Source organism: Saccharopolyspora griseoalba (assembly GCF_042665275.1).
Classification (GTDB): Bacteria; Actinomycetota; Actinomycetes; order Mycobacteriales; family Pseudonocardiaceae; genus Saccharopolyspora; species Saccharopolyspora griseoalba.
Map to the genome: position 1 here is coordinate 1 of NZ_JBHTCJ010000008.1, position 223,878 is coordinate 223,878.

Sequence of the window (223,878 nt, forward strand, 5' to 3'; positions counted from 1 at the left end):
AATCGCTCCGCGCCAGGCCCGGCCCGGTTTTCCCCGGCCCGCGTCGCGCTGACAACGAATACTCTACAGACCCCGATAACCCCCCGTTCACCCACCCCCCTCCAAAACGATCACCCCAGGTCAGCGGCGCTTTGAGCGTCGTGAGCGGTGGTTCCTCCCGGAATCGCGGGCCGCCACCTCGTCAACGGCCGGCCGACCCTGTCCCCGTTCGAGTGGTCGTCGGCTTTCGCGCGGGCGCGCGCGGGATTGGCCGGTAGCCTGCTGGCGAGCTGTCAGTCAGGGGGTAGCCAGTGGACACTCCGATCTACACCGAGCTCCGCGAGAAGCTGATCGATCCGGAGGACCGGGACTGGGGGCAGAGCGCCCCGCCCGAGTTCGCCGCCGCGTTGGCCGAGCGCGCCGGAACGGCCGAGCAGCCCGACTCACCGGCGCCCACCCGGCCGAGCGCGACGACCACGGGCAAGCGCTCGCGCTCCCGCGCCCGCAGCCATCGGAAAGAGGACTAGAGGAGGACGGGCTCGCCCCGCTGCCCGTTCTCAGGCCCGGCGTGCCCGGCCGCGGGCACCGCGACGCCTCAGTCGACCGCGGAGGAGAACAGCGGGAGGGAGACCGCGGGCACCTGCTCGGGCTCGGTCTCCTCGCCCCCTCCGTTGAGCACGACGGGCTCGGGCGCGTCCGCGCGCTCCGGCTCCGCCGGCCGCACCGGTTCGGACGGCGCGTCCACCTGCTCGGCCTTGAGCCGGTCTCGGGTGCGCTGCGCGGCGCCGCGGATCTGCTCGGTGAGCTGCTTGTTCTCCTCGCGCACGCGCTCTTCTTCGCGCTCCTGCTGCTTCGAGGTGCGCGACTTCTCCGACTTCGGGGAGCGCGCGGCCTTGATGTAGCGGTTGAGCACGGTGCGGAGCTGGCGCTCGTGACCCTCGTTGAGGTCGATTTCGTAGGTCACGCCATCCAGCGCGAAGGTGACGGTGTGCTTGGCTGGCGATCCGTCGATGTCATCGACCAGATCGACCTTAATCCGCTCGGCCATGATCACCTTGTCTCGGGAACGCGCCCCGTCTCGATCCGCGACTTCGGTGGAAGACTACTGCCAGTCCCTGACCACGTTGTAGCACGTCGGTTAGCAGATGTCTCGTACTCAACCATAGTCGAGCGGCCGGATCGACCGAAAACCGCTCGGCAGATCGGGTGTGGAGGACAGCTCGCGGCGCGTCCTCCTCTAACCGACCGTGACCACCCGCCTGGTTTGCCCGGAGGTAATCCAGCGCACATCCTGGAAAAAGACCGATGCCGGGTAGAGCATTCTTCGGACGATCGTTTATCGTTCGCTCGCTCTTCGTCGCGCGTTGCGCGCGGAGAAGACTTGGATTCGAGCCGGAATCGAGGGTTAACCGTGGCGCAGAAAGTCACCGTGCAGCTGGTCGACGATGTCGACGGCACCACAGCCGACAGCACTGTCGAGTTCGCCCTGGACGGGGTGAGCTACCAAATCGACCTGTCCGAGGACAACGCCGAGAAACTGCGCGACTCGCTGGCCACCTTCGTGGCGCACGCGCGCAAGACCGGCGGGCGCAAGAAGGTTGGCGGCAAGGGCAAGTCGAACACGCCCAGCACCGCCGACCGGGAACGCAACCAGGCCATTCGCGAATGGGCTCGCGAACAGGGCATGCAGGTATCCGACCGGGGACGCATTCCGGCCGAGATCGTCGAGGCGTACGACAACGCTCAGTGAACGGGCGGACACGGGCGACCGGATGTCCGCTGGAAGCACCTTCGGACATTTCCGGCCGCCCGTTGAAAATGCGGTTCGACGGCATTCGGCAACCGAGCCGGCCAACGCGCGGCCGGTTCGCGGTCGTCGTTTACCGCTCCGCCACGAATCGGACGATTTCCTGCCGGTCCGGCATCGAACTGCTGGCCCCGGGACGTTGCACCGAGAGCGCCGCACCGGCCGATGCCATCCGCATCGCCTCGGGCATGGTGGCGCCCCCGCCCAGCACCGCGCTGAGCACGCCGACGAACGTGTCCCCGGCGGCGGTGCTGTCCACCGCGGTCACGCGGTGGCTGGGCACCCGCGTCTGGACGCCCTCGCGGTTGCCGTAGAGGCAGCCGCGGTCGCCCAGGGTGATCACCACTTCGGGCACCTTGCGCAGCAGCTCCTCCAGCGCCTGGTCCGGGTCCGAGTTGCCGGTCAGCACCGCGGCCTCGTGCTCGTTGGGCACCAGCAGGTCGACGTTGGCCAGCAGCTCGTCGGACAGCGGTACCGCGGGAGCCGGCGTGAGCACCACCTTCACGCCGTGCCTGCGACCGGCGGCCGCGGCGGCGGTCACGCCCGACAGCGGCGTCTCCAGCTGCAGCAGCAGGGCGCTGGAATCGGCCACGAGCTCCTCGTCGCTGTCGTTGAACGTCTCCAGGGCGCTGTTGGCCGCCGGGACCACGACGATCGAGTTGGCGCCGTCGTCGTCGACCACGATGTGCGCGGTGCCGCTGCGACCGGGGATGGAGCGCAGGCCGGCCACGTCGACCCCCGCCGAGGTCAGGACCTTGCGGATCTCCTCGCCGAACTCGTCGGTGCCCACCGCGCCGATCATGCTCGTGTAGGCGCCGGCCTTGGCCGCGGCGATCGCCTGGTTGGCGCCCTTGCCGCCGGGCACGGTGTGGAACTCGCGCCCCATGACCGTCTCGCCCCGCCGGGGTGCGGTCGGGACGTAGGCCACCAGGTCCATGTTGCAGCTGCCGAATACGGCCACAGAAGTCGTCACGGGCGCCATCATCGGTCATCCGGACACACGCTCGCACGGATGGGTCCCGCCGCGTCGGAACACGTACCATGACCGACCAGCAGTGCAGACCTGTCCTGCTGAGGAAGGGCGACGAGGCGTGGACTACGCGGTGACGGCGGAGCTGGCCCCACCGGAAGCGGCAGTGGAGCTCGACCCGCTGCAGCAGGAGGGGATCGCGGCCGTGCTGGACCGCAACCTGGCCCTGGTCGAGGGCGTGAGCGGGCCGGAGGAGTCCGACATCGACGTGCTCGACTACCGCATCACCGTGCACCCCGAGGGCGCGAGCGTGCTGCTGGCCCTCGACGCCCCGTCCCTGCTGGCCGCCGAGAGCGGGGCCGCGTCGGTGCTCGACGAGCTGATCAGCGAGTGCGAGCTGCTCCCCGGCTGGGCGGTGGCGCACTCGGAGGTGCGCATCACCGAGGACGAGTTCAACGAGCGGCTGGCCGCGGCCGAGGAGGTCGAGACCGGCGACGAGCTGGAGATGGCCGTCGAGGAGGCGCTGGAGTCCGCGCCGGACCCGGCGATGGACGTCGAGCACTGGCGCAACCGGCTCGGCGAGCTCGCGCCCCGCCTGCGGGCCTTCGACGCGACCGCGTTCGCCGGCGCCGACGAGGCGTCCGCGAAGCTGTGCGCGGGTGCGTTGGTGCACGCGGTGCGGGTGGTCACCGACGAGCTGTTCTACGACGAGCTCGCGCTGGCGGTGAACAACGCGACGGTCGCCGACGCGGTCGGGCTGCTGGTCCTGGAGGAGCTGCCGCCCTGCTACGACCACCGCTACGACGCGTTCTTCGCGCGAGCCTTCGTGCTGGCCTCGGCCGAGGTCGGCGTGCGGCTGACCGCCCCCTGCTGGACGCCGCCGCGCAGCGTGGCCGAGGCCCTGGCGCTGCGGCTGATCCTCAACGAGGCGCGCGTGGTGCTCGAGGCCGCCGAGCTGATGAGCTGGGACGAGAGCGAGCCCGTCTTCGCGAGCTTCGCCGGGCGGGCGTTCGGCGAGGTCGACGCGGCGGAGCTGTACGCGGTGGAGATCCCGCTGGCCGCCGGGTTGGAGCCGGAGCTGGTGGAGCAGGCGGCCAAGACCGAGGCCGACCTGCACGACCGGGGCCTGGCGTTCGACCAGTGGTTCACCCGGCGGGACGGCAACCCGGGCCTGCACCCCTACCTGGACTCGCTGTGAGGGCTCGCTGGGCGGGCCCGGCCGCGGAGCCGGGCCCGCTCGGCGTCACTCCTGGTTGCGGACGGAGTAGGGGGGAACGGTCGAGCCGATGAGGCTGGCCTCGTCGATGCTCTCCGGGCGGTAGGAGCTGGTCGCGTAGTTGTCCAGCATCAGGTTCACCGCGTCGTCGATGGGCTCCACCCGGCCGAAGATGAACGACCACTCGTGCTCGTCGGAGCCGAAGTAGACGACCGTCTCGAAGGCCGACCGGAAGCGGTTGTAGGCGCGCTTGAGCGTCTCGTTGCGCCACACGGTCGGGCAGCCGGCCTGGAAGGCGACCACCCCGCCCGCGGACAGCACGGACTGGCAGCGCTGCACGAACTCCAGGCCGTAGAGCCGGTTGTGCTGGCCGTCGGTGTCCTCCGCGCGCTCGTCCGGGAGGTCGACCACGACGATGTCGTAGCCCTCCGGCGGGGCGGTGTCCAGGAAGCTCCAGCCGTCGGCGTAGTGCAGCGAGATCGGGCCCTCGCCCTTCTCGGCTTCGACGAGCTGCTCGGGCGTGTAGCCGTAGGGCAGGTGCTCGGCGCACTTGGCCACGCACAGCTGGTCGATGTCCACGTGGTCGACCCGGGTGGCGCCCGCGGTCACCGACATCTGGCTGGCCACGCCCTCGCTGGAGCCGATGATCAGCACCCGCTCCACCTGCGCGGCCAGCAGGAACGCGGGCACCATCATGGCCTCGTGGTAGACCAGCTGGGAGAACTCGGTGCTCTGCCGGTCGTCGTCGCAGAACAGCGAGACGCCCTGCCCGGTCTTGCCGATGACCACGTGCTGGTACGGGGTGTCGCCCTCCCACAGCACTTCGTCGACCCGCCACAGGCGCTGCAGGTCGGCGCCCATCGGCTCCTTGATCCACCGGTGCCCGTCGAGTTCGATCAACGGTGCTCCTCCTGTACTTCCAGAGTTGGGGTTGGCGTGCGTCGGCACTGCGCAGCACACACCATGCCGCGCGGGCGCGCACTCGGGACGCGAGTTCTCAGATGTCCTTGCCGCGGCGGATGGTCTGCACGTTGCGCCCCGCGGGCTTGAGCGCGTCGGCCAGGAGGCTGACCGCCTTCTCCGGGTCGGCGGTGTGCCCGCAGGTGAACACGTCGACGAAGATCGACCCGTCCTCCGGGTACGTGTGCAGCGAGGCGTGGGACTCCGACAGCAGCGCCAGCACCGTCACTCCCTGCGGCTCGAACCGCTCGGCGATCATCTGGCACACCGTGGCGTCGGACTGGTCGAGCGCGTTGTTCAGGACTTCCCGCAAGAACTGCTCGTCGTCCAGCAGCTGCGGATCCACGCCCTCCAGCTCCGCCAGGACGTGCGTGCCGGTGAACAGACCCACCGGTGCTGCAGTGTCAACGGACATCTATCAACCTCCCATCGTTCGCAGATTCGTCTTCCGCAGCCTCTGGTACCGCAGGATTCCCCGTGCGGCCGCAGCAGATCACGCGCGTCGATCGCCGTCGACGCAATAGGTGGGCAGCGGGGTGAACCCGTTGAAACCCACCGATGAATAGCTGGCCGTGTAGGCGCCGGCGGAGAGCAGGTCGACCGTGTCCCCGCCGCGCAGCGTGCTCGGCAGCTGGTAGCTGTTGCGCTGGTAGATCACGTCGTCGCCGTCGCAGGTCGGGCCGGCCAGCACGACCGGTCCCACCTCGTCCCCGTCCCGGCTGGTGCGCAGCCGGTAGGTGATGGCCTCGCCCTCGGTCTCGGCCAGCCCGTTGTAGCGGCCGATGTCCAGGTAGACCCAGCGGCGCTGCCCGTCGCAGGAGTCGGTGACCAGCACCACCTCGCTGCGCAGCACGCCCGCGTCGCCGACCAGGAACCGGCCGGGTTCGATCAGCAGCTCGGGCCGCTCGGCGAAGTTGCTCTCCAGCGACTTCTCGATGGCCTCGACGTACTCGGCCAGCGGCGGCGCGGTCTCGGTGTACCCGGCGGGCAGGCCGCCGCCGAGGTTGACCAGGCGCAGCGGCACGCCGTGCGCGGCGCAGTCCTCGAAGACCCGCCGGGCGGCGCCGACGCCGTGCTCCCACGCGGCCGGGTCGAGCTGCTGCGATCCGATGTGGAACGACACGCCGCAGGGGTCCAGGCCCAGCTCGGCGGCACGGCGCAGCAGTTCCGCCGCCTGCTCGGGCGCGCAGCCGAACTTGCGGCCGAAGGGCGTGCGGGAGCCGGAGTTGTCCACCAGCACCCGGCAGAACACCTGCGCGCCCGGCGCGGCCTCGGCGATGTTGGCCAGGTCGGCGGCGCTGTCGGTGGCGAACAGCCGCACGCCCCGCTCGTGGGCGAGCGCGATGTCGCGGCGCTTCTTGATGGTGTTGCCGTAGGAGATCGACTCCGGCGTGGCGCCCCTGGCCAGGCACAGCTCGATCTCGCCGGGGCTGGCCACGTCGAACGAGGCGCCCTCGGCGACGAGCTCGCCGACGACTTCGGGGGTGGGATTGGCCTTGACCGCGTAGCAGATCCGGGCGTCGGGGAGGGCGGTGCGCAACTGCCGGTAGCGCTGCCGCACCTGCGCCAGGTCCATGACCAGGAAGGGGGTCTCGGGCCGTTGCTCAGCCAGGAAGCGATCGATCGCGTCTGCTCGCGCGGTGCCGCGGGGGCGGTCCGTCACGCCGGTGGCGGCGGACAGGTCGGACAATCCCGGTACCTCCGTATCAGGTGCTGGTGGGGGCTCGCCGCTCGTTTCCCCAGCGCGGCGAGGGCGCGACTGCGACCAAGCACGGTACCGTCCAAGCCCCCCGGATTTCGAACCAGCCCGCTTCCTGCGCGGGGGTTGTGAGGACCCCCACCGCTCATGATTCCGAGCGCCCCAGGCGCAGCGCCAGGTAGAAGTCCACGCGGGTCGGGAAGTCGGACAGGTCGCGGCCGGTGAGCTGCTCGATGCGCTGCACCCGGTAGCGCAGCGTGTTCACGTGCAGGTGCAGCTGCTGGGCGCAGCGCGACCAGGAACCGGAGTGCTCCAGGAACACCCGGAGGGTGCGCAGCAGTTCGGATCCGTGCGCCCGGTCGTAGGCGATGATCTCGGCCAGCAGCTTGTCCCGGTAGGAGCGGCGCAGCTCGTCGCCGACGGCGGCCAGCAGCACCTCGTGCGAGGCGAGCTCCGCGGCGGCGGCGACCTCGGCCCGGCCGCGGCGCCCCTCGGCGAGCCCGCGCGCGTAGGCCGCCTCGTCGAGCGCACCGCGCAGCGCGGCGGTCTCGGCGATGTCGCTGAGCCCGAGGGTGAGCCTGCGCTGGCCGAGCGCGGGCTCGACGGTGGCGACGACGCCGCGCAGCTGGGCTTCCAGGCCGGTGAGGTGCTCGCGGTCGTCGACGAACAGCGCGGTGGCGCCGTCGCCGAGCGGCGCGGTCACCGAGGGCAGGCCGGTGGCCGCGGCGAGCTCGCGCAGCAAGGTGGTGGACTCGGCCTGGTCGCCGGCGAGGAGGGTGACCGCGCGCAGCGGTTCGTCGGCGGGCAGTCCCGCGGTTTCGAGCCGGGCGACGACCTCGGTGGGCGTGCAGGTGCCCGCGAGCAGCCGGTGCAGCGCGGCCTCCGCCGAGCGGCCCGCGATGCGGCGCGCCTCGTCGACGCGGGCGCGCACCAGCGCCACCACGGTGCCCAGGTCGGTGGCGACGACCTGCTGCTCGTCCCACGCGGCGTCGGCGTCGCCGGCCAGCACGAACCAGCGGGCCGCGGGCGGTTCGGTGGCCGATTCGACCGGCCACAGCACGTGGCCCCGGCAGCCGCGCGGCAGCGGTCCGGTGCTGTGCTCGCGCAGCGCGGCCGCGCGCAGCTCGGCGGGCAGCGAGGCGGTTCCGGCGACCTCCCAGCCCGCGGCGGAGAGCACCCAGCAGTCGGTGCCGAGCTCCTCGGCGGCCATCCGCAGCACGCGGTCGAGGTCGGCGCCGGAGGCGGCGGCCGAGACGAGCTCGCGGCGCGGGGCGAACCGGCGCTGGATGCGGTCGGCCAGGGTGTTGAAGCTGACCGAGACCGGGACCTCGAACAGCGGGAGGTCGTGCCTGCGGCAGGCCTCGACGAGGTCCGGCGGGGCCTTGCCCAGCCGCGCGGTCCCGGCTGCCAGCCCCGCCACGCGGGCGTCGACGAGTGCCCGCACGAACTCCTCCGAGTCGGCCGGGCAGGTGTGCCAGACCAGGCCGGAGAGGACCAGCTCGCCGCCGGAGAGGTAGCGCCGCGGATCCATGAGGTCGGTGATGTAGACCCCGGTGAGCTGCCGGTCCAGGCGACCTCGGCCGTGCAGGAGCACCAGACCGAGGCCTTCGTCGGCGAGCAGATCAGCCAGTCGCACCCGGCCCTCCTCCGGCAGAGCTGTCCGGGACCCGCCTGGCCCGGCACGACGTGCGCCGGGGTGGCAGTCGCACGAACCGGCCGGGCGGACGCGTTCGTAGGAACATACAACTCGCCCGGTTCACCGGGAAGGTTTTTTCGGGTTATCGCCCGCTAGCCAGCGACATCCGGCCGGATGTGTACTGGGCCACATCAACGCACCGGCCCCCGGCCGATGGGAGAAGCAACGTGGAATTCCTCCGCCCCGCCTCCTGGCGGGAGGCGCTCGAGGCCAAGGCGCAGTACCCCGACGCGATGCCGATCGCGGGCGGTACCGACGTGATGGTCGAGCTCAACTTCGACAGCCGGCGGCCCGGCGAGCTGCTGGACCTCACCCGCGTTCCGGAGCTCGCCGAGTGGGCCCCGGACGGGCCCGAGCTGCGCATCGGCGCCGGGGTGCCCTACGCCCGGCTGATCGACGAGCTGGGCGACCAGCTGCCCGGCCTGGCGATGGCCTCGCGCACCGTGGGCTCCCCGCAGATCCGCAACCGCGGCACGCTCGGCGGCAACCTCGGCTCGGCCTCGCCGGCCGGCGACGGTCACCCGCCGCTGCTGGCCGGGGAGGCCGACGTCGAGGTCGAGTCGGTGCGCGGCAGCCGGGTGATCCCGGCCGAGGAGTTCTTCACCGGCCCGAAGCGCAACGCCCTGGCACCCGACGAGCTGATCGCCGCGGTGCGGCTGTCGCCGGCCACCGGGCCGGAGCAGTTCTGCAAGGTCGGCACCCGCAACGCGATGGTCATCGCGGTGTGCACCTTCGCGATCGCGCTGCGCCCGGAGATCGAGCGGGTGCGCACCGGCATCGGCTCGGCGGCGCCCACGCCGATCCGGGCGCGGGAGGCCGAGGACTTCCTGGCCGAGGAGCTGGACTGGGCCGGTCGCGGCGCGCTGCCGGACGCGGTGGCGCGGCGGTTCGGCGAGCTGGTGACGCAGGTGGCGTCGCCGATCGACGACGTTCGCGGCAGCGCGGACTACCGCAGGCACGCGCTGAGCGTGATGGCCCGCCGGGCGCTCGGCTGGGCCTGGCACGAGCACTGCTCCGGGAGGCAGGAATGCGCCTGAAGTTCACCGTCAACGGGCGGCAGCAGGAAGCCGACGACGTGTGGGAGGGCGAGAACCTCCTCTACGTGCTGCGCGAGCGGCTCGGCCTGCCGGGCTCGAAGAACGCCTGCGAGCAGGGCGAGTGCGGGTCCTGCACGGTCTACCTGGACGAGGTACCGGTGTGCTCGTGCATGGTCGCCGCCGGGCAGGCCGAGGGCCGCGAGGTGCGCACCGTGGAGGGCCTCGCCGACGGCGAGCGGCTCGACCCGGTGCAGCAGGCCTTCGTCGAGGCGGGCGCCGTGCAGTGCGGCTTCTGCACCCCCGGCCTGCTGGTGCAGGCCCACGACCTGCTGGAACGCACTGCCGAGCCCTCGGATTCGGAGATCCGGGAGTCGCTGGCGGGCAACCTGTGCCGCTGCACCGGCTACGAGAAGATCATGGACGCGGTCCGGCTCGCCGCCCGGCGCAAGGTGGCCGGGGATGGCTGAGCGCCTGATCGTCGAGGGCGGCGCGGTGGCCGCGGTCGACGACGCGGGCACCGAGTTCGCCGAGGGCCACGTGGTCGTCGAGGACGGGCGGATCGTCTCGGTCGGGCCCGGCACGGCCGAGGGCCCGGGCGAGCGGGTCGACGCCTCCGGATGCCTGGTCACGCCCGGTCTGGTCAACACCCACCACCACCTCTACCAGTGGGCCACCCGCGGTTACGCCTGCGACTCGACGCTGTTCGAGTGGCTGACCGAGCTCTACCCCGTGTGGTCCCGGATCGACGCGGAGACCGCGCACGCCGCGGCCTCGGCGGGGCTTGCCCGGCTGGCGCTGACCGGCTGCACCACGGCCGCCGATCACCACTACGTCTTCCCCCGCGGGGGCGGCGACGTGTTCGGCGCGGTCGTCGCCGCCGCGGGGCGGGTCGGCACCCGGTTGCACGCGGTGCGCGGCTCGATGGACCGCGGCGAGTCGCGGGGCGGGCTGCCGCCGGACTCGGTGGTCGAGGACCGCGACGAGGCGCTGCGCGGCACCCAGGAGGCCATCGAGGCCTTCCACGACCCGCGACCGGACGCGCGGGTGCGGGTCGCGGTCGGTCCGTGCTCGCCGTTCTCGGTCTCGTCCGAGCTGATGCGCGAATCGGCCGAGCTGGCGCGGCGCAGCGGCGTGCGGATGCACACGCACCTCGCCGAGACCGCCGACGAGGAGGACCGCTGCCGGGCCGAGTTCGGCTGCACCCCGGCCGAGTACGCCGAGGACCTGGGCTGGTTCGGGCCGGACGTGTGGCTCGCGCACACCGTGCACCTCTCCGGCGCGGCCGTCGACCGGATGGCCGCCACCGGCACCGGCAGCGCCCACTGCCCCAGCTCCAACGGCAGGCTCGGGGCCGGCATCGCCCCGGTGCGGCGGCTGCTGGACGCCGGCGCCCCCGTCGGTCTGGGGGTCGACGGGGCCGCGTCGAACGAGAACTGCGGGCTCGGCGGGGAGATGCGCCAGGCGCTGCTGCTGGCGCGCGCCGCCGGTGGTCCCCGCGCGCTGTCCACCCGCGAGGCGCTGCGGCTGGCCACCCGCGGCGGCGCGCGCTGCCTCGGGCGCGAGGACGAGCTGGGCTCGCTGGAGCCCGGCAAGCTCGCCGACATCGCGGTGTGGCGGCTGGACGGGCTCGACCACACCGGCATCGCCGATCCGGTCGCCGCGCTGGTGCTGGGCGAGCTCCCCCCGCTGCGGCTGCTGCTGCGCGGCGGTGCGCCGGTGGTGGAGCACGGGCGGCTGACCGCCGAGGCCGATCTGGCCGACGAACTCGACCGGGCCGACGCCCGGCTGCGCTCCCTGGAGGTGGCTTGACCATGGACGGATCGCCCGCGCGGACCCCGCAGCAGCTCGACGACGCCATCGACGGCGGGATCGGCGAATCGCCGCTGCGCCCGGACGGTGCGCTGAAGGTGCGCGGCGAGTTCGCCTACTCCTCGGACCTGTGGGCCGAGGACATGCTGTGGGGCGCCACGCTGCGCAGCCCCCACCCGCACGCGCGCATCCGGTCGATCGACATCGGACCGGCGATGGCCACCGCCGGCGTGCACGCAGTGCTCACCGCCGAGGACGTGCCCGGGGAGAACCTCTACGGGCTCAAGGAGATCGACCAGCCGGTGCTGGCCGACGGCGTGGTGCGCTACGTCGGGGAGGCGGTCGCGCTGATCGCGGCCGACCACCCGGAGACCGCGCGGCGCGCGGCCGAGCGCGTCGTCGTGGACTACGAGGTGCTGGAGCCGATCACCGACGCCGAGCGGGCCGCGCACGACGAGGGCCTGCCCGCGCTGCACGAGGGCGGCAACGTGGTGCGCCACCAGCGGATCGTCAAGGGCGATCCGGAGGCGACCGCCGAGGTCGTGGTCTCCGGCGTCTACACGGTGGGCATGCAGGACCAGGCGTTCCTCGGCCCGGAGTCGGGCCTGGCGATCCCCGCCGAGGACGGCGGCGTGGACCTCTACCTGGCCACCCAGGACCTGCACTCCGACCTCAAGCAGACCGCGCGGGCGCTGGGCCTGCCGCCGGAGAAGGTGCGGATGACCATGTCCGGCGTCGGCGGCGCGTTCGGCGGGCGCGAGGACCTGTCCATCCAGGTGCACGTGTGCATGCTGGCCATGCGCGTGGGCAAGCCGGTGAAGATGGTCTACAGCCGGGAGGAGTCCTTCTACGGCCACGTGCACCGGCACCCGGCGAAGATGTACTACGAGCACGGCGCCACGCGGGACGGCGAGCTGGTCTACGTCAGGGCCACCCAGTACTTCGACGGCGGCGCCTACGCCTCGAAGACCCCGGTGGTGGTGGGCAACGCGACCACGCTGGGCGCGGGCCCGTACAAGGTGCCCAACGTGCACATCGAGGGCTGGGGGCTCTACACCAACAACCCGCCGTGCGGCGCGATGCGCGGGCTGGGCGCGGTGCAGCCGACCTTCGCCTACGAGTCCCAGATGGACAAGCTGGCCGCGGCGCTGGGCATGGACCCGGTCGAGGTGCGCGTGCGCAACGCGATCGCGCAGGGCGACTCCATCCCGACCGGCCAGGTGATCGACTCGCCCGCCCCGGTGGCCGAGCTGCTGGAGCGGGTGCGCGCGCTGCCGCTGCCCGAGGACACCGCGAGCGACGACATCCGCGAGCTGCCGGGCGGGGCCTCGAACACCACCCACGGCGAGGGCGTCGTGCGCGGCGTCGGCTACGGCGTGACGATCAAGAACATCTGCTACTCCGAGGGCGCCGACGACTTCTCCACCGCGCGGGTGCGGCTGCAGGTCATCGGCGGCGAGCCGGCCGCCATGGTGCACACCGCCGCGGCCGAGGTCGGCCAGGGCCTGGTGACCGTGCAGCAGCAGATCGCGCGCACCGAGCTCGGCGTCGAGCGGGTGACCATCCACCCGAACGACACCTCGGTCGGCCCGGCCGGGTCGAGCTCGGCCTCGCGGCAGACCTACGTCACCGGCGGCGCCGTCCGGGAGGCCTGCGCCGCCGTGCGCGAAGCGGTCTTCGAGCTGGTCGCCGAGCGCTGCGGCACCTCGGCGGGGCTGTCGCTGCAGGGCGGCAAGGTGGTCTCCGACGAAGGCGTGCTCGCCGACCTGGCCGAGGTGCTCGGCGACGAGGTCGTCGAGCTGACCCGCGAGTTCCACCACCTGCCGACCTACCCGATGGACGCCGACGGCCGCAGCGAGCGGGTCCAGGTGCAGCACGCGTTCTCCGCGCACCGCGCGGTGGTCGACGTCGACACCGAGCTGGGCCTGGTCAAGGTCGTGCAGCTGGCCTGCGCCCAGGACGTCGGCAAGGCGATGAACCCGGAGGCGGTGATCGGCCAGATCCAGGGCGGCTCCGCGCAGGGCCTGGGGCTGGCGGTGATGGAGGAGATCCAGGTCTCCGGCGGCCGGATCCGCAACCCCTCCTTCACCGACTACCTGATCCCCACGATCCTCGACATGCCGCCGATGGAGATCGACGTCATCGAGCGCGGCGACGACAACGCGCCCTACGGGGTCCGCGGCGTCGGCGAGCCGCCCACGATCTCCACCACGCCGTCGGTGGTCGCGGCCATCCGCGCGGCCACCGGGCGCGAGCTCCCGCACACCCCCGTCGCCCCCGAGCACCTCATCTGATCACCGCAGAGCATTGGAGCAACCGATGACCGTGGACACGGCCACCGCGGCCGAGCACGCCTGGATCAGCCGGGCCATCGAGCTGGCCACCAGCAACGTCGCCGAGGGCGGCGGCCCGTTCGGCGCGCTGATCGTGCGCGACGGGGAGATCGTGGCCACCGGCACCAACCGGGTCACGCCCGATCTGGACCCGACCGCGCACGCCGAGGTCACCGCGATCCGCAACGCCTGCCGCGCGCTCGGCGACTACGGCCTGCGGGGCTGCGTGCTGGTGACCTCCTGCGAGCCCTGCCCGATGTGCCTGGCCTCGGCGCTGTGGGCGCGGGTGGACCGGATCGTCTTCGCCGCCGACCGCGACGACGCGGCAGCGGCGGGGTTCGACGACCGCGCGTTCCACGACGCGCTGCGCGACCCGGCCGCGTGCCCGGTCCCGGTGCAGCGCATCGACTCCGCCGACCGGAACGCCGCCTTCGCCGCCTGGTCGGCCAAGGCGGACCGCGTGGACTACTGACCGAGAACCGAGCAGAACGCCCGCGCGCAATCCCGGGAGATCTCGCACCCCGATTTCGAGGGATTTCCGCGCGGCGACCACCCGAAAGCGGAAACCCCGCTCCCCAGAGGGCTCACCGGTGATGACCGGGTCGCCGGTCGAGCGCCTGCACCGCGGACGTCGAGGGTCGAACCACCCGAAGACCTCCGCACCACACATCTGACGAAACGCCCCGCTCTCGTACACGGCGAATTCGCGCCGCGGCTCGTGCTGCCCGGAAGAACCCGCCGTTTCCGTCCGATGGGGCTCCCACCGGCATGGGAGGACGCATGACCAAGCAGCTCGAAGCCGAGGAGAGAACCGGCGGGCTGGACCGCTACTTCCGGATCACCGCGCGTGGTTCGACGCTGTCCCGGGAACTGCGGGGCGGCCTGACGACCTTCGTCGCGATGGCCTACATCGTGATGCTCAACCCGCTCATCCTCGGCTCATCGGCCGACGCCACCGGGGCTCAGCTCTCCCCGGAGGCGCTGACCACCGCCACCGCGGCCACGGCGGGCGTGATGACCGTGCTGATGGGCCTGATCGGCAACGCGCCCCTCGCGCTGGCCGCCGGGCTCGGGGTCAACGCGGTGGTGGCCTTCACCATCGCGCCCACCATGACCTGGGGGCAGGCCTTCGGGCTGGTGGTGCTCGAAGGCGCGGTGATCGTGGCGCTGGCGCTCAGCGGTATCCGCGAGCGGATCATCAACGCCATCCCGGAAGCGCTCAAGATCGCGCTCACCGTCGGCATCGGCCTCTACATCGCGCTGATCGGCCTGGTCAGCGCCGGGTTCGTGACCAGGGTGCCGGACGCCAAGGACACCACCGTCCCGGTCCAGATGGGCGACGGCGGGCACCTCGCGGGCGTACCGATCGCGGTGTTCTGCCTGACGCTGCTGGTCATGCTGGGCCTGCTGGCCCGGCGCACGCCCGGCGCGATCCTGATCGGCATCGGCTTCGGCACCGTGCTGGCGATGGTGGCCAACGGCGCGTTCCAGGTGGAGGCCTCGGAGTGGGGCACGATCGTGCCCCAGCTGCCCGAGCAGCTGGTCAACGCGCCGGACTTCGGGTTGTTCGGGCAGGTCGACCTCTTCGGCGGATTCGCCGCCGCCGGCGGCATCGCGGCCACGGTGTTCCTGTTCACCCTGGTGCTGTCCGGCTTCTTCGACGCGATGGGCACCATCACCAGCGTCTCCAGCCACGCCGGGCTGGTGCGCGACGGCAAGGTCGAGGGCATGGGGCGGATCCTGGCCGTGGACGGCGTCGCCGCTGCCGCGGGCGGGTTCGCCGGGGCCTCGCCGAACACGGTGTTCCTGGAGTCGGCCGCGGGCGTGGCCGAGGGGGCGCGCACGGGCCTGGCCAGCGTGGTCACCGGGCTGCTGTTCTGCGCGACGCTGCTGTTCACCCCGCTGGCCGCGGTGGTGCCCGCGCAGGCGGCAGCGCCCGCGCTGGTGATCGTCGGCGGGCTGATGATGTCGCAGGTGGGCAGGATCCCCTGGAACGACCCGGACTACGTGCTGCCGGCGTTCCTGACCATCGCGGTCATCCCGTTCACCTACATGATCACCAACGGGATCGGGGCCGGGCTGATCGCCTTCTCGGTGATCAAGCTGGCCCGCGGCAAGCCCCAGGAGATCGGCTGGCTCGTCGGCGTCCTGTCGGTCGTGTTCGCCTTCTACTTCGCCGTCGAGGGCGTCGAAGCGCTGTTCGCGTGACGGCCCCTTCCCCGGTGGTCCCCCGCGAGCTCGTGCTTCGCGGGGGACTTCTGATGAGAGCAGCACCCGACGTCCGCCGAGGTACGGTGACGACGTGAGCGGTGTTGCCGGTGTGGTGCTGGCCGCCGGGGCCGGGCGGCGCTTCGGGAAGCCCAAGGCGCTGGTCGAGCTCGACGGCGTCCTGCTGGTCGATCGGGCTGCCCGGTCCCTCGCCGAGGCCGGCTGCGAGCCGGTGCTCGCGGTCCTCGGCGCCGCCGAGGACGAGGTCCGCGCGCGGGCCAAGCTCGACGGCGTGCGCGCGGTGTCCAACCCGGAGTGGCCGACCGGAATGGGGTCCTCCGTGCGCGTCGCGCTGCGATCCCTGGTGGACACCGACGCGGACGCCGCGCTGGTGCTGCCGGTCGACATGCCGGGGATCAACGCCGAGACCGCGCGCCGCGTCGCCGCCCTGGCCTCCCCGTCGGCCCTGGCCGCCGCCGCGCACGGCGGCAAGCGCAGTCACCCCGTGCTGCTGGGCAGGGACCACTGGGCCGGGGTGATCGAGTCGGCGCGCGGCGACGCCGGTGCCAGGGACTACTTGAAGCCACGCACGGTCACCGTGGTGTCCTGTGACGACATATCGGAGGGCTTCGATGTGGACCGGCCTGAAGATCTCGAACGTACCGACACGTAGAGTCGCATGGCGGTCGGAACCCGCTGCGCAGCGAACATTCCGGCCACCCGCCCGAGCAGTGCGCAAGCGGAGGCACCAATGGCAAACACGCACATCACGGCGAACTACGTGCCCACGGGCAACGACTGGCAGGTCACCGTCACCGCAGGCGAGGACCACAAGACCGTCCGCGCCCCCGGGCTCATCGCCGCGCGCGACCAGGCCGAGCAGCTCATCGACGAGCTCGCGCCCACCAAGGCCGGCCGGGTGGTCATCCACCTGCTCAACGGCGACGGCTTCGCCTTCACCACCGCCTACCTGCAGGCTCGGCACGGGCTGTCCGACGAGGCCACCCAGCAGGCCGCCCGCGCCGCGGTGGGGCACGCCAACCAGGTCCCGGCCACCTGATCTTCCCCGACTCGGCTGAACCTGTCCGCGACTCCCCCGGTGCACAGTGGACCAACCGGAGCGGGCACTTAGGATGTTCGTCGTGAACGCGCCGACGAGCAGTGCACGCGAGGAGGAAGCTGCGGTGGCCAGTCTCGAACCGAGCCGGCCGACCGCCGGACGCGGACGCCCGCGGGACGCCTCGCGCGATGCCGCGCTGCGCCAGGCAGCGCTGGAGGTGCTGGCCGAAGTCGGCTACCGCGCGCTGACCATGGACGCCGTGGCCAACCACGCCCGCGCCGGCAAGGCCACGATCTACCGGCGGTGGGACTCCAAGCTGGACCTGGTGATCGACACCTGCAACGAGCTCGTGCAGCGCCGCATCCCGGAACCGGACCTCGGCTCGGTGGCCGAGGACCTCGGCGAGTTCCTGCGCTCGTTCGCCACGATGTTGACCGGCCCCGTCGGCAAGGCCGCGCAGGCGCTGGTGGGTGAGCTGCCGCACGAACCGGAGCTGGCCGCGAAGTTCCGCGAGTCCTTCCTGCTCCCCCAGCGCGACATGATGCGCAAGATCATCGAGCGGGGCGTGCGGCGCGGCGAGATCAGCTCCGAGGCGCCGGTCGACACGGTGGTGGAGCTGGCCGGAGCGGGTCTGATCTACCGGCTGATGCTCGCCGACGAACCACTCGACACGAACTTCGTGGACCGGCTGGTCAGCGAGGCCCTCGTCCCGCTCCTGGAGAGGTGAGGGTGTTCTGGGGACCGCGCCAGCCCCCAGAACACCGAAGCACTACTTGAACAGCTTGCGGACCACCACTGCGGTGACCAGCACGCCGACTCCGATCAGCGCGTAGCGCACCTTCGGGTCGTTGAGCTTCTCCGTCACGCTGGCCTTGCCGGCATCGACGAAACGCTGCGGATTCGCCTTGACGCTCAGTTCGTCCAGCGTGGCGGCCAGCGCGTCACGTGCCTGCTCGATGTCCCGCTCGATGGCGTCTTGATCACGGGCCACGCGTCCTCCTCACCTTCACCTGGCTGCCAGCAGCGTAGTTCACCGCCTCGATCGCGCCACACCGACCGCGCGCGTGTCCGCGAAAGAGGCGCTCCGGGGCGCGCAGACCAAGATCGCACCCCGCGCTAGGGTGTGCACAGCGGGGCCGTAGCCCAATTGGCAGAGGCACTAGGTTTAGGTCCTAGCCAGTGTGGGTTCGAGTCCCACCGGCCCCACGACGCGCCACTCGGGCATCTCGCCGGTCGCGGCCGGGCGGTGCGAGCCGCCGCCCGCTCGCGCGGCGCCAGCGGGCGAGGCCGGAAACCCGCGGATTCCGGATTCCTCGCGGGACCGCCGCATTTCCCTGAATCGGGCGGAACGGCACGCCCGGATCGAATTCCGAGAACCCCGAACGTGTCCTTTCATCTCGATTCGTCCCCCGATTTCGCATTGCGCTTCCCGCGCCGAAATGCTGCGCGCAGCCACCGCGCTGAGCAGCGGGTTCACCGAATCGGGGGACGACTCACCGCCGGTGGCAGCATTTTCCGGGCGCTGCTCCGGCGGCCCTCGGTTTCAGTTTGACGGATTTCGGGCGCAGGAGTGCACTGGTGGTGTGGCGCATGGGGACTCGTCGACGCGCGTTCGGATTCGCCGCAAGCTGCGCGCGGGCGGTCGCGCGTCGGACGGAGCGGTTCGACGCTCCGCGCCCGCAGGCGCCCCCGGCGCGACCGACGTCCTGAACTGCCGAGACCACCACGGGAAGGACGGCAACCATGGCTGACCCGAACCGAAAACCACCGACGACCACCGACGCCGGCATCCCGGTCAGCAGCGACGAGCACTCGTTGACCGTCGGCCCCGACGGCCCGATCCTGCTGCAGGACAACTACCTCATCGAGCAGATGGCGCAGTTCAACCGGGAGCGCATCCCGGAGCGCCAGCCGCACGCCAAGGGCAACGGGGCGTTCGGCAAGTTCGTGGTGACCAACGACGTCAGCGCCTACACCAAGGCCGCCGTGTTCCAGCCCGGCGCGGAGACCGACGTGATGATCCGGTTCTCCACGGTCGCGGGCGAGCGCGGCAGTCCGGACACCTGGCGCGACCCGCGCGGCTTCGCGGTGAAGTTCTACACCAGCGAGGGCAACTACGACATGGTCGGCAACAACACGCCGGTCTTCTTCGTCCGCGACCCCATGAAGTTCCAGCACTTCATCCGCTCGCAGAAGCGCCGCGCGGACACGAACTCGCGCGACAAGAACATGCAGTGGGACTTCTGGACGCTGTCGCCCGAGTCGGCGCACCAGGTCACCTGGCTGATGGGTGACCGCGGCATCCCGAAGACCTGGCGCCACATGAACGGCTACTCCAGCCACACCTACATGTGGGTCAACGCCGAGGGCCAGCAGTTCTGGGTGAAGTACCACTTCAAGACCGACCAGGGCATCGACTTCCTCACCCAGGAGCAGGCCGATCACCTGGCCGGCGCCGACGGCGACTACCACCAGCGCGACCTCTACGAGTCGATCGAGCGGGGCAACTACCCCAGCTGGACGCTGAAGATGCAGATCATGCCGTTCGAGGAGGCCGAGACCTACCGGTTCAACCCGTTCGACCTGACCAAGGTCTGGCCGCACGGCGACTACCCGCTCATCGAGGTCGGGCGGTTGACGCTGGACCGCAACCCGACCGATCACCACACCGAGATCGAGCAGGCGGCCTTCGAGCCGAACAACCTGGTGCCCGGGATCGGGCCGAGCCCAGACAAGATGCTGCTGGCCCGGCTGTTCTCCTACGCCGACGCGCACCGCGCCCGCCTGGGCTCCAACTACAAGCAGATCCCGGTCAACTCGGCCGACGCGCCGGTGCACAGCTACAGCAAGGACGGGGTGATGCGGGTCCAGAAGGTCGCGGATCCGGTGTACGCGCCGAACTCCTACGGCGGACCGGAGGCGGACACCACCCGCTTCGGCGAGCCCGCCGGCTGGCACACCAGCGGGCAGATGGTGCACGCGGCCTACACCGAGCGCCGGGACGACGACGACTTCGGGCAGGCGGGCACGCTGGTGCGCGAGGTCATGGACGACGACGCGCGCGCCCGGCTGGTCTCCAACGTCGCCGGGCACCTGCTCGACGGCGTCACCGAGCCGATCCAGCAGCGCGCCTTCGAGTACTGGCGCAACATCGACGAGGACATCGGCAAGCGCATCGAGCGCGCCGTCAACAACGGCGGCGCCTGACCGGGCCCCAGCGCGCGGCGGCCTACCGCTCAGAGCGCGGGGCCGCCGCGCACCCCCGCCGCAGCGCGCCGACGCCCGGACCGACCAGATCCGCCACGGCGGCCTCCCGACCGGAGATCGCCGACAGCGACCGCCGGTGCCGACGACCTCGGGCCCGTCCCCGATCGACACGCCCGCGTCGGTGGCGCCCACCCGGATGCTAGGGACCAGCTGCTTCGCGCCACCGATCTCCTTCGGTGTCCGGGCCTGGTAGCGCAGCGAGCGCACGACCGCTTCGAGCGGGTAGTCGCGTCCGATGCTCAGCGGGCGCCGGACGCCCTCGCCGTGCACGACCTCCTCGACCATCCTGCTGTCCAGCGGCGCGCGCGGCGTCGCGGTGCGGTGGACGACCTGCCCGAGCCGCTCCAGCGTCTCCCGCTGTGTTGCATCGCGTTCGCGCGCGACACCGTTGGCGTTCTGGCGGTCGAAGTCGAAGCGCGCCCGGATCATGTCCCGCACGATCCCGAGTCGCGTGACCTCGGAGTCGTTCACCAGGTGCGCCGCGACGTCGTGCACGCTCCACCCGTCGCACGACGACGGCCGCTCCCACGACTCGTCGTCGACCGCTCCGAGGTCCCGGACCAAGGCCGACCGCTCCTGGCGCACCAACGCCCACGCGTCCGTGCGGCCAACCCAGGCGGCCCCGGTCGCGGGGTCAGCCGAGTGCGATTCCGGAGGCGTGGTCGCGGAAGGCTCGGACTGCTGGGGGTAGCTGGCGGCCCGCGGGCCAGACGACCCCGATGGTTCGGTGGGCCGGTGGGCTGAGCGGGATCTCGGCGGTGCCCGGGGCGGCTCCGGAGAGGGCTCGCGGGAGCAGCGTGGTGCCCAGTCCCGCGGCGACCAGGCCGCGGGCGGTGTCGACCTCCTCGCCCTCCCAGGCGAAGCGCGGGGTGAAGCCTGCGGACTCGGCGAGGTCGGTGACGATCCGGCGCAGGCCGTAGCCGGGGCGCATGCCCACGAAGTCGTCCTCGGCGAGCTCGGTCAGCCGGATCTCGCCGCGCCCGGCCAGGCGGTGTCCGGAGTGCACCACCGCGACCAGTTCCTCCTGGGTGACCTGCGCCGACTCCCACTCGGGGTCGGACGGCACCGGGGAGACCAGGCAGAGATCGACGCGCCCGGCGCGCGACCGCGCGAGCATGTCGTCGCGCGATCCCTGCGCGAGGCCGAACCGAACGCCCGGGTTGTGCTCGCGGAACTCGCTGATCAGCCGCGGGATCAGCGCTCGGCCCATGGTGTGCTGGAAGCCCAGCAGAACCTGGCCGCGGTTCGGGTCGAGCTCGTCGAGGACGCCGCGGCAACCGGTCTCCAGCTCCCGCAGCGCGTTCTCGGCCGCCTCGCACAGCAGCGCTCCGACCCTGGTCAGCACCACGCCGCGCCCCTGCTTGGCCACCACCGGGGTGCCCAGCTGGTCGGCGAGCCCGGCAAGCGCGCGGCTGACCGTGGGCTGCGGCTGCCCGAGGCGCTCGGCGGCGCGTGTGAGATGGCCCTCCGCTGCGACGGTGCGCAGCAGGCTCAGCGTCGGGGCGAGATGCGCGGCGAGCTGGGACGCCTCTCGGGGCGTGCTCGATTCATGCGTCACAGCATCGATTGTGGCCCTCTGCTGCATTGGACGCATTGTTTAGCCAGGCTTACTTTCATCGCATGAGCGATCCCGAGGTGAGCAGGCTGCGCCGCATCCGGCTCGCGCTGCTGGTCGGCGCGCTGGCGCTGTTCGCCCTGCTGTACGCACCGCAACCGGTGCTGCCCCAGTTCTCCGCCGACTTCGGGCTGACCCCGGGCACCGCGGCGCTGCTGGTGTCGGCCGGGACGCTGGGCCTGGCGGTCGCGGCGATCCCGCTGGGCACGCTGTCCGAGGTCGTGGGGCGGCGTCGGGTGATGGTCACCGCGCTGCTGGTGGCCGAGGCGATCGGGCTGGCCCTGCCGTTCCTGCCGAACTTCCCGCTGCTGGTCGGGCTGCGGCTGGTGCAGGGTGCCGCGGTGGCCGGGCTGGCGGCGGTGGCCACCGCCTACCTCGCCGACGAGACCGGCGGGCGCAACCTCGGCGCGACCATGGGGCTCTACGTCGCGGGCACCACCATCGGCGGCATGTCCGGGCGACTGCTCGGGGGCGTCGCCGGCGACTTCTGGGGCTGGACCGGCGGGCTGACCGCGGTGGCCGCCGTGGCCGGCGCGTGCACGGTGCTGTTCGTCGTACTGCTGCCGACCGAGCGCAATCAGACCCGACAGAGCTTCCGGTGGCGGCCGCTGCTGGCCGGGGTGCGCGCCGCGGCAACCGATCCCGGGCTGCGCGCGCCGTTCGCGGTGGCCGCGCTCGGCATGGGGTCGTTCGTGGCGGTCTACAACGTGCTGGGCTTCCGGCTGACCGAACCGCCGCTGTCGGTCTCCCCCGCGCTGGCCTCGCTGGCGTTCCTGGCCTACGCCGCCGGAACCGTGACCTCCGCGCTCGCGGGCAGGCTGGCCGACCGGTTCGGGCGCAGGCCGGTGCTGCTCAGCGGCCTCGGCACCGCGCTGACGGGACTCGCGCTGATGCTGGCCGGGAACCTGGCGGTGATCCTGGCCGGGCTGGTGGTGTTCACCGGCGGGTTCTTCGCGGCGCACTCGGTGGCCAGCGGCTGGGTCGGCACGCTCGCCTCGCCCTCGGCGCGCGGCCAGGCCTCGGCGCTGTACCAGTTCGCCTACTACGGCGGCAGCAGCGTCGGCGGGGTGCTCGGCGGCACGGCCTACGCCTGGTGGGGCTGGCCGGGCATGTCGGCGGCCCTCGCCTGCTGGCTCGCCCTCGCCGCAGCCGCGGTCCTCCGCGCCCGCAACCGCGTCACCACCCCCGAACCCCACCCGATCGAGCGCGTCCCGTCCTGACTCCCCACTCACCCGAACCAGCGACACCACCAGGAAAACCACCGAAAACGACCCCCCGAAAAGCAGGCCATTCCGTGCCCGGATTGGGAGGTGATTCGGGGGACGGATTGGGAGGTGATTCGGGTGGGGTCGGTGTGGACGGTGGGAGCGGGGTCGGGTTCGGGCGCTTGGGGTTGCGGCATGGAGCACCGGGTACTGGGGCGCACCGGGCGCGAGGTGTCGGTCGTCGGGCTGGGGTGCTGGCAGATCGGCGCCGGTTGGGGCGCGTCGGAGTCCGACGCGATGGCCGCGCTGCACGCGGCCGCGGATTCCGGCGTCACCGCCCTGGACGCCGCACGTCCGCGACCGCTGGCAGCCGGTCAGTCCTCCGCGGACCCGGCGGCCTCGGCGAAGCGGGCGAACGCCTCGACCGCCGCGGAGCGCGCCGCCGGGTCCATCCGGTCCAGCACCTCGCGCAGCATGGTGCGCCGCTGACGGTTGACGCGCGCAACGATCTCCCGGCCGCTCGCGGTCGGGGCGAGCAGCGTTTCCCGCTTGTTCAGCGGGTTCCGGGCCCGCTGAACCAGTTCGAGCTGCACAAGGCGGTCGCAGGCGCGGGTGACCGACGACGGGTTCATCGCGAGCTCCTCGGCGACCCGGCCCATGATCACCGGGGGCTTGCGCTCGGTGATGATCACCAGCGCGCGGAACTGCGTGAGGGTCAGCTGCGCGGTGACCTCGGCGACCGTCGAGTCCGCGATCTTGACCATCGCGCGCAGCATGGCCAGCGCCTCGTCGGCGCCGTCGCCGCCGTTTCGCGCGCTTTGCGAGTTCTCCACCATCGCCCGCGATCCTACCGACGAGTGATGTCGAGGACAGTTGCGCAGCGCAAGATCGGTGAACCCCAACACTTCCACCTTCTCCACGTGCGGTGGGCAGAACTACCATTGCGCCATGCAAATAAGGGCGTCGCATCTGGGAGACTTCACGCTAAGACCTCGCACCCTGCTGATCGCCGCGCTCGCGATACCCGTCGGAATCGCGTCCTCGCTGACCGCCTACCTCCTGCTCCAGCTGATCGGGTTGATCACCAACCTGGTCTTCTACCAACGCCTGGCCACCGACCTCGTCGCCCCGGGCGCCCAGCACCATCCGTGGTGGCTGATCCTCTCCGCACCGATCATCGGCGGGCTGGTCATCGGTCTGATGGCCCGCTACGGGTCGGAGAAGATCCGCGGTCACGGCATGCCCGAGGCGCTCGAAGCGATCGTGGCCAAGGAGAGCCGGGTGCAGCCGCGGGTCGCGGTCCTCAAACCGGTCTCCTCGGCGGTCGCGCTGGGCACCGGTGGCCCGTTCGGCGCCGAGGGACCGATCATCATGACCGGCGGCGCGGTCGGCTCGGTCCTGGCGCAGCTGCTCAAGCTCAGCTCCAACGAGCGCAAGACGCTGCTGGTCGCGGGCGCCGCCGGTGGGATGACGGCGGTGTTCAACGCACCGCTGGCCTCGATCCTGCTGGCGGTGGAGCTGCTGCTGTTCGAGTGGAAGCCGCGCAGCTTCATCCCGGTCACCATCTCGGTCGTCGTGAGCACGACCATCCGCGGGTTCCTGCTCGGCACCGCCCCGCTGTTCCCGGTGGACGTGGCGGTCTCGCCCGGAACGGCCGCGACCGCGCTGGCGGCGGTCACCGGCGTGACCGGCGGGTTGTTCGCGGTGGTGGCGACATGGCTGGTCTACCGCTCCGAGGACGCCTTCAACGTGCTGCCCATCCACTGGATGTGGTGGCCCGCGCTCGGCGGCGTGATCATCGGCATCGGCGGGCTGGTCGAGCCGCGCGCCCTCGGCGTCGGCTACGACGTCATCGAGGCGATGCTCACCGGCCACGCCACCATCGCGCTGATCTTCGGCATCCTCGCCGTCAAGACGCTGATCTGGAGCCTGTCGCTGGGCTCGGGGACCTCGGCGGGCGTGCTGGCACCGGTGTTCCTGCTGGGCTCGGCGCTGGGCGCGGCCGAGGGCCTGGTGCTGCCCGAGGTCTTCCCCGGCTTCTGGGCGATGTGCGGGCTGGCCGCGGTGGTCGGCGGGGTGATGCGCTGCCCGCTGACCGGCATCGTGTTCACGGTGGAGCTGACCCGGGCCTGGGATTGCCTGGTCCCGCTGACGGTCGCCTCGGTCGTCGCCTACGGCGTCTCGGTGCTGATCCTGAAGCGCTCGATCCTCACCGAGAAGCTGGCCCGGCGGAAGCTGCACCTGACCCGCGAGTACAGCACCGATCCGCTCGAAGCCCTCTTCGTGCACGAGGTCATGACACCCGAGCCGGTGGTGCTGCCCGCGGACGCGGCGATCGAGGAGGCCCGCAACACCACCCGGCACGGCGAGCTCTACCCGGTCGTCGAGGGCGCGGACCTCATCGGGATGACCACGCACGAGGCCCTGGTCGCCTGCCCCGGCGAAGCGGTCGCCGAGGCGACGACCGCGGTGCCGGCGGCGATCCACCCGGACGACACGCTCAGCGCCGCCGCCGAGGCGCTCGCGGTCACCGACACGACCCACCTGCCGGTCGTCGACCGGGACGAACCGACCCGGGTCCGCGGCGTGGTCGGCCTGGCCCAGCTGCTGCGCGCCCGCAAGCGGGACCACCACGAGGAGCACCACCGGCAGCGCTACCTGGCGACCGCCACCTCCTGACCGGCGCGGGAGGCGCCCGAGGGGCAGCGGGCGCCTCCCCGGGCGGAGTTGCCGGTCCCGCCGGGCCCTCCCATGCTGTGGCGCGGCGAGGTGCCTGGTCGTGGAGGAAGCGGATGCGGGCGACGTTGATCTACGGGGCCGGTGACGTGCGGGTGGAGGAGGTGCCGGACCCGGAGCTGCGCGAGCCCACCGACGCGATCGTGCGGGTGGTGCGCAGCTGCGTGTGCGGCAGCGACCTCTGGCCCTACGCCTCGCGCCCGGCCACGTCCGAGGGGGGCCGGATCGGGCACGAGTTCCTGGGCGTGGTCGAGGAGGTCGGTTCCGAGGTGTCCGGGCTGGCCGCGGGCGACCTGGTGGTGGCTCCGTTCGTGTGGGCCGACAACACCTGCGACTTCTGCTCCGAGGGCCTGCAGACGTCCTGCAGGCACGGCGGCGGCTGGGGCCAGGACGGCGTCGACGGCGGTCAGGGCGAGGCGGTGCGGGTGCCGCAGGCGTCCGGAACGCTGGTGAAGCTCCCGGTCGGCGAGGACTCCGAGCTGCTGCCCTCGCTGCTGACGCTCTCCGACGTCTTCCCGACCGGCCACCACTGCGCGGTCACCGCCGGGGTCGACGAGCGCACCTCGGTGACCGTGATCGGCGACGGCGCCGTGGGCCTGTGCGCGGTGCTGGCCGCCAAGCGCCTCGGCGCCGAGCGGATCGTCCTGATGGGGCGGCACGCCGCGCGCACCGACCTCGGGCGCGAGTTCGGCGCGACCGACGTGGTCCCGGAGCGCGGCGAGGAGGGCATCGCCCAGGTCCGCGACCTCACCGGCGGCGACGGCACGCACCGCGTGCTGGAGTGCGTGGGCACCAAGCCCGCGCTGGAGATGGCCCTCGGCGTCATCCGCGAGGGCGGCGCGGTCAGCCGGGTCGGCGTGCCGCAGTACGAGGAGGGGCCGATGGGCGTGGCCGAGATGTTCTTCCGCAACATCACCCTCACCGGCGGCGTGGCGCCCGCCCGCGCCTACATCGAGGAGCTGCTGCCCGACGTGCTCGAGGGCGAGGTCCGGCCGGGCCGGGTCTTCGACCGCACCGTGGGCCTGGACGAGGTGCCCATCGGCTACCGGGAGATGGCCGACAGGGAGGCCCTGAAAGTGTTGGTCGAGCCCTGATCGAACCCCGCGCGCCGACCGCGGAGACGAGAATCGGGGCATGACTTCCTTCGACCCGCACGCCCTGCTCGCCGAGAGCACGCTGGGCGTGCTCGCCACGATCAAGGCCGACGGACGCCCGCAGATGTCCCCGGTGCGCCCCTTCTTCGACCCGGGCACCGGCGACATCCTCATCTCCACCCGCGAGGGCCTGGCCAAGGCCCGCAACCTGCGCCGCGACCCGCGCGCCACCATCGAGGTCACCCGCGCCGACGGCCGCGCCTGGGCCACGGCCGAGGGCACGGCGATGATCACCGGCCCCGGCGAGGACCCGAACGGCCCCGAGGTGGACGCGCTGGTCGACTACTACCGCCGCGCCGCCGGCGAGCACCCGGACTGGGCGGAGTACCGGGCGAGCATGGTCGCCGATCGCCGGATCCTGCTCACCATGACCGTCGACCACGTCTACGGCGCCGACATCAGCGCCAGCTGACCCGGGACCGCGCCGTTCCGGCCGGTCACCACCAGCCCGGGAGCTGACCGTCTCGACCCCTCGCGCCGGCATGGCCGTTCCTATCGTTTTTCGATAGATTATCATCGTTGCTCGATCGAAGGAGTGCCGATGAGGCTGTGGGCCGTGCTGGCGTTGCGGGTGGTGCTCGCGCTGCTGCTGGGCGGGTCGGTATTCGTGCAGGCGGTGATGGTCCCGCTGCTGGCCGCCGACCTGGGCCAGCTCGCCCCGGAACACGCCTGGCTGAAGGCGCCGCTGATCGCGGTCGTCGTGCTGGGCGTGGTGTGCTGCCAGGTGATCCTCGTCTGCGTGTGGCGGCTGGTGACGATGGTCCGGCGCGACACCGTGTTCTCGCCCGGGGCGTTCCGCTACGTGCACGTGGTGATCGGCGCCCTGGTCGCCGCCGCGGCGGTGGTGTTCGCGCTGGCCTGCCTGCTGGCACCCGGCGAGGCGGTCGCACCGGGCGTCGTACTGCTGATCTGCGGCGTCGTGCTGGCGGTCCTCGGGATGGCGCTGATCGTGCTGGTGCTGCGCGTGCTGCTCGCGCAAGCGGTGGCGCTCGACGCCGAGCTGAAAGACGTGATCTGATGCCGATCGTCGTCGACATCGACGTGATGCTGGCCAAGCGCAAGATGTCCGTGGGCGAGCTCGCCGAGCGGGTCGGCATCACCCCGGCCAACCTGGCGGTGCTCAAGAACGGTCGCGCCAAGGCCGTGCGGTTCACCACCCTGGGAGCGCTGTGCGAGGCCCTGGAGTGCCAGCCAGGCGACCTGCTGCGCTGGGAGCAGGCCGAGCAGACCGCAGAGACCGCCTGGAGCTGAGGGCTGTTCGGACGGGCACGCGCGGGGGCCGCCCCGCCACCGCCGCGTGCCCGAGCAGCGGCTAGGCCAGGTCGAGGACGGCGTAGCCGAAGGGCCGCACGTCGAGGACCTTCCCGTCCACCTCGACCCCGCCGTCGACCACCGGTCGCGCGCTGGCCAGGCGGCCGTCGTCCACGGTGACCGCCACCCGCTCGCGGCTCGGGTTGACCGCGACCAGGAACCGATCGCCGCGCAGGTAGGTCAGCGGGTAGCCGGTCTCGAGAACCCGCACGTCCCCGGAGGTCCCCAGCTCCGGGTGCCGCTTGCGCAGCTGGAGCAGGCGGCGCACGAAGTGCAGCAGCGAACCCTCGTCGGCCAGCTGCGCCCGCACCGAGGGGCGGTTCGGGTCCGGGTCGATCGGGATGTAGAGGTCCTCGGGCGCGGCGGTGGAGAAGCCCGCGTTGGGCCCGTCGTCCCACTGCATCGGGGTGCGGTTGCGCTGGCGCCCGGCGCTGCCCTCGACCTCCGGCAGGCCCTCGACCGCGCGCATGCCGATCTCCTCGCCGTAGTACAGCGTCGGCACCGACGGCCAGGTCAGCAGGAAGGCGAACGCGGCGGGGATCTCCTCGGGCCGGCGCACCCCGTTGTTCAGCCGCGTCGCGCTGTCGTGGTTGGCCGAGATCAGCAGCGTGCGCCCGCCGTGCTCGCCGATGGCCTCGCGGGCCTGCCGCCAGGCGTCGACGAAGATCTGGGCGGTCCCGGTGCCCTCGGCGGAGAAGTACGGGTTCTCCGCCCACAACGACTTCCACGCCGCGCCGTCGCCGGGCCCGTTGACCGGCAGGAAGAAGTCGCCGGAGAAGCCCGCGGGCACCGAGGTCGCCGGATCGCCCCACTCGGCGATGAGCACCGCATCGGGGTGCTCGGCGTCCAGCCAGGCGCGCATCTCGCCCCACAGCTCGCCGGTCTCCACCCAGCCCGGGTCGTCCTTGACCAGCGTGGCGGCCATGTCGCAGCGGAACCCGGACACGCCGAGGCGCAGCCGGACGGGTCGCTGCCGGAGTCCTTCGTCGCCTCGCCGGGACCGCGTCCCGGCGCCTTCCTGAAGAACTACTACGAGACCCAGCCCGCGCTCACACCATGAACGATCGCCTGGAGACGACCATGCCCGCTCCCGAAACTTGACTACGTATGCACAAACGCGATCAATGTAGCGCCTCAGAGCGATGTCGAGAACCCCTTGCTACGTATTCACGCCACGTCGGAGTCCGGAGGCGCCCTTGCAACGACCAATTCTGGATACCTAATATCCTGGATATGCGGATGAACGAGGGCGTCGAGTGGGCGGTGCACAGCTGCCTCAACCTCGCCTGGCTCGGCGAGGACCGCGCGGTGCCCGCCGCGCGGCTGGCGGCGTTCTACGAGCTGCCCGCCGCGTACCTGAACAAGCAGCTGCAGGCGCTGACCCGAGCGGGGATCCTGACCTCGGTCCCCGGCCCCAAGGGCGGCTTCCGGCTCGCGCGGCCGATCGCCAAGATCACCCTGATGGACGTGGTGGCCGCGATCGACGGCGAGGAAGAGGCCTTCCGCTGCACCGAGATCCGCTTCCGGGGCGGCTCCGGCGGCGGCCGGACACCGGCCAACCCGAAGCCGTGCACGGTGGCGAGCGGCTTCCGCAAGGCCGAGATGGCCTGGCGGCGGGAGCTCGCCGCGCGAACGCTCGCCGACATCACGTCCGAGGTGGAGCGCACCAATCCCGGCGCACCGGACCGGGTCCGGCGCTGGTTCGACGACAACCGCTGAGCGACCCGCCCTCCCGGCGGGAACCGCGCGGCGACGGATTCTGGATACTAGATATCCGAGAAAGGGGAACGGAGATGCGGGATCGGCTCGACAACCTGCGCACCGACGCCGCGGAGGGCTTCCGGGCGATGTTCGCGCTGGAGGACTTCCTGCGCGGCGGACCGGTGCCGAACGACCTGCTGCACCTGGTCAAGCTGCGGGTCAGCCAGATCAACGGGTGCGCGTTCTGCGTGGACATGCACGTCAAGGAGGCCGAGCGCGGCGGCGAGAGCTCCGAGCGCCTGCACTCGGTGGCGACGTGGCGGGAGGCGACGGTGTTCACCGAACCCGAGCGCGCCGCGTTCGAGCTCGCCGAATCGGCCACGCGCATCGCCGACGCCCCGCACGGCGTTCCCGACGACGTCTGGCAGCGGGCGCAGGAGCACTTCGGCGAACAGGAGTTGAGCTCGCTGGTGCTCGCGATCGCGGCGATCAACGCCTGGAACCGGATCAGCGTGGCGAACCGGACCACCCCGGGGGCCTTCGCGCGGTGAGCCTCTCCGGTCCCGGCCGGAAGCGAGCTCGCCAGACGACCAGCGCGAGACCGAGCGCGAGCAGCACCGCGACGAACACCGCGAAGATCCACATCAGGCCCGGGGTCGGCACGAAGATGCCGGCCCCGGGCACTCGGATGCGCCAGCCCGCCGCGTAGGGCTCGGCGCCGTAGGTGTGCACCAGCGGGGTGTCGACGGGCGGCTCGGCCGCGGCCGCATGCTCGGCGAGGAACCCCGCGGTCATCCGCACGATCCCGGGCGGCGCCCAGCCGTCCTCGCGGATCAGCAGGGCCGCCAGGGCCAGCGTCGGCACCGGTAGCAGCGCCAGCTCCGCTCGCAGCGCGCTGCGGGCGGGCTGGACGAGCACCAGGACCGCCGCGAGCAGCGCCAGCAGCAGACCAGCCGCCGTCACCAGGTCGGCGAGCCAGCCGAGCCGGTACACCGGCGCCCCGGCCACCGACAGGGTGCAGCTCGCGCTCTCCAGCTCGCCGGTGACCCGGTGGTTGCCGTACCCGCCAGCGCACCCGGTCGTCATCCGGACGACGTGGTGCCACCACGCGACGGTCGGCCCCACCAGCACCGCGATCAGCAGCACCGAGGCCACCCGCCCCGGCGCGGTCAGGTTCCGCTCCATGCCCCGACGACGCCGCGGATTCGGACAGGTTGCCCGAAGTCACCTCAACGGGTGCCGATCAACACCCGTCCCAGCGACGCCCACGGCGAAGTTCCCTCGAATTCGACCCGCGAAGAACGAGGGAATTCGACCTCTGGTCAGGTGAGGAGGTGTTCGATGGTGATCGGGGTGCGGCGGACTCGGACGCCGGTGGCGTTGTGCACCGCGTTGGCGACGGCCGCGGCCGCGCCGACCGTCCCGATCTCGCCGAGCCCCTTGGCCCCGACCGAGTTGTGCAGGGTGTCCGGGTACTGCACGAAGCGCACGCCCACATCGGGGACGTCGGCGTTGACCGGGACCAGGTAGCCGGCGAGATCGCCGTTGGCCGTCCGGCCGTTGCCCTCGATCTCCAGGTCCTCGTGCAGCGCCGCCGAGATGCCCCAGATCATCCCGCCGACGATCTGGCTCCGCGCCGCCTGCGGGTTGATGATCCGGCCGGCGTCGAACACCCCGAGCATCCGGGACACCCGCACCTCGCGGGTCCGCGAGTGCACCTTGACCTCCGCGAACTGGGCGCCGAACGAGCTGAACGAGTGCTTGTCCAGCTCCTCGCCGGGAGCCGAGGACCCGGTCACCGCCAACGACTCGCGGCCCAGCTCCCGCAGCAGCTCGCCGAAGGTCATGCTGCGCCCCTCGCCGAAGATCCGGCCGTCGGCGTAGCCGACCTCCTCGCCGGCGAACGGGGCGCCGCGCTCGGTGGCCAGCGCGAGCAGCGCGTCGGTCACCTCGGCGGCCGCGGCCATGATCGCGGTGCCGACGCTGGCGGTGGCCGTCGAACCGCCGGACATGCCGCCCTCGGGGAACGCCGAGTCGCCGAGCCGCGGCGTGACCCGCTCCTGCGGGATGTCCAGCGATTCCGCGGCGACCGAGGACATCACGGTCAGCAGCCCGGTGCCCGGGTCGGCTCCGCTGGTGGACACCACGACCGCGCCGTCGGCGCCGAGCCGGATCTCCACCTCGGCCGGGAAGCGCAGCGCCGGGAACATCGCGGTCGCCACGCCCATGCCGACCTGCCAGTCCCCCTCGGTCCGCCCGTTCGGCGAGCGGTCGGCCCAGCCGAACTCGCGAGCTCCGACGTCGAAGCACTCGTCGAGGTGCTTGCTGGACCACTGCAGGTCCTTGCCGGGCGGCGCCGCGGAGTTGTTCCGCCGCCGCAGCTCGATCGGGTCCGCGCCCAGCTCGACCGCGAGCTCGTCGATCGCGCTCTCCAGCGCGAACGAGCCGGGCGCTTCACCTGGTGCGCGCATGAACGTCGTCTTCGGGACGTTGAGCGGCACGACCTTCTGGCTGACCGCCATGTTGGGCGTCGCGTACCACTCGGCCGAGGTCGCGTGCGAGGTCGGCTCCACGAAGGACCGCTCGATGTCGGTGGTGCACACCGAGTCGTGCCGCAGCGCGACGAGCCTGCCGTCGCGCTCGGCGCCGAGGGTGATGGTCTGCAGCGTGGCGGCGCGACCCGCGGTAGCGGTGAAGACCTGCTCGCGGGTCAGCGCCGCCTTGACCGGCCTGCCCAGCTCCCGCGACGCCGCCGCGGCCAGGAACGCCGGGGTGGCGGTGCGGCCCTTGCCGCCGAAGGCGCCCCCGACGTAGGGGTTGATCGCGTGCACCTTCGAGACGTCGAGGCCCAGCGCGATCGCCAGCTCGTTGGCCTGCATGCTGGTCGACTGGCTGCCGCTGCGCACGGTCAGCTCGCCGTTCTCCCAGCTCGCGACCGCCGAGTGCGGCTCCATCGCGGCGTGGTTCTGCCCCGCGGTGCGGTAGGTCGCGCGGACGACCACCGGGCTGGCCGCGATCGCGTCCTCGATGGACTCGATGCCCTCGGCCAGCACCACCTCGTCGTCCCGCCCCGAGGGCTCGGCGGCGTCCAGGCCGTCCTCGAACGAGGTCAGCGCGGGCCGCTCGAGGTAGCTCACCCGGACCAGCCCCGCGGCGTGCCGGGCCTGCTCGAAGGTCTCGGCGACCACGAAGCCGATCGGCTGGCCCCAGTGGTTGATCTCGCGGTCCTGCAGCGGGACCCAGGTCGCGCCCAGCACCGGCGATTCCGGCGTGTTCAGCGGGAACGACCGCATCGGCGTGTACACCGCGAGCACGCCGGGGGCGGCCTCGGCCGCGGTGACGTCCACGTCCTCGATCTCGCCGTTGGAGATGGTGCTCAGCACCAGGTAGCCGTGCACCGTGCCGGGCGGGTTGTGGTCCGCCCCGTACTTCGCCCGCCCGGTGACCTTCTCCGGGCCGTCCAGCCGCGCCGTCACCGGCTGCTCCCTTCGGTGAGTTCGAGCAGGGCGCGGACGATCGTCCGCTCGAGCAAGGGCGCCTTGAAACCGTTGTGCGCCAGCGGCTTCGCGCCGTCGGCGGCCCGCTCGGCGGCCGCCTCGAAGGCCTCGGTCGTCGCGGGCCCGCCGCGCAGCGCGTCCTCCACCGCGCGCAGCCGCCACGGCACGGTGGCCACACCACCGGCCGCGACCCGCGCGTCGACCACTCGCCCGTCGGCCACGTCCAGCGCGACCGCGGCCGAGGTCAGCGCGAACTCGTAGGACTGCCGGTCGCGGACCTTGACGTAGGTGGAGTTGGCCGCGAAGCCGAGCTCGGGCACGACCACCTCGCCGATCAGCTCGCCCTCGCGCAGGTCGTGCTCGACCTCCGGGGTCCGCCCCGGCTGCCGGTAGAAGTCGGTCAGCGCCACGGCGCGATCGCCGTCCGGGCCGGTGAGCAGCACCTCGGCGTCCAGCGCGACCAGGGCCACCGCCAGGTCGCTGGGGTGGGTGGCCGCGCAGTGCTCGCTGGTGCCCAGGATCGCGTGCATCCGGTTGGCGCCCTCGATCGCCGGGCAGCCGCTGCCCGGTTCGCGCCGGTTGCAGGGCATCGCGGTATCGCGGAAGTACGAGCAGCGGGTGCGCTGCATCAGGTTCCCGCCGATGCTGGCCATGTTGCGCAGCTGCTGGGAAGCGCTGAGCAGCAGGGCGCGCGAGATCACCGGCGGCACGCCGGGGTGCTCGGCCACGTCGGCCATCCGCTCCAGCGCGCCGACGCGCAGGCCCGCGGAGGTGTCGATGCCGCGCAGCGGGAGGCGGTTGATGTCCTGCACCACGTCCGGGGCGAGGACGTCGAGCTTCATCAGGTCGACCAGCGTGGTGCCGCCGGCCAGGAAGGTCCCCGGCTCGGCGACCGCGGCCTCGACGGTCTCGGGTGCGGTGAGCTCAAAGGGTCGCATCGGCCTGCCTCGCCTGGTCGACTGCCGCCACGATGTTCGGGTAGGCCGAGCAGCGGCAGATGTTGCCGGACATGAACTCCCGGACGTCGTCGACGTCCTGCTCGACCGCCGCGACGGCCGACATGATCTGCCCGGAGGTGCAGAAGCCGCACTGCAACGCGTCCTGGTCGAGGAAGGCCTGCTGCACCGGGTGCAGCCGCTCCCCGTCGGCGAGACCCTCCACAGTGGTCACCGGCTCGGTGACGGTGGCGGCCAGGGTCAGGCAGGACAGCACGGGCCTGCCGTCGACGTGCACGGTGCAGGCACCGCACTGACCTCGGTCGCAGCCCTTCTTCGGTCCGGTGATGCCGAGGTGCTCGCGCATCGCGTCGAGCAACGTGACGCCGGGTTCCGCGCTGAGCTTCTCGGTGCTGCCGTTGATTTCGAGTGAGATGTCCACTGGATCTCTTTCCCGCGGACCGCCGGCAGTGCCGGCGGGTGGTGGTGGGAGCGCGAAGTTCGGAAGAACCGAGCGGATATCCATCCGCTTCCGGCTCGCGGACAAAGGTAGCGGATTTCTATCCGCTAGGCAATCGAACGCAGCTCCCCTCAGGTCTTCCCAGGTCGGTGGACGCGTGCATTACATTTCATGGTGCACGGCGGCAGCAGGAGGGGCGATGACGACGGGCTCGGTGAGTCCCAGGCGCGCGGACACCAGGCGCAACCACGAACTCATCCTCGCCGCAGCGGCCCGGTCGCTGGCCCAGTCGGGCGCGGTGTCGTTCAACGCGATCGCCAAGCAGGCCGGAGTCGGCGTCGGCACGGTCTACCGGCACTTCCCCACCCCGGAGGGCCTGATCCTGGCCGTCTACGACCGCGAGGTCACCCACCTGGTCGAGGTGGTGCCGCAGCTGCTGGCCGAGCACGATCCGGCGTCGGCGTTCCGGCTGTGGGTCACCGATCACCTCGCGCACTACATGATGACCAAGCGCGGCCTGGCCACCGCGCTGTCGGCCAGCCGCTCGGAGCTGCCGTCCAGCGCCTACGAGCGGATGCTCGGCGCGCTGACCACGCTGCTGGAGGCGAACGCGGCGGCGGGGACCATCCGCCAGGACCTCACCCCGGAAACGGTGCTGGGCGGCCTCGGCGGCCTGTTCTTCCTGCACCCGGACGGCGACTGGCACACCCAGGCCGCGGGGCTCACCGACCTCCTCTGGCGGGGCATGAGCACCTGAGCACCGAGCGAGCCCGCCGCCGCGCTCCTACGCGTTGAAGGCGAGGGTCCGGGCGTAGTTGACCCGGGAGTTGAGGTCCATCGCGGTCATCGGCGAGAGGACCGGAACCTGCGTGACGTGCATCAGGCCGGGCCCCTGCACGGTGACCTGCGCCCACCCGCTGGTGCGCTCCTCCTTGACCAGCAGGAAGAGCAGACCGAGGAAGCAGAACCAGACGAACAGCACGGTCAGCACGATCGCCCACGCGGGGATCGTCCGCTCGGTCCGGCTCATGTCGGTGAACGTCCAGGTCGTGCCCGCGATCGGCGCGCGCCCGGAGGGCGTGATCACCTCTTGCCCGGTGCAGGCGATGTCGCCGATGGTCACCAGGACCGGAGCCGAGCCGTCGAACTGATCCACAGCGCCGACCCTACAAGCCGGCCCACCGCTCCGGGCCCGGTTCGGCGAAGCCTGCCCCAGCGCTTCGAGCCCCGTGCTTTTTCATCAGAAGTCCCGGATGCCGAGCGCCCCGGGACTTTTGATGAAAAAGGGCGCGGGCTCGGGTGGCTGCCGCGTCGCGCTTCCGAGCGGGGCTAGTCGAGCCACTCCAGGGCTGCGGTGGTCAGGGCGCGGATGCCGGTGGTGAGGGTGGGTTCGATCCGCGGGGCGAAGAACGGCGAGTGGTTGGACGGGATGTCGCGCGCCGTGGTGCCCTTCTCCGCCGCCGCGCGGTACTCGGCCGGGTCGGTGCCGCCGATGAACCAGTAGCAGGTGGGCACGCCGGCCGCGGTGCCGAACAGGCCGACGTCCTCGCTGCCCATCGCGCGGTCCAGCTCGACCACCGCGTCCTCGCCGAGACCGGAGCGCATCGCCGAGGCCGTGCGCGCGGTGGCCTCGGGATCGTTGACCAGCAGCGGGAACTCCGTGCTGCGCTCGAACTCCGGCTCCCGCTCGGCGCCGGACGCGACCGCCTCGGCGCGCACGATCCGCCGCACCGCCTCCAGCACCCGCTCCCGCACGCCCTCGTCGAACGAGCGGATGTTGACCAGCAGCTCGGCCCGGTCGGAGATGATGTTCTCCTTGCTGCCCGCCCGGATCGAACCGACCGTGACCACGGCCGCCTCGTCCGCCCCGACCTCGCGGGAGACCACGGTCTGCAGCCGAAGCACGGCCGCGGAGGCCATCACCACCGGGTCGATCGAGTTCTGCGGCTGCGAACCGTGCGCGCCGCGACCGAACATGGTCACCTTCAACCCGTCGGCGGCCGACATGCTGGGCCCGGACATCACGCCGACCAGCCCGGCTTCGAACGGGAACACGTGCTGCCCCAGGCACACGTCCGGCTCGGGGAACCGCTCCAGCAGCCCGTCGTCGAGCATCGCCCGCGCGCCCCGCCCGATCTCCTCCGCGGGCTGGAAGACCGCCACGACGGTGCCCGACCACCGCTGGCGGGCGTCGGCCAGCAGGTCGAGCGCGCCGATCAGGCAGGTCACGTGCATGTCGTGCCCGCAGGCGTGCATCACGGGCACCTCGGTGCCGTCGGCGGTCGTGCCGCGCCGGGTGCTGGCGTGGGCCAGCCCGGTCTGCTCGGCCACCGGAAGCGCGTCGAAGTCCGCGCGCAGCAGCACCGTCGGCCCGTCGCCGTTGCGCAGCACGCCGACCACCCCGGTGCCGCCGACACCGGTGGTGACCTCCAGCCCGAGCGCCACCAGCCGGCGCGCGACCTCGGCCGCGGTCCGGTGCTCCTGGAACGACAGCTCCGGATTGGCGTGCAGGTCCTCGTACAGCGAGATCAGCTCGTCCCGGATCTCGTCCAACCGACCGAACTCCACGACCCCTCCCGTTCATCGGCACCGCAGCGATCGTCCACCGCGGAACACCGAGGTTCAACCGGGCGCACCGGCCGGACCTCAGCGGTGGGCCGGGAACTCCACGACCTGCTGGTATGTGGGGCGGTTCTGCCAGCTGATCGGGTCCTGGGCGATGCCGCCGATCTTGCTGTGCACGATGGCGTCGGCGCACCACTGGTCGCCCGGATCGCAGTCCGCGTCGCCGGGATAGGTCTCCTCCGAGGGCACCTCGGCGGCCTGCCGCAGCGCGTCCAGCAGCACCGCCCGGCAGGCGTTCGGATCGCCGTTGCCGCAGAGGGATTCGCCGAACCCGCCGGGAACCCGCTCGCCCAGGGCCGCGCGGACGTCCTTGGAGACCTGCCCGTACCAGCCGTACTGGAACGCCGAGCCCTGGTGACCCTGCCCGACGTGCAGACCGGGTTCCCCGTTCTGCCAGCCCGACGGGGACTCGTTGATCTGCATGACCCGGGTCAGCGCCCGGTACGCCTCGGCGCCGAGGGCGGGTTCGAACTCGCCGCGCACCAGCAGCGGCCACCACGCGTCGAAGAGCTCGATCGCCTCGGCGTGCGCGTAGCGCCTGCTGCCCGGCTCGTTCTCGACCCGCCGCCCGCCGTCGGCCAGCCAGGCGCGCAGCTGGTCGAGCAGCTGCTTCGCGCCGGGGTCGTCGACCGGGGCGGTGTCGATGAGCCGCAGCAGGTCGGGCAGCACCCGCTCGGCCCGCAGGTCGGTCAGGCCCGCGTCGGCCATCGCCCGCACCAGCTCGACCCGGCTGAACGGGTCGCCCGCCTCGATCTGCTCGCGCACCCGGCGGTCCAGCAGGTCACCGCGCTGCACGGCGTTCTTCTCCGCGCTCGCTCCGGCGGTCCCCGGGGCCTGCTTGTTGTTCCAGGAGATGTAGTAGTCCTGGTCGATCGAGTTCGGGTGCGCGGAGAACGGCGCGAGGTCCGCGGTGTTGTCCGCCGGGTTCCAGCCCCTCCAGTCGTTGGCCGGAGCCGAGGCGATCGGCATGCTCGGGTCCACGTGCGGCTGTCGGACCACGTTGGCCCCCGAGTTGAAGTAGGCCGTGTCCTCGGCGTCCGCGTAGAACCAGTTGAAGGTGTAGTTGATCTCGTGCGCGACGCGCTGGAAGTCGCTCGCGGAGCGGATCGCCCCGGGGTCGTTGAACTTCTGGAACCCGATGATCGAGTCGACCTCGTGCAGGAACGTGGAGCGCGCCGTGGTGAACGCGACCGGTTCGCCGTCGACCGTCCCGCGGTGGGTGACCGGCCCGTAGCGGGTCCGGAAGGACACCAGCCGGTAGGAACCGGGCGGCGTGTCGTCGCCGAGGTTGGGCGTCCAGGAGTTCTCGCGCTCCACGGTCCGCATCGGCAGGCACTCGCCGCGGAACAGGTAGTGGTTCGAGTCCTCGGCGACCGGCCCGCCCTCAGGGTCGCAGAGCCGCACCGCGTAGGTGTCGATGATGTCCTGCGCGGCGGTCGTCGCGCTCCACGCGTAGTCCTGGCCGCGGCCGAGCAGGGTGTAGAAGCTCAGGCCCGCGAACGAGGCGCCCTTGGAGGAGATCCCCGGGCCCTGCAGCTCCTGCAGGGTCAGCAGCTGCGGCGAGAAGTAGCCGGTCTGCGGGCCGAAGACGGCGACCGGGTGGCCGCTCTCGGTGTTGTCCCCCGAGACCACCAGGGCGTTGGACATCCCCCGCGACTCGCCCATGCCCTCCGGGAACAGGCCGTCGTCGAACATGCCGCGCAGCGCCTCGGCCCCGGCGCCCGCGGGTTCCGGGTTGGTCGTCTCCGGGCGGTCCGGGGTCTCCGGGGAGGTCGCCGCCGAGCCGCTGCGGTCGAACACCAGCTGCTGCGGCTCGACCGAGCCCGGGTCCGGCATCGCGGCGCCCTTCGGGTCGGCGGGCGCGTTGGCGTACGGGAAGGACCGGCCGTCGTGGACGGTGCTGATCGCCTCGGGGTCGTTCTCGGCGCGGAAGGCCTGCCAGATCCGCTCGCCGCGCGCCGCGCCGAAGCGCTCGTGCAGCGCCATCCGGGCGATGGCGTTCTGCACCTCGCCGCCTCCCCCGCCGCCGAACTGGGCGCCGACCAGGGATGCCAGCACCACCAGGTCGGTGAGCTTGAACGGCTGGATCTCGCCGACGTTGGTCACCGGGTCGACGTGCCCGGTCGCGACGTACTCGCCCGGGAAGTAGCGCCCCTCGTGGGCCTTCTCGATGTAGTCGTTGATGCCCTCGACGTAGGACTCGGCGTCCTGCAGGGCGGTCCGGCCGCGCTCGCCGGATTCGGCCACCGCGTCGATCTGCTGCTGCAGCTCCTGCTCGGTGTAGGGCGCTGCGGCGAAGAAGCGCTGTTCGAGCTCCCGGTTGGCCTGCGCGCCACCGGCGAACGGCGTGACCTCGCCGCGGCCGGCGCGGCGCATCGCGTCCATCAGGAACAGCTTGTCCTCGGCGGTGGCGTAGCCCGCGCCGAAGGTCGTCCCGGCGCGGGTCGATCCGTAGACGTGCGGGATGCCCGCGGTATTGTCCCGGACGATCGTGACGTCCGCGCGCGGCGAGTAGCGACGTTCGACCTGGTCCTCGGGCACGCCGAAGGAGTTGTCGTCGAAGAACTCCCGGATGGTTCCGGTGGTCAGCTGCGAGTACCCGTGCGCCAGCGCGTCGTACTCGCCCAGCTGGTCGTCGGAGTGCGGCGGCCGGGTGCCCAGCAGCATGTGCGAGACCAGCTCGGCGAACGTCGCGTTGCCGTTCTGCCCCGGCGGCAGGATGTGGTCGCACTGGCCCCGGCAGTAGTCCTCCGGGGGCTGCGGTTCGGGCGCGGCGCTCGCGGCGGGAGCGACCAGCAGGGAACCCGCGGTGGCAGCTGCGATGAGAGCGGCCAGCACGCGCGAACGTCGCGGCATACCAGGTCCTTCCGGGTCCGAGGACGTCGTGGCAACCGGACGTTAGCCATCCGAGAATAAACTTGAAAAGAACTCACGTTGCGAATGCACCTAATGGCGCAACCGGCGCGCCTTCCCGCCGCACGCCGCGCGAACGACGGGAAGGCGCCACCAGACCAAATTCCCTCCCGAACCCAACACGGATTGGGAGGCCATTCCGCATCCCGATTGGGAGGTGATTCGGGGTCCGGCTGGGAGGTGATTCGGGCGGGGTGGGGTCAGGCGGATTTGACCTGGTTGCGCTGGGCGCCGAGGGAGTCGATCTGCATCTCGACGACGTCGCCCGGCTTGAGGTAGGGGAAGCGCCCGGACATGGCCACGCCCTCCGGGGTGCCGGTGATGACCAGATCGCCCGGCTCCAGGGTGAGGTACTGGGAGAGGTGGCGGACGATCTCGCCGACGCCGAAGATCATGTCGGCGGTGCTGGAGTCCTGGCGCGGTTCGCCGTTGACCCAGGAGCGCAGGCTCAGCGCCTGCGGGTCGTCGATCTCGTCGGCCGGGACCAGCCACGGGCCGACCGGGTTGAAGGTCTCCGCGCACTTGCCCTTGGACCACTGACCGCCGGACTGGTCCTTCTGGAAGGCCCGCTCGGAGATGTCGTCGGCCAGCACGTAGCCGGCCACGTGGGAGAGCGCCTCCTCGGCGGTGTCCAGGTAGCTGGCCCTGCGGCCGATCACCGCGCCGAGCTCGACCTCCCAGTCGACCTTCTCGGCGCCCCGCGGGATCAGCACCTCGTCGTGCGGGCCGACCACGGTGTTCGGGTGCTTGAAGAACAGGATCGGCACGTCCGGCGGCGCGGACCCGGACTCGGCCGCGTGCGCCGCGTAGTTCTGCCCGATGCACAGCACCGCCGTCGGCCGGGCGATCGGCGCGCCCAGCCGCAGCCCGCTGCCGTCGCCCGGGTCGTCGACCGCGGGCAGCGCGCCGTCGTCGAGCGCCGCGCGGGTGCGCGCGATGCCGTCGCCGGAGAGGAACGCGCCGTCGGTGTCCCCGGTGAGCGGGGCCAGGTCGAACACCCGGCCCGCGCTGTCCTGCACGTGCGGCTTCTCCGCCCCGGCGGGGCCCAGCCTCAGAAACTTCATCGATTCTCCCGGCGAGAGCAGGCTTCACATTCTTGAAGCGGGTTCAACCGCGAGAAAATCTGTCAGGGCGAAGACCAGCCGTCAAGGCCCGGCTCATCGCCGCAGCTGCGCCTCGATCTGCCCGATGACCTTGCCCAGCGAGATCCGGGTCTCCTCGATCCAGCCCGGGCCGCAGCGCGGGGTCGGGGCCGCCACGGACATGGCCGCGATGACCTCGCCGGAGTGGTCGTGGATCGGCATCGCCACGCAGCGGCAGCCGATGATGTACTCCTCGTCGTCGGCGGCGTACCCGGTCTCCCTGGCCCGCTGGACCTCGGCCAGCAGCGCGTCGAAGTCGGTGACCGTGTTCTCGGTGAACCGCTCCAGGCTCGCCCCGGCGTAGCGGCGGCGCAGCTCGTCGTCCTCGACCCCGGTCAGCAGCGCCTTGCCCAGCCCGACCGAGTGCGCGGGCAGCCGCATGCCGACCGCGGTGACCAGCTTCATCGGCTGCGGGGACTCGGCGATGGCGATGTAGACGTTCTCGGTGCCGTCCAGCCGGGAGAGCTGCACGGTCTCCCCGGTGAGCTGCGCGAGGTCCTCCATCAGCGGCAGCGCCAGGCCGACGATGTCCCGGTGACCGGTGTACCCCTGCCCGACGGTCCAGGCCTTGAGCCCGAGGCCGTACGTGCGGGTGGTCGCGTCGAACTCGACGAAGCCGCGGTGCACCAGGGTGCCGAGCAGCCCGTGCACGCTGGACAGCGGCAGGTGCAGGGTCTCGGCGATGTCGCTGAGCCGGTGGCGCCCGCGGGAGAGCAGTTCGAGGATGACCAGGGCCCGATCGGCGGACTTGACGACGTTGTACCCGCCCGGTTGTTGCTCAGCGGTGAACGATTCCGCCTTCACGCCGTTGTTCCTCCTGCTCACTCACGTCCCCCCGACCTACCGAACAGTACAGCGAGCACCCGGGATGCGCGCGACCATGGGCCGATGGACGCAGGCACGCGGTTCGCCCCGCTGGCACCGGACGTGGATCTGCCGGCCGCCGAGCGCCGCCGCATCGAGCGGTGGCGCGCGCAGCGCGTTTTCGAGCGCAGCCTGGAGCGCACCGAAAGCGGTCCGCGCTGGGTGTTCTACGAGGGGCCGCCCACGGCCAACGGCACCCCGGGAACCCACCACGTCGAGGCCCGGGTGTTCAAGGACGTCTTCCCGCGCTTCCGCACCATGCAGGGCTACCAGGTGCCGCGCCGCGCCGGCTGGGACTGCCACGGCCTCCCGGTGGAGCTGGCCGTGGAGCAGGAGCTGGGACTGTCCGGCAAACCGGACATCGAGCGCATCGGCATCGCGGAGTTCAACGAGCGCTGCCGCCGCTCGGTGCAGCGCTACGTCGGCGCGTTCGAGGCGGTAACCGCGCGGATGGGCTACTGGATCGACCTGTCCGCGGCCTACCGGACGATGGACCCGGACTACGTGGACAGCGTGTGGTGGGCGCTCGCGCGGATCTTCGACGCCGGGCTGCTCACCGAGGACTACCGGGTGGCGCCGTACTGCCCGCGCGACCAGACCACGCTCTCCGAGCACGAGGTCGCCCAGGGCTACGAGACCGTCGAGGACCCCTCGGTCTTCGCGCGGCTGCCGGTGCTGGGCGAGCTGGCCGGGCACTCGGGGGCGGAGCTGCTGGTGTGGACGACGACGCCGTGGACGCTGGTGGCCAACACCGCGATCGCGGTGCACCCGGAGGCCACCTACCTGCTGATGCGCACCGGAGAGGGGACCTTCGCGGTGGCCGAGCAGCGCGCGGGCGCGGTCCTCGGCGAGGGCGAGGTGCTGGCCCGCGTGCCCGGCCGCGAGCTCGCCGGGGTGCCCTACCGGAGGCCGTTCGAGCTGGTCGAGATCGCGGGAGCGCATCGGGTGCTGGCGGCCGACTACGTCTCCACCGAGGAGGGAACCGGCCTGGTGCACCTGGCCCCGGCCTTCGGCGCCGACGACCTGGAGGTCTGCCGGGAGAACGGGCTGCCGGTGGTCAACCCGGTCGGCGCCGACGGCCGGTTCGGCGAGATCGACCTGGTGGGCGGCGCGTTCTTCAAGGACGCCGACCGGGTGCTCGTCGAGGACCTGGACCGGCGCGGGCTGCTGCTGCGGCACGAGCGCTTCGAGCACGCCTACCCGCACTGCTGGCGCTGCCACACGCCGCTGATGTACCGCGCGCAGCCGTCCTGGTACGTCCGCACCACCGAGGTCGCGGACGCGCTGCGGCGGGAGAACGAGTCCACCAACTGGTACCCCGCGCACGTCAAGCACGGGCGCTTCGGCGACTGGCTCGCGGGAAACGTGGACTGGGCGCTGTCCCGCAACCGCTACTGGGGGACGCCGCTGCCGCTGTGGCGCTGCGAACGCGGCCACGTCACCGCGGTCGCCTCCCGCGCCGAGCTGGGCGAGCTCGCCGGGCGGGACCTGACCGAGCTGGACCCGCACCGGCCGTTCGTCGACGAGATCACCTTCGACTGCGCCGAATGCGGTTCCCGCGCCACCAGGGTCCCGGAGGTGATCGACGCCTGGTTCGACTCCGGTTCGATGCCGTTCGCGCAGCTGGGGTACCCGCACCGGACGGGCAGCGCGGCGGAGCTGACCCGCAGCTACCCGGCGGACTACATCTGCGAGGCCATCGACCAGACACGCGGGTGGTTCTACACGCTGATGGCCGTGGGCACGCTGCTGTTCGACCGCTCCAGCTACCGGAACGCGGTGTGCCTGGGCCACATCGTGGCTTCCGACGGGCGCAAGATGAGCAAGCACCTCGGCAACGTGCTCGAACCGATGGAGCTGATGGAGCAGCACGGCGCGGACGCCCTGCGCTGGTTCATGCTCTGCAGCGGTTCGCCGTGGTCGCCGCGGCGGATCGGGCACGAGCAGCTGCGCGAGATCGTCCGGAAGGTGCTGCTGACGTACTGGAACACCGCGGCGTTCTTCACCCGCTACGCCGCGCTGAGCTGGGCGGCCGGGGACGAGCCCGAGCTGCGCCCGGCGCTGGACCGCTGGGTGCTGGCCAGGGCGCACCGGCTGACCGCGGAGGTCACCGAGCGCCTGGAGGACTACGACACCGCCGGTGCCGGGCGGGCGCTGGCGGACTTCGTCGACGAGCTGTCCAACTGGTACGTCCGCCGGTCCCGGCAGCGGTTCTGGGACGGCGACCCGAACGCGCTGAACACCCTGCACGAAACCCTCGACCTGCTGACCAGGCTGCTGGCGCCGTTCATCCCGTTCCTCACCGAGGAGGTCTGGGAGCACTGCGTGCGCCCCGGCGCACCCGATGCGCCGGACTCCGTCCACCTGGCCGAATGGCCGCTTCCCGCACCGGTTCTGGTCGACGAGGCGCTGCTGGCCCAGGTGGACGTCGAGCGGCGCCTGGTGGAGGCCGGGCGCGCGGCGCGGCGGGACGCCGGCGTAAAGGTGCGGCAACCGCTGGACCGGGCGCTGATCAGCGCGGAGCTGCCCGAGGAGCTGCGCGCCGACCTGGCCGAGGAGCTCAACGTGCGCGAGGTGACGACGCTGGATTCGGCCGGCGAGGTGCTGGAGGTGACGGTCAAGCCCGACTTCCGCGCGCTGGGGAGGCGATTCGGCAGCCGCACCCAGCAGGTCGCCGAGGCCATCGGCGCGCGCGATCCCGCCGAGCTCACCGCCGAACTGCGCGCCGGGGACGCGGCGACGGTCCTGGTGGACGGCGCCGAGGAGCGGATCGGCGCCGAGGAGGTGCGGATCAGCCAGGTGCCGCGGTCGGGGTGGGCGGTGCGGTCCCAGCAGGAGGTGACCGTCGCGCTGGACACCGCGATCACGCCGCAGCTGCGGCTGGCCGGGCTGGCCCGCGAGGTCATCCGCTTCGTGCAGGACTGCCGCAAGCGCGACGGCCTGGAGATCACCGATCGCATCGCGCTGCACTGGCAGGCCGGCGGCGAGACCCGCGAGGCGATGCTCGCGCACGCGAGCGAGATCGCCGAGGCGGTGCTGGCCGTCGAGGTCGTCGAATCGGAGGCCGACGAGCACACCGACCCGGAGCTGGGGCTGGGCGTGCGGCTGGTGCGGTGACCGCGGGCCGCGCGGGCCCCGGGACGGGAACCTGCGCGGCCCGCTCGGGCGAGGATCAGGAGTTCACCTGCGCCATGATCTCGTCGTAGTAGGCACCCACCCGGGCGTAGACGCCGGGGTAGCCCTCGCGGGCGCAGCCCTGGCCCCACGAGACGACGCCGATCAGCTTGTTGTCGGCGATCATCGGCCCGCCGGAGTCGCCCTGGCAGCTGTCCAGACCGCCCTCAGGGACGCCAGCGCAGACCATGCCCGCCGGGTCGTACTCCTGGTAGGCGCCCTTGCAGGTCTGGTCGGAGGTCACCGGGACGTCGACCTTCTGCAGGTGGTCGGACTGCTCGCCGCCCTCGCTGGTGGCGCCCCAGCCGAGCACGGTGGCCGGAGTCCCCTCGGCGTAGGTCGGGTCGTCGGGCGCGGGCGCCAGCTCGATCGGCGCCTCCTGCACCGGGGCGCCGAGGGTCAGCACCGAGACGTCGAATCCCTTGGCCGCGTCCTGGTACTCGGGGTGCACCCAGATGTTGGTGACGTCGGAGACGGTGCCCTCGTTCGAGCTCATCACGGTGCGGCCGCTGACCACCTTGACGTCCGAGGCCTGCGAGCCGGTGGTGCAGTGCGCGGCGGTGAGCACCTTGGTCGGCGAGACGAGGGAGCCCCCGCAGAACTGCTGGCCGTCGGCGGTGGTGAGCCGGACGGTGAACGGGTAGTCGGCGATGTCGGCGTCCTCGCCGCCGACGATGTAGGGGTTGACCTCGTCGGCGGGCGCGGACGGAGCGGCCTGCGCGACCGAGGCCGAGGTCAGCGCGGCGGCCGCGATCGCGGCGGCACCGGCCATGCGGGCGAGGCGACGTGGGGCATCGACCATCGTGTACTCCTTGTTCGAAGGTCCTGCCGCGGGAGCGCGGGAGAGCCTGCCTTCCCTCGCTGCGCGCCCCCAGCGGCAAGCTTGATCGAACGGTAACCGCCGGTCACCAACCGTCGAAAGCACCCGAATTTGCCGTTTTAACCATTCCACCAGGCATTTTCCCCGAGAAGCCCTCACCCCACGAACGAAACCCGTTGCGAACCAACAAAACCCTCACGGCGGCTGAACTCCGCAACTTCTCCGGAAAGCGAGGCGCAAGCGGCGGAGCCGCGAGCCGAATCCCCGCCTGAGCAGCCGGCACCGCCGCGGGTTCTGAGGCGTCGCGTGGCGAGGACAGCCGCGACGCCGCGTCGGCTACTCAAGGGAGCGGATCCCGCAGCCACGCGGCGCCTCAGGTTCCGCCACCCGCGCCGCCGAGCGAGAAGACCACGAGCCCCGAAGAGAAGGAGTGTCCCCTCGGAGGCACCCCGATCTGCTTCCGAGGGGACACTGCCAACCTCGGCCGGACCCCTCCGACCGGTGCCGTCGATCCCCGAAACCGACGACTCGCGCGCACGCCGACCCCGACAGCCGGGCGGACGCGTCATCTATGGTGTACCGATCTCGGGTGCACTATTCCAGGGCCAATCGGTGGAGCTCACTCGATTGATCGTTCAACCTGCCGGCCCAACCGCGGCGACTCCGCCCGGAAACCCGCCCAGCGCGGAGATTCCGGGCAAACCGCCTACTTGGCGACGAGCCCGGCGTCGTAGGCCAGCAGACCCGCCTGCAACCGGTTGTCGCACTCGATCTTGACCAGCATCCGCGACACGTAGCTCTTCACCGTCGCCTCGGAGAGGTGCAGCCGCGCCGCGATCTGCGCGTTGGACAGGCCCCGCCCCAAGCAGGTCAGCACCTCCACCTCGCGCTCGGTGAGGTCGCGGACCAGCCGCACCGCTCGCTCCCGGGCGCTCTGCTCGCCGCCGGAGGCCGCCAGCAGCCTGCGCTTGGCCTCCTCGGACAGCACCGTGTGGCCGTCGGCGGCCACCCGCACCAGGCCGATGAGGTCCTGCGGCGGGGTCGACTTGACCAGGAAGCCGGCGGCCCCGGCGCGCAGCGCCCGCAGCACGTACTGGTCGGCGTCGAAAGTGGTCAGCGCGACCACGGCGGGATGGTCGGGAACGGCGCAGATGCGCTCGGTGGCGGTGAGCCCGTCCACCCCGGGCATCCGCAGGTCCATCAGCACCACGTCCGGGCGGTGGCGGACCACGGCCTCCACCGCCGCGGCGCCGTCGTTGGCGTCGTCGACGACCTCGACGTCCTCGGCCGAGCCCAGGATGGTGCGCAGGTGCGCGCAGACCATGGGTTCGTCGTCGACCACGACGACGCGGATCGGCTCAGGCATCGGCGGCCTCCTCGGTGGGCACGTACCCGGGCAGTATCGCGTCCACCTCGAAGCCCCCGCCGTCGGTGGGCCCGGCTCGGAAGGTCCCGCCGACCAGCTCGACCCGCTGCCGCAGCCCGCGCAGCCCGACCCCGGCGCCGCTGCCCGCCAGCTCGGCGGGGCCGCGCGGCGCGGTGTTGCGCACGGTCAGCCGCACCCGGTCGTCGCTGTAGACCGCGCTCACCCGCACCGACGCGCCCGCGGCGTGCTTGTGCACGTTGGTCAGCGCCTCCTGCACCACCCGGTAGGCGGTGCGGGCCACCGCCGGGGTGACCAGGTCGGGCTCGCCCTCCGCGGTGAACTCCACCGGCACGCCGATCGCCTCGGACTGGGCGATCAGCTCGCCCAGGTCCGGGACCTGCTCGGGCGGTCCGTCGCCGCGCCCGGGTTGCCGCTCGTCCTCGCCGCGGCGCAGCACGCCGACCAGGTCGCGGAGCTCGGCCAGCGCCTCGGCTCCGCTGCCGCGCAGTTCCTCGGCGGCCTGCCGGACCGCCGGGTCGGTGCTCGCCACGCCGAGGGCGCCCGCCTGCAGCACCATCAGGCTCACCCGGTGGGTGACCACGTCGTGCATCTCCACGGCCAACCGGGCCCGCTCCTCGGCGCGAGCCTGCTCGGCCAGCAACCGCTGCTCCCGCTCGGCGCGCTCGGCTCGCTCCTGCAGCGCGTTCATCAGCTTGCGGCGCGCGCCGATGTAGAGGCCGAGGATCGCGGGCAGCACCGTCCAGATCGCGGCCGCGACGATCGGATCGGTGCCCGGCAGGGTCCAGGGCCGGAACGCGACCAGCGCGAGCACGCCGATGAGCGCCCAGACCCACACCCGCTTCGCCCGCGGCCCCGAGGCGTAGACGACCGCCGCGTAGACCGCGAACGGGGTGACCCCCGGTCCCCACGGGTCGGTCTCCAGGTTGTTCTGCAGCAGCGGCCCGGGCCCGAACTCGATCAGCAGCGCCTGCGCGGCGGCCAAGGCCGCGGCCGCGGACAGCAGCACCACCGGGAAGCGGCGCCGGGCGACCAGCAGCAGGTCCATCAGGCCGTTGAGCACCTGGCTGGCCCACACCCCGCCGATCCACGCGTAGGCGTCGAGCGGGGTCTCGGGTTCGTACAGGTAGCCCAGCAGGCGCCCGGTCAGGTGCAACCCGATGACCAGGCTGATGTCGAAGACGGCATCGCGCTTGGAATCCCACAGCAGCCGCCACAGCGGGCCTCTCACGCCGCCCACGGTAGCCGCGCGGTCCGGCCGGAACGGGGTGGAAGCACCCTTCGCCGGGGTGCGGGTCAGACGAAAGTTGCACCTGCCGGTGCGGCTCGCAACCTTCGACGCCCGCATCGACGACCAACCGCCGTGTCGGGAGGCGGGGCCCGCGGGCTGAACTGGAGGCATCTTCCGACGCCTCTGGGGGCAACCATGACCGCAACGCTGACCGCCGAACCGGTCACCGACGGGAGACTCCCCGCCTTCGCGCGGTGGCCGGTGCTGCTCGTCGCCGGTCTCACCGCGCTCGCGCACGCCATCGCGGGCGCGTTCGGGGACTACTGGATCGACGAGGTCTACATGCTCGCGATCGGAGAGCACCACCCGAGCTTCGGCTACGCCGACCAGCCACCGCTGGCGCCGCTGATCGCCGCCGCGATGGACGGGATCGCGCCCGGTTCGATGATCGCGCTGCGGCTGCCCGCCGCGCTGGCCACCGGCGGTGCGGTGCTGCTGACCGGTCTGCTGGCCCGCGAGCTGGGCGCGCCGCGACGCGGGCAGGCGCTCGCCGCCTTCGCCGCGGCGACCGGCCTGTGGACGGCGATGATCGGGCACTTCGTGGCGCCCTACACCTTCGAGCCGGTGCTGTGGCTGGCCATGCTGCTGCCGCTGGTGCGCTGGCTGCGCCAGCACGCCCGGGGCGCCGCCAACGATCGCCTGCTGCTGGTGTTCGGCGCGCTGCTCGGCATCAACCTGCTGATGAAGTTCCAGGTGGCGCTGCTGTGCCTGGCGCTGCTCATCGGGGCGCTGGCCGTCGGCCCGCGCGCGGTGCTGGCCCGGCCGAAGCTGTGGCTGGGCGCGGGGATCGCGCTGGTCCTGGCCTCGCCCACGCTGATCTGGCAGGCGCTGCACGGCTGGCCGCAGCTGCGGATGGCGTCGGTGGTCGCGCGGGAGGCGGAGTTCCTCTTCGGCGGCCGCACCGGTTCGACGATCATGATGGTGGGCTTCGCCGGGATCCTCGGCTCCGGGCTGGTGCTGGTGGGCACCTACCGGCTGCTGACCCGCCCCGACCTGCGGCCGCACCGGCTGTTCGCGGTGGCCGCGCTGGTGCTGTTCGTCTTCTTCGTCATCTCGGTCGCGCGGCCCTACTACGTCGTCGGCCTCTACGGCGTGCTGCTCGCCGCCGCGGTGGTCCCCCGGAACCGACCGGCCGGGCCGTCCCGATGGGGGTGGGCGGTTTGGCCGGTCTGCGCGCTGTCGCTGGCCGCGGCGGGCGCGCTGCTGAACCCCGCGGCGCTGAGCAGCGAGGAGATGCCGATCCCGGTCAGCGAGAAGGTCGCCCGCGACGCCTCGCGCGCCTACACCGCGCTGCCACCGGCCCAGCGGGAGCGCACCGCCGTGCTGGGCGAGAGCTACATCCTCGCCGCGATGGTCGAGGTCGGGCAGGACGCCCACGAGCTGCCCGCGGTGCACAGCCCGCACCGCGGTTACGGGTACTTCCCGCGGCCCGGCGAGGACGTTGACAACGTGGTCTTCGTCGGCCGGGACCCCGCGGCGGTCCGGGGCTACTTCGACGAGGCGGAGCAGGTCTCGCGGGGCGACGCGTCGGTGTGGGTGCTCACCGGGCGGCACGAGTCCTGGGCAACGATCTGGCCGCGCATCCGGCACCTGTGAGGTCGCCGGCGCGGTCGTCTCGTCGACCGAGCGGCTCCCCCGCGCGGGGCGCACCGCGCCCTCTTGTCCGAAAGGCCCGGCGGGGAGGACGTCGTGCCGACACAATCCGTACGGAACCAGATCAACGGAAGGGGGCCGACGGTGGCCGAGGAAGGACTGCGGTTGCGCCCGCCGCGCAACCGGGTCGAGAGGCGCGCGATCGCCTGGTGGACCGTGCAGGCGCTGCTCCTCGTGGTGCCCCCGCTGGTGGTGCTGCTGGTGCTGGGCGCGCTCCTGCCCCCGGCGCGCTTCTGGCTGCTGCTCGGCGCGCTGGTGGTGCTCGTGCTCGGGGCCGCCTACGTGGTGGTGATGCCGCAGTGGCGGTTCCGGGTGCACCGCTGGGAGGTCACCGAGGACGCCGTCTACACCGCGGCCGGCTGGCTGCTGCAGGAGTGGCGGATCGCGCCGATGTCGCGGATCCAGACCGTCGACACCGCGCGGGGGCCGATCCAGCAGGTCTTCGGGCTCTCCAGCGTCACCGTCACCACCGCGTCGGCGGCCGGACCGCTGAGCATCGACGGGCTCGACCACCGGCAGGCGCGCGAGATCGTCGAGCAGCTCACCGCCACCACCCAGGCCACCCCGGGAGATGCGACATGAGCGGCGTCTTCGACGGCGGATGGCACCAGCTGGAGCTCAGGTCCACCCTCGCGGTGCTGATCTTCGTGCTCCTCCCGCTGCCGGTGACGCTGCTGATCATGCTGATCGCCGGCGCCGGCGCGATCCCGGTGCTGAGCACCACCGGGATCTGGCTGGCCGTCGCGGCGCTGATCGGCGCCGCCGGGTTCTACGAGTGGCACTTCGCCCGCTACCGGATCACCGCCGAGCGCTTCGAGTTCTCCCGCGGCGGGGTGTTCCGCAGCCACCGCTCGATCCCGCGCGAGCGGATCCGCGCGGTGGACCTCACCGCGAACCCGGTGCAGCGGGTCCTACGCATCGCCACGGTCAAGGTCTCCACCGGCGGCCAGGGCGGCGAGGGCGAGATCCGGCTGGACGCGATCGACCGCGCCGCCGCCGAGGAGATCCGCCGGGGGCTGATCCTGCGCGAGCGGGCTGAGGCCGAACCCGCCGACGGGCTGCTGGCCGAGCTCAACCCGCTGTGGCTGGCCTACTCGGCCCTGACCGTCTCGCTGATGCTCGTGGTCTGGGGCGCGATCGGCTCCGTGGTCGGCAACGCGCAGGAGGTGCTCGCCAGCTGGGGCGTGTGGCGGGAGCTCGGCGACGCCTTCCTCGCGCTCGGCCTGGTGCTCTTCGCGCTGCTCTCGGTCGCCGCCGCGCTCCTGGTCGGCGTGGTCGGGGCGGTGCTGCTGTCCGCGGAGATGTGGTGGGGCTACCGGCTCACCCGCGAGCCCGGCGGCACCCTGCGGGTCACCCGCGGGTTGCTGACCACCCGATCGCTGTCGCTGGAGGAGCGGCGGCTGCGCGGCGTCGAGCTGTCCGAACCGCTGCTGCTGCGCTGGTTCCGCGGTGCCCGGCTCAACGCGGTGGCCACCGGGCTGAACAGCACGCAGGGCTCGGACCAGAAGAAGCAACCGGAGCGCAAGACGCTGCTGCCGCCCGCCCCGCGCACCGAGGCGCTGCGGGTGACGTGGAAGGTGCTGCGGCACAGCGCCTTCGACGTCGCCCTGCGCGGGCACACCCGCCGCGCGCTGCGGCGGCGGATCAACTGGGCGCTGTTCGCCGCGGTCCCGGTGCTGCTGGCCTGCTCCGCGCTGGCGTGGCTGGGCCGGATCCCGGTGTGGCTGGTGGTGCTCGTCGCGGTCCTGGCGCTCGCGATCGGGCTGGGCTTCGCCGTCGACGCGCACCGCAACCTCGGGCACGGCCTCGACGACCGGTACCTCCTGGCCCGGAACGGCAGCGGGCTGCGCAGGACGGTGGCGCTGCAGCGCGACGACATCATCGGCTGGCGGATCAGCCGCACGGTGTTCCAGCGGCGGGCGGGCCTGATGACCGTCGGGGCCACCACCGCGGCGGGCTCCCACATCTACCGGGTGCACGACGTGGACACCGGGACCGGCCTCGCGGTGGCCGACGAGGCCGTTCCCGGGCTAATCGCCCCGTTCCTGCAACGCGACTGAGTCGAACTCGTCCCGCGCCAGGCGCTCCAGGAAGTGCCGCCACTGCCGCCTGGACAGGACGATGCCGACCGCGCGGTCCTTGGTGTCGCGCACCGCGACCTCGTCCCCGGTGAAACCGACCTCGACGCACTGCCCCTGGCCCTGGGTGCGAGTGCTGGTGCGCCAGCCGGTGAAGCCGGCCATCTACAACAACTCCCCTATTCGCCGCTCGATCAGCCGCACCGTGCCCTCCGGAGTCGCCGCGTGCGCGCGGAGGTGGTCCATCATCCTGGTGTAGTTGGCGATCTCGATCTCGCGCTCCAGGTAGAGGCCGCCCACGTGGGTTTCCAGGTAGACCACGTCCGGGTCGATGTGGTTCGCGTAGCGCAGGATCACGAACGGGCCCGCCTGCGCCGGGTGCGCCCCGGCGTCCAGCGGCATGACCTGGACCGTGACGTTGGGCAGCTCGCCGAGCTTGAGCACGTGCTCCAGCTGCCTGCGCAGCACCCCGTCACCACCGACCGGGCGACGCAGCGCCGCCTCGCCGATCACCGCCCACAGCTCCAGCGGGTCCTCCCCGGTGACCCGGTCCTGGCGCTGGATGCGCAGGTCCGCGCGGCGCCCGATCTCCGGATCGGTGGCGCGCACCAGCGTGGACTTGGTGATGGCGTAGGCGTACTCGGGCGTTTGCAGCAGCCCCGGGACGGCCTCGGCCTCGTAGGTGTGGATCTCCGAGGCCTCGGACTCCAGACCGACGTAGGTCTCGTACCACTCGGGCAGCACGTCGCTGTAGGAGTGCCACCAGCCGCGCTTGCGCGCGTCGCGCGCGAGGTTGATCAGCTGATCCCGCTCGGCGCCCTCCACGCGGTAGAAGTCCAGCAGCGCGGTGACGTCGCCGATCGACGGCGAGCGCTTGGCGGTCTCGAACCGCCCGATCTTGGCCTGGGCGCAACCGAGGTGCGCGGCGGCCTGCAGCTGGGTGACCTCGGCTCGCAGCCGAAACCTGCGCAACTCGGCGGCCAACCGGCGACGCCGCACCGTGGGACTGACGTTCATGGACCAATCCTGCACCGAACGCGACACTGCGTCAGCACCCGGTCACCCAGCGGCCCGACCGCGAACCTCGGGCGCTGTCGAGGACTGCGGCGCAGCCGCTGCTCCGAGCGCGGGGATCGACCCGCACCGCCGCGGGTTCTCCAGCGGCTTCGCGGTGAGGACGCCCCCGCGCCGCGCAGGCGGATGCACCACGAGACGGCCCCGCTCGGCCTGCTACCCGCACCGCCACGCGCAGCGACCTCCGAAACCGCCTAGAAGCGCGGGACGTTGCGGAGGTTGCTGCGGGCCAGCTGGACCATCTTGCCCACGCCTCCGGAGAGGACGGTCCGGCTGACCGCCAGCGCGAAGCCCTTCACCTGCTCTCCGGTGATCCGCGGCGGCATGGACAGCGCGTTGGCGTCGGTGACGACGTCGACCAGCGCCGGTCCGGGGTGGTTGAGCGCCTCGCCGATCGCGTCCCGCACCTCGCCGGGCTTTTCGACCCGCTGCGCGTGAATCCCCGCCGCCTTGGCCAGCGCCGCGAAGTCCACCCCGTCGTGGTCGGTGCCGAAGTCCGGCAGGCCGTCGACGAGCATCTCCAGCTTGACCATGCCCAGCGAGGAGTTGTTGAAGGTCACCAGCTTCACCGGCAGCTGATGGGTGCGCAGGCTGAGCAGGTCGCCCAGCAGCATGGACAGCCCGCCGTCGCCGGACATCGAGATCACCTGCCGGCCGGGTTCGGCGAGCTGCGCGCCGATGGCCTGCGGCAGCGCGTTGGCCATCGAACCGTGCACGAAGGACCCGAGCACCCGGCGCTCGCCGTTGGGCGTGATGTAGCGGGCCGCCCACACGTTGCACATGCCGGTGTCCACTGTGAACACGGCGTCCTCGGCGGCCAGGTCGTCGAGCACGTCGGCGACGTACTCCGGGTGGATCGGCACCTGCGTCTCGACGTCGCGGGTGTAGGCCTCGACCACCTTCTCCAGGGTGCCCGCGTGCTCGCGCAGCATCCTGTCCAGGAAGGACCGGTCGGACTTCTGGTTCACCTTGGGCAGCACCGCGCGGATGGTCTCGCCGACGTCGCCGTGCACCGCCAGGTCCAGCTCGGTGCGCCTGCCCAGGTGGCTGGGCTCGATGTCGACCTGCACGGTGCGCTCCTGCGGCAGGAAGTTGTCGTAGGGGAAGTCGGTGCCCAGCAGCACCACCAGGTCCGCCTTGTGCATCGCCTCGTGGCAGGCCCCGTAACCCAGCAACCCGCTCATCCCCACGTCGTAGGGGTTGTCGTACTGGATCCACTCCTTGCCGCGCAGGGCGTGCCCGACCGGCGCGTTGATCCGACCGGCCAGGGCCATCACGTCCCGGTGCGCGCCGCGGGTCCCCGCGCCGCAGAACAGCATCGGGCGCTCGGCGCGGTTGAGCTTGTCGGCCAGCGCGGACACCTGCTCCTGATCGGGCACGACGGTGGGCGGCTCGCACTCCACCACGCCGCTGCCGGTCGGGTGCGTCGCGGGCTGCTCGGCCACGTCGCCGGGCATCACCAGCACCGACACGCCGCGCCGTCCCGCGGCGGTCTGCATCGCGGTGCGCATCAGCCGGGGCATCTGCCCGGCGGTGGAGACCAGCTCGCAGAAGTGCGAGCACTCGTTGAACAGCTCCTCGGGATGGGTCTCCTGGAAGAACCCGGTGCCGATCTGCTCGGACGGGATGTGCGAGGCCAGCGCCAGCACCGGCGCACCGCTGCGGTGCGCGTCGTAGAGGCCGTTGATCAGGTGCAGGTTGCCGGGCCCGCAACTGCCCGCGCACACCGCCAGACTGCCGGTGACCTGCGCCTCCGCACCCGCCGCGAAGGCGGCGGCCTCCTCGTGGCGGACGTGCACCCACTCGATCCCCTCGGTGCGGCGCACCGCGTCGACCACCGGGTTCAGGCTGTCGCCGACGATTCCGTAGATCCGCTTCACCCCTGCTTGCACCAGGATCTCGATGAACTGCTCGGCGACCGTGGGCATCGGACACTCCTCCTGAGTTGGTGGAACTGCCACCACACCGCCTACCCGCCCACCCGCGGAGCTGCAACTCGACGCGGTCGGCTCCCGCTCGTCGCCCTCATCGGCTAGCGTCGTGCGCATGAGTGAGCAGAACCGACTCGAGCCCGGTGACCAGGCGCCGAAGTTCTCGCTGCCGGACGCCGACGGCAACACCGTGTCGCTGGAGGACTACCGCGGCCGCTCGGTGGTCGTGTACTTCTACCCGGCCGCGGCCACCCCGGGCTGCACCAAGGAGGCCTGCGACTTCCGCGACAGCCTCGCGGTGCTCAACGACGCGGGCTTCGACGTGCTGGGCATCTCCCCGGACAAGCCGGCCAAGCTGGCCAAGTTCCGCGACGACCAGGGGCTGACCTTCCCGCTCCTGTCGGACGAGGACCGCGCGGTGATGACCGAGTGGGGCGCCTTCGGCGAGAAGAAGAACTACGGCAAGATCGTCCAGGGCGTCATCCGCTCGACGTTCGTCGTCGACCAGGAGGGCAAGATCGCCACGGCCCTCTACAACGTCAAGGCCACCGGCCACGTCGAGCGCCTCCGCCGCGACCTCGGCCTCTGACCCGGCCTCTTTCATCAGAAGTCCCCTGCGAGCGGCGCTCGCAGGGGACTTCTGATGAAAGAGGCGCCCCGCTAGTCCAGGACCATGTAGACCGCCACGCCCGCGGCGATGACCACCACGAGGTAGCGCAGGAACGTGGCGGGCAGGACCTGGGCGAGCTTGCCGCCGGCGAAGCCGCCGAGCAGCGTGGTGGGCACCAGCATCGCCACCGAGAGCCAGTCGACCGGGGCGATGAGGGCGTAGACGACCAGCGTGGCCGCGCTGCCGATCATGCCCAGCCAGCTCTTCAGCGCGTTGAGCCTGCGCATCGAGTCGGTGGCGGCCAGCACCAGGATCGCGATCAGGATGACGCTGCGCGCCCCGCCGAAGTAGCCGCCGTAGATCGAGGCCAGGAAGATCCCGATGGTCAGGACGAGCGTGCGGTCCGGGGCGCCCTCGGCCGGCGCGCCCAACCACTTGCGGATCGTCGGCTGGAAGGCCATCAGCACCGCCGACAGCCCGACCAGGGCGGGCACCACCGCGTCGAAGACCTCGCTGGGCAGCACCATCAGCAGCACGCAGCCGATGGCCGAACCCACGACCGCGGCGGCCGAGGTCGTCCACAACCGGCGCCGGTTGCCGCGCAGGTCGTCGCGCTGGCTGACCGCCGCGCCGACGAAACCGGGGCCCTGGGCCACCGAGTTGGTCACGTTGGCCACCAGCGGCGGCATCCCGGTCGCCAGCAGCGCCGGGAAGACCAGCAGGGAACCACCACCGGCGACCGCGTTCACCGCGCCGGAGAGGAATCCGACGACGACGATGAGGGCCGGTTCGAGCCAATCGGTGAACACGAACCGAAGTTAGCCGCCGAGCCGCCCCTTGCCCCCACCGGGGCGAGGCGGCTCACACCTCATTCCGCCAACTTCCGCAACGAGGGCAGCAGGAGGCGCAGCGCACGACCGCGGTGCGAGTCGGCGTCCTTCTCCTCCGGGGAGAGCTCCGCGGAGGTCCGCGTCTCACCCTCCGGGACGAAGATCGGGTCGTAGCCGAAGCCGTTGCCGCCCCGCTCCTCCCGGATGATCCGGCCGCGCCACTCGCCGCGCACGACGGTCTCGGTGCCGTCCGGCAGCACCAGAGCGGCCGCCGAGACGAACGCACCGCCGCGCCGCTCGTCGGGCACGTCGGCGAGCTGGCCCAGCACCAGGTCCAGGTTGGCCTGGTCGTCGCCGTGCCGACCGGCCCAGCGCGCCGAGAGCACGCCGGGCATCCCGTTGAGCGCGTCGATCTCGATGCCGGAGTCGTCGGCGACCGCGGGCAGACCGGTCTCCCGCGCCGCGTCGGCGGCCTTGGCGACGGCGTTCTCCTCGAAGGTGGCACCGGTCTCCGGCGCCTCCGGGAACTCCGGCACGTCGGACAGGCCGACGACCTCCAGCCCGAGCTCCTCGGCCTGCACGATCCGGCGCAGCTCGACCAGCTTCTTCTGGTTGCGCGTCGCCAGCAGCACGCGGGTCACTTCGCGCTCCCCGGCAGCTCGCCCGGGTAGGGCTCGGCCAGCGCGGCGGCCTGCGCCTCGGACAGCTGCGCGCAGCCGGCCAGCGCGAAGTCCAGCATCTGGTCCATCGTGGACCGCGTGTAGGTGGCGCCCTCGCCGGTGCCCTGCACCTCGACCAGGGTGCCGTGGTCGGTGGCGACCACGTTCATGTCCACCTCGGCGCGCGAGTCCTCCTCGTAGGGCAGATCCAGCCGGACCCGGCCGTCCACCACGCCGACGCTGACCGCCTGGATCGAGCAGGACAGCGGCTTGGGGTCGTGCAGCTTGCCCGCCGCGCCCAGGTAGGTGATCGCGTCGGCCAGCGCCACGTAGGCACCGGTGATCGCGGCGGTCCGGGTGCCGCCGTCGGCCTGGATGACGTCGCAGTCCAGGGTGATGGTGTTCTCGCCCAGCGCGGCCATGTCGATGCAGGCGCGCAGCGACCGGCCGATCAGCCGGGAGATCTCGTGCGTGCGGCCGCCGATGCGGCCCTTCACCGACTCGCGGGAACCGCGGGTGTTCGTCGCCGACGGCAGCATCGCGTACTCGGCGGTCACCCAACCGAGCCCGGAGCCGGTGCGCCAGCGGGGCACCCCGTCCTGCACGCTGGCCGCGCACAGCACCCGGGTGCGGCCGAATTCGACCAGCACGGAGCCCGCCGGCCAGTCCTGATAACCGCGCGTGATGCGCACCTTCCGGAGCTCGTCGTCGCTCCGCCCATCCGATCTCGCCACGCGTCAAGCCTAAGCCCCGGCCGCCACCTCCCGGCCGAGGGCCCGCCACCAACCGCGACGACCCCGCGCAGCGCGCCGCCGGCCGCTCCGCTCGTCAGAGCGCCGGTGGACTTCCGATGAAAGGAGCGAGCCGGGCGAGGTCAGATCTCGTGGGTGGCGTCCGGGGCGGCCAGCTCCAGGGGCCCGGGGAAGACCTCCCGGGCCTCGGCGAGGATCGCCTGGTGATCGGTCCACGGGACCAGGTGCGTCAGCAGCAGGCGACGGGCACCGGCCTCGGCGGCCACCGAGGCCGCCTGGCGGCCGGACAGGTGCACGCCCCGCGGCGCGGTCGGGTGGTCCTCCCAGGAGGCCTCCGCCAGGAACAGGTCGGCGCCCGCGGCGAGCTCGGCGAGCCGGCCGCAGGGCCCGGTGTCGCCGGTGTAGGCCAGCACCTTGCCCTCGGCCTCGACCCGGTAGCCCCAGGTCGGGCACAGGTGCTCCATCGGCACCGCGGTCACCGCGAACGGGCCGATGCGCAGCGGCTCCCGCGGGATCGGGCGGAAGTCGAAGACGTCCGATAGGTCGGTCTCGGCCAGCTCGGCCGCGGTCGGGGCGTAGAGCTGGGCGAACCGCTGCGGCGCGTACTCCGGGGCGATCACCGGCAACCGGTGCTCGCGCGTGTCGTACGGCGGGTTCGGCCGGTAGCGGCGCAGCACGGTCAGCGCGCCGAAGTCCGCGCAGTGGTCGGGGTGCAGGTGGCTGAAGAGCAGCGCGTCCACGGCGAACGGGTCGAGGTGGCGCTGCAGCGCCCCGAGGGTGCCGTTGCCCAGGTCGAGGACGATCCGCGTGCCACCGGACTCCAGCAGGTAGCCCGAGGCGGGCGAGTCGGGCCCGACGATGCTGCCCGAGCAGCCCAGAACGGTCAGCTTCATGCCGCGGGCTCCGTCCGCAACGGGCGCACCGCGTCCGCGGCGGGGGCGCCGCCGAGGAAGCGCCGGGCGAGCTTGGCGAACCGCTCGGGCTCGCCGGTGACCTGGAACTCGTGCTCGGGCACGTGACGCGGCTCGGCCAGCAGGTCGCCCTCGGTGAGCAACCGCACCACGTCCTTGGCGGTCTCCTCCGCGCTGGACACCAGCGTCACCTGCTCGCCCATCGCCAGCTGCAGCACACCGGTGAGCAGCGGGTAGTGCGTGCAGCCCAGCACCAGGGTGTCGACGTCGGCCTGCTGCAGCGGGTCGAGGTAGTTCTGCGCGAGGCCGAGGACCTGGCGACCGCTGGTGATCCCGCGCTCGACGAACTCGGCGAACCGCGGGCAGGCCGCGGTGGTCAGCTCGATGTTCGGCGCGGCGGTGAAGGCGTCCTCGTAGGCGCGCGAGCGGATGGTGGCGTCGGTGCCGATCACGCCGACCCTGCCGTTGCGGGTGGTCGCCGCCGCGCGGCGGGCGGCGGGCAGCACTACCTCCACCACCGGGATGCCGTAGCGCTCGCGGGCATCGCGCAAGCAGGCCGAGGAGGCCGTGTTGCAGGCGATGACCAGCATCTTCACCCCGTCTTCGACCAGCTCGTCGGTGATCGCCAGGGTGCGCGAGCGGATCTCGGCCAGCGGCATCGGACCGTAGGGTGCGTTGGCGGTGTCCCCGACGTAGCGCAGCGTCTCGCCGGGAAGCTGATCCATGATCGCGCGGCTCACGGTCAACCCGCCGACGCCGGAATCGAAGACCCCGATCGGAGCGTTGGTCACCCGGTCAGTGTGCCAGGAGGTCGCCGCGAATCCCGCCGCGCCGTGCTGCGCGCCACCAGCCATGTGGCCAGCACCCCACCGAGCGCGCCGAAGAGGTGCCCCTCCCAGGAGATGCCCGGCTGGCCGGGCAGCACGCCCCAGAGCATCCCGCCCCAGTAGACGAACAGCACCACCGCGACCAGGATCTGGCCCGCGCTGCGCTGGACGAACCCGCGCAGCAGCAGGAACACCATCCAGCCGAAGATCACCCCGGAAGCGCCGAGGTGGACCCCGGGGGTGGCACCGATCATCCAGGTGCCGGCGCCGGCGACCAGCCAGACCACCGCGGTCACGCCGATGAACTGGCGGAGCCCGCCCGCCAGCACCAGCCAGCCCAGCACCAGGAACGGCACCGAGTTGCTGATCAGGTGCGGCCAGCCGGCGTGCAGCAGCGGGGCCCACAGGACGCCGTCGAGGCCGTCCGGATCGCGCGGCAGGATGCCGTTGCCCTCGAGGTCCTGCGGCGGGGTGGCGCGGTCGTAGAACTCGATCCCGTAGAGCACCGCGAGGGCCGCGAGCATGCCGATCGCGGACCCGAGCGGGTTCGCGGGCAGCACGCGCGGGCGACGGCGTTCGATCGGTCGGGTCACACCCCGAGCTTACGACTCGCAGGAGGGCTTCGGGTCGGGGACAACCCGCAGATTTGCGGCGAACCGGCCGTCAAGATCAGCTTCACCGCGCCGCGCGCGGCCGACCCCTCCCCTCGCGATAGGGTTCGGGCCGTTGCCCCGAGTGGTTGAAAGGTGAAGCGTGCTCGCCCAGGCCGACATCGCATTACCGGCGGCCGCGCGCTGCGGACGGGCGCCGACCTGGGACGTCGGCACCGGAACGCTGCTGTGGACCGATCCGCCGTCCCGGACCGTGCACCGCTTCCGCCCGGGCGGGGGCAACGCCACCATGCAGGTCCCGCAGCCCGCGGGCGGCGCCAAACCGCGCAGCCGCGGCGGGGTGGTGCTGCACCTGGCCGAGGGCATCGCGCTGTTCGACGCGCACGGCGAGACCCGGACCTGGCTGGCCTACTGGGGGCGCGAGGGCTTCACCGGCGGGGCGACGCTGGTCGATCGCCGCGGTCGGCTGTGGGCCAGCACGGTCCGCGCCGACGAGGGCGGGCAGGGCTGGCTCGTCCGGGTCGGCCCGGACGGTTCGGCCGGCGTGCTGCTCGACGACCTGCGCGCCGGGCTGGGCCTGGGCTGGAGCCCGGACGACACCCGGCTCTACGTCGCCGACGCCGGGACCGGCCGCGTGGACGTGCTCGACTTCGACCTCGCCACCGGTTCGGCCGGCAACCGCCGCGCGCTGTGCGAGGTGGGCGGCGAGCCCGCCGGTCTGGCCGTGGCCGCCGACGGCGCCATCTGGACCGCGGTGCGGGACAAGGGCGAGCTGCACCGCTACGCGTCCACCGGCGAGCTGCTCGACTCGGTCCCGCTGCCCGCGAAGCGCCCGACCGGCCTGTGCTTCGGCGGCGCGGACCTCACCGACCTCTACATCACCACCGCGACCGACGACGTCCCCGAGCCGGGCGAGGCCGACGGCGCCCTCCTGGCCCTCCGCGACCTCCCGGAGGGCCTGCGCCCCCACGCCTTCACGGGTTGAGCGCCCTTTTTCATCAAGAGTCCCCGAGCGCATCGCGCTCGGGGACTCTTGATGAAAAGAGGGCTCAGGCCCAGAGCTGGCCTTCGAGCCGCTGGGCGGCCTCGTCGAGGGACCCGCTGTAGGCGCCGGTGGAGAGGTACTTCCAGCCCGCGTCGGCGACCACGAAGGCGATGTCGGCGGACTCGCCCTCGGCAGCGGCCTTCTCGGCGATCGTCAGGGCCGCGTGCAGCACGCCGCCCGTCGAGATCCCCGCGAAGACGCCCTCGCTCTCCAGCAGCTGCCGGGTGCGGCGCAGGGCGTCGTAGGAGCCCACGGAGAAGCGCCTGCTCAGCACGCTCTCGTCGTAGAGCTCCGGGACGAAGCCCTCGTCGAGGTTGCGCAGCCCGTAGACCAGCTCGCCGTACCGGGGCTCGGCCGCGACCACCTGCACGCCGGGCTGGTTCTCCCGCAAGTAGCGACCGACGCCGACCAGGGTGCCGGTGGTGCCCAGTCCCGCCACGAAGTGCGTGATGGTCGGCAGGTCGCGCAGGATCTCCGGACCGGTGGTGCGGAAGTGCGCGTCGGCGTTGGCCTGGTTGCCGTACTGGTAGAGCATCACCCAGTCCGGGTTCTGCTCGGCCAGCTCCTTGGCCATCGCCACGGCCTGGTTCGACCCGCCCGCGGCCGGGGAGGAGATGATCCGCGCACCGTAGGCCTGCAGCAGCTGGCGCCGCTCCTCGGAGGTGTTCTCCGGCATCACGCACACCAGGCCGTAGCCCTTGAGCTTGGCGGCCATGGCCAGCGAGATCCCGGTGTTGCCCGAGGTCGGCTCCAGGATCGTGCAGCCCGCGGTGAGCCGGCCCTCCTTCTCGGCGGCCTCGATCATGTTCAACGCCGCCCGGTCCTTGATGGAGCCGGTCGGGTTGCGGTCCTCCAGCTTCGCCCACAGCCGGACGTCCGGTGCCGGCGAGAGGTGCGGCAGCCCGACGAGCGGGGTGTCCCCCAGCGCGTCCAGCAACGAGTCGAATCGAGCCACGAGAGCTCCCGTCAGCGCATGCCGCCGGCCACGGCCGGCAGGATGGTCACGTTGTCGCCGTCGGAGACCTTGGCCTCGAGACCACCGGAGAAGCGCACGTCCTCGTCGTTGACGTAGACGTTGACGAACCGGTGCAGGTTGCCCTCCTTGACCAGGCGGTCCTTGAGGCCGTTGTAGTTCGCGTCCAGGTCGTCGATGACGCCGGCGAGCGTGTCGCCCTTGGCCTCGACGGACTTCTGGCCGTCGGTGTGGGTCCGCAGGATGGTGGGGATGGAAACGTTGACTGCCATGGGGGAACCTCCTGTCCACAAAGGACTTGATAGGGAACGCGAACAGCGGAAGGGGCGAGCCGCGGGTCAGCCGCGGTCGGGGACCTCGTCGCTACCGGTGTGGGCGAACATGTACGACTCCACGACCTCCACCGGCTCTTCGGTGACCTCGCCGTCGAGGATCCGGTAGGAACGCAGCTCATGGGTCTCGGGGTCCCGCGTGGACACGAGCACGTAGTGCGCGTTGGGTTCCGAGGCGTAGGAGATGTCGGTGCGCGACGGGTATGCCTCGGTCGAGGTGTGCGAGTGGTAGATGACCACCGGCTCCTCGTCGGCGGCGTCCATCTCGCGCCACACCTTCAACTGCTCGGCGCTGTCGAACCGGTAGAAGGTCGGCGACCGCTCGGCGTTGATCATCTCGACCATGCGCTCGGGGCGATCGGACCCCTCCGGTCCGGCAATCACGCCGCACGCCTCGTCCGGGTGGTCCCGTCGGGCATGCGCGACCATCGCGTCCACGAGGTCGCGTCGGATCACCAGCACAGCAACCATCCTAGTAGGTGGGGCACCGAGCTCCCAGCATGTGAAATGCCGAGGTCGGGTGCGCTTTCGTCAGGGCAAACGCCGCACCACGATGATTCATTCCAGCGCGGAGGGGTAGAGGCGCGTGTAGCAGGTCACCTCGCCCACCGGCCGCGCGGCGAGCACGGCGTCGACGATGGCCCGCTCGACCACCCCGGCCGCCGCGGCGGTGATCTCGTCCACGCGCAGCGCCCAGCCCGGCTCGCCGACCGGCGGCAGCGCCGCGCCGGTGCCGGTGCCGGTGGCCAGGGCGAACATGGTGTCGCCGTCGACCAGCAGGTGCGCCGGGCGCACCGCGCGGGCCAGCGCGTCCTGCGCGGCGACCGCCAGCCGCTGGCACTCCGGCTTGCTCAGCCGCAGGTCGGTGGCCACCACGCCGATCGTGGTGTTCAGCGGCCGGTCGATCGGACCGCGCCTGCCCGGGCGGACCTCGTGGGCGGCGCGGGCGGCCTCGACCTCCGCGGCCGACGGTGCGCGCAGGCCGTCGGCGGCGGTCCAGGGCAGGCCGGTGTCCGGATCGATCGGCGAGCCGGAGGCGTTGACCGCGACCAGCGCGCCGATGGTGGTGCCGTCGGGGAGCACCGCGCTGGCGGTGCCGATGCCGCCCTTGACCGGGCCGGCGACCGCGCCGGTGCCCGCGCCGATGTTTCCCCGCCGCGCGTCCGCGCCCGCGTTCTCGCAGGCCAGGTGGCCCAGCTCGGCGTCGGGCCGGTTGCCCCAGTCGTTCATCGGCAGGTCGAAGATCACGGCGGCGGGCACCACCGGGACGACCTGCCCCGGCGCTCCCACCGGAACCCCGTGGCCGCGCTCGCCCAACCAGCGCATCACGCCGTCGGCGGCGGCCAGACCGTAGGCGCTGCCGCCGGTGAGGGTGACGCCGTGGACCTGCTGCACCAGGTGGTCGGCGGTGAGCACGTCGGTCTCCCTGGTGCCCGGACCGCCACCGCGCACGTCGACCGCGCCCGTCGCGCCGTCCGGGGTGAGCACCGCGGTGACCCCGGTGGCCCAGCGCTCGTCGAGGCGCTGCGCGTGCCCCACCGACACGCCGGAGACGTCGACCAGCGCGTTCCGCTCACCCGGCCGCATCGGCCCTCCTCCGTCGCGCAGCTCGCCCCGGAACGCACCCCGGGGCGCGGTTCCTCGTCGCCGCTCAGTCCATCAGGGCCGAGACCAGGCTGTCCTGCACCCAGGTGAGCCACTGGTAGACCCCGAGGTGCTCCCGGCGGAGGTCGTCGTCGGGCAGCTCGTCGGGCATGTCCTCCTCGATGTCCAGCGCGGTGCCCAGCGCCAGCCGGACGTCGTTGATCGCCGACAACCAGCCGTCCGCCTGCTCGCCGGTGAGCTGGACCTCGCCGCCCATCTTCGGGCAGGTCTCCAGCACCAGGCTCGCGTTGCCGGTCTTGGCCTCCAGCAGCTCGGGCTCGTGCAGCGAGCGCATCGCGCCCGCCGCGTCGGCCTCGTCCTCGTCGGTGTCGCCGGTGATCGGGTCGCGGCGGTAGAAGTCGGGCAGCAACCGCTCCAGCACCCGGTCCTCCGGCGGGGTGGTCGGCCCGGTGCGGATCCCGGTCAGCTGCGCGAGCTCGTCCTCGGGGGCCTCGTCGGCGCGGGCGGTGAGCATGTCCTTGATCTGCCCGACCAGTCCCCGGATGACGGCGGCCTCCTGCTGGGAGAGCTCAGCCTGCACGTGGCCGTTCTTGCGGGTCCAGCCGTCCACTCACGAATCCTTCTGCATCGTTGCCCACAGCCCGGCGGCGTGCAGCTTGGCCACATCGCCCTCGACCTTCTCCTTGGAGCCCGAGGACACCGCCGCCCGTCCCTTGTGGTGCACGTCCAGCATCAACTTCGTCGCGTGGTCCTTGGAGTACCCAAAGACCTTCTGGAGCACGTAGGTCACGTAGGACATCAGGTTCACCGGGTCGTTCCAGACCACGGTCACCCACGGCTTGTCCTCGGTGCCTGCGGCGTCCGGCTCGAGTTGCGCGCGCTCGGCTTCAGCGGGCGAGGTCATGGTTCCATCGTCGCACGCGCCGGTAACGGCCGTGTCGAGCGCACGGGCAATTCGGAACGCCGCACGTCCCCGGGTTCCCCCACGCGGACCACGTAATGTTCCGGGCATGAGCTCTAGCACCGCGCTGCTGACCGACCAGTACGAGCTGACCATGCTCGCCAGCGCCCTGCGCGACGGGACCGCGCACCGCCAGTGCGCCTTCGAGGTGTTCACCCGGCGGCTGCCGCACGGGCGCCGCTACGGAGTGACCGGCGGGACCGGACGGGTGCTGGAGGCCATCGAGAACTTCCGCTTCGGCGAGGACGAGCTCGCTCAGCTGGCGGACAACCGCGTGGTCGACGAGCGGACCCTGGAGTGGCTGCGCGACTACCGCTTCTCCGGCCAGGTCGACGGCTACCCGGAGGGCGAGCTGTTCTTCCCCGGCTCGCCGCTGCTCACCGTGCGCGGCAGCTTCGCCGAGGCGGTGGTGCTGGAGACGGTCGTGCTGTCGATCCTCAACCACGACAGCGCGATCGCCGGTGCCGCGGCGCGCATGGTCTCGGCGGCCAACGGCAGGCGGATCATCGAGATGGGCTCGCGGCGCACCCACGAGGAGTCGGCGGTCTCGGCCGCGCGGGTGGCCTACCTCGCGGGGTTCACCGCCACCTCGAACCTGGAAGCCGGGCGCCGCTACGGCATCCCGACCGCGGGCACCGCCGCCCACGCCTTCACCCTCCTGCACGACTCGGAGCGCAAGGCCTTCGAGTCGCAGGTCGCCGCGCTGGGCACCGGCACCACCCTGCTGGTCGACACCTACGACATCACCAAGGGCATCGAGCTGGCCGTGGAGGTCGCGGGACCGGAGCTGGGCGCGGTGCGCATCGATTCCGGGGACGTGGGCGTGCTCGCGCGGCAGGCCAGGGAGCAGCTCGACCGCCTGGGCGCCACCAGCACCCGCATCGTGGTCTCCGGCGACCTGGACGAGTACGCGATCGCGGCGCTGCGCGCCGAGCCGGTCGACGGCTACGGCGTCGGCACCTCGCTGGTCACCGGGTCCGGCGCGCCGACCGCCGAGATGGTCTACAAGCTCGTCGAGGTCGAGGACCGCCCGGTGGCCAAGCGCAGCTCGCACAAGGAGTCCCGCGGCGGGCGCAAGGCCGCGGTGCGCAGGCACAAGGAGACCGGCACCGCGGTCGAGGAGGTCGTGTTCCACCCGGACTCGCCGCCGGAGCTCGGTCCGCACGACCGGCACCTGCAGGTGCCGCTGATCCGCGACGGCCAGCGGGTCGACGGGCTGCCGACGCTGGAGGACGACCGCCAGCGGCTCCGGCACGCCCTGGTCACCCTCCCGTGGGAGGGATTGAAGCTCTCCCAGGGCGAGCAGGCCATTCCCACCACCTTCCGGCAGCCCTGAAACCGGGGGAGAATCGGAACCATGACCGGCAAGGCCCTGATCGTGGTGGACGTGCAGAACGACTTCTGCGAGGGAGGCGCGCTGGCCGTCGGCGGCGGCGCCGGGGTCGCGGCGGCCATCTCCGAGCACATGGCCTCGGCGCGCTACGACCACGTGGTGGCCACCAGGGACTACCACGTCGACCCCGGTGAGCACTTCAGCGAGCAGCCGGACTTCGTGCGCTCCTGGCCGCGGCACTGCGTCGCGGGCACCCCGGGCGCGTCGTTCCACCCGGACCTGGACGTCGGACCGGTGGAGGCGGTGTTCTCCAAGGGCCAGCACAGCGACGGCTACTCCGGTTTCGAGGGCAGCACCGGCCGGGACACGCTGTACTCCTGGCTGTCCGAGCGGGGCGTCACCGAGGTCGACGTGGTCGGCATCGCCACCGACCACTGCGTCCGCGCCACCGCGCTGGACGCCAACGACCACGGCCTGACGACCGCGGTCCGCCTCGACCTCACCGCCGGCGTGTCCGAGGAGACCGTGACCACCGCCCTGACCGACCTCACCGACGCCGGCATCACCCTCCTCGGCACCCCGATCGTCCACTCCTGACCCACCACCCGCCCCCGACGGCAAGTTCCCTCGAATTCGGCGGGCGGAACTCGAGGGAATTGCAGGTTTGCCCGGTCGGGCGGTCGGGATCGGGCGCGTCGGGGTTGCGGGTCGGGCAGGTGCCCGGGGGTGACGGGGGTGCGCGGTAGGTTCTCCGACGTGCCCACCTCCGTCCCGCACTGGAATGACCCGGACGCGTTCGCGCCGGACGCCGACGACGAGCTCCCGCCGGAGATCGCCGACGACCTCGCGAAGGCGGGCAAGTCCTCGCGGGAGGAACCCGCGCTCCCGCTGGCCAAGCGGCGGCAGGAGATCCCCGATCTGGACACCCTGCTCAAGACCGCCGTGGCCGCCGTCGGGGGCTCGCCGCGCGAGGGGCAGACCAAGATGGCCGCCGCGGTGACGCGCACCATCGAGTCCGGCGAGCACCTCGCGGTGCAGGCGGGCACCGGCACCGGCAAGTCGCTGGCCTACCTGGTGCCGGCCATCCGCCACGCGGTCGCCGAGGGGACCACCGTGGTCGTGTCCACCGCGACCATCGCGCTGCAGCGCCAGCTGGTCGACCGCGACCTCCCGAGGCTGTCCGACGCGCTCGAGGACGCCCTGGGCAGGCGACCGACGTTCGCGATCCTCAAGGGCCGCCGGAACTACCTGTGCCTGAACCGCGTCCACGGCAACGCCCCGGAGGAGCCCGACGAGGACGCCCTGTTCGACGCCTTCGCCGCGTCCGCGCTGGAACGCCAGGTCAAGCGGGTCCAGGAGTGGGCGACCGAGACCGAGACCGGCGACCGCGACGAGCTCGTCCCGGGGGTCACCGACCAGGCCTGGCGGCAGCTGTCGGTCAGCGCCAAGGAGTGCCTGGGCGTGCACCGCTGCCCGGTGGGCACCGACTGCTTCGCCGAGAAGGCGCGCGGCGAGGCCGGCCGGGCCGACATCGTGGTCACCAACCACGCGCTGCTGGCCATCGACGCGCTCGACGAGCGGCCGGTGCTGCCCGAGCACGACGTGGTGCTGGTCGACGAGGCGCACGACCTGGTCGACCGGGTCACCTCCGCGGCCACCGGCGAGCTCACCGGTGGTGCGGTCAAGCAGGCCGCCCGCCGCTGCGGCCGCGCCGTCGACGAGCAGACCGCCGACAAGCTCACCGAGGCCTCCGAGGGCCTGGAGCTGGTCCTCGCCGACGCCTCCCCCGGACGCCTGGAGGAGATGCCCGAGGCCCTCGGCGGCGCGCTGGCCGCGGTGCGCGACGCCGCTTGGGCCTGCATCAACGCCCTCGGCCCCGAGCGCAAGGAGGACGCCGAGGGCAGCACCGCGCGCAAGCTCGCGCACGCGGTCACCGAGGAGGTGCACGACACCGCGGTCCGGCTGCTGGCGGCCTTCGACTCCGACAAGCCGCACGACGTGGTGTGGGTGGCCGCCGATCCGAACCGGTCGCCTGCGGTCCGGGTGGCTCCGATCGGCGTCGGCGGGCTGCTCCGCGAGCGCCTGTTCGGGCAGCGCACGACCGTGCTGACCTCGGCGACCCTGGAGCTCGGCGGCTCCTTCGACACGCTGGCCAAGCAGTGGGGCCTGCCGCCGCAGCAGCGGGCCGAGCCCGCCGAGGGCATGGCCACCGCCAAGGAGGTGCCCTCCGACGGCGGAACGCTGAAGTGGACCGGCCTGGACGTCGGGTCGCCGTTCGAGCACCAGCGCAGCGGCATCCTCTACATCGCCCGCGAGCTGCCCCCGCCGGGCCGCGACGGTTTGCAGCCGAAGGTGCTCGACGAGCTCACGGAGCTGGTCGAGGCCGCCGGGGGCCGAACGCTGGGGCTGTTCTCCTCCAAGCGCGCCGCCGAGCAGGCCACCGAGGCGCTGCGCGGGCGCCTGTCCACCCCGGTGCTGTGCCAGGGCGAGGACACCACCTCGCTGCTGGTGCAGCGGTTCGCCGACGACCCGGCGACCTCGCTGTTCGGCACCCTGTCGCTGTGGCAGGGCGTGGACGTGCCCGGCGAGTCGTTGTCGCTGGTGGTGATGGACCGCATCCCGTTCCCGCGCCCGGACGACCCGCTGGCCTCGGCGCGCCAGCAGGCCGTCTCGGAGCGGGGCGGCAACGGCTTCCTGACCGTCGCGGGCACGCACGCGGCGCTGCTGCTGGCGCAGGGCGCTGGGCGGCTGCTGCGGTCGGCGTCCGACCGCGGGGTGATCGCGGTGCTCGATCCGCGGTTGGCGACCGCTCGGTACGGGGGTTTCCTTCGGGCCTCGCTGCCGCCGTTCTGGACCACCCACGACGGGGAGGTCGTCCGCGGCGCGCTGCGCCGCCTCACCGCGGGCTGATCGCTCCGCCGGGCGGTGGGGCGCGGCGGGCCGCGCCGCCAGCGGCGCGCGTGACCGCAGGCACGACCGCTCCGCTACTGCGCGGTCACCGGGTAGGTTGTCCGGGATTCGGTCGTCGATGGCACCGACCGGCCGACAACCTCGAACGATCCGCTTGGGAGATGCCGTGTCCGCCCCACGTCAGACCGCGCCTGCCGCCGACCTGGCCCGCACGGTGGTGTTCGCCGCGTTCATCGCCGTCCTCGGGCTCTTCCCCGGCTTCTACCTCGCGGGCGCGGCCGTGCCGGTGGTGCTGCAGAACGCCGGTCCGCTGCTGGCGGGCAGCGTCCTCGGCGCCCGGCGCGGGACCGCTTCGGTGCTGCTGTTCGTGGCGTTGACGGCGATCGGGCTGCCGCTGCTGTCCGGTGGCCGCGGCGGCATCGCGCCGTTCATCGGCCCCAGCGGGGGCTTCCTGCTCGGCTGGATCCTGTCGGCGCTGGTGGTGGGCCTGATCGTGGGGCGCTCGGCGAAGCCGGGCATCGCGGTCCTGCTGCTGGCCAACCTCGCCGGTGTGGCGGCCGACTACCTGATCGGCATCCCCTACTGGGGTCTGATGATCGGCGATCTGCCCTCGGCCGCGGTTCAGTCCCTGGTGTTCCTGCCCGGTGACGCGGTGAAGCTCGTGGCGGTCTCGCTGATCGCGGTCGCCGTGCACCGCGCCGCGCCGCAGGCGCCGGCCGGGACGCGGCGGCCGGCCGAGAGCTGACGATGTTCCCGGTCCTCGGGCGCGAGCCCACCTCCGGCATCGCCGGTGAGCTGACCGCGACGCAGCTGGCGGACGCCGCGCGCCGCGCGGGCCGCCGGCTGCCGCAGGGCTCCCGCGTGGTCATCTCCGGAACCGGCGAGACCGCCCGGCTGGTCCACTTCCTCGGCGCCGACCTGGCCGGGTGCGCCGCGCTGCTGACCGATCCGGAGTGGCCGGACGCCGCGGCCGTGCTCGCCGACGCCCGACCCGACGCGTTCATCGACGTGACCGCGCCTCCCGGCCCGGACCTGGGCACCGAGCTGCCGGTGGGCGACGAGTCGACCTGGTTCTACCTGCCCACGACCTCGGGCAGCACCGGCCGGCCGAAGGTGCTGGCCCGCTCGCGCCGTTCCTGGCTGCGCAGCTTCGAGGCGCTGGGCGTCGACCTCGACGAGCGCGACCAGGTGCTGATCCCCGGGCCGCTGAGCTCCTCGCTGTTCCTCTTCGGCGCCCTGCACGCGCTTCGGGGCGGGGCCGAGCTGCGGCTCCTCGGGCGCTGGTCGGCACCGGCGGCCGCCGAGGCGGCGCGGTGGTCGACCGTCGTGCACCTGGTCCCCGCGCAGCTGTCGGCGCTGCTGACCGTGCTGGAGCGCGATCCGGCGCTGCGCGCCGAGTGCGGGCTGCGGCTGGTGGTCTGCGGTGGGGCGAAGGTCGAGCCGGCCTTGGAGCTCCGGCTCGCCGAGGCGCTGCCGGGGTGCCGTCTCGTCGAGTACTACGGCTCCGCCGAGCACTCGCTGATCGCGGTCCGGCACGGCGGCGCGCTGCGGCCGGTGGTCGACGTCGAGGTCGTCGACGGACGGCTCCGGGTGCGCTCCGAGCTGTCCTTCGACGGCTACCTGGAGGGCGGCGAGCTCGTCCGACCCGGCACCGACCGCACCGGTGACCGGGCGATCCAGCACCCCGACGGGTCGCTGGAGATCCTCGGTCGCGAGGGCGCCGTGATCGACACCGGTGGGCGCCTGGTCGCCGCGGAACCGGTGGAGGCGGTGCTGCGCGAGATCGACGGCGTGCTGGACGTGGTCGTGACCGCCACCGCGCACCCGCGCTTCGGCTCGCTCGTCACCGCCGTCGTCGAAGGCGATGCGCGGTTGCCGCGGCTACGCGCCGAGGCCCGCGAGAGGCTGCACCCGAGCGAGCGGCCGCGGCGCTGGCTGACCGTCGAAGCGCTGCCGCGCACCGCCTCCGGCAAACCGGCCAGGGCGCTGATCGCCGAACGGCTTCGCACCGGGGAGCCGCTGTGCCCCCGGTGATCATCGCGGCGCGGCGCACCCCCATCGGCGAAGCCGGTGGAGTGCTCGCCAACCGGTCGGTCGACGAGCTGGCCGCCCCGGTGCTGCGCGCGGTCCTCGACGACGCCGGGGTCGATCGGGTCGACGACGTGCTGCTCGGCAACGTCCTCGGCCCCGGCGGGAACCCCGCTCGGGTCGCCGCGCTGCGCGCCGGGCTGGGCGAGGCGACTCCGGGCATGACGATCGACCGGCAGTGCGCCAGCGGGCTCTCGGCGATCACCACCGCCGCCTCGATGGTCACCGGCGACGAGTTCTTCCTGGCCGGTGGCGCGGAGAGCCCGTCGACCGCGCCGTGGCGGGCGTGGCGTCCCCGGACGCCCACCGAGCCGCCGCGGTTCTACCAGCGAGCACCGTTCGCCCCGGCCGAGATCGGCGACCCGGACATGGGGCCGGCGGCCGACCTGGTGGCCGCCGAGGCCGGGATCGGCAGGCAGCGGCAGGACGCCTTCGCCGCGCGCAGCCACGCCCGCGCGGTGGCCGCCCAGGACGCGGGCCGCTTCGACGCCGAGCTCGTGCCGATCGGTCCGGCGCGCGCCGACGAGCGGCCCCGCCGCGGCTTCACGCCCGAGCGCCTCGCCCGGTTCCGGCCCGCCTTCACCTCGGAGGGCACGGCGACGGCCGCGAACTCCTGCGGTATCAATGACGGTGCGGCTGCGGTGCTGGTGACCAGCGAGGAGCAGCGCGTCAGGCTGGGCGTGCCGGGTTTGCGGCTGCTGGGCGCGCGGACCTCCGGCGCGGACCCGAACCGGCTCGGGCTCGGCGCGGTGCCCGCGATGCGCGCATTGCGCGAGCGGCACGAACCCGAGGTCGTGGAGTTCAACGAGGCGTTCGCGGGTCAAGCGCTGGCGTGCCTGGACGCGGCGGGCATCGACGACGAGCTCGCCGGACCGGACGGCGGGGCGATCGCGCTCGGGCACCCCTGGGGCGCGTCGGGCGCGGTGCTGGTGGTCCGGCTGTTCAGCCGGATGGTCCGCCAGGACGGGCCGCGGATCGGCATGGCCGCGCTGTCCTCGGGCGGCGGGCTCGGCGTGGCGACGATGTGGGAGCGAGTGGGTTGATCGAGTTCGAAGGCGTCGGTCACGACTACGACGGGCGCGCGGTGCTGCGGGACGTCGACCTGGAGCTGCCCGAGCGGCGGGTCGCGTTCGTCGGCGCCAACGGCTCCGGCAAGTCCACGCTGGCCCGCGCGATCAACGGCCTGGTGCACCCCACCAGCGGGAAGGTGCTGGTCGACGGCGTGGACCCGGTGCGCAGCGGCCGCGAGGTGCGGCGCCGCGTCGGGTTCGTGTTCACCAACCCGGACAGCCAGATCGTGATGCCCACCGCGGGCGAGGACGTGGCGTTCTCGCTGCGCAAGCAGGGCCTGTCCAAGGCGGAGCGAGCCCGCCGCGCTGCCGAGGTGCTCGCCGAGCACGGGCTGGGCGGCTACGCCGAGCACCCCGCGCACCAGCTCTCCGGCGGGCAGAAGCAGCTGCTCGCGCTGTCCTCGATGCTGGCCCTGGAGCCGGACGTGCTGGTCTGCGACGAGCCGACGACGCTGCTGGACCTGCGCAACAAGCGGCACTTCGCCGAGGTCCTCGCCGGGCTGCGCCAGCAGGTCGTGCTGGTGACCCACGACCTGGAGCTGCTGGCGGACTTCGACCGGGTGATCGTGCTGGAAGCGGGCCGGGTGGTGGCCGACGACGAACCGCGCGCGGCGGTGAGCTTCTACCGGGAGCTGGTCGGGTGAACCCGCTGGGGCTCTACGAACCCGGCAGCAGCGCGCTGCACCGCCTCGGCGCGGGCTGGAAGCTGCTGGGGCTGCTGGCGTTCGCGATCCTGACCTTCGTCCTCGACTCCCCCGCCGCGCTGGCCGCGCCGGTCGCGGCGGTCGTGTCCGGTTACGCGCTCGCCCGGATCCCGCTGCGCCGATGCTGGCAGCTGGCCAGGTTCCTGGTGCCGCTCGTGGTGATCGTGCTCGCGCTGCAGTGGTGGATGCTCGGCTCCGACCGGGCGCTGGTGATCAGCACGCGGCTGCTCGCCGCGCTCGCCGCGGCCAACCTGTTCACGCTGGTCACGCGGGTCGACGACCTGGTGAGCGCGGTGGAGCGGGCGATGCGGCCGCTGCGCCGGTTCGGGGTGCGCCCGGAGTCGGTGGGCCTGCTCGTCGGGCTCACGCTGCAGGCCGTGGCCGCGCTGTCCGGCATCGCCGGCGACGTGCGCGAGGCCCAGCGGGCCCGCGGCGCGGAGCGCTCCGTGCCGGCCTTCGCCGTCCCGTTCCTGGTCCGCACCCTCCGCCACGCCGACGACCTCGGCGAAGCCCTGGCAGCCCGCGGCGTCGGGGACGACTAGCCCCTTCGCACCGAACGTCCCGGCTCGCACGAGGGGACGAGCCCTTTTGCGGTCAGGAGGACGGCCACTGCGCCAGGACCGTCACCGTGCCCGGGTCGACCTCGGTGAACCCGGCGTCCCGGACCACCGCGACGCCGTGCGAGCGCCAGGCCGACTCCGGGTCGTCGCCCGGGTGCCGCTTCGCCCAGGTCTCCTCGTCGGCCTGGCGGACCGAGCAGGGGTAGCCCGCGTCCCGCCAGGCGCCCAGCTCGGCGTCCATGCCGTCGCCGTGCAGCAGCGCGGCCAGGATCATCGTGGCGTGCCCGACCTGGGCCGCCGACTTGCCCGCGCTCATCGGCACGTCCGGCGGCAGCCACAGCACCGGCGCGTCCGGCTTCACCGGACCGGGCTCGTCGACCGCCAGCTCGCTGCCGGAGATCTGCAGCCTGCTGAGCTCCTTGGGCATGTCGGCCACCCGCATCGGCAGGAACGCGCGCACCTGCGCGGCGCCGACCTCGACGGTCACGCCGGGCAGCTCCTGCACGGCGTCCCAGTGCGAGCCGCGGGCGCGGCGGGCCACCTTGCGGATGCGGCCGGAGATCCAGCCGCGCATCGCCTCGTGCCACTCGCCGCCCTCGGCGCAGCGCTCGTCGAGGCACACCGCCAGCGCGGCCGCCGCGGACGCCTCCAGCAGCGCCGTGCGCTCCGGCGGGTCGTTGCGCTCGATGCGCAGCACCATCGGCATCAGCACGACGTTGTCGGGGTCCTCGTCGGAGATGTCCGCGGTGGCCTCGCCGGGCAGCGAGAGCCACGAGGCGTACCGGGCGACGAGCGGGTCGAGCACGTTCAGCACGCTCCGCTCAACCCCGGTGAGCGCCTCGCTGTTCCGGCCCGGGGTCAAGGTCACATCTCCAGCGGGACCCGCCGCAGCTCCCCGTCCTCGGCGTCGGCGGCCTCGATCTCGGCGCGGGTGACGCCCAGCACGAACAGCACCGTGTCCAGGAACGGGTAGGACAGCGCGGTGTCGGCGACCTCGCGCAGCGCGGGCTTGGCGTTGAACGCCACGCCCAGGCCGGCCGCGGAGAGCATGTCGATGTCGTTGGCGCCGTCGCCGACCGCCACGCACTGCGCGGAGGGCACGCCGTACTCCTGGGCGAACCGGCGCAGCGCCTTGGCCTTGCCCGGCCGGTCCACGATCTCGCCGATCACCTTGCCGGTGAGCTTGCCGTCGACTACCTCCAGGTCGTTGGCGGCGGCGAAGTCCAGGCCGAGCTCGTCGACCAGCGAGTCGATGATCTGGGTGAAGCCGCCGGAGACCACGCCGGTGTGGAAGCCCAGCCTGCGCAGGGTGCGGATGGTGGTGCGGGCGCCGGGGGTGAGCTCCAGCTCGGCGGCGACCTCGTCGAGCACCGTGGCGGGCAGGCCCTCTAAGACCGCCACGCGCTGGCGCAGCGACTCCGCGAAGTCCAGCTCGCCGCGCATCGCGCGCTCGGTGACCTCGCGGACCTGGTCCTCGCACCCGGCGCGGCGGGCCAGCATCTCGATGACCTCGCCCTGGATCAGCGTGGAGTCGACGTCGAAGACCACCAGCCGCTTGGCGCGCCGGGACAGGCCGGTGCGCTCGACGGCCAGGTCCACGCCGGAGCGCGCGGCGATGTCGGCGATCGCCTGGGCCAGCGCCTCGTCGTCGTCCCAGTCGGGGGCGGAGACCTTCAGCTCCAGCCCGGTCACCGGGTAGTCGGCCACGCGGTGGATCGCGTCGATGTTGACGTCGATGTCCGCGAGCGCGCGGGAGACCTCGCTGAAGTGGCGGGCCGTGACCGGCTGGCCGAGCACCACCACCACGTGCGTGGAGCCGAGCTGGGCCGCCTCGCCGTCCTCGGCGTCGAGGGTGACCTCGACGCCCATGCCGACGGTGGCCATCGCCTGCTCGATGGACTCCTGGAGCCTCTCCGGATCGTTCTCGGTCGATACCAGCACGCCGAGCGTCAGCCGACCGCGGATGACTACCTGCTCCACGTCGACGATGTCCACTCCGTGGCTGGTCAGCGCGGCGAACAGCACTGAGGTGACGCCGGGCTTGTCCTTTCCGGTCACGGTGATCAGCACGGTGGTCGCATTCGAGCTCACGACTGCGGTTGTTCCCCTCTATCCGAGAAAGCGGGCAAAACGCACGAGCCCCGGCGGGCCATCGGCCCGCCGGGGCTCGCCGTCGAGCTGACCCCACCCTGGCACACCCGTACCGTTCGGGGCTATCGACGAGGTCACTTCTCGGTGGTGTCGTCCCGGTCCGAGTCGGCCTTGGTCTTGGGCGGCTGGACCACCGCCGTCTCGGCGCCCTCGTGGCCGTGCGCGAGGGTCTTGCCGGTGAACGACAGGTGGGACTCGAGCCGCATCCGCTCGGAGATGTGCGGGTAGTGCAGCTCGAACGCGGGGCGCTCGGAGCGGATCCGCGGCAGCTCGGTGAAGTTGTGCCGCGGCGGCGGGCAGGAGGTCGCCCACTCCAGCGAGTTGCCGTAGCCCCACGGGTCGTCGACGTTCACGACCTCGCCGAACCGGTAGCTCTTGAAGACGTTGTAGAGGAACGGAAGCATCGAGGCGCCGAGGATGAACGCGCCGATGGTGGAGATCGTGTTCAGCGTGGTGAACCCGTCGGACTCCAGGTAGTCGGCGTACCGGCGCGGCATGCCCTCGTTGCCCAGCCAGTGCTGCACCAGGAACGTGCCGTGGAAGCCGATGAAGGTCAACCAGAAGTGCAGCTGGCCCAGCCGCTCGTCCATCATCCGGCCGGTGATCTTCGGGAACCAGAAGTAGATGCCGGCGAAGGTGGCGAACACGATCGTGCCGTAGAGCACGTAGTGGAAGTGCGCGACCACGAAGTAGGTGTCCGAGACGTGGAAGTCGACCGGCGGCATGGCCAGCAGGACGCCGGTGAGACCGCCGAAGAGGAAGGTCACCAGGAAGCCGACGCTGAAGATCATCGGCGATTCGAAGGTCAGCTGGCCCTTCCACATGGTGCCGATCCAGTTGAAGAACTTCACACCGGTCGGAACCGCGATCAGGAAGGTGGTGAAGGCGAAGAAGGGCAGCAGCACGGCGCCGGTGGCGTACATGTGGTGCGCCCACACCACGACCGACAGGGCCGCGATGCCCAGCGTCGCGTAGACCAGGCCGGAGTAGCCGAACAGCGGCTTGCGGCTGAAGACCGGGAAGATCTCCGAGACGATGCCGAAGAACGGCAGCGCGACGATGTAGACCTCGGGGTGGCCGAAGAACCAGAACAGGTGCTGCCAGAGGATGACGCCGCCGTTCTCCGGGTCGAACACGTGCGCGCCGAGGTGCCGGTCGGCCATCAGGCCCAGCAGCGCGGCGGTCAGGATCGGGAACGCCAGCAGGATCAGCAGGCTGGTCACCAGGATGTTCCAGGTGAAGATCGGCATCCGGAACATCGTCATGCCCGGAGCGCGCAGGCAGATCACGGTGGTCAGCATGTTGACCGCACCGAGGATCGTGCCCAGACCGCTGACCGCCAGACCGGCGATCCACATGTCCGCGCCGTGACCCGGCGAGTGCAGGGCGTCCGACAGCGGGGTGTAGGCGAACCAGCCGAAGTCGGCGGCACCGCCCGGCAGCAGGAAGCCGCTGACGACCATCAGCCCGCCGAACAGGTACAGCCAGTAGCCGAACGCGTTCAACCGCGGGAAGGCGACGTCCGGGGAACCGATCTGCAGCGGCAGGACGTAGTTGGCGAAGCCGAACAGGATCGGCGTCGCGTACAGCAGCAGCATCACCGTGCCGTGCATGGTGAACAGCTGGTTGTACTGCTCCTGCGAGAGGAACTGCATGCCCGGCACGGCGAGCTCGCCCCGGATCAGCATCGCCATCAGGCCGCCGACCAGGAAGAACGCCATGGACGTGACCAGGTAGAGGATGCCGATTTGCTTGTGGTCCGTGGTGCGGAACATCCGCGCCAGGAACGATCCCTTGACCGTTTTGCGCACCGGATAAGGGCGCGTGGCGATCGGCTGTGGCGCGACGGCCGTCACGGTGCCTCCTGCACTCCCTTGAAGCCTGCTCGGGTCCGCCTGTCGATCGGACCCGCCCCGACCCCTTCTGAGCCGGTTGGCAGCATGCGACACCCGGCAGGCGCCCTGCAGAGCGGACGATCGCGAATGCTGCCGACTGCGGATACTAGCCCTGACCTCTGGCCGCGGTGCGGCCGGGCCGTAGCCACCCTATTTATCCGGCGTCGGTCAGTCACCCCGAGTGAGATCCACCAGACAGTTCGCGATCACGCCGGGAAGCTGGCCGACGTCGCGCGCACGCCCGCCGACCCGGCCCGTTAGCCTGAGGTCAACAGGTCCGGGCCGCCCAGCCTGCGTTCGCACCGGGCAGCACTGGGACGAAGTCCACCAGATCCTGGAGGGGAAGCACGTGCGGAAGAGCGCGATCATCGGCGCTGTGCTGTTGGGCGGCATCGCCCTGGCGGGCTGCTCGCCCGCCGAGTACGACAGCGAGCAACCCCCGGCTCCGGGCACGCCGCCCGCGGAAGCGCCGAAGCGGGTTGCCGACCCGGCCGCGGCCGAGCACGGCCAGGCCGGCCACGGCGAGGCGAGCGGCCCGGCCGCGGAGCTGCTGATCAACCGCGAGCAGCTCAACCAGCTCGCCGAGCTGGCCGAGCGCAACTCGCAGAACCCGCAGGTCAAGCAGCTCGCCGCCGATCTGAAGGGCGCGCTGGAGCCGCAGCTGACCGAGCTGCGCGAGCTCGCGGGGGAGGCCCCGGAGCCGCCCGAGTCGAACCTGGGCGGCGCCACCGGCCAGACCTTCGACCAGCAGTGGAAGCAGGAGGTGCGGTCCCTGCTGGAGCAGTCGGCCGAGCTGGCCGACCAGGCCAAGAGCGCTCCGGATCTGAACGAGATCGCGACGGAGATCACCGAGCACCAGAAGCAGGCCCTCGAGGACCTCAACGCGCTCGGCTGACTGGTCGATGAACCGGCCCCCGCGACCAGCTGGTCGCGGGGGCCGTTCGCCTTTCGGGCGGCGAACCCTTCCGAACCGAAACCTACTATGAGTAGGCTACTGCGAAGTAGGTACGGCCTCGGGACTCAAGGGAGAGCGAGATGCGCAGTGTTGCTGGCAAGGTCGTCCTGATCACCGGGGCCGCGCGGGGGATCGGTGCGGAGACCGCCAGGGAGCTCGCGCGGCGCGGCGCGAAGCTCGCCCTGGTCGGGCTCGAACCCGCCGAGCTCGCCGCGGTCGCCGCCGAGCTCGGCGAGGGGCACTACTGGGCCGAGGCCGACGTCACCGTCCCCGAGTCCATCGAGGCCGCGGTGGCCGGGGCCGTCCAGCAGCTCGGCGGCATCGACGCGTGCGTGGCCAACGCGGGGATCGCCCCGGTCGGCACGATCCGCGAGGGCGATCCGCGCGGCTTCCTCAAGACCATCGACGTCAACGTCAACGGCGTGTTCCACACCGCCCGCGCGGTGCTGCCGCACCTGGTGGACCGGCGCGGCCACCTGCTGGTGGTCTCCTCGCTCTCGGCGTTCACCCCGATCGGCGGGATGGCCGCCTACACGGCCAGCAAGGCGGCTGCCGAGTCCTTCGCCAGCGCGCTGCGCATGGAGGTGCTGCACCTCGGCGTGACGGTGGCCAGCGCTCACCCGTCCTGGATCGACACCGACCTGGTGCGCGAGATGGCCTCGGACCTGGAGTCGTTCACCGAGATGCGCAACAAGCTGCCCTGGCCGATGCGCGCGATCACCACGCCGGAGAAGTGCGCGAAGGCCTTCGCCGACGGCATCGAGAAGCGCAGCCGCCGGGTCTACGTGCCGCGCTCGATCGCGCTGCTGCACTGGCTGCGCAACCTCAACGCCTCGCTGCTGGCCGAGCAGCTGTTCAAGCCGATCCTGCGCACCGCGATCCCCAAGCTCGAGCAGGAGGTCCGCGAGCTCGGCCGCTTCATGAGCGAGCGCAACCAGAAGCTCAACTCCTGACGACGCGCGGTTCGGCCTGGAACCGCTGGCCGCTGCGCGGTTTCAGGCCAAGCTGCTCGGTCGCCGCAGCGGTTCGGTGCGGTGGCGCTGCAGCGCCACCTGGTGCCCGATGACCTCCCGCGGAATCGGCGCCGGGCGGCGGTGCGGGGAGCTGCGCGCCGGGCGGCGGGTGCGGCGCTCCTGTTCGATCTTCTCGATCAGCAGCCACACCGTGCGGTCGTTCTCCCCGGTCGACCGGTGCTGGGCGCGGGCCGCCGGCGAGAGCCACCCGGGCAGCTTCGCCAGCAGGCCGCCGAGCGCGGCGCCCGCGGTGTTGCAGGCGATGTCGTCGGTGGAGGCGACCCGCCCGCTGATCGCCAGGAACTGCACCAGCTCGATGCACGCCGAGACCGCCAGACCGCCGAGCGCGATCTTGCCGAGGTTGTCGAACCAACCCACGCGCTTGGGCACCAGCATCCCCAGCGGCAGCAGCAGCACGAGGTTGCCGCCGAGCTGGATCCACGGCTCCGCGTCGCCCGGACCGGCCGCGAGCGCGACCTCCACGTCGCTGCCCAGCTCCGGGCTGACCCGTTCCGGCGGCGGCAGCTGCGGGGTGAAGACGAGGTATCCGACGGAGAGGGCGGAGTACGCCAAACCGGCGTCGACGAGCGGTTCGCGCAGCCCGTGCGGTTCGGTGGAACGGCCGCGGACGAGCGCAGATGCACCACCGGCGCCGACAGCCGCCAGGAGCAGCAGTGCCAGCCCCAGCACGAATCCGTCAAATGCCGCAAGAATCTGCTGCACGTTAGCCGCACTTCCTCTGGCCGCCAGCGCCAGGACTCAAGCCTTCAAACGGCACGCCGAATACGACCCGCCGAAAGGCTGGAACCGTTGGTGAATTCCATTTCCAGGGGTCGCCGTCGACCGGGTTCCTCGATGCTCGTTCAGGCGCCGGCAGCGGCCGGACGCCGCTTCGGGGCTCGCGCGACGTCCGGCCGCCCAACCCGCCACCGCGAGGGCGGCGGAACGGGATGTGCCGAGGTCACGAGCACTCCGGCAGTACCGACGCCCTCGTCGGGGTTCGGGCGTCGCCACCTGCCGGACCCGTTCCCCCGCCAATCCCGCGACTGGCCGGGCAGGTCCGCCTGAATCGACTCCGTTCAGCACCGAAGTTAGCTGGCGACCGGGATCTTTCCAGCCTCCTGGCAAGAATCCGCCAGGCCGACGAGCCCGGTCCGAAATGGTCGCGAAAACGGACCCGGAACCACCGTGAACTGGGATTCGACCGCGCTCGCCGGAACGCATTCCCAATACCGCGGGATGTTCACAAAATTACCGCTCCCGCTATGCGATGAATTCCTCGCATCCGCCGGTGAACACCGGATTGAACACCGGGAAGAGCGCGTTCGGGAATGGCCGAAATTACGCCGAACGGGAATGCGACCAAAGTCGGAGACCGCGGGGCGGAGGAATAGGCGGTTCGGCCGAGAACCCGCGACCTGGGCGCTCGGTTCCAGCACCGCGGCGAACTCCCAGCCGGTCGGCCTCGGGGTCGCGCCGGCGATGTGGCGGCGCCGCAGCTCCACCCGGGGCGATCCGAGCCGAGATCATCTCCACCACCGCGTCCGGCTCGTGCGCCCAGCTCAACGGTCAGACGAAGCGCTTCAGGCGGCGATGCTGGCCGCCAGCCGGTCGGCAACGCTGCTGGGCTCGCGGCCGAGGAGCTCGGCCAGCAGGGGATCGGCCGCTGCGAAGTAGCCGGCGCGGCTGGCCTGGTACCAGGTGAGCATGAGCCGGGCCGCCTGCTCGGGCACCCCGTTCGCGATCTGGTCGGCAACCCACTGCTCGTCGTTCAGCACGGTGCGCTCGATGGTGCGGCCGGTCAGGTCGGAGGCGATCGCGGCGAGATCGTCGAAGGTGACGGCGGTCGGTGCGGTGAGGGTGATCGCGCCGTCGAAGGAGCGGTCCCCGGCGAGGAGGGCCGCGGTGGCCTCGGCGACGTCCGCGCGGTCGGTGTACGGGGCGGGGCCGTCCTCCGGGCGGGCGATCTCCCCGGTCCGCTGCCACGGGCCGAGCACCTGCTCCAGCGTTCCGTAGGGGCCGTTGCGCAGCGCGGTCCAGGCCACTCCGGACTCGGCGAGGGCTGCCTCGGTGGCGACGTGGATCTCCGACGGCAGGTACGGGTTGCCGGGGACCGCGGCCTGCTGGCTCGTGTAGAGGATCCGCTGGGCGCCTGCGGCGACGGCGGCCTCGACGGCATCGCGATGCAGGCCGACCAGGTCGGCCGCCGGGTCGTTGCCCGACACCAGGAGCACCTGCTCGGCACCGGCGAACGAGCTGCGCAGCGCGGCCGGGTCCGCGTAGGAGCCCTGCCGCACCCGGACGCCGCGATCGGCGAAGTGCTGCGCCCGGGCGACGTCGCGGACGCTGACGCCGATCCGGTCCGCGGGCACGCGCTCCAGGAGGTTCTCCACGGTGGCGCTGCCGAGACCGCCGGTGGCACCGGTGACAACGATCATGCTCGCGACCTCCTCCCGTCCGCCCGCACCGCATCAGCCCTGGCGGACAGGGCTGCGCCATAAGTTGACCGTGCGGGTCAGCTTTCGACCTGCCAGCGACAGTAGGTAAGCTGACCCGGCGAGTCAAATTTCGATGCCGAGCGGCAGTGGGAGTCGGTGAGGACCTTGACCGGTGCGGTGCCATCGGAACCGCGGCTGCGCGCCGATGCCCGGCGCAACTCGGAGCAGATCCGGGCCGCCGCGATCGGTGCGTTCCAGGGCCGGGGCCTGACGGTGCCGCTGGAGGAGGTCGCCGAGGCCGCCGGGGTGAGCAAGGCCACGATCTTCAACCGGTTCGGCGGCCGGATCGGCCTCATCGAGGCCGTCATCGAGGAGGTCGTCGCCGCGCAGCTGTTCGCCGTCATCGATCGCACGCGGACGATCGACGACGCCGGCGACCGGATCGCGCACTACTTCACCGCGATCCGCGACCTCCAGTACCGCCAGCCCGCGGTCAACGACGTCCTGCTGCAGGCCTATCCGCACTCGCAGCAGCTCATGGAGATCTGCCGAGCCGGGAGCGAGGTCAACGACGAGCTCGTCGCAGCCGCGCGGGAGTCCGGCGCGCTGCGGCCGGAGTTCACGGCGAGCGACCTGCACGCGCTCGTCGTGGACAACGCCCTCGCCCTCAAGCACGGCGAGCGGCCGCCCCGGGACGACTACGACCGCCGCACCACCTACCTCCTGGACGGGATCCGCGGGAACCAGTCCGCTCCCGACCGGCGATGACAGCGCCCCGCCGCGGTGCGGCGACCGGCCATCGGACCGATCGCGCGCCGCCGCGCTCCCGAGCCGGGCCGCCGGGGCGGGCAGGAGCGGGCGGTCAGCCCTCCTTCTTGCGGAACAGCCGCAGCAGCGGGTCGTAGCGGCGGTCGGCGACGCGCTCCTTGAGCGGGATGAGGGCGTTGTCGGTGATGTGGATGTGCTCCGGGCAGACCTCGGTGCAGCACTTGGTGATGTTGCACATGCTCAGGCCGTGGTCGCCGCGGGCCTCCTCCGGCCGGTTCTTCGCCTCGTCGAGCGGGTGCATCTCGAGCTCGGCCACCCGCATCAGGAAGCGCGGACCGGAGAAGTTCTCCTTGTTGTCCTCGTGGTCGCGGATCACGTGGCAGGTGTCCTGGCACAGGAAGCACTCGATGCACTTGCGGAACTCCTGCGAGCGCTGCACATCGACCTGCTGCATCCGGTACTCCCCCGGCTCCAGGTCGGGCGGCGTGAACGCGGGCACCTCGCGGGCCTTGACGTAGTTGTAGGAGACGTCGGTGACCAGGTCCTTGATCAGCGGGAAGGTCTGCAGCGGGGTGACCGTGATGGTCTCGTCCTCGGCGAAGGTGGACATCCGGGTCATGCACAGCAGCCGGGGATGCCCGTTGATCTCGGCCGAGCAGGAACCGCACTTGCCCGCCTTGCAGTTCCACCGCACCGCCAGGTCCGGCGCCTGGGTGGCCTGCAGCCGGTGGATGATGTCGAGGACGACCTCGCCCTCGTTGACCTCCACGGTGTAGTCCCGCAGCTCGCCTTCGGCCTCGCCGCGCCACACCCGGAAGTGCGCCTGGTAACCCATCAAGACTCCTCGGTCGTCACGTCCGCGAGCTCGTCCTCGGTGAAGTACTTGCGCAGCTCGTCGAGCTTGAACAGCTCCAGCAGGTCGGGGCGCATCGCCGGCTGCGCCTGCTCGGTGACCTCGACGCCGTCGCCGGTCGTCCGGCAGACCAGCAGCTTGCGCCGCCACCGCGATTCCATCGACGGGTGGTCGTCGCGGGTGTGCCCGCCGCGGCTCTCGGTGCGCAGCAGCGCGGCGCGGGCGACGCACTCGCTGACCAGCAGCATGTTGCTCAGGTCCAGCGCCAGGTGCCAGCCGGGGTTGAACTGCCGGTTCCCCTCGACCTGCAGGTGCTTCGCGCGGTCCACCAGGCCGCGCAGCTCCCCGAGCGCCTCGCTCATCTCCTCGCCCCGGCGGATGATGCCGACCAGGTCGTTCATCACCCCCTGCAGCTCGGAGTGCAGCGCGTAGGGGTTCTCGCCCGGCCGATCGCCCGGGTCGAACGGATCGGCCGCCCAGCGCGCCGCGGCTTCCACGTCGGACTCCGGGATCCGCGGCCGCGACGGCAGCGACCCGACGTACTCGGCCGCGCCCGCGCCCGCGCGCTTGCCGAACACCAGCAGGTCCGACAGCGAGTTGCCGCCCAGCCGGTTCGACCCGTGCATGCCGCCGGCGACCTCGCCGGAGGCGAACAGGCCCGGCACCCGCGAGGCAGCGGTGTCCGGGTCGACCTCCACCCCGCCCATCACGTAGTGGCAGGTCGGGCCGACCTCCATGGCCTCGGCGGTGATGTCGACGTCGGCCAGCTCCTTGAACTGGTGGTGCATCGACGGCAACCGGCTGATGATCGTCTCGGTGGGCAACCGGGTCGCCACGTCGAGGAAGACCCCGCCGTGCTGCGAACCGCGCCCCTCCTTGACCTCGTTGTTGATCGCGCGGGCCACCTCGTCGCGGGGCAGCAGCTCGGGCGGGCGCCGGTTGTTGTCCGGGTCGTCGTACCAGCGGTCGGCCTCGGCCTCGTCGTCGGCGTAGTTGTCCTTGAACACCTCGGGGATGTAGTCGAACATGAAGCGGGCGCCCTCGGAGTTGCGCAGCACCCCGCCGTCGCCCCGCACCGACTCGGTGACCAGGATCCCCTTCACGCTCGGCGGCCACACCATCCCGGTGGGGTGGAACTGCACGAACTCCATGTTGATCAAGCTCGCCCCGGCGCGCAGCGCCAGCGCGTGCCCGTCCCCGGTGTACTCCCAGGAGTTCGAGGTGACCTTGAACGACTTGCCGATCCCGCCGGTGGCCAGCACCACCGCGGGCGCGTCGAAGACCACGAAGCGCCCGGACTCGCGCCAGTAGCCGAACGCGCCGGAGATCCGGTCGCCGTCCTTGAGCAGCTCGGTGACCGTGCACTCCTGGAAGACCTTGATCCGGGCCTCGTAGTCGCCGTGCTCGGCGTGGTCCTCCTGCTGCAGGGAGACGATCTTCTGCTGCAGCGTGCGGATGAGCTCCAGCCCGGTGCGGTCGCCGACGTGCGCCAGCCGCGGGTACTCGTGCCCGCCGAAGTTGCGCTGGCTGATCCGGCCGTCCGGGGTCCGGTCGAACAGCGCCCCGTAGGTCTCCAGCTCCCACACCCGCTGCGGGGCCTCGCGGGCGTGCAGCTCGGCCATCCGCCAGTTGTTCAGGAACTTCCCGCCGCGCATCGTGTCGCGGAAGTGCACCTGCCAGTCGTCGCGGGAGTTGACGTTGCCCATCGACGCCGCGATACCGCCCTCGGCCATGACCGTGTGCGCCTTGCCGAACAGCGACTTGCAGACCACCGCGGTCCGCAACCCCGCCTGCCTGGTCTCGATCGCCGCGCGCAGACCCGCGCCGCCGGCGCCGATCACGACCACGTCGTACTCGTGCCGTTCGATCTCCACATCGATTCCTTACGGTCTCTCTCGGCCGACCGCCCGCGCCGCCTGCGCGGCGAGGACGGTTCGCTGGCATTGCTGAGGACGAGCTCCGCGGCCCGCGCTCAGGTCCCCCTGCCGCACAACGCGAATCACCTCGAAACGCTCAGTTGAACAACCGGGGATCGCTGATGGCGCCGGTGGCCACCAGCATCACGTAGAGGTCGACCAGCGCGACCGAGGCCAGCGAGCTCCAGGCCAGCAGCATGTGCTTGCCGTTGAGCCAGGTGATCTTGGTCCACAGCCAGTAGCGCACCGGGTGCTTGGAGAAGTGGTTGAGCCTGCCGCCGATGAGGTGCCTGCAGGAGTGGCAGGACAGCGTGTAGGCCCACAGCAGCACGACGTTGATCAACATCAGCAGCGTGCCGAGCCCGACGCCCACGCCGCCGCTCGTCCCCCGGAAGGCGATGACCGTGTCGTAGGTCAGCACCAGCGCGACGAGCATCGCCGCGTAGAAGAAGTACCGGTGGACGTTCTGCATGATCAGCGGGAACCGCGCCTCACCGGTGTAGCGGCGGTGCGGCTCGGAGACCGCGCAGGCCGGCGGCGACGCCCAGAACGAGCGGTAGTAGGCCTTGCGGTAGTAGTAGCAGGTCAGCCGGAATCCGAGCACGAACGGCAGCACGAAGATCGGCGGCGGCACCAGCGGCCCGAGATCGGGCGCGGGCTGCCCGAAGTGGCTGGCGCCGGGCACGCAGGCCGCCGACAGGCACGGCGAGAAGAAGGGCGCCAGGTAGTTGTGCTCGGGCACCCAGTAGTAGGCGTTCATGAACGTGCGGACCAGGCCGTAGACCACGAACGCGGCGAGCCCGAGGAAGGTCAGCAGCGGCGGCAGCCACCACCGGTCGGTGCGCAGGGTGCGCGCGGAGAGGCGGGCTCGGCCGGTGGTCGGGGGTGCGGACATGCGCGGACCTCGTTGTCGTCGGTAGTCCGGTGCTCACCTGAGGCCGACCATTGTGGATCACCTCACAGGCACATGAGTAGTCCCCCACCCGGCGCAATGTCCGGGTGCACCCGATCGAGTCCGCTCGGCTGGGCCGGTCGTCAGCTCCGTCCTTGGCCGCCGATCCCCTCGTCGTCGGCGTCCTCCCACAGCGAGGGGTCGTAGGGCGTGTCCGGCACCATCACGACCTCGCCCTGGCCGACGCCGGTCTCCCGGCGCGGGGCGGGCACGACCGCGGCGAGCTCGGCGGCGTCGATGTCCAGCCGCTCCAGGTCGTTCTGAATCCGGCGCACGGCCGGGTCGTCGCCGTAGCGGGCCCGCAGCGCGTTCGCGCTGCTGCGCAGCTGCCCGAGGACGCGCTGGAAGTCGGCCAGTTCGGTGGTCGTCGAGGTCATGGGCGAACACCTCTCGCCTAGTCGTGGCTTTCCGCCTCCGACTCTGCCCGGATCCGCCAATTGTGACAAGTGCCACATTATTGGATCTTGGAACGCTCCCCGAACGGACGATCAGGACTCCGCGGACGCCCTGGGCGCGAAGGGCAGCTTCTCGGTGCACGGCGGCCCGGAGATCGCCCGGCCGATCCGCTGCGCCGCCCAGCCCAGCAGGACCACCAGCGCCAGCGAGCACACCAGCACCACCGCGGTCGCGGCGTGCCACAGCCAGCCCGGAACGCCCGGCGCGGCCTCGCGCTGCAGCAGGTCGAACTCCGAGGTCGCCTGCCTGCTGAACGTCGGCCGCGCCGAGACGTCCAGCGGCGCGGCGCGGGGCAGGTCGATCGGCACGGCCACGATCGAGCGCCCGTGGTGCAGCCGCACCATCGTCTTCCAGTGGGCGTCCAGCGGTACCGGGGTGTGCGTGCGGTACACCCCGGGCGCGACCTCCTGCAACCGGTCCACGTGCAGGCCGCCGCCCGCCCAGCCGGTCACCGTCAGCCAGGTCGGGTTCTGCGCGAGGTCCGGCGGCGAGATGCGGATCTCGGCCTGGTGCGTCTCCGGGTCCAGCGCCACGTTCGCGGTCACCCCGCTGGGCGCCGATCCGATCACCCCGTTGGCCACGGCCAGCACGACCACCGCCAGCGCGCCGGCGAAGGTGCCGTTGCGCACCACCGCGCCGGAGAGCTCGCCGCGCAGCGCCTGCACCAGCAGCGCGCCGAGCAGACCGCCAGCCACGCCGCCCGCCAGCGACATCGCCACGCCCTCGACGAGCATGTCCGGCTCCCAGGGCAGCCGGAAGGCCAGCTGGGTCCACAGGTACTCGCAGGTGAAGCCGATGGTGCCGATCAGCAGGCCGGCCGCGATGCCCAGCAGCAGCGGTCGGCGGGCCAGCGCCACCGCGGCGATCTCGACGCACAGCGCCTCGACCAGGTACAGCGGGATGCCCGAGCTCAGCTCGTCGAAGGCGGGCCCGAGCAGCAGCAGGATCCCGCCGCGCACCACCAGGTAGCAGCCGACGGCGAACAGCGCGCCGCCGCGACCGACCCACATCCGCGCGGTCACCAGCGCGCAGCCCGCCGCGAGGGCGATCAGCAGCGGGTGGAAGACCATCCGGAACTGCGGCACGCCGAAGTCGAACTCGGTCTGGAACACCGAGAGGCCCAGCAGCAGCGCGCCGCTGAGCATCCCGCGCCGCACGTAGTTGGCGCGCATCGTCTCGGCCCTGCCGGTGCGCACGAAGCGGCCCTCGCGCTCCAGTAACGACACGGCCACCAGCGACAGCCCGGTGCCGCCGATGAGCATCAGCGTCGTCGGGCCCCACAGCGTGACGTCCTCGCCGTAGATGCGGTGCCAGACGCCGTCGAGCGCGAAGCCCAGCAGCGCGTAGCCGCCCGCGATGACCAGCACCAGCCCGGAGGCCGGCGCGTGCCAGTCGGCGGTGATGCGCACCGAGGCGCGGCCAGGTCGCTCGCCCCGCGGCAGGACGATCGCCAGCACCCCCGCGGTGAACAGCCCGAACAACCCGAGCAGCAGCGGGAGGTGCGCGAGGTCGGCGTGCGGGCTGCGAGCGCCGGTCGTGATGCGCAGCGCGATGCTCCAGTACAGCCCGATCAGCGCGACGACCACCGAGGGGAGCGCGAGCGCCATCGGCAGCGCCGACCAGCCGGGCAAGCCGCGCAGCAGCCGGGAGTGCTCGGCGCGCTCGGACACGCGCGCGAGCCAGGTGATGCGACCGGTGCGATGCGCGCGGCCGAGCGCGACCAGGCCGACGGCGAGCAGCACCGCGCCACCCCAGGCGACGAGGACCTGTTCGGGACCCGCGCCGTCAGCCGGGGCGCGGTCCGCCAGGGGCCGCATCAGCGAGGTCATGGTCGAGATCGAACACGAAACGAGGACAGCTGTCACCCCTAACTGTGACATCGAGCGTTGCAATCGTCTCAGTTCACCCGAACGAATTAACAGGCGGTTCGCGAACATCGCGAAAGCCGTTCGCGCGCGGCATGGATCCGACCCCGGCGGAGCCTCGGCCGACGCATCGGCCCGGTAGGCGAAGCTAGCACGTCAGCAGCCCCGCGCGGGCCGAAAGCAACCAGACGGACCAGAGCGCTCGGCCAAATTCATCCACAGTGGACAGTTGCGCTCGCAAGAAGGCTCCGGGGAGCGACCGTCGCATCACCCGGAAGGATGAGTTCTCGGCTGCGCGGCGAGCCGATCCCGCACCCGGCGGCGCGAACCCGTCGCCCGTTCGGCAATTTGGTAGGAAAACCTCGCGTGTGACCCTTGTGACACGGCGTTCCGCGCATAAGACTCGCAGCGGTTCCCGAATTGAACGCAGTGACTGCGAGGCAGCTTTGAGCATTCTCGGCACCCGGGTCCAACGTGTCGAAGACCCACGCCTTCTGACCGTCGGCGGCACCTACGTCGACGACCTGCGCGATCCCGCCCTGCAGGGCGCGCTGCGCGTTGTGTTCGTGCGCAGCCCGATGGCCAACGCGACCATCACCGAAATCGACACCACCGAGGCCGCGGCCGCTCCCGGGGTGCACGGCGTGTTCACCGCCGACGACGTGGACCTGCCGCCCTACGAGTCCGGCGGCAGCCTCAGCGGCCCCACCCCGCCCGGCCTGGACCGCCCGCACCTGGCCAAGGGCGTCGCGCGCTACGTCGGCGAACCGGTCGTGGCCGTGGTCGCCGAGAGCACCGCGCTGGCCCAGGACGCCGCCGAGCTCGTCTCGATCGACTACGAGCCGCAGGACGCGGTCATCGACCTCGACGAGGCGATTTCGGGCGAGAAGCTGGTGTTCCCGGAAGCGGGCACCAACGTCATCGGCACCGCCGGCGAGCTCGACGACGGGCTGTTCGACGACTGCGAGGTCGTGGTCAGCGAGCAGATCCACAACCAGCGGGTCGCCGCCGCCTCGCTGGAGGGCCGCTCGGCCGCGTGCGCGTGGGAGGGCGAGAAGGTCACCTTCTGGCTGTCCAACCAGAACGCCCAGGCCTGCCGCGACGAGCTGATGGGCAACCTCGGCCTGCCCCAGGAGCGCATCCGGGTGATCACCCCGGACGTCGGCGGCGGGTTCGGCGCCAAGATCGGCTCCGAGCAGGAGGCGGCGCTGCTGTCGCTGCTGTCCGAGCGGGTCGGCAAGCCGGTCAAGTGGGTCGAGACGCGCAGCGAGAACCTGGTGGGCATGACCCACGGCCGCGCGCAGCGGCACCGGGTCACCATCGGCGGCACCCGCGACGGCCGGGTCACCGCCTACCGCCTGGAGATCGTGCAGGACGTCGGCGCCTACCCGCGGATGGGCGCGTTCCTGCCGGTGTTCACCCAGATGATGGCCAGCGGGGTCTACGACATCGCCAAGGTGGAGTCGCAGGCGCGCACCGTGGTCACCAACACCACGCCGATCGGCGCCTACCGCGGTGCCGGGCGCCCGGAGGCGACCGCCGCCGTCGAGCGCGCGATCGACCTGTTCGCCGCCGAGATCGGCGCCGACCCGGCGGAGGTCCGGCGCAAGAACCTGGTCAAGCCGGAGCAGTTCCCGTACAAGACGCCGGGCGGGATGCTCTACGACAGCGGCGAGTACATCAAGGGCCTGGACTCGGTCCTGGAGGCCGCCGACTACCAGGGCCTGCGCGAGGAGCAGGCCAAGCGGCGCGCCGAGGGCTCGACCAAGCAGCTGGGCATCGGCCTGTCCAGCTACGTCGAGATCACCGCCCCGAACAACACCGAGGGCGAGACCGGGCACGTCGAGATCAACCCGGACGGCAGCGTCCTGGTGCTCACCGGCTCCTCCCCGCACGGGCAAGGCCACTGGACCAGCTACGCGATGCTGGTCAGCGAGCAGCTGGGCATCGATCTGGACAAGATCGAGGTCGTGCACGGCGACACCGACCGGATCCCGAACGGCGTGGGCACCATGGGGTCCCGCTCGCTGCAGCTCGGCGGCACCGCCGTGCACCGCGCCTCGGTGGAGGTCAAGGACAAGGCCCGCAAGCTGGCCGCCGAGATGATCGAGATCGACGAGGGCGATCTCGAGCTCACCGACGGCAAGTGGCAGGTCCGGGGCACCCCGAACGTCTCGGTGTCCTGGGCCGACCTCGCGCAGCGCGCCGGGGACGGGCTGGCCGCCGACGTGCACTACGTCGAGGACCGCCCCACCTTCCCGTTCGGCTCGCACCTCGCGGTGGTCGAGGTGGACACCGAGACCGGCAAGGTCGACTACCTGCGGCACGTCACCGTGGACGACGCGGGCGTGATCCTCAACCCGGTGCTCACCGAGGGACAGCGGCACGGCGGCATCGCCCAGGGCGCGGCGCAGGCGCTGCTGGAGGAGGTCTCCTACGACGCCGACGGCCAGCCGCAGAACGCCAGCTTCGCCGACTACGCGATCGTCAGCGCCGCCGAGCTCCCCAGCTTCGAGCTGCTGACGATGGAAACCCCGACCACGCTGAACCCGCTGGGCGTCAAGGGAATCGGCGAGGCGGGCACGATCGGCGCCACGCCCGCGGTGCAGAACGCGGTGGTCGACGCCGTCGCGCACCTCGGCGTCCGGCACATCGAGATGCCCACCACCCCCGAACGGGTGTGGACGGCCATCAACGAGGCATAGAAACGCAGCCGAGTTCGTTCAAGGTCATTGGTCGCCGATCAACGGCCTGAGGACCACGCTTAGGAGTTCGTTCGTGCAAGTTTCGATCAACGTCAACGGCGAGCAGCAGAGCCACGAGGTCGAGGACCGCACGCTGCTCGTCCAGTACCTGCGGGACGACTGCGGGCTGACCGGCACCAACGTCGGCTGCGACACCACCTCGTGCGGCGCGTGCACGGTGCTGCTCGACGGCGAGTCGGTGAAGTCCTGCACGGTGCTGGCCGCGCAGGCCGAGGGCCAGGACGTCACCACCATCGAGGGCCTCGGCGAGGGCGAGGAGCTGCACCCGATGCAGCGCGCCTTCCAGAAGCACCACGGCCTGCAGTGCGGCTACTGCACGCCGGGCATGGTGATGGCCTCGGTCTCGCTGGTGGAGGAGAACCCGAACCCGACCGAGGAGCAGGTGCGCTCCGGCCTGGAGGGCAACCTCTGCCGCTGCACCGGTTACCACAACATCGTCCAGGCCGTGCTGAGCGCGGCCCAGGAGAAGCAGGGGGCCGCAGAATGATCCCCGCCGCGTTCACCTACAAGAAGGCCACCACGGTCGACGAGGCGCTGAACCTGCTGGCCGAGCACGGCGACGACGCGAAGCTGCTGGCGGGCGGGCATTCGCTGCTGCCGCTGATGAAGCTGCGCTTCGCGGTGCCGGAGGTGCTCATCGACCTCGGCAGCCTGCAGGACCTGTCCTACGTCCGCGAGGAGGGCTCGCAGGTGCGCATCGGTGCCCTCACCAGGCACCACGACCTGGAGCACTCCGAGCTGCTCGAGCGCGAGGTCCCGCTGCTGGCGCACGCCGCGGGCACCATCGGCGACCCGCAGGTCCGCCACCGCGGCACCATCGGCGGCTCGCTGGTGCACGGCGACCCGGCCTCGGACCTGCCGGCGGTCGCGCTCGCGCTGGACGCCGTGCTGGTCGCCCAGGGCCCGTCGGGCACCAGGGAGATCGCCGCGACGGAGTTCTTCACCGACTTCTTCGAGACCGCCCTCGGCGAGGACGAGCTGCTCGTGGAGATCCGGGTGGACAAGAACCCGAACCAGGGCTGGGACTTCCAGAAGTTCACCAAGCGCGCCATCGACTGGGCCATCGTCGGCGTGGCCGTGGCGGGCAACCGGGTCGCCCTGGTCAACATGGGCCCCACGCCCATGCGCGCGACGGGCGTCGAGGAGGCCCTGGCCTCCGGCGCCAACCCCACCGAGGCCGCCGAGCGCGCGGCGGAGAACACCTCCCCACCGGACCAGCCGGGCGCCAGCGCCAACTACCGCAGCCACCTGGCCAAGGTCCTCGTCCGCCGAGCCCTCGAAGCAGCAGCAACCCGCCAGCGCTGACCCCGCGCTCGCCTCGTCGAAAGTCCCCGCGCGCCAGCCAGCGCGCGGGGACTTTCGATGAAAAGGAACACCGGCCGCTCTCCGACACCGCGGGCTGGCGTGGGGGATCTTTCCGCAAATCCTATTCAGGGCCGCGAGCTTCCTCGGTCTCCTCCGCTGAGGTCCGCGTCTCCTCACCGTCGACCGATATCTCCTCAGCAGCCGCGCTCTCTCCTTCCGCGCCAGTAGTCCCCGGTGCGGTATCGCCGAGGTCCGGCCCCGAAGCCCTCCCGGAAATCGCGAGGGTGCCGTTGACCGGCGCGTCCGACTCCTGGCTGTGCGGTGCATCGAACCGATCGCGCATCTCCTGGGCCACGTCAGAGCGCCCCTGGGCATCGAGCAGATCAGCCATTTGGCGTGCGAACATGGCTTGCTCAGGGCCATCCGCAACGACCCTGATCACTCCGGCAGCGGAGTCGCTCAGGGAGGACTCCGGCACCGCCTCACCCTGCCCGTTCGACCAGGCGGGCACGTACATCTCCTGCGGCGCGGGGACCACTCCAGCGGACGTGGCGTTTCCAGCTGCCAGTTCCCACACCCCGCCCGATTCGGTCGTGTTCGCGGCTCGTGCCAGCAGCCGGAGGTTCTCGAGCTTGGCGACAGCCTCGTCCACCCGCTGCTTCTCGTCGGTCCTGGGCCCCGCCAGCCACCACACGACGGCGTTCGCCTCATCGGAGAGCACATCTCCCCGGAGGTAGTTGCGCACGTTCAGCTCGTAGCGACGTTCGTAGTCCCAGACCTCCTCGTCCTTGCGGACCTTGGCCAACCTCGCGAGGCGCTTGGTGTCGTCCTCGGACAACGCCAGCTCGATGTCGTCCGCCCACACCTCGACCCGCCCCGACGGATCCTTCCTGGGCATCCCCAGCGCGTTCATCATGCGGTACCGCGCGCTGCTAGCGTCCCCGGGCTCCACGGAGGCCGCGAGCTTGGTCGCCTCGGCCACGATCAGATCAGCACCGAGCACCCCCGGGTTCGGATGCGGCAGGCCAGGAGCGTTCGGCATCGAACGCCACAGGACCGTGCAGGAGAACGAGAAGCGGTAGTCCTCGTGAGCGCTCCGCACGAGGACGGAGTCGACGCTGTACCGGGCCGGCTCAGGTGCAGCGGGAACCGGCTCCTCCCACGGAGGTTCCCATTCCTCCTGTACCTGCGGGTTTGGCTGCCGCTTGCGCAGGTTCCACTCGACGACCCCGTAGGCGATCAGGGACGGCGCGAGCAGGAGCACGACCACCAATGCGATCCACAGCCATAACGGCCACCCGTAGACGAGACCGAGCACTGCGCAGGCTACAGCCAGCATGACCGAGAGCACGCGGATCTGGGTCTTCTGATCGGTTGTCAACATCGTCCATCCCCTAGGTGCCAGCGAGCTGCAACCCCAGCGCAGCATCGATCTTCATCGACAGGTTTCGAAATGTTCGCCGCCGCTCTTCCCGCTCATCCAGATCGTCCGCAGCAGCCACCCAATCCCGGCAAATCACGTGGAGCCACGCCAGGGTCGCGCGATCACCACCAGCTCCCGTGACGACGACGCCCAGCAATTGCGCACCGTGCCGATCGCCGACTGATGCTTCCATCCACCCTTCGGCGGCAGAACGCCAAGTCTGGACAGCATTGGCAAAAACAACCCTCCAGCAGGAAGTCAGCTGGCGACGTAATCCACGATTGACGATCAGCGGCTCCGAGGAGCCGCTCGTCGCGATGAGCCGAGAGGGATGGGAAACGGCGAGGAACAACGCGGCGTCCGATTCCTTGCGACGCTCTTCCAACCAGATGCGCATCCGCCACAAAAGGCGACGGTAGGAGCGGGAATCCTCAGCCAGGCGTACCATCGCATCGCTCGCCGCGCGCGCGACCGAAGGATCGACGTGCGTGGTCAGCAAGCGCAAGCGCACAATCGCTTGATCAGCGTGCGTTTCCGACATGACGTCCGCACAAACCGAAACCAGCACGTGCGCCAAATCGCTCGCAACTGTGGACTTCGCCGCCCATTCGTAGATCCGGCGGCGGACTACCGCCGCCGATCCGTTGGCCGAGTTCTCTTGCAGGCCGTAGACCAGAGCGCTGGCAGCCCACGGCCGCGTCCTCGGTTTGCCCTCTTTAACGGGAGCCAGCCTGGAAGCAAGTTCGCAAAGATCAACGATGCGCCCGGAACGACGGGCCTGTTCGGCGAATCGCGCCACCAACCGATCTCGATCCTCGTTCGTGAACCCGAAGTCGACGATGCAGTCACCGACCCAATGGCCGAGCTCGCGGCGCATGTCCGGGAAGTTCTCCCAAAAGTAGTCGCGCAAGACGCCCTCGTAGTAGGTCTTGGTGAAACCCACCTCGTCGCGCTCGTTGGTGGTCGCCCCCACTCGCGCGAGCATGGCGTTCAACGCATCTTGCTCCAAAACGTGCGGACGGTAGATCCGGTACTGCAAGCGGTTCCGCAGCTTCTCAGCAGCGAGGTGGACCGAATCGGGATTGGAATCCTTGAGCATCGCCGCGGAGAGGGCGAGCGCCCGCCACTTCCCGGACCACCCCTCGACCGCGTCGGCAACTTCGCGCCGCAACCCTCCGACGTCGGTGCAGGCGCTCTTAAGCCAATTGGTCGCCACGTCGTCCGGGTTGGATTCACGCGCCTCCACCGCTCGTCGGCACAAGCGGACGAGTTCCCGCATCGGATCGTTGTCGAGATGCGGGCGCAAGAACGTCAGGCTCTCCAGCACGTCCGCGTCGTAGTCCATCGATTCGGCTTCAAGGTGCTTGGCGAGGACCTCGGAGCCTCGTGGACGCTGAATGGGCGCCCGGAGCTCGTCCCACTCGGGCCGCAAGCAATCATCGACGCCGACTGGCGGAACGATCACCAGCATTGCTCCTTGGGCCACGACGCTCGCCCAGAGCTGCAGGAGCTTGTCCTGAACATCCAGGAAGACGTCCTGCGCAGCATCCGCGAGGTCCAGCAGGAGCGGCTCGCCCGGCTGAACAGCTTCTGGATCGAGGGAGACCTCCCGCCCCTCGTCGTCGAGAGACAGAATGCGATAACGGGTTTTCCCGCCGTCGAAGGGTTGAAACAGCCTTCGCGCAGCTGTGCTCCGCCCGATTCCCGGGTCTCCATCGACGAGAACCGCCCGCTCAGCGAGCAGCATGTCGGCGGCGCGTTTAAACCCCGTCGGCGCCACGAAGCGGTCGCCGAGCTGCACGTCCGCCACCACCGAAGTGGAGACCCGCTCCTCGTTCAGGCCGCCACCGCGATCGGTGTAGACGATGGTCGTCGTGTGACGGTCCCCGTAGTGAACGGAGGCACTGGCTTCACGAGCAGCTTGGAATAGACCGATATCCCCTTCGGCGTTCTCGATGCCCTTGACAGCAGCGCGTTCGTCAGTCGACATCATCGACCTCGTCACGTTGACGCTTCGCCCTAGCGGCAGCGTTCCGAGATCGACCGGACGTTTCACCGGCAGCGTGGAAGTGCGCAGGCCCAGATCCACTTGCGAACTGTCCGACATTGCCGTACATGTTGCCGATCCCCATTACTTCCGCCATCATGCCGTCTGGATCCGACTCGGATCTCGTTTCCAGCGGCTCTTCCTCCCGCGTCCCACCAGCCATTCCGACAGACGACTTGATCCCCTCGCGGAGCAGGTCGCCGGAGGGGGTCGGCACTCGCAGGTAGGCGGATCCCGCGAAGGTCTTCACCTCGACATCGACCGGGACGTACAGCGACGGGTCCTCAGCCGCGTAGCCCGAGATGACGGCGTCCTCGAACACGCGTGGAGACACAATGGCGGCGACGCGGGTCGCGTCGCTGGAGCGGGCCAGGATGTCGCGGACCGGCTCCGAGTCCAGCATGCGGTGGGCTTCGATCCTGGTGGCGCCGTTGCCGTCGCCAAGCACGGCTTCGCCGGAGTCGGTGATCGGCCCCACCGCCAGGACGACCCGCATCCGCAAGTTGCCGTGCTGCGGGGGCTGCATGCTGTTCTGGTCGTCGAGCTCGTCCTGCAATGCCATCAGGAACGGGTTCAACAGGTACGGCAAGCAGCTCGGTTCGAGGATGCGGAAGTACCCGTCACCGGTGCTGCCGCCGAACCCGGAGTCCCACAGGCACCCGTGGCCACACCTGGTGAAGGCGTTCTCCAAGATGATCGGGATCTGGCGGGTGATCTCCTCGTGGTCGCGGGTCTTGCGTCCGCTGAAGTCCTTCACGTCGACCACCAGCACAGCTCGGTACGGGGGCAGCTCGGTCGGTTGGTGCGAAGGCGCACGCATGGGCACTACTCCTTCCTGGATGTTCACGTCACCGCGAAGGTTCGCGGAATTCGACGAGGGCAGTTGTCCGCGGCCGGACAGCTCGACCGTGATGTGCATCACTGGTCGCTGACCGCTCCGGCGTCCTCGGCGAGGGCCCGGAGATCGGCGATCTCGATTCGCGGACCTGGGCCAAGCACGCCATCGGCACGCATGCCGCGGATCTGCTCCGCCACCGTGCTGCGCACCATGCCGAGAGCGTGGGCCAAGGAGCGCTGCGAGAACGGAATCCGGTAGCAGTCCGGGCTGTCCGCCTCCGCGAGCCGAACGACCTCCAACAGCAGGCGCGCGAGCTTGCGACGCGGGCTGAAGTGGACCTGCTGCACCTGGTACGGAACGGTTTCGGACAGCTTCGCGACAAGGTAATCGGTGAAGGCGTCCTGCGCCTCCTCCTCTTCGAGGAACCGGTCGAATTCCGGACGGGACAGCGAACGGATCGTGCACTTCTCGAGCGTCTGGACCGTCGCGCTCCGGGTCGCCCGGCGTCGGGCGGCCATCTCACCCACGAGATCTCCAGGCCCCCGGAGCGAGAGCAGCACTTCGGCCCCGTCCCGATCCCCCGCCAGCACCTTGACCCTTCCGCTGATCAGCGCGAAGAGAGACCCACCTTCGGCACCTTGCCGCAGCAGGTATTCACCTGGTCTGCAGATCCGCAGTGCTCCTCGACCTTCGAGTGCTCGCCACCGTCGCTCGCCCAGAAATCCGCGAAAACCTCGCGGAGACATGTTCTCTCCGTAGTGCACGTCGATTTCCGTACCCGTCGGACGAGACCCGGCGCGAGCGGTTCGCGGGGATACCGCTCGAAGAGAGCAAACCGCGCACCGAAAGTCATGGACGTCTCACTCGAATGGCATTGGCATTTCGGCAGTATCACCGCAGCCTCGGTGATATGACCTCCAGCGATGAAGCGTGGAAGGCACTGCAGCAAACCCACGATCTGATCAAGGTCGCCGACACCAAAGCCGCAGCCATCGTCACCGGCAACGGGGTGCTCGGGGGTGTTCTGATCAAGGCGCTCCCCGCGCACGGCACCTGGTCGGCCGCGTGGCCGCACGTCACGCTGATGCTGAGCAGCATCGCGGCGGTGAGCGCGAGCATCCTGTTCGCGCTGCGGGTATTCGTCCCCCGCCTGCGCAACGCGCAGCCGGAGTCCTTGCTGTACTTCGGCACCATCGCGCGGAGATACCCCGAACCCACCAAGTTCATCGCCGCATACCGCAGGTTGCTCGACGATGGTTCGAAGCTCGAGGAGGCCCTCGCCGAGCAGGTGTGGACGACCAGTCACATCGCACGGCAAAAGTTCCGAAACGTCACACCCGCGCTCTGGTTGCTCGGACTGGCCCTGATCACCGCATTGCTCGCCGGACTGCTCAAGTAACCCGATCGAGTTCGGCTGAGGTGGCGGCCGCGCTGGTGGGGTTAGCGTGGGGGTGATGGTGGGGTGCGTTCGGGTCGGGACTTCCGGGTGGGTGTACGGGCCGTGGCACGGGCCGTTCTACCCGCGGGGGTTGAAGCGCGGTGCGGAGCTGGAGTTCCTGGCCGAGCGGATGGGCACCGTGGAGGTCAACGGCTCGTTCTACTCGCTGCAACGACCGGAGAACTACCGGCGGTGGGCCGAGCAGACCCCCGACGACTTCGTCTTCGCGGTCAAGGGCAGCCGGTACATCACGCACATGAAGCGGTTGCGCGAGGTCGAAACCGCGCTGGCGAACTTCTTCGCCTCCGGCGTGCTGGCGCTGGGCGGCAAGCTGGGTCCGCTGCTGTGGCAGCTGCCGCCGTCGCAGGCCTTCGAGCCCGAGCGGTTGGTGGAGTTCTTCGGTGAGCTGCCGCGCAGCACCGGGCAGGCCGCCGAGCTCGCCGCGCGGCACGACGATCGGCTGTCCGGGCGGGCGCTGACCGAGACCGACGCGGACCGCCCGCTGCGGCACGCGCTGGAGGTGCGCCACTCCTCGTTCGCCGACGCCGAGGCCGTGGAGCTGCTGCGCGAGCACCGCATCGGGCTGGTCGTCGCCGACGCGGCGGGCAGCTGGCCGCACCTGGAGGACGTCACCGCGGACTTCGTCTACCTCCGCTTCCACGGCGCCGAGGAGCTCTACGCCAGCGGCTACGGCGACGCGGAGCTGGAGCGCTGGGCGGAGCTCATCGCCGCGTGGCGCTCCGGCCGCTGCCCGGCCACCGAGCGCACCGTCGCCGAACCGCCCGCGGACGACCGGCCCCGCGACGTCTACGCCTACTTCGACAACGACATCAAGGCCCACGCCCCGGAGGACGCCCAGACCCTCGCCGCCCACTTCGCGCGATCCGCTGGCGGTTCGGCCTAGGGGCGTGCGGCTCGAACCACCAGCGCCGTCGCGTCGTCGTGGGGTTTCGCCCTCGGCGGGGGCGGTTCGGCGGTCTCGGCCTGGCGCACTCGGACGAGGAGCTCGTCGGGACCCCGCGTGCTCAGGAGGTCGAGGAGGCCGGGCCAGTCGGTGCGGTGGAAGTGCTCGACGTAGCGGGACGCCCCGTCGGTGAGCAGCGCCGCGCGGTGCAGGCTCGGGACCGCGCCCCGGACCGCCTGGTGGGCGGCTTCCGGGTCGGTGCTCGCCACCCAGAAGCCCTCGGGGTGGTTGCGCAGGTCGCGAACGGCCTCCTGGGTGTAGGAGGGCAGGTGGTCCAGGCGGTCGTCGACGACCGCGCGCACCTCGGCGCCGGTGTCGAGCACCAGCGGGCTGTCGGCCAGCACCAGGTACTCCGCGCGCTCGCGCACGCGCAGCATCGTGACCGTGGACGACGGGCTCGACGGGTTGCTCAGGTCGCACCCCGGGTGCGCGGCGCGCGTGCGCTCGACGGCCTCGGCCAGCACCTCGGCCAGCGGCGCTTCCGAGCTCGTCAGCAGCCCGGCGAGCGCCCCGCCGAGCTGGCGGACCAGCCAGACGACGTCGTGCGCGCAGCCGCTGTCCACGCCCGGCGGGGCGGTCGCGCCGTCGAGCACGAAGGCCCAGTCGGGGCCGGCGGCGAAGCAGTCCTCGTTGCGCCGCCCCGGTGCGGCGATCGTCGCGGCGGCCACGTCCATCCGCGCTCCCGGTTCAGTGGTCGTCCTCGTGGAAGAACAGCTCCTCGAGGTGGTCGGCGGTCTCGGCGACGAAGTTCAGCGGGTCGACGAACTCGTTGATGTCCAGGTTGAGCAGCGGCAGCGCGTGCCGCAGCACGAGGTGGTCGCCGATGATCACCGCGCCGCACACCGCCGAGACCTGGCCCAGCTCCTCCAGCACCTTGCGCAGGTCGGTGTTCGAGGCGCGGCCGACGACCGACACCACCTGCACCCAGTCCTCGCGGTCGTCCAGCACCTCGTGGCAGACGATGACGATCTGGCTGCGGTCGTCGTCGTACTCGACGAGGACGCGGATCTCCTCGTCGCTGGACTCGATGATCCGGAACTCGGGTTCCTCGGCGAACTCGTCCTCGTCCTCGTCGGGGGCCGGCCGGTACTCGGACCGGATGAACGCGCGCAGGTCCTGCCAGGTCGCCATGACTTCCTCCTGGACGGGTTCGCAGACCGCCGCGATCCTAAGCCCGCGAGATCATCGCGTGGAGGGGTTCGCGGGAATCCCGCGCGATCAGGCGGGATCGCCGCGTTCGCCGTACCAGCCGGCGAGGCGACCGCGGCGGCTGACCGCCCGGACTCGGCGCTCGGTGGCCTCGCGCTGCGCGAACGTGGTCACGATGAACAGCTCGTCGCCGGTTTCCAGGACGGTCTCCGGGCTCGGGACGAACGTCCGCCCGTCGCGGATGACGAGGGTGACCACGCCCGGGTCGGGCAGCCGCAGCTCGCGGACCGACACCGAGTGCAGCTCGGAACCGGCCGGAACGGACATGGACAGCAGCTCGGCGTCGAGCACGTCCAGCGGGGCCGCCTCCACCTGCACTTCGCGGGTGGCCTCGCGCGGGATGAGCCCGAGCAGCCTGGCCAGCGGCCGCAGGCTCGGCCCCTGGACCAGGGTGAAGATCATGACCAGCACGAACACCACGTCCAGCAGCCCTTCGCTGCCGGGCACCCCCTGCACCACCGGGAAGGTGGCGAGCACGATCGGCACCGCGCCGCGCAGGCCCGCCCAGGACAGGAAGGCCTGCTCGCGAAGCGGCATCCGGAAGCCGGCCATCGCGATGACCACCGACAGCGGGCGGGCGACCACCAGCAGGACCAGGCCGACGACCAGCGCGGGCAGCACGACCCCCGGCAGCCTGCTCGGGGTCACCAGGAGGCCGAGCAGCACGAACAGCCCGATCTGGGCAAGCCAGCCCAGCCCCTCGGCGAACGAGCGGGTGGCCGAGCGGTGCGGCAGGCCCCGGTTCGCCAGCACCACCCCGCACAGGTAGGCCGCGATGAAGCCGCTGGCCTGCAGCGTTCCCGCCGCGGCGAAGGCGACCATGCCCAGCCCGAAGGTCGCCAGCGGGTACAGCCCGGAGGCGGGCAGCGCCATCCGCGGCAGCGCGACCGCGCCCAGCCAGCCCAGCCCGAGGCCGATCACCACGCCCGCGATCAGCTGGTAGCCCAGGCTCGCGGCGAAGTCCATCGGGCTCAGGCTCAGCGGAACGGTGCTGAACAGCAGCACCAGGATCACCGTCGGCGCGTCGTTGAAGCCCGACTCGGCCTCCAGCAGCCCGGCGAGGCGGCGCGGCAGCGGCAGCACCCGCAGCACCGAGAACACCGCGGCCGCGTCGGTGGAGGACACGATCGCGCCGAGCAGCAGCGACAGCTGCCAGGGCACCCCCAGCAGGAAGTGCGTGCCGACGGCGGTGACCACGACGCTGACCCCCACCCCGGCGGTGGCCAGCAGCCCGGCCGGGGCCAGGAGTCTTCGCACGTCGGCCCACTTGGTGGTCAATCCGCCCTCGACCAGGATCACCGCCAGCGCCGCGGTGCCGAGGTTGCGGGCGAGCTCGGCGTCGTCGAACTCGACGCCCAGCCCGTCCTCGCCGAGCAGCACGCCCAGCGCCAGGAACAGCAGCAGGCTCGGCAGGCCGACCCGGTGGGCCACCCGGGTCGCGACGATGCTCGCCAGCAGCACCAGGCCGCCGGCGAGCATGCCGAGGTTCAGCTGCACCAGGCTCATCGATCCCCACTTCCGCCCGAAGTGTCCGATGATCCTAACCGCCGAGCGCTCGCTCATCCGTTTCGCCGCGTCGCCCCTCGGCTGGTACGCGGCGGCGGTTGCGCTGTTCGGAGTCCTTCTCCCGAGCGCAAGGAACTGGTGACCGGACTCACTGGTGCGCCGATCGAAGCGCGCGTTATTTTACTCAGGAGTAGATAACGCCCGGCCGACGTCGGCCGATTGGAGACGCACCGTGTCAAACGTCCATCGCGGGCAGGCCGGCGCGCGCAAGCGCGACGCCATGGGGCTCGGCCTCGCCGCCATCGCCAAGATCGCCAGCGCGCCGATCATCGACAAGGTCGGCCTGCGCAAGCAGTTCGAGAACCTGGTGCAGAACGGCACCCGCACCGGCTTCCGCGCGGCGGGCGCAGCTACCCGGCAGTTCAAGAAGGTGCAGGGCCTGGACAAGCCAGCACGGCTGACCTCGGCGCCGTCGAAGGACCTCTTCGACCTGGAGCCCGACGAGGAGCAGGCGCTCATCGCCGAGACGGTGCGCGAGTTCGCCGCGGAGCAGGTGCGTCCCGCCGCGCACGACGCCGACGCCACCCTGGCCACCCCGGCGGGCCTGGTGGAGCGCTCCGCCGAGCTGGGGCTCGCCTCGGTGGGCATTCCCGAGCAGCTCGGCGGCCTGGGGACCGAGCGCTCCGCGGTGACCAACGTGCTGGTCACCGAGGCCCTGGCGCACGGCGACATGGGCCTGGCGGTGGCCATCCTGGCGCCCTCGGCGGTGTCCAACGCGCTGACCCAGTGGGGCGACGAGGAGCAGCAGGCCACGTACCTGCCCGCGTTCGCGGGCGAGCACGTGCCCGCCGCCGCGCTGGCGCTGCAGGAGCGGGTGGCGCTGGCCGACCCGTTCAAGCCCACCACCAAGGCCGAGCGCACCGCGACCGGGTACCGGATCACCGGCGTGAAGTCGATGGTGCCGCGGGCCGCCGAGGCCGAGCTGTTCCTCGTCTCGGCCGACCTGCAGGGCAACGGCCCCGCGCTGTTCCTGGTGGAGTCCTCCACCAGCGGCGTGTCCATCGAGTCCGAGCCCGCGATGGGCCTGCGCGGCGCGAGCACCGGCAAGCTGCACCTGGAGAGCGTCGAGGTCGGCTCCGGCGCGCTGCTCGGCGGCGGAAAGACCGAGGTGTTCACCGACCTGGTGCGGCTGTCCCGGCTCGCCTGGGCGGCGCTGGCGATGGGCACCGGCAGGGCCGTGCTCGACTACGTCATCCCGTACGTCAACGAGCGCACCGCGTTCGGCGAGCCGATCAGCCACCGGCAGGCGGTGGCCTTCAACGTCGCCGACATCGGCATCGAGCTGGAGAGCATCCGGCTGACCACCCTGCGCGCCGCCTCGCGCGCCGAGCAGGGCCTGCCGTGCGCTCGGGAGGTGGCGCTGGCCCGCAAGCTCGCGGTGGACAAGGGCATGTTCATCGGCAGCGCGGGCGTGCAGCTGCTCGGCGGGCACGGCTACACCAAGGAACATCCGGTCGAGCGCTGGTACCGGGACCTGCGGGCGATCGGCGTGATGGAAGGCGCGGTCCTGGTCTGAGGACCGGTCGCAGCACCGAACCGACGCTGCGGACCTTCCGCAGGCTCCTGGAGGGGAATTCCGATGATCAATCTTGAGGTCCCGAAGAAGGCCCGAGGCCTGGTCAACCAGGCCTACCAGGCCGCGTCCGAGGTCTTCCGGCCGATCTCGCGCAAGTACGACCGGCTGGAGCACAGCTACCCCAAGGAGCTCGACACCCTCGCCGCGCTGCTGGACGGGTTGAACTCCTCGGGCGAGGGCGGCGCGGGCGCCGCGGGCGTGCGCAAGGACGAGGACAAGACCAAGCAGGGCAACCGCAACGGCAGCAACCTCAACCTCGTGCTGGGCACCATCGAGATGTGCTGGGGCGACCTGGCGATGCTGCTGGCCATGCCGCGGCAGGGCCTGGGCAACGCGGCCATCGCCTCGGTGGCCAACGAGGAGCAGGCCGAGCGATTCGCCAACGTGTGGGCGGCGATGGCCATCACCGAGCCGAGCACCGGCTCGGACTCGGCCAACATCACCACCACCGCCGAGCTCGACGGCGACGAGTACGTGCTCAACGGCGAGAAGATCTTCGTCACCGCCGGCGACCGGGCCGACACCGTGGTCGTGTGGGCGACGCTGGACAAGTCCCAGGGCCGCGCGGCGATCAAGTCCTTCGTGGTGGAGAAGTCCCGCCCGGGCATCTCGGTCGAGCGCCTGGAGCACAAGCTGGGCATCAAGGCCTCGGACACCGCGGTGATCCGGCTGGACGGCTGCCGGGTGCCCAAGGAGAACCTGCTGGGCTCGCCGGAGATCGACACCAAGTCCGGGTTCGCCGGGGTCATGCAGACCTTCGACAACACCCGCCCGCTGGTGGCCGCGATGGCCATCGGCGTCGCGCGGGCGGCGCTGGAGGAGACCCAGAAGGTCCTGGCCGAGGCGGGCATCACCGTCGACTACGACCGCCCGGCCAACTCCCAGCACGCCGCGGCGGCGCGGTACCTGCAGCTGGAGGCCGACTACGAGGCCGCCTACCTGCTGACCATGCAGGCCGCGTGGATGGCCGACAACCGCAAGCCGAACTCGCTGCAGGCCTCGATGGCCAAGGCCAAGGCGGGACGTTCGGTCGTCGACGTCACCCTGAGCTGCGTGGAGCTGTGCGGCACCGTCGGCTACACCGAGGAGTCGCTGCTCGAGAAGTGGTCGCGGGACGCCAAGATCCTCGACATCTTCGAGGGCACCCAGCAGATCCAGCAGCTCATCGTGGCGCGCAGGCTGCTGGGCAAGTCCAGCGCCGAGCTCAAGTAGGCCCCCGTCCCGGCCGCCGGAGCCCGCGCGGCTCCGGCGGCCGCTTCGCACCTCGGGCGCAAATCGGATTTCTCCGGGCGAATCGGAGCACTACGCTCCGGCCATGGGTTTCGAGGACTACATCGCGCAGCCGTTCGTGCTGCCGCTGGAGCCGCGCGACGCGGTGCGCGACGGCCGTTCCGACGTCTACCTGCCGGACGCCGCCGAGCCGCGTCCCGCAGTGGTGCTCGTGCACGGCGGACCGCTTCCCGCCGAGCTGTCCCCCACTCCCCGGGAATGGCCGGTGTTCCGCGGCTACGGGGCGCTGACGGCCGCGCGCGGGTCGGTGGGTGTCGTGGTCGAGCACGGGTTGCACTCCCCCGCCGATTACCCGAAGGCCGCCGACGACGTGGCCGCCGCGGTCGAGTCCGCGCGGGCGCACCCGGGCGTCGACGGGTCTCGCGTGGCGCTGTGGTTCTTCTCCGGCGGCGGGCCCCTGCTGGCCGACTGGCTGCGCACGCCCCCGGAGTGGTTGCGCTGCCTCGCGGCCTCCTACCCGGTGGCCGTACCGCCTCCGGAGTGGCAGGTCGATCCGCGCTTCGACCCCATCGGGGCGCTCGGCGCGGGTTCACCGCCGATCGTGCTCACCCGTGCCGGGCGGGAGGACCCGTCGATCGCGGCGGGCGTCGAGTCCTTCGTGGACGCCGCCAGGAGGACGGCGCGCCTGGAGGTGGTCGACGTCCCGAACGGCCAGCACTCCTTCGACACCCTGGACCACACCGAGGAGTCCCGGCAGGCCGTGGAGAGAGCGCTGGAGACCGTGCGCGGCTTCCTCTAGGGTCGTCGGGCCCCGCCCTGACCGTCCGGAACGTCCCCGCGCACCGAGCGCGGGGATTTTTTCGGCCGCAGGGGCGCGAACCCGACCTCAGGAGGTTTGAAGTGGACTACGACGTGCTGATCATCGGTGGCGGAGCGGCCGGGCTCTCGGGCGGCCTGGTGCTGGCCCGGTCCCGCAGGAAGATCGCCGTGCTCGACGCGGGCGAACCGCGCAACGAGCCCGCCGGCCACGTGCACGGCTACCTGTCCCGGGACGGCATCACCCCGGTCGAGTTCTTCGAAACCGGCCGGGCCGAGGTCCGCCGATGCGGCGGCGAGATCGTCCCGGCCCGCGTCGTCGGGGCCAAACCCGCTGACCCGGAGGGGTTCTCGATATCCCTGGACGACGGCCGGGAGCTCACCGCGCGCGGGCTGCTGGTGGCCACCGGGCTCGCCGACGAGCTGCCCGACATCCCGGGACTGCGCGAGCGCTGGGGCGACGACGTGCTGCACTGCCCCTACTGCCACGGCTACGAGGTGCGCGACCGGCCGCTGGCCGTGCTCGGCGGGGACAACCGCCCGTTCACCATGCACCAGGCCCAGCTGGTGCGGCAGTGGTCGGCCGACGTGGTGTTCTTCCCGAACACCATCGAGCCCACCGACGAGGAGCGCAGGCGCCTGGAAGCGCGCGACGTCGAGGTGGTCGACGGACCGGTCGCGCGGCTGGTCCCCGGCGCCGGCGGTCTGGCGGGCGTGGAGCTGGCCGACGGCCGCGTGGTGCCGCGCGAGGTCGCGTTCGTCGGCCCGCAGTTCCTCCCGCGCGACCAGCTGCTCGGCGAGCTCGGCTGCGAGCGCGGCGAGAACGGCTGGGTGGCGGTCGATCCCTCGGGGCGCACCAGCGTGCCGGGCGTCTGGGCGGCGGGCAACGTCGTCGACAACCCCGCTCAGCTCGTCAACGCCGCCGCGGAGGGCATGACGGCGGGCATCGCCCTCAACCACCACCTCCTGGCCGAGGACGTCGAGGCGGCGCTGGCCGCCACCTGATCCGGCCCGGGGCGCGCGGCCCCTCTTCCACCAGGAGCCCCCGCGACCACCGCGGGCTCTCGATGGGAGGAGGGGCCGCGCGCCTCACAGCAGGAGGGCGAGGCCGAGCGTCGCCAGGGAGATCGCCAGGAGGAGCGCGCCCAGGTAGACCAGGACGATCAGGGCGTTGGGGCGTTCGCGACCGGCGCCCATCGACGAGAAGAAGAACCCGCCCGGCATCAGCAGGGCCGAGACCGCGACCCCGGCGCGGGCCGTCCAGCCGAGGACCCCGTCGAGGCCGGCCGCGTCGGCGTAGGGCTGCACGACGAGCGCGAGCAGCAGCAGCACGCCGGCGTGCGCGTGCCCGGCGCGGGCGAACTTCTCCTGGAACGCCGTGGCCGGCGCGGGGCCGCTGACGATCTTGACCAGGTACATCCCGCCGGTTTCGACGGTGATCAGGGACAGCAGCAGGATCCCGGCGAGGACCTGGCTCTCGGTGGAGAGCATCGTGCACCACCTTCTGGATAGGCAACTATCCAAAGTTTGGACAGTGAGCTATCCAAGTGTCAAGATGGCGACGTGTGGATGAGCGAGCTGTCCGAGCGCAGCGGAACACCGGTGCCGACGATCAAGTACTACCAGCGGGAAGGCATGCTGCCGCCCGGCGAGCCCGTCGGCACCACCCGCACCAGGTACGACGGCACCCACGTGGCGCGGCTGCGGCTGATCCGCGCGCTGGTCGACGTGGCGGGCCTGAGCCTGGACCAGGTCAGGGGCGTGCTGGCGGTGATCGACGACGAAACCACCGACCGCACCGCGGCCATCGCCAGCGCCCACCGGCTGCTCTCGCCGCCCCCGAACGAGCCCCCCTCGGAGGAGGCCCGTCGACGGGTGACCCGCCTGATGGACGGGCGGTCGTGGCTCGGCGCCCGGGAGGAGGCGCACGCGCTGTCCCTGGCCGCGGCCATCGACCGCCTGGAGCGCTCGGGCCAGCCGCTGCCGGACAGCGCGCTGGAGGAGTACGCCGACGCGGCCACCGAGATCGCCGAGGTCGACCTGGCCGCGCTTGGCGGCGAGCTGCGGGACGCCCCCGACGCCACCACCTACGTCGTGCTCGGCACGCTGCTGGTCGACCCGGTGCTGGTCGCACTCCGCCGGATGGCGCAGGAGGACCTGGCCCGCCGATCCCGAGGCGAAGCCGACTCCTGAAAACCAACGAATCCCCCGCGCCGCACCCCTCCCACGGCCCGGTGCCAGGAGTTAGCGTGTGCCGCCATGAACGGGCGACGGAGCTGGCTGTTACGGGCGAGGCGGAACGCGCGCGGCCTGTCCCGCGGAACCCTGGTCCTGCAGGCGGTTCTGCTGACCGCCGGGCTGGCCGTCCTGGTCACCATGCTCCGATCGGGCCGCGCCGCGGCCGTCCTGCCGACCGCGGCGATCGCGGTCCTCGTGGCCTGCCTGCTGATCGCCGTGCTCGTCGAGCTCTCCCGCCGCCGCTGAGCACTTCGCCCAGCGGCGGCGGGGCCCGGCGCTCCTGACGGGGGCGGGCGCGTCAGGGCAGCTCGGGCAGCGCGCCGCAGTTGGCGCCCGCGGGCGCGCCGGAGAGGCGCTCGGTCAACCAGTCGATGGCCGCGCCCTGGTCGGCCAGCAGCGGGGCCAGGTGGTTGGTCAGCAGGCCCTCGCCCAGGTCGGGCAGCAGCACCGGCTCGTAGGTGACCTCGCCGCCCTCGGCGCACCAGTCGGCGGCCAGCTGCCGGGCCTGCGCGTGCGGCACGACGTCGTCGCGCACGCCGGTGGCCACGCGGACCGCGGTCGCCGGCTTCGCGGTGCCGAGCAGCTGCTCGTCGAGCACCTCGCGCACCGCAGGTTCGGCGGCCACGACCTCCCCGAGGCTCTGGCCGGTGGTGGTCCAGTCGGCGCTGCGGGCGAAGGCGTGGCCGAGGATGCCGTCGCCGATGCAGGCGGTGGACAGGTCCTCCAGCGCCGCCGCACCGTCCCCGTCGAGGTAGCGCGCGGCGATCGGGCGCAGGTCGGGGTTCGCCTGCAGGAAGCCGTTGAGCGCCCAGCCGAGCGCCCCGGCCAGCGCGCTGCCGTCGATGCCCTCGACGACCTCGGCGAGGTCGGCGGGCGGTGCGCCGACGTAGGCGCCCGAGAGCTCGACGTCCGGGGCGTAGTCCGGTTGCAGCTCCGCCGCCGAGGCGCTGGCCCCGCCGCCCTGGCTGTAGCCGTAGAGGGCGACCCGCGAGTCGTCGGCGACCGACGCGCCGGGCAGCGAGCGCGCCGCGCGGACCGCGTCGAGCAGCGCGTGCCCGCCGTCGATCCGGTTGACGTAGGTGTGCAGCCGATCGGTGGTGCCCAGACCCACGTAGTCGGTGACGACCACGGCCGCGCCCTCGGCCAGCAGCCGGTAGATCGCGACGTCCTCGTAGCCGACCGACACCGAGTCGCCGTCCAGCGAGATCGGGCGCTGCAGGCCCATCGACGCCGCGCACGCGTCGCCCTGACCCATCGTCCCGGGCGCCACCGCCACGAGCGGGCGCGGCCCCGGCCCCCGCCACGGCGCGGCGGGTTCGATGTAGGCGCCACTCACCGCGGCGGGCCCTCCGGTGGAGTCGGTGGTCTTGTACATCAGGCGGGTCGCCGTGCCGGGCAACTGCTTCCCGCCGATGCTGGGCAGGCTCAGCGCCAGCGGCAGCGGCTCGGTGCGCACCAGCGCGCCGTCCGCTTCCGGGAGTTCGGCGGGCGGGTCGTAGAAACCGGCGCTGACCGGGCCCGGCCCGGTGGGCGGTTCGGCGGCGCTCGCGGGCGCGGCCGGCACGCCGGCGAGGGCCAGCGAGAGCGCGGTCGCGGTGACCAGGACGCGAGCCCGTCTGCGGGCCGCGGACGGCGGGTGGTGGACGGATCGGTTCATGCGGATCGCTCCCTGCGTCGTTGGATGGTGCGAACTGCGCGAGCCGATCGGGTCGGCGGTGGTTCTCCGCGACCCGTGCGGCATCGGTGCGGCGGCGGTTTCCCGGCCGGGCACGACGTTTCGGGACGCGCGGCGGTGGCCGCGGGTCCGCGGGCGCGTCGGCGGCGGTCGCCGACTCCAGGTGGCGCCTCGGTTACTGGCGAGTCACTTCGAGGGAAGCCTAGGCAGGATGTCACTCAGCGACAAGACGTCCTTCTGCGCCAATCCGGTCCGGACGTAGAATGCGACGACCGGCGGTACGGGAGCGTTGATTGAACGACGAAGCGACATCCGGCGATCCGGCGGCCCTGCCGTCGCTCACCGATCGGCGAAGGGCAGCGCTGCGCCTGGACATCGCGCGGGCCGCGGTCGAGCTGTTCACCGCCCGGGGCGTGGCCGCCACCAAGGGCGAGCAGATCTCCCGCGCGGTGGGCATCTCCACGCGCACGCTGTGGCGGCACTTCCCCAGCAAGGAGAGCTGCGTTCGCCCGCTGCTGGCCGAGAGCCTGGAGGCGGTCACCGAGCGGCTGCGCCACTGGCCACCGGACACCGGTCTGCTGGAGTTCCTGACCGAGTCCTGCGCGCGCGGCGCGCTGCCCGAGGTCGATGGCGCCGTGCTCGACCTGATCCGGATGACCCGCACCGAACCCGCGCTGCGCGCGGTCTGGCTGCAGGCGCACGACGACGCGCTGCCGGTGCTGTCCGGAGCGCTCGCCGAGCGATCCGGAGCGAGCCCGGACGACCTGCGCATCAAGGTCCACGCGGCCACCATCAACGGCGCGCTGCGCGCCGCGGCCGAGGACTTCGCCCAGCGCTGCGCCACCGACCCCGACGCGGGCCCCGAGGAGCTGGCCACCTGCCTGCGCACCGCCCTGCGCGCCGCCGCCGAGGGCTTGCCGTACTAGCCGGCGGCAGGACGCGACGAGTCCTGCGTCCCTCGCCGAGCTCCGCGGCGGGCTCGGCCGGTGCCGCTCGGTCGCGGTGGTCCGGCTGCGCCGACCGGACCGGAGCGGCGCGGGTAATGTCGAGGGCCACCGGAGGCGCGACGACGGAGGGGAAACCGGCTTGGGCGAGCAGATGCAGATCGGCGAGGTCGCCGAGCGCACCGGGCTGTCGCTGCGGACGATCCGGTACTACGAGGAGGTCGGCCTGGTCGTGCCGAGCGATCGCAGTCCCGGCGGCTTCCGCCTCTACACCGAGCCGGACGTGCAGCGCTTGCAGCTGATCATGCGGATGAAGCCGCTGGGCTTCCAGCTCGACGAGATGCGCGAGCTGCTGGCCATCCTCGACCCCAAGCCCGACGACCCGGAGCTCGACGACCCGGACGGCAGGCTGGCCGAGTTCACCGCCGACGCCGAGCGCGCCTGCGAGAAGCTCCGCTCGAAGCTGCGCATCGCCGAGGAGTTCGCCAGCACGCTGCGCAACCACGCCCCCGGGTGACCGACGACGCGACGTCGACCGCAGTTTGGCCCGAAATCGCGCTCCCCCTGGGGGTGCGATTCCGGGCCGAACTGCTACGCGCCCAGCGCCCGCCAAGCCGAGGAACTCGCGGAACGCAAAAGTGGCGAGCGCTCTTCGCGAGCACCCGCCACCCATCGCGTGGAGCTGAGGGGATTCGAACCCCTGACCCCTTGACTGCCAGTCAAGTGCGCTACCAGCTGCGCCACAGCCCCGTGTTCGGTTGTTCCGGGATGTTCATCGCTCATCCCTTGCGTCCGTACGATACATCAGCCCGTCGACGGCTCGACGAGGGGGGCCGGTGGCGCGATGGGCCCGGGCCGCCGCGGGCGGCCCGGGCGGGACTCACATGCGTTCGCGCATGTCGTGCATGATCTCGAGCTGCGCCTTCTGGGTGGACATCATGTCCTGGGCCATCTGGTTGAGCTCGTGATCGCTGCCGTTGAGGATCACGTGCCGCAGCATGCGGACCGCGCCGTCGTGGTGCGGGATCATCAGGTCCAGGTAGAACCGGTCGAAGTCGGCACCGGACAGGCTCGCGAGCCGGTCCATCTCCTCCTTCGTGGCCATGCCCATCTGCTCCAGCATGTCCGGGTTGGCCAGCAGCTCCTGGTAGGCGGTCTCCGGATCGGTGACCGGCAGGCCGTTGCGGCCCTGCCAGCCCTGCATCATCTGGATCTCCAGGCGCTGCTCGGTGCGGATGCGGTCGGCCAGCGACTTCAGCTCGGGGTCGGCCGCGCGGTCGGGCGCGAGCTCGGACATGACGATCGCCTGGTAGTGGTGCGGGATCATCATGCGGGTGAACTCGGCGTCGACGTCGTTGTAGTTCTGGGTGGCCGCGCTCGCGGTGCCGGCGCCGAGCAGGCCGACCAGCAGGACCACCAGCAGGGAGAGCTTCCGCAGGAACATCGGCTGCGTCCTTCCGAACGGGCTGCCGCCGGGCCCGGTCCGGACCCGGCGGCAGGGTGGATCACTCGGGGTACGCGTACTGCGTCTGGGGGTTGAGGACGTCCAGCTTGACCTGCTCGGCCTGCCCCATTCCGGGACCGCTGATCTTCATCACGTCCAGACCCCGCGTGATGTCGCTGGAGTAGACGTAGCCGTTGTAGTAGTACGCCGACCACGAGCCGCCGAGGACGAGGTTGTTCTCGTCGACCGGACCGCGGTCGAAGTAGCCGATCTCCTTCGGAGCGGTCTTGTCGGTGAAGTCGAAGAACGACACACCGCCCTGGTACCAGGACTGCACGTAGACGTTGCGGCCCGGGATCGGGATCAGGTTCCCGTTGTGGGCCACGCAGTTCTCGGTGTCGGCCTGGTGGCGCGGGATCTTGTAGTAGCTCTGGAACTCGAGCTTGCGGTCGGCACCGGAGCCGGTGATGTTGTAGATCGCGTCCGCGCCGTGGGTCGGCCCGGTCTGCTCGTTGCAGGTCGGCGCACCGCCGCCGCCGAGCTCGTCGGTGAACAGCACGCTCTTGCCGTCGTTGGTGAACGTCGCCGAGTGGTAGAAGGCGAAGTTCGGGTCCTCCACGGTGGTGATCACCTTCGGCTTGACCCGGTCGGAGATGTCGATCAGCGCTCCGTCGCCCATGCACGCGCCACCGGCCAGGTCCTTGTTCGGGAACACCGTGATGTCGTGGCAGCCCGCGGTTCCGGGCGCGCCGCCGTCCGGGAACAGCACCGGCTCGGCCACGACCTCGGCGCCCGCCGGGTCACCGGCCGGCACGTCGATGATGGAGATCGAGTCGTGCGGCGGCTGGCAGTTCGGGAACGCCGGGTCCGGGTTGTACGAGGACACGTAGAGGTAGAGGTCGTCGCCGCTCTTGCCCGGCACCATGGTGTGGGTGTGCGAACCGCAGTTGGTCTTGATGCCCTTGACGTACTTCGGGTTCGCCTTGTCGCTGATGTCGAAGATCCGCATGCCCTCCCAGGAGTTCGGATCCTGGTAGGAGCCCTGCTCGCTCTGGCAGGTGTCGTCGGTGCGCGCGTAGTCCACCGACATGAACAGCAGGTTCCCGTCCGGGCTGACCGACACGTCGCCCTGCCCGCCGGGGCAGGCCACCTGCGTGACCGTCTCGGGCTTCCGCGGGTTGGAGATGTCGTAGACGGTGAAGCCGTCGTAGCTGCCCTGGAAGGCGTAGTTCTTGAAGAAGGCCAGGTCGCTGTGGGTCGATTCGGCGAGCGGACCCTGGCGCGGCACGTTGGCCACCGGCTGGACGTTGTTGCTGTGCTGCACGTCGTCACCCGGTGGCTGGGCCGCGGAGGACGGTGCGATCAGCGCCAGTCCCGCGATGGCAGCGGCCAAGCCGAGCACGAGCGGCCTGCGAGATCTCCGCCGGCCACGTAACTCCAGCATTCGGTCAACCTCCCTGAAATCCCCAGAACAGGACTCGTCGAGCGAGCCGGAAAATCCCGGATTTTCCGGCGAGATAGTTGCACGCCCGAAGGGATTCCAACAGGGAGTGTTCGAACCAATACCCGGTGAATACCAGACAAAACGCACGTTCGTCGCAGTCGGCGCTGCGCCGAACGGTCCAGCGCCGCCAGCAACGAAGGCATGCCTAAGCAGCCCCGTGTGGAGCACTTTCCGGTGGTCTGCGCGGGAACCGCGGCGCGCTGGCGAGAACCCGCCACGGGTTTCCGTGGCGGGTTCTCGCCGATCCGCTCACCTCCGGACGAGCTCCTCGGGTTCGCGCTCCGCGGCGACCGCGGAGGCGGCGAACTCCGGGGTCTCGAAGACCTCGCCGGCGATCGGGTCCTCGACCGCGCGGGACTCGTTCCAGCTCAGCGAACCCTCGCCGTCCACAGTGGCCTCATCGGCCGGGATGTCGCGCACGGCCAGCACCTTCGGCGCGGCCCCTTCCCGCGCCCGGACGCGCACGTAGCGCGGCATGATGGCGGCCTCGTAGCGGAACATCCGGGTCAGCGCGACCACCGCGAGCGCGTAGATCACCGACAGCGGCGCGGCGCTGGCGATGGAGCTGACCTGCAGCACGGTCAGCGCCGCCTCGCCACCGGCGAGCAGCAGCAGGGCGCCCGCGATGCCGATGACCACGGCCCAGAACAACCGCGTGATCCGCGGGGTCTCGGTGCGCCCGCCGTGCGAGAGCACGTCGACCACCAGCGAGCAGGAGTCCGACGAGGTGACGAAGAACAGCGTGATCACCACGATCGCGACCAGCGACAGCGCGATCGCGCCCGCCGCGCCGACCGGGAGGTTCTCGAAGAACGTGAACAGCGCGGTGTCGCTGTCGATCGAGCCGTCGGCGCCGACCATCGAGCCGTCCTGCAGCTGCTGCCGGAGCGCGCTGCTGCCGAAGATGGTGAACCACGCGATCGCGATGGCCGTGGGCGCCAGCAGCACCCCGAGGACGAACTCGCGGATGGTGCGGCCGCGCGAGATCCGCGCGATGAACATGCCCACGAACGGCGCCCAGCTGAGGAACCAGGCCTGGTTGAACAGCGTCCAGCTCAGCGACCAGCCGTCGGTGGCGCCCGCGCCGGTGACGAACATCAGCTGCGGGATCGTCTGCGCGTACTCGCCGGTGTTCTGCACCACCGACTGCAGCAGGAACACCGTCGGCCCGATCAGCAGCACGCCGACGGCCAGCAGCGCGGCCAGCGACATGTTGGCGTTGGACAGCCACAGCACGCCCTTGTTCAGGCCGGAGACCACCGACAGCGTCCCGGCCGCGGTGATCAGCAGGACCAGGCCCAGCAGCAGGCCGCCGGAGGGTTCGAACCAGCCCAGGTGGGCCAGCCCGGCCTGGATCTGCAGGGCGCCCTGACCGAGCGAGGTCGCCACGCCGAAGATCGTGCCGACGATGGCGAACACGTCGATGACGTGCCCGGCCCAGGACTCGACGAGCTTGCGGCCGAGGACCGGTTCGAGCAGCCAGCGCACCGACAGCGGGCGCCCGCGGCGGAAGGACATGTAGGCCAGGCCGAGGCCGATCACGACGTAGATGCCCCAGGCGTGCAGACCCCAGTGGAACAGCGCCTGCCCGATGGCGGCGCGGCTGGCCTCCTCGCTGCCGGGCCGCACGCCCGCGATGTCCGGCGGGGACATCATGTGGTTCAGCGGCTCGGCCACGCCCCAGAAGATCAGGCCGATGCCCATGCCCGCGGAGAACAGCATGGCGAACCAGGAGAACCGGGAGAACTCCGGCCGCTCGTCGTCGCGGCCGAGCCGGACGCCGCCCACCCTGGACAGCGCCGCCCAGAACGCGAAGACCAGGAACGTCGTGACCACCAGGACGTACCACCAGCCGACGGTCGAGCCGATGGCGTCCCGCAGGTCGGTGAACGCGGTCTCGGCGTCCTCGCCGTAGGCGGCGCCGTACCAGGTGGCGGCGACCAGCGCGGCGACGATGACCAGCACGGACGGGACGAACACCGGCTTGGACAGGCCGCGCCAGGCGGTCACCAAGGAGTTCGACGCTGCTTGCGGTGGCGAAACCACGAATACCCTCGCTTTCCACGCGGCGATCGGCATCGGGGGTGCCGCGTCGGCGCGCTGCCGGTCGCGAGGTCACCGCGAACGAGCGCCGGCATCGCGCCATCTATACTGACCTGTGTAATTCGAGCCACAGGCTATTTACACCGATCTGTGAAAGTCAAGGTGGGGGGCGTGGCGCACGAGGTAGCCGACATCCACGAGCTGACCCCGAGGTCCCGGCGGATACTCGAAGTCGCCTCCGAGCTGTTCTACGACCGCGGCATCCACGCGGTGGGGGTGGACACGATCGCCGCGGAATCGGGCGTCACCAAGCGCACCCTCTACAACAACTTCGGGTCGAAGCACGCCCTGGTGGCCGCCTACCTGAAGAACCGGCACGGCGAGTGGTGGCAGGCCCTGGAGGAGCGCCTCGCCGCGGCCGAGCCGCCCCGCGCGCTGACCCTCTTCGACGTCTACGCCGAGGACGCCCGCACCATCACCCGCGGCTGCGCGTTCCTCAACGCCGCCGCCGAGCTGTCCGCCGAGCACCCGGCCTACGCGATCATCCGCAACCACAAGCAGGCCGTCGAGGACCGCCTCCGCGAGCTCATCGCCGAGGACCGGCCCGCGGCGGACGACCCGCAGCGCCTGGCCCGGCACCTCTTCCTGCTCCTGGAGGGCGCCTTCGCCCACCACGGCATCCACGGCAAGGGCCTGCTCGCCGAGGCCCGCGAGATCGCCCGCGACCTGCTCAGCTGAACCGGCCCGCGCAGGAAGGGCGCGAACGCCCGTGGACGTTCGCGCTGCGCTCCGCTCGGTCTAGTGCTCGTCGTAGTGGTCGCCGTGCGCCGCGTGGCGGTGCCCGCCGTGCAGGTAGTCGACGTGGTCGCCGTGCGGGACGGCCACGTGCCCGCAGCCCTCGCCGTGCTGGTGCGAGTGGCCGTCGTGGCTCTCGTGCCCCTCCGGCTCGCACTCGTCGAAGTGCCCGTCGTGGGCGCGGTGCAGGTGCCCGTCGTGCGCGTAGTCGACGTGGTTGCCGTGCGGGATCGCGACGTGCCCGCAGCCGTCCCCGTGGACGTGCTCGTGCCCGGCGTGCTCGACGTGCGCGTTGGTCATCCTTCTCACCCGACCATCGGTGACGCGGTTAGGCGCCGGCCGCGGCAGCGGCCGACGCCATCACGCTAGGACTCGCCCGCGCTTCCCGCAGCCCGAGCGGTCATCCCTGGTCAGCGCGGGTGCGGCACGAAGGCCCCGAGCCGCGCTCGGGCGTCGATGACGGCCTGCGCGGACCACCGGGGCTCCCCCGGCCCCGGCGTGGCGGCCACCAGGCCGCAGGCGCGCAGTCGCCGCAGCGCCTCCTCGGCGCTGACGTGCAAGTACGCGGCGATCTCCCGCAGTCCCCACACGGGCTCGACAACGCTCCACTCCGCGACCTCACCGGAGAAACCACGACCCACGGCGACCCCCTTCTCCCGCTCTGCTCCGTCACCACCACATCACCGCAAGTCACGCGCCCGCGCCTGAGTCGAAAGTCCCGGACGCGGGCCGCGCGGCGGTTCACCGGAAGGCGGCGCTGCTGACCGGGAAGTCGAAGTACTGGTCCGGGAACGGCTCCTCCGGCAGGTTGTAGTGCCACCACTCGTACTCGTAGTTCTCCAGGCCCACCGAGGTGAGCACGTCGCGCAACCGGTCCCGGTTGGCCCGGGCCTCCGCGCCGACTCGCGGGTCGTCGGTGTGCGAGAGGCTGTCGAAGCAGTCGTAGCCGGTGCCCATGTCGACGCCGCTGTCCGGGAACCGCTGCTCGACGGGGGCGGTGCACGGGGTCAGCGGCTCACCTGGCTCGTACCGCCGCTGCGGAGGGGCGGGCAGCCGCACCAGCGTCAGGTCGACCGAGCTGCCCCGGCTGTGCCCGGAGTTCTCGGCGATGTACCCCTCGGCGAACAGCCGCGACTTCTCCAGCCCCGGGTAGAACTCGCGCTTCATGCGCTGGTCGTCGACGTCCTTCGCCCACTCGACGAAGTGGTCCACCGCCCGCTGCGGCCGGTAGCAGTCGTAGACCTTGAGCCCGTGCCCGGTGCTCCTGAGCTGCTCCTGCGCGGCCCGCAGCGCCTCGGCGAGCGGCCGGGTCACCACGCACCGGGGTTCGTCGTAACCGCGCACCGGGACCCCGGTGAAGTTGTGCGCGGTCGCGTACCGCACGTCCTCGACGATCGAAGGCGCGACGTCGCGCAGCAGCACGAACCCCTCGGGAGCGCGCTCGACGACCGGCGGCGGCGCCGGGGCCGGCGGCGGGGCGGGCGCCGAGGCGGCCGGCGGAGGAGTGGCCGGTGGTGCCGGGGCCGGCGGCGCGGTGCCACCGCACCCCGCCGTCACCAGCGCCAGCGCCACCACCAGGGCCAACCGCCGAGAAGCAACCACCATCCCGCCACGATAGCGGCGAATCCCCAGGCAGTTTGGCCGGAAATCGCACCCCAGAGCCGGTGCGATTTCCGGCCGAACTGCCGCGGGCTCGCCCGGCAGCCTTCACAACGGCCCTGCCGCCACCTACTCTGCGATCACCGCGAGCCGATCTGGGGACATCATGGCCGAAGGCGTCGTCCACTGGTACCTGAGCGACCGGGGCTACGGCATGATCACGCCCGACGACGGTGGCCCCGACCTGTTCGTGCACCACAGCGCCGTCCAGATGACCGGCTACAAGTCCCTCGACAGCGGCCAGCGCGTCTCCTACGCGCTCGTGCGGGGCGCCAGGGGTCCCGAAGCGTCCTGCGTCGTGCCGCTCAGCGACGTCGCCGTCCCGGGCGCGCCGGGCGGCACGCCGGTTCGCGGCCGAACGAAGCCGAAGTTCGACCTGATCGGCAGATTCCGGCAACTCGGGACCCAGGAAAAGATCGTCGTCCTGTTCGGAGGGCTGATGGTCTGCATGGGCGTCCCCGCCGTGATCGCGCTGGTGGTCATCAGCGTGTTCGGGTGACACCGGCACCGGAGGACCGGGTCGAGATCACCGGACCCAACCGGCCCGCCCCGAACTCACCAGCACGCAGCAACGAGAAGGCCGCTCCCGCCTTGAACAGCGGAAAGGGCCTCGACAGGAGCCGCTCGCGCGACGAGCGATCCGGTGGACCTCGCGGGAGCCCATTGCAACCCGCGTCCTGAGCTGGTCCGCGATCAACGCGACCACGCTGCGTCAGGAGGAGCTCGCACCGCGGGGTCTGCGGGGCTCGGCCCCGCAAAGTCACGGCGGAACGCAAAACGGCGAGTGCTCCACGAGCACTCGCCGTCCGTGCGTGGAGCTAAGGGGATTCGAACCCCTGACCCCTTGACTGCCAGTCAAGTGCGCTACCAGCTGCGCCATAGCCCCGTGTTCTGCTGGCTCGGGATTCGCCGTGGCTCATCCCTTGCACCAATACAGTACAACAGCCGTTCGGCGCGGTTCGCAGGGGGTCCGGAACGACGCCGAACCCCCTGCTGACCTGCGGTGATCAGCCCGCCGCGCTGGTTCCCCTGGATTTCGGCAGGCCCCGGGTGTTGGCCGCCTTGACGAACTCGGCCCGCGGGTCGTGCAGTTCGCCGAGGGCGACGACCTGGCGCCGGAACGGCAGTTCCATGAGCCAGTCGCCGAGGATGCGGGCCTTGCGGGAGACCGTGGGCATCTTGGCTAGGTGGTACCCGCGGTGCAGCAGCCACGCGGGCAGGCCCTTGAGCTTGATGCCGTAGACCTCCGCGGCTCCCCGGAACAGGCCCAGGCCCGCCACCGAGCCCGCGTGCTTGTGCTTGTAGTCGATCAGCTGCTCGCCGCGGAGCTTGGCGACCAGGTTGTCGGCCAGCACCTTGGCCTGCCGGACGGCGTGCTGGGCCGACGGGCTGCACAGCGCGTCCGGGTCCGAGCTGGTCAGGTCCGGAACGGCCGCGCAGTCGCCCGCCGAGAAGACGACGTCGGCGCCGCGGACCTGCAGCTTGGTGGAGCACTCCAGCCGCCCCTTGCCGTCCCGCGGGAGGTCGCTGTTCTCCAGCATCGGGTGCGGCTTGACGCCCGCGGTCCACACGATCGTGTCGGTGTCGAACTCGGCGCCGTCGGAGAGCACCGCGTGGCCCTCGACCAGCGATTCCGCCGTGGTGTTGAGCTTGACCTCGATGCCCATGGACTCCAGCTGCCGCTGGGTGTACTCGCCCATCGGCGGGCTGACCTCGGGCATGATCCGGCCCATCGCCTCCACCAGGACCCAGCGCATGTCGCGCTCGGAGAGCTGCGGGTAGGCGCGCAGCGCGTAGCGGGCCATGCTCTGCAGCTCGGCCATGGCCTCGATGCCCGCGTAGCCGCCGCCGACGAACAGGAAGGTCAGCAGGCGCTTGCGCAGGTCCCGATCACCGGTGCTGGCGGCGATGTCCAGCCGGGACAGCACGTGGTTGCGCAGGAAGATCGCCTCGCCGATGGTCTTGAAACCCACGCCCTGATCCCCCAGCCCGGGGATGGGCAGCGCCCGGGAGATCGAACCGGGCACCACCACCAGGTAGTCGTAGTCCAGCTCGCCGGGCTTGCCGTCGCCGAGGGTCGCGGTGATCTTCTTGCGCTCGTGATCGATGCCGGTGACCTGCGCGGTCAGCACCTCGCACTTGCGCAGCGCCGCGCGCAGCGGCACCACGACGTGGCGGGGCTCCAGCGAGCCCGCGGCCGCTTCGGGCAGGAACGGCTGGTAGGTCATGTGCGGCTGGGTGTCGATCACGGTCACCCTGGCCTCGCCCTCGCTCAGCTTCTTCTGCAGCCGCAGGGCCAGGGTGAGGCCGACGTGCCCGCCTCCGATGATCATCACCCGCGGCTCAGGCATGCTGCGGCTCCCCTCGCGAGCCGGAGCGGGTGCGTCGCGGGTCGACGTCCCGCTCCGGGTGCCTGCGCAGGTACTCCTGCTCCAGCTCGAAGGTGCGCGCGGTGTGCTCGCGCAGCGCGTCGGGAGAGCCGTGCAGGAACGTCTCGTGCCGGGTGTTGTGCAGGTGCCGCAACTCGCGCAGCAGGAGCTCCTCGGTGAGCTCGTGTCCGGGGATACCGGTGGTGTGCATGGCCGTTCCTCCCGCGGGCAGGCGAAACCTCAAACGCCGCCGGTCGCGGCGTTTGGCCCCGGTTACCCGTTTCGCGGGCGATCAACACCTACCGGTTCGACTTGGGGCGGGTCTCCGGGGCTCCCAGCCACGCCAGCAGGCCGAGCAGCATCGCCGAGCCGGTCACCGCGAACGCCGCCTGGAACGACGCGGCGTCGGCCAGCGCGCCCGCCGCGAGCGGCCCGACGATCTGGCCGAAGTCGGCGGCCTGCTGGAAGGTGGCCAGCACGGGCCCGCCGCGGCGCTTCGAGCCGATGACGTCGGCGACCGCCGCGTTCTGCGCGGGGTTGAGCACGCCCGCACCCATCCCGGCGATCGCGGAGAGCACCAGGAAGGCCAGGACCGAGGTGGTCATGCCCATCGCGGCGGTCGCCAGCCCGGCGACCAGCAGGCCGCTGAGCACCATCGGCTTGCGGCCCACCTTGTCGGCGACCCGGCCGGACAGCAGCAGCACGCCGGCGTTGCCCGCGGCGAACACCGACAGCGCGACGCCGGACATCGACTCCGGGGCGTCGAGCGCTTCGACCACGAACAGCGGCACCAGCGCCAGCCGCACGCCCAGCACGGCCCAGCCGTTCCCGAAGTTGGACAGCAGGGACGCGATGTAGGCGCGGTCGCGCAGGGCTTCGCCGAGGCGCATGTTCGGCGTCTCGTCGTCCCGGACCGGAGCGGCGAGGGTGGACTTGCGCAGCAGGAACCAGCCGAGGAACGCGGCGATGAACAGCGCGACGCCGTAGGTGATGAACGGCAGCCGCAGCGAGTAGGCCACGACCAGGCCGCCGACGATGGGTCCGGAGATGTTGCCCAGCAGGAAGCTGGTGGCCCACAGCCCGGACGCGCGCCCGCGCAGGTGCGGCGGGGCGAGCCGGATGAGCAGGCCGACGCCGGAGACGGTGAACATCGTCGAGCCGATGCCGCCGAGCGCGCGGAAGACCAGCAGCTGCCAGTAGGAGTCCGCGAAGGCGCAGGCGGTGCTGGAGATGCCGACGATGGTGATGCCCAGCGAGTAGATCCGCCGTTCCCCCAGCGCGGTCACCAGTCGCCCGCTGACCGGGGCGAACAGCAGCCGCATCAGGGCGAAGGCGCTGATGATGAAGCTCGCCGCGGTGACGCCGACGTCGAAGCTGGTGGCGAAGGCGGGCAGCGCGGGCGAGACGATGCCCATGCCGACCGCGACGATGAAGCCGCCCGCCACCAGCACCCAGGTCTCGCGGGGTAGGTCCCGAAGCCCCGGTTCTCGGTTGGTGCTCTCCTCCGGCACCGAGGTCGTCGACACCCGTCCCCTCCCAGCTGGTTAGACGTTCTGAGCAGACCTCACCAACGCCGCCGGGGCTCCGCGCATTCCGCCGAGGCCGTGCCCTGGAACTTCTCCGCCGGGACGAGACCGGTCGTCACAGCAGCTCGTCGATCCGGCGGGCGTAGGCGGTCACGCCGTAGGCGATCTCGAACCCCGCGGCTTCGAAGAAGCGCTCGGTGGTCCCGCCCTCCTCGGCGTGCGCGGCGACGAGAAGCGCGCCGCGCCTGCGGAGCTCCTCGACCGCGGCGGCGACCAGCTGGCGCCCGATGCCCCGCCTGCGCCGGCCGGGGCGCACCACGACCTGCTCGATCAGCCCGACGCCCTTCTCCGCGAAGGCCTGCACGAACCCGGCGATGCGGTCCGCCCCGGGGTCGTCGACGGCCAGCAGCACCGACCGCGCCTCGTCGATGCGGTGGCCGAGGTTGCGGGTGAGCAGCCGCTCGCCCTCCTCGGCCAGCCCGGTCTCGTCGCCGTAGAGCTCGACCACCCCGGGCAGGTCGGCGTCCTCCACCGGGCGCGTCTCGTCGGCGACGTCGTCGCGGACCCGGTGCAGCATGACCACCTGCTCCTCGACGGCGCGCCACAGCGTGTCGTCGGCGATGCCCTCGATGTCGCCGACGGTGGTCGGCGAGGCGTAGACGATCGCCTCCGAGCGCCCGGCCTCGGCGAAGACCTCTTCGAGCCGCATCATCGTGCTGGCCACCTGCGCCCCGGTTCCCCACAGCGCGCACGCGTGGTTGGCCGTCGGCAGCGGGTTGTCCTGGTTGAGCACGACGGTCGCCACCCCGACCTGGGTGCGCAGCCCGTACCGCACGGCGGCCGAGGCCAGCCGCGCGGTCTCGACCAGCCCGGCGAGATCGCGCGCCTGCCGGGGGTCGAGCAGCGCTTCGTCATCGGGGTCGTGCAGCGGATCCACGCCGGACATTCTCCCCCGGCGGCGGCGCGAGCCCGAACCGGCGCCGCGCGGTTCGGATCAGCGGTTCTCCAACCAGCTCGTGTGCACCTCGCCCGCCACGAACTCGGCGTCGTCGAGCAGCTCGGCGTGCAGCGACGTGGTGCTGGGCACGCCGTCCACCCGCAGCTCGGTCAGGGCCTGCCGCGCGCGGGCGATCGCCTCGGAACGCGTCGGGGCCCAGCAGATCAGCTTGGCGATCATCGAGTCGTAGAACGGGCTGATCCGGTCGCCGGCCGCGAACCCGGTCTCCACCCGCACCCCGGGCCCGCCCGGCGGATCGAAGGCGACGAGATCGCCCGGGGAGGGCCGGAAGTCCTGCTCGGGGTCCTCGGCGTTGATGCGCAGCTCGATCGCCGCGCCGCGCAGCTCGATCTCCTCCTGCCTCGCGCTCAGCGGCTCGCCCGCCGCGACCCGCAGCTGCTCGGTCACCAGGTCGACCCCGGTGACGCACTCGGTGATCGGGTGCTCGACCTGGATGCGGGTGTTCATCTCGATGAAGAAGAACTCGCCGTCCGGCCCGAGCAGGAACTCGACGGTCCCGGCGCCCAGGTACCCGACGTGCTCGGCCAGCCGCGCGGCCGCCTCGGTCATCGCCCTTCGCGTCTCCGGCGCCAGGCCGGGAGCCGGGGCCTCCTCGATGAGCTTCTGCCGCCGCCGCTGCACCGAGCAGTCCCGCTCGAAGGCGTGCACCACGTTGCCCTGCTGGTCGGCGAGGACCTGCACCTCGACGTGCCGGGCGCGGGGCACCAGCCGCTCCAGGTAGACCGTGCCGTCCCCGAAGGCGGCGCCGGCCTCGGCCTGCGCGGTGGACAGCACCCCGGCGAGCTCGGCGGCGTCCGAGACCGGCCGGATGCCCCGGCCTCCGCCGCCCGCGGCGGCCTTGACCAGCAGCGGGAACCCGACCTCGGCCGCCGCGTCGGCGGCCTGGGACGGGTCGGTGAGCGCCGCGCTTCCCGGTACCACCGGGACCCCGGCCTCCTGGGCCGTGCGACGGGCCGCGGCCTTGTCGCCCATCCGCTCGATCACCTCCGGGCTCGGCCCGATGAACACCAGGCCGGCCTCTCTCACGCGCCGCGCGAAGTCGGCGTTCTCGGCGAGGAACCCGTAACCCGGGTGCACCGCGTCGGCGCCGGATTCGTCGGCCGCCCGGAGCACCGCGTCGACGTCCAAGTAGGACTTCGCCGCGGGCGAACCGCCCAGGCGGACCGCGTCGTCGGCCAGCTCGACCCACCGCGCCGACGCATCGGCGTCCGAGTGCGCCGCCACCGCCTCCAATCCCAGGTGGTGGCAGGCCCGGACGATGCGCAGCGCGATCTCGCCGCGGTTGGCGATCAGGACCCTGCGCGAGCTCACCCGTCCACCTCCGCGACGTCCTGGCCCATCTCGACCTCGTCGCCGTCGGCGATCAGGAACCGGGTGACCGTGCCGCCGACTTCGGCCTTCAGCTCGTTGAAGGTCTTCATCACCTCGATCACCGCGACGGTCTGCCCCGGGCTGACGCTGCTGCCCTCGGGCACGAAGGGGTCGTCCTCGGGCGACGGGCGGCGGTAGAACACACCGGGCATCGTGGCCTTGATCGTCTCCATCGTTCCTCCTGGTGACGCGGGTTCTCAGGACTGCACGAGCGAGCGCACCGAGGCGAGCCGCTCCCCGCGGTCGCGCCTGGCGGCCAGGGCTTGCTCCAGATCGACGGGCTCGAAGCGCACCCGATCGCCGGTCTTGGTCTGCGCGACTCGATCGCGGTCGGTGGAGATCACCGTGCCGATCGTGGCGTACCCGCCGCCGGTGACGGCGTCGTTGAGCAGCACGATCGGTTCGTCCCCGCCGGGCACCTGGATGGAGCCCACCGGGTAGCCGAGGTCCACCACGTTCGCCGGGTCGCTGCCCGCGCCGAAGGGCTGCTCGCGCTCGACGAAGTCCAGTTCGCCGCCGCGCAACCGGTAGCCCACCCGGTCGGCGTCCTTGGTGACCTTCCACTCGGTGCCGAGGAAGGAATCCATGCCCGCCTCGGTCAGCCGGTAGGAGCACAGCCCGACCACAGTCCGGACCGAGGTGAACGCGCCGAACTCCGGGCGCAGGTGCTCCGGGACCGCGGCCCCCGCGCGCCCGTTCGCGGACGGCCCGAGCGGCAACCGGTCGTCCTCGGCGAGCTTGCGCCCTTCGAAACCGCCGAGCCCGGTCAGCGTGTAGGTGGACCGCGACCCCAGGTACTCGGGCACGTCGACGCCGCCGCTGACGGCGACGTAGAGCCGGCAGCCGGCGCTGATCATCGCGAAGGACAGCACGTCACCGGCGCGCACCGGGAACGCCTCCCAGCCCGGGACCGGCTCGTCGTTCAGGCTGAGCGGGGCCTGCGCCCCGGTCACCGCGACCACCCGGTCGTCGGTGAACTCCAGCTTCGGGCCGATGTAGGTGGCCTCCAGCGCCGCCGCGCCCTCGGGGTTGCCCACCAGCAAGTTCGCCGAGCGGTAGGAGAACTGGTCCATCGCGCCGGAGGGCGGCATGCCGATCTCGTAGTGGCCGTCCCGGCCGGAGTCCTGCACCGTGGTGTAGAGGCCGGGGGAACGCACGATCACTTCGCTCACCGGTACAGCACCTCCAGCAGCTCGTTGTTCACCGCGTCCGGATCGGCCAGGAACTCGGCGGGTTTGAAGTCGAACTCGCGGATCCGGTAGCGGAAGGTGCCCGCCTCCACCTCGGCGCGGATCCGGTCGAACTCGGGCACGTCGATGGACCGGTAGCGGATGATGTCGCCCGATCGCGGGAACACCTCGCGCTCGGTGAAGTCGGGCAGGCTCATCGAGGCGTCGAGCACCGGCGCCGGGGCCATCCCGAACAGCTGGTACCCGCCCGCGCCGCGCACCGGGTAGACCACCGCGAAGGCACCGCCGTAGCCGAAGGCCCGCTCGGGCGTGTCGGTCCGCGGCCGCACGTACTTGGGGACTTCGATCTGCCGGTCGCGGGGAACCATCTGGTAGCAGAACGGCAGTCCCGGGACGAAGCCGAGCATCGTGACGATGTACGGGGCGCCGGACAGCGCGTCGACGAGCTGCGGCACGCCGGAGAAGCCGTTGATGCGCGCCGCGTACTCCAGATCGGTGACCTCGGGGTCCTGGTGGTTGTCCCGGAACCGCATCAGGGTCTCCCGGGTCCACGGGTCGTCGTAGAGCACCGGGACGTCGATCAACCGGGTGGGCATCACCAGGTCGGCGGGCAGCCGCTGCGCGTCGCGCTCCAGCGAGCGCAGCAGTTCCACCAGCTCGCCGGGGTGCAGCACGTCCGGGTCGACCCGGACCATGTACGAGGCGTTGGACGGGCAGATGTCCACCACGCCTTCGAGCTGCCGCTCGCGCAGGGCACCGGTGATCGTCATGGCCTTCATGTTCGCCTCCAGGCTCATGGCCTGGTCGATCTCGACGAAGACGAACTCGTCGCCGCCGAACTCGTAGCGCGCGGGTGGTAGCACCAGGTCGGTCGAAGTCACCAAGCCTCCAGTGGTCGCGCCGTGGCTTCCGATGCCGCCCACCTTCACCCCTGAGCGCCCGCACCGCTATTGGACGAACGGGCCACCCTCCGGTGGGGCCGTTGGCCAACCGGGCGAATTGCAGCTGCGCGCGGCCGGATCGAAGGTGGGTGCGGAGGTGCCCGATGAAGAAGCTGATCGACCTGAACGCCGACGCCGGGGAGAGCTTCGGCCGGTGGCGGCTGGGTGCCGACGAGCAACTGCTGCCGCTGGTCAGCTCGGTGAACGTGGCGTGCGGCTGGCACGCCGGCGATCCAGGCACGATGCGCCGATCCGTGGAGCTGGCCCTGCGGAGCTCGACGGCGCTCGGCGCGCACCCCGGACTTCCGGACCTGGCCGGTTTCGGCCGGCGGTCCATGGCGCTGTCCCCCGCAGAGGCCGCCGACGCGTGCCTGTACCAGTTCGGGGCGCTGCGGGCCTTCGCCGATGCCACCGGGGTACCGGTCGCGCACGTCAAGCCGCACGGCGCCTTCTACGGGCTGACCATGAAGCAACCCGAGCTCGCCGACGCGCTGGCCGAGGCTGTTCGCTCGATCGACCCTCAGCTGATCGTGGTGCTGCTGGCCGGTCCGACGGCCGAGCGCGCCATCGAACGCGGGTTCCGCGTGGCCCGCGAGGCGTTCGCCGACCTGGACTACGACGACGAGGGGCGCATCATCATCGAACCGGATCCGCAGCCGAAGGACCCGGTCGCCTGCGCGGACCGGGTGCTGGAGATCCTCGACGGCGGGGTGACCGCGGTCAGCGGCAAGCGCATCGCGGTGGAGGCGGACACCATCTGCCTGCACGGCGACCGGCCCAACGCGGTCGAGATCGCCGAGGAGGTCCGCTCGCGCCTCGGCACCGCGGGAGTCCGCCTCGCACCGATGGCCGAGGTCCTGGCAGCCCGCTGACCGGGCTCACGGCAGCACCTCGAGGTGGTCCAGGGCGAAGCCGGTGTGCTGCGCCAGCGCATCGGCCTCGGCGAGCCCGACCTCGCGGAAGCGGACGGTGTCCTCGCCCGGGCGCAGCTGACCGATCTTCCAGAGCGCGGCGCGAGCGACGGTGGCGATGACCGTGAAGCCCCCCGACGTCGTGCCGTCCGGACCGAGAACGGTGGGCACGTCGCCGTTGACGATGATCCCGCCCGGCGGGTAGCTGGCGTCGAGCACGTTCGACGGGTGGTCGCCGGCGAACCCGCCACCGCTGCGCGCCCACCGGAAGTCGTGCGGGTTCAGCGGAACGCCGAGGCGGCCGGAGTTGAGGCTGACCCGCCAGCGCACCGAGGTGAACTCCCGCCAGTCCGCCGCGGTGAGGAATTCCGGATCGGCCTGGGGACCGCGGACGACCTCGACCTCCCAGTCCCGGTGGTAGCCCGGCCGCAGCGACTGCGGAACCCGGCGGCGGCGGTGCTCGGCGGGCTGCGGTCCGACGGGCACGAGGTCGCCGCGCAGCGCCGACCTGCCGTGCCACCCGCCGATCCCGGCCAGCGTGTGCAGGGCCCGCGAGCCCAGCACCACCGGCACGTCCAAGCCGCCGGAAACCGCCAGGTACAAGCGGAATCCCGGGCCGCGCGCGGCGCCGCAGGACAGCACGTCGCCCTCGCGCACGACCACCGACTCCCACATCGGCACCGCCGCGCCGTTGAGCGTCGGTTCGGCGCCGTCGGCGCCGCACAGCGCGACCAGCCCGGAGAAGTGCAGCCGAACGGCGAACCTCCCGATCGGCGCTTCCAGCGCCGCCGCACCGGGCTCGTTGCCCACCAGCGCGTTGGCCAACCGGAAGGCGAGGTGGTCCATCGGCCCCGCGGGGAACATGCCCTGCGCCTGCAGCCCGACGCGCCCGGGGAAGTCCTGCACGCCGATCTGCGTGTCCACCTGGACGAACTCAACCGCCATCGCCGGCTCCGAGGTAGTCGGCCACCGCGAACGGCGCGTCCTCGACGAGGTACTCGTAGCGGTCCTCGAGCACGCGGCGGCGGATGTCGGCCAGCTCCGGCTCCGCCACGCGCTCGAACCGCAGCCGGTCACCGGCCCGGCACAGGAACGGGCCGTCCCGGAAGGCGCGGTTGCGCGCGAGCATGTCGAAGATCGGCACGGTCCGGCCGATCAGCTGGTAGCTGCCCGGCGATTCCACCGGGAACACCGCCAGGCACGGCCCGCCCATGCCCACCGCGCCCTCCGGCGTCCAGGCCCTGGTCGGGTTGTACTTCGGCACGGACAGCCCGGTCGGCGCGCGGAGCGAGAAGGTGAACGGCAGGCCCGGCGCGAAACCGGTGAAGGCCGTCCACCACTCGGTGCCCAGCACGCGCTCGAACAGCTCCTCGGGTCCGGCCAGCCCGTTCTGCTCGGCGATGTGGCCGATGTTGCCGCCCTCGCCGAGGTAGGGCGCGTCGGAGCGGATCGATCGCGCGTAGAGCTCGACGGCGCGCCCGGTCTCGGAGTCGTCGAAGGCGATCGGCAGCGAGATCACCCGGCTCGGCACCACCAGCGAGGAAACGTCCGGCTGGTGCTCGTGCAGCTCCGAGAGGTGGTCCAGCAGCCGCTGCCGCGAGCACCGCTCGGGGTCGAACCGCACCAGGATCGAGCGGAACCCCGGTGCGGCGTCGACGAATCCCGGTGGCGGGTGCTGGTGGAGGCCGGCCAGCGCGCGCACCGCGAAGAAGTTCAGCGCCAGCTCCGGCTCGGCCTCGCCGTACTCCACCAGCACGCAGCGGTCCCCCGCCGGGCGGTAGGTCACCAGCGGGCCGTGCCGCGGGGTGAACGTGCCGAACACCGCTACTCCTCGCGCAACCGCAGCGCGAGCCAGAGCTCGGCGCGCGTCGTCGGGTCGTCGAGACCGGTGCCGAGCAGCTCGACGATGCGCCGCAACCGGTAGCGCAGGGTGTGCCGGTGGATGCCCAGCGCGGAGGCCGAGGCGTCGACGTGCCCGTTGTTGGCCAGGAACACCCGCAGGGTCGACACCAGGTCCAGCTTGGACCTGCTGGCGTGCCGGTCCAGCGGTTCCAGCAGCGCCTGCGCCCAGCCCCGCGCGCCGGGGGTGTCCAGCTGGGCCAGCAGCCCGGTGGTGGAGACGTCCTCGGCCGGCATCAGCCGATCCGCGGAGTTGGCGCTGCCGAAGAACACCGACCGGGCCAGCCGCAGCGCGTCCGGCAGCTCCGGGTAGGGCACGCCGTCGGTGATCGCCCCGCGGGCCTCCCCGACCTGGTGCAGCACTTCCTCGAGGACCTGGTGGTCCCCCTCGGCCGCGGGCAGCACGACGACCACCGTGCGCTGGTCGTGCGCGGCGACGAGAGCGCTGGCCTGGTTGAGCGCGGGGTGGTTCTCGGCCGCGCGGAGCAGCACGAGCGGGTCGTGCCGGTCGGTGCCGAGCACCGCGACGCGCACCGGTGCGGCGGGCAGCGCGACCCCGAGCGTGCCCGCCACCGAACCGGCCAGCTCGGCGTGCTCGCCGGTGGCCAGCCGCAGCACCGCTCCGCGCGCGCTGCGCCGCGCCTCGGCGATCGCGTCCTCGTGCGCCAGGTCGAGCGAGAGCAGCCCGGCGGCACCGGCCAGCACCGCGTGCTCGGCGTTGCCGAGCGGCAGCTCGCGGCCGACCGCCAAGTAGCCGTCGACGCGGTCACCGGATCCGATGGGCAGCAGCGCGACCTGCTCGCCTCCCACGTCCAGCGATGCGGCGTGCCGGCGCGACTCCAGCTCCAGGCGTTCCAGGTCCATGCGCAACCGCTCGGCGTGCCCGCGCGCCTCCGGTGGCGAGGCGTGCCGGGCGGCGCCGCGCTCGTCGAGCAGCAAGCTCCAGCAGGCCAGGGCTCCCGCCAGCGAGTCGAGCACGGCTCGAGAACCTCCGCAGCCCGCGGCGACGATCAGCGACCGCTGCGCCTCCAGCGCGGAGGCGATCTCCCGCACCCCCGGGCCGGTCTCGGTCGGTGTCGAGCGCACGCCACCTCCCGCCTGGGTCGAACGCCGCAACGCTACTACGGCGAACGGCACGTCCGGAACGACCCGGGCGCGGCCGCCTGGGCGCGGCCCGGGGCCGCTCCTCCGGCGGCCAGAACGAGCCTCGGCCTGTCGGGCGGGGCGGTTCGGGGCACGATTGTGGGCGTGACCACTCCGGACCAGCTCGCCCAGGAATTGCTCGACCTGCAGCTGGACGCCGACCCGGTCGGTGCCACGCTGCTGGGCGTGGACGGCCGCGACCACCTGCTGCCGGAGATCTCGGCGGCCGCCGAGTACCACCGGCGCGGGGTCGCCGAGAAGATCCGGGTGCGGGCGATGGCGGTGGACACCAACCACGCCGAGCTGGAGCAGCGGCTGACCATCGCGGTCGTGGTCCAGCAGGCGCAGGCGATGGTCGACGAGATCGACTCGGCCGCACCGGAGTACACCGCGACGGGCAACCTGTTCGCGCCGGTCGCCGGCCTGCTGTTCCGGCTGGGTCAGATCCCGGTGGACGGCCAGGAGCAGGCCGAGGCGTTCCTCCGGCGGCTGAACGCGATCCCGGAGTTCACCGCGGCCGCCGCCGAGCGGCACCGGCAGGGAGTGCGCGCCGGTCGGGTCCCGGTCCACCCGCTGGTCGACGGCGCGATCGCCCACCTGGACGAGCTGCTCGCCGACCCGGAGGGGGACCCGCTGCGCACCCCGGAGCTGCCGGACCCGCTGCTGGTGCACCGGGACCGGCTGCTGGAGCAGGTCGTGCGGCCGGCGCTGGTGCGCTACCGCGAGGTGCTGGCCGAGGAGATCGCCCCGCACGCGCGCGACGAGCAGCGGCCCGGCCTGTGCTGGCTGCCGGGCGGCGCGGAGATCTACCACGCCCTGGTGCACGCGCACACCACCACCGACCGCACCCCGCGCGAGCTGCACGAGCTCGGCCTCGCCCGGATCGAGGAGCTGCGCGCGCGGGTCGGCGAACTGGGCGAGGCGCTGTGGGGCGAGCGGGACCCCGACCGGGCGCTGCAGCGGTTGCGGACCGATCCCGAGCTGTTCTTCGACGACGGCGAGGAGATGCTGACCTCGGCGCGCGAGGCGATCGCCCGGGCGGACGCCGAGGCCCCGAGGTGGTTCGGCGACCTCGCGGCGCAGCCCTGCGAGGTGCGGGCCGTGCCGAACGCCTCGGAGAGCACGCCGATCGGCTTCTACCTGCCGCCCGCCCTGGACCGCTCGCGGCCCGGGGTGTACTTCGCGAACACCACCAGCCCGCGCCAGCGGCCGAGGTACGCCTCCGAGGTGATCGCCTTCCACGAGGTGACGCCCGGCCACCACCTGCAGCTCGGCGTCGCGCAGCAGCTCGACGACCTGCCGCTGCTGCGCAGGTTGGGCATGATCACCGCCTACGCCGAGGGCTGGGGCCTCTACACCGAGGAGCTCGCCGACGAGATGGGGCTGTACTCCGGCGACCTCGCCCGGATGGGGGCGCTGGTGCAGGACCTGCTGCGCGCCACCCGGCTGGTCGTGGACACCGGGCTGCACGAGTTCGGCTGGAGCAGGCGGCGGGCGCTGGAGCAGATGCGCGCCAGCACGGTGCTCGGCGACCTGGAGGCCGCCTCGGAGGTGGACCGCTACATCGCCATCCCGGGGCAGGCGCTGTCCTACCTCGTGGGCCGGCTGGAGATCGAGCGGATCCGGGCCGACGCGCAGCGGCGGCTCGGCGCGGACTTCGACATCCGGCGGTTCCACGACGTGGTCCTCGGCCACGGCGCCCTCCCGCTGTCCACTTTGGATTTCCTGGTTCGCGACCAGCTGCCTGCTACATCCAGGTGACGCGTCCCGATCACGCTCGAAATCGACACAGAACGGATTAATGTCGATACCGAGCGTGTTCGAATCAGCTTCCGACTGGAGGAACCGTGCCCGGGACCTTCCACCACCGACAGGAACAACTCAGGCGCGCGGCCGAGCAGCAGCTCAAGGACCGCCTGCTGCCGCCGTGGCAGAAGCGCGTGCTGCAGCGATTATCGGTGGAGGCGGCGAACGGCTGGTACCCGCTGCTCAACCAGTTCGCCCCGCGCACCCCGGCGCAGCGGCCGGACGCGGTGCTGGTCGGGCCGCAGGGCGTGCTGGTGGTCCTGCTGCGCGAGACCGAGCCGGACTGGACCGATTCCCGCGCGGCCTTCGTGTGGGTCTCGGAACTGCTCGCGGGCGCGACCATCGGTCCGGCGATGCTCAGCGAGGCCGTCGTCCGCGCGGTGGTCGTCCACCCGATGGGCCACACCGGCCACCTGGGCGAGGACGAGGAGCACACCGCGATCACCGAGGACCAGCTGGACCCGGTGCTGCGCAACGGCGAGCGGCTGCTGTCCGCCGATGAGGCGCGCTCGGTCGCCGAGCACCTGGACAGCCGCACCTTCGACCTCGCGCCGATGATGTGGAGCGCGCGGCGCATCCCGCTGCCGCGCGGCCAGGACGCCGAGACCGCGGAGCTCTTCGACCCGCACGAGCAGCGGCTGCGGAGCGCGCTGCAGCGCCCGTTCCGGGACTGGCGGATCTTCCTGGACGGCACGCAGCTCGGCGCGGTGCGGCGCAGCTACTCCGGCCCGGCGCGCATCACCGGTCCCGCGGGAACCGGGAAGTCGGTGATCGCGCTGCACCGCCTCGCCTACCTCGCCAGGCGCACCACCGGGAAGCTGCTGTTCACCTCGCACCAGTCCACGGTCCCGTCGGTGGCCGCCCAGCAGTTCCGGCAGCTCGCCCCGCACCTGGGCAACCGGGTCGAGTTCGTCCACCTGCACGCGTGGGCGCGGGACTTCCTGGCCGGGCGCGGGCGGCTGGCCGAGGTCGACGACCGGGAGGTCGAGGCGGCGTTCGAATCGGTGTGGCAGCGCGCGGAGCTCTCCGCGCCGCTGCGGGGTTTCCGCAACTCGCGGGGCTACTGGAAGGACGAGGTCGACCGGGTGATCAAGGGCCGGGCGATCCGCTCCTTCGAGGCCTACCGCTCGGTCCCGCGCAAGGGGCGCGGCAGGCCGCTGCCGCCGGACTTCCGCTCGCACGTCTGGCAGTTCTACTGCGAGTACGAGCGCGAGCTCTCCGAGCGCGGGGTCTTCGACCACAACGACGTGCTGATGCGCGCGCTGGCCGAGCTCGAGCGCAGGCCGCTGCCCCGGCAGTACGCCGCGGTGGTCGTCGACGAGGTGCAGGACCTCACGCTCGCCGGGCTGCGGCTGGCGCACGAGATCAGCGGCGACGCGCCGGACCAGCTCCTGCTCGTCGGCGACGGGCAGCAGCAGGTCTACGCGGGCGGCTGGCGGCTGTCCGAGGCCGGCATCGAGCTGGCCGGGCGGGGCGAGATCCTGCGGTGCAACTACCGCAACCGCACCGCCGTGCTGGACCGCGCCGGGCAGGTGGAGGCGATCAACCGCTTCGACGACCTCGACGGCGGTCCCTCGGTGCCGCTGGACGCCGCGCTGCCGCAGCTGCCGGGCGGGCGGGTCGTGGAGTGGCACGGCACCGACCAGGAGAGCGCGCTGCTCGAAGCGCTGCGCGGGCTCGACGACGACTCGGCCACAGCTGTGCTGACCAGCACCAACGCCTCCGCCGAGCACTGGGAGAACGTGCTGCGCTCCGCCGGCGTGCCCGCGCGCCCGCTGGACCGCTGGGACGGCCGCACGACCGGCCCGGTCCTGGTGGGCACGCTGTTCCGGGCCAAGGGCACCGAGTTCCGCAACGTCTTCCTGCCCGGCGAACCGGACACCGCCTCCGCGTTCCGCGAGGATCGCGAGGCCCAGCTGCGCCGCCGCCTCGTCGCCATGACCCGAGCCCGCGACTACCTCTGGATCGGCGCCCCGCACGGCTGATCCGGGTCGCGGGCCGCCTCAGGGCGCCGGTTCGGGCCGGCAGGTGACCGGGTTGCGCAGGTCCTGGCACGGGGTGTTGCCGTGGGAGCGGATGATGTCCGCACCCCGCTGGTTGGTGAGGAACCGCAGGAAGCTCATCGGCAGCGAATCCGCAGCGGGAACTCCTCGCGTGTAGGCGTACTCGGTCTGCCAGAACGGGTAGGCGCCCGCCTCGGCGGCCTTCGCGGACGCCGCCTGCCCGTCGACGCGCACCAGCTGTACCTCGCCGCGGCCCTGCGCGGCCTTCAGCTCGGCGTACCCGATCGCGCCCGGGGTCTGCGCGACGGCGCCCAGCAGCTCGTCGGTGCCGTCCCGGCGGCAGCGCGCGACCTCGCCGCGCGGCGCCGAGACGCAGTCCTCGGTGTTCTCGCCGGGTTCCTTCACCCCGCCCAGGACCCGCTCCTCGAAGGTCGCGCGGGTGCCCGAGGCCGCTTCCCGATCGACGATGCGCACCGGCAGGTCGTTGCCGCCGAGCTCCCGCCAGTTCGAGATCTCGCCGGCGAAGACCTCGCGCAGCTCCGCCGAGGTCAGGTCGTGCACCCCGGTGTCCGGGTGGATCACGACGGTGAACAGCAGCAGCGCCACCGGGCGCGGCACCAGCGCGGGCATCCGGTCGCCCTTCGGGCCGTCGGAGAACGCCAGCACCCCGCGCTCCCCCGACTCGTCCAGCGCGCGCAGTCCCTGGTGGCTGTTGTCCAGCCGCAGCTCGATCTCGGCCTCCGGGCACGAGTCCCGGTAGGACTCGCCGGCTTCCCGCAGCACCGACCGGAACGCCGTCGAGCCGACCACGGTGAGCTCGCCGGACGCGCAGTCCAGCGGGGCCGGGTCGTCCCCGGTGACCTCGAACAGGAACGGCTCGGCGAGGCCGATCATGAGCAGGAAGCACACCAGGGCGACCACCCAGCGCGGGGTGCCGGTCTGGCCCTTGGTCTTGAGGATCTTGCCGTCCCCGCCCCCGCTGACCGTGCCGACGACTTCGGGCTCGGGGAACTGCAGGTCGTTGTCCCCGGCGCGCTCCAGCACCACCAGCACCTTGTAGTGCGCGCCCGGGTTGAGCTTGACCTTGGGCAGCTCGACGATCCCGACGGTGACCGCGCCCTCCTGGGTGTCCCGCATCCCGAGCCCGGGAGCGTCGTCGGCGAAGTACCGCCCCAGCGCGGGGTCGCTGAGCTCGGTGACCACCACCCCGGTCACCCGCCGCCCCGGGAACCGCGCCCACAGCCCGACCTCGGTGTTGGCCGGTGCGGAGTAGTCGGATTCGGTGATCGGCGCGCTGGCCACGTTCTCGATGCGCAGCAGCGCGAACGACGGGTCGACCAGCCGCTCGCCGCTCTCCCGCTCCAACCGGCGCCACGCGCCCGCGTGCGCGGGGCTGACGTCGGTGGGGGTGGTGTCCATCTGCACCCGGTAGCCAAGACGCTTGCGGCCGACGACCGCGAACTCCCACAGGAACGCGGCGATGGGCACCAGGACACCGATGATGGCGAGGACGAGTTCCCAGGGAATGCCGGACACGGACGCCTCCGCGATGACGGGAATGTCCGGCCAACCTAGGCCGCCGCGAACACCGCCCGGCACCGGATCGTCCTGCTGTTCCCCGGCAATTCACCACCTGTTCGGCAAAACCGCGCTCGTGCGGGGACTTCGCCGCCACGACCTACGGAGCTGCCGGCGATTCCCGGGAGTTCCGGGCCCGCGGGACCCGGTCGGAGACGTCGGCTCCGGCGCGCGAGGCCAGCTCGCGGAGCCGGTCGGCGTCGTCGTAGCAGCGCCCCCGCCCGGCCAGGTGATCGTGGTAGAGGCCGAAGAGCGTGGTGAGCACGTCGTGCAAGCCGGCGCGCGCGGCGCTCTCCGCGACGCACATCAGGTTCGGGCGCTCGGTTTCCAGCCAGTTGAGCGCGGATTCGCGGTTCGACAGCGGCGGCATCACCGCGGGGGCGGGCACGTCGGGGCGCCAGGCGCGCCCCGGATCCACCTGCCCGATCGCCAGGCTCGCGGTGTGCAGGTAGAAGCCGAGCAGCCGTCCGATGATCGCGGCGTGGTCGGCCTCCTGGGCGGCGAGCTCGGTCGCGTAGTCGCCCAGCAGCGGGTGCATCTCGAAGCGGCCGGAGGAGACCTCGGTGATCAGGTGCGCCCGCACCAGCACGTCCAGCAGCCTGCGCGTGGTGCGCACGTCATCGGCCCCCAGCAGCGCCGTGAGCGCGAAGACGCCGACGCGGTGCCCGGCGTGCCTGCAGGTGAAGCCGTAGAGGCGGAACAGCCGCGCGGCGTCCGGCGGCAGGTTCCGGTACGACCAGGAGAACACCGCGCGCGGCGAGGTCCGCTCGTCGCCGGTGTCGAACGCGTCCAGGCCCCGCGACTGGGCGGTGAGCTCGTCGAGCAGCTCGGCCACGTCGGTGCTGCGGCCGCGCCGGACGCGCTCGGCGGCCACCCGCAGCGCCAGCGGTAGCCGCGCGCAGCGCTCGGCGAGCCGGTCGAGCAGCTCGACGTCGGAGACCGCGACCAGCCGTTCGCCGAGCAGCGCCCTGGCCTCGGCGGGCTGCATCCGGTCGAGGACCACGCGGTGCGCGCCGTCCCGGGCGCTCAGCCCGGCCAGCGCGTCGCGGCTGGTGACCACCGCGAAGCAGCTCGACGTCCCGGGCAGCAGCGGCCGGACCTGCTCGGGAGCGGCGGCGTTGTCCAGCACGATCAGCATCCGCCGCTGGTCGAGGAGGGTGCGCAGCCGCGCGGCGCGCTCGGCCTCCGCCGCCGGGACCGCCTCGGCGGGCACGCCCAGCGCGCGCAGGAAGCCGCCCAGCACCTCGCCGGTGGGCAGCGGGTGGTCGGGGCCGTAGCCGCGCAGGTCGGCGTGCAGCTGGCCGTCCGGGAAGCGCTCCCGCGCGCCGTGCGCCCAGTGCGTGACCAGCGCGGTCTTGCCGACGCCCGCGGTACCCGCGACCACCGCGACGGGCACCTCGGCCGACTCGCTGACGCGGTCGAGCTCGGCGAGCGCGGCCTCGCGCCCGACGAAGCCGGGCGGGTCGTGCGGCAGCTGCGCGGGGCGCGGGGTCCGCCGCGCGGCGGGCCGTTCGAAGTCGAACTGCTCGCCGGCCAGGATGCGCGCCTCGATCTCGCGCAGCGCCGGGCCCGGCTCCAGGCCGAGCTCCTCGACGAGGGCGCTTCGCGCCCGCTGGTAGGCGGCGAGCGCGTCGGCCTGCCTGCCCGCGCGGTAGAGCGCGGTCATCAGCAGCGCGTGGAAGCGCTCCCGCAACGGGTTCTCCCGCGCCAGCTCGGTCAGCTCGGCGACGACCGAGGCGTGCCTGCCGCGCTCCAGCTCGGCGGTGTGCAGCTGTTCGAGGGACTCCAACCGGAGCTCGGCCAGCCGCTGCGCCTCGCCGGCCAGCTCGCGCAGGTCCAGGTCCTGGTACGGCGCGCCGCGCCAGAGCCGGTTGGCCTGCCGCAGCAGGTCGACGCGGCGCTCGGCGTCGGGGGCGGAGCCCGCCAGGTCGAGCAGCGTCTCGAAGCGCTCCGCGTCCAGCTCGTCGGGTTCGACCTGGATCCAGTAGCCGCCGCCGTCGGAGACCAGCCTGCCGGGTTCCCCGAGGGTCTTCCGCAACCGGTGCACCAGCAGGTGCAGCCTGCTGCCGGCGCGGTCGTCGGCTCGCTCGCCCCACAGCGCGGTGGCGAGGCTCTCGGCCGGGACCGGGGCGTTGGCGCGCGCGAGCAGCAGGGCCAGCAGCCGCTGCCGCAGCAGGCCGGGAACCGGTACTTCCCGGTCGGCGGCACCTCGCACGCGCACCGCTCCCAGCACGTCGAAGCGCACCGGCTTCCACCCCTGCAATCATCCGTCGCGACCAGGTCTGAACGATCCGAGTTTCCTCGGGTTCCGCGGTCGGGCGCAACGAACTCCCCCGCATTTGCCGAAGATCCGGCGCGGGTCGATCGGACGGCGCCGGGCTCAGGCCGAACGGCTGGGCTCCCGGAGCCCGGTGAGGCGGCGGAGGGCGTCGAACCCGTCCTGGCTCCCCGGCCAGTGCCTGCGCACCGCGTCGTGCCCGGCGCGGTGCACCACCGCGCGCAGCACGGCGGCGACCACGATCGCGTCATCGGCGTAGCCGAGCACCGGCACGAAGTCCGGCACCAGGTCGAACGGCAGGGCGAGGTAGGCCAGCAGGGCTCCCACCAGCAGCCGGGCGCCGCGCGGCAGCGCCGGGTCGCCCGCGAGGCGCTTGAGCAGGCGCAGGGTGTCCGGCAGCAGGCGCAGGGCCTCGCGCAGCAGCCCGCCGCGCGGGCGCACCGCGAACAGCACCACGACCAGCGCGAGCCAGGCCAGCGCCGCCCCCGCGGCCACGCCCAGGACCAGCTGCGCCACCGGGGAGTCGAGCAGGGCCGTCACACCGCTCAATGTAGCGACGCGGTGCCGTCACCTGGGCCGGCCGTGTCCGAGCCCACTCGTCCGCGCTTCTCGGCCGCCCGTTGCGCAACACCCGTCACCGGTGCCCCAGGTGTTGCCCCGCGAGCTGCGGCCGCCTCATCGTGGCGGACAGAATTTCCCGCATCCGGTGAGTTCTGCCCACCCCAACGGATTTCGAGGCGCCATGGAAGCCATCTTCGTGTTCCTCGCCGGATCCGCGCTGCTGATCTACAGCGCGGAGAAGCTGGTCGGCTACCTGGTCGGCATCGCGAGCGGACTGCGGATCTCGGTGTTCCTGCTGGCGATCATCTTCACCGGCATCGAGTTCGACGACATCTTCCTCGGCGTCGCGCTCAACGTGGAGGACCTCGACGGGGTGGCGCTCGGCATCGTGTTCGGCACCGCGCTGTCGCTGCCCGGGGTGGTGCTGGCGCTGGCCGCGCTGCTCGTGCCGACCAGGGTGAACATCCCGCGCGACTACCTGCTGCTGTTCGCCGCCTCCCCGCTGGTGATGGTCGCCTTCGTCGCGCTGGTGCCGATGAACGCGGCCTCCGGCGTGCTGCTGCTGGCGCTGTTCGGCGGGTTCCTCGCCTACGTGGTGGTGCGCGAATCCCGCGGCGAACGGCCCGTTTTCCGCGACGCCGAGCTCTACGAGGCCTACGCGGCCGCGCGCGAGCGCGGTGGCGGCGGGACCACCGCGCTCGCTCCTCCGCCGCCGCGGGCCGAACCGGGGTTCGCCGACCGGATGCCCTTCGCCGAGGCCCGCAACCTCAACGGCTGGGCCGGGCTGGGGCTGGCGCTGCTGGCCCTGGCCGGGCTGATCGTGGGCGCCTCGGCCACCGGCGCGGGCACCGAGGGCATCCTCGACGACTACGGGCTGGAGGGCACCCTGTTCGGCGCCACGATCGCCACCCTGGTGCTGACCATCGAGGACGTCTTCCTCACCGTGGAGCCCACGCGGCGCGGAGCGCCGGAGATCGGCGTGGGCAACGTGATCGGCAGCGTGGTGTTCTCGGTGACCGCCAAGCTCGGCATCATCCTGCTGGCCGGGGGCCTGGTGGTGGACCCGAGCGTGTTCACCCTCCACCTACCCGCGCTGGTGGTGCTGACCGCGCTGGCCGCCTACTTCCTGTCCACCGGCCACCTGCGCCGCTGGCACGGAGCGGCCCTGCTCGTCCTCTACGCGCTGTACTGGGCGCTCAGCTACGGGCTGCTGGGCGTCGTCCCGGTCGAGGTGGACTGACCGGCGGCCCGGGTTCGGCCGCGGCACCAGCTCCTCCGGCGGATCCGCGTTGGCCGTCGCCACGGCTTCGGCGACCAGGTGGTGGTCCGGGGAGAGCACGCACACCGGGTCCGTGCGCGCCGGGTCGCCGGTGAGCTGGAAGGCCTGGCAGCGGCAGCCGCCGTGGTCGACCTCGCGGCGCGCGCAGGAGCGGCAGGGCTCGGGCATCCAGCCGGTTCCGCGGAACGCCCGGAACATCGCCGACTCCCACCAGATCCAGGACAGCGAGGCCTCCCGCACCCCGGTGCGCGGCAGCGGCAGCGTCTGGGCGGCCGGGCAGGGCAGCGCCTCCCCGTCGGGCGCCACGGTCAGCTGACGACTGGCCCAGCCGCCCATGCAGGGCTTCGGGTAGTTCTCGTAGTAGTCCGGCAGCACGTAGACGAGCTCGGCGCTCATCCGCCCGCGGGCCGCGCGCACGGTGTCCTCGGCCGCGCGCAGCTGCTCGCGGGCGGGCAGCAGCGCGGTGCGGTTGCGCCAGGCCCAGCCGTAGTACTGGGTGTTGGCCAGCTCGATCCGGTCGGCGCCGAGCCCTTCGGCCAGGCGCAGCATCCCGGTCAGCCGGTCGATGTTGTGCCGGTGCAGCACGAAGTTCAGCGTCAGCGTCGCCCCGAGCTCCTTGACCAGCGCGGCGGCCGCGAGCTTGCGCTCGAAGGAGCGGGTTCCGGCCAGCCGGTCGGAGGCCTCGGCGGTGTCCGACTGCACGCTGATCTGCACGTGCCCGAGCCCGGCGCCGATCAGCTCCTCGGCCCGCCGCCGGGAGAAGCCCAGGCCCGAGGTGATCAGGTTCCCGTAGAGCCCGAGCTCGGCGGCGCGCCGCACCAGCTCGGGCAGGTCGCGCCGCAGCAGCGGTTCACCGCCGGAGAAGTGCACCTGCAGCACCCCCAGCGCGCGGGCCTGCTCCAGCACGTCGAGCCACTCGGCGGTGCTCAGCTCGTCGCCGTGGGCGGCCAGGTCGAGCGGGTTGGAGCAGTACGCGCAGTGCAGCGGGCACGCGTAGGTGAGCTCGGCGAGCAGGCCGAAGGGGCTACTCATCGACGATCACCGCCCCGCGCCCGGCGAGGCGTTCCAGGAACGCGAGCACCTCGTCCTCGGGCACCGCGGCGTAGCGCTGCCGCAGCGCGTCGAGCACCTCGGTCGTCGTGCGGCCGTCGCAGAGCTGCGCGATCGCCGCACCGGTCGGGTTGAGCACGGTCACCGACTCCGGTCCGAGCAGCACGTGCCGCTGCCGCACCGGGTCGAAGCTCAGCCGCAGGTGCGGCGAGAGCCGCGCGCGGCTAGTCGGGGTGAGCGCGGTCGATGGCATCCAGAACGCTCCACAGCACATCGCACTTGAAGGACAGCGCCGCCAGGGCCCGGTCCTGCTGCTCGGCGGTCCGGCACCGGTCCACCACGAGCTCCAGGGCGTGCTCGGCGTCGCGCGGCGCCCGGTCCAGCCGCTCCCGGAAGTAGGCCAGCCCGGCCCCGTCGATCCACGGGTAGTGCCGCTCGAAGGCGGCCAGCCGCCGCGCCATCAGGTCCGGCGCGAACAGCTCGGTCAGCGAGGAGGCCACCGCCTCCACCCACGGCTTGCTGCGCGCGAACTCCACGTAGGCGTCGACCGCGAAGCGCACCGCGGGCAGCACCTGCCGCTCCTGCTCGACCTCCCGCCGGTCCAGCCCGACGGACTCGGCCAGCCGCAGCCAGGCCTCGATGCCGCCCTCGCCCGGGGCGGTGCCGTCGTGGTCGGTGATCCGCCGGATCCACCGCCGCCGCACCTCGCGGTCCGGGCAGTTGGACAGGATCGCGGCGTCCTTGCGCGGTATCGCCACCTGGTAGTAATAGCGGTTGATCACCCAGCCCCGGATCTGCCGGGCTCCCAGCTGCCCGGAGTTCATCCGCGCGTGGAACGGGTGCTGGTCGTGGTAGCGCCGCGAGTGCGCGCGCAGCTCGTCGACGAAGGCGTCGGTGCCCGCAACGGTCATGACCGCTCCCGATGGGAACGGGGCCGCGATCGCTCGCGGCCCCGGTGCGTCAGTCGTCCAGCTGCGCCACGTACATGGTCACCTCGGGCGCGACCGCGACCTCCTCGAATTCCGGAGCCTCCCAGGACTCCATATGCGTCACCTCCTCATTCCGGGAGCGCGAAGACGAACAGCGCGTCGCCGTGCGGGCCGCCCATCATGCCGGGCGCGAAGCCCTCCACCCAGGCGCCCCAGCCGACCGGGACCGCGATGCACTGGCGGCCGTCGACCATGAACGTCGTCGGGCTGGAGTGGTGGCCGCTGCCGGTCTGGAACGTCCACAGCAGCTCGCCGGTGCGCGCGTCCATCGCGTTGAACTCGCCGGTCGGCGTCCCGCAGAACACCAGACCGCCCGCGGTGGTCAGCACCGACGACGAGATCGGCACGTGGTGGCTCCAGCGCCAGACCTCCTCGCTGGTCGCCGCGTCGATCGCCTTGACCTGCCCGGCCATGTCCTGGGAATCCACGGTCACGCTCGCGCCCCAGTAGGGGATCGATTCCTTGAACTCCCGGCGCCTGCGGGTGACGGTCGAACCGACGTCCTGCACCGGGACGTAGAACATGTGGGTGTCCGGGTTGTAGGCGGCGTGGCACCACTCCTTGGCGCCGGCCGGACCGGGCCAGAAGTGCACCGGAACGCCTTCCTGGTCCGGGAAGATCTGCGGCTTGGCGTCCCCGTCCGGGGTGATCTCGCCCCAGGTGATCCGGTCCGAGAACGGCGTGACGCGCACCAGCGAGCCGTCGGTGCGGTCCAGGACGAAGAAGTAGCCGTTCTTGTCGAAGTGCGCCAGCAGCTTCCGGTCGTCCTGCTCGAACAGGATGCACTCCATGTTGGAGTCGTAGTCCCACAGGTCGTGCGGCGTGCACTGGTAGTGCCAGCGGATCTCGCCGGTGTCGGCGTCGACGGCGATGACGCTGTCGGTGTAGAGGTTGTCGCCCGGGCGCACCTCCCCGTCGAAGTCCGGCGCCGGGTTCCCGGTGCCCCAGTACAGCAGGTTGAGCTCCGGGTCGTAGGTGCCGGTGATCCAGGTGTTTCCGCCGCCGCGCGTCCACGCCGGGCTGTCGGCGGGCCAGGTCTCCGAACCGGGCTCGCCGGGCTTGGGGATGGTGTAGCAGCGCCACATCCGCTCCCCGGTCTCGACGTGGTAGGCGTCCAGGTGGCCGCGGACGCCGAACTCCCCTCCGGAGGAGCCCACGATCACCTTGTCCTTGACGACCAGCGGCGCGACCGTGGCGCTCTCGGCCGCCCGCACGTCGCCGTGCACGGTGTCCCACAGGCACTCGCCGGTGGTCGCGTCCAGCGCGAGCACGTGCGCGTTGAGCGTGGCCACGAAGACCTTGCCGTGCGCGACCGCGACACCCCGGTTGACGTTGCCGCAGCACAGCGATACGTCGAACGGGATCGCGTGCTTGTACTGCCACAGCTCCTGACCGGTCTTGGCGTCCAGCGCCCACACCCAGCCGTCCCAGCCGGACAGGAACATCACGCCGTCGACCACGATCGGCGCCGCTTCGAAGGCGTAGGTCGACGCTCCCGCGTGCATGCCGTAGGAGCCGAACTGGAAGACCCAGGCCGGCGCGAGCCGGTGCACGTTGTCGGTGTTGATCGCGTCCAGCGGGCTGCAGCGGTGCCCGTCGTAGGCGCCGTAGTAGGTCAGCCAGTTCTGCGGCTCGGAACGCGCGTTGAGAATCCGCTCGTAGTCCAGGTTCTCGACGACCGCGGGCGCGTTTCCGGTGGCGTTGCTCAGATCCGCGAGCTTGGTCGCGGGTGGTGCCTCGATGTAGTCCGTCATGGAGGTCGGGCCTTTCTACGGTCTGGGCTGGTCGGGGCGATCGAGGCGGCCCTGCACCGGCACGTCGCCCTGCACGACGATCGCTCCGACGAGTCCGCGGCCCTCGTCGTTGCCGACGTTGGAGCTGAACCAGTAGTAACCCGGACCGTCCAGGTTGAGGTGGACCTTTCCCTTGGAGTAGACCGGCAACCAGATCCACTGGCTGTCGCCGTTGCTGGGCATCAGCGCGCAGTGGGTGTTGGAGTCGTCGTTGAACAGGTCGACCTCGATGTCGCCGCCGTGCGGCATCACCAGGATCGACGGGTCCCAGACCAGCTGGTCGGGGACGATCCGGATCTCCGCGTGCATGCGGCCGTCCGGCATCTCGGTGGCGTGCGCGAGCCCGCCGTGGCTGACCATCCGGCCGAGGGTCGCCCGGTTCTGCCGGTCCAGCCCCAGCTCGGCGATCATCTCCGACAGGTCGCGCTCTGCAGTCGCCATGACCTCACCTCCCCATTTCCAATTCCGGTGTGAAACGTATCACGGTCACCATTTTTCGACATGATTCGAAAACCCATTCTCGGAACTGGTTCACCCACACCGGAAATTCCGGCAACGGGCACCACTCGCGTTTCTCCCGCACCGTTCTCGGCGGGCACGCTCAGCCACTTCCACCTGCGGCGACGGCGCGCGCCGATGCCAATCGGGCGATGTTCGGGGAAGGATTACCGGCGCAGATCGTCCGATTTCGCCCAGCGGTCTCCGTGTTAATCCATCGCTTCCGCCGAACCGATCAGCGGACGATATCGGAGAGGACCTCCAGCGCCCGGGTCGCCGCGGGGTGGTGGGCGATCGCCTTGCGGACGGCCACCGAGATGTGGCGGACGGGACGCGGGTTGACCAGCCCCACCGTGGTGAGCCCCGCGGGGAGATCGCCGACGCCCAGGCGCGGGGCGACCGTGATGCCGATCCCGGTGGAGACGAACGGGATCGCCGTGGCGTAGTCGTGCGTCTCCACCACGAACGACGGCGAGAAGCCCGCCTCGGCGCAGGACTCCAGCAGCACCTGCCTGCACGCGCCCCGCTGCAGGTCGTTGTCCACCCAGGAGCGCTCGGCGAGCGCCGCCAGCGGGACCTCGTCGTGCGCGGCCAGCGGGTCGGTGCTGCGCACCACCGCGAGGTAGGGATCGTCGACCAGCCGGTGGACCTCGGCCTCCGCCGGGAGCTCGGTGCGCGCGGCCTCCACGAACAGGTCGATGTCCGGCACCCGCAGCCCGTCGCGGAACTCGGTCATCCGCAGGTCCAGGCGCAGCTCGGGGAACTCCTCGCGCAGCACGGCCACCAGCCGGGGCAACCAGGCCGCCCCCGCCGAACCGAAGTAGCCGATGGACAGGCGCCCGACGCGGCCCGCGCGCAGATCGCCCACCACGCCCTCCAGCTTGGACACCGCTTCGAACAGCGACTCGGACTCGGCGGCCAGGGTGCGGCCCGCCTCGGTGGGCTCGATGCCCCGGCCGACCCGCTCGAACAGGCGCAGCCCCGTCTCCCGCTGCAGCGCCGCGAGCTGCTGGCTCACCGCCGAGGGCGTGTAGCCGAGCGCGGACGCGCTCGCGCGGATCGAACCCGTGACGATGACCGCCCGCAGCAGCCGCAACCTCGCGATGTCGAGCATGCCCACACCGTACAGAGATGCTTAACACTCGTGCAGAACTATTCGCTTGTGCTGACGCGAGCCGCGCCCCGAAGATGGAGCCCGTGACCCCACAAACCGATGTTCGCCGTTCGCTGGTTACCGAGTCGCGCAAGGCGGCACTCGCCGCGGCCTTCACGATGCTGCTGTGGTCGTCGTCGTTCGTGGCGATCCGCGAGCTCGGCGAGGTCTTCTCCCCCGCGACGATGGCCCTGCTGCGGCTCGCCGTGGCGGCAGCGGCGCTGTCGGTGTTCGTGCTGCTGCGCCGCGGCCAGCCGATCAGGCTGTCCCGCAAGAGCTTCGGGCTGATCGCCGCCTACGGCGTGCTCTGGCTGGGCGCCTACAGCGTGGCGCTCAACGCGGGCGAGCTGCACGTCGACGCGGGCACCGCGGCCCTGCTGGTGAACGTCGCCCCGCTGCTGGTGGCCTTCGGCGCGGGGCTGTTCCTGGGCGAGGGCTTCCCGAAGCCGCTGCTGATCGGCGCGGCGGTGTCCTTCGGCGGTGTCGCGCTCATCGCCGCCGGTTCCTCGGGCCGCAGCGACTGGATCGGCGTGGTGCTGTGCCTGCTGGCCGCGGTGCTCTACGCCGCGGGCGTGCTGATCCAGAAGCTCGCGATGCGGCACACCTCCGACGGGCTGGTGATCACCTGGCTGGGGTGCGTGATCGCCACCGTCGCGCTGCTGCCCTGGCTGCCCGCGCTGATCGCCGAGCTGCGGACCGCCTCGGCCGGAGCCGTCCTCGCCGGGGTGTACCTGGGCGTCGCCCCGACGGCGCTGGGGTTCAGCACCTGGGCCTACGCGCTCAAGCGCACCGATGCGGGCAAGCTCAGCACCTCGTCCTACGCGGTCCCCGCGCTGTCGGTCGTGCTGTCCTGGCTGCTGCTGTCCGAGACCCCTTCGATCTACGGCTTCGTCGGCGGCGCGGTCTGCCTGATCGGCGTGGCGATCTCCCGGCGCCGCCCGAGGTGACCTCAAGCCAGCTCGCGCAGCATCTTCGCGGGCAGGAGCCGGACCAGCAGGCTCAGCGGGCGCCACGGCCAGGCCGGGACGAACGCCTTCGCCCGCTCCTTCTCGATCGCCTCGACCATCGCCCGCACGCCCCGCTCGGCCCCGGCCAGCAGCGGGGTGCCGCCCTCCTTGGCGCCGGTCATCTCGGACTCGATGTAGCCGGGCAGCACGGTGGTCACCTGGATCGGGGTGCGCAGCACGTCGGCGCGGATCCCCTCGGCCAGCGCGGAAGCGCCCGCCTTGGAGCTGGCGTAGGCGGTCATCTGCTTGGGCATGCCGCGCAGCGAGGCGAAAGAGGACACCACGACCAGGTGGCCCGCGTTCTGCTGCCGGAAGATCCCCATCGCGGCCTCGCACTGCGCCAGCGCGGCGACGTGGTTGGTCTCGACGGTCTGCTTGTTGGCCTCGAAGTGACCGGTGCCGATCCGCGCGCCCTTGCCGAGGCCGGCGTTGACGATCACCCGGTCGAGCGTGCCCAGCTCGGCGCGGAACTCCTCGAAGACCTCGAACACCCGCTCGTGATCGTTGACGTCGAGCTCCCGGGTGATCACCCGGATCCCCGGGTGGCGGGCGGTCAGCTCCTCGGCCAGCTCGTCGAGCCGCTCGGTCCGCCGCGCGCACAGCGCCAGGTTGCGCCCCTGGGCGGCGAACCGCCGGGCCATCCCGGCGCCGAGCCCGGAACTGGCCCCGGTGATCACGATGTTGGTCCGCATGCCCCGGACCTTACCGCCGAGTAACATCCGTCCACCAGGCCCGCCGCGGTTCTCCTCGCCGGAAGCGCCGCGCGACCTTCAGGACCGCCCCGGGGTCAGCAGACCGGTCTCGTGGGCCAGGGAGACGAGCGGGGAGCGATCTCGGGCGTCCAGGAAACCGGCCGCTCCCGCCCGAACCGCGGTCAGGACGGCGGAAGAAGTCGGCCGGACCGGTGACGGCGAAGAACGCCACGGCCGTGCCCAGCGAAGCCGGCACGTCGTGGAAGACGTTGGGGTAGGTGACGATCGTCTCCACGGCGATGCCCCCGAACGCGACCAGCGCCATCCACAGGTAGGCGCCCGAGACGAACGGGGAGAAGCGGCTCAGCCGCAAGACCAGGCACCCCGCCCAGCAGGAGGAAGATCCGACCCCGCTGACACCAGGCACTCCCCGGGAACCCGACATCCGCCTCGAAGCGCGCGGAACGTGCGCCCCTCGACGTACCTCGTCGCGACGGCAGCGGAACGCCGGCGGCGGGCTCCCGGCGCGGCTGCCCGCTCCGGGGCTGTTCGGCGTCCGGCGAGCGGCGTAGCGTTGAGGGTTTCCGAATCGTCGGAAAAGGGGGAAATCATGGGGACTCCTGCGATTCAGAATTGGCGTCTCAAGGGTGCGTGGTTCGATGCCTGCAACTGCGCGATCCCGTGCCCGTGCTCGTTCGCCCAGCCGCCCACCTACGGCGCCTGCGAGGGCGTCCTGCTCTGGCACATCCGCGAGGGGACGTACGGCGAGGTCCGGCTCGACGGCCTGAACGTCGCGATGCTCGCCTCGTTCACCGGCAACGTGTGGAGCGGTGCGCACACCGAGCCCTTCGCCGCGGTGTTCGTCGACGACCGGGCCGACGACGACCAGCGCGCGGCGCTGCAGACCGTGTTCGGCGGTGAGGCCGGCGGCTGGCCCGCCGATTTCGGCGCGATGTTCCGCCCGGAGATGCGGGGGATGGAGTTCGCCCCGATCGAGGCCTCGATCGACGACGATCTCGCGACCTGGAGCGTGCGGATACCGGACCGGGCCGAAGCCGTGGTCGAGGCGCTGACCGGACCGACCTCGGCGGAAGGTGCGCGGGTGCAGGTACACAACCTTCCCGGCGCCGAGGTGGGGCCGGGTCAACCCGCGGCGACCTGGGGCAAGGCCACCACCGACCGGGCCGACGCCTTCGGCTTCCAGTGGGATCGCTCGGGCTGCTCCAGCAAGTTGATCCCGTTCGAGTGGACGGGTCCGGACGGCGCATGACCCGCCACGCGCAGGAGCGCGGCATCCCGGCGATCCGCACCTGGACGAGGCCCGAGCTGCTGCTGGCCGGGTGCCTGGTCCTGCTCGCGGCGGTCGCGTGGCTGGTTGCGGGCAGCATCGCGATGCCCGGCGTGCGGATGGGCCTCCTCACCGGGATGAGCACCGGCAGCATGCCGGGAGCCGAGCCGGTCGCCTTCGCCCTCTTCCTGATCACTTGGGTGGTGATGATGGCGGCGATGATGCTGCCCGCCATCACCCCGTTCACCGTCGGCGTCAGCCGCCTGGTGCGCGCCCGGCCGGGCGCGCGCGGCTCCGTGGCCTGGCTGACGGCCGGCTACCTGGTGCTCTGGGGCGCCGTCGGAGCGCTCGCCTACCCGGTGCTGCTCGGGTTCGGCGCGCTCGCCGCGGGCGGTCCCGCCAGCGGGGTTCGCGCGGGTGCCGTCGTCCTGCTGATCGCGGGCGCGTACCAGTTCTCGCCGCTCAAGCAGCGGTGCCTGGTGCGCTGCCGGTCGCCGCTGGCGCTCGTGGTCGAGCACGGGAACCGAGCCGCCCGCAGCCGGCGCGGGGCGCTGGCGGTCGGCATCGGCCACGGCGGCTACTGCCTGGGCTGCTGCTGGGCGCTGATGGCCGTCCTGCTCGCCGCGGGCGCGATGAGCCTGGCGTGGATGGCCGCCATCACAGCGGTGATCGCCGCGGAGAAGGTCGTGCCCGGCGGCAGGACCATCAGCTACGCGCTCGGCACCGCGCTCATCGGACTCGGCACCGCACTGCTGGCCGCACCGGGCCTCGTCGGCACGGCGTAGCGGCGGATCAGCCGGTCGGTCTGCGGGGATCGAGCCGATCGAGGGCGTCGAAGACGACGCACCCCAGCTGGTCGTCGCGCCGGAGGAGCCAGTTGGAGATCGCCAGCACCTCGCACCCCGCGTAACCGCGAGCCGCGGCGAGCAGCATGGACGAGCCGAAGAACAGCAGCGCGGCGTCGCTGACGAACCCGATGAGCGGGGCGTACCACACCGTGCCGTACAGGAGCAGGAACACCACCAGCGTGACCAGGTGACCGAGCAGCCCGGTGAGCGCGACCAGCCGCTCCGGACGGCGCCGGGCGCGCCAGGCCTGCCCGGCGAGCGCCACCAGCGGGAAGCCCACCAGCCCCAGCACCCAGGACTCCACCCGGAACGTGCCGGTCGCCGAACCGACCGCGACGCTGCCGACCAGGAACCCGCCGAGCAGCGACCGCGCCGCCGTGCCCCGCGCGCCGATCGCGCGCCCGGAACCGAACGATGCGCGCCTCACGATGGTCACCTCCGGGCGAACGCGGGATCGAGGACTCCATCCTCGTCGAAGCGGGGCAGCGGCAACGACGAACCGTACGACGAGCGGTACCGAAAACCCGCTCGAACACGAACCGCCGGGACCAGAGCAGACCAAGAAACGCAAGAACGGCGAGCGCCCTCCGCGAGCACTCACCACGTGGCAATCGCGAGACCGCCCGAACACCAAACCGCTGGTCAGCAACCAGCCCAAGAACCCCACCAACGCGAAGAGCCAACCCCGAGCAACCACCGCACCGCGGGGGCCTGCGGGGGCTCGGCCCCCGCAACCAACACCCGAAACGCAAAACGGCGAGCGCCCTCCGCGAGCACTCACCACGTGGCAATCGCGAGACCCGCCCGAACACCAAACCGCTGGTCAGCAACCAGCCCAAGAACCCCACCAACGCGAGGAGCCAACCCCGAGCAACCACCGCACCGCGGGGGCCTGCGGGGGCTCGGCCCCCGCAACCAACACCCGAAACGCAAAACGGCGAGCGCCCTCCGCGAGCACTCACCACGTGGCAATCGCGAGACCCGCCCGAACACCAAACCGCTGGTCAGCAACCAGCCCAAGAACCCCACCAACGCGAGGAGCCAACCCCGAGCAACCACCGCACCGCGGGGGCCTGCGGGGGCTCGGCCCCCGCAACCAACACCCGAAACGCAAGAACGGCGAGCGCCCTCCGCGAGCACTCACCGCCCATTGCGTGGAGGTGCCGGGAATCGAACCCGGGTCCTCCGTCGCCTCACCAAGGCTTCTCCGTGCGCAGTTCGCTATGCCTCTACTCGGCTCCCCCGGTCTCGCGAACTAGCCGGGGTGACGAGCCCAGTCGCTGTGGGATGTCCCATCGGGTTCCGCGACCGAACCCGATGGTGGAGCCTCCTAGCTGATGCCGGATTCCGGGACGGAGGCGTTCCCGGTCCGACAGAGTTGCTCCTCGCTCAGGCGGCGAGGGCGAACTCGCGCTGACTCTTGTCGGCGCTTATTTGTTTGCGGCGACGCTCACAGTGGTCTCCCGCCTGCACTGGCACGCTTCCCAAGGATCAACTGACGGAGTCGAAACCGTTCACCCCCATGTCCTCTTGCCACTACCGGCCCGAGGGTTTCGAACCGGTGTACCCCAGCATAACGCCAACCCACCCGTCGATCATTCCCCGGTCACCCCGAGCAGCCGGCCCGGTGTGTCGTGCAGCACCGCGCGCAGGAAGTCCGCGCCGAGCCGGTCGTCGGCCTCGGCCCAGCCGGCGATGGCGGCGAGCTGCTCGGCGTACGGGTAGGGGATGTTCGGGTAGTCCGTGCCCAGCACCACGCGGTCGGGGTGCGCGGCGAGGCGCTCCGGCCAGTCGGACGGCAGCGGGGACGTCCGCTCGGAGAACTCGACGCCCACCATCGTGGTGTCCACGTGCACCCGCGGGTAGCGCTCCACGAGCTCCAACGCCGCGAGGTAGTCGGGCATTCCCGCGTGCGCGAGCACCGCGACCAGCCTCGGGTGCCTGCGCAGCACGCCCTCGAAGACGTCGAGACCGGTGTGCGAGCCGGGCACCGGCCCGTGCCCGCAGTGCACCACCGCCGGCACCCCCGCCTCGGCCAGCAGGCCCCACGCCCGGTCGAGCAGCGGGTCGCGCGGATCGAAGTCGCCCACCTGGATGTGCACCTTGACGCAGCGCACCCCGGCCTCCAGCGCCCGGGCCAGGTAGTCGGCCGCGCCCGGTTCCGGGTAGATGGTCGCGGTGCGCACCGCGTCCGGTTCGCGCTCGCCGAAGCCCACCGCCCAGTCGGTCAGCCACTCGGCCATGCCCGGCTTGTGCGCGTAGACCAGCGGGGCGAAGGTGCGCACGCCGAGGTCGCGCAGCACCTGCAGCCTGGTCGCCTCGGAGTGCCGGTAGCGGATGTCCCACGGGGTGCCGTAGTGCTCGCCGGCGCGGTCGAAGAACGCCCAGACCTTGCGCAGCACGCGATCCGGGAGGAAGTGGGTGTGGATGTCGATCAGGCCGGGCAGGCCGAGCCCGGCGACCCAGCCCGCGACCTCCGCATCGCTGCGCGGTCCGGCCACGATCAGCGGCGGCCCTTGCGGGCGCGGCCGATGGCCCGGTCGATCTCGCGCTGCATGTCCCGCTTGGCGATGTCCGCGCGCTTGTCGTGCGCCTTCTTGCCGCGGGCCAGGGCCAGCTCGACCTTGGCCTTGCCGTCGTTGAAGTACAGCTGCAGCGGCACCAGGGACAGACCGCTCTCCTTGATCTTGCCGACCAGGCGCTCGATCTCGTGGCGGTGCAGCAGCAGCTTGCGCGAGCGGCGCGGCTCGTGGTTGGTCCAGGTCCCCTCGGTGTACTCGGGGATGTGCAGGTTGCGCAGCCACACCTCGCCGTCGTCGACCGTGGCGAAGGCGTCGACCAGCTGCGCCTTGCCCTGCCGCAGGCTCTTCACCTCGGTGCCGGCGAGCACGATCCCGGCCTCGTAGGTGTCCAGCACCGACCAGTCGTGCCGCGCCCGGCGGTTCTGCGCGATGACCTTGCGGCCGCGTTCCTTCACCATGCCGTCAACCCTAGCTCCCGTGTCACCCGGATTTCCGCAGGCGGCGGCCCCGCGCCGGGGGCCGCCGCGCCGCGGTCACAGCCGGACGTACAGGCGGAGCGTGACGTAACCGGTCACCGCTGCGATCGCCATCGAGATGACCAGCAGGATCGGCGAGACGAACGCGATGTCGCCCCACTCCACCGCGGGGATGACACCGGTGCGCGAGAGCGGTCCGAGCACCCGGTCCAGGAAGGCCAGCTTGGCGATGATGAGTCCGCCGATGCCCAGGACCGCGCCGACCAGGCCGGAGACCACCGCCTCCAGGAGGAACGGGAGCTGGGTGTACCAGCGGGTGGCGCCGACCAGGCGCATGATGCCGGTCTCGGTGCGCCGGGTGAACGCCGAGAGCTGGATGGTGTTGGAGATCAGCAGCAGCGCCGCCAGGGCCTGGACCAGCGCGATGCCGAAGGCGCCGTTCCGGATGCCGCCCAGCACGCTGAACATCTGCTGCAGGTACTCGGCCTGGTCGACGACGCTGTCCACGCCCGGCTTGCCCTGGAACTGGGCCTGGATCTGCTTGAAGCGGCTCTCGTCGGAGAGCTTCACGCGCAGCGAGGCCGGCATGGCCTCCGGGCGGGCGACGTCGCGCAGCTCCGGCTGGGACTTGAAGACCTTGTTGAAGTTCTCGAAGGCCTCCTGCCGGTTCTCGTAGGTGACGTTCTGGACGCCCTGCGCCGACTTGAGCGAGGACATGATCCCCGCGCACGGCTCGCTGGAGCAGTCGCTGTCGTTGGCGCTGACGTCGTCGGTCATGAACACCACGACCTCGACCTGGTCCTGGTAGGTGTCCTGCATCTTGTCGATCATGCGGACCGCGAGCAGGCCGCCGCCGAGCAAACCCACCGAGATGGCGGTCGTCAGGATCATCGCGATGGTCATCGTGACGTTGCGCCGAAGGCCGTTGATGACCTCGCTGAATACGAAGCTGGCACGCATCTTGGGTTGCTTTCCTGCCGGTCGGGGGAGGTGTCCTCGGGGTTCGGGGAGCGGACTAGCGGCCGACGCCGTAGACGCCGCGGGCGTCGTCCCGGATGACGCGACCGAGGCTCAGTTCCACGACGCGACGACGCATCGAGTCGACGATGCCGTGGTCGTGCGTGGCCATCACGACCGTGGTGCCGGTGCGGTTGATCCGCTCCAGCAGCAGCATGATGTCCTGGCTCGTATCGGGGTCCAGGTTGCCCGTCGGCTCGTCGCAGATCAGCACCAGCGGCCGGTTCACGAACGCGCGCGCGATCGCCACGCGCTGCTGCTCGCCGCCGGAGAGCTCGTGCGGCATCCGGTCGGACTTGGAGTCCAGTCCGACCAGCTGCAGCACCTGCGGGACGACTCGGCGGATGTCGTTGCGCGGCTTACCGATCACTTCCAGCGCGAACGCGACGTTCTCGAAGACCGTCTTGTTGTTCAGCAGCCGGAAGTCCTGGAAGACGCAACCGATGCGCTGGCGCAGACGAGGCACCCGGCGACGCGGCAGCTTGGCCACGTTCCAGTCGGCCACGAAGACGCGGCCGCGGTTGGGCACTTCCTCGCGCAGCAGCATGCGCATGAACGTCGACTTGCCGGACCCGGACGGTCCGATCAGGAACACGAACTCGCCCTTGCCGATGTCCACCGAGACATCCTCAAGGGCGGGCCGGGTCGACGTCTTGTACGTCTTGGACACGTGCTCGAGGCGGATCACGAGCGGCAGTTTACCCTCGCCGCCAGCGCCGCCCAGCACTCACCCAGGAAGGTGGTTGTACCAGCTCTGACCTGCTGTTTCACCGTTCGGGGAGATCACCCCGCAGGGCGTCGATCAGGCCACGGTCTGCTGCTGGCGGCGCCAGCGGATGGCCGCTTCGAGGAAGCCGTCGATCTCGCCGTCGAGCACCGCCTCGGGGTTGCCGACCTCGTGATCGGTGCGCAGGTCCTTGACCATCTGGTACGGGTGCAGCACGTAGGAGCGCATCTGGTTGCCCCAGGACGAACCGCTGTCCTTGAGGGCGTCCAGCTCGGCGCGCTCCTCCTCGCGCTTGCGGGCCAGCAGCTTGGCCTGCAGCACGCGCAGCGCGGCGGCCTTGTTCTGCAGCTGCGACTTCTCGTTCTGGCAGCTGACCACGATGCCGGTGGGGATGTGCGTGATGCGCACGGCCGAGTCGGTGGTGTTCACCGACTGACCACCGGGACCCGAGGAGCGGTAGACGTCCACCCGGATGTCCTTCTCCTCGACCTCGACGTGGTCGGTCTCCTCCACGACCGGCAGCACCTCGACCCCGGCGAAGGAGGTCTGCCTGCGGCCCTGGTTGTCGAACGGCGAGATGCGCACCAGGCGGTGCGTGCCCTGCTCGACCGACAGCGTGCCGTAGGCGTAGGGCGCGTTGATCCGGAAGGTCGCCGACTTCAGGCCGGCCTCCTCGGCGTAGGAGGTGTCGTAGACCTCGGACGGGTACCCGTGGCGCTCGGCCCAGCGCAGGTACATCCGCATCAGCATCTCGGCGAAGTCGGCGGCGTCCACGCCACCCGCCTCGGCGCGGATGGTGACCATGGCCTCGCGCGGGTCGTACTCGCCGGAGAGCAGGGTGCGGACCTCGAGGGTCTCCAGCTCCTTGCGCAGCCGGGCGCACTCCTCGTTCGCCTCGGCCAGGCCGGACTCGTCGCCCTCGTCCTCGCTGAGCTCGTAGAGGACCTCCAGGTCCTCGATGCGCTGCCGCAGCTCGGTGACCCGGCGCAGGTCGGCCTGGCGGTGCACGAGCTTGGAGCTGACCTTCTGCGCGTGCTCGACGTCGTCCCAGAGGTCGGGCCTGGCGGCCTCGGCCTCCAGCTCGGCGATTTCCGCGCGCAGAGCTTCGAGGTCCATCACGCTCTCGATGCCCTCGAGCGTGTTGGTCAGTTCCTTCAGGGCGGCGGTGACGTCGGCATTCACAGTGCTCAGCGTACGTCACCGCGCACGGGCCGCCCACGAGGACGGCCCGTTTCGCACCTGTTGCCCCTCCGACCGGCGAATCCGCCCGAAAACCGTTCCGGAACGCGCGAAGCCCCGCACGGAGGGCGACCTCATTCCGGGATGTTGTCGAGGAGCTTGATGATGGCGCGGTTGTAGGCGACGGTGAAGTCCGCGGCGGCCTTCTCGTAGGGGTCCGAGGCGGTCTTCGCCGCGTTGCGGGCCTCGTCCATCTTGACCGCGTACTGGGCGCGAGCCGACTCGACGAGGTTGGCGCGCTGCTTGGGCGTCAGCGTGCCGGAGTAGACCAGGCGCAGGATCAGCGGGCTGCGGACGTTGTCCGGCCCCGGTTCGGTGTTCAGCCAGGACTTGAACGCGCGCTTGCCCGCCGGGGTGATCGCGTACTGCTGGCTGGAGCGCGGCCCCTGCTTGCCCAGGCGCAGCAGGCCGGCCTCGGTCAGCGCGGGCAGCTCGCGGTAGACCTGGCTGCGGGTGACGCTGAAGAACCCACCGAAGCGCTCGGTGGCGGCGGCGACCAGCTGGCCACCGGTCTTCGGCCCCTCGTGCAGTAGTCCCAACAGGGCAGCGGATGTCGCATTCAGCTCGCTCACACCACCACGGTGCCACGGCCCGGGGGCGCTGTCCACAGTGGTCCAAGGTTCTGTCCACAGTGGCTGCGAAGCACTGGTCCGAGTGGACGAATCACTGCGCCATTGGCGCCACGTCCCGATATCGGCTACCCGGCGGCGTCGAACGCGCCGCGCGCTCGACGACCACTCGAATGCCAGGCCGACAGGTGCACGCACCGCAACCACCGGGCGGCCAGTTCGCCTGGATGGGGGTTCTTGGGCGCGCAATGAGGTGCTATCACGGTCTGGAACTGCACAACTACGACCGGTTACCCGCACGCTGCTGGTGACCGTCGGGTCGCCCGACCCGAGTGGCGCACGGGCAGGAGGTTGTTTCCAGTGCATCGCAGTTGGTTGCGTACCAAGGTCAACGAAGGCAGGGAGAAGGTGGCCACCAAGGTCACCGAGCGGGCCAAGTCCCTGGTGCCCGCGCAGCGCGGCGGCGAAACGGACTCCTGCATGGTCTGCGGCCGCACGATGCGCCAGACGGCGACCGTCCGCGGCGAGGGGCGGGTCTGCTCGCCGACCTGCGCCCGCAAGTGGGCCGAAGGCACGGACTGAACGGCGGGCGACCAGCGGCCGGGAGCACGCCCCACGCCGGGCGAGAGCACGAAGAAGCCCTCCGACGATGCCGGAGGGCTTCTTCCCGAGTAGCGGGGACAGGATTCGAACCTGCGACCTCTGGGTTATGAGCCCAGCGAGCTACCGAACTGCTCCACCCCGCGCCAGCGACCGGATTTCCCCGTCGCGTTCTGTTGTGAATATAAGTTAGCACCCGCCCAACACCCGGGTTAAAGGGGGGGTCCCTCACCCTCGAAACACCAGGTCGCGAGGGGCGTGGTCAGTCCGGCCGCGAAACACGCCACCCGGCGCGCGGTTCGCGGTCGAACTGGCGAGCGGAAAAGGGCCCGAGACGACGTCCCGGGCCCTTCCTCAGTAGCGGGGACAGGATTCGAACCTGCGACCTCTGGGTTATGAGCCCAGCGAGCTACCGAACTGCTCCACCCCGCGCCAGCGACCGGATCTCTCCGTCGCGTTCTGTTGTACCTGAAATCTTACGGGTCGCCGCCGAGCGGGAACAAACCGGGGTCCCGCAACGCCCCGCGGTGGCGGTTCCCGCTGCGCACAGCACCGGAGAAGAGCAGCGGGGCGGGAGGTCGCGTCGACCTCCCGCCCCGCCCTGGGCCGCGCCGGCTCAGCCGCCGCTGCCCTGGGTCTGCTCGAAGCGCTTGATGGCCTCGTCGAGCTGCTGGTAGGCCTGCCCGATCTGCCCGAAGTCACCGGACTGCTGGGCCTGCCGGAGCTGTTCCAGCGCGCTCTGGATGTCGCTGACGGCCTGGCCGGTCTCCGGCGAGCCGCTCTCCTGCTGCCCCGGCGGCTGCTGGCCGTCCTGTGGCGGCTCGGGCTGCTGCTGCGCCTGCTCGCCGGTGTCGGCGCCCTGACCGGCGCCCGAACCGAAGACCTGGTCCAGCGCGCCCTGCAGGGTCTCGGAGAAGCCGACCTTGCCGCCGAAGGAGACGAGCACTCGGGCCAGCTGCGGGTAGGACTCCTCCTCGTTCCGCTGGATGTAGATCGGCTCGATGTAGAGCAGACCGCCCTTGACCGGGAGCGTCAGCAGGTTGCCGAACATCGCGGTGACGTTCGGGTTGTTGAACAGCGTCCGGTTCTCGGTGACCTCCGGGGTGGATTCCATCTGGTTCTGGACCTGGTTGGGACCCGGGGTCAGCGTGTTGGTGGGCAGCCGCAGCACCGTGAGCTCGCCGTAGGTCTTCGGGTCGGAGGACGCCGAGACCCAGGCCGAGAGGTTCTGCCTGCGCAGCGCGGTGAGCGCGCTGGTCAGCTGGAACGTGGGCTCCTGCTGGTCACCGGTCTGGGCCAGCACGTAGTAGGGCGGCTGCGGCCCCTGGCTGGTGCCGCCGGAGCCGCCGCGGGCGGTCGGGTCGTCGGGCACCTGCCAGAAGGTCTGCGTGGAGAAGAAGTCCTGCGGGTTGTCCACGTGGTAGTTGGTGAGCATCTGCCGCTGGACCTTGAAGACGTCCTCCGGGTACCGGAAGTGCTGGCGCAGCTCCGGCGTGATCGCGCTCTCCGGCTTGACCACCCCGGGGAACACGCCCTGCCAGGCGTTGAGCACCGGGTCCTTCGGGTCGGTCTCGTAGAGGTTCACCGTGCCGTCGTAGGCGTCGACGGTGGCCTTGACCGAGTTGCGGATGTAGTTGATCTGCTGGTTGGGCTGGCGCTCGACACCGGTGTTCGTGTCGTTGGTGGCCTCGCCGAACTCGGTCCGCTGCGCGTACGGGTAGTTGTCCAGCGTGGTGTAGCCGTCGACGATCCACTTGATGCGGCCGTCGACCACCGCCGGGTAGGGGTCCCCGTCGAGCTTGAGCCACGGGGCGACCTTCTGCACGCGGTCGCGCGGGTTGCGCTCGTAGATGACCTTCGAGTTCTCCCCGATGGCACCGCTGAACAGGAAGTTCCGCTCGCCGTAGTAGGCGCCGAAGACGGCCCGCTTGAACAGGTTGCCGACCGGCACGCCGCCCTGGCCGTCGTAGGTGAACTTCTGCGTGTCCGTGTCGTACTCGCGGGGCGCCTCGCCCGGGTCGCCGCCGACGATCGCGTAGTCGCTGCGCCCGGCGAGCTCGCCGTAGTAGACGCGCGGCTGCTTGACCGGGATCGCGCCCTGGCCGTTGTTGGCCACGTCGCTGATCTGGAAGATCGGGTAACCGCCCTGGCTGCGGCCTTCCTCGAAGGTCGAGTCCACGCGGCCCGCGGGCGCGGCGACGAAGCCGTTGCCGTGGGTGTAGACGGTGTGCCGGTTGATCCAGTTCTGCTGGTTGGCCGCCAGCCCGTCGGTGTTGATCTCGCGCAGCGAGACCAGGTAGTCCTGCAGCTTGCCGTTCTCGTCGCGGTAGCGGTCGACGTCGAGCTTGTCCGGGAAGCCGTAGAAGTTGTACTGCTGGGTCAGCTGGGTGAACGTCGCCGACAGGATGTTCGGGTCGAGCAGCCGGATGTTCGGGATCGTGCCCTCGTCCGCGGCCACCTCGCTGGGCTGCAGCTGGGTGCGGCCCGGGTAGTCCTTGACCGTGACCTTGTTCTCGCCGATGTTGAACGCGTGCTTGGTCGCGGCCAGGTTGCGCTCGATCGACTCGGCCTCGCGCTGGTTGGCGTTCGGGCGCACCGAGAACTGCTCCAGCAGCGCCGGCCACACCGCGCCGACGACCACGCTGGACAGCAGCAGCAGGACCGCGGCCAGCGCCGGGATCTGCAGGTTCTTCAGGAAGATCACCGCGAAGAACGCCAGGGCGCAGAACACCGCGATGCACATCAGGATCAGCTTCGCGGGCAGCACGGCGTTCAGGTCGGTGTAGCTGGCACCGGTGAACAGGTTGTTGCGGTTGGACAGCAGCAGATCGTACCGGTCGAAGAAGTAGTCGACCGCCTTGAGCAGCACGAAGATCCCGGCCAGCACGGCCAGCTGGACGCGCGCGGGCATGGACAGCTGCCCGGAGCGGCCCTGCAGCTGGATGCCGCCGAAGATGTAGTGGGTGATCAGCGAGCCGATGAACGACACGACCACCGCGACGAAGGCCCAGGACAGCAGCATCCGCCAGAACGGCAGCTGGAAGACGTAGAAGCTGATGTCGTTGCCGAACTCGGGGTCGGTCCTGCCGAACGGGACGCTGTTGAGGAACAGCTGCAGCGTCTGCCACTGGCCCTGCGCGGCCAGCGCGGCGATCAGCCCGACGGCGATCGGGATGCCCAGGCCGAACAGCCGGGACCGCTCGGTGAGCACCGTGCGGTACCGGGCGAGCGGGTCGTCCGGGCCGCTGACCGGCACGAACACCGGCCGGTTGCGGTAGGCCAGCCACAGGTTGAGCAGCAGCACGCCGGCCACGATCACCAGCGCGATCACGCCCAGCATCAGCCGCGAGACCACCTGGGTGCGGAACACCTGCCGGTAGCCGACCTCGCCGAACCACAACCAGTCCACGTAGGCACCGAGCACTCGCGAGCCGGCGATGAGGGCGATCAGCACCACCCCGCCCAAGATCAGCAAGATCCGGCTTCGCCGGGACAGTTTCGGCATTCCGACCGGGGGCCGCATGGCCACAGCGCACGCTCCTGGTGACGATCAGCAGGGCTGGGGCGACCAGTGCGGACACCGGCACCCCTCGTGATGTTCAACTCTACGACCTCGCCGTGAAGTTCCTGCTAACCCGGTGCGCGAACGGAATTTTTCGGACACGATTTCGCAACGGGCGACCACTCCGGGAACACGCGTGACCGGGTGCGACGATGTCGCGCATGTCTTCCGCCGAGGAACTGACCGCCGCCCTGCCGACCGCCGCCCGCGAGATCGAGGAGTTCGTGCACTCCGCGGGCTGGGACCAGCCGGCCCAGGTGTTCGCCCTGGTCGACACCGACAAGCTGCTGACCGCCGAACCGAACCTGTCCGATCAGCTGGACCCGAACGCGCCGCTGACGCCCATCGCTCAGGACTCGCTGCCGTCCGAGGACCTGGCCGAGGCGCTGTCCCGCATCGAGTGGCCCGAGCAGGTCGAGGGCTGCGCGCTGGTGCAGGAGATCGTGATCCTGCCGCCGGAGGCCGAGTCCGACCTGCCCGAGGACCAGGACGAGGCCGCCCGCGCCGCGGCCGAGCACCCGGACCGCCAGGAGGCGCGGCTGGTGGCCGCGGTGCTGCGCGGCGGCGAGGACATCTGCGTCATGCGCGTGCGGGACCACGACGAGGAGCTCTACGCCGACCGCTCCCTCGCACCGAACCTGCTCACCGCCCTGCACGGGACCTTCCAGGCCTGAGGAACGCCTTCCAGGGGGCGCGGCGGAGCCGCCGCTCCAGGTCGGGGATTCGGCCCGCAGGTCCTGGGCGGCTCGGTGGCGCGGCCGCCGCGACGCGCGCGGGGCGGCGGCCGCGGTCCGCGAAGCCGCTCAGGACCTGCTGCCCGCAGCGCGGAGCGAAGCAGACCCGGGAGTCGAGGACGGTTCTGTCAGCAGCTCTCGGGGGCCCGGTCGTTGCGGATCGCGTCGAGGGCCCTGGTGGCGTCCTGCAGGGTGTGGACCTTGGCCAGGTGCATCCCCTCGGGGGCCTCGGCCTTGGCCTCGGAGCAGTTCTCCTCGGGGACCAGGAACGTGGTCGCGCCCGCCTCGTGGGCCTTGACCATCTTGAACTGGATGCCGCCGATCGGGCCGACCACGCCGGCCGCGTCGATCTCCCCGGTGCCCGCGACGAACTCGCCGCCGTTGAGCTCGCCGGGGGTCAGCTTGTCCACGATCGCCAGGCTGAACATCAGGCCTGCCGAGGGACCGCCGACGTCGGCCAGGTGGATCTTGATGTCGAACGGCACGTCCGGCCGCTCGGTCGGCGAGACGCCGAGGAAGCCCTGCTTCTCGTCGCTGCCCGGGTAGGTGCCGAGCTGGATGTTGGCCACCTGCTCGGGGCCGCCCTCCCGGGAGAAGCGGATCTCCGCCCGGTCGCCGGGCTTGGTCCCGGCCAGCGCCGCCTTGAGCGACTGCGGATCGGTGACCGGCTTGCCGTTGGCCGAGATCAGCCGATCGCCGGGCCGCAGGACGTTCTCCGCGGGGCCGCCCTCGATGATCTGCCCGACCAGCACCCGCATCGGGTAGCCCAGGTAGTGCAGCGCCGCGGTCTCCGCGCTGGTCTGCGAGTCGTCGAAGGCCTTGGCGTTCTCCTGCTCGATCTCCTGCTCGCTCTTGCTCGGCGGGAAGTACACCTCCCGCGGCGCCAGCGCGTAGCGCCCGGACGCCCACATGCCCAGCGCGCCGAACAGCGACATCCGGTCGGTGACCGACACGGTGGTCATGTTGAGCTGCCCCGAGGTCGGGAACGTCCGGCGCCCGTCGATCTCGATGACCGGCTTGTCGCCGTCGTTGCCCAGCGTGTCGTAGGTCGGGCCGGGGCCCAGGGCCACGAACGGCACCGGTACGAACGCACCGAGCAGTCCGAAGGCGACGACCAGAACGACACTCGTCAACAGCGTCCAGGTGCGGCGGTTCACGAGGCCACAGCGTACGTGTTCGCCCTGGGCGATGTGTGCGGTGTTCGCCTCCGACGAAGGGCGGAGGCCTACTTCTGCCCCGCCCGCGCCGCGTACGGTGGAACTATGACCAATATGCCGTTCGGGTTCAGCTCGCAGGACCCCGACGACCCTGACAAGGGCGACTCGTCGCAAGGCCGCTCTGAGGGCGGTTCCGGCTCCAACCCGAACGATCCGTTCGGGTTCGCCGGCATGCCCGGTCCGGGCGGCATGCCCAACTTCGACATCGGCCAGCTCGGCCAGATGCTGACCCAGCTCGGGCAGGCGCTGAGCAGCTCCGGCGGCGGCCAGCAGTCCGGTCCGGTCAACTACGACCTGGCCAAGCAGCTGGCCGTGCAGCAGCTGCACAACAACAACCGCACCGAGCGGCCCAGCCAGGAGCAGGTCAAGGGCATCGAGGACGCGGTGCGGCTGGCCGAGCTGTGGCTGGACGCCGCCACCTCGCTGCCAGCGGGCGTGCGCTCGGTGCAGACCTGGTCCTCGGTCGACTGGGTGGAGAAGACCCTGCCGGTGTGGCAGCGGCTGTGCGACCCCGTCGCCCAGCGGATGTCCTCGGCCTGGTTGGAGGCGCTGCCCGAGGAGGCCAAGCAGGCCGCCGGGCCGCTGCTGTCCATGCTCGGCCAGATGGGCGGGATGACCTTCGGCTCGCAGCTGGGCCAGGGCCTCGCGCAGCTCGGCGGCGAGGTGCTGACCTCCACCGAGGTGGGCCTTCCGCTGGGCCCGGAGGGCACCGCCGCGCTGCTGCCCGCCAACATCGAGAAGTTCATCGAGGGCCTGGACCGGCCGGTCAGCGAGGCCACCGTGTTCCTGGCCGCGCGCGAGGCCGCGCACCACCGGCTGTTCGGCCACGTCCCGTGGCTGGGGCAGCGGCTGCTGGCCACCGTCGAGGAGTACGCGCGGGGCATCAGCATCGACACCTCGGCGCTGGAGGAGATGGCCGGTCAGATCGACCCGGCCAACCCGGCCTCGATGCAGGAGCTGATGAACTCCGGCATGCTCGAACCCAAGACCACCCCGGAGCAGGAGGCCGCGCTCAAGCGGCTGGAGACGCTGCTGGCGCTGGTCGAGGGCTGGGTGGACGTCGTGGTCGCCGACGCGCTGGGCAACCGGATCCCGGGCGCCGAGGCGCTGGCCGAGATGGTGCGGCGGCGCCGGGCCAGCGGTGGCCCCGCCGAGCAGACCTTCGCCACCCTGATCGGGCTGGAGCTGCGCCCGCGCCGGATGCGCGACGCGGCGAACCTGTGGCGGCTGATGGGCGAGCGGCACGGCACCGACGGCCGGGACCGCGTCTGGGACCACCCGGACCTGCTGCCGGACGCCTCGGACCTGGACGAGCCGCTGGACTTCGCCGACACCTGGGGCTCGGGCTCCGCCGACCTGGACGACCCGATCGCGGCGATCCGCCGCGCGGAGGAGGCCGAGGCCGCCGAGGGCGACTCGGACGACGGCGAGGACGACTCGCAGGACAAGTGACCCCGCGGGGCGGGACGGTGCCCGATGCAGCGCGAACTCGGGCGCCGCCCCGCCCGGCGGCTCAGTCCCCCTCGGCCTCGTCGAGGTCGTCGTCGGCCTCGATGCCCAGCTGGGCGGCCGCGGACAACCCCTCCAGGTAGCCGATCGCGCGCTCGGTCTTGGGGTAGCGCTTCACCCACGTCCAGAAGTCCTTGCCGTGCCCCGGCACCAGCAGGTGCGCCAGCTCGTGCACGAGCACGTAGTCGAGCACCCAACCGGGTACATCTCGGAGGCGCTCGCTCACCCGAATGGTCCCCTCGCTCGGCGTGCAGGAGGCCCAGCGCGTCCGCATCGGCGGCACCCACCGGACCGAGCTGGGTTCGGTGCGCCCGTCGAAGTACTTCGCGGACAGCTCCCGGCACCGCCGCGACAGCGCGGCGTCCGACTCGCGCGCGGGGGAGCGGCGGCGCGTCTCGCTGCGCTGCAAGCGGCTCAGCATGTCCGCCACCCAGCGCTTTTCTTCCGTCTGGCTCATCCGTGCCGGAAGCAGCACCACGACCTTGTTGCCGTCGCGATAGGCGCTCACCGTCCGTCGGCGGCGCTTGCTGCGGCGGACCTCGACCTCGGGTTCAGCCACGGGAGTCGACCCTAGCGACCCTCCCCGACGAACGGCTCCCCCTGTGAGCTGCACCTCAACCGCGAGCAGGCGCGAGCGCCGTATGATTACTCCATCGAGTCCAACGTGACATGCGCTGAATGCATGCATTCGAATTGCTCCACCTGTACCGTTCCCCCAGCCCGCCCACAGGGCCCGGAGAGGACCCAGCGATGAGGCTGGGTCATTACCAGAAGGAGGGGAGCCGTGGCCGAGACGTACAACGGCTACTGCGTCAAGTGCCGGGAGAAGCGCGATTTTTCCGGTGAGGTCTCGGAGACCAATGGACGCCGGATGGCCAAGGGCACTTGCCCGGTCTGCGGCACCAAGATGACCCGCATCCTCGGCAAGGCGTGAACGGCCACGGGTGGGCCGGTCCCGGCCCACCCAGCCACCCGCCGCGCGGCGCGCGCCGGCCGCCCGGCCGGCGCGTCGGGGCGTTGCGCGAATGCCCGGCGATCGCGATTCGCATTTCCGCGGTCGCCGCCGGAAACGATTCGCGGTCTCCGACGATCGCAACCACCGGCGCGGAGCCTCTAGCATGTGACCAGGTTTCTCGATTCCCGAATGCCGGTTCGTCCGCTTTCGGTTCTCGAGGGAGTTTTCCTGCGCGCACCTAGGGAGAATTCGTGGCCGACATTCCCCGTCGAGCAGCACAGCGGACCGCCAAGCTCGCCGGCCTGCCGCTCGGCGTCGCCGGACGGCTCGCCGCGGGCTGGGGAAGGCGCCTGACCGGCCAGGACGCCGCCGAGGTGAACTCGTCGATCTCCACCCGCACGGCCGAGCAGATCTTCGCGGTGCTCGGCGAGCTCAAGGGCGGGGCGATGAAGTTCGGGCAGGCGCTGAGCGTGTTCGAGGCGGCGGTGCCCGAGGAGATGTCCGAGCCGTACCGGGAAGCGCTGACCAAGCTCCAGTCGGCGGCGCCGCCGATGTCATCCGAAAGCGTGCACCGGGTGCTCGACGCCCAGCTCGGCACCGCCTGGCGCGACCGGTTCCGGGAGTTCGACGAGACCCCCGCCGCGTCGGCGAGCATCGGGCAGGTGCACCGCGCGGTGTACCACGACGGCCGCGAGGTCGCGGTGAAGGTGCAGTACCCCGGCGCGGACGAGGCGCTGCGCTCGGACCTGCGGCAGCTGATGCGCTTCTCCCGGTTGTTCCAGTCGCTGGCCCCGGGCGCGGAGATCAAGCCGCTGCTGCAGGAGCTGCAGGACCGGATGGTCGAGGAGCTCGACTACCGGATCGAGGCGGACAACCAGCGGGTGTTCGCCAAGGAGTTCTCCGGCGACCCCGAAGTCGTGGTGCCGCGGGTGGTGGCCAGCGCGCCGAAGGTCGCGGTCACCGAGTGGATCACCGGCACGCCGTTCTCCCAGATCATCGCCGAGGGCACCCGCGAGCAGCGCGACCTGGCCGGGCGGCTGCTGGCGGAGTTCCACTACTCCACCCCGGCGCGGATCGGGATGCTGCACGCCGACCCGCACCCGGGCAACTTCATGCTGCTGCCCGGCGGCCGGCTGGGCGTGATCGACTTCGGCGCGGTGTCCCGGCTGCCGGACGGGTTGCCGGAGACCTTCGGGACGATGATCCGGCTGGCGCTGGAGGACCGGCCGGTCGAGCTGCTGGAGCTGATGCGCGCCGAGCGGTTCATCCGCCCGGAGCAGGACGTGCGCGCCGAGGACGTGCTGACCTTCCTGGCCCCGTTCGTCGACCCGGCGCGCGCCGAGCGGTTCCACTTCACCCGGTCCTGGCTGCAGTGCCAGGCAGAGCGGGTCGGCGACCTGCGCAGCCCCGACTTCCGGACCAGCCGCTCGCTGAACCTGCCCCCGGACTACCTGCTGATCCACCGGGTGACCATGGGTGCGATCGGCATCCTCTGCCAGCTGGACGCCGAGCTCGACGCCCGCAGCATCATCACCGCCTACCAACCCGGCTTCCAGGACCAGCGCCCGACGGCCTGAGCAGTTCTGCCTGAATCCGCCTCGCTGGGGGCTCGGCGGTTTCAGGCAGAACTGCTATTCGGGCTTCGTCGCCACGTGGGCCGTGTTGGCGGTCAGGTAGAAGACGTCGTCGCGGGAGCCCGCGTAGTGCTCGCCCGCGGGGTCCAGCAGCGCGTCGAGCGCGGCCACGTCGGCCGGGTCGAGGCGCTCCTCGGCGTGCCTGCGCAGCATCTCCAGCCTGCGCAGCACCGCGGCCCGGCCCGGTTCGTCCAGCGGCGCCGGCCGGTCGACCAGGTAGCTGAACGATCGCGCCCCGGTCAGCCCGACCTCGCCGAGCGCCCGGTTCCACCCCATCGGCAAGCGCACCGCCCCGTCCATGTCCGCGCGCATCTGCTCGAACCACTTCTCCCGAGCGGCGATCAGCCTGGCCTCCAGGCCGGGCTCGCCGAGGCCGATGTCGGCGGGCAGCGTCTTGGTCTGCAGCCCGAACTCGACGATGGCCAGCCGACCGCCGGGGCGGACCAGGTCGGCCAGGCGGCGCAGCCCGGCCAGCTGATCGGGCAGGTGGTGGACCACGAACGCCGCGTAGACCAGATCGGCCCGCTCGCTGGCCTCGGAGCGGGCGATCTCCGCGGCCAGCGAGTCGTCGGCGGCGTCGGCGCGCACCGTGTGCACCGCGACGTCGGCCCCGGTGTCGGCGGTGGCCTCACCCGCGCGCTGCCCGGCGGCGGCCAGCAGCTGCTCGGCGGTGTCGACGATGGTCAGCTCGGCGTCCGCGCCCTGCAGAGCGGCGGCGAAGGCGGCAGCGGTGCCGCCCGCCCCCGCGCCGATCTCGATCACGGTGCGGTCGCTGGGGCGGAGCAGCTTGTCGACGAGCGCCTCGATCTCGGGAGCGTTGAACTCGTCGGCCTCCCGCAACCGCTGCAGGTGCTCGTCCCAGTCGATGTTGTCGTGCGAATGCGAGTGTCCAGCCACGACCACCGAGCCTAGACCGCCCCGCACCCCACCTGCACGCCGTTCCCGCCCGGCGCGCTCGTGCGGCGGCGCCCGCCGCACGAGCGCGGGCCTACCGGCGTTCGGCCGCTTCGGCGCGCCGCGTTGCGTAGCCGGCGAGCGATCTCCACAAGCGGCCGGCGAGGAGCCGCTGGGCGCGGCGTTGTCGCTCCGCTTCGGCCCGCATCTCCTCCTCGCGTATTCGGACGTACTCCTCGGGGATCATGCTGCGCACCTCCGCGCTGTTCGGCTGGATGACGATCTGGCGATTCGACTGGTAGGACATGACTTCTCCGGCCTCCCCTCTCGGGAGGGTCAACTCGTCGGTGGGATCAGGCGGCTCGGCCCGGGCGGGTGTCCTCCGGGCGCGGGTGCTTGCGCGGGCGGCCGCGGCCCCGCTTGCGGGCCACCACCCGGCCGCGCTCGAAGATCTCCCCGCCCCAGACGCCCCAGGGCTCGCTGCGCGCCAGCGCACCGTCCAGGCACTGCTGCTTGAGGGGGCAGTCTGCGCACAGGGTCTTCGCCCGCTCCAGGTCGGCGGGGCTGTCGGCGAACCAAAGGTCCGGGTCGCGTCGGCAGGGCAGTTGGTCGTCCAGCCGCGCGGAGCTCTCCAGGAGCTCCGCGACGCCGTCGACCTCGGGCAGCGAGCTCTCGGCCGAGTCGGTTATCGGCACACTCGCGGTGAACATACGACTTCCTCCAGTAGTCGAGCTGCGACGTTGTGGTGCTCGGTGCGGGCGGGTGGAACCGGTCGGGCGCGCAAAAAGGCCGCGGACCCGAGTCAGGTCCGCGGCCTTGTGAAAGCCTGGGGGCTCCTCCTAGATCAGCGGATCCAGAAGGGGCCAGCGGACCGACTTGCGCGGGTCATTCGCCGCAAAAGCGCGGAGACGCGGCTGCGGGCGCACGTCACCTGCGATTTTGCCGGCGATGGCGGACACATGGGTGCCCTGGTAGCGCGCGTTGACCCCGGCCGTGAGGTGGCTCGGGGCGGTGCTGCGCGTCGAGATCAACGTGCCCATCTTCGCCACCTCCTCGTCCGGCTGGTCGTGTCGGTCCGTTCGGCGCGCGCTCCGCAGCGCGCGCATGAGCAGGTTATGCGGACGCGCGACATCCGCGCAACGTATTTTTCGCAGATTCCCCCGAGCGAGCAGAAGAGCTGCGCGACCAGCGAATTCGCCCGGCGGTCAGTTCTGCTCGCCGTTGATCAGCGTGAGCACGTCGTCGCCGAACTTCTGCACCTTCGTGGCCCCGATGCCGGAGATCTCCACCAGGGCGGGCACGTCGGTGGGCCGCTGCTCGGCGATCGCGGTCAGCGTGGCGTCGGTGAACACCACGTAGGCGGGGACCTTGAGCTGCCGGGCGCGTTCGCTGCGCCAGGCCTTGAGCTTGGTCAGCAGGTCCTCGTCCAGGTCGGACGGGCAGTCGCGGCAGCGGCCGAGCTTGATGTCCATCGTTCCGGACAGCGCGGCCTCGCAGACCCGGCACTTCGGCTTGGCCGACTTGGCGGGTTTGATCAGCTGCTGCTGCTCGCGGACCTTGTTCTTGCTCGGCAGCGCGGCCGGGTGCTCGTCGGGCACCAGGGTGTGGAGGAACCGGCTGCGGCGGCGGAACCGGCGGCTGCCCGCGCGCGCCAGCGCCCAGGACAGGTGCAGGTGCTCGCGGGCCCTGGTGACACCGACGTAGAGCAGCCTGCGCTCCTCCTCGACGGCCGCGTCGGTGTTGGCGTGCTGGATCGGCAGGGTGCCTTCGGTGAGCCCGACCAGGAACACCGCGTCCCACTCCAGGCCCTTGGCCGCGTGCAGCGAGGCCAGGGTGACGCCCTCGACGGTCGGCGGGTGCGCCGACTCGGCGCGCGCGTCGAGCTCGGCGACGTAGCGGGCGAGGTCCGCCTCGGGCACCTCGGCGACGAGCTCCTCGGCGAGCTCGACCAGTGCCATCAGCGATTCCCAGCGCTCCCGGGCCGCACCGCCCGAGGGCGGTTCCTCGGTGAGCCCGACCTCGACGAGCAGTTCCCGCACCGCGCCGGGCAGGTCCTCGGCGGCCACGTCCCGGGCGATGGCGGTGCGCAGCGCGGACATGGCCTGCCGGACCTCGGCGCGGGCGAAGAAGCGCTCCCCGCCGCGCAGCTGGTAGGGGATCTCGGCGTCGGCCAGGGCCTTCTCGTAGGCCTCGGACTGGGCGTTGATCCGGAACAGGATCGCGATCTCGGACAGCGGCACGCCCTGCTTGGCCAGCTTCGCGACCTTGCGCGCGATGGCCTCGGCCTCGTCGGTCTCGTCGTCGAACTCGGCGAAGTCGGGGCGCGGCCCCGGCGGCCGCTGCCCGATCAGCTTGAGCCGGGTGCCCGCCGGGCGCTCGCGGGCGGCACCGATGACCTGGTTGGCCAGGTCCACGACCTGCGGCGTGGAGCGGTAGTCGCGTTCGAGCCGCACCACGGTCGCGTCCGGGTACTTGCGCGGGAAGTTGATCAGCCACTTGGGCGCGGCACCGGCGAAGGAGTAGATGGTCTGGTTGGCGTCGCCGACGACGGTGAGGTCGTCGCGGTCGCCGACCCAGGCGTCGAGCACGCGCTGCTGCAGCGGGTTGACGTCCTGGTACTCGTCGACGGTGAACGAGCGGTACTGGCCGCGGAACTCCTCGGCCAGCTCCGGGGACGCCTCGAGGATGCCCGCGATGTGCAGCAGCAGGTCGTCGAAGTCGAGCAGCTGCGCGCGCGATTTGACCTGCTCGTACGCGGCGAAGGCGCGAGCCAGCAGCTCCGGGGCCACGGGCGCCTCGCGGCCGGCCGCCGCCGCTGCCGCCGGGTACTGCTCGGGGCTGATCAGCGAGGACTTGGCCCACTCGATCTCGCCCGCGACGTCGCGCACGTCCTCCTTCTCGGTGGACATGCCGAGCTTGTTGACCGCGGTGGCGACCATGCGGAACTTGTTGTCGGTGAGCTGCCACATCTGCGTGTCGTGCATCCGCGGCCAGAAGTAGCGCAGCTGCCGGAACGCGGCGGCGTGGAAGGTCTGCGCCTGCACCCCGGCGGCCCCGAGACCGCGCAGCCGGGTGCGCATCTCGCCGGCGGCGCGCGCGGTGAACGTCACGGCCAGCACCTGCTGGGGTGCGACGAGGCCGCGCTGCACGAGGTAGGCGATGCGGTGCGTGATGGTCCGCGTCTTACCGGTGCCCGCACCTGCCAGCACGCACACCGGCCCCCGCGGCGCCGCAACCGCCTCCCGCTGCTCCGGATCCAAACCTTCCAGGAGTCGCGGTAGTTCGGCCATGCCGAGCATCCTTGCAGACGCCCCCACCCGGAAGAGCGACACCCGCACCCCGTGTCGCGCAAACGACCGCCCCGACCGGTCGGCGCCCGTTCCTTCTCTCATCAGAAGTCCCCGGATCTCTGCGCCGGGACTTCCGATGAGAAAAGGGAACGGGCGCCCGCCGGGTCACGACTGCCAGGTCGCCCAGCCCTTGATCATCCGGTAGGCGATGGAGACGCTGGGCGGGAGGCGGACGCCGTCGACCGGTTCGCCGTCGGCCTCCAGGGCCGCGCGAATCGTGTCGCGGTGCACCCAGCGGGCCTCCTCGATCTCGCCGTCGGCCGGGACCAGCGGCTGGTCGCGACCGGCGACCGCGGCGAAGCCGAGCATCAGCGAGCGCGGGAACGGCCAGGGCTGGCTGCCGAGGTAGCGGATCTGGCCGCAGTCCACGCCGACCTCCTCGGCGACCTCGCGGGCCACGCAGGCCTCCAGCGACTCGCCGACCTCGACGAACCCGGCCAGCACCGAGAAGCGGTGCGGCGGCCAGATCGGCTGGCGGGCCAGCAGCACGTGGTCCGCCCCGTCGTGCACCAGGCAGATCACCGCCGGGTCGGTGCGCGGGTACTCCTCGCGCTCGCAACCGGTGCAGCTGCGCGCCCAGCCGAGCCGAACCCGGGTGGTCGCGGCGCCGCACACCGCGCAGTACTGCGCGTGGTCGTGCCAGCTGAGCAACCCGACCGCGGTGGTGAACAGGCCCGCGTCGGTGTCGCCGAGCATCGCGCCGCCGAGCCGCAGGTCGCGCCACCCCTCGGCCTCGCCGTCGTGGTCGGTGCGCAGCGCCCAGTAGCTGACGTCCTCCTCGACGCCGAGCAGCACCGCGCCCGGCGCGGGCGCATCGCCGAAGTCGGTGGCCGGCTGCATCGCGAGCCCGCCGTCGACGTCGATCGGGGTGCGGCCCTTGCCGTCCACCAGCACGACCCGGCCCGTCTTCCACAACCGCGTCCCGCCGTCGAGGGAGTCGCGCAGCTCCTCGCGCCGATCGACCGTGGATCGCGACAGCAGCGGCGGGCTGTCCAGCTGGAACCCGGCCCCGGCGAACGCTTCGCGTGTCATGCCTTCGCTTTCTAAAGCGCTCATGCCACGTCCACTCCGCCGAGCATGCGCATCTGCTCCGCGAGCTCGTCGGCGTCTCCCACGACGACCCCGATGAACGAGGTCGGCGCGAAGATCTTCGCGGCCTCGGCGACCTCCTCGACGGTGACCCCGGCCAGCCGCTCCGGGTGCGCCGTCAGCCAGTCCTGCCCCAGGCCGGCCGCGGCCAGCGAGACCAGCGTGGAGGCCAGGCCGGACTGGGAAGCGGTGGAGGTCAGCAGCCCGCCGATGGCGTACTGGCGGGCCGACTCGACCTCGCTCTCGGTCGGCGGCACCAGCGCCATCTTGGAGAGCTCGTAGCGGGTCTCCAGCAGCGCGGCCGCGGTGACCTCGCTGGCGGTGTCGGCGTCGACCAGCAGCGTGCCGTTGCCCTTGGTGAACTCGAACGACGAGTGCGCGCCGTAGGTGTAGCCCTTGTCCTCGCGGATGTTCTCCATCAGCCGGGAGGAGAAGTAGCCGCCGAAGCACAGGTTGGCGATCTGCATCGCCGGGTACTGCGGGTCGGTGCGCGGCACCGCCTGCGCGGACAGCCGCATCTGCGACTGCACCGCGCCCGGCCGGTGCACCAACCGCACGTCACCACCGCTGACCAGCGGCAGCTGCGGCAGCTCGCGCGCCGAGGCGTCGGAGTTCCAGCCGCTCAGCGCCCGGTCGACCGCGGCGACGGCCCGCTCCGGGTCGATGTCGCCGACCAGCACCAGCACGGACCCGCGCGGCAGCACCGCGTCCCGGTGCAGCTGGCGGACCTGCTCGGCGGTCACCTCGGCGACGTCCTCGGCCTGGGGGACCTCGCGGACGAAGGGGTGGTCGCCGTAGCGGTGCTGCTGCAGCTCCTCGCGCGCGATCACCCGCGGCTGCGAGCGCGCGACGCCGATCCGCTCGACCAGCCGGGCGCGCTCGCCCTCGATCTCCTCGTCCCGGTAGACCGCACCGGTGAGCGCGTCCCCGAGCACGTCCAGGACCGCGTCCAGACCGCTGGCCAGCGCGTCCCCGGCGATGCTGAGCCGCTCGGGGTCGACCACGGCGTGCAGGTCGGCGCCGACCTTGGCCAGGTCGACGTCCATCTGCACCCGGTCGCGCTTCGCGGTGCCGGTGAGCAGCGTTTCGGCCAGCATCTCGGCCCGCGCCGGGTGCTGCGGGGCGTCCCCGGCGAAGGGGATGCGCAGCCGGAGCTCGACCATCGGCACGACGCCGTGCCGGGCCGCGATCACGCGCAGCCCGTTGGCCAGCACGGTGTCCACGGTCTCCGGCGGGCGCCCGGTGCGGCGCTCGCCCAGTTCGGGCAGCGGCCGGGGGCCGAGCTCGGTGCGGCCGATCTCCTCGGCGCTGCGGTGCGTAGCGCGGGTCATTCCGCACCTCCGTTCCCAGGTTCGATTTCCAGCACGGCGCGGGCGTCGGCGCGCATGGCCTTGGCCGCCGCGGCGACGTCCTCGGCGCGGATCCGGCCGATGCGGTCGGGCAGCTCGGAGATCATCTCGGCGCGGCCGTGCAGCAGCTCGGCGCTGCCGAGGTCCAGCGTCCGGGAGACCACCCGGTCGTGCTCGCGGTGCAGGCTGGCCGCCCAGCGGGCGGTGACCCGCTGCAGCTCGTCCTCGCTGGGGCCGTCGGTGGCGAGCTTGTCCAGCTCCTCGTCGATGGCCCCGATGACCCGCTCCACCCCGACGTCGGGGGTGTGGATCGCGGTGAAGGTGAAGGTGTCCGGGTCGCGCGCGTCCAGCGGGGCGCCCATCAGGCCCGCGCCCGCGTGCACGTCGACGACCAGGTTCTCCCGGTGCACCAGGCGCTGCTGCAGCCGGGAGGCGTCGCCGTCGGAGAGCAGCGCGGCCAGCACCACGTTGGACAGGTAGGCGTCGATCTCGCCGACCGGGTCGGGCAGCCGGTAGCCCAGCGCCACGGCGGGCAGCGGCGCGTGCTGGTCGACCTGCTTGCCGCGCAGCTCGCCGGTCGGGAACGGCTCGCCGAAGGAGCGCTGCGGCGGGACCTCGCGGGCGGGAACGTCGCCGAAGTGCTTCTCGACGAGCTCGACGGTGCGCTCCACGTCGAGGTCGCCGGCGATGGTCAGCACGGCGTTGCCCGGCGAGTAGTAGGTGTCGAAGAAGGCCGCGCAGTCGTCGACGGTGGCCCGCTCGAGGTCGGTGAAGTCGCCGTATCCGTTGTGCGCGTTGGCGAAGGTCGAGTACAGCACCGGCGGCAGCAGGATCCAGGGGAACCCGCCGTAGGGGCGGTTGAGGACGTTGAGCCGGATCTCCTCCTTGACCACGTCCACCTGGTTGGCGAGGTTCTCCTCGGTGAGCTTGGGCGCGCGCATCCGGTCGGCCTCCAGGAACAGCGCGCGCTCCAGGGCCGCCGAGGGCAGCACCTGGTAGTAGTCGGTGTAGTCCTGGTGCGTCGAACCGTTGAAGACACCACCGGATCCCTGGACGTGCCGGAAGTGCGCGAGCTTCTCCAAGCTCTCGCTGCCCTGGAACATCAGGTGCTCGAAGAGGTGCGCGAAGCCCGTGCGCCCCTCGGGTTCGGACCGGAATCCCACGTCGTAGTGCACGCTGACGCCGATCACAGGGGCCTGCCCGGATGAGGCCTGGCCCGCTGCCGAGTCCGGCGCCAACACCACGCGCAGCCCGTTGGGCAAGGTGACGCGATGCAGCTGTGGTTCGACCATGCCCCGCAGCCTACGTCCGACCAGCCCCTCGATGTGGAGCCCCTACGACACGAACCGGCGTGTCGTGATCATTCCGCCACCCCCGGGGACGCGCGGTCCCGCGCTACCGGAGGCTGTTGACGAGCGCGTCGATCTCGGTGCCGATGGTGCGGGCGTCGGCGGGCAGGAGCGCGTACACGGGCTCGCCGGTGCTGCCGCGCTCGACCCTGTTGACGTAGCGGCCGTCGGGCTCGGCGTTGTCGAACCAGGCGACGACCTGCGAGCGGTTGCGCCGGTTGTACTGGTCGCGGCGGTTGGCGGCCAGCTGCCCGAGCCGCACGTGCGGCGCCTTGCCGACCTGCTCCAGCAGGGCGACCTGGCGATCCCCGCTGCTGGCCCGCCGGGGCGTGGCGGACTGCATCATGCTGGTCGGGTCGTAGTTCTCGCCCTTCTCCTCGTTCAACGAGCTGTGCGGAACGCGCACGACCCCGGCGGTGCCGGGCTTGGCGGGCGGCAGGGTGCCGAGCACGACCGAGGGCAGCGGCACGTTCTGGTGCACCTCGACGGTCAGCAGGCCGCCCCGCTGGGGCTCCTCCCCCGGCGCCTGCACGCCGAGCACCACGCGGTTGTCCTCGGCGAAGGCGGCCAGCGCGCGCCAGCAGTGGTCGGTCCCCGGCTGCGGGAACCACACGGAGTCGACCCAGAAGTAGGGCGCGGCGATCACCTTGAGCGCCTCGACGAGCGGCGGCGCGATCTCGTCGTCGACGACGACCCCGGCGGCTCCCAGGTTGGCGTGCTCGGCCTGGCCGATGCGGCTGAGCTCCTCGGTGGTGCGCCCGAAGGAACGGGTGCTGATCGGCGCCGTGAGCCGTTCGATCCCGAGGTATTTGCAGACGATGTCCAGGTGCACGGGCGTCAGCTGCCACCGACCCAACACGCTCACGTGAAGTACTCCCACTCAGGCGAATTCGAATTCCCGCCGCGGGACTCCTCGCCTCAGAAGTCCCGCGGCCCGGGAAGTGATCTCGCGGTGCGCCCGGGAATTCCCGGGCGCCACCGCGGTTCGTCGGATCTACTCGCCCAGCACCGGCGGCGCGGTCTTGGGCATGTCGTTCATCCAGACGTCGTCCTGCTCCTCGAGCCAGGACGGGCGCTCGTGCTCGTCGTCCTCGCCCTGGCCCTGGCCGCGCCCGGCCCCGGCACCGCCCATCATGCCGCGACCGGCGGCACCGCGACCGCCTGCTCCGGCCGCCCCGGCCGCGCCCGCACCGGCTCCCGAACCGAGCCCACCGGCCCCGGCCCGACCACCGGCGCCCATGCCGGCACCGCGAGCACCACCGGCACCTCCGGCGCCGAGACCGCGCGCACCACCGGCTCCGACGCCGCGAGCACCACCGGCCCCGATCCCGCCGGCCGCCAGGCCCGCAGCACCTCCGGCGCCACCGGCTCCGGGACCGCCTGCCCCCGGACCTCCGGCCCCGGGCACCCCGGTACCGCCGGGCGGGTTGGCAGCCCACGCGCTGTCGGTCTGCGAGGGGGACGAACCGCTGTGGCCACCACCGGGGATCCCGCTGCCGCCGACCCCGGAACCGCCACCGACGCCCGAACCGCCGCCGTAGCCACCGGCACCGCCGCCCCCGCCACCGGGACCGCTGGGCATGCCGCCCCAGTTGGTCCCGTCCTGCGGCGGAACCGGCGGCGGTTGCGCGGTGTTGCCGTCCGGCTTGGTGTACTGCGGCATCTGCGAGTCGACCTGCGTCAGCGTCGGGCTGTAGACGCGACCCATCGTTCCCTGCGCGGCCTTCTCGGCCTCTTCCTGCGCCTCCATCTGGCCGACGGCGTCGAGACCCGCACCGGCGACCCCGAGGGGGATGACGTGCGCAGCGGTTTCGCCCCAGCTGAAGCCTTCGGGCTTGGGCACCATCTGCTTGGACTTGCCCGCGGCGTCACCGGCGGCGTTGAGGTTGTTCCCGGTGGCCTCGAACGCGTCGGCGCTGCTCATCATCCAGTCGGACGCGGGCTTGCCGACCTCGGCGGCCTTGTCGGCGGCTTCGCCCTGCCAGCCCCCGCGAACGATCTCGCCGATGTCCTTGCCGTAGTTCTGCCCGCGCTCGCGCAGCTTCTTGGCGAGCCTGACCCAGGCGTCGCCGATCTCGCCGACCTTGCCCTGGTCGATGGACTCGTGGTTGGTCTTGTAGATGTCGGCGTGGCTGAACCCGCCCCAGTTCACGCACTGCGTGATGGCCGGGTTGTCGTACTGCCCGACCTCCAGGCCGCGGTTCTCCCTCGCCAGCTCCGCCTGCTGCTGCTGGTACGCCTGCTTGGCCTTGGCCAGCTGCTCCTCGCGGGCATCATCGGCGAAGGTGTCCATGCCGACGAGGTCCATGCCGCCGTTGGCGACGTTGGTGACGAAACTCGTGAAGCCCATCTAGTCCCCCAACATCACTTCGGCAACCGAGAAGCAGTCTGGTTGGCGATCTTCTCGATCTCGGCGCACGGATCGGCGACGGAGTCCCGCATCGCCCCGGCGATCTGGTAGAGGACGACACCGCCACCCGTCGAAACGACGGTCACGCAGCCACCCTGCCCGGTAGCACCAGGCACGATCATTCGCGCAGCCTCACGCCCCCCAACTGAAATGGGTTCATAGGAGTCGTAGCTCTCGCCTTCCTTGAGACTCTGCACGGTCTCGTCGGCATTCTTCTGGAGGGCAATGTCCATCTTTTCGCCCTCCCAAGTGCAACCCGGCTGGAAGCTGACCTGCGTGAAGTCCTCGCTCTGCGTAGAAACCCCCCACGACGTGAGCTCGTCGGGCTTGAAGAACGTGCAGGGATCGAAGCTACTGATCGCCTTGCCCTGCGGCTTCGGCTCACCAGCAGTGTCGCCCGAATCGCTGCCCGAGCACGCAGAAATACCGAACAGCGCCACGCCGGCGGTCGCTGCGATCAGCGCTCGAGTAACCGTCTTCACTTCATACCTCGCCTAAGGTCGTCGGCGTTCTGTTCGTCAATAGCGCGGTAGTCCTTGGCTGCGCCTCGGAACGCTTCCGCTTGCTTCCGCAGCTCTTCCTGCAAGTCACGAATCAGCTTCATGGCACCCGCTTCAGGATCAGAAGCTTTGTCCTCGAAGCGCTTCGCAAGCTGCTTCCCATCCGGGTAGTCACCGAGACCCTTAACAGTGTTCAGAGCCTGAGTGATCTTCCACAGGTCACCAAGCTCCTCGATCTCGTCCTCGCAGCGCTTCGCGGCCTTCTCCGCCGCTTCTGGATCGAGTGCAAGCTTGCCCGCGCTGACCTGCGAGTTGATCCACGACGTCTGACCGCTGACGGCCCCCAGGGCCTCTTTCGCTGCGGCGAAGCCGCCCTCTGCGCTTGTCATCTCAGATCCTCCGGCACCTGCGATCCCCCATGAGACGGGGTAACTCTAGCGTGGACGCAGGCCGTTGCGGAGCGGTTCCGTTCAGATCGGGCAATTTGACCTGGATCACCCGTTCAGCCCAGGTCGCGGTCGTACCGACCAGCTTTGAGCCCGGCGAGGAACCGGCGCCAAGACGTTGAATCGACGACTAAGTGGCCACTTTCCGGAGCCTTGGAGTCACGCACCGCAGCGAACTCGGCGCTGAGCGCAACCTCGACGCAGTTGACCTTGCCGCTGCGACCGCTCTTGCGCCAGGTGTAGTCGTTCAATGGTCAAGCTCCTTCGCGATCCTCTCGATCAGCTTGGCCGAGCCCACCGCGTCCAGCGCAAGCGCTTGTAGCTGCTCGCACACGTCAAGATACTCGCAGGTCTCATCAGCCTTGGTAAGGAAAATTCCGCCCTTCTGGTTCTCGATGTAGACGTACGGGGAGATGGCCTCGAACTCGTAGACCGCGAACGGCCCTTCCAAACCGGGATACGCACCTGCTTCCACCGGAACTACGCGAACCGTCACCTTGGGCAACTCAGCGCAGGCATGAAGGTGCTTGAGCTGTCCGCGCATGACTTGAGCCCCACCGATTCTTCGGCGAAGCGCGAACTCGTCCACGAAGAAGCGCGTCCCGGGACCGTTGGGCCTGGTCAGCAAGCACTGGCGCCCTATTCGCGTCGACACGGAGAGCTCCATGTCCCGCATCGGGACGGAAACTCCCGACAGCACCGCTCGCGCGTAGCTGGGGGTTTGCAGGAGGCCTGGGATCAGGGAGATCCCGAAGTCCGTGATCCGGGACGCCTCGCGTTCCAGGGTCATGACGTTGGCCAGCTGGTCGGCGTACTCGTCGGCGGGGATCGGGACGGTGCCGCCGTCGTCGGAGGCCTTGGCGACGAGCTTGTCCTTCGGCTCGCCGGTCACGCCGTAGAGGACGCAGAGCTCCTTGACCTCGGCGGCCGTCGGTTTGCGGGCGCCGGTCTCGGTGCGGCTGACCCACGCCGGGCTGGTCCCGAGCTTGGCGGCCACCGATCGGGTGGAAAGTCCGCTGAGCTCGCGGAGCCTGCGCAGCTCCGCGCCGAGGCCGACCTGAAACACGCGGCGCCCTCGAAACATGCCCTACCCCCGGGTTTTCCCGCTCCGACCGTTTCGCGTTTCGGTCCGTTTCATTTCTCGCGAATCAGTTTCGAAATGGATGAACCGCTGAAACGAGATTAGCTTTCGCCGCCATCCGGGATCCACTTCCGCACTTCGAAAGGACTCGATGGGATGGTTTTCGACGTGTTCCGCCGCGAGAGCACCGATGTGTTCTGGATCGTCGGCGCGGGATTCCGAGCGCGGCACGCGATGACGGCGCTCCCCGGCTCGGTGTACTCGGGGGCGTGGGTCCCCGCGCTCTGCGAGATGTGGCTGCTGATCCCGTCGGCCACGCCCTACGGCCAGGTCCCGGTGACGGCGAAGTACACCGAGCGCTGCCCCGACTGCGCGAACCTGGTCGCCCGCCACGCCCACCGCGAGCACACCTGGGACTTCTGAGGAGCGCGGTTCGAGCTGGGGCCGCGCACCTCGGGCGTGCGGTCCCAGGCCGAACCACCGTCAGCTCGCCGCTCGGCGACGGTCATCGCCCGGACGACGCGCGATCGATCGACAACGCCACGTGATCGTCCGGGCGCTGAGCGTGAAAGGCGTTGGGGCGGTGGCGTTGTTTGCTCGAAGGGCCGCCGGGGCGGGCGGTCGAGCCGATACAGTCTGGTGCGCAGGTCGGGTGGTGCCGAGGAGGTCGTGGTGGTCGTCCACAGCAGACGCGCGTTGCCGAGGTGGGGCGCGTGACCCAACCGCCCGGACCACCGCAGCATCCCTGGCAGCAGCCCTGTCCGCAGCAGCCGCCGCCCCAGCAGGGCTGGGTCCCGCAGGAGGCCCCGCCGCAGCAGGCGCAGCACGGCCGGCCGTGGACCCCGCAGGACCCGCAGCAGCAGTGGGTTCCCGCGGGTCAGCAGCAGTGGGGCCCGCAGCAACCGCAGCAGCAGTGGCCCCAGCAGGCCGGGCAACCACCGCGGGCGCAGCGTGCCGAGCAGCAGCCGTGGGGATTCGCGCCCGTGCCGATCCCGCCGCCGCGGAAGAAGTCGCGGGCCGGGCTCGTGGTGGCCCTGGTGCTGGCCGGGGTGACACTGGTGGCCGGGGGCGTGGTCACCGCGGTGGCCACCGGTTCCAGCGACGAGGCGACGACCCGCCCGATCGGCAACGGCAGCGCCTCCACCAGCACCAGCGAGGCCACCGAGACCAGCAGCTCGGAACCGACCACCAGCAGCACGACCTCGACGAGCAGCGACATCGAGAACACCGACGCGCAGCCGGTGGTCGCGCTCGGCGACAACCCCGTCAACATCGAGGGAAACGGCGCGGTCAGCACCTCCTGCAGCGTCCCGGACTTCCGCACCGAGGTCTCCGCCCAGGACCGCTTCTACCAGGCGGTCATCGACTGCCTGATGGAGGCGTGGGCGCCCGCGCTGCACGAGGCGAACCTGCCGGTGGAGACCCCGCGGGTCATCACCGTCGGCCAGGACACCAGCACCCCCTGCGGCCTGCGGCGGTGGAACCAGACCGCGCTGTACTGCCCGAACGACCACACCATCTACATGACCGCGCGGTACTACTCCGAGATCGAGAACCGCACCCGCGGGGGCGTCTACCTGGGCCAGTTCGCGCACGAGTTCGGCCACGCCGTCCAGGGGCTGGCGGGCATCAACACCGCCTACGGGGACGCGCTCGACCAGGCCGGGCCCACCAGCCCCGAGGGGCTGGAGCTCACCCGCCGCTCCGAGCTGCAAGCCACCTGCTTCGAGGGGATGTCGCTGGCGGCGCTGCAGAACGGCGGCGTGAGCAACGAGCTCATCTTCCCCGCGCTGCAGGACTCCGCGGCGCGCGGCGACGAGCACAGCGACGTCGCCGACCACGGCAGCACCGAGACCAACGCGATCTGGATCAACCAGGGCTTCACCAAGAACCGCGTGGCGCAGTGCAACACCTGGCTCTCCCCGGACGGCGACGTGGACTGAGCGTCCGGGCGTTCCACCTCAGGAGCGGCGGCACCGCCGAGCAGCGCGATCCCGGAGCAGCCCTAGCGGACCCGGACCTCGAAGTAGATCGGGCGATAGCCCGGCATCAGCTCCCGACCGGACTCGTCGACCATCTTCCAGCGGACCTTGCAGTCCACCTGGCCGCGCGGCGGGGTGCGCACGGTGACCGGGATCTGCACCTCCTGCCCCGGCGCCGTCGCGGGGATCGGGATGCGCTCGCTGGTCCGGCAGCCCTCGGACCCCATCGAGACGTCGACGCGCTGCAGGTACCGGTCCCGCCAGTGCACCGAACCGACGTTGCGCAGCTCCCAGACCTTGATGAACTGCGCGTCCGCGGGCACGACCGCGCCGTCCGGGTAGGTCACGTCGCGCAGGAAGTCGCTCGCATCGCCCGGGTGGACGACGCGCTCGTCGACCGGTGCGCCGGCGAACATGGGCACGGCGGCCCCGAGCACGCCCAGCACGGTGAGCACCGACAGCACCAGGAACCAGTGCGACCGCCACCACCGGTGCGGCGCGCCCGCTTCGGCCTCGACCTCGTCCGATCCCCGCGGTTCCACCGCCGGTTCGAGCGCGGCGACCTCGGCCACCGGCTCCGCGCCGTCGAGCTGCCCAGGAGCGGCGTCCACCGGCTCCCCGGGGCCCGGTGCTCCGGCCAGCTCCTGGGCAGCTCGTCGCCAGCGGGCGCACCACTCGTCCTCGTCGCCGTCGCAGGCGCGCACGAACTCCCGCACGGTCTGCCAGGGCTGCAGGCGGTAGCCGGTCACGGTGAGGTGCAGCGTCGCGTGCGAGACGGCACCGGACTTCGCCGCCATCCGCCGGAAGGACGGCTCGCCCGCCCGCTCGCGCAGCGCGCGCAGCGCGACCACGAACTCCTCGAGCGCGGGTGGTCGTTCCGCTCGTTGCGATCGAGGCACCAGGTCCTCCCATGAGCGCCGGGATCACCGGCTGTCGTGCAGCGCGAGGCGCCCGCGGGGCCCGGCGCCGTCAGGTGCGGCGTCAACCCCGTCACGCGAACAGCCCGCGCTGTCACTCACCGTGGCGGTCGAGACGTTAGCAGGAAACGCGTGACAGCTCCGGTACGAACGAGCGAATTTCCAGCGCACGACACCGTCGGTGCTGTCATACGACACCATCCGGCGTAACGGGGCGCGTCCGATCGGTGTCGGACGGTCGCACCGCGCCGCCAGAGTCGCACCCAGCGTCATCGACCGATTCGAGGGAGCGACGTTGAGAACACGACCGGCAGGACTCGCCATCACCGCGGCGCTCGCGGTGCTCGCGAGCGTTCCGGCCACCGCCGCCGGACAACCGCAGGACGCGGTCGACGTGGAGGCCGCGCTGCGCGCCGCGCAGATCGACCCGCAGCGCGACGACCAGGAGCCGACTCCCGGCGCGCAGGCCAGCGTCGAGGTCATCGAGCGGGCGCTGCGCGCGGAGGGGCTGCTCGACCAGCAGTACGTCGACGGGCACTACGGCACCAGGACCGTCGACGCCTACGCCGAGCACCAGCGCTCGATGGGCTTCGAGGGCATCGCCGCGAACGGGCTGCCCGGCGCGGAATCCCTGCGCGAACTCGCGGCCGGCCGCTTCGAGGTCACCCGCGTCGTCCGGCCGGGGAAGCGCACGACGCACACCGGCGAGGTGGTGAACGCGCGCACCGCGGCGATGCTGGCCGAGGCCGAGGAGCGCTTCGGCGCGAAGTTCGCGGTGGACCAGGGTTCCTACAACCCCGGCGGCGACCCCACCTCCGCGGGCACCCACGACGGCGGCGGCGCGGTGGACGTCGACGTCGACGGCATGGACCGGGCCACCTCGACCGAAGCGGTCCGGGCGCTGCGCGAGGTCGGCTTCGCGGCCTGGTACCGGACGCCGAGCCAGGGCGACTGGCCCGCGCACATCCACGCCGTCGCGATCAGCGACCCCGACCTGTCCGAACCGGCCAGGGAGCAGGTCGGGGACTACTACCTGGGCAAGAACGGGCTCGCGAACGACGGGCCGGACGACGGGCCCGAGGTGGAGCCCGTCCGCACCTGGGAGCAGCACCAGCGCGGCGAGGACCGCTGAGCCGCGGAACCGACTACTCGAAAGCGCGGGAAACGGAGAGAAGATGAAGTTCATGCGCAAGCTGGCGGCGACGAGCGCGCTCGCGGTCGCGGCCGCCGCCACGATGGTGAGCGCCGGCGCCGGGGAGGCGTTGGCCGAGCCCGACTTCCAGATGCCCTTCGAGTGCGGCTACACCGCGGTCGCCGCCACCTACGGCGGGCACAGCCCGGCGAACTCGGTGGACTTCCAGAAGTCCGGCATCTCCGGGGACGCCGTCGTGGCCTCGGCGGGCGGGACCGTGTCGGTCGTGGGCGACGAGGGCGACGAGAGCTACGGCAAGTGGATCGAGATCGACCACGGCGGCGGCTGGACCACCCGGTACGCGCACCTGTCCGCGCAGTCGGTCGGCCAGGGCGACGAGGTCCGCAGCGGCGAGAAGATCGGCGAGGCCGGCAACACCGGCGGCTCGACCGGCGCGCACCTGCACTACGAGCAGCGGCTCGACGGCGCCGACGAGAAGGTCGTGCTCGACGGCGCACCAGTGCCCTACTACGGCAAGACCGAGTTCACCAGCAACAACTGCGGCGGCGGGAGCGGCAACCCGCACAGCCCCGGCGAGGTCTGCGGCGACGGCTACTCGGTCGTCGACAGCCACCAGCTCGGCGAGGCCGGCGAGGTCTACCTGCTCTACAACGGCGACAGCGGCAAGAACTGCGTGACCGCGCTCAAGGCGGAGAAGCTGGACCGGAGGACTCCGGTCTCGGCCTTCCTGGAAGTCCGGGGCGCCGACCGCAAGACCGACTCCGGCGAGTTCCAGTACTACGCGGGACCGGTGCGCGCCTCGGCCGCCCAGACCTGCGTGAAGTGGGGCGGCTCCATCGGATCCGCCGAGTACAGCAGCGATTTCGAGCACTGCGGCTGAGCGAGCCGACGACACGGGAGGAGGGAAGACGTGCGCGAGCTGGCAACCGCGGCGGTGCTCACCGCCCTCTCCGGCGCGCTGGTCGCCGGATCGGCGACCCCGGCGCTGGCCGAGGAGAAGGCCACCGCGGTGAACATGGAGGCCGTGATCGAGGCGGCCATGCGGGATCCGCACAAGTCGGACCAGGACGTCACCGACGGGTCCGGCCCGAGCGTCGAAGCGGTCGAGAAGGCGCTCGCGGTCGAGGGACTGCTCGACCGCGGCTACGTCGACGGGCACTTCGGCACCTCCACGGTGGACGCCTACGCGGAGTACCAGCGCGAGCTGGGCTACGAGGGCCTGGACGCCACCGGGCTGCCGGACGCGAGCTCGCTGGCCGAGCTGGGCGAGGGACGCTACGAGGTGAAGCGGGTCATCGACGTCGGCTCCAGGACGTCGATGGACGGTGAACCGGTGAACCAGCGCACCGCGGCCATGATCGAGGCGGCCGAGAAGCGGGCCGGGGAGAGCTTCACGCTCACCCAGGGCTCCTACGGGGGCGTGGACCAGTCCGGCGGGACCCACGACGGCGGTGGCGCCGTGGACATCTCGGTGCGCGGCCTGTCCGCCGACGCGGCCGTGAAGGCGCTCCGGCAGGTGGGCTTCGCCGCGTGGCACCGCACCCCGGAGCAGGGCGACTGGGCCGCGCACATCCACGCCATCGCGATCAGCGACACCGACATGTCGCCGGAGGCCCAGCAGCAGGTCGGCGACTACTTCGAGGGCCGCAACGGGCTCGCGAACGGGGCTCCGGACGACGGCCCGAAGGTCGAGAAGGTGACCTGGGAGGAGTACCAGCGCGGGTAGCCGACGCCGCCCGTGCGGGAAGGGTCCTGCCGTCGCGCTGGGCCCCTTTCCCGCGCGCGAGGTTCCGGACTTCCCGGCAGTCCCCGCAACGGCTCTCAGCGCCTCCCGGCCAGCAGGACGCCGTAGCCGCCACCGGCCACGGCGGCCAGCGTGACCAGGACGAGGTTCGTGCGCAACGTCAGGTCTTCCAGCCCCGAGCGCGCGGAATCCGCTGGGACGGCGACGAAACCGTCGCGGGCGCGGGCCGGGACCAGCACCTTCAGCTCGGTGCCCGCGAAGTGCCCGCAGCCGCTGAACGTTCCGGTGCGGGTCTCGCCCCCGACGCGCACCTCGACCCGGTCGCCCTGCGCCTTCGGGCCGCACGGGCGCCGTTCGAGCACCTTCGCCGTCACCTGGCGCAGCTCCGTGCGCTCACCGGCGGCCGCGACCAGCGGCCAGATCGTCGCACCGGCCACCACAACGCCGAGAACGCCCAGCACGAGCAGGATCGACGCCACCGAGGCCGCACCTCGAGTGCTTCCCACCCCACCGATAGTGCCAGGCCGCTCACCCGGTGCGGTGGCACAGGACGATCACGAATCGGGTGGCGGTGACTTGCGAACGTACAGCAGCCGGTCGCCCGCTTCGATGGCGTCGGCCTCCGGTGCGTCGACCCGGTAGAGGTTCCCGCCGCGCACCACGCCGAGCACCATGTCCGGCAGGTGCCGCGGCGAACCGCCGATCTCGGTGGCCTCCACGTCGCGCTCCGCGATCGCCAAGCCCGCCTCCGTCGAGAGCAGGTCCTCGAACATCTCCACCACCGACGGCGTGGAGGTCGCCATGCCCAGCAGCCTGCCCGCGGTGTCGCTGGAGACCACCACCGAGTCCGCACCGGACTGGCGCAGCAGGTGCACGTTCTCCGCCTCCCGGACCGCGGCCACCACGCGCGCCTTCGGCGCGAGCTCGCGCGCGGTGAGGGTGACCAGCACCGCGGTGTCGTCGCGCTCGGTGGCGATCACGATCGCGCTGGCCCGCGAGGCGCCTGCCACGCGCAGCACGTCCGAGCGGGTGCCCGAACCGTTGACCGTGACCAGGCCCTGAGCGGAGGCCGACTCCAGGGCGGCGCGGTCGGTGTCCACCACGACGATGCGGCCCGGGTCCGCGTCGTCGCCGAGCAGCGAGGTGACCGCCGAACGGCCCTTCGTCCCGTAACCGATGACGACCACGTGGTCGCGCACCTTGGACCTCCAGCGTTGGATCTTGTAAGCCTGCCGGGAGCGCTCGGTGAGCACCTCCAGGGTGGTGCCGACCAGCACGATCAGGAACAGCACCCGCAGCGGCGTGATGACCAGGATGTTGACCAGCCGGGCAGCATCGCTGACCGGCGTGATGTCACCGTAACCGGTCGTGGACAGCGACACGGTGGCGTAGTACACGACGTCCAGCAGGCCGATCTCGCCGCCGCTGGAGTCGCTGTAGCCGTCGCGGCCGATGTAGACGATGGCCACGGTGGCCGCCAGCGCGATCGACGCGTACAGGATCCGCCGCACGATCGAGCGCACCGGGCTGATCGTGCTGCGCGGCATCCGGATCACGCCGACCAGCGTGTGGTCCGGGCGGCCGGAGAGCTCGTCCTGCTCCCGGTGGACCAGTCGCTTGGACCCCAGCTCCATTACCCGCGCTCCCCGACGTCGTCACTCACGGCGCGCAACGTTAACGCCTCCGTACACAGCACCGAATTCGCGGGGGAAACCAGGTCAATCCCCATCCCGGAACCGGTATCCGGCGTTCTACCATGCAGCGGTGCAGCAGCGGCTACACCACGCAGCCCAGGCCCTCGGCTGGGACGGACGGCTGGTCCCGGACGTCGACGTGCTCGGCACCCGGTTCACGGCCGTCGCCCGCATCAGGCCCAACGTGCACCGGTGGCGGGTGCACAACGGCTGGGCTCCCGAGCTCGACCCGGCCTGGTTCAAGACCTGGTCCGAACCGGAACACCACGACCAGCTGCCCGTCGCGGCGGTCGACCTGCTCGGCACGCTCGTGCCGGTGTCCAGACCCGGCAAGGCCCTGCAGGCCTGCGGGATGCTGCTGACCTTCGCGCCCTGCGCGGCCGTGCTGCCCTCGCGCGGCACCGACGACGTGCTGTCGATGCTGGAGCTCGACTACTACGGCGCGGGCGCGGTGCGCACCAGCTCGCAGGGCGACGCCGAGCTGATCATCGCCCCGGAGGACCGCACCGCCGAGTTCGGCTCCTCCACCTTCGGCCGCTGGCTGCTGGAGGTCCTCTACTCCCGCCTGCTGGAGCCGGAGCCGGAGAACGCCTGAGCCCTGCTCAGGCCCCCGCACCACCGGAGGTCCTCAACGGCCCCGCGGCGAGCACGACGTAACTCCGCGCACCGACACCAACACGCGAAGTCCACGACCACCGAGCTCCCAGGACCTGCGGTGGAGCCGCCTTCTCCTTCGGTGAACGAGCAACCACCCCGCACCACCGGAGGTCCTTCGACGAGCAGGCAAGCAGCCCGAACCGCCGGAGGTTCTCAGCGGCTTCGTGGCGAGCACGTCGGGACGCCGTGTATCGGCATACATAGGGAGCGACGCGCGGAGTCCAGAAGGCGTCTCACGACCCGCTACCCGCACCGCCACGCAGCTCACTCCCCCGACAGCTCCCCTAAGCCAGGACGTACTCGTGCCAGTTGAGGGCTTCGGGGTTCCAGCGCATGCCTCGGCCCTCGCCGAGCATCTTGAGCGCCTGCATGGTGTGCGGCCAGCGGCGGATGACGTTGGCCATCGCCACCGGGGTCATCAGGTCGACGGTGCGGCGGTGCTCGCCGGGCCCGAGCAGGGCGGTGCCGCCCTCGGTGCGGATGATGTCGGTGAGCGGCCGCTGACCGGACAGCGCCGTCTGCTCCACGCTGATGATGGTGTGCGGCTGCAGCTCGTTGGGCCAGCTCTTGCGGTCGATGTCGGTGGGCACGGGCTGCTCGCAGCTGCCGCACTCGCACTCGAACTCCGGGGCCCAGCCGTGCTGCCGCCAGGACCACACGACGGCACCGCCGACGTCGAGGTCGTCGAGGGCCGCCACGTGCGGCCACGCCCCGATCACGGCCTGCAGCCGGGTCTGCTTCGACTGCTGCCGGGCGCCCGGGCCGTCGAACGACCAGGTCCCCTCGTCATCGCGATGGACCCGCACCAGCGGAGCGCGCATGGCCAGGACTTCGGTGTCCACGCGCACCGCGGCTTCCGGTGGTGTGCTGAGCTTCCAGTCGGTGTTCATCGAGGGCATACTCGATCGCCAGCCGATCCGGACTCAAGCTCCGCCACCCGAACGTGTAAATCTTGAACGAGCCCGTCACTCCGGTTTCGGCACCGCCGAGATGAGGTCGCGCAGACCGTCGGCGTCGCGCAGGTCGGCCGGGCGCAGGGTGTAGTCGTCGCGGACGTAGTGGAAGGCCGCGCGCACCTTCTCCAGCGATGTCCCGGACAGCTCCGCCCAGGCCAACCGGTAGGCGGCCAGCTGCACCGACAGCGCCGGGATCTGGTCGCCGCCGGGCACCGCGCCGGTCTTCCAGTCCACCACCGTCCAGCCGCCGTCGGCGTCGGCGAACACCGCGTCCATCCGGCCGCGGAGCACGATTCCCTCGACCTGCGTCTCGAAGGGGACCTCCACGCGGTGCGGGGTGCGGTCGGCCCACGAGCCGGCCAGGAAGGCCTCCTGGAGCTCGGCGAGGTCGGCGTGCACCGGTGCGGAGTCGTCGGCCGCGCCGGGAAGCTCGTCGAAGTCCAGCAGCGCCGAGGAGCTGAAGCGGTGCTCCAGCCAGGCGTGGAACGCGGTTCCCCGGCGGGTCATCGGGTTCGGCGGGAACGGCAGCGGGCGCCGCAGCCTGCGCGCCAGCCCGTCGGTGTCCCCGGCCAGCTCCACCAGCTGGCTCACCGACAGGTGCTCGGGCAGCCCGACCTGCTCGCGGCGCCGGGCCGCGGCGGCGCGCTCGGCCAGCAGCACGTCGACGTCGCGGGACCAGCCGTCCGGATCGTCCTCCTCGGACCGGTCGGTGCCCAGCTCCGCGATCGCGGTGCGCACCAGGTCTGCCCCGTCGGAGACGGCCTTGCGGCGCGGGCCGAGCGGGTCCACCGGCCACTGCGCACCGCGGACCTCCTCGGCCAGCGGGTTGGTGGCGTCCTCGTCCGGCGCCGGGGCCCACTCGTCGACCACGCCCACCCGGTTGCCCGCGACCACCTCGGCGACCTCGGCGAGGAAGTCGGAGGGACCCTTGGGCCGGTCGCCGTTCTCGCCCCACCAGTGCCCGGACAGCAGCAGGGCGCGCTCGGAGCGGGTCACCGCGACGTAGAACAGGCGGCGCTCCTCGGCCAGGCGCCGGGCCTCGAAGTCCTCCTCGTGCAGGCCCAGCTCCTCGCCGAGCTCCTTGCGGTCCACGCCCTCCAGCCGGTCGAGGTCCAACCGGGGCAGGTCCGGGGAGTCCCCGCGCAGCTCGGCGGGCAGCGAGGTCACCGAGCGCAGCCAGGACCCCGCCTTGCGCTTGCCGGGGAAGACGCCGGAGACCAGGTGCGGGACCGCGACGACCTGCCACTCCAGGCCCTTGGCGGCGTGCGCGGTGAGGATCTGCACGCGGTCCTCGGCGACCTCCACCTCGCCGGGCTCCAGGCCGTCCTCGGCGCGCTCGGCCGCCGAGAGGTAGTCCAGCAGCGAGGGCAGCGTCGCCGAGGGGCTGGCGGTGGTGAACGAGGTGACCACGTCGGCGAAGGCGTCCAGGTGGATGCGACCGGACCCCACCGGGCGGGCCAGGCTCTCGATGTCGAGCAGCAGGGTGCGCTCCACGTCGGCGACCAGCTCCGGCAGCGGCTGGTCCAGGCGGCGGCGCAGCGCGGCCAGCTCGCCGCCCAGCTTGCGGATCCGCCGGTAGCCATCGGCCGAGTAGCGCTCCTCCCCGCCCGGGTCGTCCAGCGCGTCGGCCAGCCCCGCCTGCACGGCGTTCTCGCCGGGCAGCGCGGCCTGCACGACCGCGACCGGGTCCTCGGAGTCCGGATCGCCGTAGAACTGGGCGCCGAGCTCGCGGGCGCGCTGCCACAGCGCGGCGAGGTCGGAGGCGCCGATGCGCCAGCGCGCGCCGGTGAGCAGCCGCGCGGCCGCGGTGCCCGCCAGCGGGTCGACCAGCAGGCGCAGCGCGGAGACCAGGTCGCGGACCTCGGGTTCGTCGAGCAGCCCGCCCAGGCCGACGACCTCCACCGGCAGCCCGCGCTCGCGCAGCGCCACCGCGATGTCGGCCATGTCGGCGCGGCGGCGCACCAGCACGGCCGCCGTTGGCGGGCGGCCGGTTTCGTCGATAGCGGCCTGCCACTGCGCGGTGATCCCGTCGGCCACCCACTCGCGCTCGGCCCGCACGTGCTCGGTGAGCGCGACGCGGATGTCGCCCTCGTTCGCGCCCTCCAGCGCGCGCAGCTCCTCGACCTCCAGGCCCGCCCGGCGCAGCGGTTCGGAGACCGCGTTGGCGACGTCGAGCACCTCGGCCGGGTTGCGGAAGCTGGTCAGCAGCCCGTAGCGGCGCGCGGGCGCGGGGTGGTCGACCTCGGTGCGCGGGAAGTCGGTGGTGAACCGCGGCAGGTTGGCCGCGCTGGCGCCGCGCCAACCGTAGATGGCCTGCGCGGGATCGCCCACCGAGGTGACCGGCAGCGGCTCGCCCTGCCCGAACAGCGAGCGCAGCAGGACCCGCTGGGCGTGCCCGGTGTCCTGGTACTCGTCGAGCAGGATGGCGCCGTAGCGCGCGCGCTCGCCCTCGACGACCTCGCGGTGGCCCGCGGCCAGGACCGCCGCCAGCGACATCTGGTCGGCGAAGTCCATCGCGCCCTCGCGCCGCTTGCGCTGCGCGTACTCCTCGACCATCGGCAGCAGCGCGGTGCGGAGCCGTTGCGCGGCGACGACCTTCACCATGTCCTGCGGCAGGTTCGCCCGCTGCCCCTTGGCGCGCGGCGCGTTCTCGATGATCGAGCACAGCTTCTCGGCGTGCGCGCGCAGATCCGACGGGTCCACCAGGTGCTCGGCGAGCTCGCCCGCCAGCGCGAGCACGTAGGCGGTGATGGTGGTGGGCACCTTGTCGGTGTCCAAGTCCTCGGTCCAGTTGGACACCACCCGGTGCGCGAGCTGCCAGGACGCCGTCTCGCTGAGCAGCCGCGCGCCGGGCTCCACCGGAACCCGCAGGCCGTGCTCGCCGACGATGCGGCCCGCGTAGGCGTGGTAGGTCAGCACCGTGGGCTCCTCGGTGAGCACGGTGGCGCGCAGCTGGCCGCTCGGGTCGACCTCGTCGAGCAACCCGGAACCGGCGAGCCGGCGAAGCCGCGCGCGGACGCGATCGGCGAGCTGGCGGGCGGCCTTGCGGGTGAAGGTCAGGCCCAGCACGCGCTCCGGGGTGACGATCTGGTTGGCCACCAGCCACACCACCCGGGCGGCCATCGTCTCGGTCTTGCCCGCGCCCGCGCCGGCCACCACCAGCGCCGGTTCCGGTGGTGCGGCGACGACTTCGGCCTGCTCGGGCGTGGGCGAGTGCAGGCCCAGCGCCTGGGCGATCCGCTGCGGACTGATCACTGCGAGACCTGCCTGCCGGCCGGGTGCACCGGGCAGCTGGTCCGCGCCGGGCAGCGGGAGCAGTCGGAGTTCTCCCGCGCGGCGTAGATCGGGCCGAGGCTGTCCGCGGCGGCCTGGTGCACCACGTTCAGCCAGAGCTCGAAGTTCTCCCGGTCGAACGGTTCCTGGGCGCGCTCGGTGGCCGCGCCGGTGCGGTCGGACTTGGCGACGTAGAGCAGCCGGGCGCCGCCGGGCTCGCCCTCCTCGCCGAAGGCCCCCAGCGCCGCGGCGAGCTGGTAGACCGCCAGCTGCGGGTGTTCGGCGGCCTCGTTCTTGCTGACCGGGGACTTCGCGGTCTTGACGTCGACGACCACCGGGCGCCCGTCGCCGTCGGACTCCAGCCGGTCGACGCGGCCGCGCAGCCGCAACCACGGCCCGCCGTCCTTGCCCGGCACCGTGACGTCGAGGTCCTTCTCCACGCCGAGCTGGGTGAGCTCGGCGCGGGACTGCACCAGCCAGTGGATGAACGCGTCGAGCATGCCCTCGACCCGCTCGCGCTCCCTGCGCGAGAACCACGGCGCGCCCGCGTCGACCTGCTCCCAGGCCTTGTCCAGCTCGGCGTGCAGGCGTTCGGTGTCGGCGCCGTCGGCGGCGGCCTGGACCAGCGCGTGCACCAGGGTTCCGGTCACCGCGGCGAGCTCGGCGGTGTCCTGGCCGCCGTTGCGCTCGATCAGCCAGCGCAGCGGGCACTTCGCCAGGATGTCCACGGTGGACGGCGAGACGCGGACCGGCTCGTCCGCGGCGACGATCGGTGCGCCGGAGGAGCTCTCGGGCAGGCCGTACCAGGAGTCCGGATCGGCACCCGGAACTCCGTCGGCGGCCAGCCGGGCCAGCTGGTGCGCGGCGCGGCGCTTGCGCTCCGGGCCCTCCTCCGGGTCGCAGACGACCTGGCGCAGCTCGCCGACCAGGTCGGCCAGGGTCAGGCCGCGCTCCGGCCGCTCCACGGGGCGCTCGGCCGAATCCGGGTCGCTCTCCACGCCGTCGAGCTCGTCGAGGAACCGGGAGGGCTGCTCGTCCTCCCCGCGAACCGCGCTGACCAGCAGGTTGCGCCGGGCGCGGCTGGCGGCGACCAGCAGCAGGCGGCGCTCCTCGGCCAGCAGCGGCGCCGTCGCCGACACCCGCTCGGCGGACATCCCGGAGAGCACGTCGACCAGCCGCTCCACGCCCAGCAGCGAACCGCGCAGCCGCAGGTCGGGCCAAGTCCCCTCCTGCACACCGGGAATCGCGACCACGTCCCACTCCTGCCCGGCCGCGGCGTGCGCGGTGAGGATCTGCACGGCGTTGTCCCTGGGTGCGGTCGGGGCCAGCGAGGAACCCGCGATCTGCTGACCCTCCAGCCCGGTGATGAAGCCGTAGGCGTCGTTGCCCGGGTTCTTGTCGACGTAGTTGGCCGCGGCGTCGAACAGCGCCACGACCGCGTCCAGGTTGCGGTCGGCCTGCATGCCGGTGACGCCGTGCCGCTCGGACTGGGCCACCCAGCGCTTCTCCAACCCGGAGGCCTTCCAGACGCGCCAGAGGGTTTCCTCCACGGTCTGGCCCGCCTCGATCGAACCGCGGGCGAGCTCCAGCAGCTGGGCGATCCGGCGGGCCGGTTCGGCCGCCGACTCCTCCAGCGCGGCGAGCTGGTCGCCGCCGTTGAGCACCTCGACGAGCAGCTCGCTGCTGGCGCGCCCGCCGCCGCTGGCCGAGTCCAGGCGCAGCAGACCGCGCTTGAGGCGGCGCAGCGCGAGCGGGTCGGCACCGCCGAGCTGGGAGTTGAGCAGTTCCTCGGCGGCCTGCCCGTCGAGCCGGTCGGGGCGCGCGGCGCAGCGCAGCAGGGTCAGCAGCGGTCGGACCGCGGTGCGCGCGGCCAGCGGCTGGTCGTCGGTCGGCAGCGTGATCGGCACCCCGGCGGCCAGCAGCGCGCGGCGCAGCACCGGCAGCGAACGGCCGGTGGAGCGCACCACCACGGCCATCCGCGACCACGGGATCTCCTCCAGCAGGTGCGCGCGGCGCAGCTGGTCGGCAACCCACGAGGCCTCCTGGGCCTCGGTGGCCAGCAACCGCACCTGCACCGCTCCCTCGCGCGCCTCGTCGGGCTCGACCAGGCGGCGCTGCGGGCCGTGACCGGGCAGCCGGGCCGCCAGGCGCTGCACCGCCTCCCGCACCGGCTTGGACATCCGATGATCGGTGGTGAGCGCCACCGTGTCCGAACCGTCGGGATCGGCGTCCAGGAACCCGCGCGGGTCGGCACCGCGGAAGGTGTAGATCGCCTGGTCCGGGTCGCCGGTCATGACGAACTCGGTCGCGGTGTCGGCGAGCGCGCGCACCAGGCGCAGCTGCAGCGGGTCGAGGTGCTGGGCGTCGTCGAGCAGCACGTAGCGGACCCGGTCCTGCTCGGCGGCCAGCAACCCGGGATCGGTGTCGAAGGCCAGCAGCGCGGTGGCGATCAGCTCGGCCGCGTCGACCGCCGGGGCCTGCGATCCGCCGGCGCCGCGCAGCAGCGTGACCTGCTCGTACTGCCGGGCGAAGCGGCCGGCGGCGACCCACTCCGGGCGGCCGTGCTCGCGGCCGAGCTCGACCAGCCGCTCCGGGCCCACGCCCCGCTCGGTGGCGCGCAGCAGCAGGTCGCGCAGCTCCTCGGCGAACCCGGGCACGCTCAGCGCCGGCTGCAGGGTCTCCGGCCAGTCCGGCGCACCGAGGTCGAGGTCGCCCTCCAGGAGCTCGCGCACCAGGGCGTCCTGGTCGGGCCCGGCCAGCAGCTGCGGCGGGGGCAGCTCGTCGCGCACCGCCTGCAGCCGCAGCACCGCGAAGGCGTAGGAGTGCACGGTGCGCACCAGCGGTTCCGGAGAGGTGCGCAGTCCCTCGGATCCGGCGAGCAACCGGGTGATCTCGGTGCGCATCCAGGACGCCGCGCGGCGGCTCCCGGTCAGCACCAGCACGTTCTCCGGCGACGCGCCGCGGTTTCGGATCCGGTCGGCGGCCAGCTCGGCGGTCAGCGTGGACTTGCCGGTGCCCGGACCGCCCAGCACGCGCAGGAAGCCGAAGGAGTGCTCCAGCGCGCGCCGACCGGCGTCGTCCCAGGTCGTGGTCCGCCGAGCGGTCTCGGCGCGGCGCACGAGAACGGGAGCGGTGGGGGTCGGCACGGATCCGATGGAACCACGAAGCGCCGTCAAGATCCCGAACGGGCGCGCGGATCTGTGCCGAACTTCTCCGGGAACCGACTGGGAACGGCCTGCGACCTTTGGTGGTGCAAACCAATTTGGGGCTCTGGCACATTCCTCCTCACCACGGGCCACCCCCGCCCGCGACCTGCGAATTCGCGTCCCCGAAAAGGCGACGCAACCCCCGAGGAGGAAGCGTGAGCAAGATCCGCACCAGCCTGCTCGCCGCTGCGGCGGCGGCCGGAGCCCTGGCGCTCGCCGCACCACCCGCGCTCAGCGCCGCGACCCCCGAAGCGCAGAGCCCGATCGCCGCGTCGCCCTACCTCTACAACGGCTGGGGCGAGCCGCCCTCGCCGTCCGAGGTCATGAGCGCCACCGGCATCACCTCGTTCACGCTGTCGTTCATCAACTCCGACGGCACCTGCAACCCCGCGTGGGACGGCACCCGCCCGCTGGACGGGCAGGACGCCGCCACCATCGAGGAGATCCGCGCCGCCGGCGGCGACGTGGTGCCCTCCATCGGCGGCTACTCCGGCACCAAGCTGAGCACCCCGTGCGCCGACGCGCAGGCGCTGGCAGGCGCCTACCAGGAGGTGATCGACGCCTACGGGCTCAAGGCCATCGACGTCGACGTCGAGGCCGACGAGTTCAACAGCAAGGCCTCCCGGGACGAGGTCGTCGAGGCCCTCAAGATCGTCGAGGAGAACAACCCCGGCCTGCTGACCGTGGTCACCTTCCCGACCACGACCACCGGCCCGAACGCCAACGGCGAGGACATGTTCGCCAAGGCCGCCGAGATCGGCGCCGACGTCGACGTGTGGACGCAGATGCCGTTCGACTTCAACGGAACCGACATGGCCCAGGACACCATCAACGCCACCGAGGGGCTCAAGGAGGCGCTCAAGAGCGCCTTCGGCTACAGCGACGCCGAGGCCTACGCCCGTTCGGGCATCTCGTCGATGAACGGCAAGACCGACGTCGAGGGCGAGCTCGTCGACCAGGCCGCGTTCCAGCAGATGGCCGACTACGCCGAGCAGAACGCGCTGGGCCGCTTCACCTTCTGGTCGGTCAACCGGGACCGCCCGTGCAACGGCGGCGACCCGTCCACCTGCAGCGGCATCGACCAGCAGCCGTGGGACTTCACCGAGATCGTCGCGGGCTTCCAGAGCTGACCCCGCACCCGAGCCGGCCCGCCCCGGGAGCGGGCCGGCGTTCCCCGCGCTCGCCCGCGAACGTGCCCTTTTCTCATCAGAAGTCCCCGAGCGCGCTCTCGGGGACTCTTGATGAGAAAAGGGCAACGTCCCGGCACCGGATGCAGGGGACGCGGGACTGCCCTGCGGATCTCGGGTGTTCTGGCTCGCCGGGAGGAGGTGTGCGGAGCGCGGCCACGGCCGTCGGGCGGGCGCGGTAGCTTCGTCGCATGGACGAGGAGACCTTCGAGCGGGTGCGGGACGTCGTCGCCTCGATTCCCGCCGGTCGGGTGCTGTCCTACGGCGACGTCGCGCAGCGCGCCGGGGTGAGCTCACCCCGGCTGGTGGGGCGGATCATGGCCGAGGACTCCGCCGACCTGCCCTGGCACCGGGTGCTCCGGGCCGACGGCACGGTGGCCCCGCACCTGCGCGAGCGCCAGCTCGCCGCGCTGCGCGCCGAGGGCGTCCTCGCCAACGGCGCTCGCGTGGACATGCGAACCCACCGCTGGGCCGGCTGACCGCCTCGCCCGTTCCGCCCGGAACGACTGCCCGGCGGCTCGCGATGTCGGCGCAGCTCCAGCGGCACCGTCAGGCCCGGGCGAAGTGGTCCTCGACGAGGCGGACCAGGGCCGCCGTCCGGGAGCGGTCCGGGGTGGCGTGCGGCAGGCCCTCGCGGGCGATGGGGGCCGCGGTGACCGGGCCGACGCAGGCGATGAAGACCTTCTCCCGCAAGGCTTCTCGCAGCACCTCGCCGCGGCCGGTGCGGTCGGCCCGGGCCAGGAAGTTCGCGGCCGCCGGCGCGCTGGTGAACGGCAGGGCGTGCACCTCGCCGGCGACCACCGCGTCGATGAGCCGATCCAGCGCGCCGAGGTCCACCGGGTCGGTCCAGCGGTAGACCGTCACCGGCACCACCTCCGCGCCCGCCTCGGCCAACCGGTCGCGGAAGTCCAGCATCGGGTCGCCGTGCACCTGCAGCACGACCCGCTCGCCGGTCAGATCCCGCTCCAGCAGGTGCTCCAGGATCTCGGCGGACTCCTCGTTCGGCGAGGTCCACTCCTCGCGCAGACCGACGCCGCGCACCGCGCCGCGGGCCTTCGCGCCCCGCGCCACCACGCGCGCCGACGCCAGGTGCTCGCGCAGCCGGTCGCCCGCGCCGTTGGCGTCGGCGGCCTCGAACCAGCCGCGGAAGCCGACGCCGGTGATCGCGATCGCGTGGTCCACCGGGGCCGACAGCACCTGCTCGGTCACCGCCGCGAGCTCGCCGTCCTCGGGCAGCGGGACGGTGTGCATCGCCGCGCCGAAAAGGACCCGCGCGCCGCGCCGCCGCAGCACCTCGCCGAGCTCCTCGGCCTTGCGCTCCGCGGTGATCCCGATCGTGTAGCCGCTCAGAACGTCCTGCACCCCCGCATCCTCACACACGACGCCGCCGGATCGGGTGTGACGTCGCGCGGGCGGGGCCTCCTCGCCTTTTTCATCAAGAGCCCCCTCCTGCGCCGCGCGGTCGGGAGGGATCTTCGATGACGAAAGGGTTAGAGCACTTCGAGGACCATCTGGGACGCGCGTTCCAGACCGGTGAGGGTCTGCGCGGACGAGCGCGGGTGCAGGGCGTGCACCGCGAGGCGGAACAGCAGCGCGCGCAGCAGGGCCTGCGGCCAGTCGGTCAGGTGCGACCAGCGCTCCACGATCGCCGGATCCGCGCCGCCCCAGGCCAGCGAGTCCACCACGACCACGGCGGCCGCCCACTCGGCCGGCCGCCAGTACGGGTTGAAGTCGATGATCCCGGGCGGCTCGTCGGGCGCGAAGAGCACGTTGCCGAAGAGGTCGCCGTGCACCACCTGCGGCTGCAGGCGAACCGCGCGCCGCGATCCCGCCAGCACGTCGTAGAGCCTGCCGCCCTTGTCCTGCGGCAGCGCGTACTCCTCCTCGCCCCAGGCCATCCGGTCGGCCAGCGCGTAGATGTCCTGCCGGGCCTCCAGGAAGCGGGGTTTGGCGAGGAACCGGCTCGCGGTGTGCAACCGCAGCGACATGGCCACCACGTCGTCGTGCCGAGGCTCCGGCTTGCCCGGGATGTCCCGGCTGGCCGACCAGCCCGACACCACCCAGCGCCCGTCGGTGGAGCGCACCGGGCGCGAGACCCGCACCTCGTCGGGCTCCAGCACGTCCAGGGTCTGCGCGACCCACGCGGCCTCGGCGGTGTTCGCGGCCGGCTTCAGCACGATCTCGCCGCAGCGCCAGGCTACCGCGCCCTCGAGTGCTTCGGCTTCTTCGACGCGCGCACCGAATGCCGCGCGCACGTGCGGCGGTGGCGGCTCCGGCGTAGTACTCACGCGACAGACGCTACATCGAAGATCGGCAGTTCAGCAGCCGACTCTCCGAGGCGTGCTCGAAACACGCGAAAGCGGTGCGCCGAAGGGCAAAAACCCGTCGGCGCACCGCCCCCGTCGATCAGTAGGTCGGCAGGCTGGTGTCGACCTGGTTGGCCCAGGCGAGCACGCCCCCGCCGACGTGCACCGCGTCGCCGAAACCGGCCCGGTGCAGCGCGGCCAGCGCCTCGGCCGAGCGGGCGCCGGACTTGCAGTGCAGCACCAGCTTGCGGTCCTGCGGCAGCTCGGCGAGCGCCTCGCCGGACAGGATCCGGTCCTTCGGAATCAGCTTGGAGCCCTCGATCTTGACGATCTCGTACTCGTGCGGCTCGCGGACGTCGATGAGCTCGAACTTCTCGCCCTTGTCGAACATGTCCTTGAGCTCCTGCGGCGTGATGGTCGAGTTGACCGCCGCCTGCTGCGCCTCGTCGGAGACCGTGCCGCAGAAGGCGTCGTAGTCGATCAGCTCCTTGATCGGCTCGCCCTCCGGGTCCTTGCGGATCTTGACGGTGCGGTAGCTCGTCTCCAGCGCGTCGTAGATCATCAGCCGGCCGAGCAGCGTCTCACCGATGCCGGTGATCAGCTTGATGGCCTCGTTGACCATGATCGAGCCGATGGAGGCGCACAGCACGCCCAGCACGCCGCCCTCGGCGCAGCTCGGCACCATCCCGGGCGGCGGCGGCTCGGGGTAGAGGTCGCGGTAGTTCGGGCCGTGCTGGTCCCAGAACACGCTGGCCTGGCCCTCGAACCGGAAGATCGAACCCCACACGTACGGCTTGCCCAGCAGCACCGCGGCGTCGTTGACCAGGTAGCGGGTCGCGAAGTTGTCGGTGCCGTCCAGGATGAGGTCGTAGTCCCGGAAGATGTCCAGGGCGTTCTCCGAGCTCAGGTGAGTCTTGTGCAGGTTCACCTGGACGTACGGGTTGACCTCGGCGATCGAGTCCTTCGCCGACTCGCCCTTGGGGCGGCCCAGGTCGGACTGGCCGTGGATGACCTGGCGGTGCAGGTTGGACTCGTCGACCTCGTCGAACTCCACGATGCCGAGCGTGCCGACACCGGCCGCGGCCAGGTACAGAAGCGCCGGGCTGCCGAGTCCGCCGGCACCGACCACGAGCACCTTCGCGTTCTTCAGGCGCTTCTGCCCATCCATCCCGACGTCCGGGATGATCAGGTGGCGGCTGTAGCGCGCGACCTCTTCCTTGGTCAGCTCCGACGCCGGCTCGACCAGCGGCGGTAGCGACGTTGCGCCGGACATTCCCAGCTCCTTCTCTGGTGACGGCGTCGCCGGCCACCGGCCGACCGACGCCTCAAGCGTCCACGTGCAGCCCGTCGAGGGCTCACGAAGTCTCTAACGCCAGCCTCCACGAATCCCATCCCGAGACCAACCGCCTCCCAGCATTCGGAACGATCGGCGGCGGGTGCGCGCGCCCGGATCAGGACGGGGCGATCACCGGGAAGGGCCAGGCGTTGGGCTTGCAGACGAAGCCGTCGGCGGCGATCTTGGTGCCCTGGTCGGCGACCTGGTTGAGCTCGTGCAGCACGTTGTTGGACGCGCTGAAGGTCTGCTGCATCATCACCGGCGCCAGCGCGCCGGGCGCGGGGCAGCCGACGTGGCCGTTGCCGAAGGCGTGGCCGACCTCGTGGTTGATCGCGTAGCGGCGGTAGTTGCCGATGTCACCCTCGAAGGCCTTCGCGCCGCGCACCCAGCGGGCGGCGTTGATGTAGACCATCTCGCCCTTGCGGCAGGAGCTGTCGTAGGGAACGCCGGCCGAGTAGCCGCACAGCACGCGCGCCGAGTCCTGGCTGACGAGGATCACCCGGAAGTCCGGGTCGGCGTCCTCGCCGACGCGCTGCAGCGAGATCCCGCCGGCCTTCGGGTTGGTCCAGCTGCGCGGATCGGACAGCGTCGTCTGCACCATGTGGCCGAACTCGGTCTCCGGGTCGGGCAGGTCCATGCCCACCTCGACCTCGACGGTGTAGCGGTAGAGCTGCCCCTGGCCGACCACCGGCGAACCGCCGGGCAGGACCTGGAAGGTGCGCGCGCCGGTCTTCGGGATCGGCGCGCCCGGCGGCAGGTCGGCGTCGAACATGTCCGACGGGTAGCGCTGCTTGGTCGGCGCCTCGGTGACCGCGGGCGGGGCGTTCCCGCCGGCGTCCCGGGCGCCCAGCGGTTCACCGCCGTCCAGCGGCGAGCTGGCACCGCTGAGCGTGGCGTCGAAGTCGTCCGGGCGCACGGTCTGGAACACCACCAGCGCGGTGATCACGACCAGCAGCGGCAGCGCGTAGACCTGCCAGCCGTAGCGGCGGCGCTTGCGGATGCGGTGCTTGGGCTGCTCGCGCTCGGCCGGGCGCCAGGAGGCCGCCAGCGGTTCGCCGCGCTGGTGCTGCTCCGCCCGCTCCGCGTCCGATCCCGGAAAACGGTGATCGTGCACGGAGTCCTCGGGTCGCTGCGGCGAACGCGTCACCCCGACAGACTGCCACACCCCGACCAGCTCACGGGCATCCGCTCACCTCGTGGAGCAACTCCCGCAACGGAGATCACCCGACTCGGGCAATCCGGATCTACCAGGCCTCCGCGCGGATCATGCCCAGCATCGCGCGCGCCACCACGCCGGGCCGCTCCATCTGGGCCACGTGCCCGGTCCGCGGCAGCACCAGCAGCCTGCCGCGCGGCAGCAGCATCGCGGTGCGCGGCGCCTTGCGCACGCTCACCACCTTGTCCTCGCTGCCCCAGATGACCAGCGAGCGCGCGCGGACCTCGGCGAGCCGGCGCCACAGCGAGCGCGAGGGCGGGCGCAGCCAGGACCGCCCCAGCTCGATGGTCGTGCGCGCCAGCGAGGGCCCGGCCCAGGGCAGCGCGGCGCGCTCGGCGAACTCCGCGGCCACCTGCAGCACCCGGTCCTGCGGCACCGAGTCGGGCACCGCGAAGCACAGCCGCAGCAGCTGCTCGACCCGCTGCTGCGGGCTCAGCTTGGCCATCGCGCGCCGCGCGGGGCGGCCGACCACCGGCAGCAGCGCGAGCGCCAGCCGCGGGTCGGAGAGCCTGCGCGGGTCCGGCCGCAGGTCCGGCATCGCCGGGGAGATCAGCGTCAGCGAGGAGACCAGGTCGGGTCGCTGCGCGGCCACCTCGATGGCCACCGCGGCGCCGAAGGAGTTGCCGGAGAGCTCCACCGGCCCGGTTCCCAGCTCGGCGAGCAGGCGGATGACCAGCTCCGCGTTGGCCTCCCGGGTGAACTCGAAGCCCTCCGCGGGGGCCGAGTAGCCGAAGCCCGGCAGGTCCACCGAGATGCTGCGCACCTCGGTGGCCAGCAGCTCGGCCAGGTCGGTCCAGTTGGTCGACGACCCGGCCAGGCCGTGCAGGTGCACGGCCGTCGGGGCGCCGGGCGGCCCCGGTGTCTCGCGCAGGTGCAGGTGCGCCTCGGGCGTGCCGGGCAGTTCGACGTGTCGGCCGGGTGGCGGCGCGGCCGGGAGGTCGCCCGGAGCAATCTCCTCGACCGCCAGCGGGACCCGGTTCAGATCCGGTCGGACCAGGTCGTTTTTCCTGGTGGACTCGGGTGCGGGCGCATCTGGCGCAGGTGTGCTCATCCACCCAGGATGCAGCGTTGGACGGCCGGTTTGCGGTATCTGCCTCTACTGGCGAGTAGAGTCAGGGCCCTGTCAGGCACCCGATCGCGGAAGGAAGAGGCGAGGATGACCGGGACCGCGCAGCCGAGTCGAGGTGTCCGGTTGCCCCGCGACGCGCGCCGGGCGCAACTGCTCGACGCGGCGCAGCACGTCTTCGTGCACAACGGCTACCACGCGGCGGCGATGGACGACATCGCCGAGCGAGCGGGTGTCAGCAAGCCCGTCCTCTACCAGCACTTCCCCGGCAAGCTCGACCTCTACCTGGCGCTGCTGGAGACCCACGGCAACGAGCTGGTCCGCCGGGTCCGCGACGCGATCGGGTCGACCTCGGACAACAAGCTCCGCGTGCGCGCCGCGATCGACGCGCTGTACGAGTTCGTGGCCGGCGAGGACCAGGCCTTCCGCCTGGTGTTCGAGTCGGACCTGCGCGGCGAGCCCGCGGTGGAGAAGGCGGTGGAGAACGCGCTGTCCGGCTGCATCGACGCGGTGACCGAGGTGGTCGCCGCCGACGCGGGCCTGGACGCCGGGCGCGCCCGCCTGCTCGCGGTGGGCCTGGTGGGACTGTCGCAGGTCACCGCGCGCGACTGGCTCGCCGAGGGCCAGCAGATCTCGCGCGAGGAGGCCGTCGACCTGATGTCCACCCTCGCCTGGAAGGGCCTCGCGGGCTTCCCCCTGCACCCCTCGGCGTAGCGCGGCGGTCTCAGGCCGAAGCGCTCGGGGCGCTCGCGAGCAGCGAGGCGACGCGGGAGGCGACCTCGTCGGCGCGTTCCATCGGGAGCATGTGGCCCGCACCGGGGTAGAGGACGAGCTCGGCCTCCGGCAGCGCGTCGGCGATCCGCTGGGCGTGCGACACGGGCGTCAGCCGGTCGCGGGTGCCCGCGAGGATCACCGTCGGGATGCCCGCGATCCGCTCCAGCGCGGTCAGCCGCTCGTGCACCGCCAGCGATTCGCGGTAGGAGGCCGTGCTGGCCGGGTGCGTGCTCGCCACCCAGTCCGCGGCGGCCGCCACGTGCTCGCGCTGCGGCCGGGTGCCGAACAGCAGCCAGCGGATGCCCGGGCGAAGCCAGCGGGAACCGCGCGCCACCCGCGCGCCCCGGGAGGCCGCGAGCCGGGCGCGCAGCAGCCGCTCCCCCGCGTTGAACACCGCGGCCGCCGGGCGCGACAGCCGGAAGTCCGGCGCGCTGAGGTCTCCCGCCGAGGTCCCGACCAGGGCGATGCCGGACACGCGCCCCAGCAGCTCCGGGTGGCGCTCGGCCAGGGCCATGATCGTCATGCCGCCCATCGAGTGCCCGGCCAGCAGGACCCGGCCGGACGGCACCCGGGACTCGATCAGCTCCGCGAGGTCGTCCGCGCAGCGCTCGATGGTGGCCAGCCCGGGCTCGGCCGGGGCGCTCCCGCCCTGGCCGCGCAGGTCGAAGCGCAGCGCGCGCACCTCGCCGGGCAGGCGCTCGACCACCCCGTCCCAGGTACCGCTGGCCAGCGTCCAGCCGTGCACGAGGACCGCCGTGACCGGCGCATCGGCCGGACCGGATTCGGCGATCCGCAGCCGCGCGCCGTCCCGCGCGGTGAACTCCGTCGAACTCATTCGATCAGCAGCGCCTTCCGCAACCAGTACCTGCCGGGCCCGCCGGCCAGGCCGCTCTCCTCCAGGAAACCGATGATCTTCTCCCCGCTCCAGCGCAGGTGGGCGTGGTAGTGCGGGTTGCTCCGCGCCACCCGGTGCGCCCGCTTCGGATCCAGCCCCACCGAGCGGTAGACCCGCGGGTGGATCAGCGACAGGGTGATGAAGTAGGACACCAGCCCGGTCATCAGCTGGTGGTAGGCGCGTTCGAACGGGCCGCACTCGGCCATCCGCCGCACGACCTCCTCGCGGGCGAACGTCACGTGCCGGGCCTCCTCCAGCACGTGGATCCGGTTGACCATGCGCACCAGCGGCTGCACGCCGGGGTCGTTCATCTGATCGCGCTGCAGCCGGTCCAGGATCTCCTCGGCGACCAGGATCGACGCGTAGGCCGAGGGGCCCTTGAGCACCGCGGGCAGCAGCTTGCCGCCGAGCTTCACGTACTTCATCGGCCCGTAGGCCGGCGCGCCGACCCGCGCGGCCAGCTTGGCGAACATGGTGGAGTGCCGGCACTCGTCGCCGACCTCGGTGAGCATGTACTGGGCGTGCTTGCTGGTCGGGTCGGCGTCGTAGAACTCCTTGAGCAGCATCTGCATCAGCAGCACTTCGAAGAACACGCCGTTGGTGGCGATGCTGACCAGCTCGTGCTTGGTCAGCTCCAGGCGCTGCTCGCGGCTGAGCCGCTCCCACAGCTCGGTCCCGTACAGCGAGGACCGCTCGAACGGGATGTAGGGCTTGGACTCGTCCAGCGGCGCGTCCCAGTCGACGTCCACCTCGGGGTCGTAGCTGTTCTTCGCGGACGAAGCGAGCAGTCGGCCCGCGGTCTTCTCCCGGTCGTTGACCTGCAGGATCCCGCCCATGAAGTGCTCACCCTCTCGCCGTTGAGATTGCGTGTTACTTCAAGTAACAGATACGTTGGGTAGCGTGAGTGAGATCTCCCGACCTGTCAAGGCCGCGCGAACGGACGGGTCGCGCGGCGACGCCCGCAAGGAGCGCTGGCGGGAACACCGCCGCGCGCGCCGCGCGGAGCTGGTGCAGGCCGCGGTGCGCGCCATCGGCGAGAAGGGCGCCGAGGTCGGCATGGACGACATCGCCGCCGAGGCCGGCGTGAGCAAGCCCGTGCTCTACCGGCACTTCAGCGACAAGAGCGATCTGCACCAAGCGGTCGGCGAGTGGGGCACCACGCTGCTCATGGAACGCCTCGAACCGCTGTTCCTGCAGCGCGACGCCACGCCCAACCAGCGCATCCACCGCCTGCTGGACGCCTACCTCGGGCTGATCGAGGAGCATCCGGACCTCTACCGGTTCATCGTGCAGCGCACGTTCGCCGACCGGCCCGCCGAGTCCGACCCGGTCACCGCCGAGAAGACGATGATCGCCAACTCGCTGTCCCGGCTGCTCGGCCGCTACCTGCGCGCGCTGGGGCTGGACTCCGGCGGCGTGGAGGTCTGGAGCCACGGCCTGGTCGGCATGGTGCAGTCCGCCGGTGACTGGTGGCTGGACCGGCAGTCGATGAGCCGCGCCGACCTGATCGGCTACCTGGCCCAGGTGATCTGGGCGGCCATCGAGGGCGTGCTGCGCTCGGCGGACATGACGCTCGATCCCGACCAACCGCTCGACCTGCTCGACGAGCACCTGCAGGAGGAGGACGACGATGTCTGACGAGCACGAGGACGACTACCGGGGTCCGGCCACCATCCGCGCCGAGGATCGCGAGCTGGCCGCCGAGGTGGTGCTGCGCGGGTTCTTCCAGCCGATCGACGGGAAGTTCCACTGGTACGGGCGGGCCGCCGCGGACGCCGCGATCGACGAGCTCGCCGGTGGCCGCAAGACCGCCGTCGTGCTGCGCACGCCGGACGGCGAAGCCCCGGCGACGCTCTCCGAACCCGACCCCTGGGGCCGCTACCGCATCACCGGAACCGGCAAACCCCCGTTCGCCGTGGAGAGCTGACGCCCCGCCCGGAGCTGCGGACCCGGCGGACGCCGAAGGCTCCCGGTCCCGGGCGGAACCGGGAGCCGAACCGAAACGAGGGACGCCCGTCGCCGGACGTCCCTCGTTGTGCGAGCTCGCGCCGCGCAGCTCACTCCACGCCGAAGCCCACGCGGGGCGCATCCGCCGGGCCGATCTCCACGTAGGCGATCTTGGTCGACGGGATCATGATCTGCCTGCCCTTGACGTCGGTCAGCGCCAACACCGCTTCGTCCTTCTTCAGGGTGTCGGAGACGAGCGACTGGATCTCCTGCGGCGTCTGTCCGCTGTCGACCGTCAGCTCGCGCGGGCTGTCCACGACGCCGATCTTGACCTCCACGCCGAACCTCCGTTGGCACTAGTACCGATCTGGATACCGCCAGGCTATCCCAGCGGTCGGCCGCACACCCGCGACCCGCGCTTCGCCGAGAGCGATCGGTGCGGCTCAGCCCAGCCCGAGGCTGGACATGCGCTTGCCGTGGTTGCTCTGCAGGCGGCGGAACATCGCGCCGATGCCGGTGAGATCGCCGGAACCCTTGATGATCAGCTCGGCGAGCGCGTCGCGCTCGGCCACCACCCGCTGCGCCTGGGTGATCGCCTCGCCGAGCAGCCGCCTGCCCCACAGGGTCAGCTTGTCCCGCAGCGCCGGGTCGTTCTCGCAGGCCGCCAGCACCTCGCGCTCGGCGAACGCCGAGTGCCCGGTGTCGGCCAGCACCGCCAGCACCAGCTCGCGGCTGGAGGCGTCCAGCCACTCGGCGATCTCGCGGTAGAAGTCGGCGGCCAGGCCGTCGCCCACGTAGGCCTTGACCAACGACTCGTGCCAGGAGTGCGGGGCCGTCGACTCGTTGAACGCCTCGAACGGCTCCGCGAAGGGCTGCATGGCCTCCTCCACGGCCACGCCCCGCTCGGCCAGCGCCCGCTCCAGCTTGCGGTAGTGGTCGATCTCGGCGGCGGCCATGCTGGACAGCGCGGCCCGGCCGGTCAGCGTCGGCGCGGTGCGGGCGTCCTCGGCGAGGCGGTCGAACGCGGACAGCTCCCCGTAGGCGAGCGCCGCGAGCAGATCCACGACACCTTCTTGGTAACGTTCGTCACTTTCTTCCGGCTCCGTGGCGCGCTGGTCAGCCTCACTCATGCCCGCGAGCCTAGCCCGCGGCGCGCCCGAGTTATACGCACCACGTCGTGTTCGCGGTCAGAACAGGTATCCTCGGCACCGGAGGAGCAGATCGGCGTCCGGCGGCGCGGTCGAACACCGCGGGGCCGGAGATCCGCAGACGTCACGGTCCGGGCGACGGGAAGCCCGAGCGGGACGGCCCGGACACTGCCGGCGCGACGCGGCCCGAGCGAACGGCTCGCAGGCTCGTGGCGCGCACGCGACGCCGAACGACGACAACGAACCAACAGCGGGTTCAAGCACCGCTGATGAAAACGGCGCGCACCATTACGTCGGTGACCACGAGCACGCAGCATCCGCGAGCCGGACGCCGTGCCTGGAGGACGTCGCCACGGATCGGCCCGAAGCCGGGACGCACGCGCGCAGGCACCGAGAGAGGCGATCATTCTGACGTTCACCAACTCCCAGGCCCCCGGTGGCTTGGACGAACAGACCGGGGGCGGTTCCCCCGACAGCACCACCGAGCATTCCCCCGAGGAGCACCTGGCTCCGACCTTCGCCGAACTGGACGTGCACCCGGAGATCGTCCGAGCGCTGCGCGAGTCCGGCATCGAGCGCACCTTCGCCATCCAGGAGCTGACCCTGCCGCTGGCGATGCGCGGCGAGGACCTCATCGGACAGGCCCGCACCGGTACCGGCAAGACCCTGGGCTTCGGCGTCCCGCTGCTGCACCGCGTGCAGGCCAACGGCGACGGCACCCCGCAGGCCCTCGTGGTGGTTCCCACCCGCGAGCTGTGCCTGCAGGTCACCCGCGACCTCACCGAAGCGGGCAAGCACCTCGGCCTGCGCACCCTGGCGGTCTACGGCGGCCGCCCGTACGAGGAGCAGACCTCGGTGCTCAAGGAGGGCGTCGACGTCGTCATCGGCACCCCGGGCCGCCTGCTGGACCTCGCCGAGCAGCGCCAGCTGGTGCTGGGCAAGGTCAGCGGCCTGGTGCTCGACGAGGCCGACGAGATGCTCGACCTGGGCTTCCTGCCGGACATCGAGCGGATCCTGAACATGGTCCCGGAGAAGCGGCAGACCATGCTGTTCTCGGCCACCATGCCGGGCCCGATCCTGACGCTGGCCCGCACCTTCATGACCCGCCCGACGCACATCCGCGCCGAGCAGGCCGACGACAGCGCGGTGCACGAGCGCACCCGGCAGTACATCTACCGGGCGCACTCGATGGACAAGCCCGAGCTGATCGCCAAGGCGCTGCAGGCCGAGGGCCGCGGGCTGACCATGATCTTCAGCCGCACCAAGCGGCAGGCGCAGAAGCTCGCCGACGAGCTCACCGAGCGCGGCTTCGCCGCGGGCGCGGTGCACGGCGACCTGGGCCAGGGCGCCCGGGAGAAGGCGCTGCGCGCCTTCCGCTCCGGCAAGGTCGACATCCTGGTGGCCACCGACGTGGCCGCCCGGGGCATCGACGTCGCGGGCGTCACCCACGTGATCAACCTGCAGTGCCCGGACGACGAGAAGAACTACGTGCACCGCATCGGCCGCACCGGCCGCGCGGGGCGCGAGGGCGTGGCGATCACGCTGGTCGACTGGGACGAGGAACCGCGCTGGAAGATGATCAGCGACACCCTCGGCCTGGACAAGCCGCACCCGGTGGAGACCTACTCCACCTCCGCGCACCTGTTCGCCGACCTGGACATCCCCACCGACGTCACCGGCAGGCTGCCGCTGGCCAAGCGCACCCGCGCCGGGCTGGACGCCGAGCAGGAGACCGGCGGCGAGCCCAAGCGCTCCCGCGGTCGGCGCCGCACCCGCGGCGGCAAGCAGCAGAGCGGCGAGGGCCAGCCGGAGGCCAAGCAGGACGAGACCCGCCCCGCGCGCCGCCGTCGCAGGCGCACCCGCGGCGGGCAGTCCGAGGAGGTCTCGGCCGAGGTCGGCGCGCAGCAGTCGGAGTCCCCGGATCCCGGCGGCGAGTCCGCCGAGGGCGGTGACCGGCCGCGCCGCCGGCGTCGTCGCGGTGGTCGCGGGCGCGGTGGCGGAGCCTCCGCGGGCCCGTCCCAGCCGCAGGAGGGCTGAGACCCCCAACGCGACATCTGCGCGAATCGGGCGTCACCCGGACGGCATCAGCCGTCTCCCGGGTGGCGCCCGAACTTTCGCGCCGAGCCCCGCTGGCCCGCCGACCCGGCGCGGCGCGGGCGCCCGCGCGGTGGCGGCTAGGCTCGGGGACGTCGTCCGACGTCTCGAGGGAGTGATCTTGGTCCGGCCGGAGCGGCGCACGCCGATCGACCTCCTGGTGGTCGCGCTGATCGTGGTGGTGCTGGCCGCGGGCGGCGCGGTGGTCTGGTGGCACAGCGACGCGCGGGCCACGATCTCGGAGACCGCGCGCCCCCCGATCCCGAAGCCGGCCACCCCGGACGCCGTTCCCGCCGCGCTGCACGAGGCCTGGCGCGCGGAGAGCCCGATGACCGCGGTCCCGGTGGTCGCCGATTCCGCGGTGGTCAGCGCGAGCGGTGGCGAGGTCCGCGGGCACGACCCGCTGACCGGCCGCGTCGCCTGGCGCTACGCGCGGGACTACCGGCTGTGCACCGTCGGCGAGCAGTGGGGCCGGGCGATCGCGGTCTACCGCAAGTCGCACAACTGCAGCGAGGTCACCTCGCTGGTCGGGTCGACCGGTGAGCGCGGCCCGCAGCGCAACACCAACGCCGAGTTCGGCACCCGGCTGCTCGGCGACGGCGAGTACCTGACCGCTACCGGCCAGCGCGTCTTCCCCACCTGGCGCTCGGACCTGGTGCGCACCCAGCAGTACGGCATCCCGCCGGACATCAAGAACCCGGACAACAACATCGAGCGGCCCCACTGCTCCTACAGCTCGATCGCGGTCGGCCAGGAGCGCCTGGGCGTCATCGAGGACTGCCCCCGCGAGTCCGGGCGGATCACCCTGCTCAAGGCCCACCCGGAGGACGACGAGGAGCCCGAGGAGCTGTTCACCACCGGATTGGGCGACTCGAACGCCTCGGTGGTGGCGGTCAACCGGCAGCGGGTCGCGGTGCTGCTGCGCGATTCCCAGCAGGTGCGGGTCTTCGACAGCCGCGGTCGCACCGTCGCGCAGTACCCGGTGCGGGTGGGTCCGGCCGACTTCGGCGACAACGTCAAGGTCGAGTCGACCACCACGGCGGGCCGGATCTACTGGTGGACCGGTGCGGACACCGTGGCGCTGGACCAGGACACCCTCACTCCGCAGTGGACGGCGCGGGACACGGCTGGGGCGGGCACGGTCTACGCCCACCAGCTGGTGATGCCCGTTCGGGAGGGCATCGCGGTGCTGGACCCGAACACCGGCGCCGCGGTCCGCGAGATCCCGGTGGACCGGGCCGGCTACGTCGGCCCCATCCGGCTCAACGCCGACGGCCCCGTGCTGCTGGAGCAGCGCGGCAACGCGCTGGTCGCCCTGCGCTAGAGGCTGTTCGGGAAGTGCGTCGGGACGGTGCGGGCGGCGGTGTGCGGGACTCCTCGTGGACTCCGCGCGCCACTCCTGATGCACGCCGAACGCGGCGTACCGGCGTACCGCCAGGAGACTTCCCACAACCCGCCGCGATGCCGATCGAGTCCCGCACCTGAGGCACGCCGCCACGCCGCATTCGTGAACGACTCCTAGGAGCGGTGCTCCAGCGGCTCCGCGGGCTCCGCGCGTCGCCCCTGGTGCGCGCCGGTTCCGCCCGGAACCGCCCTCACCACCACCAGAACCACAAGGAGCCCAGCACCGCGAGGTAGACCGCGGCGGTGGCCAGGTCTCCGCGGCGGTTGGCCTCCCGGTCGCCGATCGCCTGCAGCACGATCGCCGCGGCCGCGGCCACGACGTGCGAGATCAGCGCCGCCGTGCCGGGCCCCTGCTGGCCCCAGCTGGTCGCCCAGATCTGCACCCCGATCAGGAACAGCGCCAGCACCACGAAGCCGGCCGTGAGCAGGCCGGCGAGCCCGCGCGCGGCACGGCCGAGCCCGCCCGGCCGCGGGGGGCGGTGCGGTTCGCGGCGCCGCCGCGGTGGCGGTGGCGGTGGTGGTGGTGTGCCGCGCGGGCGTTCCGGCGGCCGGAACGAGCGCACCGCGTCCGGCGGTGGGAGGTGCCGGGTGCGCGGGGGCATCGGGTGGTGCGGAACGGCGCGCATCTGCCCATCCTCCGGTCGCCTTCTCATCGATCCCCCAGCAGCGCCCAGGGTGGCAGATCCGGTGCCGCCCGCTTCCCCTCGGTGCAGTGTGCCCGGAAATCGCACCAGGAGCAGTGCGCACCCGGCCGCGTCGGAAAGGACTCGTCCGGATCGGCGCCGTCTTCGAGCTCCGCGGCGGCCGAACTCAGCTCACCCGCCAGCCTTTCGGCGCGTTCGCGCAGCTCGGCGAGGCTCGCGGCGGTGTGCTCCCAGCTCGCGACGGTCCCGCTCGGCAGGTGGTGCAGCTCGACGCGGGAACACCGGCGGTGCAGGTTCTTCCCCACCGCCAGCGCGTAAAGCCCCAGCGCCATCGAGTCCCTCGCGTCCTCGTCGCGCAACCCGAACCGGCCGGTCTTGTAGTCCACCACGACCAGCTCGCCGTCGCGGTCGTCGATGCGGTCCACCCGGCCCTCGGCGATGATCTCGCCCACCGGGGCCGACACCCACCGCTCGACGGCGACCGGAGCGCGCTCGGCGGGCAGCTCCGCGACGTAGTCGCGCACCCATCCCTGCGCGCGCCTGCGGTACTCGGCGGACTGGTCCGGACCGGAGAACCCGTCGGACTTCCAGCACTCGCGCACCAGCTCGGCGGCCCGCTGCGGGGTGCGCTGCGCGGGGCGCAGCTCGAAGTAGGCCTTGAGCGCGTTGTGCACCACCGCGCCGAGCGTCGCGTTGGCCCAGGCGCCGCCGCGCCGGGGCGTGGGCCTGTCCAGGTACGCCATCCGGTATCGCCGGGGGCACCCGGCCCAGGTCGACAGGCGAGCCGGGGTCACGCGCACCAGCTCGCCGGGAATGCCCTCGAGGCCCAACTGTCCCTGCACGGCCACCACATTACGCAGAGATCCGCGGGCCCGTTCCCGGGATCACCCCGCTCGGCGGCGAGCGGCGGCCGGACCGGGCGGTTTTCAGCCGACCACCTTGCTGCCGGTGCAGCGTGCGACGAGGCGCTCCAGCGACTCCGGAGGCGTGGTCTCCTGGCCGATCCGAATGGTCTTGTTCGTGCCGTGGTAGTCGCTGCTGCCGGTCGGGATGAGCGAGAGCTCGTCGGCCAGCGAGCGCAGCCGGGCCCTGGTGGGCTCGTCGTGGTCCGGGTGATCGATCTCGACACCGGCCAGGCCGCGCTCGGCGAGCTCGGCGACGACCTCCGGGCCGACCGTCGGCCCGCGCTTGGTTGCGAAGGGGTGGGCCAGCACGGTCGCGCCACCGGCCTCGGCGATCATGTCGATCGCGCGGTGCACCGGGGTGTCGGTGCGCGGCAGGTAGTACCCGCCGCCGCTGCCCAGGTAGCGGGCGAAGGCCTCGTCGACGCTGTCCACCGTGCCGCCGCGCACCAGCGCGCGAGCCAGGTGCGGGCGTCCGCCCGGGGAGTCCGGCGGCAGCCCGGCCATGATCGCGTCCGGATCGACCGGGAACCCGTCGGCGGCCATCCGCCGGGACATCTCGCGCAGCCGCTCGCGGCGCTCGGCGCGCAACCGGGACTGCTCGCGCACCAGCGCGGGGGAATCGGGATCGAAGAGGTAGGCCAGCAGGTGCACGGTGACCGTGCGACCGGTGCCGTCCGGGCAGGCGCAGGAGAGCTCCGCGCCCGGGACGAGCCGGAAGTCGCGGTCGAGCTCGCGCACCGCGCGCTCGGCCTCGTTCCAGCCCGCCGTCGTGTCGTGGTCGGTGATCGCGATCGCGTCCAGGCCAGCCGCCACGGCGGTGCGCACCAGCTCGGCGGGTGCGTCGGTGCCGTCCGACTCGGTGGAGTGCGTGTGCAGGTCGATGAGCACGCCCACGAGTCTGACTGATCCCCGGCTCCGAACAACCCCGAACCGGGGATCCCCGCCCCGGGCGGAGGCGGAGATCACCGGTGGGGAGCGACGGTGCCGTCGCCGGGCCCGCGGCGAGCGGACCCGGCGACAGCGCCCTCAGAGCTTCGCGGCCTTGCGCTTGCCGACGGCTGCGCGCCTCGCCTTGAGCATCGAGAAGCGGTCCTGCTGCTGACCCTTCTTGTCCCCGAAGACCAGGTTGGAGATCGCGTCCTCCACCTGGGTCGGGTTGGGCACGTAGTCGATGCGGTTGAGCGCCTGGATCTGACCAGCCGACTCCAGCACCAGACGTCCGTAGCCGAAGAGCCTGCCCATCAAGGTGCGCTCGAAGGTGAGGTCCGTGACCTTGGTGACCGGCATCATCCCCACGTTGGTGGTGAAGATGCCGGAGGTGATCAGGAACCTCTTGTCGGTCACCACGATGCGCTCCACGTACCAGTCGAGCACCTGGTAGACGAACCTGATCAGCACCACCAGCCCGGCGTACCAGAGGATGTTCTGGAACAACCAGTTGCTGCGCTCGGGCAGCAGGTAGGACACCAGCACCAGGCCGACCATGAGACCCGTCGCTTCGAACAGGTCCCACACCAGGTAAGCCCAGTGCCGGCGCACTCGGATCACCCGGCGTTCGGTATCCAGCAGGTACTCGTCGGGATCCCTCGGAGCGAACACGGCACCCGCCTCCCTGCGGCTCGCGCTTTACTAGGCCTGGAAGAGGTTCTGCATGAAGGTGATCACCGCTTCAGCAGCTCCGCGAAGACTGGCCAGGATGCCGTTGACGACATTGCTGGCCTGGTCTGGCGCGGAAAACAGAAAGAACAGGAGGAAGGCAACTACAGCCCAGGTCAGGATTTTCTTGATGTTCACTGTGACGCACCCCGTCCGAAAAGCCCTTGAGTAGCACAGGCGCCTGCTGATCCGTTGTACCGCACTCCGCCCCTTTACGGCAGCTTTGTACCGCACTTGGGTCAGTCGTTTCCGGGCAGGCCCGGACCAACTACCCTCCGTGTCTGATGATCGTATCGAAAAACCCCGTGATCCGCTGCATCGGTGCCCTGGTTTTCGACCCGCGCGGCCGCTTGCTGCTGGTCAAGCGCGCGAATGAGCCCGGGCGCGGGCAGTGGTCGCTGCCCGGCGGCCGGGTGGAGCAAGGGGAGGGCGACCATTCGGCGGTACGGCGCGAGGTCTTCGAGGAAACCGGCCTGGACGTCACCGTGGGTGATCTTGTGGGCCGGATCGAGCGACCCGCGCCGCGCGGGACCTACGAGATCCTCGACTACTCCTGCCGGAGCACTGAATGGGAAATTTCCCCTGGTGACGACGCCGCGGACGCCATGTGGGCGGATGGTGCGACTTTCGCCACACTCGACCGGAATGGCGCGCTCACCGAAGGTCTTGCCGAAGTGCTCGCATCCTGGGATTGTTTACCCCGCAACGAGTGAGTAGGAATTCGTCCGGGTTACACGCTCACGCCGGTAGCGGTAACCATCGGTCGAGAAACACCCGAATAGCCCCGCGCGCCGCTTGCCCGAATTAGACGATCCGTCCGCCTCGACGGCAGAAGGGCGCGCCGATCTGTGACGTCACCCCACCGCCGTTGCGGGCTTCCCACCCGGACGGAGTATCGTGACGGGTCGGCTGTGACCGATCCATCCGCGCGATGGTCGACCTCGGGGAGGTGAGGGAACGTGGGTAGTAGTGCTGACAGCGCGCTTCCGTGTAGTACCAACCGCATCCCCGCCGGAAGGGCACGCCGCTAGGGCGAAGCGGGCGTTCCCCTCGGGGTCCGGCCGGGATGCGCATCAGCGAGAGAGATCCGCTCAACGCGCCGACCGCGCTGCCGCCGCCGACTGAGTTGAGATCCGGCCCCCGCCATCCGGATCGATCAACCCGGCCGCGCACGCGTGCTCGCAGACCCCTGGAGGTCGCCGTGCCCAACCTGCCTTCGCTGAGCCTGCGCCGGAACGGGCGCTCGGCGCAGCCGGTCAACCGCAAACCGGTACCCGCCAAGCCCTACGTCGTCGACTGCGGCATCTACGTCGACGGCCACCGGGTCGAGGGCAGCTGGGGCCACGACGAGGCGATCGCCGAGGTCCGCGAGCGCGGGACCGGATTCGTCTGGATCGGCCTGCACGAGCCGACCGAGGAGCAGATCAACGGCATCGCCGAGACCTTCGGCCTGCACGAGCTGGCCGTCGAGGACGCGGTGCACGCCCACCAGCGGCCGAAGCTGGAGCGCTACGACAACACGCTGTTCATGGTGCTCAAGACGGTCCGCTACGTGGCCACCGAGCCGCGCACCGCGAACAGCGAGATCGTCGACTCCGGCGAGCTGATGGTCTTCCTCGGCCGCGACTTCGTGATCACCGTGCGGCACGGCAGGCACGTCGAGCTGAGCGAGCTGCGCAGCAGGCTGGAGGCCGATCCCGAGCAGCTGGCGCTGGGCCCGTCGGCGGTGCTGCACGGGGTCACCGACACCGTCGTGGACGCCTACCTCGACGTCACCGAGGCCATCCAGGACGACATCGACGAGATCGAGGCCGAGGTCTTCGAACCGCGCACCAAGATCGACGCCGAGCAGATCTACCTGATGAAGCGCGAGGTCATGGAGCTGCGGCGCGCGGTGCAGCCGCTGACCAAGCCGATGCAGCGGCTGGCCGAGGGCTACACGCCGATGGTGGCCGAGCAGGTGCGCTCCTACTTCCGCAATGTCGAGGACCACCTGGCCCGGGTCTCGGAGACGGTCAGCGGCTTCGACGAGCTGCTGACCACGCTGGTGGACGCCACGCTGGCCAAGATCACGCTCCAGCAGAACACCGACATGCGCAAGATCTCGGCCTGGGTCGCGATCATCTCGACCCCGACGATGATCGCCGGCATCTACGGCATGAACTTCGACAACATGCCGGAGACGCAGTGGACCTACGGCTATCCGCTGGCCATGTGCGTGATGCTGACCTGCTGCATCGTCCTGTTCAAGATCTTCCGGCGGAACAAGTGGTTGTGATGGCCCGTAACGCTCGCCGCCCCGAAGACGATGTTGTTCACGAGGGTGCTCGGCACCCGGTTCCGCACGGGGCAGCGCTTCCGCCCCGATCCGTCCGGCCCCGCGTCATCCGCGGGTGGGCCGGGCCCGATGCGTCCGAGGAGGTTGTCATGGCCATCACCCGCGACTGGCTCCTCCCCCGCCGCAGTCATCCGCGAAGTCCCGTGACGCGCCGGGAGATCGCGGAGCAGCTGTTCCGGCACTCCGCTTGGGTGCAGCGAAAACCCGGCGCGATGTGGGACGCGGTCCCCGCCGCGCCTCGCGCCACCGCGCGCTGACGGCCCCGCCAGGGTAGACCGCGGGCCACATCGTGAAGACGGATCTGACCAGTTCGTTTTCCACGTTGGGAGGCACCGCCATGGCTCGCCTGCTCGCAAGCAAGCTCACCGTCCTCGTCGCGCTGCTGTCCACCTGGATCGTCGCGGAGTTCGTCATCATCGCGAACCAGATGTAGCGCCGAGGTCTTGCGCTCGAAGCGCCCCGGGAGCCCAAGGCCCCGGGGCGCTTCGTCGTGCAGCGGTCGCGCAGTTCGGCCTGGATCGCCGCGCGGCACCACGACCTCGTCGCCGAGGGACATCGCCCCGGTCGCAGCTTCGTCCAAGTTGGACACTTCTCGTCCAGGCCCGGGGCGCAGGTGCGCGAGCGCGAAGAGCCCCCGGCGCGCGGTGACGTGCGGGGGTTCCTGGCTCGAGGGGGCCGGGCTACTGCTCCGCCGTCGGCGGGCGCATGGCCAGGCGGGCGAGCAGGTCGCGGCCCTGCTCGGCGTGCTTGGGCTGGGCCAGGACGTCGTAGCGACCGGCCACCAGCTGGCTGGCCGAGGAGAAGTCGCGCCTGCCCCGCGTGGAGGCGTAGCCGACCGCGGCGAAGACCAGGCCGAAGACGATCCCCGCGCCCAAGCCGGCCAGCACGGGGCCGAACCAGCTGGCCCCCTGCGGCGAGAACATGCCCATGATCAGGCCGACGAACAGGCCGAACCACGCACCGGAGGCCGCGCCGCCGCCCAGCACGCGCCCCCAGGTCAGCCTGCCGGTGACGCGCTCGACCAGCATCAGGTCGACGCCGACGATGGTGACCTCCTGCACCGGGAAGTCGCTGTCGGCGAGGTGGTCGACCGCCCGCTGCGCCTCCTCGTACGTGCCGTAGGAACCGATGGGCCATCCGGTCGGCGGGGTGGGCAGGTTGGGTGTGCCCGGCGTCGGCCGGCCGGCTCCGCCACCGGCGAAGGGGTTGGACACCGCTGACACCTCCGTTGTGCGGTACTACCTCGGTGAACGCGGCGCGGGAGCTCCCGCGGTCACCACGCCCACCACCTCCCAGGCTACCCGTACCCGCCTCCGCGAGATCACCAACACCACCCGACCACCCCCGAACCACCTATCGCCCACCCGGGCGACAACCGCCAAAAACCCTCGAACTCACCAGGCCGAATTCGAGGGTTTTCCACCGGCGGAATTCGAGGCATTTTGGCCACCGCGGGCGGTTTGCGCAGGTGGGGTGGGTTTCAGGGGGTTCGGGGGCGGGGGCGTGGGGGTAGGACGTCGAAGGTGGTTGCGTAGGTCGTCTGGGCGTAGGCGGTGGCCAGGACGACCAGGAGCAGCGGGAGGTGCGGGGCGAGCAGGTGGAGGACCGCGAAGAGCGCGAGGGTGAGAGCTGAGGCGCCGAGCCTGGCGCCCGGGCGGTAGGCGGGAGCGGCCGCGTGGGTGAGGACCGCGGCCAGCACCGCGATGGTGAGCGGGCCCAGGTGGAGGCCCGCGGCGACGAGGGCCGTGGTGCTCCCGGCGAGGACCGCCCCGACGAGCAGCGCCGCGCCCAGCCGGACCGCACCTTCGCCCAGGCGGGAGGTGAGCCGGTGCCCCGCCCAGGCTGCCAGCAGCAGCACGAGCGCCAGGCCCACCAGCTGAACCGGGTGCGGGGGACCCGCGCCGCCGAGCAGCGGCAGCGGGGCGAGCCCGTCCACCGGAGGCCCGGCCAGGGTCCCCGCGGCGGCGCCGGTGAAGCCGAGCACCGCCGCGCGGGTCGGGGCGGCCACCGCGAAGGCCAGCAGCAGGTAGAGCGGCTTGAGCGCGGTCATCGCCCGCCTGCCGATCCAGGCGGCCACGCCGCGCCCGCGCGGGCGGATCGCGCGGTAGGCCAGCAGCCCGAGCCGGGTGGCGATGGACAGCCTGCGCGGCTCGCCCAGGTCGGAGACCCGCTGCCGCCCGACGTCGAAGCTCTCCACCGCGCGGCTGAGCTCGGCCGGCGCGGGAACCTCGGTCTCCCCGCCGCCCGCCACGTCGGCGCCCGTCGAGACCGATTCCACGTAGGGGATCTCCGCCGCGGCGATCGTCCACTGCAGACGTTCGGTGAGCAGCGCGCGGGTGCGCGGCAGCGGCTCGCCCTCGGCCGAGCCGGCGAACAGGGCCGCCAGCTCGGCGTGCACCTCGCCGGCGTGCCGCGCCCAGACCTCGGCGAGGAAGCCGCGCCACTGCTTGGTCCGCTCCTCGGTGAGCGCGCCCAGCTCGGCCTCGGTCGGCCGGTTGACGATCGCGGCCAGCGCGTCGGCGAGCTCGTCGGCACCGCCGTGCCGGGCCACCAGCCGCGCGGGATCGGTGAGCAGCCCGACCAGCGCGGCCGCGGCGTCCATCCGGCCCCACATCCAGTCGTTGGCCCGCCACTTGGCGGACAGGAACGCCCCGAAGTTGCCCAGGTCCAGTCCCCGGATCTTGTCCTGGATGCGCAGCCGGTCGCCCTCGCGCAGCTCGGTGAACGGCAGCGGGCTCTGCTCGTCGCTGACCACCCGCAGCAGCTCCACGCGCGAACCGGGTGCCCGCTCCAGGTCCAGCGGCGCGGTGAGCACGACCAGCTGCCGCAGCACCTCGGGGCGCCGGTCGGCGTCCTCCAGCATGGCGTGCGCGACGTGCTCGGGGCGCACCTCGGCGCGCGGCGGCGCGACCGCGGCCAGCCGGTCGGCCAGGTCGTGCAGCACCGCGCGCGCCCGCGCGACCGCGTCCACACCGGACTCCTCCGGGGCCGCGTCGGCACCCGAGGACTCCACGATGGACCCGAGCTCGGCGGCGAAGTCGGCCAGCGCGCGGGAGAACCCGGCACCGTCGTCGACGGCGGCCAGCACGGCGCCGAGCAGCGGCTCGACCGGCGAGGGCAGGCGGTGCTGCAGCCGGTCGCGGCGCGCGGTCACCCGACGAACCCACGTCTCGAGCTCACCGGCGTCGACTATCGGCTCCAACCGAGCTCCGCCGACCCAGTACCGGTCGGCGTGCCCCTGCAGCACCGCGGCGAACTGCTGCAGCCGGTACAGCCGGGCCTTGCAGCGGCCGATCGCGGCGTGGTCGGCCGCGAACAGCTCGATCTCGCGGGCCCAGCCGAGGCACTCCCCGATCGCCGCGCGCAGGCCGCGCACGTCGTCGAAGATCCCGGTGGTCGCGATCTCGGCCAGGCCGTCGGTCAACCGCTGCCGCAGGGATGCGCAGGCCTCGCCGGACCAACCGGCCAGCGGATCACCGACCACCGGCGGCAGCAGGGTGCCGTCCTCGCTCCCGGCGGGCTCGGTCAGCAGCGCGTGCGCCGCCTCGGCGTCCAGCTCGGCCCGCACGACCGCGTGCTGGGACTCGACCGCGGCGCTGAGCCGCGCGAGCTCCGCGGGGCGCTCGGCCGCCGGTGCGGACAGCAGCGGGGCGAGCAGCGCCTCGCGGCGCGAGTCGTTCGCCCGCACGGCCCGGTTGTGCTCGTCGAGGGCGTCCAGATCGGACAGCAGCGACTCCTGGTCGAACCGGTCGCGCAGCGCGGCGAGGGTCACCGGCAGCGGGAGCGCGGGCTCGCGCCGCTGGGACTGCGAGACGTTCGGATCCGGGTTCAGGTACAGCAGGTAGCGCTGGGTCGGCCGGTCGGCCGGGGAGGCCGCGATCGCCTCGATCGCGGCGGTGACCGGGATGTTGTCCAGCACGCCGCCGTCGATCACCCGGAAGGGCCCGCCGCGCTCGGTGGTCTCGGAGAACAGGCCGAGCATGTTCGGCTCCCCCGGCGGCGGCTCGCCCGGCGACGAGTGCACCCGCGCGGGCTCGAAGGCGAACGGGAACGAGGAGGTGCTGCGCGCGGCGTGCGCGAGCCGCAGCGCGGTCGGCTCCGGATCGGTGCCGAAGTCCGAGAGCGGATCGCCCGCGGCGCCCTCGTGGTGGAATCGGAACATCGCCGCGCGGCGCAGCTCGCGCATCGGCCGCAGCCGCGCGTCGAAGTGCCGCTCGGCTATCGGGTCCAGCAGCGTCGCGGTGAGCAGCAGGTCGGTGCGCGCGCCCGGCCGCTGCTCGGGCGGGCGCGCGCCCTCGGCGAGCGCACGGGCCAGCGCGGAGCGGAAGTAGCCGTCGCCGTCGAGCAGGGATTCGGGGCCGGGCTGCCAGAACCGCGGCACCGGACGGGCCATCGCCTCCACGTCGGCCAGTCGCACCCAGGTGCGCCGCATCCGCTCGAAGGGCGTGCCGTGGACCAGGTCCGCGGCGAGCAGCGCCGCGTTCAGGCCCCCGGCGGAGGCACCGGCGAGCACGTCGACCGAAACCGCGTCGTAGCCGACCAGTTTCGCCAACCTCGCCCACGGGTGCTCGGAATCCGCTCCGGGGGAGAGGGATTCGCGCAGCCGATTGATCTCCGCGACGGCGCCGCCGATCCACACCGCCATGCTCGCCCCACCGCGCATGGCCAGCGCCAGCCGCAGCTCCCGCGGGTTCTCCCGGATGTCCACTCGCCCGCTCCGCCTCTCGTCAGCCCCGTCCGGCCGATTACTACACCACCGGCGGGGGTGCGGTAATCGGCCGAACCGCTCATTCCGGGGGCTGCCAGGGGTCGTTCCGGGTCATGCCCGCCGCCCGCCCCTTGCCCGCGATGACCAGGGCCATCTTCCGGGAGGCCTCGTCGATCATCTCGTCGCCGAGCATCGCCGCGCCGCGCGCGCCACCCGCGGCCGAGGTGTGCCACTCGTAGGCGTCGAGGATGTTCTCCGCGTGCTCGTAGTCCTCCTGGCGCGGCGAGAACAGCTCGTTGACCGCCTCCACCTGCGCGGGGTGCAGCACCCACTTGCCGTCGAAGCCCAGCGCAGCGGACCTGCCGCCGACGCGGCGCAACCCGTCGACGTCCTTGATCTGCAGGTACGGCCCGTCGATCGCCTGCACCCCGGCGGCGCGCGCAGCGGTGAGGATGCGCATCAGCGTGTAGTGGTGCGCGTCGCCGACGTCGTAGCCCGGCGGCTGGTGCCCGACCACCAGCGAGCGCATGTTGATCGAGGCCATGAAGTCCGCGGGCCCGTAGACCAGCGCCCGAACCCGCGACGAGGCGGTCGCGATGGCGTCGATCTCGACGAGCCCGCGCGCGTCCTCGATCTGCGGCTCGATGCCGATGCGTCCCGGCGGCAGGCCGATCGCGCGCTCGATCTGGCTCAGCGTGAGGTCCAGCCAGCGCACGTGGTCGGGGCTGGAGACCTTGGGCAGGATGATCGTGTCCAGCTGCGCGCCCGCGCCCTCGACGACGGTCACCACGTCGCGGTAGGTCCACTCGGTGTCGAGCGCGTTGACCCGCACCGAGCGGATCTTGCCGTCCCAGCCGCCCTCGCCGAGCGCGCCCGCGATCCGCTCCCGCGCCTCGGCCTTGGCCAGCGGCGCGACGGCGTCCTCCAGGTCCAGGAAGAACTGGTCGACGGCGAGCCCGCGGGCCTTGTCGATCATCTTCGCGCTCGATCCGGGAACCGCCAGGCAGCTTCGCCGGGAACCATCCACCATGCTCATGCCCAGGTGTCTACCACGCCGCCCGGCGGATCAGGCCGGTTGTGCCTAGCCTGATCGACGTGGCGGCCGTTACCAGGGTCTTCGTCGCCCGGATGGCCGGGCTGTCCGTGTTCGGACCGGACGGCGAGTCCATCGGGCGGGTTCGCGACGTGGTCGCCGGGCTCAGCGTCCGGCGGCGACCGCCGCGCGTTCTCGGCCTGGTGGTGGAGCTGGCGACCCGGCGCCGGATCTTCGTGCCGATGCTGCGGGTCACCCGCATCGAGGCCGGCGCGGTCACCCTCGCGACCGGTTCGGTGAACCTCCGGCAGTTCCACAAGCGGCCCAACGAGCTGCTGGTGCTCGGTCAGCTGCTGGACGCGCGAGTCAGCGCCGAGGGTTCGCCCGCGGTGCTGGTCGACGCCGCGCTGGAGCAGACCCGCACCCGCGACTGGCAGCTGACCAAGCTCGCGGTGCGCGATCGCACCGGCAGGCTGGGCCGCCGCGGGCCGACCAGGGTGGTCGACTGGGACCAGGTCTCCGGCCTGGAGTTCGCCGAGGTCACCGGCCGCCCGCAGGGCGTGCAGCAGCTGCTGGCCATGTTCGACACGATGCGCGCGGTCGACGTCGCCAGCACCCTGCACGGGCTGCCGAACAAGCGGCGCTACGAGGTCGCCGAGGCGCTCGACGACGACCGGCTGGCCGACGTCGTCGAGGAACTTCCCGAGGACGACCAGAAGGACCTGCTCGACCACCTCGACGACCGCCGGGCCGCCGACGTGCTGGAGGCGATGAACCCCGACGACGCGGCCGACCTGCTCGCCGAGCTGTCCGAAGTGGACAAGAACCGGCTGCTGGAGCTGATGAAGCCCGAGGAGTCCGCGCCGGTCAAGCGGCTGCTGGCCTACTCGGCCGACACCGCGGGCGGCTTGATGACGCCGGAGCCGCTGGTGGTCACCCCGGACGCCACCATCGCCGAGGCGCTGGCGCTGGCGCGCAACCCGGACCTGCCGATCGCGGTGGCCAGCGTGGTGTTCGTCTGCCGCCCGCCGAACGCCACCCCGACCGGCCCGTACCTGGGTTGCGTGCACCTGCAGCGGCTGCTGCGCGAACCCCCGTCGAACCTGGTCGCCGGAGCGCTGGACACCGATCTCGCGAGCCTGCCGCCGGGAGCGCCGCTGACCGAGCTGACCCGCTACTTCGCCGCCTACAACCTGGTGTGCGGGCCGGTGCTCGACGACGAGGAACACCTGATCGGGGCCGTCACCGTGGACGACCTGCTCGACCACCTGCTCCCGGAGGGCTGGCGGATCGGCGGGTTGCCCGACCAGGACGCCAACCAGCCGACGACCGGGGAGGCCCGCTGATGCCCGAGCTGCTCACCCACCGCCGACTCGACCAGCCCGCCGCGCCGCACCGCTGGAACGTCTCGTTCGACCCGGAACTGTTCGGACAGCTCTCCGAGCGGGTCGCCCGCTTCCTGGGCACCGGGAAGTTCCTGTTCTGGATGACCCTGTTCGTGATCACCTGGATCGCGCTGAACCTGTTCGCGGTCGGGCTCCGCTGGGACCCCTACCCGTTCATCCTGCTCAACCTGTGCTTCTCGACGCAGGCCTCGTACGCCGCGCCCCTGATCCTGCTGGCGCAGAACCGCCAGGACGACCGCGACCGGATCTCGCTGGAGGAGGACCGGGCGCGGGCCGAGCAGACCAAGGCCGACACCGACTACCTGGCGCGCGAGCTCGCGGCGCTGCGGCTGGCCATCGGCGAGGTCGCCACCCGCGACTACCTGCGCGGCGAGCTCGACCGCCTCCGCGAGGACCTCCCGGGCATCGAGAGCCCCCAGGAGAAGCGCAGGGCCCGCTCGCGGGATTGAGCGGGAGTGGCCTTCTCTCATCAAAGGTCCCCAGTGCGGAGCGTCGGGACTTTTGACGAAGAAGGGCTAGCTCTCCAGGTCGCGGTAGAGCTCGACGATGGCCGGGGCTTGGATCTCGGGGTCGGCGAGGTAGTCGGCGCGGGTGCAGTAGCGCAGGTCGGCGATCTCCGCCGCCGGGGCGGGAGCGCCCTCGAGCTCGGCGGTGTAGCAGGCGAGGTCGACCTGGACGCCCTCGCCC

Annotated in this window: 215 protein-coding genes, 5 tRNA genes, 1 other RNA gene and 2 pseudogenes (1 of these 223 only partly in view); 85 read left to right on the forward strand and 138 right to left on the reverse strand. The window is 71.8% G+C overall.

Annotated elements, in window-relative coordinates:
• Window positions 1-290: 290 nt before the first annotated feature.
• Entirely contained in the window at window positions 291-506 is a 216-nt protein-coding gene (locus tag ACFQRI_RS16285) for a hypothetical protein (RefSeq protein WP_380669403.1), read from the forward strand.
• Between the two features lie 68 nt (window positions 507-574).
• Here ACFQRI_RS16285 and ACFQRI_RS16290 read toward each other — a convergent pair whose 3' ends face one another.
• Window positions 575-1,027: a histone-like nucleoid-structuring protein Lsr2 gene (locus ACFQRI_RS16290; RefSeq protein ID WP_380669405.1), complete on the reverse strand. Its 453-nt coding sequence runs from the start codon at window positions 1,025-1,027 to the stop codon at window positions 575-577.
• Between the two features lie 363 nt (window positions 1,028-1,390).
• On the opposite strand from ACFQRI_RS16290, the gene ACFQRI_RS16295 reads away from it, so the two are divergent.
• On the forward strand, window positions 1,391-1,729 hold the full coding sequence (locus ACFQRI_RS16295; RefSeq protein WP_380669407.1) for a histone-like nucleoid-structuring protein Lsr2: 339 nt from the start codon (window positions 1,391-1,393) through the stop codon (window positions 1,727-1,729).
• A gap of 130 nt (window positions 1,730-1,859) precedes the next feature.
• Here ACFQRI_RS16295 and rbsK read toward each other — a convergent pair whose 3' ends face one another.
• Window positions 1,860-2,759, reverse strand: coding sequence for a ribokinase (gene rbsK, locus ACFQRI_RS16300; RefSeq protein ID WP_380669409.1), 900 nt, complete (start codon window positions 2,757-2,759; stop codon window positions 1,860-1,862).
• Window positions 2,760-2,877: 118 nt separating this feature from the next.
• Here rbsK and ACFQRI_RS16305 point away from each other — a divergent pair, with 118 nt between their 5' ends.
• Complete coding sequence (locus ACFQRI_RS16305) at window positions 2,878-3,954, forward strand: hypothetical protein (protein ID WP_380669411.1); 1,077 nt, start codon at window positions 2,878-2,880, stop codon at window positions 3,952-3,954.
• Between the two features lie 45 nt (window positions 3,955-3,999).
• On the opposite strand, the gene ACFQRI_RS16310 is transcribed toward ACFQRI_RS16305, so the two are convergent.
• From ACFQRI_RS16310 to ACFQRI_RS16325, 4 genes are all read right to left on the reverse strand, one after another.
• Window positions 4,000-4,872, reverse strand: coding sequence for a spermidine synthase (locus ACFQRI_RS16310; RefSeq protein WP_380669413.1), 873 nt, complete (start codon window positions 4,870-4,872; stop codon window positions 4,000-4,002).
• 97 nt (window positions 4,873-4,969) lie between these two features.
• Window positions 4,970-5,347, reverse strand: a complete 378-nt coding sequence (gene speD / locus ACFQRI_RS16315; RefSeq protein WP_380669415.1) for an adenosylmethionine decarboxylase — start codon at window positions 5,345-5,347, stop codon at window positions 4,970-4,972.
• Window positions 5,348-5,425: 78 nt separating this feature from the next.
• Window positions 5,426-6,622: a type III PLP-dependent enzyme gene (locus ACFQRI_RS16320; RefSeq protein ID WP_380669417.1), complete on the reverse strand. Its 1,197-nt coding sequence runs from the start codon at window positions 6,620-6,622 to the stop codon at window positions 5,426-5,428.
• A 154-nt stretch (window positions 6,623-6,776) separates the two neighbouring features.
• Window positions 6,777-8,267, reverse strand: a complete 1,491-nt coding sequence (locus ACFQRI_RS16325; RefSeq protein ID WP_380669419.1) for a PucR family transcriptional regulator — start codon at window positions 8,265-8,267, stop codon at window positions 6,777-6,779.
• 227 nt (window positions 8,268-8,494) lie between these two features.
• Here ACFQRI_RS16325 and ACFQRI_RS16330 point away from each other — a divergent pair, with 227 nt between their 5' ends.
• The 9 genes from ACFQRI_RS16330 to ACFQRI_RS16370 all read left to right on the forward strand — a co-directional run bounded on the left by ACFQRI_RS16330 (window position 8,495) and on the right by ACFQRI_RS16370 (window position 17,501).
• Window positions 8,495-9,364 (forward strand): FAD binding domain-containing protein, encoded by an 870-nt coding sequence (locus ACFQRI_RS16330; protein ID WP_380669421.1) that lies wholly within the window; start codon window positions 8,495-8,497, stop codon window positions 9,362-9,364.
• Window positions 9,355-9,831 carry a (2Fe-2S)-binding protein gene (locus ACFQRI_RS16335; protein ID WP_380669423.1) on the forward strand — a complete coding sequence of 159 codons (477 nt, stop codon included), beginning with the start codon at window positions 9,355-9,357 and terminating at the stop codon, window positions 9,829-9,831. Before ACFQRI_RS16330 ends, ACFQRI_RS16335 begins: the two co-directional genes overlap by 10 nt.
• A complete protein-coding gene (locus ACFQRI_RS16340; protein ID WP_380669425.1) occupies window positions 9,824-11,173 on the forward strand; it encodes an 8-oxoguanine deaminase in 1,350 nt (449 codons plus the stop codon). Before ACFQRI_RS16335 ends, ACFQRI_RS16340 begins: the two co-directional genes overlap by 8 nt.
• A 2-nt stretch (window positions 11,174-11,175) precedes the next feature.
• Window positions 11,176-13,467, forward strand: coding sequence for a xanthine dehydrogenase subunit D (pucD, locus tag ACFQRI_RS16345; protein ID WP_380669427.1), 2,292 nt, complete (start codon window positions 11,176-11,178; stop codon window positions 13,465-13,467).
• Window positions 13,468-13,492: 25 nt separating this feature from the next.
• A complete protein-coding gene (locus ACFQRI_RS16350) occupies window positions 13,493-13,978 on the forward strand; it encodes a nucleoside deaminase (RefSeq protein WP_380669429.1) in 486 nt (161 codons plus the stop codon).
• 308 nt (window positions 13,979-14,286) lie between these two features.
• Entirely contained in the window at window positions 14,287-15,714 is a 1,428-nt protein-coding gene (locus tag ACFQRI_RS16355) for an NCS2 family permease (protein ID WP_380669431.1), read from the forward strand.
• A 94-nt stretch (window positions 15,715-15,808) separates the two neighbouring features.
• On the forward strand, window positions 15,809-16,387 hold the full coding sequence (locus tag ACFQRI_RS16360; RefSeq protein ID WP_380669433.1) for a nucleotidyltransferase family protein: 579 nt from the start codon (window positions 15,809-15,811) through the stop codon (window positions 16,385-16,387).
• Window positions 16,388-16,465: 78 nt separating this feature from the next.
• A complete protein-coding gene (locus ACFQRI_RS16365) occupies window positions 16,466-16,774 on the forward strand; it encodes a hypothetical protein (RefSeq protein WP_380669435.1) in 309 nt (102 codons plus the stop codon).
• 124 nt (window positions 16,775-16,898) lie between these two features.
• Window positions 16,899-17,501 carry a TetR/AcrR family transcriptional regulator gene (locus ACFQRI_RS16370; protein ID WP_380669437.1) on the forward strand — a complete coding sequence of 201 codons (603 nt, stop codon included), beginning with the start codon at window positions 16,899-16,901 and terminating at the stop codon, window positions 17,499-17,501.
• Between the two features lie 42 nt (window positions 17,502-17,543).
• Here the strand turns inward: ACFQRI_RS16370 and ACFQRI_RS16375 are convergent, their stop codons facing one another.
• Entirely contained in the window at window positions 17,544-17,765 is a 222-nt protein-coding gene (locus ACFQRI_RS16375; protein ID WP_380669439.1) for a DUF3618 domain-containing protein, read from the reverse strand.
• A gap of 141 nt (window positions 17,766-17,906) precedes the next feature.
• Here ACFQRI_RS16375 and ACFQRI_RS16380 point away from each other — a divergent pair.
• Both ACFQRI_RS16380 and ACFQRI_RS16385 read left to right on the forward strand, forming a co-directional pair.
• Window positions 17,907-17,980: transfer RNA gene (locus tag ACFQRI_RS16380), tRNA-Leu, on the forward strand.
• A gap of 537 nt (window positions 17,981-18,517) precedes the next feature.
• On the forward strand, window positions 18,518-19,981 hold the full coding sequence (locus ACFQRI_RS16385; protein ID WP_380669441.1) for a catalase: 1,464 nt from the start codon (window positions 18,518-18,520) through the stop codon (window positions 19,979-19,981).
• A 195-nt stretch (window positions 19,982-20,176) separates the two neighbouring features.
• Here ACFQRI_RS16385 and ACFQRI_RS16390 read toward each other — a convergent pair.
• Both ACFQRI_RS16390 and ACFQRI_RS16395 read right to left on the reverse strand, forming a co-directional pair.
• Window positions 20,177-20,626, reverse strand: a pseudogene (locus ACFQRI_RS16390) (maleylpyruvate isomerase family mycothiol-dependent enzyme); the annotation flags it as partial.
• Window positions 20,627-20,675: 49 nt separating this feature from the next.
• Window positions 20,676-21,599, reverse strand: a complete 924-nt coding sequence (locus ACFQRI_RS16395) for a LysR family transcriptional regulator (protein ID WP_380669443.1) — start codon at window positions 21,597-21,599, stop codon at window positions 20,676-20,678.
• Window positions 21,600-21,661: 62 nt separating this feature from the next.
• Here ACFQRI_RS16395 and ACFQRI_RS16400 point away from each other — a divergent pair, with 62 nt between their 5' ends.
• Window positions 21,662-22,876 carry an MFS transporter gene (locus tag ACFQRI_RS16400; protein ID WP_380669445.1) on the forward strand — a complete coding sequence of 405 codons (1,215 nt, stop codon included), beginning with the start codon at window positions 21,662-21,664 and terminating at the stop codon, window positions 22,874-22,876.
• A gap of 359 nt (window positions 22,877-23,235) precedes the next feature.
• On the opposite strand, the gene ACFQRI_RS16405 is transcribed toward ACFQRI_RS16400, so the two are convergent.
• Complete coding sequence (locus ACFQRI_RS16405; protein ID WP_380669448.1) at window positions 23,236-23,697, reverse strand: MarR family transcriptional regulator; 462 nt, start codon at window positions 23,695-23,697, stop codon at window positions 23,236-23,238.
• 112 nt (window positions 23,698-23,809) lie between these two features.
• Here ACFQRI_RS16405 and ACFQRI_RS16410 point away from each other — a divergent pair, with 112 nt between their 5' ends.
• The 5 genes from ACFQRI_RS16410 to ACFQRI_RS16430 all read left to right on the forward strand — a co-directional run bounded on the left by ACFQRI_RS16410 (window position 23,810) and on the right by ACFQRI_RS16430 (window position 28,002).
• On the forward strand, window positions 23,810-25,540 hold the full coding sequence (locus ACFQRI_RS16410; RefSeq protein WP_380669450.1) for a chloride channel protein: 1,731 nt from the start codon (window positions 23,810-23,812) through the stop codon (window positions 25,538-25,540).
• A gap of 113 nt (window positions 25,541-25,653) precedes the next feature.
• Entirely contained in the window at window positions 25,654-26,691 is a 1,038-nt protein-coding gene (locus ACFQRI_RS16415; RefSeq protein ID WP_380669452.1) for a zinc-binding dehydrogenase, read from the forward strand.
• A gap of 40 nt (window positions 26,692-26,731) precedes the next feature.
• A complete protein-coding gene (locus tag ACFQRI_RS16420) occupies window positions 26,732-27,163 on the forward strand; it encodes a PPOX class F420-dependent oxidoreductase (RefSeq protein WP_380669454.1) in 432 nt (143 codons plus the stop codon).
• A 129-nt stretch (window positions 27,164-27,292) separates the two neighbouring features.
• Entirely contained in the window at window positions 27,293-27,769 is a 477-nt protein-coding gene (locus tag ACFQRI_RS16425) for a DUF2975 domain-containing protein (protein WP_380669456.1), read from the forward strand.
• On the forward strand, window positions 27,769-28,002 hold the full coding sequence (locus tag ACFQRI_RS16430; RefSeq protein ID WP_380669458.1) for a helix-turn-helix domain-containing protein: 234 nt from the start codon (window positions 27,769-27,771) through the stop codon (window positions 28,000-28,002). Before ACFQRI_RS16425 ends, ACFQRI_RS16430 begins: the two co-directional genes overlap by 1 nt.
• A gap of 61 nt (window positions 28,003-28,063) precedes the next feature.
• Here ACFQRI_RS16430 and ACFQRI_RS16435 read toward each other — a convergent pair whose 3' ends face one another.
• Entirely contained in the window at window positions 28,064-28,987 is a 924-nt protein-coding gene (locus ACFQRI_RS16435; protein ID WP_380669460.1) for an alpha-amylase family glycosyl hydrolase, read from the reverse strand.
• Window positions 28,988-29,295: 308 nt separating this feature from the next.
• Here ACFQRI_RS16435 and ACFQRI_RS16440 point away from each other — a divergent pair, with 308 nt between their 5' ends.
• Window positions 29,296-29,781 (forward strand): RrF2 family transcriptional regulator, encoded by a 486-nt coding sequence (locus ACFQRI_RS16440; protein WP_380669462.1) that lies wholly within the window; start codon window positions 29,296-29,298, stop codon window positions 29,779-29,781.
• Window positions 29,782-29,855: 74 nt separating this feature from the next.
• Window positions 29,856-30,314, forward strand: coding sequence for a carboxymuconolactone decarboxylase family protein (locus ACFQRI_RS16445; protein WP_380669464.1), 459 nt, complete (start codon window positions 29,856-29,858; stop codon window positions 30,312-30,314).
• Here ACFQRI_RS16445 and ACFQRI_RS16450 read toward each other — a convergent pair.
• The 4 genes from ACFQRI_RS16450 to ACFQRI_RS16465 form a co-directional block, all read right to left on the reverse strand.
• A complete protein-coding gene (locus ACFQRI_RS16450) occupies window positions 30,271-30,948 on the reverse strand; it encodes a hypothetical protein (protein ID WP_380669466.1) in 678 nt (225 codons plus the stop codon). The genes ACFQRI_RS16445 and ACFQRI_RS16450 overlap by 44 nt on opposite strands.
• A gap of 137 nt (window positions 30,949-31,085) precedes the next feature.
• Complete coding sequence (locus ACFQRI_RS16455; protein ID WP_380669468.1) at window positions 31,086-33,239, reverse strand: xanthine dehydrogenase family protein molybdopterin-binding subunit; 2,154 nt, start codon at window positions 33,237-33,239, stop codon at window positions 31,086-31,088.
• Window positions 33,236-34,198, reverse strand: coding sequence for an FAD binding domain-containing protein (locus ACFQRI_RS16460; protein WP_380669470.1), 963 nt, complete (start codon window positions 34,196-34,198; stop codon window positions 33,236-33,238). Before ACFQRI_RS16460 ends, ACFQRI_RS16455 begins: the two co-directional genes overlap by 4 nt.
• Window positions 34,185-34,637, reverse strand: coding sequence for a (2Fe-2S)-binding protein (locus ACFQRI_RS16465; protein WP_380669472.1), 453 nt, complete (start codon window positions 34,635-34,637; stop codon window positions 34,185-34,187). Before ACFQRI_RS16465 ends, ACFQRI_RS16460 begins: the two co-directional genes overlap by 14 nt.
• Before the next feature lie 217 nt (window positions 34,638-34,854).
• Here ACFQRI_RS16465 and ACFQRI_RS16470 point away from each other — a divergent pair, with 217 nt between their 5' ends.
• Window positions 34,855-35,412 carry a TetR/AcrR family transcriptional regulator gene (locus ACFQRI_RS16470; protein ID WP_380669474.1) on the forward strand — a complete coding sequence of 186 codons (558 nt, stop codon included), beginning with the start codon at window positions 34,855-34,857 and terminating at the stop codon, window positions 35,410-35,412.
• A 27-nt stretch (window positions 35,413-35,439) separates the two neighbouring features.
• Here ACFQRI_RS16470 and ACFQRI_RS16475 read toward each other — a convergent pair whose 3' ends face one another.
• The 5 genes from ACFQRI_RS16475 to ACFQRI_RS16495 all read right to left on the reverse strand — a co-directional run bounded on the left by ACFQRI_RS16475 (window position 35,440) and on the right by ACFQRI_RS16495 (window position 42,139).
• Window positions 35,440-35,811, reverse strand: a complete 372-nt coding sequence (locus ACFQRI_RS16475) for a hypothetical protein (protein WP_380669476.1) — start codon at window positions 35,809-35,811, stop codon at window positions 35,440-35,442.
• A 173-nt stretch (window positions 35,812-35,984) separates the two neighbouring features.
• The gene (locus ACFQRI_RS16480; protein ID WP_380669478.1) at window positions 35,985-37,223 is read right to left on the reverse strand and encodes an amidohydrolase; all 1,239 of its coding nucleotides are present in this window, start codon (window positions 37,221-37,223) and stop codon (window positions 35,985-35,987) included.
• Between the two features lie 78 nt (window positions 37,224-37,301).
• The gene (locus ACFQRI_RS16485; RefSeq protein WP_380669480.1) at window positions 37,302-40,136 is read right to left on the reverse strand and encodes a penicillin acylase family protein; all 2,835 of its coding nucleotides are present in this window, start codon (window positions 40,134-40,136) and stop codon (window positions 37,302-37,304) included.
• A gap of 257 nt (window positions 40,137-40,393) precedes the next feature.
• Window positions 40,394-41,257 carry a fumarylacetoacetate hydrolase family protein gene (locus ACFQRI_RS16490; protein ID WP_380669482.1) on the reverse strand — a complete coding sequence of 288 codons (864 nt, stop codon included), beginning with the start codon at window positions 41,255-41,257 and terminating at the stop codon, window positions 40,394-40,396.
• Window positions 41,258-41,350: 93 nt separating this feature from the next.
• Entirely contained in the window at window positions 41,351-42,139 is a 789-nt protein-coding gene (locus ACFQRI_RS16495) for an IclR family transcriptional regulator (RefSeq protein ID WP_380669484.1), read from the reverse strand.
• Between the two features lie 84 nt (window positions 42,140-42,223).
• Here ACFQRI_RS16495 and ileS point away from each other — a divergent pair, with 84 nt between their 5' ends.
• A complete protein-coding gene (gene ileS, locus ACFQRI_RS16500) occupies window positions 42,224-45,316 on the forward strand; it encodes an isoleucine--tRNA ligase (RefSeq protein WP_380669486.1) in 3,093 nt (1,030 codons plus the stop codon).
• 55 nt (window positions 45,317-45,371) lie between these two features.
• On the opposite strand, the gene ACFQRI_RS16505 is transcribed toward ileS, so the two are convergent.
• The 3 genes from ACFQRI_RS16505 to ACFQRI_RS16515 form a co-directional block, all read right to left on the reverse strand.
• The gene (locus tag ACFQRI_RS16505) at window positions 45,372-46,175 is read right to left on the reverse strand and encodes a S1 family peptidase (protein ID WP_380669488.1); all 804 of its coding nucleotides are present in this window, start codon (window positions 46,173-46,175) and stop codon (window positions 45,372-45,374) included.
• A 724-nt stretch (window positions 46,176-46,899) separates the two neighbouring features.
• Window positions 46,900-47,559: a response regulator transcription factor gene (locus tag ACFQRI_RS16510; protein WP_380669490.1), complete on the reverse strand. Its 660-nt coding sequence runs from the start codon at window positions 47,557-47,559 to the stop codon at window positions 46,900-46,902.
• Window positions 47,552-48,808, reverse strand: a complete 1,257-nt coding sequence (locus ACFQRI_RS16515) for a sensor histidine kinase (protein ID WP_380669492.1) — start codon at window positions 48,806-48,808, stop codon at window positions 47,552-47,554. Before ACFQRI_RS16515 ends, ACFQRI_RS16510 begins: the two co-directional genes overlap by 8 nt.
• A gap of 195 nt (window positions 48,809-49,003) precedes the next feature.
• Between ACFQRI_RS16515 and ACFQRI_RS16520 the strand changes: the two genes are divergently transcribed.
• From ACFQRI_RS16520 to ACFQRI_RS16530, 3 genes are all read left to right on the forward strand, one after another.
• Window positions 49,004-50,464, forward strand: a complete 1,461-nt coding sequence (locus ACFQRI_RS16520) for a glycosyltransferase family 39 protein (RefSeq protein WP_380669494.1) — start codon at window positions 49,004-49,006, stop codon at window positions 50,462-50,464.
• 141 nt (window positions 50,465-50,605) lie between these two features.
• Window positions 50,606-51,103 (forward strand): PH domain-containing protein, encoded by a 498-nt coding sequence (locus tag ACFQRI_RS16525; protein WP_380669496.1) that lies wholly within the window; start codon window positions 50,606-50,608, stop codon window positions 51,101-51,103.
• Window positions 51,100-52,581, forward strand: coding sequence for a PH domain-containing protein (locus tag ACFQRI_RS16530; RefSeq protein ID WP_380669498.1), 1,482 nt, complete (start codon window positions 51,100-51,102; stop codon window positions 52,579-52,581). Before ACFQRI_RS16525 ends, ACFQRI_RS16530 begins: the two co-directional genes overlap by 4 nt.
• Here ACFQRI_RS16530 and ACFQRI_RS16535 read toward each other — a convergent pair.
• From ACFQRI_RS16535 to ACFQRI_RS16545, 3 genes are all read right to left on the reverse strand, one after another.
• Window positions 52,552-52,764: a DUF397 domain-containing protein gene (locus ACFQRI_RS16535; RefSeq protein WP_380669500.1), complete on the reverse strand. Its 213-nt coding sequence runs from the start codon at window positions 52,762-52,764 to the stop codon at window positions 52,552-52,554. The two genes, ACFQRI_RS16530 and ACFQRI_RS16535, sit on opposite strands and share 30 nt — an antisense overlap.
• Complete coding sequence (locus ACFQRI_RS16540) at window positions 52,765-53,616, reverse strand: helix-turn-helix domain-containing protein (protein ID WP_380669502.1); 852 nt, start codon at window positions 53,614-53,616, stop codon at window positions 52,765-52,767.
• A gap of 251 nt (window positions 53,617-53,867) precedes the next feature.
• Complete coding sequence (locus ACFQRI_RS16545) at window positions 53,868-55,601, reverse strand: pyruvate dehydrogenase (RefSeq protein WP_380669504.1); 1,734 nt, start codon at window positions 55,599-55,601, stop codon at window positions 53,868-53,870.
• A 118-nt stretch (window positions 55,602-55,719) separates the two neighbouring features.
• Between ACFQRI_RS16545 and bcp the strand changes: the two genes are divergently transcribed.
• A complete protein-coding gene (gene bcp / locus ACFQRI_RS16550) occupies window positions 55,720-56,193 on the forward strand; it encodes a thioredoxin-dependent thiol peroxidase (protein ID WP_380669506.1) in 474 nt (157 codons plus the stop codon).
• A gap of 71 nt (window positions 56,194-56,264) precedes the next feature.
• On the opposite strand, the gene ACFQRI_RS16555 is transcribed toward bcp, so the two are convergent.
• The 6 genes from ACFQRI_RS16555 to ACFQRI_RS16580 form a co-directional block, all read right to left on the reverse strand.
• Entirely contained in the window at window positions 56,265-57,023 is a 759-nt protein-coding gene (locus tag ACFQRI_RS16555) for a sulfite exporter TauE/SafE family protein (protein ID WP_380669508.1), read from the reverse strand.
• A gap of 59 nt (window positions 57,024-57,082) precedes the next feature.
• Entirely contained in the window at window positions 57,083-57,685 is a 603-nt protein-coding gene (rdgB, locus tag ACFQRI_RS16560) for an RdgB/HAM1 family non-canonical purine NTP pyrophosphatase (RefSeq protein ID WP_380669510.1), read from the reverse strand.
• On the reverse strand, window positions 57,682-58,437 hold the full coding sequence (gene rph / locus ACFQRI_RS16565; RefSeq protein WP_380669512.1) for a ribonuclease PH: 756 nt from the start codon (window positions 58,435-58,437) through the stop codon (window positions 57,682-57,684). Before rph ends, rdgB begins: the two co-directional genes overlap by 4 nt.
• Window positions 58,438-58,577: 140 nt before the next feature.
• On the reverse strand, window positions 58,578-59,348 hold the full coding sequence (locus ACFQRI_RS16570; protein WP_380669514.1) for an MBL fold metallo-hydrolase: 771 nt from the start codon (window positions 59,346-59,348) through the stop codon (window positions 58,578-58,580).
• Window positions 59,345-60,157 (reverse strand): glutamate racemase, encoded by an 813-nt coding sequence (gene murI / locus ACFQRI_RS16575; protein WP_380669516.1) that lies wholly within the window; start codon window positions 60,155-60,157, stop codon window positions 59,345-59,347. The genes ACFQRI_RS16570 and murI overlap by 4 nt, the downstream gene beginning before the upstream one ends.
• Window positions 60,154-60,786 (reverse strand): rhomboid family intramembrane serine protease, encoded by a 633-nt coding sequence (locus ACFQRI_RS16580; RefSeq protein WP_380669518.1) that lies wholly within the window; start codon window positions 60,784-60,786, stop codon window positions 60,154-60,156. Before ACFQRI_RS16580 ends, murI begins: the two co-directional genes overlap by 4 nt.
• A gap of 160 nt (window positions 60,787-60,946) precedes the next feature.
• On the opposite strand from ACFQRI_RS16580, the gene ACFQRI_RS16585 reads away from it, so the two are divergent.
• On the forward strand, window positions 60,947-61,789 hold the full coding sequence (locus ACFQRI_RS16585; RefSeq protein ID WP_380669520.1) for an SMP-30/gluconolactonase/LRE family protein: 843 nt from the start codon (window positions 60,947-60,949) through the stop codon (window positions 61,787-61,789).
• A 64-nt stretch (window positions 61,790-61,853) separates the two neighbouring features.
• Here ACFQRI_RS16585 and ACFQRI_RS16590 read toward each other — a convergent pair whose 3' ends face one another.
• From ACFQRI_RS16590 to clpS, 6 genes are all read right to left on the reverse strand, one after another.
• Complete coding sequence (locus tag ACFQRI_RS16590; RefSeq protein ID WP_380669522.1) at window positions 61,854-62,804, reverse strand: PLP-dependent cysteine synthase family protein; 951 nt, start codon at window positions 62,802-62,804, stop codon at window positions 61,854-61,856.
• Window positions 62,805-62,815: 11 nt separating this feature from the next.
• Window positions 62,816-63,094, reverse strand: a complete 279-nt coding sequence (locus ACFQRI_RS16595; protein WP_380669524.1) for a MoaD family protein — start codon at window positions 63,092-63,094, stop codon at window positions 62,816-62,818.
• A 66-nt stretch (window positions 63,095-63,160) separates the two neighbouring features.
• Window positions 63,161-63,616, reverse strand: a complete 456-nt coding sequence (locus ACFQRI_RS16600; protein ID WP_380669526.1) for a M67 family metallopeptidase — start codon at window positions 63,614-63,616, stop codon at window positions 63,161-63,163.
• Window positions 63,617-63,712: 96 nt separating this feature from the next.
• On the reverse strand, window positions 63,713-64,741 hold the full coding sequence (locus ACFQRI_RS16605; protein WP_380669528.1) for a P1 family peptidase: 1,029 nt from the start codon (window positions 64,739-64,741) through the stop codon (window positions 63,713-63,715).
• A 64-nt stretch (window positions 64,742-64,805) separates the two neighbouring features.
• Window positions 64,806-65,369, reverse strand: coding sequence for a DUF2017 domain-containing protein (locus tag ACFQRI_RS16610; RefSeq protein ID WP_380669530.1), 564 nt, complete (start codon window positions 65,367-65,369; stop codon window positions 64,806-64,808).
• Window positions 65,370-65,663 (reverse strand): ATP-dependent Clp protease adapter ClpS, encoded by a 294-nt coding sequence (gene clpS / locus ACFQRI_RS16615; RefSeq protein WP_344134887.1) that lies wholly within the window; start codon window positions 65,661-65,663, stop codon window positions 65,370-65,372. It lies immediately after the preceding gene.
• A 106-nt stretch (window positions 65,664-65,769) separates the two neighbouring features.
• Here clpS and ACFQRI_RS16620 point away from each other — a divergent pair, with 106 nt between their 5' ends.
• From ACFQRI_RS16620 to ACFQRI_RS16655, 8 genes are all read left to right on the forward strand, one after another.
• Window positions 65,770-67,056, forward strand: a complete 1,287-nt coding sequence (locus ACFQRI_RS16620; RefSeq protein ID WP_380669532.1) for a nicotinate phosphoribosyltransferase — start codon at window positions 65,770-65,772, stop codon at window positions 67,054-67,056.
• Between the two features lie 21 nt (window positions 67,057-67,077).
• The gene (locus ACFQRI_RS16625) at window positions 67,078-67,650 is read left to right on the forward strand and encodes an isochorismatase family protein (RefSeq protein ID WP_380669534.1); all 573 of its coding nucleotides are present in this window, start codon (window positions 67,078-67,080) and stop codon (window positions 67,648-67,650) included.
• 159 nt (window positions 67,651-67,809) lie between these two features.
• On the forward strand, window positions 67,810-69,963 hold the full coding sequence (locus ACFQRI_RS16630) for an ATP-dependent DNA helicase (protein ID WP_380669536.1): 2,154 nt from the start codon (window positions 67,810-67,812) through the stop codon (window positions 69,961-69,963).
• 118 nt (window positions 69,964-70,081) lie between these two features.
• Entirely contained in the window at window positions 70,082-70,708 is a 627-nt protein-coding gene (locus ACFQRI_RS16635) for a biotin transporter BioY (RefSeq protein ID WP_380669538.1), read from the forward strand.
• 2 nt (window positions 70,709-70,710) lie between these two features.
• A complete protein-coding gene (locus tag ACFQRI_RS16640; protein ID WP_380669540.1) occupies window positions 70,711-71,997 on the forward strand; it encodes an AMP-binding protein in 1,287 nt (428 codons plus the stop codon).
• Window positions 71,994-73,094 carry a thiolase family protein gene (locus ACFQRI_RS16645; RefSeq protein ID WP_380669907.1) on the forward strand — a complete coding sequence of 367 codons (1,101 nt, stop codon included), beginning with the start codon at window positions 71,994-71,996 and terminating at the stop codon, window positions 73,092-73,094. Before ACFQRI_RS16640 ends, ACFQRI_RS16645 begins: the two co-directional genes overlap by 4 nt.
• Window positions 73,091-73,765, forward strand: a complete 675-nt coding sequence (locus tag ACFQRI_RS16650) for an energy-coupling factor ABC transporter ATP-binding protein (RefSeq protein ID WP_380669542.1) — start codon at window positions 73,091-73,093, stop codon at window positions 73,763-73,765. Before ACFQRI_RS16645 ends, ACFQRI_RS16650 begins: the two co-directional genes overlap by 4 nt.
• On the forward strand, window positions 73,762-74,367 hold the full coding sequence (locus ACFQRI_RS16655; protein WP_380669544.1) for an energy-coupling factor transporter transmembrane component T family protein: 606 nt from the start codon (window positions 73,762-73,764) through the stop codon (window positions 74,365-74,367). Before ACFQRI_RS16650 ends, ACFQRI_RS16655 begins: the two co-directional genes overlap by 4 nt.
• Window positions 74,368-74,419: 52 nt before the next feature.
• On the opposite strand, the gene ACFQRI_RS16660 is transcribed toward ACFQRI_RS16655, so the two are convergent.
• The 3 genes from ACFQRI_RS16660 to ctaD all read right to left on the reverse strand — a co-directional run bounded on the left by ACFQRI_RS16660 (window position 74,420) and on the right by ctaD (window position 78,392).
• Window positions 74,420-75,196 carry a peptidyl-tRNA hydrolase gene (locus ACFQRI_RS16660; protein ID WP_380669909.1) on the reverse strand — a complete coding sequence of 259 codons (777 nt, stop codon included), beginning with the start codon at window positions 75,194-75,196 and terminating at the stop codon, window positions 74,420-74,422.
• A gap of 53 nt (window positions 75,197-75,249) precedes the next feature.
• A complete protein-coding gene (serB, locus tag ACFQRI_RS16665) occupies window positions 75,250-76,476 on the reverse strand; it encodes a phosphoserine phosphatase SerB (protein ID WP_380669546.1) in 1,227 nt (408 codons plus the stop codon).
• A gap of 134 nt (window positions 76,477-76,610) precedes the next feature.
• Complete coding sequence (ctaD, locus tag ACFQRI_RS16670) at window positions 76,611-78,392, reverse strand: aa3-type cytochrome oxidase subunit I (RefSeq protein ID WP_380669548.1); 1,782 nt, start codon at window positions 78,390-78,392, stop codon at window positions 76,611-76,613.
• 388 nt (window positions 78,393-78,780) lie between these two features.
• Here ctaD and ACFQRI_RS16675 point away from each other — a divergent pair, with 388 nt between their 5' ends.
• Both ACFQRI_RS16675 and ACFQRI_RS16680 read left to right on the forward strand, forming a co-directional pair.
• On the forward strand, window positions 78,781-79,326 hold the full coding sequence (locus tag ACFQRI_RS16675; RefSeq protein WP_380669550.1) for a hypothetical protein: 546 nt from the start codon (window positions 78,781-78,783) through the stop codon (window positions 79,324-79,326).
• 140 nt (window positions 79,327-79,466) lie between these two features.
• Window positions 79,467-80,339, forward strand: a complete 873-nt coding sequence (locus ACFQRI_RS16680; protein WP_380669552.1) for an SDR family oxidoreductase — start codon at window positions 79,467-79,469, stop codon at window positions 80,337-80,339.
• Between the two features lie 42 nt (window positions 80,340-80,381).
• Here ACFQRI_RS16680 and ACFQRI_RS16685 read toward each other — a convergent pair whose 3' ends face one another.
• Window positions 80,382-81,122 (reverse strand): VanZ family protein, encoded by a 741-nt coding sequence (locus ACFQRI_RS16685; RefSeq protein WP_380669554.1) that lies wholly within the window; start codon window positions 81,120-81,122, stop codon window positions 80,382-80,384.
• Window positions 81,123-81,982: 860 nt separating this feature from the next.
• Window positions 81,983-82,837: an NmrA family NAD(P)-binding protein gene (locus ACFQRI_RS16690; protein WP_380669556.1), complete on the reverse strand. Its 855-nt coding sequence runs from the start codon at window positions 82,835-82,837 to the stop codon at window positions 81,983-81,985.
• Window positions 82,838-83,014: 177 nt separating this feature from the next.
• On the opposite strand from ACFQRI_RS16690, the gene ACFQRI_RS16695 reads away from it, so the two are divergent.
• Window positions 83,015-83,605, forward strand: a complete 591-nt coding sequence (locus tag ACFQRI_RS16695) for a TetR/AcrR family transcriptional regulator (RefSeq protein WP_380669558.1) — start codon at window positions 83,015-83,017, stop codon at window positions 83,603-83,605.
• A 94-nt stretch (window positions 83,606-83,699) separates the two neighbouring features.
• Here the strand turns inward: ACFQRI_RS16695 and ACFQRI_RS16700 are convergent, their stop codons facing one another.
• From ACFQRI_RS16700 to ACFQRI_RS16720, 5 genes are all read right to left on the reverse strand, one after another.
• The gene (locus tag ACFQRI_RS16700) at window positions 83,700-84,440 is read right to left on the reverse strand and encodes a succinate dehydrogenase/fumarate reductase iron-sulfur subunit (protein WP_380669560.1); all 741 of its coding nucleotides are present in this window, start codon (window positions 84,438-84,440) and stop codon (window positions 83,700-83,702) included.
• Window positions 84,440-86,332, reverse strand: a complete 1,893-nt coding sequence (locus tag ACFQRI_RS16705; RefSeq protein ID WP_380669562.1) for a fumarate reductase/succinate dehydrogenase flavoprotein subunit — start codon at window positions 86,330-86,332, stop codon at window positions 84,440-84,442. The genes ACFQRI_RS16700 and ACFQRI_RS16705 overlap by 1 nt, the downstream gene beginning before the upstream one ends.
• Window positions 86,333-86,471: 139 nt before the next feature.
• Window positions 86,472-87,269, reverse strand: coding sequence for a hypothetical protein (locus tag ACFQRI_RS16710; RefSeq protein WP_380669564.1), 798 nt, complete (start codon window positions 87,267-87,269; stop codon window positions 86,472-86,474).
• Between the two features lie 140 nt (window positions 87,270-87,409).
• Window positions 87,410-87,703, reverse strand: coding sequence for a hypothetical protein (locus ACFQRI_RS16715; protein WP_380669566.1), 294 nt, complete (start codon window positions 87,701-87,703; stop codon window positions 87,410-87,412).
• Window positions 87,704-87,814: 111 nt separating this feature from the next.
• Complete coding sequence (locus ACFQRI_RS16720; protein ID WP_380669567.1) at window positions 87,815-89,611, reverse strand: hypothetical protein; 1,797 nt, start codon at window positions 89,609-89,611, stop codon at window positions 87,815-87,817.
• A gap of 482 nt (window positions 89,612-90,093) precedes the next feature.
• Between ACFQRI_RS16720 and ACFQRI_RS16725 the strand changes: the two genes are divergently transcribed.
• From ACFQRI_RS16725 to ACFQRI_RS16735, 3 genes are all read left to right on the forward strand, one after another.
• On the forward strand, window positions 90,094-92,352 hold the full coding sequence (locus tag ACFQRI_RS16725; protein ID WP_380669569.1) for a xanthine dehydrogenase family protein molybdopterin-binding subunit: 2,259 nt from the start codon (window positions 90,094-90,096) through the stop codon (window positions 92,350-92,352).
• A 73-nt stretch (window positions 92,353-92,425) separates the two neighbouring features.
• On the forward strand, window positions 92,426-92,899 hold the full coding sequence (locus ACFQRI_RS16730) for a (2Fe-2S)-binding protein (protein WP_380669571.1): 474 nt from the start codon (window positions 92,426-92,428) through the stop codon (window positions 92,897-92,899).
• Window positions 92,896-93,717, forward strand: a complete 822-nt coding sequence (locus ACFQRI_RS16735; RefSeq protein WP_380669573.1) for an FAD binding domain-containing protein — start codon at window positions 92,896-92,898, stop codon at window positions 93,715-93,717. The genes ACFQRI_RS16730 and ACFQRI_RS16735 overlap by 4 nt, the downstream gene beginning before the upstream one ends.
• 121 nt (window positions 93,718-93,838) lie before the next feature.
• On the opposite strand, the gene ACFQRI_RS16740 is transcribed toward ACFQRI_RS16735, so the two are convergent.
• Genes ACFQRI_RS16740 through ACFQRI_RS16755 form a run of 4 tightly spaced genes read right to left on the reverse strand, consistent with a single transcriptional unit; the run spans window position 93,839 to window position 98,771 of the window.
• Window positions 93,839-95,101 carry a hypothetical protein gene (locus tag ACFQRI_RS16740; protein WP_380669575.1) on the reverse strand — a complete coding sequence of 421 codons (1,263 nt, stop codon included), beginning with the start codon at window positions 95,099-95,101 and terminating at the stop codon, window positions 93,839-93,841.
• 10 nt (window positions 95,102-95,111) lie between these two features.
• The gene (locus ACFQRI_RS16745; RefSeq protein WP_380669577.1) at window positions 95,112-97,229 is read right to left on the reverse strand and encodes a hypothetical protein; all 2,118 of its coding nucleotides are present in this window, start codon (window positions 97,227-97,229) and stop codon (window positions 95,112-95,114) included.
• Complete coding sequence (locus tag ACFQRI_RS16750) at window positions 97,120-98,106, reverse strand: hypothetical protein (RefSeq protein ID WP_380669579.1); 987 nt, start codon at window positions 98,104-98,106, stop codon at window positions 97,120-97,122. Before ACFQRI_RS16750 ends, ACFQRI_RS16745 begins: the two co-directional genes overlap by 110 nt.
• Window positions 98,106-98,771 (reverse strand): Crp/Fnr family transcriptional regulator, encoded by a 666-nt coding sequence (locus ACFQRI_RS16755; protein WP_380669911.1) that lies wholly within the window; start codon window positions 98,769-98,771, stop codon window positions 98,106-98,108. Before ACFQRI_RS16755 ends, ACFQRI_RS16750 begins: the two co-directional genes overlap by 1 nt.
• 164 nt (window positions 98,772-98,935) lie before the next feature.
• Here ACFQRI_RS16755 and ACFQRI_RS16760 point away from each other — a divergent pair, with 164 nt between their 5' ends.
• Both ACFQRI_RS16760 and ACFQRI_RS16765 read left to right on the forward strand, forming a co-directional pair.
• Window positions 98,936-99,424 carry a Pycsar system effector family protein gene (locus tag ACFQRI_RS16760; protein WP_380669580.1) on the forward strand — a complete coding sequence of 163 codons (489 nt, stop codon included), beginning with the start codon at window positions 98,936-98,938 and terminating at the stop codon, window positions 99,422-99,424.
• A 55-nt stretch (window positions 99,425-99,479) separates the two neighbouring features.
• The gene (locus tag ACFQRI_RS16765; RefSeq protein WP_380669582.1) at window positions 99,480-100,367 is read left to right on the forward strand and encodes a DUF72 domain-containing protein; all 888 of its coding nucleotides are present in this window, start codon (window positions 99,480-99,482) and stop codon (window positions 100,365-100,367) included.
• On the opposite strand, the gene ACFQRI_RS16770 is transcribed toward ACFQRI_RS16765, so the two are convergent.
• The 3 genes from ACFQRI_RS16770 to ACFQRI_RS16780 all read right to left on the reverse strand — a co-directional run bounded on the left by ACFQRI_RS16770 (window position 100,364) and on the right by ACFQRI_RS16780 (window position 103,142).
• A complete protein-coding gene (locus tag ACFQRI_RS16770) occupies window positions 100,364-101,101 on the reverse strand; it encodes a protein phosphatase 2C domain-containing protein (RefSeq protein ID WP_380669584.1) in 738 nt (245 codons plus the stop codon). The two genes, ACFQRI_RS16765 and ACFQRI_RS16770, sit on opposite strands and share 4 nt — an antisense overlap.
• 13 nt (window positions 101,102-101,114) lie before the next feature.
• The gene (locus ACFQRI_RS16775; protein ID WP_380669586.1) at window positions 101,115-101,558 is read right to left on the reverse strand and encodes a hypothetical protein; all 444 of its coding nucleotides are present in this window, start codon (window positions 101,556-101,558) and stop codon (window positions 101,115-101,117) included.
• A gap of 87 nt (window positions 101,559-101,645) precedes the next feature.
• A complete protein-coding gene (locus ACFQRI_RS16780; RefSeq protein WP_380669588.1) occupies window positions 101,646-103,142 on the reverse strand; it encodes a potassium/proton antiporter in 1,497 nt (498 codons plus the stop codon).
• Between the two features lie 280 nt (window positions 103,143-103,422).
• Here ACFQRI_RS16780 and ACFQRI_RS16785 point away from each other — a divergent pair, with 280 nt between their 5' ends.
• The 4 genes from ACFQRI_RS16785 to ACFQRI_RS16800 all read left to right on the forward strand — a co-directional run bounded on the left by ACFQRI_RS16785 (window position 103,423) and on the right by ACFQRI_RS16800 (window position 107,829).
• On the forward strand, window positions 103,423-104,718 hold the full coding sequence (locus ACFQRI_RS16785; protein ID WP_380669913.1) for an acyl-CoA dehydrogenase family protein: 1,296 nt from the start codon (window positions 103,423-103,425) through the stop codon (window positions 104,716-104,718).
• Window positions 104,719-104,781: 63 nt separating this feature from the next.
• Window positions 104,782-105,990 carry an acyl-CoA dehydrogenase family protein gene (locus ACFQRI_RS16790; protein WP_380669590.1) on the forward strand — a complete coding sequence of 403 codons (1,209 nt, stop codon included), beginning with the start codon at window positions 104,782-104,784 and terminating at the stop codon, window positions 105,988-105,990.
• 103 nt (window positions 105,991-106,093) lie between these two features.
• A complete protein-coding gene (locus ACFQRI_RS16795; protein WP_380669592.1) occupies window positions 106,094-106,807 on the forward strand; it encodes an alpha/beta hydrolase in 714 nt (237 codons plus the stop codon).
• A 101-nt stretch (window positions 106,808-106,908) separates the two neighbouring features.
• The gene (locus ACFQRI_RS16800; protein ID WP_380669594.1) at window positions 106,909-107,829 is read left to right on the forward strand and encodes an NAD(P)/FAD-dependent oxidoreductase; all 921 of its coding nucleotides are present in this window, start codon (window positions 106,909-106,911) and stop codon (window positions 107,827-107,829) included.
• Between the two features lie 84 nt (window positions 107,830-107,913).
• On the opposite strand, the gene ACFQRI_RS16805 is transcribed toward ACFQRI_RS16800, so the two are convergent.
• Entirely contained in the window at window positions 107,914-108,315 is a 402-nt protein-coding gene (locus ACFQRI_RS16805; protein WP_380669596.1) for a hypothetical protein, read from the reverse strand.
• Between the two features lie 78 nt (window positions 108,316-108,393).
• Between ACFQRI_RS16805 and ACFQRI_RS16810 the strand changes: the two genes are divergently transcribed.
• Complete coding sequence (locus tag ACFQRI_RS16810) at window positions 108,394-109,017, forward strand: MerR family transcriptional regulator (protein ID WP_380669598.1); 624 nt, start codon at window positions 108,394-108,396, stop codon at window positions 109,015-109,017.
• Between the two features lie 66 nt (window positions 109,018-109,083).
• Entirely contained in the window at window positions 109,084-109,308 is a 225-nt protein-coding gene (locus tag ACFQRI_RS16815; RefSeq protein WP_380669600.1) for a hypothetical protein, read from the forward strand.
• Window positions 109,309-109,360: 52 nt separating this feature from the next.
• On the opposite strand, the gene ACFQRI_RS16820 is transcribed toward ACFQRI_RS16815, so the two are convergent.
• Entirely contained in the window at window positions 109,361-110,719 is a 1,359-nt protein-coding gene (locus ACFQRI_RS16820; protein ID WP_380669602.1) for a lipase family protein, read from the reverse strand.
• 311 nt (window positions 110,720-111,030) lie between these two features.
• On the opposite strand from ACFQRI_RS16820, the gene ACFQRI_RS16825 reads away from it, so the two are divergent.
• Window positions 111,031-111,663 (forward strand): TetR/AcrR family transcriptional regulator, encoded by a 633-nt coding sequence (locus ACFQRI_RS16825; protein WP_380669604.1) that lies wholly within the window; start codon window positions 111,031-111,033, stop codon window positions 111,661-111,663.
• Between the two features lie 160 nt (window positions 111,664-111,823).
• Entirely contained in the window at window positions 111,824-112,198 is a 375-nt protein-coding gene (locus ACFQRI_RS16830; protein WP_380669607.1) for a MerR family transcriptional regulator, read from the forward strand.
• Window positions 112,199-112,358: 160 nt separating this feature from the next.
• Here ACFQRI_RS16830 and ACFQRI_RS16835 read toward each other — a convergent pair.
• The 4 genes from ACFQRI_RS16835 to ACFQRI_RS16850 all read right to left on the reverse strand — a co-directional run bounded on the left by ACFQRI_RS16835 (window position 112,359) and on the right by ACFQRI_RS16850 (window position 116,639).
• Window positions 112,359-112,431 (reverse strand) — tRNA-Ala (locus ACFQRI_RS16835).
• Between the two features lie 130 nt (window positions 112,432-112,561).
• On the reverse strand, window positions 112,562-113,125 hold the full coding sequence (locus ACFQRI_RS16840; RefSeq protein ID WP_380669609.1) for a DUF305 domain-containing protein: 564 nt from the start codon (window positions 113,123-113,125) through the stop codon (window positions 112,562-112,564).
• Window positions 113,126-113,186: 61 nt separating this feature from the next.
• Window positions 113,187-114,569, reverse strand: a complete 1,383-nt coding sequence (locus ACFQRI_RS16845; RefSeq protein ID WP_380669611.1) for an LVIVD repeat-containing protein — start codon at window positions 114,567-114,569, stop codon at window positions 113,187-113,189.
• A 309-nt stretch (window positions 114,570-114,878) separates the two neighbouring features.
• Window positions 114,879-116,639: a BCCT family transporter gene (locus tag ACFQRI_RS16850; RefSeq protein WP_380669915.1), complete on the reverse strand. Its 1,761-nt coding sequence runs from the start codon at window positions 116,637-116,639 to the stop codon at window positions 114,879-114,881.
• Between the two features lie 204 nt (window positions 116,640-116,843).
• Here ACFQRI_RS16850 and ACFQRI_RS16855 point away from each other — a divergent pair, with 204 nt between their 5' ends.
• Window positions 116,844-117,410 carry a TetR/AcrR family transcriptional regulator gene (locus ACFQRI_RS16855; RefSeq protein ID WP_380669613.1) on the forward strand — a complete coding sequence of 189 codons (567 nt, stop codon included), beginning with the start codon at window positions 116,844-116,846 and terminating at the stop codon, window positions 117,408-117,410.
• A 60-nt stretch (window positions 117,411-117,470) separates the two neighbouring features.
• Here the strand turns inward: ACFQRI_RS16855 and ACFQRI_RS16860 are convergent, their stop codons facing one another.
• The 3 genes from ACFQRI_RS16860 to ACFQRI_RS16870 all read right to left on the reverse strand — a co-directional run bounded on the left by ACFQRI_RS16860 (window position 117,471) and on the right by ACFQRI_RS16870 (window position 119,072).
• Window positions 117,471-117,767 carry a hypothetical protein gene (locus ACFQRI_RS16860; RefSeq protein ID WP_380669615.1) on the reverse strand — a complete coding sequence of 99 codons (297 nt, stop codon included), beginning with the start codon at window positions 117,765-117,767 and terminating at the stop codon, window positions 117,471-117,473.
• Between the two features lie 110 nt (window positions 117,768-117,877).
• Window positions 117,878-118,108, reverse strand: a complete 231-nt coding sequence (locus ACFQRI_RS16865; RefSeq protein WP_380669617.1) for a hypothetical protein — start codon at window positions 118,106-118,108, stop codon at window positions 117,878-117,880.
• 100 nt (window positions 118,109-118,208) lie between these two features.
• Complete coding sequence (locus tag ACFQRI_RS16870) at window positions 118,209-119,072, reverse strand: M15 family metallopeptidase (protein ID WP_380669619.1); 864 nt, start codon at window positions 119,070-119,072, stop codon at window positions 118,209-118,211.
• A gap of 160 nt (window positions 119,073-119,232) precedes the next feature.
• Between ACFQRI_RS16870 and ACFQRI_RS16875 the strand changes: the two genes are divergently transcribed.
• Window positions 119,233-119,625, forward strand: coding sequence for a cold-shock protein (locus tag ACFQRI_RS16875; RefSeq protein ID WP_380669621.1), 393 nt, complete (start codon window positions 119,233-119,235; stop codon window positions 119,623-119,625).
• A 314-nt stretch (window positions 119,626-119,939) separates the two neighbouring features.
• Here ACFQRI_RS16875 and ACFQRI_RS16880 read toward each other — a convergent pair.
• From ACFQRI_RS16880 to ACFQRI_RS16920, 9 genes are all read right to left on the reverse strand, one after another.
• Window positions 119,940-120,012: transfer RNA gene (locus ACFQRI_RS16880), tRNA-Ala, on the reverse strand.
• Between the two features lie 121 nt (window positions 120,013-120,133).
• Window positions 120,134-121,477, reverse strand: coding sequence for an NAD(P)/FAD-dependent oxidoreductase (locus ACFQRI_RS16885; RefSeq protein ID WP_380669623.1), 1,344 nt, complete (start codon window positions 121,475-121,477; stop codon window positions 120,134-120,136).
• Window positions 121,470-121,706: a DUF6158 family protein gene (locus ACFQRI_RS16890; RefSeq protein WP_380669625.1), complete on the reverse strand. Its 237-nt coding sequence runs from the start codon at window positions 121,704-121,706 to the stop codon at window positions 121,470-121,472. Before ACFQRI_RS16890 ends, ACFQRI_RS16885 begins: the two co-directional genes overlap by 8 nt.
• 88 nt (window positions 121,707-121,794) lie before the next feature.
• Entirely contained in the window at window positions 121,795-123,021 is a 1,227-nt protein-coding gene (locus ACFQRI_RS16895; RefSeq protein WP_380669627.1) for an MFS transporter, read from the reverse strand.
• A 115-nt stretch (window positions 123,022-123,136) separates the two neighbouring features.
• The gene (locus ACFQRI_RS16900; RefSeq protein WP_380669629.1) at window positions 123,137-123,967 is read right to left on the reverse strand and encodes a GNAT family N-acetyltransferase; all 831 of its coding nucleotides are present in this window, start codon (window positions 123,965-123,967) and stop codon (window positions 123,137-123,139) included.
• 48 nt (window positions 123,968-124,015) lie between these two features.
• Window positions 124,016-125,350, reverse strand: a complete 1,335-nt coding sequence (locus tag ACFQRI_RS16905; RefSeq protein ID WP_380669631.1) for an acetyl-CoA carboxylase biotin carboxylase subunit — start codon at window positions 125,348-125,350, stop codon at window positions 124,016-124,018.
• Window positions 125,347-125,583: an acetyl-CoA carboxylase gene (locus ACFQRI_RS16910; RefSeq protein WP_380669633.1), complete on the reverse strand. Its 237-nt coding sequence runs from the start codon at window positions 125,581-125,583 to the stop codon at window positions 125,347-125,349. Before ACFQRI_RS16910 ends, ACFQRI_RS16905 begins: the two co-directional genes overlap by 4 nt.
• A 24-nt stretch (window positions 125,584-125,607) precedes the next feature.
• Window positions 125,608-126,582, reverse strand: coding sequence for a 5-oxoprolinase subunit C family protein (locus ACFQRI_RS16915; protein ID WP_380669635.1), 975 nt, complete (start codon window positions 126,580-126,582; stop codon window positions 125,608-125,610).
• Complete coding sequence (locus ACFQRI_RS16920) at window positions 126,579-127,481, reverse strand: 5-oxoprolinase subunit B family protein (protein WP_380669639.1); 903 nt, start codon at window positions 127,479-127,481, stop codon at window positions 126,579-126,581. The genes ACFQRI_RS16915 and ACFQRI_RS16920 overlap by 4 nt, the downstream gene beginning before the upstream one ends.
• A gap of 164 nt (window positions 127,482-127,645) precedes the next feature.
• Here ACFQRI_RS16920 and ACFQRI_RS16925 point away from each other — a divergent pair, with 164 nt between their 5' ends.
• On the forward strand, window positions 127,646-128,413 hold the full coding sequence (locus ACFQRI_RS16925) for a LamB/YcsF family protein (protein ID WP_380669641.1): 768 nt from the start codon (window positions 127,646-127,648) through the stop codon (window positions 128,411-128,413).
• 6 nt (window positions 128,414-128,419) lie between these two features.
• On the opposite strand, the gene ACFQRI_RS16930 is transcribed toward ACFQRI_RS16925, so the two are convergent.
• Genes ACFQRI_RS16930 through ACFQRI_RS16940 form a run of 3 tightly spaced genes read right to left on the reverse strand, consistent with a single transcriptional unit; the run spans window position 128,420 to window position 131,437 of the window.
• Entirely contained in the window at window positions 128,420-129,397 is a 978-nt protein-coding gene (locus ACFQRI_RS16930) for a 5-oxoprolinase subunit C family protein (RefSeq protein ID WP_380669643.1), read from the reverse strand.
• Window positions 129,387-130,274, reverse strand: coding sequence for a 5-oxoprolinase subunit B family protein (locus ACFQRI_RS16935; RefSeq protein ID WP_380669645.1), 888 nt, complete (start codon window positions 130,272-130,274; stop codon window positions 129,387-129,389). Before ACFQRI_RS16935 ends, ACFQRI_RS16930 begins: the two co-directional genes overlap by 11 nt.
• A 2-nt stretch (window positions 130,275-130,276) precedes the next feature.
• Window positions 130,277-131,437: a PucR family transcriptional regulator gene (locus ACFQRI_RS16940; RefSeq protein WP_380669647.1), complete on the reverse strand. Its 1,161-nt coding sequence runs from the start codon at window positions 131,435-131,437 to the stop codon at window positions 130,277-130,279.
• A 162-nt stretch (window positions 131,438-131,599) separates the two neighbouring features.
• Between ACFQRI_RS16940 and ACFQRI_RS16945 the strand changes: the two genes are divergently transcribed.
• Window positions 131,600-133,255, forward strand: coding sequence for a DUF885 domain-containing protein (locus tag ACFQRI_RS16945; protein WP_380669649.1), 1,656 nt, complete (start codon window positions 131,600-131,602; stop codon window positions 133,253-133,255).
• Window positions 133,256-133,341: 86 nt separating this feature from the next.
• Complete coding sequence (locus ACFQRI_RS16950) at window positions 133,342-135,285, forward strand: UvrD-helicase domain-containing protein (RefSeq protein ID WP_380669651.1); 1,944 nt, start codon at window positions 133,342-133,344, stop codon at window positions 135,283-135,285.
• Between the two features lie 18 nt (window positions 135,286-135,303).
• On the opposite strand, the gene ACFQRI_RS16955 is transcribed toward ACFQRI_RS16950, so the two are convergent.
• From ACFQRI_RS16955 to ACFQRI_RS16965, 3 genes are all read right to left on the reverse strand, one after another.
• Entirely contained in the window at window positions 135,304-136,839 is a 1,536-nt protein-coding gene (locus tag ACFQRI_RS16955) for a substrate-binding domain-containing protein (RefSeq protein WP_380669653.1), read from the reverse strand.
• Between the two features lie 142 nt (window positions 136,840-136,981).
• Window positions 136,982-139,126 (reverse strand): AfsR/SARP family transcriptional regulator, encoded by a 2,145-nt coding sequence (locus ACFQRI_RS16960; RefSeq protein WP_380669655.1) that lies wholly within the window; start codon window positions 139,124-139,126, stop codon window positions 136,982-136,984.
• 135 nt (window positions 139,127-139,261) lie between these two features.
• Entirely contained in the window at window positions 139,262-139,690 is a 429-nt protein-coding gene (locus tag ACFQRI_RS16965; RefSeq protein WP_380669917.1) for a YkvA family protein, read from the reverse strand.
• A gap of 211 nt (window positions 139,691-139,901) precedes the next feature.
• On the opposite strand from ACFQRI_RS16965, the pseudogene ACFQRI_RS16970 reads away from it, so the two are divergent.
• Window positions 139,902-140,864 (forward strand): annotated as a pseudogene (locus ACFQRI_RS16970) (sodium:calcium antiporter); the annotation flags it as partial.
• On the opposite strand, the gene pqqE reads toward ACFQRI_RS16970, so the two are convergent.
• The 7 genes from pqqE to ACFQRI_RS17005 all read right to left on the reverse strand — a co-directional run bounded on the left by pqqE (window position 140,805) and on the right by ACFQRI_RS17005 (window position 146,443).
• Window positions 140,805-142,031, reverse strand: a complete 1,227-nt coding sequence (gene pqqE, locus ACFQRI_RS16975; protein ID WP_380669657.1) for a pyrroloquinoline quinone biosynthesis protein PqqE — start codon at window positions 142,029-142,031, stop codon at window positions 140,805-140,807. The pseudogene ACFQRI_RS16970 and the gene pqqE overlap by 60 nt on opposite strands.
• Complete coding sequence (gene pqqD, locus ACFQRI_RS16980) at window positions 142,024-142,302, reverse strand: pyrroloquinoline quinone biosynthesis peptide chaperone PqqD (RefSeq protein WP_380669659.1); 279 nt, start codon at window positions 142,300-142,302, stop codon at window positions 142,024-142,026. The genes pqqE and pqqD overlap by 8 nt, the downstream gene beginning before the upstream one ends.
• Window positions 142,274-142,960 carry a pyrroloquinoline-quinone synthase PqqC gene (gene pqqC, locus ACFQRI_RS16985; RefSeq protein ID WP_380669661.1) on the reverse strand — a complete coding sequence of 229 codons (687 nt, stop codon included), beginning with the start codon at window positions 142,958-142,960 and terminating at the stop codon, window positions 142,274-142,276. Before pqqC ends, pqqD begins: the two co-directional genes overlap by 29 nt.
• Before the next feature lie 49 nt (window positions 142,961-143,009).
• Window positions 143,010-143,093 (reverse strand): pyrroloquinoline quinone precursor peptide PqqA, encoded by an 84-nt coding sequence (gene pqqA, locus ACFQRI_RS16990; RefSeq protein WP_380669919.1) that lies wholly within the window; start codon window positions 143,091-143,093, stop codon window positions 143,010-143,012.
• Window positions 143,094-143,106: 13 nt separating this feature from the next.
• Window positions 143,107-144,792, reverse strand: coding sequence for a PQQ-dependent dehydrogenase, methanol/ethanol family (locus tag ACFQRI_RS16995; protein WP_380669663.1), 1,686 nt, complete (start codon window positions 144,790-144,792; stop codon window positions 143,107-143,109).
• A 15-nt stretch (window positions 144,793-144,807) separates the two neighbouring features.
• Complete coding sequence (locus ACFQRI_RS17000) at window positions 144,808-145,272, reverse strand: MSMEG_3727 family PQQ-associated protein (protein WP_380669665.1); 465 nt, start codon at window positions 145,270-145,272, stop codon at window positions 144,808-144,810.
• A 292-nt stretch (window positions 145,273-145,564) separates the two neighbouring features.
• On the reverse strand, window positions 145,565-146,443 hold the full coding sequence (locus tag ACFQRI_RS17005) for a LysR family transcriptional regulator (RefSeq protein ID WP_380669667.1): 879 nt from the start codon (window positions 146,441-146,443) through the stop codon (window positions 145,565-145,567).
• 74 nt (window positions 146,444-146,517) lie between these two features.
• Between ACFQRI_RS17005 and ACFQRI_RS17010 the strand changes: the two genes are divergently transcribed.
• Window positions 146,518-147,429 (forward strand): DMT family transporter, encoded by a 912-nt coding sequence (locus ACFQRI_RS17010; protein ID WP_380669669.1) that lies wholly within the window; start codon window positions 146,518-146,520, stop codon window positions 147,427-147,429.
• Between the two features lie 2 nt (window positions 147,430-147,431).
• Here ACFQRI_RS17010 and ACFQRI_RS17015 read toward each other — a convergent pair whose 3' ends face one another.
• On the reverse strand, window positions 147,432-148,181 hold the full coding sequence (locus ACFQRI_RS17015) for an SDR family oxidoreductase (RefSeq protein WP_380669672.1): 750 nt from the start codon (window positions 148,179-148,181) through the stop codon (window positions 147,432-147,434).
• 610 nt (window positions 148,182-148,791) lie between these two features.
• On the opposite strand from ACFQRI_RS17015, the gene ACFQRI_RS17020 reads away from it, so the two are divergent.
• Together ACFQRI_RS17020 and ACFQRI_RS17025 are read left to right on the forward strand one after the other, a co-directional pair.
• Window positions 148,792-149,451, forward strand: coding sequence for a DUF1326 domain-containing protein (locus ACFQRI_RS17020; protein WP_380669674.1), 660 nt, complete (start codon window positions 148,792-148,794; stop codon window positions 149,449-149,451).
• The gene (locus ACFQRI_RS17025; protein ID WP_380669676.1) at window positions 149,448-150,254 is read left to right on the forward strand and encodes a DUF2182 domain-containing protein; all 807 of its coding nucleotides are present in this window, start codon (window positions 149,448-149,450) and stop codon (window positions 150,252-150,254) included. The genes ACFQRI_RS17020 and ACFQRI_RS17025 overlap by 4 nt, the downstream gene beginning before the upstream one ends.
• 7 nt (window positions 150,255-150,261) lie before the next feature.
• Here ACFQRI_RS17025 and ACFQRI_RS17030 read toward each other — a convergent pair whose 3' ends face one another.
• From ACFQRI_RS17030 to ACFQRI_RS17065, 8 genes are all read right to left on the reverse strand, one after another.
• On the reverse strand, window positions 150,262-150,744 hold the full coding sequence (locus ACFQRI_RS17030) for a hypothetical protein (RefSeq protein ID WP_380669678.1): 483 nt from the start codon (window positions 150,742-150,744) through the stop codon (window positions 150,262-150,264).
• A 725-nt stretch (window positions 150,745-151,469) separates the two neighbouring features.
• Window positions 151,470-151,839: a transfer-messenger RNA gene (gene ssrA, locus ACFQRI_RS17035) on the reverse strand.
• 73 nt (window positions 151,840-151,912) lie between these two features.
• A complete protein-coding gene (locus tag ACFQRI_RS17040) occupies window positions 151,913-152,818 on the reverse strand; it encodes an amidohydrolase family protein (protein ID WP_465269726.1) in 906 nt (301 codons plus the stop codon).
• Between the two features lie 2 nt (window positions 152,819-152,820).
• Complete coding sequence (gene smpB, locus ACFQRI_RS17045; RefSeq protein ID WP_380669680.1) at window positions 152,821-153,297, reverse strand: SsrA-binding protein SmpB; 477 nt, start codon at window positions 153,295-153,297, stop codon at window positions 152,821-152,823.
• Between the two features lie 75 nt (window positions 153,298-153,372).
• The gene (ftsX, locus tag ACFQRI_RS17050) at window positions 153,373-154,275 is read right to left on the reverse strand and encodes a permease-like cell division protein FtsX (protein WP_380669682.1); all 903 of its coding nucleotides are present in this window, start codon (window positions 154,273-154,275) and stop codon (window positions 153,373-153,375) included.
• A 55-nt stretch (window positions 154,276-154,330) separates the two neighbouring features.
• Entirely contained in the window at window positions 154,331-155,020 is a 690-nt protein-coding gene (ftsE, locus tag ACFQRI_RS17055) for a cell division ATP-binding protein FtsE (protein ID WP_380669684.1), read from the reverse strand.
• A gap of 114 nt (window positions 155,021-155,134) precedes the next feature.
• Window positions 155,135-156,241: a peptide chain release factor 2 gene (gene prfB / locus ACFQRI_RS17060; RefSeq protein WP_380669686.1), complete on the reverse strand. Its 1,107-nt coding sequence runs from the start codon at window positions 156,239-156,241 to the stop codon at window positions 155,135-155,137.
• Window positions 156,242-156,372: 131 nt separating this feature from the next.
• The gene (locus tag ACFQRI_RS17065; RefSeq protein ID WP_380669688.1) at window positions 156,373-156,870 is read right to left on the reverse strand and encodes a PadR family transcriptional regulator; all 498 of its coding nucleotides are present in this window, start codon (window positions 156,868-156,870) and stop codon (window positions 156,373-156,375) included.
• Between the two features lie 372 nt (window positions 156,871-157,242).
• Between ACFQRI_RS17065 and ACFQRI_RS17070 the strand changes: the two genes are divergently transcribed.
• Complete coding sequence (locus tag ACFQRI_RS17070) at window positions 157,243-157,449, forward strand: hypothetical protein (RefSeq protein WP_380669690.1); 207 nt, start codon at window positions 157,243-157,245, stop codon at window positions 157,447-157,449.
• A gap of 90 nt (window positions 157,450-157,539) precedes the next feature.
• Here ACFQRI_RS17070 and ACFQRI_RS17075 read toward each other — a convergent pair.
• From ACFQRI_RS17075 to ACFQRI_RS17085, 3 genes are all read right to left on the reverse strand, one after another.
• Window positions 157,540-157,613 (reverse strand) — tRNA-Met (locus ACFQRI_RS17075).
• A gap of 212 nt (window positions 157,614-157,825) precedes the next feature.
• Window positions 157,826-157,899: transfer RNA gene (locus ACFQRI_RS17080), tRNA-Met, on the reverse strand.
• Window positions 157,900-158,083: 184 nt separating this feature from the next.
• Window positions 158,084-160,990 (reverse strand): UPF0182 family protein, encoded by a 2,907-nt coding sequence (locus ACFQRI_RS17085; protein ID WP_380669922.1) that lies wholly within the window; start codon window positions 160,988-160,990, stop codon window positions 158,084-158,086.
• Between the two features lie 200 nt (window positions 160,991-161,190).
• On the opposite strand from ACFQRI_RS17085, the gene ACFQRI_RS17090 reads away from it, so the two are divergent.
• The gene (locus ACFQRI_RS17090) at window positions 161,191-161,703 is read left to right on the forward strand and encodes a PPA1309 family protein (RefSeq protein ID WP_380669692.1); all 513 of its coding nucleotides are present in this window, start codon (window positions 161,191-161,193) and stop codon (window positions 161,701-161,703) included.
• Between the two features lie 188 nt (window positions 161,704-161,891).
• Here ACFQRI_RS17090 and ACFQRI_RS17095 read toward each other — a convergent pair whose 3' ends face one another.
• On the reverse strand, window positions 161,892-162,896 hold the full coding sequence (locus ACFQRI_RS17095; protein ID WP_380669694.1) for a YlbL family protein: 1,005 nt from the start codon (window positions 162,894-162,896) through the stop codon (window positions 161,892-161,894).
• Window positions 162,897-163,025: 129 nt separating this feature from the next.
• On the opposite strand from ACFQRI_RS17095, the gene ACFQRI_RS17100 reads away from it, so the two are divergent.
• Entirely contained in the window at window positions 163,026-164,432 is a 1,407-nt protein-coding gene (locus tag ACFQRI_RS17100) for a zinc-dependent metalloprotease (protein WP_380669696.1), read from the forward strand.
• A gap of 61 nt (window positions 164,433-164,493) precedes the next feature.
• Here ACFQRI_RS17100 and ACFQRI_RS17105 read toward each other — a convergent pair whose 3' ends face one another.
• Window positions 164,494-165,048 carry a M48 metallopeptidase family protein gene (locus ACFQRI_RS17105; RefSeq protein ID WP_380669698.1) on the reverse strand — a complete coding sequence of 185 codons (555 nt, stop codon included), beginning with the start codon at window positions 165,046-165,048 and terminating at the stop codon, window positions 164,494-164,496.
• Between the two features lie 225 nt (window positions 165,049-165,273).
• Here ACFQRI_RS17105 and ACFQRI_RS17110 point away from each other — a divergent pair, with 225 nt between their 5' ends.
• The gene (locus ACFQRI_RS17110; RefSeq protein WP_010693945.1) at window positions 165,274-165,423 is read left to right on the forward strand and encodes a DUF5679 domain-containing protein; all 150 of its coding nucleotides are present in this window, start codon (window positions 165,274-165,276) and stop codon (window positions 165,421-165,423) included.
• Between the two features lie 272 nt (window positions 165,424-165,695).
• Window positions 165,696-167,021 (forward strand): ABC1 kinase family protein, encoded by a 1,326-nt coding sequence (locus ACFQRI_RS17115; protein WP_380669701.1) that lies wholly within the window; start codon window positions 165,696-165,698, stop codon window positions 167,019-167,021.
• A gap of 54 nt (window positions 167,022-167,075) precedes the next feature.
• Here ACFQRI_RS17115 and ACFQRI_RS17120 read toward each other — a convergent pair whose 3' ends face one another.
• The 14 genes from ACFQRI_RS17120 to ACFQRI_RS17185 form a co-directional block, all read right to left on the reverse strand.
• Window positions 167,076-167,975: a class I SAM-dependent methyltransferase gene (locus ACFQRI_RS17120; protein ID WP_380669703.1), complete on the reverse strand. Its 900-nt coding sequence runs from the start codon at window positions 167,973-167,975 to the stop codon at window positions 167,076-167,078.
• 91 nt (window positions 167,976-168,066) lie between these two features.
• Window positions 168,067-168,279 (reverse strand): hypothetical protein, encoded by a 213-nt coding sequence (locus ACFQRI_RS17125; RefSeq protein WP_380669705.1) that lies wholly within the window; start codon window positions 168,277-168,279, stop codon window positions 168,067-168,069.
• 46 nt (window positions 168,280-168,325) lie between these two features.
• Window positions 168,326-168,682: a WhiB family transcriptional regulator gene (locus tag ACFQRI_RS17130; RefSeq protein ID WP_380669707.1), complete on the reverse strand. Its 357-nt coding sequence runs from the start codon at window positions 168,680-168,682 to the stop codon at window positions 168,326-168,328.
• 129 nt (window positions 168,683-168,811) lie between these two features.
• The gene (locus ACFQRI_RS17135) at window positions 168,812-169,012 is read right to left on the reverse strand and encodes a hypothetical protein (protein ID WP_380669709.1); all 201 of its coding nucleotides are present in this window, start codon (window positions 169,010-169,012) and stop codon (window positions 168,812-168,814) included.
• Window positions 169,013-169,177: 165 nt separating this feature from the next.
• Window positions 169,178-171,262, reverse strand: a complete 2,085-nt coding sequence (locus ACFQRI_RS17140) for an ATP-dependent DNA helicase UvrD2 (protein ID WP_380669711.1) — start codon at window positions 171,260-171,262, stop codon at window positions 169,178-169,180.
• A 165-nt stretch (window positions 171,263-171,427) separates the two neighbouring features.
• Window positions 171,428-172,354, reverse strand: coding sequence for an NAD(+) diphosphatase (gene nudC / locus ACFQRI_RS17145; RefSeq protein WP_380669713.1), 927 nt, complete (start codon window positions 172,352-172,354; stop codon window positions 171,428-171,430).
• A gap of 20 nt (window positions 172,355-172,374) precedes the next feature.
• Complete coding sequence (locus ACFQRI_RS17150) at window positions 172,375-173,742, reverse strand: M16 family metallopeptidase (protein WP_380669715.1); 1,368 nt, start codon at window positions 173,740-173,742, stop codon at window positions 172,375-172,377.
• Window positions 173,739-175,052: a M16 family metallopeptidase gene (locus ACFQRI_RS17155; protein WP_380669717.1), complete on the reverse strand. Its 1,314-nt coding sequence runs from the start codon at window positions 175,050-175,052 to the stop codon at window positions 173,739-173,741. Before ACFQRI_RS17155 ends, ACFQRI_RS17150 begins: the two co-directional genes overlap by 4 nt.
• Before the next feature lie 103 nt (window positions 175,053-175,155).
• Complete coding sequence (locus ACFQRI_RS17160) at window positions 175,156-175,974, reverse strand: ESX secretion-associated protein EspG (RefSeq protein ID WP_380669719.1); 819 nt, start codon at window positions 175,972-175,974, stop codon at window positions 175,156-175,158.
• A 129-nt stretch (window positions 175,975-176,103) separates the two neighbouring features.
• Window positions 176,104-177,459 carry a PPE domain-containing protein gene (locus tag ACFQRI_RS17165; RefSeq protein ID WP_380669721.1) on the reverse strand — a complete coding sequence of 452 codons (1,356 nt, stop codon included), beginning with the start codon at window positions 177,457-177,459 and terminating at the stop codon, window positions 176,104-176,106.
• A 14-nt stretch (window positions 177,460-177,473) separates the two neighbouring features.
• The gene (locus tag ACFQRI_RS17170; RefSeq protein ID WP_380669723.1) at window positions 177,474-178,001 is read right to left on the reverse strand and encodes a DUF3558 family protein; all 528 of its coding nucleotides are present in this window, start codon (window positions 177,999-178,001) and stop codon (window positions 177,474-177,476) included.
• Entirely contained in the window at window positions 177,998-178,408 is a 411-nt protein-coding gene (locus ACFQRI_RS17175) for a hypothetical protein (protein ID WP_380669725.1), read from the reverse strand. Before ACFQRI_RS17175 ends, ACFQRI_RS17170 begins: the two co-directional genes overlap by 4 nt.
• A gap of 113 nt (window positions 178,409-178,521) precedes the next feature.
• Window positions 178,522-178,716, reverse strand: coding sequence for a DUF397 domain-containing protein (locus ACFQRI_RS17180; RefSeq protein WP_380669727.1), 195 nt, complete (start codon window positions 178,714-178,716; stop codon window positions 178,522-178,524).
• Window positions 178,713-179,549 carry a helix-turn-helix domain-containing protein gene (locus ACFQRI_RS17185; protein WP_380669729.1) on the reverse strand — a complete coding sequence of 279 codons (837 nt, stop codon included), beginning with the start codon at window positions 179,547-179,549 and terminating at the stop codon, window positions 178,713-178,715. The genes ACFQRI_RS17180 and ACFQRI_RS17185 overlap by 4 nt, the downstream gene beginning before the upstream one ends.
• Window positions 179,550-179,702: 153 nt before the next feature.
• Here ACFQRI_RS17185 and ACFQRI_RS17190 point away from each other — a divergent pair, with 153 nt between their 5' ends.
• A complete protein-coding gene (locus ACFQRI_RS17190; protein WP_380669731.1) occupies window positions 179,703-179,969 on the forward strand; it encodes a hypothetical protein in 267 nt (88 codons plus the stop codon).
• A 290-nt stretch (window positions 179,970-180,259) separates the two neighbouring features.
• Window positions 180,260-181,489: a neutral zinc metallopeptidase gene (locus tag ACFQRI_RS17195; RefSeq protein WP_380669733.1), complete on the forward strand. Its 1,230-nt coding sequence runs from the start codon at window positions 180,260-180,262 to the stop codon at window positions 181,487-181,489.
• A 62-nt stretch (window positions 181,490-181,551) separates the two neighbouring features.
• On the opposite strand, the gene ACFQRI_RS17200 is transcribed toward ACFQRI_RS17195, so the two are convergent.
• Window positions 181,552-182,427, reverse strand: coding sequence for an NBR1-Ig-like domain-containing protein (locus ACFQRI_RS17200; RefSeq protein WP_380669735.1), 876 nt, complete (start codon window positions 182,425-182,427; stop codon window positions 181,552-181,554).
• A 313-nt stretch (window positions 182,428-182,740) separates the two neighbouring features.
• Here ACFQRI_RS17200 and ACFQRI_RS17205 point away from each other — a divergent pair, with 313 nt between their 5' ends.
• From ACFQRI_RS17205 to ACFQRI_RS17215, 3 genes are read left to right on the forward strand one after another with little or no spacing between them, the layout of a single operon-like run.
• On the forward strand, window positions 182,741-183,577 hold the full coding sequence (locus ACFQRI_RS17205; protein ID WP_380669737.1) for a peptidoglycan-binding protein: 837 nt from the start codon (window positions 182,741-182,743) through the stop codon (window positions 183,575-183,577).
• 43 nt (window positions 183,578-183,620) lie between these two features.
• Window positions 183,621-184,478, forward strand: coding sequence for a M23 family metallopeptidase (locus ACFQRI_RS17210; RefSeq protein WP_380669739.1), 858 nt, complete (start codon window positions 183,621-183,623; stop codon window positions 184,476-184,478).
• A 30-nt stretch (window positions 184,479-184,508) separates the two neighbouring features.
• Window positions 184,509-185,324 carry a peptidoglycan-binding domain-containing protein gene (locus tag ACFQRI_RS17215; protein ID WP_380669741.1) on the forward strand — a complete coding sequence of 272 codons (816 nt, stop codon included), beginning with the start codon at window positions 184,509-184,511 and terminating at the stop codon, window positions 185,322-185,324.
• 95 nt (window positions 185,325-185,419) lie between these two features.
• Here ACFQRI_RS17215 and ACFQRI_RS17220 read toward each other — a convergent pair whose 3' ends face one another.
• Both ACFQRI_RS17220 and ACFQRI_RS17225 read right to left on the reverse strand, forming a co-directional pair.
• Window positions 185,420-185,848 carry a hypothetical protein gene (locus ACFQRI_RS17220; RefSeq protein ID WP_380669743.1) on the reverse strand — a complete coding sequence of 143 codons (429 nt, stop codon included), beginning with the start codon at window positions 185,846-185,848 and terminating at the stop codon, window positions 185,420-185,422.
• A 48-nt stretch (window positions 185,849-185,896) separates the two neighbouring features.
• Window positions 185,897-186,976, reverse strand: a complete 1,080-nt coding sequence (locus tag ACFQRI_RS17225) for a potassium channel family protein (protein WP_380669745.1) — start codon at window positions 186,974-186,976, stop codon at window positions 185,897-185,899.
• Between the two features lie 130 nt (window positions 186,977-187,106).
• Between ACFQRI_RS17225 and ACFQRI_RS17230 the strand changes: the two genes are divergently transcribed.
• On the forward strand, window positions 187,107-187,631 hold the full coding sequence (locus ACFQRI_RS17230; RefSeq protein WP_380669747.1) for a hypothetical protein: 525 nt from the start codon (window positions 187,107-187,109) through the stop codon (window positions 187,629-187,631).
• A gap of 346 nt (window positions 187,632-187,977) precedes the next feature.
• Here ACFQRI_RS17230 and ACFQRI_RS17235 read toward each other — a convergent pair whose 3' ends face one another.
• The 3 genes from ACFQRI_RS17235 to ACFQRI_RS17245 form a co-directional block, all read right to left on the reverse strand.
• Window positions 187,978-188,583, reverse strand: a complete 606-nt coding sequence (locus ACFQRI_RS17235; RefSeq protein ID WP_380669749.1) for a hypothetical protein — start codon at window positions 188,581-188,583, stop codon at window positions 187,978-187,980.
• 75 nt (window positions 188,584-188,658) lie between these two features.
• Window positions 188,659-191,904 carry an ATP-dependent helicase gene (locus ACFQRI_RS17240; RefSeq protein WP_380669751.1) on the reverse strand — a complete coding sequence of 1,082 codons (3,246 nt, stop codon included), beginning with the start codon at window positions 191,902-191,904 and terminating at the stop codon, window positions 188,659-188,661.
• Window positions 191,901-195,068, reverse strand: a complete 3,168-nt coding sequence (locus tag ACFQRI_RS17245; protein ID WP_380669753.1) for an ATP-dependent helicase — start codon at window positions 195,066-195,068, stop codon at window positions 191,901-191,903. The genes ACFQRI_RS17240 and ACFQRI_RS17245 overlap by 4 nt, the downstream gene beginning before the upstream one ends.
• A 215-nt stretch (window positions 195,069-195,283) precedes the next feature.
• On the opposite strand from ACFQRI_RS17245, the gene ACFQRI_RS17250 reads away from it, so the two are divergent.
• Together ACFQRI_RS17250 and ACFQRI_RS17255 are read left to right on the forward strand one after the other, a co-directional pair.
• Entirely contained in the window at window positions 195,284-196,258 is a 975-nt protein-coding gene (locus ACFQRI_RS17250) for a chitinase (protein WP_380669755.1), read from the forward strand.
• 248 nt (window positions 196,259-196,506) lie between these two features.
• Window positions 196,507-196,794 carry an MGMT family protein gene (locus tag ACFQRI_RS17255; RefSeq protein WP_380669757.1) on the forward strand — a complete coding sequence of 96 codons (288 nt, stop codon included), beginning with the start codon at window positions 196,507-196,509 and terminating at the stop codon, window positions 196,792-196,794.
• Between the two features lie 70 nt (window positions 196,795-196,864).
• On the opposite strand, the gene ACFQRI_RS17260 is transcribed toward ACFQRI_RS17255, so the two are convergent.
• The 5 genes from ACFQRI_RS17260 to ACFQRI_RS17280 form a co-directional block, all read right to left on the reverse strand.
• Window positions 196,865-197,677, reverse strand: a complete 813-nt coding sequence (locus tag ACFQRI_RS17260) for a uroporphyrinogen-III synthase (RefSeq protein ID WP_380669759.1) — start codon at window positions 197,675-197,677, stop codon at window positions 196,865-196,867.
• Between the two features lie 128 nt (window positions 197,678-197,805).
• Window positions 197,806-198,603: a TIGR02569 family protein gene (locus ACFQRI_RS17265; protein ID WP_380669761.1), complete on the reverse strand. Its 798-nt coding sequence runs from the start codon at window positions 198,601-198,603 to the stop codon at window positions 197,806-197,808.
• 118 nt (window positions 198,604-198,721) lie between these two features.
• Entirely contained in the window at window positions 198,722-199,894 is a 1,173-nt protein-coding gene (gene moeZ, locus ACFQRI_RS17270; RefSeq protein ID WP_380669763.1) for an adenylyltransferase/sulfurtransferase MoeZ, read from the reverse strand.
• A gap of 178 nt (window positions 199,895-200,072) precedes the next feature.
• The gene (locus ACFQRI_RS17275) at window positions 200,073-201,071 is read right to left on the reverse strand and encodes a DUF3152 domain-containing protein (protein WP_380669765.1); all 999 of its coding nucleotides are present in this window, start codon (window positions 201,069-201,071) and stop codon (window positions 200,073-200,075) included.
• 130 nt (window positions 201,072-201,201) lie between these two features.
• Window positions 201,202-202,224 (reverse strand): alpha/beta fold hydrolase, encoded by a 1,023-nt coding sequence (locus ACFQRI_RS17280; protein WP_380669767.1) that lies wholly within the window; start codon window positions 202,222-202,224, stop codon window positions 201,202-201,204.
• Between the two features lie 105 nt (window positions 202,225-202,329).
• On the opposite strand from ACFQRI_RS17280, the gene ACFQRI_RS17285 reads away from it, so the two are divergent.
• The gene (locus ACFQRI_RS17285) at window positions 202,330-202,953 is read left to right on the forward strand and encodes a TetR/AcrR family transcriptional regulator (protein ID WP_380669769.1); all 624 of its coding nucleotides are present in this window, start codon (window positions 202,330-202,332) and stop codon (window positions 202,951-202,953) included.
• A gap of 10 nt (window positions 202,954-202,963) precedes the next feature.
• Here the strand turns inward: ACFQRI_RS17285 and ACFQRI_RS17290 are convergent, their stop codons facing one another.
• Both ACFQRI_RS17290 and ACFQRI_RS17295 read right to left on the reverse strand, forming a co-directional pair.
• Window positions 202,964-203,848: an alpha/beta fold hydrolase gene (locus ACFQRI_RS17290; RefSeq protein WP_380669771.1), complete on the reverse strand. Its 885-nt coding sequence runs from the start codon at window positions 203,846-203,848 to the stop codon at window positions 202,964-202,966.
• Window positions 203,845-204,744 carry an AurF N-oxygenase family protein gene (locus tag ACFQRI_RS17295; RefSeq protein ID WP_380669773.1) on the reverse strand — a complete coding sequence of 300 codons (900 nt, stop codon included), beginning with the start codon at window positions 204,742-204,744 and terminating at the stop codon, window positions 203,845-203,847. Before ACFQRI_RS17295 ends, ACFQRI_RS17290 begins: the two co-directional genes overlap by 4 nt.
• Window positions 204,745-204,808: 64 nt before the next feature.
• Between ACFQRI_RS17295 and ACFQRI_RS17300 the strand changes: the two genes are divergently transcribed.
• Both ACFQRI_RS17300 and ACFQRI_RS17305 read left to right on the forward strand, forming a co-directional pair.
• Entirely contained in the window at window positions 204,809-205,546 is a 738-nt protein-coding gene (locus ACFQRI_RS17300; protein ID WP_380669775.1) for a TetR/AcrR family transcriptional regulator, read from the forward strand.
• Window positions 205,539-205,835, forward strand: a complete 297-nt coding sequence (locus ACFQRI_RS17305; RefSeq protein ID WP_380669777.1) for a DUF4873 domain-containing protein — start codon at window positions 205,539-205,541, stop codon at window positions 205,833-205,835. The genes ACFQRI_RS17300 and ACFQRI_RS17305 overlap by 8 nt, the downstream gene beginning before the upstream one ends.
• Window positions 205,836-205,965: 130 nt before the next feature.
• On the opposite strand, the gene ACFQRI_RS17310 is transcribed toward ACFQRI_RS17305, so the two are convergent.
• Both ACFQRI_RS17310 and ACFQRI_RS17315 read right to left on the reverse strand, forming a co-directional pair.
• A complete protein-coding gene (locus ACFQRI_RS17310; RefSeq protein ID WP_380669779.1) occupies window positions 205,966-206,193 on the reverse strand; it encodes a DUF3107 domain-containing protein in 228 nt (75 codons plus the stop codon).
• Window positions 206,194-206,298: 105 nt separating this feature from the next.
• Window positions 206,299-206,985 carry a ferritin-like fold-containing protein gene (locus tag ACFQRI_RS17315; protein ID WP_380669781.1) on the reverse strand — a complete coding sequence of 229 codons (687 nt, stop codon included), beginning with the start codon at window positions 206,983-206,985 and terminating at the stop codon, window positions 206,299-206,301.
• 522 nt (window positions 206,986-207,507) lie between these two features.
• On the opposite strand from ACFQRI_RS17315, the gene ACFQRI_RS17320 reads away from it, so the two are divergent.
• Window positions 207,508-209,040: a DEAD/DEAH box helicase gene (locus ACFQRI_RS17320; RefSeq protein WP_380669924.1), complete on the forward strand. Its 1,533-nt coding sequence runs from the start codon at window positions 207,508-207,510 to the stop codon at window positions 209,038-209,040.
• Window positions 209,041-209,212: 172 nt separating this feature from the next.
• Window positions 209,213-210,421 (forward strand): Rv3212 family protein, encoded by a 1,209-nt coding sequence (locus tag ACFQRI_RS17325; RefSeq protein WP_380669783.1) that lies wholly within the window; start codon window positions 209,213-209,215, stop codon window positions 210,419-210,421.
• A gap of 271 nt (window positions 210,422-210,692) precedes the next feature.
• Here the strand turns inward: ACFQRI_RS17325 and ACFQRI_RS17330 are convergent, their stop codons facing one another.
• From ACFQRI_RS17330 to ACFQRI_RS17350, 5 genes are all read right to left on the reverse strand, one after another.
• Window positions 210,693-211,127: a hypothetical protein gene (locus ACFQRI_RS17330; RefSeq protein WP_380669785.1), complete on the reverse strand. Its 435-nt coding sequence runs from the start codon at window positions 211,125-211,127 to the stop codon at window positions 210,693-210,695.
• Between the two features lie 23 nt (window positions 211,128-211,150).
• A complete protein-coding gene (locus ACFQRI_RS17335) occupies window positions 211,151-211,987 on the reverse strand; it encodes a RecB family exonuclease (RefSeq protein ID WP_380669787.1) in 837 nt (278 codons plus the stop codon).
• 84 nt (window positions 211,988-212,071) lie between these two features.
• Window positions 212,072-212,944 (reverse strand): PHP domain-containing protein, encoded by an 873-nt coding sequence (locus tag ACFQRI_RS17340; protein WP_380669789.1) that lies wholly within the window; start codon window positions 212,942-212,944, stop codon window positions 212,072-212,074.
• Window positions 212,945-213,076: 132 nt separating this feature from the next.
• Window positions 213,077-213,649 carry a PH domain-containing protein gene (locus tag ACFQRI_RS17345; RefSeq protein WP_380669791.1) on the reverse strand — a complete coding sequence of 191 codons (573 nt, stop codon included), beginning with the start codon at window positions 213,647-213,649 and terminating at the stop codon, window positions 213,077-213,079.
• A 30-nt stretch (window positions 213,650-213,679) separates the two neighbouring features.
• Complete coding sequence (locus ACFQRI_RS17350; RefSeq protein ID WP_344125953.1) at window positions 213,680-213,844, reverse strand: hypothetical protein; 165 nt, start codon at window positions 213,842-213,844, stop codon at window positions 213,680-213,682.
• 146 nt (window positions 213,845-213,990) lie between these two features.
• Here ACFQRI_RS17350 and ACFQRI_RS17355 point away from each other — a divergent pair, with 146 nt between their 5' ends.
• From ACFQRI_RS17355 to ACFQRI_RS17365, 3 genes are all read left to right on the forward strand, one after another.
• Complete coding sequence (locus tag ACFQRI_RS17355; RefSeq protein WP_380669793.1) at window positions 213,991-214,419, forward strand: NUDIX hydrolase; 429 nt, start codon at window positions 213,991-213,993, stop codon at window positions 214,417-214,419.
• 488 nt (window positions 214,420-214,907) lie between these two features.
• Entirely contained in the window at window positions 214,908-215,984 is a 1,077-nt protein-coding gene (corA, locus tag ACFQRI_RS17360) for a magnesium/cobalt transporter CorA (protein ID WP_380669795.1), read from the forward strand.
• A 149-nt stretch (window positions 215,985-216,133) separates the two neighbouring features.
• A complete protein-coding gene (locus tag ACFQRI_RS17365; protein WP_380669797.1) occupies window positions 216,134-216,301 on the forward strand; it encodes a hypothetical protein in 168 nt (55 codons plus the stop codon).
• Between the two features lie 423 nt (window positions 216,302-216,724).
• Here ACFQRI_RS17365 and ACFQRI_RS17370 read toward each other — a convergent pair whose 3' ends face one another.
• From ACFQRI_RS17370 to ACFQRI_RS17380, 3 genes are all read right to left on the reverse strand, one after another.
• Entirely contained in the window at window positions 216,725-217,258 is a 534-nt protein-coding gene (locus tag ACFQRI_RS17370; protein WP_380669799.1) for a general stress protein, read from the reverse strand.
• A 266-nt stretch (window positions 217,259-217,524) separates the two neighbouring features.
• On the reverse strand, window positions 217,525-220,752 hold the full coding sequence (locus ACFQRI_RS17375; protein WP_380669801.1) for a patatin-like protein: 3,228 nt from the start codon (window positions 220,750-220,752) through the stop codon (window positions 217,525-217,527).
• A gap of 79 nt (window positions 220,753-220,831) precedes the next feature.
• Window positions 220,832-221,782: an HpcH/HpaI aldolase/citrate lyase family protein gene (locus ACFQRI_RS17380; protein WP_380669926.1), complete on the reverse strand. Its 951-nt coding sequence runs from the start codon at window positions 221,780-221,782 to the stop codon at window positions 220,832-220,834.
• A 65-nt stretch (window positions 221,783-221,847) separates the two neighbouring features.
• On the opposite strand from ACFQRI_RS17380, the gene ACFQRI_RS17385 reads away from it, so the two are divergent.
• Together ACFQRI_RS17385 and ACFQRI_RS17390 are read left to right on the forward strand one after the other, a co-directional pair.
• Window positions 221,848-223,131 (forward strand): magnesium transporter MgtE N-terminal domain-containing protein, encoded by a 1,284-nt coding sequence (locus ACFQRI_RS17385; RefSeq protein WP_380669803.1) that lies wholly within the window; start codon window positions 221,848-221,850, stop codon window positions 223,129-223,131.
• A complete protein-coding gene (locus tag ACFQRI_RS17390; RefSeq protein WP_380669805.1) occupies window positions 223,131-223,640 on the forward strand; it encodes a DUF1003 domain-containing protein in 510 nt (169 codons plus the stop codon). Before ACFQRI_RS17385 ends, ACFQRI_RS17390 begins: the two co-directional genes overlap by 1 nt.
• Before the next feature lie 66 nt (window positions 223,641-223,706).
• On the opposite strand, the gene ACFQRI_RS17395 is transcribed toward ACFQRI_RS17390, so the two are convergent.
• Window positions 223,707-223,878 carry the 3' portion of an NUDIX hydrolase gene (locus ACFQRI_RS17395; RefSeq protein ID WP_380669807.1) on the reverse strand. The gene runs 275 nt beyond the window's last position, so the window shows 172 of its 447 coding nt (coding positions 276-447); its start codon lies off the right edge, out of view; it ends in the stop codon at window positions 223,707-223,709.

Excerpts from the sequence above, each read along its gene's own strand:
- ACFQRI_RS16735 (WP_380669573.1), top strand. The coding sequence starts at position 92,896 with ATGATCCCCGCCGCGTTCACCTACAAGAAGGCCACCACGGTCGACGAG.
- pqqA (WP_380669919.1), bottom strand. The coding sequence starts at position 143,093 with ATGGAGTCCTGGGAGGCTCCGGAATTCGAGGAGGTCGCGGTCGCGCCC.
- moeZ (WP_380669763.1), bottom strand. The coding sequence starts at position 199,894 with ATGTCCGGCGCAACGTCGCTACCGCCGCTGGTCGAGCCGGCGTCGGAG.
- ACFQRI_RS17140 (WP_380669711.1), bottom strand. The coding sequence starts at position 171,262 with ATGGCCGAACTACCGCGACTCCTGGAAGGTTTGGATCCGGAGCAGCGG.
- nudC (WP_380669713.1), bottom strand. The coding sequence starts at position 172,354 with ATGACACGCGAAGCGTTCGCCGGGGCCGGGTTCCAGCTGGACAGCCCG.
- ACFQRI_RS16350 (WP_380669429.1), top strand. The coding sequence starts at position 13,493 with ATGACCGTGGACACGGCCACCGCGGCCGAGCACGCCTGGATCAGCCGG.
- ACFQRI_RS16720 (WP_380669567.1), bottom strand. The coding sequence starts at position 89,611 with ATGACCTCGCTGATGCGGCCCCTGGCGGACCGCGCCCCGGCTGACGGC.
- ACFQRI_RS16840 (WP_380669609.1), bottom strand. The coding sequence starts at position 113,125 with ATGTTCCTGCGGAAGCTCTCCCTGCTGGTGGTCCTGCTGGTCGGCCTG.
- ACFQRI_RS17235 (WP_380669749.1), bottom strand. The coding sequence starts at position 188,583 with ATGAACACCGACTGGAAGCTCAGCACACCACCGGAAGCCGCGGTGCGC.
- ACFQRI_RS17355 (WP_380669793.1), top strand. The coding sequence starts at position 213,991 with ATGATCGTATCGAAAAACCCCGTGATCCGCTGCATCGGTGCCCTGGTT.
- ACFQRI_RS17090 (WP_380669692.1), top strand. The coding sequence starts at position 161,191 with ATGTCTTCCGCCGAGGAACTGACCGCCGCCCTGCCGACCGCCGCCCGC.
- ACFQRI_RS17175 (WP_380669725.1), bottom strand. The coding sequence starts at position 178,408 with ATGACAAGCGCAGAGGGCGGCTTCGCCGCAGCGAAAGAGGCCCTGGGG.
- ACFQRI_RS16625 (WP_380669534.1), top strand. The coding sequence starts at position 67,078 with ATGACCGGCAAGGCCCTGATCGTGGTGGACGTGCAGAACGACTTCTGC.
- ACFQRI_RS16925 (WP_380669641.1), top strand. The coding sequence starts at position 127,646 with ATGAAGAAGCTGATCGACCTGAACGCCGACGCCGGGGAGAGCTTCGGC.
- ACFQRI_RS16815 (WP_380669600.1), top strand. The coding sequence starts at position 109,084 with ATGAACGGGCGACGGAGCTGGCTGTTACGGGCGAGGCGGAACGCGCGC.
- ACFQRI_RS17210 (WP_380669739.1), top strand. The coding sequence starts at position 183,621 with ATGAAGTTCATGCGCAAGCTGGCGGCGACGAGCGCGCTCGCGGTCGCG.
- ACFQRI_RS16765 (WP_380669582.1), top strand. The coding sequence starts at position 99,480 with ATGGTGGGGTGCGTTCGGGTCGGGACTTCCGGGTGGGTGTACGGGCCG.
- ACFQRI_RS16740 (WP_380669575.1), bottom strand. The coding sequence starts at position 95,101 with ATGTTGACAACCGATCAGAAGACCCAGATCCGCGTGCTCTCGGTCATG.
- ACFQRI_RS17025 (WP_380669676.1), top strand. The coding sequence starts at position 149,448 with ATGACCCGCCACGCGCAGGAGCGCGGCATCCCGGCGATCCGCACCTGG.
- ACFQRI_RS16790 (WP_380669590.1), top strand. The coding sequence starts at position 104,782 with ATGATCAATCTTGAGGTCCCGAAGAAGGCCCGAGGCCTGGTCAACCAG.
- ACFQRI_RS16605 (WP_380669528.1), bottom strand. The coding sequence starts at position 64,741 with ATGCGGCCGGGTGAGCGGAACGCGCTGGTCGACGTCTCCGGCGTGTCG.
- ACFQRI_RS17330 (WP_380669785.1), bottom strand. The coding sequence starts at position 211,127 with ATGCGCGCCGTTCCGCACCACCCGATGCCCCCGCGCACCCGGCACCTC.
- ACFQRI_RS17125 (WP_380669705.1), bottom strand. The coding sequence starts at position 168,279 with ATGTCCTACCAGTCGAATCGCCAGATCGTCATCCAGCCGAACAGCGCG.
- ACFQRI_RS16795 (WP_380669592.1), top strand. The coding sequence starts at position 106,094 with ATGGGTTTCGAGGACTACATCGCGCAGCCGTTCGTGCTGCCGCTGGAG.
- ACFQRI_RS16810 (WP_380669598.1), top strand. The coding sequence starts at position 108,394 with ATGAGCGAGCTGTCCGAGCGCAGCGGAACACCGGTGCCGACGATCAAG.
- ACFQRI_RS16995 (WP_380669663.1), bottom strand. The coding sequence starts at position 144,792 with ATGACGGACTACATCGAGGCACCACCCGCGACCAAGCTCGCGGATCTG.
- ACFQRI_RS16595 (WP_380669524.1), bottom strand. The coding sequence starts at position 63,094 with ATGGCAGTCAACGTTTCCATCCCCACCATCCTGCGGACCCACACCGAC.
- ACFQRI_RS16860 (WP_380669615.1), bottom strand. The coding sequence starts at position 117,767 with ATGACCAACGCGCACGTCGAGCACGCCGGGCACGAGCACGTCCACGGG.
- ACFQRI_RS16450 (WP_380669466.1), bottom strand. The coding sequence starts at position 30,948 with ATGGAGCGGAACCTGACCGCGCCGGGGCGGGTGGCCTCGGTGCTGCTG.
- ACFQRI_RS16820 (WP_380669602.1), bottom strand. The coding sequence starts at position 110,719 with ATGAACCGATCCGTCCACCACCCGCCGTCCGCGGCCCGCAGACGGGCT.
- ACFQRI_RS17225 (WP_380669745.1), bottom strand. The coding sequence starts at position 186,976 with ATGGAGCTGGGGTCCAAGCGACTGGTCCACCGGGAGCAGGACGAGCTC.
- ileS (WP_380669486.1), top strand. The coding sequence starts at position 42,224 with ATGGACGCAGGCACGCGGTTCGCCCCGCTGGCACCGGACGTGGATCTG.
- ACFQRI_RS17315 (WP_380669781.1), bottom strand. The coding sequence starts at position 206,985 with ATGAGTGAGGCTGACCAGCGCGCCACGGAGCCGGAAGAAAGTGACGAA.
- ACFQRI_RS16435 (WP_380669460.1), bottom strand. The coding sequence starts at position 28,987 with ATGGCCGCCACGCTGGTCAAGGACGACCCGGGCTGGGTGGAGACCGGC.
- ACFQRI_RS16460 (WP_380669470.1), bottom strand. The coding sequence starts at position 34,198 with ATGCGACCCTTTGAGCTCACCGCACCCGAGACCGTCGAGGCCGCGGTC.
- smpB (WP_380669680.1), bottom strand. The coding sequence starts at position 153,297 with ATGGTGAAGGAACGCGGCCGCAAGGTCATCGCGCAGAACCGCCGGGCG.
- ACFQRI_RS16715 (WP_380669566.1), bottom strand. The coding sequence starts at position 87,703 with ATGACCTCGACGACCACCGAACTGGCCGACTTCCAGCGCGTCCTCGGG.
- ACFQRI_RS16640 (WP_380669540.1), top strand. The coding sequence starts at position 70,711 with ATGTTCCCGGTCCTCGGGCGCGAGCCCACCTCCGGCATCGCCGGTGAG.
- ACFQRI_RS16545 (WP_380669504.1), bottom strand. The coding sequence starts at position 55,601 with ATGCCCACGGTCGCCGAGCAGTTCATCGAGATCCTGGTGCAAGCAGGG.
- ACFQRI_RS17000 (WP_380669665.1), bottom strand. The coding sequence starts at position 145,272 with ATGGCGACTGCAGAGCGCGACCTGTCGGAGATGATCGCCGAGCTGGGG.
- ACFQRI_RS16445 (WP_380669464.1), top strand. The coding sequence starts at position 29,856 with ATGCGGGATCGGCTCGACAACCTGCGCACCGACGCCGCGGAGGGCTTC.
- ACFQRI_RS16405 (WP_380669448.1), bottom strand. The coding sequence starts at position 23,697 with ATGGTGGAGAACTCGCAAAGCGCGCGAAACGGCGGCGACGGCGCCGAC.
- pucD (WP_380669427.1), top strand. The coding sequence starts at position 11,176 with ATGGACGGATCGCCCGCGCGGACCCCGCAGCAGCTCGACGACGCCATC.
- ACFQRI_RS16490 (WP_380669482.1), bottom strand. The coding sequence starts at position 41,257 with ATGAAGTTTCTGAGGCTGGGCCCCGCCGGGGCGGAGAAGCCGCACGTG.
- ACFQRI_RS16710 (WP_380669564.1), bottom strand. The coding sequence starts at position 87,269 with ATGTCCGCACCCCCGACCACCGGCCGAGCCCGCCTCTCCGCGCGCACC.
- ACFQRI_RS16530 (WP_380669498.1), top strand. The coding sequence starts at position 51,100 with ATGAGCGGCGTCTTCGACGGCGGATGGCACCAGCTGGAGCTCAGGTCC.
- ACFQRI_RS17150 (WP_380669715.1), bottom strand. The coding sequence starts at position 173,742 with ATGACCCGCGCTACGCACCGCAGCGCCGAGGAGATCGGCCGCACCGAG.
- ACFQRI_RS16755 (WP_380669911.1), bottom strand. The coding sequence starts at position 98,771 with ATGTCTCCGCGAGGTTTTCGCGGATTTCTGGGCGAGCGACGGTGGCGA.
- ACFQRI_RS17165 (WP_380669721.1), bottom strand. The coding sequence starts at position 177,459 with ATGGGCTTCACGAGTTTCGTCACCAACGTCGCCAACGGCGGCATGGAC.
- ACFQRI_RS16885 (WP_380669623.1), bottom strand. The coding sequence starts at position 121,477 with ATGCCTGAGCCGCGGGTGATGATCATCGGAGGCGGGCACGTCGGCCTC.
- ACFQRI_RS16425 (WP_380669456.1), top strand. The coding sequence starts at position 27,293 with ATGAGGCTGTGGGCCGTGCTGGCGTTGCGGGTGGTGCTCGCGCTGCTG.
- ACFQRI_RS16900 (WP_380669629.1), bottom strand. The coding sequence starts at position 123,967 with ATGTCCGGCGTGGATCCGCTGCACGACCCCGATGACGAAGCGCTGCTC.
- ACFQRI_RS17185 (WP_380669729.1), bottom strand. The coding sequence starts at position 179,549 with ATGTTTCGAGGGCGCCGCGTGTTTCAGGTCGGCCTCGGCGCGGAGCTG.
- ACFQRI_RS17135 (WP_380669709.1), bottom strand. The coding sequence starts at position 169,012 with ATGGGCACGTTGATCTCGACGCGCAGCACCGCCCCGAGCCACCTCACG.
- ACFQRI_RS17100 (WP_380669696.1), top strand. The coding sequence starts at position 163,026 with ATGACCAATATGCCGTTCGGGTTCAGCTCGCAGGACCCCGACGACCCT.
- ACFQRI_RS16410 (WP_380669450.1), top strand. The coding sequence starts at position 23,810 with ATGCAAATAAGGGCGTCGCATCTGGGAGACTTCACGCTAAGACCTCGC.
- ACFQRI_RS16845 (WP_380669611.1), bottom strand. The coding sequence starts at position 114,569 with ATGCTGGAGTTACGTGGCCGGCGGAGATCTCGCAGGCCGCTCGTGCTC.
- ACFQRI_RS16520 (WP_380669494.1), top strand. The coding sequence starts at position 49,004 with ATGACCGCAACGCTGACCGCCGAACCGGTCACCGACGGGAGACTCCCC.
- speD (WP_380669415.1), bottom strand. The coding sequence starts at position 5,347 with ATGTCCGTTGACACTGCAGCACCGGTGGGTCTGTTCACCGGCACGCAC.
- ACFQRI_RS16805 (WP_380669596.1), bottom strand. The coding sequence starts at position 108,315 with ATGCTCTCCACCGAGAGCCAGGTCCTCGCCGGGATCCTGCTGCTGTCC.
- ACFQRI_RS16385 (WP_380669441.1), top strand. The coding sequence starts at position 18,518 with ATGGCTGACCCGAACCGAAAACCACCGACGACCACCGACGCCGGCATC.
- ACFQRI_RS17380 (WP_380669926.1), bottom strand. The coding sequence starts at position 221,782 with ATGGTGGATGGTTCCCGGCGAAGCTGCCTGGCGGTTCCCGGATCGAGC.
- ACFQRI_RS16365 (WP_380669435.1), top strand. The coding sequence starts at position 16,466 with ATGGCAAACACGCACATCACGGCGAACTACGTGCCCACGGGCAACGAC.
- ACFQRI_RS17295 (WP_380669773.1), bottom strand. The coding sequence starts at position 204,744 with ATGGGCGGGATCCTGCAGGTCAACGACCGGGAGAAGACCGCGGGCCGA.
- ACFQRI_RS16700 (WP_380669560.1), bottom strand. The coding sequence starts at position 84,440 with ATGGGTTACCAGGCGCACTTCCGGGTGTGGCGCGGCGAGGCCGAAGGC.
- ACFQRI_RS16290 (WP_380669405.1), bottom strand. The coding sequence starts at position 1,027 with ATGGCCGAGCGGATTAAGGTCGATCTGGTCGATGACATCGACGGATCG.
- ACFQRI_RS16540 (WP_380669502.1), bottom strand. The coding sequence starts at position 53,616 with ATGAACGTCAGTCCCACGGTGCGGCGTCGCCGGTTGGCCGCCGAGTTG.
- ACFQRI_RS16690 (WP_380669556.1), bottom strand. The coding sequence starts at position 82,837 with ATGATCGTTGTCACCGGTGCCACCGGCGGTCTCGGCAGCGCCACCGTG.
- ACFQRI_RS16415 (WP_380669452.1), top strand. The coding sequence starts at position 25,654 with ATGCGGGCGACGTTGATCTACGGGGCCGGTGACGTGCGGGTGGAGGAG.
- ACFQRI_RS16440 (WP_380669462.1), top strand. The coding sequence starts at position 29,296 with ATGCGGATGAACGAGGGCGTCGAGTGGGCGGTGCACAGCTGCCTCAAC.
- ACFQRI_RS17190 (WP_380669731.1), top strand. The coding sequence starts at position 179,703 with ATGGTTTTCGACGTGTTCCGCCGCGAGAGCACCGATGTGTTCTGGATC.
- ACFQRI_RS16680 (WP_380669552.1), top strand. The coding sequence starts at position 79,467 with ATGCGCAGTGTTGCTGGCAAGGTCGTCCTGATCACCGGGGCCGCGCGG.
- ACFQRI_RS17130 (WP_380669707.1), bottom strand. The coding sequence starts at position 168,682 with ATGTTCACCGCGAGTGTGCCGATAACCGACTCGGCCGAGAGCTCGCTG.
- pqqE (WP_380669657.1), bottom strand. The coding sequence starts at position 142,031 with ATGAGTAGCCCCTTCGGCCTGCTCGCCGAGCTCACCTACGCGTGCCCG.
- ACFQRI_RS16620 (WP_380669532.1), top strand. The coding sequence starts at position 65,770 with ATGAGCTCTAGCACCGCGCTGCTGACCGACCAGTACGAGCTGACCATG.
- ACFQRI_RS16635 (WP_380669538.1), top strand. The coding sequence starts at position 70,082 with ATGGCACCGACCGGCCGACAACCTCGAACGATCCGCTTGGGAGATGCC.
- ACFQRI_RS17085 (WP_380669922.1), bottom strand. The coding sequence starts at position 160,990 with ATGCGGCCCCCGGTCGGAATGCCGAAACTGTCCCGGCGAAGCCGGATC.
- ACFQRI_RS16535 (WP_380669500.1), bottom strand. The coding sequence starts at position 52,764 with ATGGCCGGCTTCACCGGCTGGCGCACCAGCACTCGCACCCAGGGCCAG.
- ACFQRI_RS17365 (WP_380669797.1), top strand. The coding sequence starts at position 216,134 with ATGGCCATCACCCGCGACTGGCTCCTCCCCCGCCGCAGTCATCCGCGA.
- ACFQRI_RS17255 (WP_380669757.1), top strand. The coding sequence starts at position 196,507 with ATGGACGAGGAGACCTTCGAGCGGGTGCGGGACGTCGTCGCCTCGATT.
- ACFQRI_RS17280 (WP_380669767.1), bottom strand. The coding sequence starts at position 202,224 with ATGAGCACACCTGCGCCAGATGCGCCCGCACCCGAGTCCACCAGGAAA.
- ACFQRI_RS16770 (WP_380669584.1), bottom strand. The coding sequence starts at position 101,101 with ATGGACGTGGCCGCCGCGACGATCGCCGCACCGGGGCGGCGCAACGAG.
- ACFQRI_RS16340 (WP_380669425.1), top strand. The coding sequence starts at position 9,824 with ATGGCTGAGCGCCTGATCGTCGAGGGCGGCGCGGTGGCCGCGGTCGAC.
- ACFQRI_RS16510 (WP_380669490.1), bottom strand. The coding sequence starts at position 47,559 with ATGCCTGAGCCGATCCGCGTCGTCGTGGTCGACGACGAACCCATGGTC.
- ACFQRI_RS16485 (WP_380669480.1), bottom strand. The coding sequence starts at position 40,136 with ATGCCGCGACGTTCGCGCGTGCTGGCCGCTCTCATCGCAGCTGCCACC.
- ACFQRI_RS16930 (WP_380669643.1), bottom strand. The coding sequence starts at position 129,397 with ATGGCGGTTGAGTTCGTCCAGGTGGACACGCAGATCGGCGTGCAGGAC.
- ACFQRI_RS16775 (WP_380669586.1), bottom strand. The coding sequence starts at position 101,558 with ATGGCGACCTGGCAGGACCTGCGCGCGTTCATCCGGTCCGAGTACCGG.
- ACFQRI_RS16890 (WP_380669625.1), bottom strand. The coding sequence starts at position 121,706 with ATGCACACCACCGGTATCCCCGGACACGAGCTCACCGAGGAGCTCCTG.
- ACFQRI_RS17305 (WP_380669777.1), top strand. The coding sequence starts at position 205,539 with ATGTCTGACGAGCACGAGGACGACTACCGGGGTCCGGCCACCATCCGC.
- ACFQRI_RS16505 (WP_380669488.1), bottom strand. The coding sequence starts at position 46,175 with ATGGTCGATGCCCCACGTCGCCTCGCCCGCATGGCCGGTGCCGCCGCG.
- clpS (WP_344134887.1), bottom strand. The coding sequence starts at position 65,663 with ATGACCTCGCCCGCTGAAGCCGAGCGCGCGCAACTCGAGCCGGACGCC.
- ACFQRI_RS16470 (WP_380669474.1), top strand. The coding sequence starts at position 34,855 with ATGACGACGGGCTCGGTGAGTCCCAGGCGCGCGGACACCAGGCGCAAC.
- ACFQRI_RS17290 (WP_380669771.1), bottom strand. The coding sequence starts at position 203,848 with ATGAGTTCGACGGAGTTCACCGCGCGGGACGGCGCGCGGCTGCGGATC.
- ACFQRI_RS17155 (WP_380669717.1), bottom strand. The coding sequence starts at position 175,052 with ATGGTCGAACCACAGCTGCATCGCGTCACCTTGCCCAACGGGCTGCGC.
- ftsX (WP_380669682.1), bottom strand. The coding sequence starts at position 154,275 with ATGCGTGCCAGCTTCGTATTCAGCGAGGTCATCAACGGCCTTCGGCGC.
- ACFQRI_RS17020 (WP_380669674.1), top strand. The coding sequence starts at position 148,792 with ATGGGGACTCCTGCGATTCAGAATTGGCGTCTCAAGGGTGCGTGGTTC.
- bcp (WP_380669506.1), top strand. The coding sequence starts at position 55,720 with ATGAGTGAGCAGAACCGACTCGAGCCCGGTGACCAGGCGCCGAAGTTC.
- ACFQRI_RS17005 (WP_380669667.1), bottom strand. The coding sequence starts at position 146,443 with ATGCTCGACATCGCGAGGTTGCGGCTGCTGCGGGCGGTCATCGTCACG.
- ACFQRI_RS16355 (WP_380669431.1), top strand. The coding sequence starts at position 14,287 with ATGACCAAGCAGCTCGAAGCCGAGGAGAGAACCGGCGGGCTGGACCGC.
- ACFQRI_RS16430 (WP_380669458.1), top strand. The coding sequence starts at position 27,769 with ATGCCGATCGTCGTCGACATCGACGTGATGCTGGCCAAGCGCAAGATG.
- ACFQRI_RS16400 (WP_380669445.1), top strand. The coding sequence starts at position 21,662 with ATGAGCGATCCCGAGGTGAGCAGGCTGCGCCGCATCCGGCTCGCGCTG.
- ACFQRI_RS16420 (WP_380669454.1), top strand. The coding sequence starts at position 26,732 with ATGACTTCCTTCGACCCGCACGCCCTGCTCGCCGAGAGCACGCTGGGC.
- ACFQRI_RS17010 (WP_380669669.1), top strand. The coding sequence starts at position 146,518 with ATGGAGCCCGTGACCCCACAAACCGATGTTCGCCGTTCGCTGGTTACC.
- ACFQRI_RS16760 (WP_380669580.1), top strand. The coding sequence starts at position 98,936 with ATGACCTCCAGCGATGAAGCGTGGAAGGCACTGCAGCAAACCCACGAT.
- ACFQRI_RS17390 (WP_380669805.1), top strand. The coding sequence starts at position 223,131 with ATGCCCGAGCTGCTCACCCACCGCCGACTCGACCAGCCCGCCGCGCCG.
- ACFQRI_RS16570 (WP_380669514.1), bottom strand. The coding sequence starts at position 59,348 with ATGAAGCTGACCGTTCTGGGCTGCTCGGGCAGCATCGTCGGGCCCGAC.
- ACFQRI_RS16785 (WP_380669913.1), top strand. The coding sequence starts at position 103,423 with ATGGGGCTCGGCCTCGCCGCCATCGCCAAGATCGCCAGCGCGCCGATC.
- ACFQRI_RS16750 (WP_380669579.1), bottom strand. The coding sequence starts at position 98,106 with ATGCACATCACGGTCGAGCTGTCCGGCCGCGGACAACTGCCCTCGTCG.
- ACFQRI_RS16870 (WP_380669619.1), bottom strand. The coding sequence starts at position 119,072 with ATGGTGGTTGCTTCTCGGCGGTTGGCCCTGGTGGTGGCGCTGGCGCTG.
- ACFQRI_RS16780 (WP_380669588.1), bottom strand. The coding sequence starts at position 103,142 with ATGAGCCTGGTGCAGCTGAACCTCGGCATGCTCGCCGGCGGCCTGGTG.
- pqqC (WP_380669661.1), bottom strand. The coding sequence starts at position 142,960 with ATGACCGTTGCGGGCACCGACGCCTTCGTCGACGAGCTGCGCGCGCAC.
- ACFQRI_RS17285 (WP_380669769.1), top strand. The coding sequence starts at position 202,330 with ATGACCGGGACCGCGCAGCCGAGTCGAGGTGTCCGGTTGCCCCGCGAC.
- ACFQRI_RS16335 (WP_380669423.1), top strand. The coding sequence starts at position 9,355 with ATGCGCCTGAAGTTCACCGTCAACGGGCGGCAGCAGGAAGCCGACGAC.
- ACFQRI_RS16875 (WP_380669621.1), top strand. The coding sequence starts at position 119,233 with ATGGCCGAAGGCGTCGTCCACTGGTACCTGAGCGACCGGGGCTACGGC.
- ACFQRI_RS17015 (WP_380669672.1), bottom strand. The coding sequence starts at position 148,181 with ATGCGGACCAACATCGTGATCACCGGGGCCAGTTCCGGGCTCGGCGCC.
- pqqD (WP_380669659.1), bottom strand. The coding sequence starts at position 142,302 with ATGCCATCGACCGCGCTCACCCCGACTAGCCGCGCGCGGCTCTCGCCG.
- ACFQRI_RS16910 (WP_380669633.1), bottom strand. The coding sequence starts at position 125,583 with ATGGAGACGATCAAGGCCACGATGCCCGGTGTGTTCTACCGCCGCCCG.